182 protein-coding genes, 1 tRNA gene and 4 pseudogenes are annotated in these 176,834 nt (G+C 63.5%); 65 read left to right on the top strand and 122 right to left on the bottom strand.

Translation table 11 applies throughout. From position 1 onward, the window contains the following. From XH88_RS32310 to XH88_RS32210, 21 genes and pseudogenes are all read right to left on the bottom strand, one after another. A pseudogene (locus XH88_RS32310) lies at positions 1-402 on the bottom strand (OmpA family protein); the annotation flags it as partial. Positions 403-591: 189 nt separating this feature from the next. After that, positions 592-834, bottom strand: coding sequence for a hypothetical protein (locus XH88_RS32305; protein ID WP_271672256.1), 243 nt, complete (start codon positions 832-834; stop codon positions 592-594). A 73-nt stretch (positions 835-907) separates the two neighbouring features. Further along, complete coding sequence (locus XH88_RS32300) at positions 908-1,294, bottom strand: VOC family protein (protein ID WP_271672255.1); 387 nt, start codon at positions 1,292-1,294, stop codon at positions 908-910. A 22-nt stretch (positions 1,295-1,316) separates the two neighbouring features. After that, a complete protein-coding gene (locus XH88_RS32295) occupies positions 1,317-2,141 on the bottom strand; it encodes an FkbM family methyltransferase (protein ID WP_271672254.1) in 825 nt (274 codons plus the stop codon). Between the two features lie 158 nt (positions 2,142-2,299). Further along, entirely contained in the window at positions 2,300-4,246 is a 1,947-nt protein-coding gene (locus XH88_RS32290) for an ABC transporter ATP-binding protein/permease (RefSeq protein ID WP_271672253.1), read from the bottom strand. A 40-nt stretch (positions 4,247-4,286) separates the two neighbouring features. Beyond that, positions 4,287-6,440: a hybrid sensor histidine kinase/response regulator gene (locus XH88_RS32285; RefSeq protein ID WP_271672252.1), complete on the bottom strand. Its 2,154-nt coding sequence runs from the start codon at positions 6,438-6,440 to the stop codon at positions 4,287-4,289. 285 nt (positions 6,441-6,725) lie between these two features. Continuing rightward, the gene (locus tag XH88_RS32280) at positions 6,726-8,435 is read right to left on the bottom strand and encodes a TnsD family Tn7-like transposition protein (protein WP_271672251.1); all 1,710 of its coding nucleotides are present in this window, start codon (positions 8,433-8,435) and stop codon (positions 6,726-6,728) included. Between the two features lies 1 nt (position 8,436). Beyond that, the gene (locus XH88_RS32275) at positions 8,437-9,939 is read right to left on the bottom strand and encodes an ATP-binding protein (protein WP_271672250.1); all 1,503 of its coding nucleotides are present in this window, start codon (positions 9,937-9,939) and stop codon (positions 8,437-8,439) included. An 11-nt stretch (positions 9,940-9,950) separates the two neighbouring features. Beyond that, entirely contained in the window at positions 9,951-12,134 is a 2,184-nt protein-coding gene (locus tag XH88_RS32270; protein ID WP_271672249.1) for a Mu transposase C-terminal domain-containing protein, read from the bottom strand. Then, complete coding sequence (locus XH88_RS32265) at positions 12,134-12,931, bottom strand: TnsA endonuclease N-terminal domain-containing protein (protein ID WP_271672248.1); 798 nt, start codon at positions 12,929-12,931, stop codon at positions 12,134-12,136. The genes XH88_RS32270 and XH88_RS32265 overlap by 1 nt, the downstream gene beginning before the upstream one ends. 184 nt (positions 12,932-13,115) lie before the next feature. Further along, positions 13,116-13,520 (bottom strand): hypothetical protein, encoded by a 405-nt coding sequence (locus tag XH88_RS32260; RefSeq protein ID WP_271672247.1) that lies wholly within the window; start codon positions 13,518-13,520, stop codon positions 13,116-13,118. 493 nt (positions 13,521-14,013) lie between these two features. Further along, complete coding sequence (locus tag XH88_RS32255) at positions 14,014-14,217, bottom strand: hypothetical protein (protein ID WP_271672246.1); 204 nt, start codon at positions 14,215-14,217, stop codon at positions 14,014-14,016. A gap of 229 nt (positions 14,218-14,446) precedes the next feature. After that, positions 14,447-14,857, bottom strand: a complete 411-nt coding sequence (locus XH88_RS32250) for a hypothetical protein (protein WP_271672245.1) — start codon at positions 14,855-14,857, stop codon at positions 14,447-14,449. 514 nt (positions 14,858-15,371) lie between these two features. After that, positions 15,372-15,617: a helix-turn-helix domain-containing protein gene (locus tag XH88_RS32245; protein ID WP_271672244.1), complete on the bottom strand. Its 246-nt coding sequence runs from the start codon at positions 15,615-15,617 to the stop codon at positions 15,372-15,374. A 175-nt stretch (positions 15,618-15,792) separates the two neighbouring features. Next, complete coding sequence (locus tag XH88_RS32240) at positions 15,793-17,085, bottom strand: DUF2130 domain-containing protein (protein ID WP_271672243.1); 1,293 nt, start codon at positions 17,083-17,085, stop codon at positions 15,793-15,795. Between the two features lie 95 nt (positions 17,086-17,180). After that, the gene (locus XH88_RS32235) at positions 17,181-17,627 is read right to left on the bottom strand and encodes a DUF6527 family protein (RefSeq protein ID WP_271672242.1); all 447 of its coding nucleotides are present in this window, start codon (positions 17,625-17,627) and stop codon (positions 17,181-17,183) included. Beyond that, positions 17,624-18,799 (bottom strand): ThiF family adenylyltransferase, encoded by a 1,176-nt coding sequence (locus tag XH88_RS32230; protein WP_271672241.1) that lies wholly within the window; start codon positions 18,797-18,799, stop codon positions 17,624-17,626. The genes XH88_RS32235 and XH88_RS32230 overlap by 4 nt, the downstream gene beginning before the upstream one ends. Next, complete coding sequence (locus XH88_RS32225; RefSeq protein ID WP_271672240.1) at positions 18,774-19,178, bottom strand: multiubiquitin domain-containing protein; 405 nt, start codon at positions 19,176-19,178, stop codon at positions 18,774-18,776. The genes XH88_RS32230 and XH88_RS32225 overlap by 26 nt, the downstream gene beginning before the upstream one ends. 74 nt (positions 19,179-19,252) lie before the next feature. Continuing rightward, entirely contained in the window at positions 19,253-22,648 is a 3,396-nt protein-coding gene (locus XH88_RS32220; RefSeq protein ID WP_271672239.1) for a UvrD-helicase domain-containing protein, read from the bottom strand. A 2-nt stretch (positions 22,649-22,650) separates the two neighbouring features. Further along, positions 22,651-23,208 (bottom strand): hypothetical protein, encoded by a 558-nt coding sequence (locus XH88_RS32215; RefSeq protein WP_271672238.1) that lies wholly within the window; start codon positions 23,206-23,208, stop codon positions 22,651-22,653. Next, positions 23,205-23,984, bottom strand: coding sequence for a DNA-binding response regulator (locus XH88_RS32210; protein WP_271672237.1), 780 nt, complete (start codon positions 23,982-23,984; stop codon positions 23,205-23,207). The genes XH88_RS32215 and XH88_RS32210 overlap by 4 nt, the downstream gene beginning before the upstream one ends. A 345-nt stretch (positions 23,985-24,329) precedes the next feature. On the opposite strand from XH88_RS32210, the gene XH88_RS32205 reads away from it, so the two are divergent. Genes XH88_RS32205 through XH88_RS32185 form a run of 5 tightly spaced genes read left to right on the top strand, consistent with a single transcriptional unit; the run spans position 24,330 to position 34,044 of the window. Next, positions 24,330-24,467: a hypothetical protein gene (locus tag XH88_RS32205; RefSeq protein ID WP_271672236.1), complete on the top strand. Its 138-nt coding sequence runs from the start codon at positions 24,330-24,332 to the stop codon at positions 24,465-24,467. Then, entirely contained in the window at positions 24,464-27,508 is a 3,045-nt protein-coding gene (locus tag XH88_RS32200; protein WP_271672235.1) for an ATP-binding protein, read from the top strand. Before XH88_RS32205 ends, XH88_RS32200 begins: the two co-directional genes overlap by 4 nt. Positions 27,509-27,537: 29 nt before the next feature. Beyond that, complete coding sequence (locus XH88_RS32195) at positions 27,538-27,990, top strand: DUF7680 family protein (protein WP_271672234.1); 453 nt, start codon at positions 27,538-27,540, stop codon at positions 27,988-27,990. A 10-nt stretch (positions 27,991-28,000) separates the two neighbouring features. After that, on the top strand, positions 28,001-30,907 hold the full coding sequence (locus tag XH88_RS32190) for a DUF1156 domain-containing protein (RefSeq protein WP_271672233.1): 2,907 nt from the start codon (positions 28,001-28,003) through the stop codon (positions 30,905-30,907). Continuing rightward, positions 30,904-34,044: an SNF2-related protein gene (locus tag XH88_RS32185; protein ID WP_271672232.1), complete on the top strand. Its 3,141-nt coding sequence runs from the start codon at positions 30,904-30,906 to the stop codon at positions 34,042-34,044. Before XH88_RS32190 ends, XH88_RS32185 begins: the two co-directional genes overlap by 4 nt. Before the next feature lie 32 nt (positions 34,045-34,076). Here XH88_RS32185 and XH88_RS32180 read toward each other — a convergent pair whose 3' ends face one another. From XH88_RS32180 to XH88_RS32165, 4 genes are read right to left on the bottom strand one after another with little or no spacing between them, the layout of a single operon-like run. Then, a complete protein-coding gene (locus tag XH88_RS32180) occupies positions 34,077-34,868 on the bottom strand; it encodes a hypothetical protein (RefSeq protein ID WP_271672231.1) in 792 nt (263 codons plus the stop codon). Next, a complete protein-coding gene (locus XH88_RS32175) occupies positions 34,861-35,967 on the bottom strand; it encodes a hypothetical protein (RefSeq protein ID WP_271672230.1) in 1,107 nt (368 codons plus the stop codon). The genes XH88_RS32180 and XH88_RS32175 overlap by 8 nt, the downstream gene beginning before the upstream one ends. A 20-nt stretch (positions 35,968-35,987) precedes the next feature. Further along, the gene (locus XH88_RS32170; RefSeq protein WP_271672229.1) at positions 35,988-36,350 is read right to left on the bottom strand and encodes a hypothetical protein; all 363 of its coding nucleotides are present in this window, start codon (positions 36,348-36,350) and stop codon (positions 35,988-35,990) included. Positions 36,351-36,354: 4 nt separating this feature from the next. After that, positions 36,355-36,909, bottom strand: a complete 555-nt coding sequence (locus XH88_RS32165; RefSeq protein ID WP_271672228.1) for a hypothetical protein — start codon at positions 36,907-36,909, stop codon at positions 36,355-36,357. Positions 36,910-37,050: 141 nt separating this feature from the next. On the opposite strand from XH88_RS32165, the gene XH88_RS32160 reads away from it, so the two are divergent. Next, positions 37,051-37,326: a hypothetical protein gene (locus tag XH88_RS32160; protein ID WP_271672227.1), complete on the top strand. Its 276-nt coding sequence runs from the start codon at positions 37,051-37,053 to the stop codon at positions 37,324-37,326. Between the two features lie 403 nt (positions 37,327-37,729). Next, positions 37,730-37,993 carry a hypothetical protein gene (locus XH88_RS32155; protein WP_271672226.1) on the top strand — a complete coding sequence of 88 codons (264 nt, stop codon included), beginning with the start codon at positions 37,730-37,732 and terminating at the stop codon, positions 37,991-37,993. Positions 37,994-38,063: 70 nt separating this feature from the next. On the opposite strand, the pseudogene XH88_RS32150 reads toward XH88_RS32155, so the two are convergent. From XH88_RS32150 to XH88_RS32135, 4 genes and pseudogenes are all read right to left on the bottom strand, one after another. Further along, positions 38,064-40,054: pseudogene (locus XH88_RS32150) on the bottom strand (protein-L-isoaspartate(D-aspartate) O-methyltransferase). 93 nt (positions 40,055-40,147) lie between these two features. Then, positions 40,148-40,315: a hypothetical protein gene (locus tag XH88_RS32145; RefSeq protein ID WP_271672225.1), complete on the bottom strand. Its 168-nt coding sequence runs from the start codon at positions 40,313-40,315 to the stop codon at positions 40,148-40,150. Positions 40,316-40,467: 152 nt separating this feature from the next. After that, the gene (locus XH88_RS32140) at positions 40,468-40,935 is read right to left on the bottom strand and encodes a hypothetical protein (protein ID WP_271672224.1); all 468 of its coding nucleotides are present in this window, start codon (positions 40,933-40,935) and stop codon (positions 40,468-40,470) included. 673 nt (positions 40,936-41,608) lie between these two features. Further along, on the bottom strand, positions 41,609-41,995 hold the full coding sequence (locus tag XH88_RS32135; protein WP_271672223.1) for a response regulator: 387 nt from the start codon (positions 41,993-41,995) through the stop codon (positions 41,609-41,611). Between the two features lie 147 nt (positions 41,996-42,142). Between XH88_RS32135 and XH88_RS32130 the strand changes: the two genes are divergently transcribed. Further along, on the top strand, positions 42,143-42,298 hold the full coding sequence (locus XH88_RS32130; RefSeq protein WP_271672222.1) for a hypothetical protein: 156 nt from the start codon (positions 42,143-42,145) through the stop codon (positions 42,296-42,298). On the opposite strand, the gene XH88_RS32125 is transcribed toward XH88_RS32130, so the two are convergent. Then, positions 42,299-43,204, bottom strand: coding sequence for a sensor histidine kinase (locus tag XH88_RS32125; RefSeq protein WP_271672221.1), 906 nt, complete (start codon positions 43,202-43,204; stop codon positions 42,299-42,301). It lies immediately after the preceding gene. 194 nt (positions 43,205-43,398) lie between these two features. Here XH88_RS32125 and XH88_RS32120 point away from each other — a divergent pair, with 194 nt between their 5' ends. Further along, the gene (locus XH88_RS32120) at positions 43,399-43,764 is read left to right on the top strand and encodes a response regulator (protein ID WP_271672220.1); all 366 of its coding nucleotides are present in this window, start codon (positions 43,399-43,401) and stop codon (positions 43,762-43,764) included. A 212-nt stretch (positions 43,765-43,976) separates the two neighbouring features. On the opposite strand, the gene XH88_RS32115 is transcribed toward XH88_RS32120, so the two are convergent. The 3 genes from XH88_RS32115 to XH88_RS32105 are packed head-to-tail and all read right to left on the bottom strand — an operon-like array spanning position 43,977 to position 45,649. Then, positions 43,977-44,147 carry a hypothetical protein gene (locus tag XH88_RS32115; RefSeq protein WP_271672219.1) on the bottom strand — a complete coding sequence of 57 codons (171 nt, stop codon included), beginning with the start codon at positions 44,145-44,147 and terminating at the stop codon, positions 43,977-43,979. Between the two features lie 60 nt (positions 44,148-44,207). Further along, on the bottom strand, positions 44,208-44,525 hold the full coding sequence (locus tag XH88_RS32110; protein ID WP_271672263.1) for a hypothetical protein: 318 nt from the start codon (positions 44,523-44,525) through the stop codon (positions 44,208-44,210). 23 nt (positions 44,526-44,548) lie between these two features. After that, positions 44,549-45,649, bottom strand: coding sequence for a DUF1236 domain-containing protein (locus XH88_RS32105; protein ID WP_271672218.1), 1,101 nt, complete (start codon positions 45,647-45,649; stop codon positions 44,549-44,551). 294 nt (positions 45,650-45,943) lie between these two features. Here XH88_RS32105 and XH88_RS32100 point away from each other — a divergent pair, with 294 nt between their 5' ends. Together XH88_RS32100 and XH88_RS32095 are read left to right on the top strand one after the other, a co-directional pair. Beyond that, positions 45,944-46,195, top strand: coding sequence for a hypothetical protein (locus XH88_RS32100; RefSeq protein ID WP_271672217.1), 252 nt, complete (start codon positions 45,944-45,946; stop codon positions 46,193-46,195). A gap of 101 nt (positions 46,196-46,296) precedes the next feature. Beyond that, entirely contained in the window at positions 46,297-46,524 is a 228-nt protein-coding gene (locus XH88_RS32095; protein WP_271672216.1) for a hypothetical protein, read from the top strand. On the opposite strand, the gene XH88_RS32090 is transcribed toward XH88_RS32095, so the two are convergent. The 11 genes from XH88_RS32090 to XH88_RS32040 form a co-directional block, all read right to left on the bottom strand. Then, positions 46,461-47,651: a glycosyltransferase family 4 protein gene (locus XH88_RS32090; RefSeq protein WP_271672215.1), complete on the bottom strand. Its 1,191-nt coding sequence runs from the start codon at positions 47,649-47,651 to the stop codon at positions 46,461-46,463. The two genes, XH88_RS32095 and XH88_RS32090, sit on opposite strands and share 64 nt — an antisense overlap. 131 nt (positions 47,652-47,782) lie before the next feature. After that, the gene (locus tag XH88_RS32085; protein WP_271672214.1) at positions 47,783-47,992 is read right to left on the bottom strand and encodes a hypothetical protein; all 210 of its coding nucleotides are present in this window, start codon (positions 47,990-47,992) and stop codon (positions 47,783-47,785) included. Between the two features lie 101 nt (positions 47,993-48,093). Next, positions 48,094-48,501, bottom strand: coding sequence for a hypothetical protein (locus XH88_RS32080; RefSeq protein WP_271672213.1), 408 nt, complete (start codon positions 48,499-48,501; stop codon positions 48,094-48,096). Between the two features lie 13 nt (positions 48,502-48,514). Next, complete coding sequence (locus tag XH88_RS32075; protein ID WP_271672212.1) at positions 48,515-48,715, bottom strand: hypothetical protein; 201 nt, start codon at positions 48,713-48,715, stop codon at positions 48,515-48,517. Between the two features lie 256 nt (positions 48,716-48,971). After that, positions 48,972-49,391: a hypothetical protein gene (locus tag XH88_RS32070; protein WP_271672211.1), complete on the bottom strand. Its 420-nt coding sequence runs from the start codon at positions 49,389-49,391 to the stop codon at positions 48,972-48,974. Between the two features lie 90 nt (positions 49,392-49,481). Then, positions 49,482-49,820 carry a DUF1236 domain-containing protein gene (locus tag XH88_RS32065; RefSeq protein WP_271672210.1) on the bottom strand — a complete coding sequence of 113 codons (339 nt, stop codon included), beginning with the start codon at positions 49,818-49,820 and terminating at the stop codon, positions 49,482-49,484. A 127-nt stretch (positions 49,821-49,947) separates the two neighbouring features. Then, positions 49,948-52,065 (bottom strand): glucans biosynthesis glucosyltransferase MdoH, encoded by a 2,118-nt coding sequence (mdoH, locus tag XH88_RS32060; protein WP_271672209.1) that lies wholly within the window; start codon positions 52,063-52,065, stop codon positions 49,948-49,950. Beyond that, positions 52,053-53,513: a glucan biosynthesis protein G gene (locus tag XH88_RS32055; protein ID WP_442868502.1), complete on the bottom strand. Its 1,461-nt coding sequence runs from the start codon at positions 53,511-53,513 to the stop codon at positions 52,053-52,055. Before XH88_RS32055 ends, mdoH begins: the two co-directional genes overlap by 13 nt. 399 nt (positions 53,514-53,912) lie before the next feature. Further along, positions 53,913-54,122, bottom strand: coding sequence for a hypothetical protein (locus tag XH88_RS32050; RefSeq protein ID WP_271672207.1), 210 nt, complete (start codon positions 54,120-54,122; stop codon positions 53,913-53,915). A gap of 93 nt (positions 54,123-54,215) precedes the next feature. Next, positions 54,216-55,061: a non-homologous end joining protein Ku gene (gene ku / locus XH88_RS32045; RefSeq protein ID WP_271672206.1), complete on the bottom strand. Its 846-nt coding sequence runs from the start codon at positions 55,059-55,061 to the stop codon at positions 54,216-54,218. Positions 55,062-55,115: 54 nt separating this feature from the next. Further along, positions 55,116-55,358 (bottom strand): hypothetical protein, encoded by a 243-nt coding sequence (locus XH88_RS32040; protein WP_271672205.1) that lies wholly within the window; start codon positions 55,356-55,358, stop codon positions 55,116-55,118. Positions 55,359-55,447: 89 nt separating this feature from the next. Here XH88_RS32040 and XH88_RS32035 point away from each other — a divergent pair, with 89 nt between their 5' ends. Next, positions 55,448-55,678, top strand: a complete 231-nt coding sequence (locus XH88_RS32035; protein WP_271672204.1) for a hypothetical protein — start codon at positions 55,448-55,450, stop codon at positions 55,676-55,678. Next, positions 55,671-55,919 carry a hypothetical protein gene (locus XH88_RS32030; protein ID WP_271672203.1) on the top strand — a complete coding sequence of 83 codons (249 nt, stop codon included), beginning with the start codon at positions 55,671-55,673 and terminating at the stop codon, positions 55,917-55,919. Before XH88_RS32035 ends, XH88_RS32030 begins: the two co-directional genes overlap by 8 nt. A 17-nt stretch (positions 55,920-55,936) precedes the next feature. Here the strand turns inward: XH88_RS32030 and XH88_RS32025 are convergent, their stop codons facing one another. Next, positions 55,937-56,104 (bottom strand): hypothetical protein, encoded by a 168-nt coding sequence (locus XH88_RS32025; protein WP_271672202.1) that lies wholly within the window; start codon positions 56,102-56,104, stop codon positions 55,937-55,939. 913 nt (positions 56,105-57,017) lie between these two features. Between XH88_RS32025 and XH88_RS32020 the strand changes: the two genes are divergently transcribed. Continuing rightward, on the top strand, positions 57,018-57,239 hold the full coding sequence (locus XH88_RS32020) for a hypothetical protein (protein ID WP_212431475.1): 222 nt from the start codon (positions 57,018-57,020) through the stop codon (positions 57,237-57,239). Here the strand turns inward: XH88_RS32020 and XH88_RS39330 are convergent. From XH88_RS39330 to XH88_RS32010, 3 genes are all read right to left on the bottom strand, one after another. Then, a complete protein-coding gene (locus tag XH88_RS39330) occupies positions 57,223-57,438 on the bottom strand; it encodes a response regulator (protein WP_442868501.1) in 216 nt (71 codons plus the stop codon). The genes XH88_RS32020 and XH88_RS39330 overlap by 17 nt on opposite strands. 6 nt (positions 57,439-57,444) lie before the next feature. Continuing rightward, positions 57,445-57,600, bottom strand: a complete 156-nt coding sequence (locus tag XH88_RS39325) for a hypothetical protein (protein ID WP_442868500.1) — start codon at positions 57,598-57,600, stop codon at positions 57,445-57,447. 117 nt (positions 57,601-57,717) lie between these two features. Next, positions 57,718-58,083, bottom strand: a complete 366-nt coding sequence (locus XH88_RS32010; RefSeq protein WP_018643617.1) for a PRC-barrel domain-containing protein — start codon at positions 58,081-58,083, stop codon at positions 57,718-57,720. Between the two features lie 158 nt (positions 58,084-58,241). Here XH88_RS32010 and XH88_RS32005 point away from each other — a divergent pair, with 158 nt between their 5' ends. Continuing rightward, entirely contained in the window at positions 58,242-58,433 is a 192-nt protein-coding gene (locus XH88_RS32005) for a hypothetical protein (protein ID WP_271672201.1), read from the top strand. 247 nt (positions 58,434-58,680) lie between these two features. Here the strand turns inward: XH88_RS32005 and XH88_RS32000 are convergent, their stop codons facing one another. Beyond that, the gene (locus tag XH88_RS32000) at positions 58,681-59,148 is read right to left on the bottom strand and encodes a hypothetical protein (RefSeq protein WP_028153401.1); all 468 of its coding nucleotides are present in this window, start codon (positions 59,146-59,148) and stop codon (positions 58,681-58,683) included. 37 nt (positions 59,149-59,185) lie between these two features. Continuing rightward, positions 59,186-59,413, bottom strand: coding sequence for a hypothetical protein (locus tag XH88_RS31995; protein WP_271672200.1), 228 nt, complete (start codon positions 59,411-59,413; stop codon positions 59,186-59,188). A 217-nt stretch (positions 59,414-59,630) separates the two neighbouring features. Between XH88_RS31995 and XH88_RS31990 the strand changes: the two genes are divergently transcribed. Both XH88_RS31990 and XH88_RS39320 read left to right on the top strand, forming a co-directional pair. Beyond that, entirely contained in the window at positions 59,631-60,194 is a 564-nt protein-coding gene (locus XH88_RS31990) for a protein-L-isoaspartate O-methyltransferase family protein (protein ID WP_271672199.1), read from the top strand. Continuing rightward, complete coding sequence (locus XH88_RS39320) at positions 60,127-60,294, top strand: hypothetical protein (RefSeq protein WP_442868499.1); 168 nt, start codon at positions 60,127-60,129, stop codon at positions 60,292-60,294. Before XH88_RS31990 ends, XH88_RS39320 begins: the two co-directional genes overlap by 68 nt. A 73-nt stretch (positions 60,295-60,367) precedes the next feature. On the opposite strand, the gene XH88_RS31985 is transcribed toward XH88_RS39320, so the two are convergent. Beyond that, entirely contained in the window at positions 60,368-60,559 is a 192-nt protein-coding gene (locus tag XH88_RS31985; RefSeq protein WP_235544635.1) for a CsbD family protein, read from the bottom strand. A gap of 365 nt (positions 60,560-60,924) precedes the next feature. Between XH88_RS31985 and XH88_RS31980 the strand changes: the two genes are divergently transcribed. Continuing rightward, positions 60,925-61,821 (top strand): 3'-5' exonuclease, encoded by an 897-nt coding sequence (locus XH88_RS31980; RefSeq protein ID WP_271672198.1) that lies wholly within the window; start codon positions 60,925-60,927, stop codon positions 61,819-61,821. 2 nt (positions 61,822-61,823) lie between these two features. On the opposite strand, the pseudogene XH88_RS31975 reads toward XH88_RS31980, so the two are convergent. The 12 genes and pseudogenes from XH88_RS31975 to XH88_RS31920 all read right to left on the bottom strand — a co-directional run. Next, positions 61,824-61,983 (bottom strand): annotated as a pseudogene (locus XH88_RS31975) (MFS transporter); the annotation flags it as partial. Positions 61,984-62,157: 174 nt separating this feature from the next. Continuing rightward, positions 62,158-62,769, bottom strand: coding sequence for a class I SAM-dependent methyltransferase (locus XH88_RS31970; RefSeq protein WP_271672197.1), 612 nt, complete (start codon positions 62,767-62,769; stop codon positions 62,158-62,160). Positions 62,770-62,779: 10 nt separating this feature from the next. Then, positions 62,780-63,496 (bottom strand): c-type cytochrome, encoded by a 717-nt coding sequence (locus XH88_RS31965; RefSeq protein WP_271672196.1) that lies wholly within the window; start codon positions 63,494-63,496, stop codon positions 62,780-62,782. Between the two features lie 2 nt (positions 63,497-63,498). Next, positions 63,499-63,627, bottom strand: coding sequence for a hypothetical protein (locus XH88_RS31960; protein WP_271672195.1), 129 nt, complete (start codon positions 63,625-63,627; stop codon positions 63,499-63,501). A gap of 9 nt (positions 63,628-63,636) precedes the next feature. Beyond that, on the bottom strand, positions 63,637-66,822 hold the full coding sequence (locus tag XH88_RS31955) for an efflux RND transporter permease subunit (RefSeq protein ID WP_271672194.1): 3,186 nt from the start codon (positions 66,820-66,822) through the stop codon (positions 63,637-63,639). After that, complete coding sequence (locus XH88_RS31950; protein WP_271672193.1) at positions 66,819-68,261, bottom strand: efflux RND transporter periplasmic adaptor subunit; 1,443 nt, start codon at positions 68,259-68,261, stop codon at positions 66,819-66,821. Before XH88_RS31950 ends, XH88_RS31955 begins: the two co-directional genes overlap by 4 nt. Next, on the bottom strand, positions 68,258-68,665 hold the full coding sequence (locus XH88_RS31945; RefSeq protein ID WP_271672192.1) for a FixH family protein: 408 nt from the start codon (positions 68,663-68,665) through the stop codon (positions 68,258-68,260). The genes XH88_RS31950 and XH88_RS31945 overlap by 4 nt, the downstream gene beginning before the upstream one ends. 95 nt (positions 68,666-68,760) lie before the next feature. Continuing rightward, complete coding sequence (locus XH88_RS31940) at positions 68,761-69,117, bottom strand: hypothetical protein (protein WP_271672191.1); 357 nt, start codon at positions 69,115-69,117, stop codon at positions 68,761-68,763. 92 nt (positions 69,118-69,209) lie between these two features. Further along, a complete protein-coding gene (locus XH88_RS31935) occupies positions 69,210-69,707 on the bottom strand; it encodes a DUF411 domain-containing protein (RefSeq protein WP_271672190.1) in 498 nt (165 codons plus the stop codon). Between the two features lie 92 nt (positions 69,708-69,799). Beyond that, positions 69,800-70,057 carry a hypothetical protein gene (locus tag XH88_RS31930; RefSeq protein ID WP_271672189.1) on the bottom strand — a complete coding sequence of 86 codons (258 nt, stop codon included), beginning with the start codon at positions 70,055-70,057 and terminating at the stop codon, positions 69,800-69,802. Between the two features lie 106 nt (positions 70,058-70,163). Continuing rightward, positions 70,164-70,805 (bottom strand): DUF1109 domain-containing protein, encoded by a 642-nt coding sequence (locus XH88_RS31925; protein WP_271672188.1) that lies wholly within the window; start codon positions 70,803-70,805, stop codon positions 70,164-70,166. Next, positions 70,802-71,356, bottom strand: a complete 555-nt coding sequence (locus XH88_RS31920) for a sigma-70 family RNA polymerase sigma factor (RefSeq protein ID WP_271672187.1) — start codon at positions 71,354-71,356, stop codon at positions 70,802-70,804. The genes XH88_RS31925 and XH88_RS31920 overlap by 4 nt, the downstream gene beginning before the upstream one ends. A gap of 331 nt (positions 71,357-71,687) precedes the next feature. On the opposite strand from XH88_RS31920, the pseudogene XH88_RS31915 reads away from it, so the two are divergent. Further along, a pseudogene (locus tag XH88_RS31915) lies at positions 71,688-72,103 on the top strand (four-helix bundle copper-binding protein). Between the two features lie 857 nt (positions 72,104-72,960). Here the strand turns inward: XH88_RS31915 and XH88_RS31910 are convergent. From XH88_RS31910 to XH88_RS31900, 3 genes are all read right to left on the bottom strand, one after another. Next, positions 72,961-73,635 (bottom strand): class I SAM-dependent methyltransferase, encoded by a 675-nt coding sequence (locus XH88_RS31910; protein WP_271672186.1) that lies wholly within the window; start codon positions 73,633-73,635, stop codon positions 72,961-72,963. A gap of 477 nt (positions 73,636-74,112) precedes the next feature. Further along, positions 74,113-74,361 carry a hypothetical protein gene (locus XH88_RS31905; protein WP_271672185.1) on the bottom strand — a complete coding sequence of 83 codons (249 nt, stop codon included), beginning with the start codon at positions 74,359-74,361 and terminating at the stop codon, positions 74,113-74,115. A gap of 50 nt (positions 74,362-74,411) precedes the next feature. Continuing rightward, a complete protein-coding gene (locus tag XH88_RS31900; RefSeq protein WP_271672184.1) occupies positions 74,412-75,143 on the bottom strand; it encodes a hypothetical protein in 732 nt (243 codons plus the stop codon). 250 nt (positions 75,144-75,393) lie between these two features. Between XH88_RS31900 and XH88_RS31895 the strand changes: the two genes are divergently transcribed. Next, positions 75,394-75,747, top strand: a complete 354-nt coding sequence (locus XH88_RS31895; RefSeq protein WP_271672183.1) for a hypothetical protein — start codon at positions 75,394-75,396, stop codon at positions 75,745-75,747. A 182-nt stretch (positions 75,748-75,929) separates the two neighbouring features. On the opposite strand, the gene XH88_RS31890 is transcribed toward XH88_RS31895, so the two are convergent. The 4 genes from XH88_RS31890 to sdhC all read right to left on the bottom strand — a co-directional run bounded on the left by XH88_RS31890 (position 75,930) and on the right by sdhC (position 79,450). Next, complete coding sequence (locus tag XH88_RS31890; RefSeq protein ID WP_057752396.1) at positions 75,930-76,712, bottom strand: succinate dehydrogenase iron-sulfur subunit; 783 nt, start codon at positions 76,710-76,712, stop codon at positions 75,930-75,932. 96 nt (positions 76,713-76,808) lie between these two features. Then, positions 76,809-78,644 (bottom strand): succinate dehydrogenase flavoprotein subunit, encoded by a 1,836-nt coding sequence (gene sdhA / locus XH88_RS31885; RefSeq protein ID WP_271672182.1) that lies wholly within the window; start codon positions 78,642-78,644, stop codon positions 76,809-76,811. A 3-nt stretch (positions 78,645-78,647) separates the two neighbouring features. Further along, complete coding sequence (gene sdhD / locus XH88_RS31880) at positions 78,648-79,052, bottom strand: succinate dehydrogenase, hydrophobic membrane anchor protein (RefSeq protein WP_271672181.1); 405 nt, start codon at positions 79,050-79,052, stop codon at positions 78,648-78,650. After that, positions 79,049-79,450, bottom strand: a complete 402-nt coding sequence (gene sdhC / locus XH88_RS31875; RefSeq protein ID WP_194465440.1) for a succinate dehydrogenase, cytochrome b556 subunit — start codon at positions 79,448-79,450, stop codon at positions 79,049-79,051. Before sdhC ends, sdhD begins: the two co-directional genes overlap by 4 nt. 522 nt (positions 79,451-79,972) lie before the next feature. Between sdhC and XH88_RS31870 the strand changes: the two genes are divergently transcribed. Continuing rightward, entirely contained in the window at positions 79,973-80,833 is an 861-nt protein-coding gene (locus XH88_RS31870) for a sulfite exporter TauE/SafE family protein (RefSeq protein ID WP_271672180.1), read from the top strand. 198 nt (positions 80,834-81,031) lie between these two features. On the opposite strand, the gene XH88_RS31865 is transcribed toward XH88_RS31870, so the two are convergent. After that, positions 81,032-82,561 carry a malonate--CoA ligase gene (locus tag XH88_RS31865; RefSeq protein ID WP_271672179.1) on the bottom strand — a complete coding sequence of 510 codons (1,530 nt, stop codon included), beginning with the start codon at positions 82,559-82,561 and terminating at the stop codon, positions 81,032-81,034. Between the two features lie 95 nt (positions 82,562-82,656). Here XH88_RS31865 and XH88_RS31860 point away from each other — a divergent pair, with 95 nt between their 5' ends. From XH88_RS31860 to XH88_RS31845, 4 genes are all read left to right on the top strand, one after another. Continuing rightward, positions 82,657-83,418, top strand: coding sequence for an SDR family oxidoreductase (locus XH88_RS31860; protein ID WP_271672178.1), 762 nt, complete (start codon positions 82,657-82,659; stop codon positions 83,416-83,418). A 307-nt stretch (positions 83,419-83,725) separates the two neighbouring features. Beyond that, positions 83,726-84,280, top strand: a complete 555-nt coding sequence (locus XH88_RS31855; RefSeq protein ID WP_271672177.1) for a fasciclin domain-containing protein — start codon at positions 83,726-83,728, stop codon at positions 84,278-84,280. A 183-nt stretch (positions 84,281-84,463) separates the two neighbouring features. Next, a complete protein-coding gene (locus tag XH88_RS31850; protein WP_271672176.1) occupies positions 84,464-85,093 on the top strand; it encodes a cytochrome b/b6 domain-containing protein in 630 nt (209 codons plus the stop codon). A 14-nt stretch (positions 85,094-85,107) separates the two neighbouring features. After that, entirely contained in the window at positions 85,108-85,890 is a 783-nt protein-coding gene (locus XH88_RS31845) for a molybdopterin-binding protein (protein ID WP_271672175.1), read from the top strand. On the opposite strand, the gene XH88_RS31840 is transcribed toward XH88_RS31845, so the two are convergent. Next, positions 85,887-87,098, bottom strand: a complete 1,212-nt coding sequence (locus tag XH88_RS31840) for a YbfB/YjiJ family MFS transporter (RefSeq protein ID WP_271672174.1) — start codon at positions 87,096-87,098, stop codon at positions 85,887-85,889. The two genes, XH88_RS31845 and XH88_RS31840, sit on opposite strands and share 4 nt — an antisense overlap. Positions 87,099-87,319: 221 nt before the next feature. Here XH88_RS31840 and leuB point away from each other — a divergent pair, with 221 nt between their 5' ends. Both leuB and XH88_RS31830 read left to right on the top strand, forming a co-directional pair. Further along, complete coding sequence (leuB, locus tag XH88_RS31835) at positions 87,320-88,432, top strand: 3-isopropylmalate dehydrogenase (protein WP_271672173.1); 1,113 nt, start codon at positions 87,320-87,322, stop codon at positions 88,430-88,432. 119 nt (positions 88,433-88,551) lie between these two features. Beyond that, positions 88,552-89,187 carry a DapH/DapD/GlmU-related protein gene (locus tag XH88_RS31830; RefSeq protein ID WP_271672172.1) on the top strand — a complete coding sequence of 212 codons (636 nt, stop codon included), beginning with the start codon at positions 88,552-88,554 and terminating at the stop codon, positions 89,185-89,187. Between the two features lie 52 nt (positions 89,188-89,239). Here the strand turns inward: XH88_RS31830 and XH88_RS31825 are convergent, their stop codons facing one another. Together XH88_RS31825 and XH88_RS31820 are read right to left on the bottom strand one after the other, a co-directional pair. Then, entirely contained in the window at positions 89,240-89,620 is a 381-nt protein-coding gene (locus XH88_RS31825; RefSeq protein WP_271672171.1) for a hypothetical protein, read from the bottom strand. A 157-nt stretch (positions 89,621-89,777) separates the two neighbouring features. After that, a complete protein-coding gene (locus XH88_RS31820) occupies positions 89,778-90,566 on the bottom strand; it encodes a hypothetical protein (protein WP_271672170.1) in 789 nt (262 codons plus the stop codon). Positions 90,567-90,682: 116 nt separating this feature from the next. Here XH88_RS31820 and XH88_RS31815 point away from each other — a divergent pair, with 116 nt between their 5' ends. After that, positions 90,683-91,717: an aspartate-semialdehyde dehydrogenase gene (locus XH88_RS31815; RefSeq protein WP_271672169.1), complete on the top strand. Its 1,035-nt coding sequence runs from the start codon at positions 90,683-90,685 to the stop codon at positions 91,715-91,717. Between the two features lie 68 nt (positions 91,718-91,785). Here the strand turns inward: XH88_RS31815 and XH88_RS31810 are convergent, their stop codons facing one another. Further along, on the bottom strand, positions 91,786-92,427 hold the full coding sequence (locus XH88_RS31810; protein ID WP_271672168.1) for a carbonic anhydrase: 642 nt from the start codon (positions 92,425-92,427) through the stop codon (positions 91,786-91,788). 112 nt (positions 92,428-92,539) lie between these two features. Between XH88_RS31810 and XH88_RS31805 the strand changes: the two genes are divergently transcribed. Continuing rightward, positions 92,540-93,421 (top strand): HpcH/HpaI aldolase/citrate lyase family protein, encoded by an 882-nt coding sequence (locus tag XH88_RS31805; protein WP_271672167.1) that lies wholly within the window; start codon positions 92,540-92,542, stop codon positions 93,419-93,421. A gap of 4 nt (positions 93,422-93,425) precedes the next feature. Here XH88_RS31805 and XH88_RS31800 read toward each other — a convergent pair whose 3' ends face one another. The 5 genes from XH88_RS31800 to XH88_RS31780 all read right to left on the bottom strand — a co-directional run bounded on the left by XH88_RS31800 (position 93,426) and on the right by XH88_RS31780 (position 97,198). Beyond that, positions 93,426-94,274 (bottom strand): Crp/Fnr family transcriptional regulator, encoded by an 849-nt coding sequence (locus XH88_RS31800; RefSeq protein ID WP_271672166.1) that lies wholly within the window; start codon positions 94,272-94,274, stop codon positions 93,426-93,428. 207 nt (positions 94,275-94,481) lie between these two features. Then, complete coding sequence (locus XH88_RS31795; protein WP_271672165.1) at positions 94,482-94,901, bottom strand: hypothetical protein; 420 nt, start codon at positions 94,899-94,901, stop codon at positions 94,482-94,484. Between the two features lie 152 nt (positions 94,902-95,053). After that, positions 95,054-95,839, bottom strand: coding sequence for a hypothetical protein (locus XH88_RS31790; RefSeq protein ID WP_271672164.1), 786 nt, complete (start codon positions 95,837-95,839; stop codon positions 95,054-95,056). Positions 95,840-95,920: 81 nt separating this feature from the next. Then, complete coding sequence (leuD, locus tag XH88_RS31785; RefSeq protein WP_007604257.1) at positions 95,921-96,526, bottom strand: 3-isopropylmalate dehydratase small subunit; 606 nt, start codon at positions 96,524-96,526, stop codon at positions 95,921-95,923. A gap of 87 nt (positions 96,527-96,613) precedes the next feature. After that, positions 96,614-97,198: a pyridoxamine 5'-phosphate oxidase family protein gene (locus XH88_RS31780; RefSeq protein ID WP_271672163.1), complete on the bottom strand. Its 585-nt coding sequence runs from the start codon at positions 97,196-97,198 to the stop codon at positions 96,614-96,616. 100 nt (positions 97,199-97,298) lie between these two features. Here XH88_RS31780 and XH88_RS31775 point away from each other — a divergent pair, with 100 nt between their 5' ends. Further along, the gene (locus XH88_RS31775) at positions 97,299-98,117 is read left to right on the top strand and encodes a helix-turn-helix transcriptional regulator (RefSeq protein WP_271672162.1); all 819 of its coding nucleotides are present in this window, start codon (positions 97,299-97,301) and stop codon (positions 98,115-98,117) included. On the opposite strand, the gene XH88_RS31770 is transcribed toward XH88_RS31775, so the two are convergent. Continuing rightward, a complete protein-coding gene (locus XH88_RS31770) occupies positions 98,105-98,503 on the bottom strand; it encodes a metallopeptidase family protein (protein WP_271672161.1) in 399 nt (132 codons plus the stop codon). The genes XH88_RS31775 and XH88_RS31770 overlap by 13 nt on opposite strands. 155 nt (positions 98,504-98,658) lie before the next feature. Between XH88_RS31770 and XH88_RS31765 the strand changes: the two genes are divergently transcribed. Both XH88_RS31765 and XH88_RS31760 read left to right on the top strand, forming a co-directional pair. Then, a complete protein-coding gene (locus tag XH88_RS31765) occupies positions 98,659-98,940 on the top strand; it encodes a hypothetical protein (protein WP_271672262.1) in 282 nt (93 codons plus the stop codon). 43 nt (positions 98,941-98,983) lie between these two features. Then, on the top strand, positions 98,984-99,244 hold the full coding sequence (locus XH88_RS31760; protein ID WP_271672160.1) for a hypothetical protein: 261 nt from the start codon (positions 98,984-98,986) through the stop codon (positions 99,242-99,244). On the opposite strand, the gene XH88_RS31755 is transcribed toward XH88_RS31760, so the two are convergent. Continuing rightward, positions 99,226-99,549, bottom strand: coding sequence for a DUF1330 domain-containing protein (locus XH88_RS31755; RefSeq protein WP_271672159.1), 324 nt, complete (start codon positions 99,547-99,549; stop codon positions 99,226-99,228). The genes XH88_RS31760 and XH88_RS31755 overlap by 19 nt on opposite strands. A gap of 160 nt (positions 99,550-99,709) precedes the next feature. Between XH88_RS31755 and XH88_RS31750 the strand changes: the two genes are divergently transcribed. Continuing rightward, positions 99,710-100,198 (top strand): hypothetical protein, encoded by a 489-nt coding sequence (locus XH88_RS31750; RefSeq protein ID WP_271672158.1) that lies wholly within the window; start codon positions 99,710-99,712, stop codon positions 100,196-100,198. A gap of 48 nt (positions 100,199-100,246) precedes the next feature. On the opposite strand, the gene XH88_RS31745 is transcribed toward XH88_RS31750, so the two are convergent. From XH88_RS31745 to ffh, 7 genes are all read right to left on the bottom strand, one after another. Beyond that, entirely contained in the window at positions 100,247-100,456 is a 210-nt protein-coding gene (locus XH88_RS31745) for a hypothetical protein (RefSeq protein ID WP_271672157.1), read from the bottom strand. An 84-nt stretch (positions 100,457-100,540) separates the two neighbouring features. Continuing rightward, the gene (gene leuC, locus XH88_RS31740; RefSeq protein WP_271672156.1) at positions 100,541-101,947 is read right to left on the bottom strand and encodes a 3-isopropylmalate dehydratase large subunit; all 1,407 of its coding nucleotides are present in this window, start codon (positions 101,945-101,947) and stop codon (positions 100,541-100,543) included. A 324-nt stretch (positions 101,948-102,271) separates the two neighbouring features. Continuing rightward, entirely contained in the window at positions 102,272-102,652 is a 381-nt protein-coding gene (gene rplS / locus XH88_RS31735) for a 50S ribosomal protein L19 (RefSeq protein ID WP_271672155.1), read from the bottom strand. Positions 102,653-102,762: 110 nt separating this feature from the next. Next, positions 102,763-103,512, bottom strand: a complete 750-nt coding sequence (gene trmD / locus XH88_RS31730) for a tRNA (guanosine(37)-N1)-methyltransferase TrmD (RefSeq protein ID WP_271672261.1) — start codon at positions 103,510-103,512, stop codon at positions 102,763-102,765. Positions 103,513-103,620: 108 nt separating this feature from the next. Then, the gene (gene rimM / locus XH88_RS31725; protein ID WP_271672154.1) at positions 103,621-104,181 is read right to left on the bottom strand and encodes a ribosome maturation factor RimM; all 561 of its coding nucleotides are present in this window, start codon (positions 104,179-104,181) and stop codon (positions 103,621-103,623) included. 9 nt (positions 104,182-104,190) lie between these two features. Continuing rightward, on the bottom strand, positions 104,191-104,523 hold the full coding sequence (gene rpsP / locus XH88_RS31720) for a 30S ribosomal protein S16 (protein ID WP_211410662.1): 333 nt from the start codon (positions 104,521-104,523) through the stop codon (positions 104,191-104,193). Positions 104,524-104,608: 85 nt separating this feature from the next. Beyond that, a complete protein-coding gene (gene ffh, locus XH88_RS31715) occupies positions 104,609-106,156 on the bottom strand; it encodes a signal recognition particle protein (protein WP_271672260.1) in 1,548 nt (515 codons plus the stop codon). Positions 106,157-106,603: 447 nt separating this feature from the next. Here ffh and XH88_RS31710 point away from each other — a divergent pair, with 447 nt between their 5' ends. Further along, the gene (locus tag XH88_RS31710; protein WP_271672153.1) at positions 106,604-107,590 is read left to right on the top strand and encodes an MBL fold metallo-hydrolase; all 987 of its coding nucleotides are present in this window, start codon (positions 106,604-106,606) and stop codon (positions 107,588-107,590) included. 159 nt (positions 107,591-107,749) lie between these two features. Here the strand turns inward: XH88_RS31710 and XH88_RS31705 are convergent, their stop codons facing one another. Both XH88_RS31705 and XH88_RS31700 read right to left on the bottom strand, forming a co-directional pair. Beyond that, the gene (locus tag XH88_RS31705) at positions 107,750-108,454 is read right to left on the bottom strand and encodes an SIMPL domain-containing protein (RefSeq protein WP_271672152.1); all 705 of its coding nucleotides are present in this window, start codon (positions 108,452-108,454) and stop codon (positions 107,750-107,752) included. A 5-nt stretch (positions 108,455-108,459) separates the two neighbouring features. Continuing rightward, positions 108,460-109,197, bottom strand: a complete 738-nt coding sequence (locus XH88_RS31700) for a GyrI-like domain-containing protein (RefSeq protein ID WP_271672151.1) — start codon at positions 109,195-109,197, stop codon at positions 108,460-108,462. 206 nt (positions 109,198-109,403) lie between these two features. On the opposite strand from XH88_RS31700, the gene dapF reads away from it, so the two are divergent. Beyond that, positions 109,404-110,279 (top strand): diaminopimelate epimerase, encoded by an 876-nt coding sequence (gene dapF, locus XH88_RS31695; protein WP_271672150.1) that lies wholly within the window; start codon positions 109,404-109,406, stop codon positions 110,277-110,279. Further along, positions 110,279-111,532 (top strand): tRNA (N(6)-L-threonylcarbamoyladenosine(37)-C(2))-methylthiotransferase MtaB, encoded by a 1,254-nt coding sequence (gene mtaB, locus XH88_RS31690; RefSeq protein ID WP_271672149.1) that lies wholly within the window; start codon positions 110,279-110,281, stop codon positions 111,530-111,532. The genes dapF and mtaB overlap by 1 nt, the downstream gene beginning before the upstream one ends. 132 nt (positions 111,533-111,664) lie before the next feature. Here the strand turns inward: mtaB and XH88_RS31685 are convergent, their stop codons facing one another. Both XH88_RS31685 and XH88_RS31680 read right to left on the bottom strand, forming a co-directional pair. Beyond that, positions 111,665-112,774 carry a DUF2336 domain-containing protein gene (locus XH88_RS31685; RefSeq protein ID WP_271672148.1) on the bottom strand — a complete coding sequence of 370 codons (1,110 nt, stop codon included), beginning with the start codon at positions 112,772-112,774 and terminating at the stop codon, positions 111,665-111,667. A 147-nt stretch (positions 112,775-112,921) separates the two neighbouring features. Continuing rightward, complete coding sequence (locus XH88_RS31680; RefSeq protein WP_177248149.1) at positions 112,922-113,623, bottom strand: RluA family pseudouridine synthase; 702 nt, start codon at positions 113,621-113,623, stop codon at positions 112,922-112,924. A gap of 60 nt (positions 113,624-113,683) precedes the next feature. Here XH88_RS31680 and ftsY point away from each other — a divergent pair, with 60 nt between their 5' ends. From ftsY to XH88_RS31665, 3 genes are all read left to right on the top strand, one after another. Next, complete coding sequence (gene ftsY, locus XH88_RS31675) at positions 113,684-114,628, top strand: signal recognition particle-docking protein FtsY (RefSeq protein ID WP_271672147.1); 945 nt, start codon at positions 113,684-113,686, stop codon at positions 114,626-114,628. Between the two features lie 3 nt (positions 114,629-114,631). Then, complete coding sequence (locus XH88_RS31670) at positions 114,632-115,234, top strand: septation protein A (RefSeq protein WP_271672146.1); 603 nt, start codon at positions 114,632-114,634, stop codon at positions 115,232-115,234. 201 nt (positions 115,235-115,435) lie between these two features. Continuing rightward, on the top strand, positions 115,436-116,635 hold the full coding sequence (locus XH88_RS31665; RefSeq protein WP_271672145.1) for a hypothetical protein: 1,200 nt from the start codon (positions 115,436-115,438) through the stop codon (positions 116,633-116,635). 36 nt (positions 116,636-116,671) lie between these two features. Here XH88_RS31665 and XH88_RS31660 read toward each other — a convergent pair whose 3' ends face one another. The 5 genes from XH88_RS31660 to ccmA all read right to left on the bottom strand — a co-directional run bounded on the left by XH88_RS31660 (position 116,672) and on the right by ccmA (position 119,873). After that, positions 116,672-117,277, bottom strand: a complete 606-nt coding sequence (locus XH88_RS31660) for a DsbE family thiol:disulfide interchange protein (RefSeq protein ID WP_271672144.1) — start codon at positions 117,275-117,277, stop codon at positions 116,672-116,674. Then, a complete protein-coding gene (gene ccmD / locus XH88_RS31655; protein ID WP_271672143.1) occupies positions 117,274-117,459 on the bottom strand; it encodes a heme exporter protein CcmD in 186 nt (61 codons plus the stop codon). Before ccmD ends, XH88_RS31660 begins: the two co-directional genes overlap by 4 nt. After that, the gene (locus XH88_RS31650) at positions 117,456-118,241 is read right to left on the bottom strand and encodes a heme ABC transporter permease (RefSeq protein ID WP_271672142.1); all 786 of its coding nucleotides are present in this window, start codon (positions 118,239-118,241) and stop codon (positions 117,456-117,458) included. The genes ccmD and XH88_RS31650 overlap by 4 nt, the downstream gene beginning before the upstream one ends. An 89-nt stretch (positions 118,242-118,330) precedes the next feature. Further along, positions 118,331-118,999 (bottom strand): heme exporter protein CcmB, encoded by a 669-nt coding sequence (gene ccmB / locus XH88_RS31645; protein ID WP_106945554.1) that lies wholly within the window; start codon positions 118,997-118,999, stop codon positions 118,331-118,333. A gap of 271 nt (positions 119,000-119,270) precedes the next feature. Beyond that, a complete protein-coding gene (gene ccmA / locus XH88_RS31640; RefSeq protein ID WP_271672259.1) occupies positions 119,271-119,873 on the bottom strand; it encodes a heme ABC exporter ATP-binding protein CcmA in 603 nt (200 codons plus the stop codon). 242 nt (positions 119,874-120,115) lie between these two features. Here ccmA and acnA point away from each other — a divergent pair, with 242 nt between their 5' ends. The 3 genes from acnA (at position 120,116) to XH88_RS31625 (ending at position 124,713) form a co-directional block, all read left to right on the top strand. Beyond that, on the top strand, positions 120,116-122,836 hold the full coding sequence (acnA, locus tag XH88_RS31635; protein ID WP_271672258.1) for an aconitate hydratase AcnA: 2,721 nt from the start codon (positions 120,116-120,118) through the stop codon (positions 122,834-122,836). Positions 122,837-123,057: 221 nt separating this feature from the next. Then, positions 123,058-123,834, top strand: coding sequence for a DUF1223 domain-containing protein (locus XH88_RS31630; protein ID WP_271672257.1), 777 nt, complete (start codon positions 123,058-123,060; stop codon positions 123,832-123,834). 507 nt (positions 123,835-124,341) lie between these two features. After that, positions 124,342-124,713 carry a DUF2794 domain-containing protein gene (locus XH88_RS31625; protein WP_271672141.1) on the top strand — a complete coding sequence of 124 codons (372 nt, stop codon included), beginning with the start codon at positions 124,342-124,344 and terminating at the stop codon, positions 124,711-124,713. 108 nt (positions 124,714-124,821) lie between these two features. Here the strand turns inward: XH88_RS31625 and XH88_RS31620 are convergent, their stop codons facing one another. The 4 genes from XH88_RS31620 to XH88_RS31605 all read right to left on the bottom strand — a co-directional run bounded on the left by XH88_RS31620 (position 124,822) and on the right by XH88_RS31605 (position 129,925). After that, positions 124,822-125,352, bottom strand: a complete 531-nt coding sequence (locus XH88_RS31620; RefSeq protein ID WP_271672140.1) for a GNAT family N-acetyltransferase — start codon at positions 125,350-125,352, stop codon at positions 124,822-124,824. A 208-nt stretch (positions 125,353-125,560) separates the two neighbouring features. Next, positions 125,561-126,352, bottom strand: coding sequence for a Bax inhibitor-1/YccA family protein (locus XH88_RS31615; RefSeq protein WP_271672139.1), 792 nt, complete (start codon positions 126,350-126,352; stop codon positions 125,561-125,563). A gap of 283 nt (positions 126,353-126,635) precedes the next feature. Beyond that, the gene (locus tag XH88_RS31610) at positions 126,636-129,206 is read right to left on the bottom strand and encodes an ABC transporter permease (RefSeq protein ID WP_271672138.1); all 2,571 of its coding nucleotides are present in this window, start codon (positions 129,204-129,206) and stop codon (positions 126,636-126,638) included. Then, positions 129,203-129,925 carry an ABC transporter ATP-binding protein gene (locus XH88_RS31605; protein WP_271672137.1) on the bottom strand — a complete coding sequence of 241 codons (723 nt, stop codon included), beginning with the start codon at positions 129,923-129,925 and terminating at the stop codon, positions 129,203-129,205. The genes XH88_RS31610 and XH88_RS31605 overlap by 4 nt, the downstream gene beginning before the upstream one ends. A 55-nt stretch (positions 129,926-129,980) precedes the next feature. On the opposite strand from XH88_RS31605, the gene XH88_RS31600 reads away from it, so the two are divergent. The 12 genes from XH88_RS31600 to XH88_RS31545 all read left to right on the top strand — a co-directional run bounded on the left by XH88_RS31600 (position 129,981) and on the right by XH88_RS31545 (position 143,937). Then, on the top strand, positions 129,981-130,616 hold the full coding sequence (locus XH88_RS31600) for an arylesterase (protein WP_271672136.1): 636 nt from the start codon (positions 129,981-129,983) through the stop codon (positions 130,614-130,616). A gap of 174 nt (positions 130,617-130,790) precedes the next feature. Next, positions 130,791-131,327, top strand: coding sequence for an RNA 2',3'-cyclic phosphodiesterase (thpR, locus tag XH88_RS31595; RefSeq protein WP_128963394.1), 537 nt, complete (start codon positions 130,791-130,793; stop codon positions 131,325-131,327). Positions 131,328-131,453: 126 nt separating this feature from the next. Continuing rightward, the gene (zapE, locus tag XH88_RS31590) at positions 131,454-132,641 is read left to right on the top strand and encodes a cell division protein ZapE (protein WP_271672135.1); all 1,188 of its coding nucleotides are present in this window, start codon (positions 131,454-131,456) and stop codon (positions 132,639-132,641) included. Between the two features lie 253 nt (positions 132,642-132,894). Continuing rightward, positions 132,895-133,863 (top strand): malate dehydrogenase, encoded by a 969-nt coding sequence (gene mdh, locus XH88_RS31585; RefSeq protein ID WP_271672134.1) that lies wholly within the window; start codon positions 132,895-132,897, stop codon positions 133,861-133,863. 194 nt (positions 133,864-134,057) lie between these two features. Then, the gene (sucC, locus tag XH88_RS31580) at positions 134,058-135,254 is read left to right on the top strand and encodes an ADP-forming succinate--CoA ligase subunit beta (RefSeq protein ID WP_271672133.1); all 1,197 of its coding nucleotides are present in this window, start codon (positions 134,058-134,060) and stop codon (positions 135,252-135,254) included. Between the two features lie 4 nt (positions 135,255-135,258). Beyond that, positions 135,259-135,738, top strand: a complete 480-nt coding sequence (locus tag XH88_RS31575) for a DUF1579 family protein (protein ID WP_271672132.1) — start codon at positions 135,259-135,261, stop codon at positions 135,736-135,738. 35 nt (positions 135,739-135,773) lie between these two features. Beyond that, positions 135,774-136,658 (top strand): succinate--CoA ligase subunit alpha, encoded by an 885-nt coding sequence (gene sucD / locus XH88_RS31570; RefSeq protein ID WP_271672131.1) that lies wholly within the window; start codon positions 135,774-135,776, stop codon positions 136,656-136,658. Between the two features lie 136 nt (positions 136,659-136,794). Further along, positions 136,795-139,752, top strand: a complete 2,958-nt coding sequence (locus tag XH88_RS31565) for a 2-oxoglutarate dehydrogenase E1 component (RefSeq protein ID WP_271672130.1) — start codon at positions 136,795-136,797, stop codon at positions 139,750-139,752. A gap of 110 nt (positions 139,753-139,862) precedes the next feature. Then, positions 139,863-141,101 carry a 2-oxoglutarate dehydrogenase complex dihydrolipoyllysine-residue succinyltransferase gene (gene odhB / locus XH88_RS31560; protein WP_271672129.1) on the top strand — a complete coding sequence of 413 codons (1,239 nt, stop codon included), beginning with the start codon at positions 139,863-139,865 and terminating at the stop codon, positions 141,099-141,101. A 64-nt stretch (positions 141,102-141,165) separates the two neighbouring features. After that, entirely contained in the window at positions 141,166-141,915 is a 750-nt protein-coding gene (locus XH88_RS31555; protein WP_271672128.1) for an SDR family oxidoreductase, read from the top strand. A gap of 56 nt (positions 141,916-141,971) precedes the next feature. Next, entirely contained in the window at positions 141,972-143,372 is a 1,401-nt protein-coding gene (gene lpdA / locus XH88_RS31550; protein ID WP_271672127.1) for a dihydrolipoyl dehydrogenase, read from the top strand. A gap of 34 nt (positions 143,373-143,406) precedes the next feature. Continuing rightward, positions 143,407-143,937, top strand: coding sequence for a hypothetical protein (locus XH88_RS31545; RefSeq protein ID WP_271672126.1), 531 nt, complete (start codon positions 143,407-143,409; stop codon positions 143,935-143,937). A gap of 226 nt (positions 143,938-144,163) precedes the next feature. On the opposite strand, the gene XH88_RS31540 is transcribed toward XH88_RS31545, so the two are convergent. Next, positions 144,164-144,754, bottom strand: coding sequence for a DUF4337 domain-containing protein (locus XH88_RS31540; RefSeq protein WP_271672125.1), 591 nt, complete (start codon positions 144,752-144,754; stop codon positions 144,164-144,166). 102 nt (positions 144,755-144,856) lie between these two features. Then, the gene (locus XH88_RS31535; protein ID WP_271672124.1) at positions 144,857-145,822 is read right to left on the bottom strand and encodes a tyrosine recombinase XerC; all 966 of its coding nucleotides are present in this window, start codon (positions 145,820-145,822) and stop codon (positions 144,857-144,859) included. A 113-nt stretch (positions 145,823-145,935) separates the two neighbouring features. Here XH88_RS31535 and XH88_RS31530 point away from each other — a divergent pair, with 113 nt between their 5' ends. Next, a complete protein-coding gene (locus XH88_RS31530) occupies positions 145,936-148,146 on the top strand; it encodes a primosomal protein N' (protein ID WP_271672123.1) in 2,211 nt (736 codons plus the stop codon). 224 nt (positions 148,147-148,370) lie between these two features. On the opposite strand, the gene XH88_RS31525 is transcribed toward XH88_RS31530, so the two are convergent. Then, positions 148,371-148,877, bottom strand: coding sequence for a septal ring lytic transglycosylase RlpA family protein (locus XH88_RS31525; protein WP_271672122.1), 507 nt, complete (start codon positions 148,875-148,877; stop codon positions 148,371-148,373). Positions 148,878-149,516: 639 nt separating this feature from the next. Here XH88_RS31525 and XH88_RS31520 point away from each other — a divergent pair. From XH88_RS31520 to XH88_RS31495, 6 genes are all read left to right on the top strand, one after another. Then, positions 149,517-150,077, top strand: a complete 561-nt coding sequence (locus XH88_RS31520; RefSeq protein ID WP_271672121.1) for a F0F1 ATP synthase subunit delta — start codon at positions 149,517-149,519, stop codon at positions 150,075-150,077. Then, a complete protein-coding gene (atpA, locus tag XH88_RS31515; RefSeq protein ID WP_271672120.1) occupies positions 150,077-151,606 on the top strand; it encodes a F0F1 ATP synthase subunit alpha in 1,530 nt (509 codons plus the stop codon). Before XH88_RS31520 ends, atpA begins: the two co-directional genes overlap by 1 nt. Before the next feature lie 147 nt (positions 151,607-151,753). Continuing rightward, a complete protein-coding gene (locus tag XH88_RS31510; protein ID WP_271672119.1) occupies positions 151,754-152,626 on the top strand; it encodes a F0F1 ATP synthase subunit gamma in 873 nt (290 codons plus the stop codon). A gap of 83 nt (positions 152,627-152,709) precedes the next feature. Continuing rightward, a complete protein-coding gene (gene atpD / locus XH88_RS31505; protein ID WP_027561880.1) occupies positions 152,710-154,143 on the top strand; it encodes a F0F1 ATP synthase subunit beta in 1,434 nt (477 codons plus the stop codon). A gap of 143 nt (positions 154,144-154,286) precedes the next feature. After that, positions 154,287-154,694 carry a F0F1 ATP synthase subunit epsilon gene (locus XH88_RS31500; RefSeq protein WP_271672118.1) on the top strand — a complete coding sequence of 136 codons (408 nt, stop codon included), beginning with the start codon at positions 154,287-154,289 and terminating at the stop codon, positions 154,692-154,694. A 150-nt stretch (positions 154,695-154,844) separates the two neighbouring features. After that, positions 154,845-156,500 (top strand): adenylate/guanylate cyclase domain-containing protein, encoded by a 1,656-nt coding sequence (locus XH88_RS31495; RefSeq protein ID WP_271672117.1) that lies wholly within the window; start codon positions 154,845-154,847, stop codon positions 156,498-156,500. Positions 156,501-156,577: 77 nt separating this feature from the next. Here the strand turns inward: XH88_RS31495 and XH88_RS31490 are convergent, their stop codons facing one another. From XH88_RS31490 to proB, 10 genes are all read right to left on the bottom strand, one after another. Then, positions 156,578-157,078: an RNA pyrophosphohydrolase gene (locus tag XH88_RS31490; protein WP_271672116.1), complete on the bottom strand. Its 501-nt coding sequence runs from the start codon at positions 157,076-157,078 to the stop codon at positions 156,578-156,580. Positions 157,079-157,181: 103 nt separating this feature from the next. Continuing rightward, positions 157,182-157,688 (bottom strand): RNA pyrophosphohydrolase, encoded by a 507-nt coding sequence (locus XH88_RS31485; RefSeq protein WP_271672115.1) that lies wholly within the window; start codon positions 157,686-157,688, stop codon positions 157,182-157,184. Between the two features lie 72 nt (positions 157,689-157,760). After that, positions 157,761-158,981, bottom strand: a complete 1,221-nt coding sequence (locus tag XH88_RS31480; RefSeq protein WP_271672114.1) for a divergent polysaccharide deacetylase family protein — start codon at positions 158,979-158,981, stop codon at positions 157,761-157,763. A gap of 143 nt (positions 158,982-159,124) precedes the next feature. Further along, positions 159,125-160,486 (bottom strand): S41 family peptidase, encoded by a 1,362-nt coding sequence (locus XH88_RS31475; protein ID WP_271672113.1) that lies wholly within the window; start codon positions 160,484-160,486, stop codon positions 159,125-159,127. Then, positions 160,483-161,829 (bottom strand): murein hydrolase activator EnvC family protein, encoded by a 1,347-nt coding sequence (locus tag XH88_RS31470; RefSeq protein ID WP_271672112.1) that lies wholly within the window; start codon positions 161,827-161,829, stop codon positions 160,483-160,485. The genes XH88_RS31475 and XH88_RS31470 overlap by 4 nt, the downstream gene beginning before the upstream one ends. Positions 161,830-161,862: 33 nt before the next feature. Then, positions 161,863-162,345: a 23S rRNA (pseudouridine(1915)-N(3))-methyltransferase RlmH gene (gene rlmH, locus XH88_RS31465; protein WP_271672111.1), complete on the bottom strand. Its 483-nt coding sequence runs from the start codon at positions 162,343-162,345 to the stop codon at positions 161,863-161,865. Positions 162,346-162,439: 94 nt separating this feature from the next. Then, a complete protein-coding gene (rsfS, locus tag XH88_RS31460; RefSeq protein WP_018643875.1) occupies positions 162,440-162,796 on the bottom strand; it encodes a ribosome silencing factor in 357 nt (118 codons plus the stop codon). Between the two features lie 198 nt (positions 162,797-162,994). After that, positions 162,995-163,639, bottom strand: a complete 645-nt coding sequence (locus tag XH88_RS31455; RefSeq protein WP_271672110.1) for a nicotinate-nucleotide adenylyltransferase — start codon at positions 163,637-163,639, stop codon at positions 162,995-162,997. Positions 163,640-163,662: 23 nt separating this feature from the next. Continuing rightward, entirely contained in the window at positions 163,663-164,958 is a 1,296-nt protein-coding gene (locus XH88_RS31450) for a glutamate-5-semialdehyde dehydrogenase (protein ID WP_271672109.1), read from the bottom strand. A 216-nt stretch (positions 164,959-165,174) separates the two neighbouring features. Beyond that, positions 165,175-166,296, bottom strand: a complete 1,122-nt coding sequence (gene proB / locus XH88_RS31445) for a glutamate 5-kinase (RefSeq protein ID WP_271672108.1) — start codon at positions 166,294-166,296, stop codon at positions 165,175-165,177. 199 nt (positions 166,297-166,495) lie between these two features. On the opposite strand from proB, the gene XH88_RS31440 reads away from it, so the two are divergent. Next, positions 166,496-167,461 (top strand): Bug family tripartite tricarboxylate transporter substrate binding protein, encoded by a 966-nt coding sequence (locus XH88_RS31440; protein WP_271672107.1) that lies wholly within the window; start codon positions 166,496-166,498, stop codon positions 167,459-167,461. A gap of 177 nt (positions 167,462-167,638) precedes the next feature. On the opposite strand, the gene XH88_RS31435 is transcribed toward XH88_RS31440, so the two are convergent. The 3 genes from XH88_RS31435 to XH88_RS31425 all read right to left on the bottom strand — a co-directional run bounded on the left by XH88_RS31435 (position 167,639) and on the right by XH88_RS31425 (position 170,983). Beyond that, on the bottom strand, positions 167,639-169,273 hold the full coding sequence (locus tag XH88_RS31435) for an alkaline phosphatase family protein (protein WP_271672106.1): 1,635 nt from the start codon (positions 169,271-169,273) through the stop codon (positions 167,639-167,641). A 101-nt stretch (positions 169,274-169,374) separates the two neighbouring features. Next, the gene (gene obgE, locus XH88_RS31430; protein ID WP_057026545.1) at positions 169,375-170,415 is read right to left on the bottom strand and encodes a GTPase ObgE; all 1,041 of its coding nucleotides are present in this window, start codon (positions 170,413-170,415) and stop codon (positions 169,375-169,377) included. Positions 170,416-170,500: 85 nt separating this feature from the next. Continuing rightward, positions 170,501-170,983, bottom strand: a complete 483-nt coding sequence (locus XH88_RS31425; RefSeq protein ID WP_271672105.1) for a MaoC family dehydratase — start codon at positions 170,981-170,983, stop codon at positions 170,501-170,503. A 263-nt stretch (positions 170,984-171,246) separates the two neighbouring features. Between XH88_RS31425 and XH88_RS31420 the strand changes: the two genes are divergently transcribed. Beyond that, positions 171,247-172,161 carry a DMT family transporter gene (locus tag XH88_RS31420; RefSeq protein WP_271672104.1) on the top strand — a complete coding sequence of 305 codons (915 nt, stop codon included), beginning with the start codon at positions 171,247-171,249 and terminating at the stop codon, positions 172,159-172,161. A gap of 69 nt (positions 172,162-172,230) precedes the next feature. On the opposite strand, the gene XH88_RS31415 is transcribed toward XH88_RS31420, so the two are convergent. The 3 genes from XH88_RS31415 to rplU all read right to left on the bottom strand — a co-directional run bounded on the left by XH88_RS31415 (position 172,231) and on the right by rplU (position 173,724). Next, positions 172,231-172,824, bottom strand: coding sequence for a GNAT family N-acetyltransferase (locus XH88_RS31415; RefSeq protein ID WP_271672103.1), 594 nt, complete (start codon positions 172,822-172,824; stop codon positions 172,231-172,233). A gap of 153 nt (positions 172,825-172,977) precedes the next feature. After that, on the bottom strand, positions 172,978-173,247 hold the full coding sequence (rpmA, locus tag XH88_RS31410) for a 50S ribosomal protein L27 (protein WP_271672102.1): 270 nt from the start codon (positions 173,245-173,247) through the stop codon (positions 172,978-172,980). A gap of 102 nt (positions 173,248-173,349) precedes the next feature. After that, the gene (gene rplU, locus XH88_RS31405; protein WP_271672101.1) at positions 173,350-173,724 is read right to left on the bottom strand and encodes a 50S ribosomal protein L21; all 375 of its coding nucleotides are present in this window, start codon (positions 173,722-173,724) and stop codon (positions 173,350-173,352) included. Between the two features lie 330 nt (positions 173,725-174,054). Here rplU and XH88_RS31400 point away from each other — a divergent pair, with 330 nt between their 5' ends. After that, positions 174,055-175,206, top strand: coding sequence for an ROK family protein (locus XH88_RS31400; RefSeq protein ID WP_271672100.1), 1,152 nt, complete (start codon positions 174,055-174,057; stop codon positions 175,204-175,206). Between the two features lie 175 nt (positions 175,207-175,381). Here XH88_RS31400 and XH88_RS31395 read toward each other — a convergent pair whose 3' ends face one another. After that, positions 175,382-176,245, bottom strand: a complete 864-nt coding sequence (locus XH88_RS31395; RefSeq protein ID WP_271672099.1) for an alpha/beta fold hydrolase — start codon at positions 176,243-176,245, stop codon at positions 175,382-175,384. 280 nt (positions 176,246-176,525) lie between these two features. Here XH88_RS31395 and XH88_RS31390 point away from each other — a divergent pair. Further along, positions 176,526-176,615, top strand: a tRNA-Ser gene (locus XH88_RS31390). The last annotated feature ends 219 nt before the right edge of the window (positions 176,616-176,834 follow it).

The raw sequence follows: 176,834 nt of genomic DNA, 5'->3' as shown, positions 1-176,834 counted from the left end.
CGCGGTCGGAGGCGGCGTCGGCGGCTTGGGTGCAGCAGGTGGCGGCGGGGGCGGAGGAGGCGCCTGATGGGTTGCGGGCGGCAGAGGCGGCGGCGTCGGACGTGACGGCGCAGCAGCCGGCGGAGGTGCGGCAGGCGGATGCGGCGGTGCCGCTGCGGGCGGCGGTGCAGTCGGATGGGCGGGAGCCGCAGGCGGCGGAGGCGGCGTCGCCGGGCGCGCGGCGGGCGGCGGTCCCTTCGGCGCTTCCTTCGGAGGCTGCTTCGGTTTTCCGTCAGGGCCCGTCTCTGGCTGGGCCTGCGCGACCACGAGTGGCGGCGCGGATTGCGCATGCGATGCGGAGCTTGCGAATTGCATCGCGGTCAGAGCCGTCGTGGCAAGCAGCACGAAACGAAGGTTGGTCATATGGTTCAACTTCCCCGGAAGGTTCTTTGACGAAGTCTTGTGATGAACGGCTACGCGTTAGGCCGCATTGTGGCGGGCGAAGCGGTCGCGGCCCGATTTATTTCTGCACGCAAATCACGTCACTATGGCGACGTTCATTGCGCATTCAGACGCAGGTTGCAATCGCCCCACATGTGATCGCTCTCGTTCTCACATGTGATGCTGCGACGAATTGGCATCCGTCGCGGGATTGGGCGTCAGCGGACCGTCTGGTCCACGCGATGGAATCTCTTCGGGCATGTTGCCCGGCAATTCATCGGGCCGCGGTGATTCGCCCGGCTCGCGCACCGGCGGCGTGATCTCGGGCTGCGGGTTGCCCGGCGGAATTCCCGGCGGCGGCTCAGCGGGCGTGCCGGGCGTCGATGGCGGTATCTCGGGCGGTTCGATCGGCATCGGCCTCACGGAGATCAGTTGACAGGAGAACGACAACGACGATGCCGCGCGGATGTTCCCGCATCGCGCCGTCCTATTCCGGCGCGTGACAGACCGCCTCGATGTTGTGGCCATCAGGGTCGAGCACGAAGGCGCCGTAATAGTTCGCGTGATAATGCGGGCGAAGGCCGGGCGGCCCGTTGTCGCGGCCGCCTGCCGCCATCGCAGCCTGGTAGAACGCATCGACAGTCGCGCGGTCGTTGGCGCGGATTGCGACATGCACTGGCTTGTTCATCGCGCCTTCGCCGCCGATCCAGAAATCCGGCTTGCCGTCGGCACCGAAGCCGGCGGCCGCGGCGTGGCCGGTCTGCTCCGCCGTCACCTCCATGATCAGGCCGTAATCGAGCGGCGCCAGCGCCTTGGCGTAGAACGCCTTCGCGGCCTCATAGTCGGAGACGGACAAGCCCAAATGATCGATCATCGCGAACCTCCGTTGTGGGTCGTCAGCGCGACAGGAACGTGTTGCTTCTTGTCTTGCGCGCGATCGCAAAGCCGCGCGCAACCATGTCAGCGATACAATCCTGCTGCCATTCGTTTTGTGACAGATGCTCGATCACGACCGCGCGGGGCCACAGCGATGGCGGCGCGTCGCGGAAGAATCCGATCAGCACGCGGTCCTCAAAACCCTCGACGTCGATCTTGAGCGAATCGACCTCGGTGACGCCGGCCTCGTCGAGAATGCGCGTGAGCCGCAACGATGGCACCTTGATCGCATCCGTGCTGGCGGTGCCGGTGACGACATGCGTCGCGCCGAGATTGCCGCCGCCGCTCTCGATCATCAACTCGCCGTCGGCATCGCCCGCGGCGGCCTGCACCAGGCGGACCTGATTTGCCCTCGATGCGGCATGGTTGAACGCGAGCCGTCCAAACGTCAGGGGATGCGGCTCGATCGCGACCACCTTGCCCGACGTCCCGACTTGCCGCGCCATCACCAGCGCAAAGGTACCGACATTGGCCCCGACATCGACGAAGGTGCCGCCTGCCGGCGTGTGCTGGCGCAGGAAGTCGAGTTCGTCGAGGTTATAGTCGGGATTGAACAGCGCGCCGCGTTCGGTGGCGCTACCCTGGTGATAGAAGCGGAACGAGGCACCCTGATATTGCACATCGATGGGGCCGCCCCGCAGCAGATTGACCAGCCGCGACATCCACGGTCGGAAGGCGCCGCGCTTCAGCCCCGACGCTTGCGCGAGCCTGATGATTGCGGCCTGCGCTGCATTCGGTGCAAACGTGCCGAATGGCGCGGTCGAAGGGGCGTTGTCGGGCGTCAAGCAGGCGGTCCTCGTTGCAGGCGGCGCATGCATAGCCCGTTTTGGTGGGGACTCCAATGTTGGAAAGGAATGTAGCCCGGATGGAGCGAAGCGAAATCCGGAGTTCCCTCTGGAGGCGCCGTCCCGGATTGCGCTTCGCTCCATCCGGGCTACGAGCTTCACGCTGCCTCCTTCCGCTGCCTCAGAAACCGCCCGAGCAGCTTGCGTCGTCCCTTGCGCGGAATCAGGTCGATGTCGCTGACGAGCCTGGCGCCGCCCCTGCGGCGCTCAAGCACGATCTTGCGGCTGTGGAAGGCCTCCAGCTCGACGCGATGCGCGACGCTGACGATCGTCGCCTTCGGCAGCTCGTCGATGACCATCTTCATCATCTTGTCCTGGCTCTTCTCGTCGAGCGCGGAGGTCGCCTCATCCAGCACGACGATGTCGGGGTTGTGCAGAAGCAGCCGCGCGAAAGCAAGGCGCTGCTTCTCGCCGCCTGACAGCGTCTGGTCCCACGGACCTTCCTCCTCGATCTTCTCCTTGAGATGGTCGAGCCCGACCTTGTGCAGGGCATCGCCGATCTCCTCCTCGCTCCAGTTCTCGGCCGCGCCGGGATAGGCGACCGCCCGCCGCAAAGACCCCGAGGGCACGTAGGGCCGCTGCGGCAGCATGAACAGCCGCCTGTCAGGGTGGAAATTGACGCTGCCGCCGCCCCACGGCCACAGCCCCGCGATGGCGCGCACCAGCGTGCTCTTGCCGGTCCCGGATTCGCCGGCGACCAAGAGCCGCTCGCCTGGCGAGATCACCACCTCGGTCTCGCCGACCACGGCGGTACCGTCGTCGAGCGTGACGGAGAGGTCGTTCAGCTCCAGCATGGCATCGTTGCTGGTCTCGCCGCGCTGGATGCGGCCGAAACCGTCGCCCTGCTCGGCGCGTTCGAGGCCGTCGAGCGACATCATCAGCGAAGCGATGCGGCGCGCGCAGGCATTCCAGTCGGCCAGCCGCGGGTAATTGTCGACCAGCCAGCCGAACGCGCCCTGCACGATGGTGAAGGCGGAGGCCGCCTGCATCACCTGCCCAAGCGTCATGCTGCCGTCGAGGAATTTTGGCGCACAAAGCAGGAGGGGGACGACAGGCGCAACGAGGCCCGATCCCTGCGACACCAGCGTGGTTCGCATGTGCTGGCCGGCCAGCCGCGCCCATTGCCTGAGCACGTCGGTAAAGTTGCGGTCGATCCCGCCGCGCTCCTCTTCCTCGCCGCCGAGCAGCGCGATGCTTTCGCCATTCTCGCGCACGCGTGTCAGCGTGTAGCGGAAATCGGCTTCGGCCTGATTCTTGTCCTCGGAGACCTGCACGAATTGGCGACCGATCATCAGGATCGAGCCGGACGCGATGGCGGCATAGAGGATCGCGGCGATCACGAGAAAGCCGGGAATGGTGATCGCCGATCCGCCGAAGGTGACGGTGAGCGCGCCGCCGATGGTCCAGAGCACCACGATGAAGGTGGCGGCCGACAGCAGCGCCGAGGTGACGCCGGCGAGAAAGTCGACCGGCGAGTCCGTTGCAACACGTAAGTCCTCGGCGATCCTGTATTCGGGATTGTCGTGGTCGCCGCCGACGAGATTGAGCTGGTAGTAGCGTCCATTCTCGAGCCAGCGTGTCAACACTCCGTTCGTCAGCCAGGCGCGCCAGCGCCGCTGGATGCTCATGCGCGCAAACACCTGCGCGACGCCAAGCACGATGCTCCCGATGGCGAGCGGGAAAAACATTGCACTGAGGTGGAAGACCGTGGTCGCATCGCGCTTCTCGATGGCGTCGAAGATGGCGCGATTCCAGACGTTGATGCCGTATTGGAAGCCGACGGCCGCAACGATCAGCACGACGAGGCCGATGGAGAATGCCCAGGCAAGGCGATCGCCCTTGCGGCTCCAGAAGCCGCGCGCGCTGATCCAGAAGCGGGTGAGGAGATAATCCTTGCGCGCCTGCTCGGCCTCTTCGGGAGTCAGGTCGGGATCAGGCTCTAGCAATTCGGGCGGCGGCGGTGTGACGTCATCGCCGTTCTCGCCGGTGACCTTCCCGATGGGCGGTGTGTCGCCCTGCTCCTTTTTCCGGACCGGCTTCTGCATGAGGGGATAACGCGAGCCGGTTCCATCGAGTTCCCCCGATTCACTCGGCGGCGCCGTCGCGCACCTGTTTCAGCCGGGCGGCCCGGTGGAGCACGCGCGACAGCTCCTCGATCGAATAGGGCTTCTGCACGAGCTCGAAGCCGGCGACTCTGTCCTGGGACAAGGCGTGGCTGTAGCCTGTGGTCAGCACGATCGGAACGTTGATGCAGCGATCGCGGATGGCCTGCGCGAGATCGAGTCCGGTCATTCCAGGCATGACGACGTCGGAGAACACGACGTCGAAGCGGTCGGCGTCCCCGGCCAGCTCGGCGAGCGCGTCGGTTGCGTTGTCGACCACCGTGATGCTGTAGCCGAGCTCGGTCAGCCCGTCGGCGGCGAAATTGCCGAGCTCGATATTGTCCTCGACGACCAGCACCGACATGCCGCTGCCGGCGACAGCCGGGGCCGTGGTGGGCGCCTGGCTCCGGGGCAGGAGATCTGCCGGCACGCGCGGCAGATAGAGCGAGAAGGTGCTGCCCTGGCCGACCTCGCTGATCACGGTCACCTCGCCGCCGGATTGTCGGGCGAAGCCGAACACCTGCGACAGGCCGAGGCCGGTGCCCTGGCCGACCTGCTTGGTGGTGAAGAAGGGCTCGAAGATGCGACCCAATTGTGCGGCGGGAATGCCAATGCCGCTATCGCTGACCGCGATGCAGACGAAGCCAGGACTTTTCGAGGCCTGACTACCTGAAGGATGCGCGAGCGTTTCAGGAACGGTGGTCGCCGCGTGCACGGAGAAGACGATCCGGCCCTTGCCCTGCATGGCGTCGCGCGCGTTGGTCGCCATGTTGATCAGGGCTGTCTCAAACTGGCCGGCATCGGCGCTGACGAGGCAGGGCTCGGCCGGCAGCTGCATGACGATTTCGATCGCAGATCCCAGCAGCGTGGCGAGCATGTCGCGCAGCGACTGCATCCGGTCGCCGACGTCGAATATTTCCGGCTTCAAGGTCTGGCGTCGCGCAAAGGCGAGGAGCTGCGAAGTCAGCTTGGCGGCGCGCGACACGGCCTCCGCGATCGCCGTGATGTAGCGCTGCCGCCGCTCCTCGCTCAATTGCGGCCGGTTCAACAAATCGACCGACGCGCGTATCACGGTCAGGAGGTTGTTGAAATCGTGCGCCACGCCGCCGGTGAGCTGCCCCAGCGCCTCGAGCCGCTGGCTGTGCTTGAGCGCCTCCTCGGCCTCGCGGCGCTTTGCGGCTTCGAGCTGCAGATGCTGGGTACGCCGCAAGGCGAAGGCCAGCAAGACGAACAGCAGCGCGGTCGCGGGAGCGCCGAACACCAGATGCTGGCTGATGGTGCCGAGCCAGCGCGCGCGGATCGCCGAAGTCTCGAAGCCGGCGCTGACATAGATCGGATATTCGGCGACGCGCCGGTAGCCGATCCGTCGTTCGATCCCGTCCGATGGCCAGGCGACGGTCATCAGCCCATGGTCGGGATGCGCGGCGATGCTTCGGCCGACCGACCCGTTCGGATCGAGCCGGAAGTCGCGATCGAGCCGCGGGAAATGCGCCAGCAGCACGCCGTCGGCGCGCCCCATCGCAAAGAAACTGCCGGGCTCGGTGCCGATCCTGGCGTAGAAGCTCTCGAAATATTCCGGCAGCACGGACGCCTGGATCACGCCGGTGAAGCTGCCGTCGTCCGACTCGCGGCGACGGCTGACGCCGAAGAACCGTGCGCCTTGATACGGCAGGCGCGGCGTCAGTATGGCACCGATATAGGTGCCGATGCTCTGGTCGACATGGGCATAGAAGTAATCGCGGTCGGCAAAGCTCAGCTCCGGCGGCGGCGACACCAGGCTGTTGACCAGCGCTTTGCCATTGGCATCGAAGATCCAGGCCGATTTGAGCTGGGGCAGCGAATCGGTAAGCCGCTTCAGGCGCAGGTGCAGCGTAGGTTCCCGCGAGCGGATGACGTCGTCGGGCTGGTCGCGCACGACCTCGTTGATTTCGGCGAGGCTGCGATCGATGGTCTCGAACACCTTGAGCGCGTGCTCATGCGCGACGTCGAGGGTGCGCTCGATCTCCCGGTCGGCGGTCTCCAGGGTCGAATGGTAGGAAACGGCGGAGGCAATGGCGAACAGCGCAATCGGCAGCGCCAGGGATGCAGCCATCATCCAGCGCAGCAGTCTCAGCGAATTGCCTTGCACGCCCTGCACGGTCGCTCCGGTCCCCCGAACCGGAGAGCTTACTTGAATCGTGCGCCGGGAAGGAAGCGGCTTGTGGCGGAACCGGAGGTTGCAACCCGCCGGTTCGCGCGTACCGCGGGATGGCAGGTTTTACCAGGATTGCGCCCCGGCCGCGCGGGGGCCGGGTGTATTGCGACAACAAAGTTCTTTAGAAAGTCGAGGAAATCGCTTTTCTTTCGTACGGCTGTATTCGCGACCAGAAAATAAAGTTCTTTCAGGCTTGAGCGTGTCCTAAAAGCCCTTCCAGAATTTCACCTAATAATGTTCTTTCAGAACTCGCCTGGCCGGCCCACCTGCCCCTCTTCCCCTAGCGATGTGCTTGCGCACTCGATCTAACGCCCGGCTTGGAACATCGATCTCCTTCCTGAGGGTATCGGCTGCGTTTGGCATCAGTTTCAGACCCAGCACGTTGAGCTTTCGTCCCAGAACGCGGCTTAGCCCGTTTACGGTCACTAATCGACCCTGTTCACGAAGCGTTCGCGCAGAGGCCTCAATCTGACCCGCCAAAGCGACGTCGTCTGCGTGCCTTGGCTGCGGTTTCGGCACTCGCGATCGAGTCCCCCGACGGCTAGGAAAGCTATCCAGCCACTCTCGATCATATTTCAATAGAGTTTGGTATGTGGTGCCTCTTTTTACTCGACCATCCTCCAACCAAGCCTTCCGCAGAGCTGCTATCTTCTCTGGCGAAGGCTCAAAGCCAGCTCGAATCCCGTCAAGAATCCGTCTCACAGTTTTGTGCTGCATCTTTAGCTCGCTGCAGACTTTCTTGATGACCCGGTATTTCGCGTATAACCGCTTGACCTCCGTCGCTACCGCGGGACCGTAGTTGTTTACGATCTTGACGAGCGGCATGGCGGGATCCCCCTCGCGGGGCCTCTCAAAACAGAATACGTATCCACAAGTGCATCGGGCATGGAAATAATGCTCGCGCGTACCCCCTTTTGCTCGCCTTAGATAAACTTGAGGAATTCGGAAATCTTCCTCATGCTTGGCAAATCTGTTCGGGCACTTCCACTCTTGCCTAAATGAGTTGTCCAGCCCTTGGCGTTCCAAGATCAAGCGGGTTGCCTTCTGCCGCTCTCCAAGAAAGTGTTGAACCAAGACATGTAACAGGGGGTGATTGGCACCGTCCTTGTAGAATATCTTGCGGATTGGTCGCGATCGCTCGTTCAGCCGACATCCAAGCTTACCCAGCAACCCAGCACCAAAATAATCGATGAGATCTGCCCCAAAGGCCGGGGTCTGGAGCGCCGTGATACCAAAGCCGTATCCCACTTCAACAGCAGCAGTCTGATACTGTTCACTCGGATCTGGGCTTAGCCAACGCGAAGGAACTCCATACAAAATATCTGCGGACCTTTTTGCAATCTCCAACGCTAACGTAGTTTCGCGGCTACTCAGCACTGCGACTGGCTCGGCATCTGATTCGCAATAATGCGTCGCATCCATCGTTGCCCTGTCGAGAGGGGACATTGGGGCCATCGAATTGCGAAGCAACTCGCCATGCTTGATGCAAAAGAGAGTTCCAGACAACTGGTGCTGCCGATGCCAATAAGTTTCACCGAATCTTTCGATATCCTCTTCAAGACAGAGAACACAAAACCTGAAGAACTTCGGCTCAAGGACGCTGGAATTGCCCATGCCCAGGGCAACAGATCCTCCGTGGGGGTTCGTTTCCAGAAAGCATTCCGTGCATTTCAAATGCATGTCCGGCTTCAGAAATGCACCGTTGAATGGAAGGAGGGTGTGACGGTCGAGTATCTCCAGGCCTGATAGTCCCCAAATAGGATGGGTCTTTTCGGCAAGGCGATTCGCATTTCTGACGTATCTTGTTGAGAACCACGAGATGCCGTCGATCGCTTCTTGAGCGCTCTTGATAACGATGGGCTGGAGATACGCGAAATGCCGGGCTATGACTGAGTATATCAGCTCATCCGGATACGGCTTCGGAAGCATCAGATGCATGCTACTGCCCAAATAGATCGTCTATAAGACCAGCGCTTCTCAACGCCTCGACGGGATCTGCATTCTCTGCTTCGGCCTTCCTAAGAGCTTCGACAAGCTTGTTGGGCGTCTTTGCCGGACGCTTCTTTGCTGCCGTCCCCGCCGGCGCCAAAACTTCATCGACCAAGGCGCCCACGATGCTTGGACTGGCGCCTGCATGAAGCAGATTTGAAGTAAGGTGGATGCGCCTTTCGCTGACTCGCTTCTCTGCGACCTTGATCGATTGAGTTGCCTGTTGTTGTGTGGTCAAAGTTTTCAACGCGGTTACGCTCGATGAGATAAGATCCTCAAATCTAGCGATCTGATCATTATCGCCACTCCTGAGTGCATCGAGTGCAGGCCGCAGAAGAGAGAACTTCTCTTTCGCTACTTTGTTTATCAGGCTCGCCGTTATCCGTTCGCTCTTTCCACGAATTGCCTGCAACTGGGCAAGCTGAAAGAGTCGGATGACCAGGGCAGTAATCCCCTGAGTCTGGTTGTACATCGCTTCTGAAACTTCAGGAGAGATGTCTTCCGCCTTCTGTAGCCACTGATATTTCCAAAGCACTTTAAGGAAATAGTCCCACTCCCGCCCGAGAACCATACGGTCCCAGAGCGCCGAGCCATATTGTCCGACGCGGCGAGCCTCTCGGAAAAGCTGTTCGAGATGCACTTGCGCCTTTGGAGTGCCGAGAACGATGAGGGGCACTTTCACGTCATTCGTGAACGTCACGAAGAAGTTTAGTAACTTCTCGATGCCGATTCCTTTGGCGGCCAACAAGTGTTGGACTTCATCGATTACAAGGACGCCAAGATGGTGCTGGGCGGCGATCTTCGCGACATCTAGAATCAACTTATCAATCGGAACGCGACCGTTGACGGATTTAGAGTGATTGGTGCCCAGAGTTGAATCGACCTTCGCGACTATGGAAAGCAGCAGCTGCTTTAGGCTGCCATCCATCGGGCAATCAATCTTCATCCACACAATCTGATAGAAGCCGAACTTTTGGTGGCTTAGAGCTCTCGGATAAAATGAGAGCGTCCGCTCGACCACAGTGCTCTTTCCCATTCCGGATACGCCGAAAAGCGCGAATGACGGCGCTGTCGACGGTCCGGAAGATTCGATGGGCGTGATTCGACCCTGCAATCGCTGACGATAGAATCCGACGAGGGACTTTTGGAATTCCGGGAGTGCTGGGTTGCGATGCACGTAGCCGCTATCGAGAATAAGACCGATCTGCTCGATTATCTCCCCATGAGAGGTCATCATGAGCAGATAGTCGTTTAGGCGGCCGACGCACAGCATCCTTTCGCTTGCAGAAAGCATGCGCTCGTCATCCGAATAGGTCGGCCTACGACCAAATGATAAAAGCAAATTCGTATCGTCGGCCGACATTAACGGGGGTAGTGCCTCGAGGAGAGGATTACCTGCCGCCTCAGGTCGCGTGGCCGGCAAGTAGTCGGCCGGAATGAGGTGCGAGTACATTGCGGACTCTCCTACTTGCCTGCGTTACTGGCTTCTTCAAGAGACTCGAGCCTTGACAGCATGTCGTCTTCGTAAGCGTCCGGGGGGTCGTCGACGGTTGGTGCTACTGCAGGAGAGCTGACGCGGGGCCCGGCGGGAAAGCCCAAATCGATTGTCTCGATAGGTCGCTGAAACGCCTTCTCGTCTTCTCTATTGTTTCGTATGCCTGCCACTCGAGCCCTTTTGGGTGTATTGCGCTCCTGCAGGTCGCGTGTTTTAGCGAGCGCTTCTTCCTGGATCGCTCTCAGTGCAACATCAGTCTCAATTTCCTGCGCCTGGAGTTTTCCAGCTTGGGAAGCAGCGAGGCGCTTCTCGGCGAGCTCCTTCTCCTCATATTCGAACAGCGTTTTACCAACGAGCTCTTGGTAGGGAGGCAGCAGGCGACAGGCTTCATATCCGTGCGGTGTCTTTGAATTCCAAAGATACAGTTTGTCTAAGCTTCGCGGATCATACGATACCTCAACAGACCAGCCTCCTTTGTTACGTGCCTTCCAGAACCAACGATCTGCTTCGGCTTGATCGCAAGTATAGAAGCCCCCTCTGAATCTTATGCCGTTGGGAGTAATGCGAGCCGAGTCTCGCGGCATGACCGCCAATGCGACTTCCTCATAACTTAGCTGTCTCAATGCTCCGCTTCGATTTTCGATGCCCCACGTCCAACGAGCAAGCGGCGTAGCGGACATGCCGTCTGTCGTCATTTCGGTCGGAGTATCAATATCAGTAATCTTCGATCGATTGTGCTGAAGGACCGCGCGTATAACGACCTGCGTAAAGTCATTAAGGTCCATTGCGGAATCAAGCCGATAATCGCGAGCGCCTCTGGTTCGAAAGTCCGGCTCGACGTAACCCGGTACGAACGGCTTAAAGAAGGTGGGAACGATCTTGAACCGCGATTCAACAATCGCCTTCAGGTCACCACGTCCTGATGTTGTATTTCCAATCTGGATACGGAGGGTATCGACGATACGCGTCCCCAATTTTACACTCATCAGTTCGCCGCGGTCGGCCAGAATAGAACGAGGAGCGTGATGTGAAGGCCATTCTTCGTGATCGATTTCGATGCCGTATTGCTGACAGAATTCCACTTTCGGCGTGACCATGTTGGTCAAAGCCATCATTGCACCAATCCACGACGGTCCCTCGAAGCCGACATATATGCCGACGATCAACCGACTCCAAACGTCAATGACGAAGTAGATAACCGGTCGGCCAACGATTCGTCGCCGATCAAACTGCGATCGCAGGTAGACGTCGGCTACAGTGGCATCGACTTGAAATTCGTCTCCGGGTCCCTTTGTATTCTGATCAGCCTTGCCGAGAAGCTCCCGCGTTTCGAGGTCATATCGCTTTTGGCCGTGACGAGCTTTGAATCTATCGTTCTCTGGAAAGTGGGTACGGAGGAAATGGCCGAATTGTTTTAGAGTCGGTCGATCGTCGTCTAGCGCGATCGTCGGTCGACCCGCCTCGTCTTGACGGTGTGAAAAGAAGAGTTCAACGACATAATTCAGTGCGCGTTTCTGGGAAGGCTTTTGCAGGCTAAGATAATAGTCGGCCCCGACCTGCATTTTTCTCCGCAAGTCGTCATTGACCGAAATGCCAACGCCGGTTGCGATGGTTCTCGGCCTTCCGACCTTTCGTCCACTTGTGATACTCCTTGTCTTGCCCGGTCCGCCGCAATTATCGTAGTCCGACCGCACCGATTGGCGGGTCATACCGCGTTGCCAAAATCGCATAATTGCGGTGACAACCGTCGGTCGCGTCACGCCAACGTCTTCGACGACTTTTTCTATTCTGACCTTTCGGGGAATTTTGAACAGCAGACCTCGGCCGCGATCGTCGCCCAGCAGTTGGAGCACGATTTTCCAGTTGCGTGCTGAGGTTCGGGCTGCTGCACTATCCTGTACCTCCTCGGACAAATTTACACGATACGGTTCGACATATTCGATGGCGAAGCTGGGCGGAGTTGTTGCAAATCGATCTGCCAAGAGGTCTCGCTGGACGCGCTCGGGCCAACCCAACTCCGCCACATTAAAGAGCCAGAATGCTTCGCCATCATCGTCCACATGCACGATGCGAAACAGCGCGCCCCCAGGGCCGGGTTCTCTAAGAAGCATGCGTTCGAGTAGGATGGGTTTCTTAACTGGAGAATCTGGCACTAATTTTCCCCAGCAACTACGAAGTTGGACGCCGGAAGATCCTGAATGCTGCGCGCCGTGAGATTAACTCGGAGCTTCTTCTGGCTGAGCATCCTTCGAGCAACCCGTAGGGTGCGGCCAGGTCGAAGGCCCAATCGGGAATCAATGACGCTGCAAACTGTACGCAGCGGAAAGGCCTTCAGATCATCAAGGGCCTCGACGAAGCTCTCGCGGATCGCCGGTTCGTCCTCCGCCTCGGGATCGCGTTGGCATTCGAACATCCATTCGAGATTAAAGCTAACGTTGCCGCGAACGCTGGATCCTACGATGATGTTCCACGGCGTGCTTCTACTCTCCCAATAAAGTCGTTCGATTTCCAACTTCTCAAGTGTTCGTTCGTCGTGGAGATCAGCATCCTGTTTGACAGCGTAGGCGAGGTCGACCGGACCGTAAGCAGAAGTCTGCGTTACCAACAGGTCGGTGGTCATAACGATGTTGACACCGTTCGCACGCGGATGTTGGACCCGGATCTCCTCAGCGATCTTCAATGTTTCCTCCCGCGGAAGAGGAAATTGCTCTCGGATGTCCAAGGTCGCGTCGTCGTAGCACTTGTGGAGGAATGCGTAGAATTCGATGTCCGACAGGAGGTGATGCTCGCGACCAGAAGTCGACCAGAATACTCGCCGACTTCTGCCGAGGGATGGGACGTCAGAAACCTTGAGCCAGGGGATGTACGTGGCGCCAGTCCCTATGCCTCGCCCTTCGCGTTTAAATTTTGCGATGCGCTTCTCAGTCCAAGTGTAGCGTCGACCGGCCATTGAGCGATCCCCAGGCAAGACAACCGAGACAATCACCCAGGGTCATTCCGCCGAACGAAGTGCTATCGTAGGCCTAATGTTGGACCGTAAACGTATGGTTGATCTCCCCGAAGGGGCCGCCTCCGTCCTCCTCATTGGTTTCCAATGCTATAACGAGACGCGGAGAGTCAGTCCCTCCTGCTGGTCACCAGCGCCCGCTACGAACCGTCGAATCAGGCCCCAGGGGGGGCGCCTCGAGATCGATCTGCACGACACCCGTGCACGCGAGGGCTAGGATCGAGTGTCTTGTGGATTTGAAGCCGACAATGGCTGCTTGTAGTTGGCACATGCGAAGTGCTCGCCTGCGGCCGAGCTCCGACAATATCTGCATGCGCAGATGCACCGGCACCGCGTGGTCGCGATGCGCCCACACCTCGTTTTGGTTGCTGGAGCGCGGTTCCTTTTGAAGGCTGGCCTTCGAAATTGTCCAGAGGGGGATCAAAAACTCCTTGGCGACCTCAGTGACCTCTTTGGACATCCACTTGGATTCAATATCTAGTAGGTGACGTCCCCTGTGATCTCTGATGAAGATCGCATCGGCCTTGATCATAGCGTCGCCCCTCTGAATTTGCTCAAAGTGGTCTATCGCAGTGACGTTGCGGTCAAGTGTAAGATGAATAAGCGCCTTTTCAGTCTGGGGGTCATCGATCGGAATAGGTCTCATCGTTTTGACTGAATGGAACACACAAGCCATGTGTCACCTCGAGTGCGAAGAGCGTCTTCGGCCCTTTCAGGCGACTCCGCTCTCGCGCGAACTTCATTCGAGAGCGAGAGCGATTCGGGACTATATCCATCGGGATCTTCGGAGAGTGTCATCCGATGACTCCTCGCCGCAGCCGGTGCGCCAGCCCATCATCAAAGGAACCGCCTCAATTGAGGAGACGTGCATCGTCGGGGTGCAGTGAGGCGGATTCAAATCAGATCTCACGGTGCAGCATTATGCCCGGCATACGAACGACGTCGTCCTCAGGCGCACAGAGAGGATTTGATTCGGTTTGACCATGCATCCGCGTGAAGGCAGGCCGATCACTAGATCCTTTAAGCTACAATTCGACGAAATCCGCCTTAATGATCTCCTCGCACGCTTTCGCCAACAGCGCCCAGACCGGCTGCCTGCGCGCGTGGCCGCGCACGACGCACTCGCCGAAGCGCGCCGACGCGCCGGTCAGCTTGTTGGCCCCTTCTATCGCCTGCACCAAATAATCCGAGATGTCCGTCAAGTCGCTGGTGTTGGAGATGCGCATCATGGCGATGCATCGTCGCATCGGTTCGAATCCACCGGGTATCAGCTCGACAGTGACTCTCAACATTCCGCCCTCCTCTTAGCTTTCGAGATCTTGCCGAAGGCGTTTGCAGAAAGGACAAGGAGTCAACCGGCATTGTCGCGCCGATCCCAGTGAAATGCGCCACCATCTTCTTCCCAAGCGTTCAATGAAGGCCGTGGGCCAATCGACCCTCCTAGCCTTCCAGCGATGTTTAAGGCCCAAGCACAACAGTTCGGGGACTAAGATGCGCGTCTTCTATATTCAGCCGCAGCAAATCTTGGCAGGCGAGAGCACAGACCGCGGCAACAACGTCGCAGCCCGGACGTGCACGCTCCTCGAGTTCGTGGACGGTCTGCGGTCCCTCCTCGAGTGTTACCGCGAGCTTCAACCTGTCAATCAGTGACACGTGGCGTCCTGCATGTGACCAAACTGTGCGCGCGTTCGAAAACAGCGGCTCGCGGTGGATATGTTTCGCATCCCACTCGAGCAAGCGCAGGCCGTGCTGCTGTAGGACGAAGTTGAGGCGCGCGTCCTCTTCATCGCTGCGCTCGGGACAAGTTTGATGGACCCTAAGAAGAAACGTACCGTCTTCCCTACGAAGCACCACGCCGGCCAGTGACATGGGCGGGCACTCGATCTGGGGTCCTGTCCGATAGCTGATCTCGCGGACTGAAGGATCCAACGAGGCCTGTTCCAAGGCATAGCGAAGAAGCGGGTCGTACACCGGTATTGCGGCGCGGCATTTGCAACTTGTGAAAAGGAGCGGCCGCGCGGCAGGATAGCGAGCTCTTGGAAGTTGGGCAGTGCTCATCGCGTTCATGTGCATCCCTTCTCTGTCCTAGAAAGCATTCGTCATTCACCCCGGGGCGGGGTTCGTCGTCAGCATTGGGCACACTTGCTCTGTCGCTTGGTAAGCCGATCCTCAAGATGGCTTCAAACGTCCGCTAGGGACCGTCGTTTATGATTGCTTCCGATATGAAATCGGCCTTGGACAGCCAGTCGGTCAGCTCGGCCTAAGTTCTGCGTCCTATATAGCGTACAAAGAAAATGCGTCGGAGCTATGGCTCTCCTTGGCTCTCTTCGGACTCCTCGAAAGTTTGCGTGAACGCACTAAAGATCCACGTCTTTCGATCGTGTCAGCCGCGGCGATCCGAGCCAAGGAGCTCAGCCGCGTCCACGCCCAGTGCTATTGCGATCCGCACGATAGAGTCGAGCGTCGGGTTAGCCTCGCCTCGTTCGACCTCGCTGACCAACGCTCGGCGGACTTCGGCCTCCTCCGCCAGATCGGCTTGGGTCATCTCGAGCGAAAGCCTCAGGTCCTTGACCTTCCGGCCGAGAGTGACCCTTATTCGCTTCTGAGCACTTGTAAGTGACGCAGCCACGGCTCCTCCGCGAACCCTTGCCATTCCCAGGCCGGCAAAAAGCAAGGCGAGGCAGGAATCCGGGAAGCAGCCTGCCGCAGTCTTCGCTCATGATCACCATAGCCATCTGAATCCAAGCAAGGACTCGCGTCAAGAATCACCTGCCAATCTAGGAAGACGTCTTTCAGGACAGCCATTAATCTTCGCCGTCCTCCAACGGCGCCTCCAGCAGCGGCATGTCCAGGCTGTCGATCTCGGGCAATGCCGTTCCGGCGATGCCCTGCAGGTCGCCATACATGCCCGCCGTTGCTTCTATAACGCCATATATCTGGCCTTCGCGCTTCGCCCAGATCCGGTTCATGAATTTGCGTTCCTTGCTGAGATCGGCTTTGAGCTCCTCGAACTTCTCGATGATTCCTTCCACACGCTGACGGAAGCGCGGCCCCATCAGATATTGGTAAATGTGCTCCATCTTCGTCTGCTGCCCTGCCTGGGCCTTCCGAAGGCAGGCGAGCTCGGTTAGCGAATGGCGCAGCGCGATCGCGACCGGTATTGCGCAGCGCGGATGCGCGACCCACACACCGTCGACGAGACCGAAGGTCTCGACTTCCTTCGGCAAGACATGCGAAATGATGAGGGCGATGTCAGCCTTCGCGTTTCGCTGATCCTCTCGCAGCTTGGCGAGCCAGCCGTCGTTCCACTTCTTCGTCGCCTTGAGCTCCCAAAGGATAGTTCCGGCTGCATTCCCGAGCTGGCCGTTCACCGCCTGGACGATGTCGCCTCCCAACTCGCCCTTTCCGACGGGCTCGACCAAGTCGTTCGGAAAATTGCTCCTCAGAAGCGCCTCGATCTGGAGCTCCAGCACCTCGCCCTGGGTCTGTTGTGATCCTTGCGAAGCCTTTCGTTTCAGGTCCTCGATGGTTCTGCTCATGGATTCGATCTGAGCATCCTTCTGGGATACCTGCGCCATGAGCTCGTCTTCCGCCTGTTGGCGCGCCTTGATGTGGATTTCCGCCTGCGTCGCCTGTACCCGCTTCTCGATCAGGAGATCGAGTTCGCGCTTCTGCTGGTCAAGCTCGCGCTGCCGGCGCAGCACCTCCGCCTGAGCCTGTTGGGCCTCGGCCAGTTTGGCATTGTAGACCGTCAACGTCTGCCGCATCTCTTCGACCTGGGCCTTCGAGGCGTCTAGTTCGGCCGAGGCCGCTTCCTGGGCTTTCCTCTGCTCGTCCGCGCGGATCTGTCCGCTCGTCGCCTGAACCCTTTGGGCGATTTCGGCGTCCATGGCGCTGCGTGCGCGGTCGAGCGCTTCGTCCTTCCGCCGCAGTTCCTCCGCCTTCTGCCGGTACTCGGACTCCTTGGAATCCAACTGGGCCCGAAAGAGCTTGCGCTCTGCCTCAAGCAGCGGAGCGGCCAGCGATTCGGTCAGCCGGATCCGATGGTTGCATTTCGGACAGGTGATGTGAGGTTCGTGTGCATGGCTCTCGAGCATTCGGACTCTCTGCTATGTTTGGTCTTTATCTGAAGGGGGGCGGAGATCGCGCGACCCGGAGAGCGGAAGAGAGTCGGCATCCGGTCGCGCCAGGTTCACACGAACTTTAACTTGAACAGGTCGATCAGGCGGCCCAATCGACTGCGTCGCCGCCCGGCCGGAGGTGAAGTGGACGGCATGGTCTTCGTTTGAGTCTTGTCGGCCAGATACTTCGTTCTCGCTTCATTATCCCGCTTACGTCCATCCTCGATCTGCTCGTCGGTCCAACCGCCGGCGTCGATCACGCGCCCTTCTCTGACGACGTAATGCGAGCGGCAGCGCAGGTTCCAGTTGCCGATTGACGGGTGCAGCGAGACGGCGTCGCCGTCGAACGTCATCTTCCATTGCGCGGGACTGAACGGGGTGACGACCTCCTCGCCGCAGCCGCAGCAGCAACGATGTGCGGCGGTCGCGTATTCCATCGAGATGTACAGGGTGCCAGGGTCGATCTTTTCGGGCATTGTCTCGACGAATCGATGCCGAAGCTGCTTCATCTTGATCATGATTGATCTCCGTTCAGCAGCATGTTGCCGTCGGTGGTGTAGGTGGAGTGATGTTCGCGCTCCAGATCGCGATAGAAGCCGCGGATCTTCTTCCACTTCACGACGGCCATGGCGGCATTCAGAGCATTGAGGTCCGCCACCTGAATGTTGGTGGAGTAAAGGTTGTTCTCGTCGTCGCCGCTGCCGAACGAGATGCGTCCGTCGTGAACGTGTGTCCTCATCTCAGGGGTACTGGCAGTCACTCGGAGGATGCCGCCGAGCGATCCGTCGACGAGTTCGAGGCCCATCCCGACGTCGATGAAGGGGATGTCCATCTCCTCGCACTTTCGAGCCGCGAACCTCTTCGGCTCGCCCGCATCCATGCAGATGAACGCGAAGGTCGCGCCGCCCAGCAGGTGGAGGTTGGTCTGATCCAGGGCGACCGGGTGCGGAACGATGTTACGGTGCATCTTGGAATAGATGCCGGCGAGATAGTCGACCTTCTTCTGCACCTGTCGCAGCTCGTCCAGCGACGCCGCGCCCGGCGCCCGGAAGGCGTTGTGCGTCAGGAAGTCGTCGCCGTCGATCAGCCGGATCTCCGGCACTGGAGTCTTCGCGACGAGGTCCAAGGCGTAGGCGCCGGTCCCTCCCAAGCCGATGAAGACCACGCGTTCGTTCCTGAGCAGATCCGTCAGGGCGCCGATCCCCGCGCGATCCGAGGCGGTCTCGGTGTAGTTGAAGACGGTCGTCTCTTCCGGTTCGGGCGCTGCGTACGAACGCAGCTTGAGCTCCGGTTTGATCACCGCGGCCGGGCCGGCGATGACGCCGGCGTAGGTCGTCATCTTGGCATGGTAGTCGGCGTAGCCTTCGGGTGGCTTGCAGGAGAAGGCGAATTTTGCCGTCAACCCGCTGCCGAGATTGAAGTCGCCGCTACCGTGCCGAAGCGCCTCGATCTCCTTGCCCTCCTTGCTGCAGGGATAGCCGCCGTCCCATTGGACAACGTGGGTATCGGGGCGCTGGGTGACGTCGCCGGCCAAGGTAAGGGAGGAGATCAGGCTTCCCAGCCTGACCTCACCCTTCGCGTCGACGTAAGGCACCTGCATGACGAGAAAGCCGCTGCGGATCCGCACCGCATAGCCTTCCTCGCGCAGCCTGCGGAGGTCGGGATTACGATCGAATAGTTTTTGTGACATTGAAGATCGTCCCGTTCTTGACCGTGACATGACCGCCGGGACCGAGTTCGCCGGCATGGGGTTCGGAGGCGGCGTGGCGGAAAGTCATCGAGAACGCCACGTTCGGTTCGTGAGAGCCCGGGAAGGCGAGCTGCACGATCTCTTCAAAGCTGACCTCGTCGCCCTCCACGGTGCGCTTGCGCGCGTTCACGATGATCACGGTTTGGCGCGGATGGAGCGCTTCCTCGAGTTCGCGTTCGGCTTCGGCGAGCTCATGCTCGGCGCGCCGGTCTTGCTGGTGGGCCTCTTCGACGTCGTGTTCGGCGTGGTGGGTATGTTCCAGAGCACGTTCCACCGGGTTACCGTGCTCCGGCGGGCAGGAGGGGTCGTCGATCGTCATGTTTTCACCTATTGGTGGGTGAGCCTTGCGGCCCTCACCCCACTATCGGTGCGGCAAAGCCCTACCGGTAATTCTCAGCCGAACTTTTTTCGGAAGGGACCCGGGGGCACTGGGCCGCAGACGAAGAACGCCGGGCAATTCGGGCAGGTGTACTGGGACTCGTCGGGCGCGAAGGCGCCGGCGCGGATTCCAGAGATCGCCGCCTCGAGCTGCTTCCTCTTGTTTTGCAGCGGCTTGCCCTTGATCGAGATCGGGGATGTCCGCTCGTCGGACAGGTGCAGGACCTGCGCCTCCGCACCGGGAAAGTGCTGCTGCACCGCGAGCGCGAACGCTCCCGCCTCGATCTCGTCGACGTCGTCTTCCCGGTAGTGACCGGTCTGGACCCTTCGTAAGACCCGTCTGCCGTCCTTTCGGGTGAGGACATCGTCGGGGGCGATCGTGATCTCGCCCGTGCCGATGGCCAACCGAAGCAGCCTGGGCTCCTCCGGCGAATAGCCGGCGCGCTGCGACACGAAGTAGTCGAGCATTCCCAGCGCCATTTCGCGGAAACCCGTGGCGTAGCCGTGCGCGGTCAGGCCGCGCGCAGCGAGGGCTTGGTCGACGAGCGCTTCGACCTCGGACTGAACCGGCGCCAAAGCTCCCCGCGAAACGATTTCTTTTAGGACGGCACGGACGGATTCGTGCACCTGCAGGAACGGCGTTTGGGTGCGCCGGCCGCCGACGTTCAGGACATGGGTGTAGAAGAAGCGCCGCTGGCAGGAGTCATACAGGCCGATCTGGAAGCCGCTCACGCTGACGGCGCCGTCAATCTCGACAGGGATGGGCTCCTTCTCCGGTGCCGTCGGGCACGCCGCCAACTCGCCCAGATGATGCGGGGCGAGGCCGATCCGCTCAATAAACTCCGAAGGCTCCCGTCGATGCCCCTTCGCGTTTTCGGTCGCGGCATAGATTAAGAGGCGCTCTTCCGCCCTCGAAAGGGCCACATAGAAGAGGCACTCCTGCTCTTCGTTCTGTCCCGCCCGGAAATGGTCCAAGGCGGTCCCGCGCGCTCCCTCGATCATCCCGTCCGGAGGCAGACAGGTCGGCGCCCGCGGGGTCCGCGGCAGCGTATTCCTGTTCATTCCCGGCAGGTGCACGACCGGGAATTCGAGACCTTTGGATCCGTGAATGGTCATCAGGCGGACCGCATCGATGCCCTGAGCCGCTGCGGGAAGTTGGCGCAGATCCCGGTCGTCTCCGAGCCGTAGAAGCCTCCTGACACGGTCCAGAAGCCGACGGACGGGTAAGCCCTGCGCCGCGGGCTGGACGCGCACAAAATTCATGAACTGCCATATCGCGATCGCGGCACTGCGATCGGACACGGTCGAGGAAGACGCGAGCCGTGCCCCGATCCCTGTCCGGTCGAGGAGGAGCCTGGCGAGAACCTCCCAGGGACCAGACCCAATCTCGAACCCATCTAGGGCAGCCGCCAGCCGGCTCGTTGCCTCTCTTCCGGGCGCCGACGCGCAAGTCGTGACCGCAGGATCCCGGAGCCACGTCAGCGGCTCCCACTTGTCCTCCCGCAGCGCGCCCAGCAGCCCCGCGACATCCGCCATGGACATCCCGAACTCGGGCCAGCACGCCACTCGCAGCAGGCCCATCGCACGACGGTCGGTCAGGAGGGAGAGAAACGCGAGAAGGTCCTTGACCTCCGGGCGTTCGAATAGACTTCCGAGGAAAAGCACCGGTATGCCGAGCCGCTCGAGCTCCCGGCCCGTCTCGGACAGCTTCTCGTTGCCGGTGCACAAAACGGCCTGGTCCCTGAAGCCATATCCGAGGGCGGTCATTTGGCGGATGGCGTCAGCCAAGGCGATAGGTTGCCGATCGGCCGTTTTCACCGTCCGAAACTCCGGCCCGCTGCCGATGGAGTCCCGAGTCGACACCAGGGCGCTTCCGGCGCCGCCCGCGATCATATCGGCCGCGAACCGCGAACAACATTCAAGGATCTCGGGCGTGGACCGATAGTTCTTCTTCAGCCGGCCTCTAATACCGCCCGGGAAATCCTCGCCTCCGAAGCGCCGCATGTTGAACGACGAAGCGCCCCGGAACCGGTAGATCGATTGTTTAGCGTCGCCGACGGCCCAGAGATTCTCGCCGTCGCCGCACAGCGCCTTCAGAAGAAGGACGCTGCTTCGGTTCACATCTTGGTATTCATCGACCAGCACGTGATCGTATGTGCCCCTCAGGTGTTCCCGGACGGCGGCATTGCCCTCGAGAAGACGGACCGGCAAGGAGACCAGGTCTCCGAAGTCAACGCAGTGGGCGTCCCGCTTCAGCCGCTCGTAGCAGCGATAGACCTCGGCGACCTCCAGCGCTTTTTCCGCCTCTTCGGCACGCGCTGTGGGGACACTGCTCTTCATGGTCTCGGCGAACTGGGCGTATTCCTCGGTATCCACCACCTCGTCCTTGGCGCGCGAGATCGCAGCCAGGATGTCCGCGATCTTCTGCGTGGGATCGTACAGGTCGCGGTAATGCCGAAGGCCCAGCTTGGGAAACTCGTTCTCGAGGAGCTCCACCGCCTCGGTCCTGTCCATGAGCCTGGGGTTCGGCGGAAGGCCCAGCTCCTGATGAAAGCGTCGGATGATGTCCAGGCCGAATGCGTGGAAGGTGCCGATCCACATAGCCGAGGCTTCGGTCGGATGCTTGCGGGCCAGTCGGCTCGCCATCTCACCCGCGGCCTTGTTCGAGAACGTGAGGACCAGGATCCGCCGCGGGTCCACCCCGTCTCCCAGAAGCAGCTCGATCCTGCCGGTCAGGGTTTGGGTCTTTCCCGTCCCCGGTCCCGCCTCGAGCAAGTAGGCCGCTCCGCGATGGGCGGCGGCATCGGCCTGCTCCTTGTTCAGAGGTCTAGCCGGTCTCGCTTCCTCCGGTGATATTTCGACCGACGGCAAGAACAGCGCATCCAGAAGCTGCTGCGCGACCACATCGAACGGGGCGCCGAGTTTTTCGGCGATCGCCGAAGCAGTCATCCCGTCTTCGACGTGCAGCTTCCGCGCCACGGGCCTGGGAAGAAGGAATTCTCGCGCAAACAGGTCCATCTGGACCTCGCGACGCTGCCGCCGTCCATAATCGACCACGCGGTCGACTCCCATCGGAGAGGCCTCCGCGGGGCGCGCCAGATCGATTTCGATCGGGACCTCGTCTTCGGGAGCATCGCCGAGTTCGGCGTGAGCGATTTCATGCACCACAAGGAAGGCCTGCTCGAAAAGGCTTCCACCGTTTTCGTGCAGAATGAGGGCATCCTTCGCGACCAGCGTCGCGCGACTGCCGTCCAGAACCGCAGCGCCAGGCGCGGTCCTCTCGACGTCCAGGCCGCGGCGGTTGGCCTCCGCCACGGCGAAGTCGTACGGTCGCCAAGGATCTTTCCCAGCTTGCACGGCCTCTCGGTGAAGAGCAGCCGCCCTCTGCCTTCCGAGCTCGACCGCATCCATGATCAGTCATCCTCTGAGACGAGGTCGGCGATGATGTCCTCGGATACGCCGGCCTCCCGCAGGACCTGCTCAAGAGAGACTTTCTCTCCTGTCGAGGGCCTGGAATCGGCTTTGTAGCTTCTCGAGGCAGACAATTGCGGCCCAGAAAGCGCCTGAACGAGGCCATCGACGGTCGCGTTGAACTGAAGCGCCAGCCTTCGGCGGGTTCGCCGTGAAATTGTCTCGACCGCCACCTTGCAGTCGAGTATCGCGGTGATGACCTGGCGTGGAACACGCAGCTCCTTGGCCGCAGCACGTCGTTGCTCGAGCGTCGGGTCGGCAAAAGCTGCGGACGCCCAGCCTTCAGAATACTTTCGCGTAGCTTTCTCGATCCAGGCAATCTCTCTGTCGGAGAGAGCCTCATCTTCTGCGATCTCGCGCGACAACTCCCGTGAAAGGTCGACAAGGGCGATCGCGAACTGCGGGTACTTCTCCAGATATCTTTGGAAGGTCGCGGCGTCGTGGTTCGGCTCGGCGGCGAAGGCGTCGAGAACCTCTCCCTCAGTAGGAACGGAGTTCATGTCTGATCTCCTTCCAGGATGCTCTTCAGTACGGCATACGCCTTGTCCCGGTTGAGCCTGATCGTCTTTTCGACCTTGCCCAACGTCTTCGAGATCGTCACGGCATAGGGGTCCTTGGAGTCGATCGGGACATCCTTTCGGAGCATCTGGATGATCCTCTGTTGCAGGGTGGGCAGAGTGTCAATCGCTGCGTCCAGACGCGACCGGTAATCCCGGGACTCGATTTTTGCGTTCTCGAAAGGGTTGTAGTTCCCGATCGCCTTCTCGACGTCCCGCCGGATTTCGCCGGTTTCCTCGGCCTCGAAGGAGGTATTGCGGTTCTGTCGACGCCATACCGTCCGCTGCGCGTCGAGTCGGAGCTTGGCCATCGCTCCGTCGAACCGTATCTCAAAAAAATCGAGCTTCTCCGAGTATTCGTTCCGATCGCAGGAGAGGAGAATGTTCAACGTGTCCAGGACCAGCTCGTTTATCTCGGCCTGACCTGATGAGATTTGGTCGGTGTTCTGGGACCTCGGCAAGCAACGCGCAGCCCGTTCGAGGAGCACCCTGTATAGGCTCGCAAATCGAGCTTCGCTGTTGTCCCGATGGCAGGCCCGCATAAAATGAACGAGGCACTCGGTTCTGACATAATCCTGGTGCGTCCGGTCCCTGATCTGACATCTACTCAGGAACTCATCCCGGGACAAATGCTCCAACGCCGTTAGCTGTGCCTCGACCTCCGTCGGGCGGAAGTAGAGCGATCCATCAGTCCTCTGCTTTCGAAGCGGTGCTGGCAAGCAACTTACCTATCGTCGAGGTGCGCAGGTGATCGCGCTCTGAATGGACATGAAAGACAATGGCGCACAGGACCTATATTGGATAGATATATTAGGTAGCTTCCGTTACGGCGAATCTACTGATATTTCAGCGGCATGCTTCGCTTGGAATCAAGCAAAAGGCCGGTGCTTCCCGGGGGAAAATAGTCGCGCGGCCGGACCAATCCCTTGCTCCCACCCGCAACCCATGGGACGATTCGAACCGTCGCACAACGCGCGGGCAGGGTCGGGGTAATGGCGGGCAGAAAGCAGGCCACCAGGGGCAGAAAGCCCCCGGAGGGCGAGAAAAAGCAGTTCCTAACTAGCATGGATCCGGACGTCATCCGTCGGATAAAAGCCGCGGCGGCGCTGCGCGACAAGACGGCTTCACTGGTGCTGGAAGACGCCGCCAAGGAATGGCTCGACCGTCATCAGAACGCAAAGAAAGAGGACAGACGCTCATGACGGTACCGACGGTCTTCGATTTGTGCACACCCCGTCAGGACGTCAGAGACGGGTCGATTTCGGACAGCGACTTCGCCGCCAACCTTTCACGCGTCCTCAGAGGCGATGCGAGCGCTGATTATGCCGATCCAAAGCAGTTCTTCGCCAACACCTATCCGACCGAAGGACTCAAAGAACTTCTATCCAACGTTTGTCGACGCCTGTCCGGACAGGGCCAAGCGATCTCCGCTGTCTTCCGACTGGATACGTCCTTCGGCGGCGGTAAAACCCATGGTCTGATAGCATTGGTGCATGCTGCTCATGGACTGCAGGGCGTCTCGAACGTAGCTGAATTCGTCGATCCCAAGATCGTTCCCGCTTCGAAGGTAAGAGTAGCCGCGTTCGACGGCGAAAACGCCGACGCCGCGAACGGTCGCCCGATGGGCGATGGCATCCGTGCATTCACTCCGTGGGGGGAGATCGCCTACCAACTAGCGGGAAAGACAGGGTACGAAGTCGTCCGCCGGTCGGACGAAGACAAGGTTTCGCCTGGTAGCGATACACTCAGGGAGCTGTTCGGAAGCGATCCGGTCCTGATCGTCCTAGACGAAATGGGAGAGTATCTTCGCAAAGTCCAACACATGGGCGGGCGCGATCAATTGACTGCGTTCCTAAAGGCTCTCTTCACGGCCGCCGAAACTAGCCCCTATGCCGCTGTCGTCTACACCTTGGCGATCCGTCAGGACGGCAAGGGTGTCGATGCATTCGGCGACGAAAACGAGTTCTTGGCGCGGACAATGCTCGAGCTCGAAAGCGTGTCGGGCCGGAAAGCGACTCATCTCAATCCCACCAAGGATGACGAGACCGCCAAGGTCATCCGGCGTCGCATCTTCTCGCGCATCGATGATGTAGCTGCGGCAAAAGTCATCGATTCCTATGGCGCACTTTGGCAACAGAATAAAAGCGTGCTCTCCGAAGCCGGAAAACGGTCGACCACGATAGAAGAATTCCGGGACTGCTATCCTTTTCATCCGGACGTTCTGGACACCTTGACGAGCAAGACCGCGACACTCGGAAACTTCCAGCGGGTTCGCGGAATGTTGCGAATTCTGGCCAAGACGGTCCGCCACGTTTGGGATTCGAAGCCTAAGGACGCCAGCGCGATCCATATTCACCACATCGATCCTGGCTATGAGGACGTCCGGACCGAGTTCACCACTAGGCTGCAGCAGGCCAACTTCATTTCGGCGATCAAGGGTGATATTGCGACGATCGACCAAAAGCCGGCGCTCGCTCAGGAGATCGACGCCAACTACAAGGGCATGCTGCCGTACGCGTCGTATGTCGCCAGGGCCGTCTTCGTCCACACGTTCGCCTTTAACAACGAACTGAAGGGAATCTCACCGGATCACCTGCGATACACGATCCTCAACCCAGAGACGGACCTCAGCTTCATCGACGACGCCCGTCAGCGATTCCGTCAGGACTCGGCATACCTGGACGACCGGCCCAACGCGCCATTGCGCTTCAACGCCGAAGCAAATCTGACGCAGGTCATCGGCCGCGAGGAAAAGAACGTCGATGCCGAGGCGGCCCGCAGCGAATTGCGCGACCGCATTAAGCAGATCTTCGGCGGCAACATTTTCGAGTTCGTACCGTTCGCGGCGGCTCCCTACGACGTGCCCGACGACGTCGGGGACGGCAAGCCCCGTCTCGTCCTGCTGTCACACGATGCCGTCGAGGTCGGTGCCGATCTGAAATCGGTTCCGGACCTCGTCGCCAAGATTTACGAACGGAAGGGCTCCGATGCCCAGGGCATCCGATCGCTCAGGAACAATCTGATCTTCGTTCTGGCGGACGAGCATCAGCTTTCCAACATGAAGGCAAAGATGACCCGCCGCCTGGCGCTACACGAATTGAGCCGTCCGGAGAGGTTGCTCGAATTGGCCCCTCATCAGCAGGAAGCGGTCAAGATCGAGAATGGGCGGGCCGAGCACGCGATCGCGATAGCAATCCAGAATTGCTACCGTCACGTCCTATATCCTTCGAAGATGGGCCTCGGCGACGGGACGGCGACTCTCGGTCACGCGGTCATCGATCTCCAGAACGCCTCCGAGAAGCCCGGCTCCGGCCAGACGCAGATCTTCCGCCAGCTTCAGGAACAGGGAAAGCTGCGCGATGCGTCCGACAATCCCGACTCGCCGTCGTTCATCAGGGATCGCACTCCACTTAAGAAGGGACAGATGAGCGCCCGAGACTTGCGGGACGAATTCCGCAAGGACCCGTCGCTGTCTATACTTCTGTCGGACGACGTGTTCCGCAAGCTGATCCGCAAGGGGATCGAAGAAGGCGTCTACATCTACCAACGCGAAGGACTCCTCGCTGGCCAAGGCGATCCGATGCCCAACATCCAGATCGACGAGCAGGCGATGATCTTCACGATCGACTTCGCCAAGAGCAAGGGACTCTGGCCGCGCCAGGTCGCCGTGAGCCTGCCGAAGGTGCCCACGGGTGTAGGAGCGGGCCCTTCGCCCGTCGGTGGCGGCGATGGCTCGGCGCCAAAGATCCCGACTGGCTTCGAGGATGTCGCGCCTCCGCCTCCTATTCCAAGCGTCGACAATGCCCACAGCTTTAAGGCCGAGGGCGTTCTGAAAGAGGCGCTCAAGCAGGTCTTCGAGAAGGCTCGGACCAAGAAAGTGCTTCAGATCGACAAGGTTACCATTCGACTCTTCGACGCGGGCGACGCATTTAAGCTGGTCCCGGTGGTCGCCACCATTCAGGGTTCGAAACGGACCATAGAGATGGAAGGAGCCTATGAGACGAAGGACAAGAGCACGATGGAGTTCAGATTCGTCGGTAGCCCGACCGATGCGTCTACCATCAAAAGCTACCTCGAGCCGCAATTCAGAGCGGCTGACGACAACAATTTGAGCACCGTCCTGACGTTCGAGTTCGAAGGCGGTCTCGCGTTGAGCGGCGATACGTCCGAAAAATTTAGTGAAAGGCTGACGCGTTTCGCGAGCGCGGCGGCTCATGTCGAAGCAACGGCGGAGGTTCTCTAGTGCGTGTCGCCCACCGACAGGAAGACCTGATGGCAATCTCCAGGACCCAGCCGAAGTACGAGCTCCGCGCCCGCCGGCACGGGCCCGGTGATACCGAACTGGAGATCTGGCAGTTGCCGTCCCCGACTACGCCGCAGGTCACGGCTCCGATTCGCGTCGCTGGTTTGCGGGGGCGCAATCTCGAGTTGGTCGAGCACCGCGTCCTCAAGAAGCTCAAGGAGGTCGGCGTCCGAGTCGACATTCTTCCGATGGATGGAATGGGCTCGCGGATCGCGGAGGAGACGGCGCTGAACCTCGCGCTTCTTTTCAGGACGCTGGCTCCCATGCGTAGCCGGGATGCCATGCGCCTGGTTGCGGAAGGTATCGATCAGATGAGCCGCGAAGAAGCCGCCTACTGGCTTGGGATGGCCGTGCATCGCAAGAATCCGAGGCGAGTGCTGACGGCGCTCCGTGTTTTGATGACGGATCCGAAGCGAAAGTGAATTTACCATTATGACGCAAGACGTGAGACTAATCGAGCGCTGGCTTCCGATTGGAGCGTTGGGCGAAGAAAGCGTGCGCGAGCGCCGCTTCTCTATGGCCGGCAAGGTCTTGCCGCCGCACAACTCCCTTCATGTGTGGTGGGCCAGACGACCGCTGATCGCGAGCAGGGCTGCGATTCTCGCCTCTTGTCTCCCATCCAGTTTCGGTCACGACGAATTCCTTCGCTTGATAGGGATCAACGGCGACCCAGTTGCGGCTCGGCGGCGAAATGATCGGGCCATCCGCGCGGGCAAGACGCCGCTTGGCGACAAAGAGTATGGATATCCCAGAGCATTCAAACATTTTTCCGATCGATCGGTGCTAGAAGCGGCTGGCCTGTCCGGTATCAAAGTGTTGGATCCTACCGCCGGCGGCGGCGCAATTCCCTTTGAAGCCGTGCGGATGGGCTTCAAAACCGTAGCCAACGATTTGAATCCCGTGGCAGCCCTGATCGAGAAAGCTACGATCGAATATCCTGCCAACTTTGGCTCGTCCGTACTCGAGGAGTTCAGAAATCTAGCTCAGGTGTTTCTGGCCCGCGCGGAGCCAAAGTTCCAAGGCGTATTTCCTCCCGAACCCAGTGGGACCCAGATTCTCGCCTATATTTGGGCCCGGACGATCAAGTGTCCCTATTGCGACGGCTTGATCCCGCTCTCTCCCAACTGGAAGCTGTCGCCAGACGGCACCGGAATTCGCGTCATTCCAGTATGCGAGCCGGCCGCTCGGGCTTGCAGGTTCGAGATCGTAGATAAGCTAAAGGAAAACTCTCCTGGCACGGTTTCGGACGGGGACGCAACGTGCCCATTTCCGGATTGTGGGCGAGTGATCGACGGCACTGAAATCAAACGCCAAGCGCAGGAAGGAGCATTGAGCGAACAACTCGTCGCGATGGCCTTTAAGCGCCGAGTCGAAACGAAAGCGAACGCAGGAAAACGTGGACGAGATAAGTTGGAGCGAGGTTTTCGAGCCGCTGCGGCCTCCGACGACAACAGTAGACACGTCGCGGACGTTCTCGAATCGAAAATGGCAGACTGGATCGCATTGGATCTGGTGCCCAGCGAAAGTTTTCCCGATCCATCAAACGACGACCGTCCCATTCAATACGGGATGCCGCTTTGGCGGGATTTGTTTTCGCCGCGTCAGCTGCTGGGGCACGGTCTAGCGGTCGAAACATACCGCGAAATGTACGACGCCGATGCCGCGGCGGGCATCAGCGCCGTTCGTCAGGCAGCGTATGTCTACTTGGCGTTCGCTTTAGACAAATTTCTCAACTGGAATGCTCGCCTTTCAAGCTGGAACGTCAAAGCCGGCACCCTGCGGTCGGTTTTCGACAGGCACGATTTCGCATTCAAGTGGTCGTACGCTGAAATGGCCCCCTTCATCACCGGGGAGGGCTATCGTTGGGTTCTGGAGCAAGTCGATTCAGCCCTTGAAGGCTTGATCAGTCTGGTAAGCAACGGCGCTGATGAGCGCGATCTTCTATCAAAAGACGTAAAATATGAAGCATCGTCGGTAACGATTACTTGTCGCTCCGGCGACGATCTGGATTATCTGCCGTCTGAGTCGATCGACGTGATCGTCATGGATCCGCCATACTACAACAACGTCATGTACGCGGAGCTGTCGGATTTCTTCTATGTCTGGCTGAAACGAACTGCTGGCTACATCGTGCCAGAGCTTTTCACTCGCCAACTGACAGATAAGGAAAACGAAGCCGTGGCCAGCGCAGCCAAATTCGCAAACCAAAGAGGAGCGGACGCTCTAGCTGGGCGAGACTACCAGGAGCGCATGCAGCGCATCTTTGCGGAGTGCCATCGTGTCATCAAGCCGACCGGCGTGATGACACTGATGTTTACTCACAAAGCAACGGGGGCCTGGGATGCTCTCACAAAGGGCCTTATGGAGGCCGGGTTCATCATAAGCGCGTCCTGGCCGGTAAACACCGAACCCGAAGGGTCTCTCCACATCAAGGACAAGGCGGCGGCTAATTCCACGATGTTTCTCGTCTGCAGACCTCGGGGTGTCCGCGCGGCCGATGCAACATATTGGGAAGATGTTGAACCTCTCGTCGCCAAAGCCGTGCGCAGCCGCGTTTCCGAATTCCAAAATGCCGGAATTTCGGGCGTCGACCTTTACCTTGCTTGTTTCGGTCCCGCCCTAGAAGAGTTTTCCCGCCACTGGCCGCTGAAACGTGGCACTCCACGACCCGAACTTCTCGCCAAAAAGCGGCGGAAACAAGCGGAGTTCTTCGAGGAGGCATTTGATCCATATTCAGTGACTCCCGAGGATGCGCTCGAAGCGGCGCGGCGAGAGGTGAAGACATGGCGTCTGAACCAGTTGATGAACATGCGGGGCAGCGCGGACCTAGATCCAGCCACGTCATTCTACGTGTTGGCCTGGGACGCATTTGGCAGCCCCGTCTTCGCGTACGATGAGGGTCTTCGTCTGGCGCGAGCAGTGGGCGCCGACTTGGATCAGTTGATCGGGCGCATCTGCGAGAAGAAGGGCTCGGATATTAGGCTTTGGGACAGTTCGGCTCGGTCATCCAAAGGAGCCCTCGGCGGCGCGGACGGCTCCAGAGGAATGATCGACGCTCTACAATTCGCCGCTAACCTTGCCCGCACTCGCTCGCTTGAGGTTGCTCGAGACTTTCTCAAAGACGCCAAGTTGGCGTCTGATCCCATATTTCTCAACAGCCTCGAAGCTCTGTTGGAGGTACTGCCGCCTTCGATGAGCTTCTCCAAAATCGAGCTCACGGGAGACCTCAAATCAGCGAGCGATGACTTCGACGCATTGGAAAAATTGCGGAGGCTTGCCTTCGCCGACAGCGTTGACGAGCCGAAGCAACTTAAGCTCTGGGCGGAGGAGGCTGCGTGAGCCTGCTTCAGGATCGCGTCTGGAAATTGAAGTACACCCTCGACGACGGTGACTTGGTTCGTCTGTTCTATGTTCCCGGTTTGCGCGCTGCGCAACGGTACGATCGCATTACCGGGTACTTCTCGCCTCGCGCTCTCGCGCTCGCAGCACGCGGTGTCGAGGGTTTGGTGTTCAACGAAGGGCGCATGCGGCTCATCGTGGGCTGCACCCTCGGAGAACCGGAAGTCGAAGCGATCAAGTTCGGCGAGAGCATCAAGGCCGCTGTGGAGAAGACGATGCTGGCGACTCCCGACTTCTCGTCGCATCCCTTCGCGATAGACGCACTTGAGCTTTTAGCGTGGATGATCGCGAAGGGATATCTTGACGTGAAGGTCGCCATTCCGTGCGACGAACACAAGAACCCCAGCCAGGATCCAGGACTCTTCCACGAGAAGACGGGGATCATCGAGGACAAGACCGGCGACAGGATCGCGTTCAGCGGGAGCAACAACGAGACCGCCGCCGGCTGGACCAAGAACTGGGAAAGCTTCAACTGCTTCACCTCTTGGGCCGACGGGCCGCGAGTAGAAGAGGAGGAAGCGAGTTTCGCGAAGCTTTGGGCCGACAAGGCCACCAGAGCGATCGTTATGGACGTGCCCGCCGCCGTCCGAGAAAAGCTTCTGGAGTTCTTGCCGGATCCGGACCGGGTCCCTAGGCTGCTCACCGACGCAGAAGCGGCCAACCCATCGGCAAAACCGATCATCGTTCCGCCCCATCTTGTGCCCCAGATGGAGCCCGCTCCTGGAGTTTCGGTCGACGAGGAGCGTGCCGATCTCTGGCGACGGATTGCCAATGCCGCTAGACAGCCCAATGGCGGCGAACGCGTCGGCGAGGCGACGTCTGCGATCGTCCCGTGGGCGCACCAGGTCAAGGCCTTCGAGCGGCTATATCACAATTGGCCGCCGAAGCTTCTGATAGCAGACGAGGTTGGTCTCGGAAAGACGATTCAAGCCGGCTTGTTGCTGCGGCAGGGATGGTTGGCCGATCGTATCAAACGAGCAATCGTGTTGGCGCCGAAATCGGTCTGCAAACAATGGCAGATCGAACTGCGTGAGAAATTCAATCTGAATTGGCCGATCTACGATGGTCAGAAGCTGGTTTGGTATCATTCGCCCGCTACCGAACACAGGATCGAGAAAACGGTCTCACGCAGCGAATGGCACCGTGAACCCTTCGTCATCATGTCGAGCCACTTGGCGCGCCGTCAGGACAGGCGGACCGAACTCTTGGACGCGGCCGATGCTTGGGATGTAGTGGTTCTGGACGAAGCGCATCACGCGCGCCGGCGCGCTGCAGGCACTGCCCAAGAACGCCCCAACGCGTTGCTCCGGCTGATGCGGGAACTGGGCGGCAGGAACACGGATAAGGGTCTAATTCTGTTGACCGCGACCCCGCTGCAGATCCATGCGGTCGAATTGTGGGACTTGCTAAGTCTACTCGGGCTGCCACCAGAATGGACCGCAACTGCATTCGATCGCTTCTTCCAAGAGGTTCGCAAAGACGTCATTACGAATGAATCGTTGGACTGGCTTTCGGCGCTCTTTCAGTCCGTCGAGCGTACGTACGGCGCGATTTCGCGCGAAGATGCTGAGCGGTGGAGCAAGCTCAGTCGTCTCAAGAGCAAAAGGGTCTTGGACGCGCTGCGAAGCGAATCAGCAATACCGCGAAAGCAGCTCGGACCTGCGGAGCGGAAGGCAGCCATAGCTCTCATTCGGCGCACAACGCCGATGCGGGCGCTGATATCGCGGCATACCCGGGAATTGCTTCGCCGATACGCGAAAGCCGGCAAGATCGATGCCCGTGTCGCGAACCGGAAGGTCGAGGACCGTTTCATCAATCTCTCGTTCGAGGAAACAGCGCTCTACCGGCGTACGGAAGACTACATTTCGACGGCCTACAACGCGGCCGACCAGGAAGAACGGAATGCGGTCGGTTTCGTGATGACCATCTATCGCCGCCGCCTGGCGTCGAGCTTCTACGCCCTTCGGTGTACACTGGAGAAGCGTCGGGAAGGCGTCTCGGCTGTTGCCCCGCAGGACGAGATCGGATTCGAAGATGATGCCGCAGACCTCGTCGAGGCGGGTGAGCTCGACGATATCGACGAGATCGCGTCGGCGGAGCGGAAGACCGCGAACGCTGATGAGGCCGCTACGATCGAAGGCCTACTGAAAGAGATCGGTATGCTCCCTACGGATACGAAGGCTAACGAGCTTGTGGGCGTGCTGAAAGAGCTTGAATCCGCCGGTTACCCGCAATCGATGGTATTTACGCAGTTCACCGATACGATGGACTACCTCCGCGACCACCTGGTCGAGCGGACCGGCCGGTCGATAATGTGCTTCTCGGGTCGTGGAGGCGAAGTCCGTGGCAACGATGGTTCGTGGAAACGGATCAGTCGCGAAGAGGTCAAAAGGCGCTTTCGAGAACATCAGGCAGATATACTGGTCTGTACTGATGCGGCGGCGGAAGGCCTCAATTTCCAGTTCTGCGGGGCTTTGGTGAATTACGACATGCCCTGGAATCCTATGCGCGTCGAGCAGCGGATCGGCCGCATCGATAGACTAGGACAACGGTTCACAGACATTCGCATCGTAAACTTGCATTATGCCGGGACTGTCGAGGCAGATGTATACGTAGCAGCCCGCGATCGCATCAATCTGTTCGAGAACGTTGTGGGCGGGTTGCAGCCAATTTTGGCTAAGCTGCCGACTCTGATCAGAGACACCGTGCTCGGCAGCGGAGAAGAACCGGAGCGCACGCAAGATGCTGTTCGGCAGCTCGAGGAAGCAATCGAGGTCGGGCGGACGGAAGGAATCGATCTGGACGACTTCGCCGACGTCGAACTTGAGATGCCTGCTCGACCAGATCCGGCCTTGACGCTCGCAGACCTCCACGCCGTGCTTGCGCGGCCCATGATGCTACCGCTGGGAACATCCGCGTCAGCGCTCGACAAGGATTTCCGCTACGAAAACGGTCATCTACCGAAGGCAATTCGGGTGACGACGGATCGGGACTTCTTCGAGATGCACTCGGACAGCGTCGAGTTCTGGACGCCAGGTAGCCCGGCCTTCCCCGACCTAACCCAATACCGCGCATAACCAGGACGGCATCGTCCCCCTCCAGCACTTAGTCATATGGTACAATGGACCGAGGTCATGAAGCCCGATGCGCGAGCCTTTTTGGCGACGTGAGCATTGACCAACGTCGGTGATGTACCGTGCATGATCAGCGCGTGGTCGCCCGACCGGAATCGGAGCGAAGCATTCATGTTGACGAGGCTTCGGAACAGCGTGCTGAATCCGGTACCCCGCTGCGTCGCCTTGCCGAACCGCGATTCGCCATCGGTCAGGGCGCATTGCAGCGCGTCACCATCGTCGACCAGGTAGTCGTACTTAGGGTTCGACCGAAGACTGGCGAGCGTTCCGATACCTTTGTCAGCGACAGCGAATTCGAAGGATCCGGGGCGACTGCGGTACACGACGAAGCCGGTCGGCACGGCCTCGGAATGCTCCAGCACGTTGTCGGCAAGCTCTCCCATGGCCCCCATCAGGCGGCTGACCGTCTGGGTGGGGAAGCCCGACGCCAGCGCCGCCTTGTGGGTTTCTAGCAGGAAAGCGGTCCACCTCTTCGGCTCCGTCTGCAGCACATCGCATCTGAGGAAGCCCGAGCCGTTGCCGTACGGAGATGCCCATCGTTCGGTACCACTGACGGCCGCGCGCAGGACCGCCTCCGTTCCGTTCAAGCGCAGCCACGGCGCCGAGTTCGGCGGAGGCAGGAGGCCCGTTCGCGCCAACTGGACCATCTCGATCAGCGGACCGAGGTCATCGGCGACATATTCCGGTACGTCACCTAAACGGCCGCGCGAGGCGGCGAAAGCGATACCGTCGAGCGCGGCGAACGTGAGGCTCTCGATATCAGGCAATTGCGGCTGCCGGCATCTGGGGAAGATCGCGTCGCATCACCTTCGCGATAGCGTCTCGAGAGATCTCCCAGTTAGTCTCAAACAGGTCATCCAACAACTGTTTGGCCGCGGTGGAATAGGGCCACCAACTCACCGCCTCACCCTTCAGCGCGTGATACCTCATCATGGTCTTCAGGAACGCGGTGGTCTCCAAGAACGTGACCCCGGCGAACGCCGCGCACAGTTCCGGCAGAAGATCGCTGCCGCCACGAACAAGAAGGTGCAGGGGCCGCCCTACCGTCTTCGCCACGCTGCACAGCCACGCCGCATGTTGCCGCTTGCGTGTGGGGCGCCCGGTCCCCGTCGTGAATTCGAAGCTGACGTGCGTGACCTCCGGATGCTCGAGGATGAACGTCGCCCACCGTTCGAAGTCCCATTCCGTCCGGCCGTTGACGTGCAGCGCCGCCGGCATTCCGGCTTGCAGGAATTCGCCGTGCGTCAGCGCGATGCGCTTCATCGCGTGCATGTCGTCCCAGCGCGGCCTGTCCACGAACAGGCTGTAGTTCGGGGTCGTAGCCAAGACTACGCCGCAATCCCGAGCCGCTTCGATGATCGCCTTCCGCCGAGCCTGCCCGAGCTCCCACCATCGCTCCAGCGGACGGTCCCGCTGGATGGCGGTGAGCAGCAGCGGCGTGCCGCTTGAGATCTTGTAGTTGTCGCTGAGCTCGTCCCGCGTGCGGTATTTCGGCAAACCCTCCCTGCGGTCGAACATGCCGTAAAGCGAAACGCTCGCGAGCGCGGGCGCGAAATGCCGGCTGCGCTTCGAGCCGTGGAAGATCTCAGGTACGACCAGGGGGAGGGCCGGGGCCGGCAGCAGGGGCGCCTGCGGCAGCTTCAATTCGAAGCCGCCGATCTCCTGGACGCGGAATGCATAGTCGGGATTGTTTCGGCAGACCCTGTCACATTTGCCAGGGTCGTTGCAGCAGAAGCTGAGGCAGCTCCAGACTTCGGCCTCGATGGCCAGGCCGCCGCAAAATTTTCTCTCGGCGCATCCCGCGCAGCCTAGCGAAGGCTGATGGAGCGAACTGTCGTGCCGGAGCTTTCGCTCGGCGATGTGCAATCGTGACTTCTTGCGGGCGGCTACTGCAGTCGGGCGATGCATACCGAGATCTCCACGACACCGGCCATCTCATGGACTTCGTCCACGATGCCCTGCGCAACGCCGCAGTTCGCCTCGATCGCCTTGACCACCGCCGCGGGCGCGTCCTCGCTGAGAGCGAGCTCGGTGTGCCCGCGCGACACCAGCAGCCCGGTCCGCACCTTGTCGATCGTGATCTTTTCGCCTTTCTTCACTTGGGCGGCCCCCAGCAGTGTTGCTTCGAACGCCCGCGATTTCGTCGTCGGCAGACGCGTGAAGAGATCCTGGGCGACGAGATCGAGCCGCCCTTTGTCCCAACACTTCTCGAATTGCGGAGTCGCCCTTTCCAGAAAATCCGCTCCCATGAAATCAAACCCCTTCGAAAATAGGCCTGTAGCGCTTCGATCGGCCCTGGCTGATCTCCGCAACCAAACCGAGCATAGCTAAGCTCGCCAAACGATTGTTCCAAGCCGTCGGGCTCTTGACGGGATCCGTGGCCGCGAAATCCCGCATCAGTTCGCCGGCGTCGGTCTCACGGCGCTGCTGCACCAGGTCGAACGTCAGGCGCTGCTTCGGGTCGAGTTCTCCGAGGGGGGCCGCTTCGATGACTTCGTCGCCGCGTGCGACGCACGACATCAGAACGCCGCCACGACGGCTCAGGAGATCCTCGAGCTCTTCGCGGACGCCGGCGTTCACGTTGGCGACGACCGGATAGAAATTGGAGCGTCGGCTGCGGATCGCGTCCCGGAACGCCAGCACGCTCTCCCGCAGGAAGCTGGAGGTCGCCACGTTGACCCATTCGAAGTTCAACAACACCGGCGTGACCACCGGCGGCTCGCTGGCTGTCGCCTTGAGCAGGTCCGCCAGCACCATCCGTCCGGTCGTCGCTCCGGACAGGATTTCGCCACCGCCCAACTGGGCCATATTCAGAATCATTTTTATCCTCACGTGTGAGACATGAGATAGCCGAACTGCCCTCACTTCGCAAGGATCGCCCCAAAAAATAGGGGAGTTATCCCGGGCTACGACTCGACTCGCTTGTTCATGATGTGTTCTAATTTAAGGATGACCGACCGCCCCGCCAGCTGGCGCATGCCGACCGAAAAGCAGATGAAGAAGCTCGCCGCCACCGTCTCCGTCGGCAGGAGCGTGCCAGGATCGCCCGCGGTCGGTCCAGGTGACCCGATGCCACCCGAATACTGGCAGGCCGTCCTCGACGACGCTTCCGTCGACGCCAAGCCGATCGGCGCCCCAGTTCGGACGCAGCGGCTCGGCGATATCGGGCGGCACCTGCTGCGGGTCGCCTGCCGGCCGCCAAACCGCATGGTTCGAGGATTTTGAGAACTGGCACATCCAGACGTTCTGGGCAGAGGTCACGCAACACGCAAAAATACTCGCGGACAACCGCGATCCCGAGGCATCGCGGGTCGGGAAGCGCTTGACGCGGACGCTGGACGGAACGGGGGATACATCGTCTGCACAGTTCATATCTCGGCCTCACAACAGAGGGTCCCGCTCTTCCGATGAAACTGGAAAGCTTGAACGGCATGTTCGCTGATCATTGGCCAAAGCGGCACATCTGAGGCGAGGCGCGCGGGAAGGCGTCTCGAATACTTCAAGCCAGCAGAGCCGGGTGGAACACGTGGACAAGCTCCAGCTCTGCCGATTGCGAATCCCTGCTGCGTGCTAACCGCTTGGAACGAGCAGGCGGGCGGTAGGATTCGTCCCGGCAGGAGCGATCTCGATGCTGATGACGAAGGAACGACGGCCGGCGATCCGGACGCTGCGCGGATGGGCCATCAGCGTGCTGCATGAGGCCGGCGCCATCCACGAATGCGAGGAGCACGGGTGGATGCGGGACAGGGCCGATCCGCACGCCCGACAGCGAGCTTTCGACGCCGCCCGTCAGAGTCCCCCGGCCGGGATCTCCGCCGATGACGCCGTCGAGGAAGTCCGTGACGTGCTGGATTCGATCGGCGACACTTGCCCGGAGTGTCCGGCGGAATAGATCGCGGGGCGTCTGGATAGCGCGCCGCCGACGAGCCTGCACGTCGCGCGGGTGTTCGGCGACGCCACCTTTACAGCCCGAAGGGGTAGGTGTCCGGGACGCCGGTAGGGCGATGTTCCAGTTCTAAGGGACACACGGCATGCGTTTCGTCGAACCACACGAATGCGTCGAACTGCTGAGGCAGCGAGGCTTCCGCGTAGTGGCTTTTCAGCTCGGTGTTTGGACGGTAGATGACGCCGATGAAGCGTTCGAGGCGCGGCTCGAGCAGGCGACGCCGGAGACCTTCGTCCCGGCGGAATTCGAGCAGGCCGCTCGCCGCACCCGCGTCGTGCAAGAGACGTTCATAGCTGTCCGACCGGGAAGGCCGCACCGGCATCACTTCCATTTCGGCGTCCCAGTCCGACGCGGCGGCGACAGTGCCGGTGTGCGTACCGAATCCAATTAAGGATGCTCCTTCGGCGAACTTCTCTCGGCAAAGCTGCCCGATGTTGAGTTCGTCACGGACGGCGCCCATCTCGGTATAGCGGGCGTCTCCGATATGGGAGTTGTGGGCCCAGACCACGGCCTTGGATCGGGGGCCTTGCGCGTCCAGAATATGGCCCAAGGTCTCGAACATGTGCGTGTCGCGCAGATTCCAGGATTCGGCGCCGCCACAGTACATGATGCGATAGTAGCGCTCGGCCGCGGCGATCAGCCGGGCGTTCTGGGTGGCGTCCAGGAAGCTGTCCGGATCGTTCGCGGCGTAGTCCAGTTCCTTCTTCAGGATATCTTGGCACTGTCGAAGGATCTCCGCCTCGCATTTCCGATAGCCTTCGGTCAGGACGGCGCGGCCGTAGGTCGAAGGCTCTCGCTGCCAAGGCGTCAGGCATCCGTAGCGTTCGCGGGCTACCGCCGCGGCGTCGGGATCCACCTCGTTGAGGAGGCGAGAACGGCTGCGATCGAGCTCCGCATGTTGTAGATGTCGAGGCCATAGAATCCCGCCCGCTCGCTCGCCGGCTTCGCGTCATTGTGTTTGCGCATCCATTCGACGAACGCCGCGACATCTTTATTGCGCCACATCCAGGTCGGGAAGCGTTCGAAGGGCCGCTCGCGCGTGCCGCGGGATGTTCTGTGACGAACATACCGGTCGACGGCAGCGGCATCGGGCCAATCCGCTTCCACCGCAACGATCTTGAAGCCGTGCTTCTCGATCAGGTGGCGCGTGATCGCGGCGCGCGCCTGGTAGAACTCCGACGTGCCGTGGCTGGCTTCGCCCAGCAGAACGACTCGGGACTGCGCGAACCGATCCAGAAAACCCCCGAAGGTGGGATCGTCGAAGTCCGGCAAGGGCTCGATGGCGGCGCCAATCATTTCCGGCAGCGAGCGGAAGCGCGTGCGCCCGGGGACGTGATTGCTGGCGGAGCGCGTGCCGTCCTCGGCCCATCCGTGCTCTCCGATCAGGGGCACGAAGCGGACGGCGCCGAAGGTTTCCTCGGCATATTTCGTCTCGCTCAGACGCGTAATGCGCAGCAGCGACTGTTCGTTTTCGAAATCGCCGACAGGTATGACGAGGCGCCCGCCGACGGCCAGTTGCGCCTTGAGTACATCCGGTACGGTCGGACCGCCGGCGGCGACCAGAATGGCGTCGAATGGGGCTTCTTGCGGCAGGCCGCGGGTGCCGTCACCGGTATGAACAATGCAGTTATCGTATCCTAGCGCCGCGAGACGCTGTGCGGCGATCCTCGCCAGATCCTCATGTCGCTCGACGGTGTGGACCGTTCCAGCGAGCCGCGAGGCGACCGCCGCGGCATAACCCGAACCGGTGCCGACCTCGAGCACCTTGTCTGCCGGCTTCAGCTCGGCCGCCTCGCTCATCAACGCGACGATATAAGGCTGCGAGATGGTCTGCGCGTTCGCGATCGGCAACGCACAATCCTCATACGCGAATTCCTCGAAGCCGGATTCGACGAACCGCTCGCGTGGGACCTCTGCCATGGCATCCAGAACGCGTCGATCGCGAATGCCGCGGCCGGCAAGTTGCACCTCGACCATGCGATTGCGAGGTGGGGCGGATTCGGCCATCGCAGCACCTCCTTCGAAGTTCTGATGCGAGAAGCCAATCGGGAGAGGCCAGCTCGGTTCCTTTCGATGCGCCGAGTGCCCGCCAAGCCGTGGCTAAGTCGCCGGTTCGGGCTTGCCTGCGAGCGACGGACCGGGGACTCGCGCAATCTCCTGCCACGCCAGCGCCAATATGATCCAGCGTTGCCGTTCGGCTCCATCGGCCTCCGCAGCGAGCTTCATCGCCGCGACCGCCTCGCGCTCGGGGTCGTACTCGATGTCCATTGGCGATCTATAGACGCCGTTGGTAAATGATCATGGGAGCGATCGGACCGTAAGAATCCGGTGGCCGTGAACGTGATGACTTCCAAGTCTCCGTAAGCGCCAAACCTTACGTCGCATATTGATCCCAGAGAGTGGCGCCCCGCTTCGGACCACTACTTGCTGCGAAGTGACAGGCTGATGCGCGTAACGATGTCGTCCCAGTCGTGCTCCTCGCTGGCGGGGTAGTTGATCAGCACGCAATGAACCAGCCGGCGGGCGAAGTTGCAGCGGTCGTACCAGACCTTGTCCCCCTTGTAGCTGGAGACCGCGAAGAAGCGGGGTGTCACCCGCTTGTACTGAATGCGCGACGGTGGACCTTTTTTCGCGAGGAAGGCGGCCGGGGAATCGTTGGCGACGTTGGGGGTGGCCTGTATCGTGAGGTCGGCACGGCCGTCGGCGGTCCGGAAATGCTGCCCAAATCCATCCGGTCGACCCGCCTCCTCGGTGAAGATCGAGGACGAGAAGTCGACCGAGGTGCCGGTCTGAGGGATGCTGTAGGTCGTCCATCTGACCGGTTGCGCCGCGACGGCCGACGCGGAGGCAGCGAATGCAAACGCGATCGCCCACGCTGTCGCTCTCATCCAAATCTCCTTCCGTCCGCCCCCGGCGCTTTGCTGCGCGCGGTGCCTTGAGAAAGGCTGAACGACCGGCTCCGTTCCAAGAAGTCCGTCTGTCGAAGAGCTACAGCCGTCCGCCTTCCTCGACCGGGTCGTTGGACTCCAGCCACGTCAGGGCGGTCTCGATTTGGCGAGCAATCTCTCGATTTCATCGCGCTCGTTCGGGCCCGGATCGTTCTCCAGTCGCTCGAGCAGCTGTTGCTTCTGCGCGAGCAGGTTCGTCACCTCGACATCGCACTTCCCTCCAGCAGGCTCCTTCAGGGTTCAGGGTGGTGCGCCGGCGTGCCTCGTTACAGTGGCGCGGCCCTCCCTCAGAAGATTCCGAGGAGGGCAAAAACCGCGACTTCGCCGACGAAGGCGATGGTCATGACGGCAACGGTGAGAACCATGTCGCCTAACGGCATGCTGGACATTGGCTGCGCCTCGCGTTGCAGCCCCTGTCCTGAATTCATGAGGGCATGAAAAGGTTTCGGTTCCCGAAGTCCGATTCCGGATATAGCGTCCGCGCGGGCAGGAAGTTCGAGCGGGGGCGCGGTATGCGAATCCTTGAACTATCGTGCTGGTGCGTGACGGCGGCCGGTCTGCTCGCCATGATCACAGTCGTTGCTCTACTCTGAAGCGGGAGGAGACCGCTCCCTCAGAGAGGAGCCGATCCCATGTTGAGAAGCTGCGAGACGGCGGTGACAAGCTGGGCGGGGGCGAAGGGCTTGGTGAGCAGAATGCTCTTGGGCACTCCCAGCCTCGCCCATTCGTCCGCAGCTGCGCCGGTCATGTAGACGACGGGAAACTCCGGATCCCGCTCCCGAACGAGACGCGCGAGGTCCCAGCCGCTCGTCTTGCCCTTCAAGTTCACGTCCGTGACGAGTGCCCGGAATTCATAGATGCCACTTTTCAGAACGGTCGCGGCTTCTTCCGCCGACGACAGGATCTGCGGCCGGAAACCGGCTTCGGTCAGCGCCTCCTCAACCATTTCCTGGATCTGGTAGTCGTCCTCGGCCACGAGGATGGTGAGAGATTCGGTCACCGGGCGCCCCTGCTATAACGGCGATTCTACGCGGCGCGGGCAACCGAGTTCCCATAGAACTGTTCAAAAGTGAACATTCGGCAGACCGGCACCGCAACGCTTTTTGGCCTCGAGTGTTGGTAAGGGCGAGGAGGATAGCTGGCTTCGATGAGCAATCCGGACCGCCCCGACGACCTGCCTGGCCGCGCGATCGCAGCCGAGATCGGCGAACGGCTTGGCCAGATGTTGCGCGTCGACAGGGAGCTTCCGCCTTCCCTGAAGTCCCTGCTGGAACGATTGCGAGTCCTAGAGCGCGCGTCGTAATTAGCGAGGGTTCGCGCGCACCCGAACGCATAATCCGGGATCCTGCCGCTCGTAGGAGATCTCGCCTTCAAGCTGCTGCGTGAGAAGCTGGACGATCCGCGACCCCAGGCCGCCGGGTGCGGCGTCATCCGCCAGACCGACGCCGTTGTCTGCAACCGACAGCTCGATTTCATCCGCATTCGAAAGCGTGACCGTGACGTGACCTGCCCTGTCGTCGGGAAAGGCGTACTTCAGGGAGTTGGTGACGAGCTCGTTGGCGATCATGCCGATCGCAAGGGCCTGGTTGTGCGGCAGGAAAAAGTCGCCACAGACCACCTGGAAGGCGACGGGCCCCGACGGTGCCAAGGATTGGAAGACCTTCTCGACGACGTCGTTCAGGAAGTAGCGCATGTTGACCGAGCGGGAGTCCTGCTTGACCGAGAGGTGGTCGTAGACCTCGGCCATCACCTGCAGCCTTCGGGCGGTGGCCTCGAGCGCGGCCGCGAGTTCCGGGCTGCCGTGTCGCGCCTCCAGCCGGATCATGCCCCCGAGGATGGCAAGGTTGTTCTTGGTCCGATGCGCCATCTCCTGCAGCAGCAAGGCCTTGGTCTTGTCGGCCAGCATGACCCGCCGGAGCTCCGCCCGCTGGAATTCAGCGACCGTGGCGGTCCCGGCCGCGGTGATGGCGAAGAGCGAATTCGTGGCAAGGAAATCGAGGCCGATGCTGCCCGCGTAGCTGACGTAGGCGCCGACCGCCACGGCAATCGCGGCCGCGAAGATTCCCGAGCCTCGATCGAAGATCAGGCCTGACAGGAACACGCCGGGGAGCAACAGGAAGTAACCGGGCGCGCCCGTCTGCATCTGAAGGGCCATCTGCAGGACGGCGCAGACGAGCATGATGCAAGCCGAGATGCCGTAGCGGACCACGACCGGAAGCGAGTGCTCCAGAACCAGCGGATAGAGCCTGTTCATGGATTGAAAACTACTTGCCGCGGACAGCCGTTCCTGCCGGGGCCTTCATTCCACTTGACCGGCTCATCCGCAAAAGCCGTCGAAACCAGGAACGCGCCAGCCTTTGCGCCGTTCGATGCGAGACACATGCGTTTCGTCAAGAGTCAGCAGTGAGCATACTTCTCGTCGAGGACGACCCTCTGATCCGCGAATTCGCCGTCGAGGCGCTGCGCGAGGCGGGCTATCACGTGATCCACGCCAGCACCGGCGAGGAGGCGCTGGCCTGGTGCGAACGGCGCGTCGCGGACGTGCTGGTCACCGACGTCAGGCTGCCCGGACAAGTGGATGGGTGGCAGATCGCGGAGAGATACCGTGAGCAGGATCCGGAGCTGCCGGTCATCTACGCCACCGGGTTCTCGCCCGTTCCGCCACGCCCGGTCCCAGGCAGCCTCATCTTGAGAAAGCCTTTCCATCCGGAGGAGATCGTCCGAATGGTCAAGGAGCTCGGCCAGGAAAAGGGTGCACCCCCGGCCTAGCCGTTTTGTGGCCGCCGAGCCTTTCGCAGATCACGCAATCCAACTTTCTGCGCAGGAACGAAGGTGCCGGTGCCAAGTTTTCCCGGTGCCCCTGCCCCAGGGGCGAACCCCGTACTGGCCCCAGCTCATAGCCCCCTAGCCCCCCAGAGCTGGGGCCTTCATACCGGCGGGATATCGTTTGGGAGAGCTTCAGGGAAATCGCTCGCCGCCCACTACTCGTCGGCCGCGGCAGCGGTGGAATCCTGGCTGCCGAGCAGCTTCAGCGCCGTCTCGATCTTTGAAAGCAACGCCTGGATCTCGGCCCGTTCGTTCGGACCCGGATCGGTCTCAAGGCGCGCGATCAACTGCTCTTTCTGAGCCAGGAGCTTCGCAACAGCCGACATCTCATCATCCCCACAGGAACCGACGGAGAAAGGGCCGCTCGAGAGCGGCCCTTTCGTAGCTCACCAGCTCCGGGTACCGAAGCTGAAACCGATGCTCGGGCCACCGCCATAGTAGCCGTAGCCGCGATCGTAGTAGCCGGGGCCGCCATAGTAGCCGTAGCTCCGGCGGACCACGTACCCGTCGTCCCCGCCGTAGTAGCGCTGGACGTAGCGGGGACCGCGGGTCCGGTAGCAGCGGCCATACTCGTTACAGACGAGACGGACCTGCTCGGTGGCACCGAGCCCGGCCGGCGCGATGGCCGCAGGGGCGAGCGGGGCGGCATTCGCGGACGCCGCCATCAGGGTCGCCGTGAGCGCTCCTAACACGATGGTCTTCATGGTTCTTCTCCTCCGTTGCGAGATCAATCGATCTCTTCGATGACGCGACGTTCATGGGGTTCGACTATGTAGGTGCGGCTATCCCGGTTGATGTACCGGTACTCGCGAAGGGTCGGAGCATCCCGATAGACCTCCTCCGGGAAGGCCTCGATCTCCACGCCCTCCGGCACGCGCTCGCCGGTTCGGATCTCGGTCCGGACCGAGCTGCCGGTGGTCACCCGCTTCTCGCGCTCGACCGGGCGCGCCTTGGCGTGCTTGCGGACGACTTCGCGATCGCGATCGCTGAACGTTACCTTGCGCTGCTGCGCAGGCGCCGGCGCGGCTGCCGTCGAGCGGCCGGAGTACGGCAGGACCGTCACGATCTTGTAGGTCGACGGCTCGACGATCACGATCTCGTCCTTCACCAGGACGAAGTTGTAGCCGCGATACTGCGGCACGATCTCGACGACCTCGGCCGGCAGCGGCTGCAGGTGGATGTCGCGCGGGACCACGGTGCCCACCGACAGGGAGAAGTTCACGTTGGTGAGCGGCTGCACGTTCAGGTGCGAGATCGACGCGCTGATCCGGGTCCGCTGCTGGTCGTTGATGTTCACCGACGCGTTCACGTTGGTGTTCGACGAACGATCCGCGGTGTTCTGCTGATTGTTCGGCTGCTGGGCGGTGTTGGTCGAGCCGCTACCGGTGGGCGACTGCGCCTGGTTGGTGCCCGAAGCGGGCGGATTGGAGCTCTGCGTCGTGCTCGACGGCGTGTTGGTCTGCGCTTGGTTGGACGGCGTCGCGGACTGATTCGCCGGCTGATTCGTCTGGGCCTGGTTCGTCGAGTTGCCCGAGGCCGGCGCCTGCGTGGTGTTGGTGCCCGTCCCGGAATTGGACGGTTGGCTACCGGCGGTCTGGCCGGTCGACGACGGCGACTGGCTCTGAGCCGAGTTGCCCGACGGAGTGGTCTGAGCCGAGCCCGACGAATTCGAGGGTGTCGACGTCGAAGAGGACGGCGTCGACGTGGAGTCCTTCTGTTGCTGCGTCGCGGACGGAGTGGAGCTCGACGTGCTCGGAGACGACTGCGCGAACGCCGAGGTCGCGATGGCGACCGCAGCGGTCGTAGCCAAGAATAAACGCTTGTTCATCTGAAACCTCCCAAATGTGGACGCCGATCAACCCTCCGCGCCTCCTTCAGTTCCAAACCGGGAAATTTCGGCAATTGGCGCGGAATCGATGCCTCGGATTTTTCCGGTGACCGGAGATGCTGCTTCGCGGAATGGCCAGCGAGCGTTAACCAAGACGGCGTCCGCCGCGGCGTCGATCAGATGCCTGGGCGCGAGTGTCACTGGGGCATGTCGGCTGGTCGCGTATCTTTTTATACTTTCCCTCGCCGCCCGAGCTGCTACGACTTACCCAACACAAAGCGGCGGGGGCGGCCGATGAAACGACTGAAGGATTCCTTGGGGCAAGTCGGCAACCCGACCTGCCCCAATTGCCGCATAGCCATGAAGTGGTTTCGATCCGAACTCGTGCGGGACAATCCCGCGACGATGATTGCGCACCTCTTCGTCTGTCCCAATTGCAAACGCGCCCAACGGCAGGACACGGATTTCACAGCGGTCATCGTGCCGCCCGACCACCTGACCGGACCGCGATTTCAGATCATCGACGGGGGTAAGCAGGCCACCTGAAAGCTCTTCTCTTCATGCCGCCGCGACCGGGAATAAGTGGAACTTCGGCCGCGCCAGCCTCGTTAGCAGTCACCACTTATGGACTGCTTTAGGAGGACACCATGAAGAAGCTGATCCTGTGCGGCGCGCTCGCCGCTTTCGCTCTCGGCACCCAGGCCGCCAGTGCCGCCGAGTTCTACATCGTCCGCGACGCGACCACAAAGAAGTGCACCGTCGTCGACACCAAGCCGACGACGACCACCACGACGGTCGTGGGCAATGGCGTCTACAAGACCAAGACGGAGGCCGAGTCCGCCGTGAAGACCACCAAGGTCTGCACCGAGCAGTAATCCGGCGGCTCTATTCCGAAAAGCCGATTTGACGAACGGCTCCTCCGGTACGCGGACGAGCCGCTTTCGTTTCGGCCGAACGATTCCTTCGGCAGGCGTTGCCTGTCAGCGACCAGCTCGCGATATCGCTCTTCGTATTCCCTCGCCATTCGGCTCGCGACGAATCGCTCCTCGAACCGGGCGCGGACTTTTCGTCGATCCAAGCGGACGACCTGCTCGATCGCCTCGATCGCCTGCTCCTCGCCGTCCACGATGAAGCCGGTGACGCCGTCCTCCACGACTTCCGGCACCGATCCGGAGCGGTAGGCGATCACGGGCGTCCCGCAGGCCATCGCCTCGATCATCACCAGGCCGAAGGGCTCGGGCCAATCGATCGGAAAGAGCAACGCGGCGGCGCCGGCGAGGAACGGCTGCTTGCGGGCTTCGTCCACCTCGCCGATAAGCTTGATCTCTTCGCCGTCGATCTCAGGCTCGAGCTTCTTCTTGAAATATGCCGTCTCCGCGCGAGGAATCTTGGCCGCGATCCGGAGCGGCATTCGGACGGCGCGGGCGATGCGCATCGCAGCTTCCGGCCCTTTCTCCGCCGTCAGCCGCCCCAGAAAGGCCAGGTACGACCCGGCTTCGTAGGAGGGACGAAACAGGTCCTTGGGCAATCCGTGCTGAATCGTCGCGATCCAGTTGGCACCCGGAAGCGGACGGCGCTGATTGTCGGAGATGGAGACGAAAGGGGCGCCAGCGAACGTCCCGATCACGTCGGACAAGCCAGGAAGGTCGAGCCGGCCGTGCATCGTCGTCAGAAACGGCACGCCGGTCCGGCTCAGCACCGGCAGGGGCAGCCAGTCGACGTGAGAATGAATGACGTCAAATTCGTGCGCACGTTCGGCGACGGCCTCGATCAGCAGCGAGCAGGCGGCGTTCGGGTCGACCCCCCGTCGCCCCAGACGCAACGCGCGGGGCCACACCGTGTGGAGCTTGGCCTTCGTGCGGGAGTCGCCGCTCGCGAACAGGGTGACGTCGTGTCCGAGTTCGACCAGCGCATCCACCAGCCAGGCGATCACCCGCTCCGTGCCGCCATACAACTTCGGAGGAACGCTCTCGGCCAACGGGGCAAGCTGCGCGATCCGCATCGATCAGCTCCCGACCACGAACCGCAAGCCGATCACGACGATCGCGGAGATGAGAAATGAAATCGCGAGCAGCGTCCAATAGGGCCTTGTGCTTCCGCGGGCTACACGCGCGACGAGCATTTTGAGGGTCCTCAACATCCGTCCTGGAAGAACCGCTGCCGGTAAGCAATCCCGAAGCCGGCGAGTGCTTCGGTATCGCTCTCATGCTCTTCTCCTCGCTTTTGCAGATGGCGCTCGAGAAGGCAGCGCCTGCTGTCCTGCGGATCGACGTCGGGGTGGCGCGCCCGGTAGACGGACCACGCTGTCTCGGTGGCGTTCTTCAGAACCACGTCGTCGACCATCTTCAAGCTCCCGCGGCCAATCCAGTCGCTGGCAACTCAAGACGGTGAGCAAAGTTTCCGGTTTTTCCCGGTCCGCGAAGTCAGTCGGAGAGCACGCGCATTCAGCATGCTTTGGCACGTGCCCGCTCGCGTGCCGCACGGCGACGCTGAAGGCGCTGGCTTCTGCCAGAGCGTCTGGCGACGAGAAGCGGAGAAGCCGGCGTAGCCGAAGCCGAAGGCTCCGCTGCCAGGACGGCGCTCTCCACCGGCATCTCGGCAGGCCTTGCTTCCAAGAATTCGAGCACGCCGCGGCCCTTCTCGGTGATACGCCATCCGCCATTCAGACGTTCGACCAATCCTTGCGAGAAGATATCGAGAGCGGGCACGCGAGCAGCGAGGCGCTTGGTCCGCTCGGCCCAGTCCCGCCCGCTCGTCGCCAGAATCGCCATATCGCGCTTGAGGTCCGCCATGAGGGCGAATCCATCGGGATAGCTCACCAGGATCTTGAGCACAGTGACCTGGAAGTTCACCCCAACCCTCCGCCTATCGCCACATCGTCGGAGCGTCGTGAAGGGCCTCGCGTCCCACCTGCTTGAGCCTCTCCGGCGAGCTGTCGCCGTTCGTAGCCGCTTCCAGTATCCTTGACGCGACATGGGTGCGCGCCTCGGTTTCGTAGCGCGAGACGTCTTCGCAGACCTCGTCAAATACGGCGCGCAGAAGCGCGGTCGTGGCCGGATCGAACATGGGAGCCCCCAACGCAAGAAGAGTTAGCTTACTGCGGGAATGGTGTGCGGAAAATTCAACAAAGTTAACGCCGGCCATACGCTGCTATGCACCGACCGAGCACTTCCGGGCGGCATCAGCTGAGACAACCTAAAACCGGCCGCCCAGCAGCCCGCCCGCCCAGCGGCACCACCGGGACCGGCGAGATCCGCTCAGCCGAAGTCAACGAAGGTCGCCTCCAAGACGCGGCCTTTTCCTGGGCGCACCACGCGCAGACTCACCACCATCCGCCGGCAAATGGATCGGCCCGCTCGAAGGCGAGACGTCGCTCGGGTATCCCCCTTTGTAGCTTTGCCGAGCGCTTCGGGTGGCGACGGGCCGCCGCGGAGGCTTGAGCCGGCGCTTCCTTCCTGACCTCCACGGAAGGTGCTGCAGGCATGGCGGCCATGGCTTCGCGCACCTGGTGTCGGGGTTCTTCAGGGATTGGATCGGTCTGCGCGATCATCGGAACATCGCGCAGACGCGTATCGAATACGATCTTCTCCGGAAGGGCCCTCGCCGAGGCGATCCCGATGATGGTCCTGTCGGGATCGGACGGGCCCGTGCGCTCGACAGGGGCCGGCAGATATAGATCGGCAGCGAAGAGCAGCGCCAGCAGCAGCGCGCCGACGAAGACGAAGTATCGGATGATCGGCATGAACGGCCGCTCGCTAGGAAGAAATCGGGGTTTCGGCGGGGCCGGATTGACCGGAGGCGGGTCGCTCGATTCAGAGACCCGTCCAAAGGCTTAGTCGATCTCCTGGACGACCGTGCGGGTCGACGGATCGACCAGCATCACGCGTTCGCCCGAGTAGACGTAACGATACTTGGTGAGCGAAGGACCCCAGTCGGCGGGCACTGCCTCGAGTTCGACTTCGCGCGGCACGGGCTGACCGACTACGATCTTCTGCTGCACCGGACGAACCTTGTGCTCGGTCACGTAGGTGCGAATCTTGGTGCGGTATTCCGGCTCGATCTGCACGGCGGCATGACCGGCGCCGGTGGTGGTCGTGACGACTGTGGACTGCGCCATGGCGCCCGTCGAGATCAGCGCGGCGGTCGCGCACGTCAGCATCAGCTTCTTCATCGTAATCTCCTGACCGCAGGATGCGGCCTGCAAGAACCCGCGGATGATGGCAAGGTTCCGGAGCGCGGCAGGCTAATTGCCTGATTTTCCCGAATGCCTGAGCTAAGCCCCCGAAGCAATCGGCGCGCTAGGGCTTCTGCAACACGGTCGAGAGCGACGAGCCGTCGTTCAACATTGAGAAGACTTCCCGCGAAGAAAGATGCGCGGCAGCCTCTTCGAACGTCTCACTCGCATCCGCCCTGGCCCGGGCGACCGCCAGGTTGGCGTCGACGGTATCGGGCCGGGCGGCTCGAGGAGACGGCAGCTGAGCGACGTGGAAGGCCAACAGCTCAGGGTCTTCGCGCAGCGCCACCAGGGCAGGTCTGATGCCGGCCCCCGCCGCCGCGCTCAATTCGTTGGCCCGGCGCAAGACCAAAGGCGGCTCTCGGTCTTCTGGGGTGGCAAACAGTTTGCCGGGCGACGGCTTGGCCGTCAGCGCCCCGATAGGGACGGCGAACAGCAGCCCAACGATCACCGGCGACATCCAAAGCAAAAGGGGCAGCGAAACGGCGTACGCGCTTGCGGCCATCGCAACGCCGCACAGGGTCGGGATGCCGTATTTCCGATAGAGCTCCCGGCGTTCCACCGTGCCGTCGTCGCGCCTTTGGGTCTGCCAGCCGGCATCACGCCCGGCCAGGATCTCGACCACGGCAATCGACTGAAAAATCATCATCACCGGCGCCATCAGCGCCGACACCAGGATCTCTGCGAATACTCCGGCCGAGGTTCGAAACGGACCGCCGAACTCGCGTCGCTCCGAGCGCCGCATCCAGACGAGGACCAGGCTGAGCAGCTTCGGCATCAGTAGCAGTCCCATCGTGGCGACGAACACCCAAATGGCGAGCACGGGATCCTGAGCCGGCCAGGTCGGAAACAGCGAGAAGCCCTTGGGAAAATACTCCGGACGCACGAACCGGGCCTGCAGCGAAATCAGCATCCCCAGCAGCAGGAAGAGCAGCCACAGCGGCGCCGTGAGATATGCCCCGATCCCCACCAGGAAATGCAGGCGTGACACCCAGTGGAGACCGCGAGCGGGCACGACGGCGAGATGCTGAAGATTGCCCTGGCACCAGCGTCGGTCGCGCGCCGCGAAATCGAGCAGCGAAGGCGGCACCTCTTCGTAGCTTCCGCCGAGCATCGGCAGCATGTAGATGCCCCACCCGGCCCGCCGCATCAGCGCTGCCTCGACGAAATCGTGGCTGAGGATGTGCCCGCCGAACGGCTTGCGCCCCCGTAGCTGCGGAAGCGCCGCCGCTTCCGCGAACGCCTTCACCCGGATGATCGCGTTGTGGCCCCAGTAATTGCCCTCGGAGCCGTGCCACCAAGCGACGCCGGCGGCGATCATTGGTCCGTACAGCCGGCCCGCGAATTGCTGGACGCGGCTGAACAGACTTCGCGCGTTGACGACCATGGGCAGCGTTTGGACGAGGCCCGCGGTGGGGTTGGTCTCGATCGCATGGACCAATCTGACGATGGTCTGTCCGCTCATGAGGCTGTCGGCGTCGAGCACGATCATGAAGTCGTACACAGCGCCGAACCGCGTGATCCACTCCGCGATGTTGCCGGCTTTGCGCGCCGTATTGTCCGCGCGATGACGATAGTACAGCCGCGATGTGCCGACCGCCTGTCGCAATGCGAGGAGTGCCTTTTCTTCTGCGACCCAGATGTCCGGATCGGTGCTGTCGCTCAGGACGTACCAGTCGAACAGCTCTCCATGGGTCGTCGCTTCCAAGGACTCGATGATCGCGCGCAGCCGGGCCGTCAATCGGTGCGGGTCTTCGTTGTAGGTCGGCAGCAGCATGGCGGTGCGGCTCGAAACTGCAGGCAGTTCCGCACCGGTCGCCGTGTCCGGACGATGCGCGAGCAGCACGAAGAACCCGGCCAATGCGGATGCGAATGAAAAGGAGACCCAGGCGAGCAGGACCAGGAAGAGAGCCAGCACCGTGGCTTCGAGGACGGTGACGCCACCGACCTCGAGCACGCGATACATCTCGTAGCCGCCTGCCCCCGTGAGCGCCGCCGTCGCGAGTAGAATGAGGCCGCGCCTCCAGGCCATCGCGTGGCCCGCCGCCGCAGGAACGCGGTCGGGGACTCGGCTTTTCCCGAGGTCGCCAGGAGCCATCGGAAGCGGCGACTCGCGCGGCAGCAGGCGCTGCGTCGCGATATCGCCGGCGACCGGCCGGGGCGCCGTGGTCAGGGGGCCCATCGGTAGACCCAGACTTCCGACAAGGGCTTGTCGCCCTCGGTCAGAAAAGCGCGCAGCTCGACGGGCTCACCCTTCACCGGGCACTGAAAGCTCAGCCGCCAGCCACCGGTGTAAGGATTGGGCTGCGTGACGATGTTCTTCACCTCGGATTTCTCCGCCGTCACGACGCCTTTGACGCCGGCAGGATCGATGCCCTTCAGGTTGTCGCCGACCAGCTCGAGGACGAAGAGGCGGGCGTCCTCGCCCCGCGCCCCTATCCCGCTTCGCGTGAAGCGGGCCAGCGAATGCGCCTTCGGGCTATCCGGCCCCCAATGCAGCCGATAGGTGTAGATGTGTTCACCCTTGGCCTGCAGCGGGTTTTTCGGTCGCCAGAATGCGGCGATGTTGTCGTGAACCTCTTCCTTCGTCGGAATCTCGAACAGCGTGACGCCGCCCTCGCCCCAATCGCCGATCGGCTCCATCCAGAGACTTGGACGTTTTTCGAAGCTGGATTCGATGTCCTGGTAGGCGAAGAAGTTTCTCTCCCGCTGCATCAACCCGAACCCGCGCGGATTGAGATCCTGAAAGGTGCTGATCTGGAGATCACGCGGATTGCTGAGCGGCCGCCACAGGCTTTCGCCCTTGCCGTTGAAGATCGCGAGGCCGTCGGAATCGTGGACTGAGGGGCGGAAATCGTCGATGTCGTTGCGGTCGTTCGGACCGTAGAAGAACATGCTGGTCATGGGCGCGAGCCCGGCGCGCTGCATCTCGACGCGCGGGTAGACCGACATCTCGACGTCAAAGACCGTTGTGTCCCCAGGGCGGAGGGTCAATCGGTAGCTCGCGGCGCAGCTCTTGCTGTCGAGCAGAGCATGGATGACCATCGAGGTTGCACCCGACGCCGGCCGCTCGAGCCAGAACGTCTTGAAGAACGGAAATTCCTCGCCCTTGGCTTCGCCCGTATCGATCGAGAGCCCCCGGGCGGAAAGCCCGTATGTCTGTCCCTTGGCCACGGCGCGGAAGTAGCTCGCCCCTAAGAAGACGCAGACCTCGTCGTAATAGTCGGGGCGGTTCATCGGTGCATGAATGCGAAAGCCAGCAAACCCGAGATCGCTGTCGTCGAACGCCGGGACCTTCTCGCCGAAAGAAAAGTCCTCTTTGCGGTACTTGAGCTCGGTAGCCTTTCCGTCCGCGACCTCGAAGATGTTCACCCTGTTCTTGTAGAAGAAGCCGCGATGAAAAAACTGTGCCTCGAAAGGAAGATTCTTGCCGCGCCAGAGCGCACGCTCCGGCAAGAAGCGGATCGAACGATACTGATCGTAGTCCAGGTCCTTCAATCCGCTCGGAAGCTTCTCGTCCGGCGCCTCGTACGGTTTGCCGGCCAGCGCACGGGCCAAGTCCCTAACCGTGGACGGCCCAAACACGTCATCCGACGTGGCGGCGTAACCGCTGCGCGAGGCGAGCAGCAACGCCGGCAGCAACGCCGACCCCTGAACAAGTTGCCGTCGGTTCACGTGCTCTCCTACTCGCTACTGCTTGCCGCGGCCATGGCAACGACCGCCGAGCGAGCGAGTTCCACTGCGCGGCCGGCATTGATGCCGCGCCCCCGGTCTCAATTGAGCAGACGCGCGCGAAGCTTTCTGATGATTTCCCGGAGATCAGCGGCGTATTCCTCCGCGGCCCGACGCGCCTCTTCCAGGCGAGCCTTGCTGGAATTCAGCTCGCTGCGCTGTACATGGTCAGCCGGCTTTTGCATGTCCGTAGGATTCACGGGTTCGACGCCCGACACTTGCGCCAGATCAACGGTAACTCGGCAGCCCGGTTCGCGCTGCTGTCCCAGGCCCTGATCGCGTCCTCATCGGCGGTCCCTAACGGCGACGAGCAAACCAAATGCCGACCAGAAACGCGACAAGGAGCGACTGCAGCGGGGCTTTCACGGTGACTTCGCGCAATCGCTCGGCCCAGTGCATCGCCGCATCCCGCAAAGTTGGCGTGGTTGTCCTGCCGTCCGCGGACCCGGTATCCGCGCCCGACCGGTCCGCCGAAGCCCGCTCGAGGGCGGCCTGCTCGTCCGTCAATCCGGATGCCTCCGTTATCGCCGACGATTCTTTCATATCCGTGCGAACCTCTTAGAGTGGCGCCACAGAAACCGGCTTCCCCCGTCTCGGTTCCTAGGCCGACCTCCGCCGGGGCCCGGCCGCCGGCTTCTTGGCGGGCTTCTTCGGCGTCGCGGCTTGTGCCACAGAGCCGCCCACGCTCTGGCGCAGCGCGTCCATCAGATCGACGACGTTCTCGCCCTTCGGCCGCTCCTTGGGTCGGATGACCTTTCCGGCGCGTTTCTGGTTGATGAGCTCGACCAGAGCGCTCTCGTAGTGATCCTCGAACTTCTCCGGATCGAAACGCCCCGCCTTCTGATTCACGATGTGCCTGGCGAGGTCCAGCATGTCCTTCGTGACCTTCACGTCCTGGATCTCGTCGAAATATTCCTGTTCGCTCCTGACCTCGTAGGGATAGCGCAGCAGCGTACCGATCAGCCCCTTGTCCCGGGCCTCGAGCGCGATGATGTGCTCGCGGTTGGTCAGCACGACTCGCCCGATCGCGACCTTGTCCATCTCGCGGATGGTCTCGCGGATCACCGCGAAAGCGTCGTGCCCGACCTTGCCGTCCGGACGCAGGTAGTACGGGCGGATCAGGTAGCGCGGGTCGATGTCCGACCTGTCGACGAACTCGTCGATCTCGATGGTGCGCGTTGACTCCAGCGCGATCTCCTCGAGCTCCTCCTTGGTGACCTCGATGAACTGGTCCTTCTCGAGTTGGTAGCCCTTGACGATGTCCTCGTTGGGCACTTCGTCACCGGTGTCGGCGTCGACCTTCAGGTACTTGATGCGGTGGCCGGTCTGCCGGTTGAGCTGGTTGAACGAGATCTTCTCGGACTCGGAGGTGGCCGGATAGAGCGCCACCGGACAGGTTACCAGAGACAGACGAAGGAAGCCTTTCCAGTTGGCGCGGGGGGCCATGGGGACGCAACACTCCTGGGTACGGGGGACTGGGATTCAAGACGATCGGGACGCCTAGGTTCCGACATTCCGGACGGCCTTCCAGTCATCGATTTCGCGGCGGATCAGGTCGCGGTGGTCGATGTGCGAGGCCAATAGCATCCGGAACGTGTCGAGCACATCGCAGGCCAGTCCTATCGGGTGTCCCGCGCTTTCCAGCCTTTTGACGATTGCGAGCTGCCGGGCGACGTGACCTTCGCTAAGCGCGACGTGACGCTCCGCTTCCAGGAGGTGTCGTCGCGCCATCGTCAGGTCCATCCCCGCAGTCTACCCCAGCCCGGGTCGGTCGGGAGATTAAACCTGCGGAAGCCGCTTGACTCGCCGAGAACGAATAGGGAACATAGGTTATGCCCGCTGCGCCCGAACCCGCTACGCTCGCCGAAGGCGACCTCGATCTGGCCGCCGACCAGGCCATCGCTGCCTGCGGAAGCGATCCGCGCGAGGCCGTGAAGGCGCTTCTTGTCGCCAACGACTTCCTGGAGCGACAGCTCGACGAGCTCCGGGCCAAGGTGTCGACCGGCTACGCCCGCGGGCTGCTCCGCGCGGCGCGCGAACACAAGGACGAGGCAAATGGCTGATGTGACCTACTACGTCGCTCTACCGTTCGTTTTCTCCGACGACGGCCTGGCCGCCGGCGAGGCGACGGAGTGCCTCAGCGCCGACGCCGCGGTGATGCGGGCCGAGGCGCTCTCCCGCAAGCCGGGTCATGTCGGCGCCATCGCATTCTCCCGGACAGGAGATCCATCGAGCGGCGACTTCAGCGACGCCAAGCTGATCCGCATGTTCGGCGAGGTACCAGACGATCTGAGCGCACTCTGACGGGCGACGACCTAGCTTCACTCGTCGCTTGGACCGGCGGCATCTCTCGGCTCGAGCAAGTTCAGCGCGGTCTCGATCTGGACGAGCAATGCCTGGATTTCCTCCCGCTCGTTCGGCCCAGGATCGCCCTCCAGTCGCTCCAAGAGCGCCTGCTTCCGCGCGAGCAGTTTTGCGACCGTCGACATCGCGCCTCCCGATGCTTGGCATCTACAAACGACTTGGTGCGCCCGCGACGAACTTGCCAGCCCTGGCGTCCCCCAAACCTGCCCGGTCCGATTTCTTTCCGGGCCACTATTTCGCCGGCGGCCGCAGCGGGCCGTCCACCCACTTCCGGGCGGCGGGGTCGTGCAGCGGATCGTCGTCGCAATGGGGGCAGACGTAGCGCTCCCCGCCTCTGATGGCCTCGTCGCGCACAAGCTTCATCGGCCGCCCGCAGTGAGGGCACGGCTTCCGGATTTGGTGCTGCAGCGACATCTGGCTTCCCCCGCTGCGCTTAGCCTATTCCCGATCGTCGCGCGGACACAAGCGAGCTCTTGAGCGAACCGCGCCACCAATCAAATCCTGCTTCGGTGATGTTGTGGGGTGGTCATGGGAGAGTTCTACAGCGGCTTCGCAAACGGGCGCGCGATCTTGCGGAAAGAGCGGCTCCGTTCACACGAAGACGGCTGCTCGACCTGGCCAAGAGGTACGACACCAAGAGCAAACCCGGCGGGGGCGCCCGGCCCCTGCCGCCGCCGCGCACCACGCCGCCGGCGACACACTTTTCCGGTCCGGGCGAAGCATGAGGAAAGGCGGCTCCACTGAGGTCAAGTGCGACGCCTGCAATGGCACTGGGCACCACCAGTCAGCGCACGACACCGAACCCGGTCTTAGGATCTTTCCGGACCGTTGCACGAAGTGCGGCGGCAAGGGGGACGCCGAAGCCGGAGTGACCCTACAGGAATTCAGCGGCGGACCGGCCTCACGGCGGCGGCGGTCGCAACGACCGCCGAGCAGCCCTCGGGTTGATCCGGACCAATCTGTTCGTGAACTAACGATCGCTCTTGCCGTTGTGCCGCATCCGGGCCGCCTTCGACTGCGTGCGCCGAGGAGACAACCATGAGGACCGACTCGCGCCAGCATTTGGATTCAGGCAGCACCGAGGATCGAACCTACCTCGAGTCGCTGATCCGAGAGGATTTCGAGCGATGCCATCCCGATGACACGTTCGAGGATCTCAAGCGGCGGGCGTCATTTTCCAAAGAGGACAAGGGACTGCTGCGGGACTGGATGGCGGTAGCAGCGGCTCGCGCCGCGGCCGCGGCTAGACCCCCGCATTGAGTAGCTGCGACACGACGGCAGCCAATTGCGCCGGCGCAAAGGGCTTTTGGATCAGGACGCTGCCGTCGACGCCCTGCGATTGCCAGTCAGGCGCGCTGGCGCTCGTCATGTAGACCACGGGAAAGCCAGGCGTCTTTTCCCTGATCTGCCGCGCCAGCTCCCAGCCGCTGATGCCGTCACCCAGGTTGACGTCCGTCAGCAGGACTCAACATCCCTCGCGGCCATCGCAAAAGGTGCACATGGCCTCTTCCCCCGAATGGACCGAGCAGGCCTCGAAACCGCCGTCGGACAAGGCGTCCTCGACGAAGCTTGCGATGAGAGCTTCATCCTCCACGACCAGAACACGAACGGCATCACTCACTTTCAAATCTCCTCGGCGACCGAGCCGGGTCGTCTCGCGTGCGGCAGTGCGCTGGTCCGCAGTCCGGCGGAAGAGCGACCTCCGACGTCAGCCAGCCAGGCAACGTAATGCGCCGTGTCAAGCCACCGGCACACCGTAATAGGCGTTCACCGAGCGCGTCGTCGCCGGGTCGCTCCAATTCCAACTGCTCTCGTCGGCGTATTTGGGGGCGCCGCGGAGCTGGTCCTGGGAAATGCCGGTGACTACATAGCCGCCGAGGTTGGTGTCGTATTTCAGCGTCTGCCATGGCAGCGGATAGTGATCGTCGCCGATGCCGAGCAGGCCGCCGAAGCTGAGCACCGCGTACGACACCTTGCCGCTGATCTTGTCGATCATGACGCGCTCGATGTAGCCGACCTTTTCGCCCTTCGCGTCGTACGCGTTCGTGCCCTCGACCTTGTCGCTGCCGATCAGGCTGAACGTCTCGCGATCTTCCATGGTCATGTTGACCTCCTGGGTGTTGTCTTCGGGAATCAACGGGGCCACGATGCCTCTGTTCCTGGCACAATCCGGGGCGAAAAGTTGATCTCCCAGGGATGAAGCGGCCGGATCGGATGACGCGCCGCAATGTGCCGGACGAAGTCGGCGAGCGGAGTTAGAGCATGGAGCTGACCGATCTGGAGCGGGATTTTCTGAGGAAGCTCCTCGGCGAATCCTGGGTCAGCCCGCCGACGTTCGACCATGAAATCGTGGCGCGGCTCGTGGAGCTTGGTCTCGTGGAAACCGAACCGCTTCCATCCGGAGATATCGAGTATCGCATCACCGGGGCCGGACGGGCGGCGGCTACCGCGTGAACCACAGATCGGCGAGCCGCGGGCAGATCGGAGGAACGATAGCCTTGCCGCCCTATTGAACTGCAGGGACCGTCGCCCGCCGTTGAACTACGGCGCCTGTCGCGGATAGCCAAAGGTCTCACGACCCGCTATTCAGAACTAGCGCTCGCGAGGATAGCCAAAGGCGGCGGCCTCTCGGACTTCCGTGTTCTCGAAGCCACGGGCATAGGCACCCGCGCAGCCCGCGCGAGGTCCACCCGCACCCTCCTTATCTGCCCCTCAGCGAGAGGCTGATCCGCGTTACGATGTCGTCCCAGTCGCGCTCTTCGTTCGCCGGGTAGTTGATCAGGACGCAGTGAATCAATCCACTTGAGAAGTTGCACCGGTCGTACCAGACCTTGTCGCCCTTATAACTGGACACCGCGAAAAACCGAGGCGTCGTTCGCTTGTACTGAATGCGCGCGGGCGGATGCTTCTTTGCGAGAAATGCAGCTGGTGAATCGTTCGAGACGTTGGGCGTGGCCTGTATCGTAAGGTCGGCTCGGCCGTCAGCAGTCCTAAATCGCTGTCCGTAGCCGTCCGGCCGGCCCGCCTCTTCGGTAAAGATCGAGGCCGGAAAATCGACCGAGGTACCTGTCTGCGGGATGGAGTAGGTGGTCCATCTCGCCGGTTGAGCCGAGACCATGGAGGTCGTGACGGCAAGTCCAAGAACGAGCGCCGACACCGTCGATTTCATCGCGTCTCTCCAACACTATGGAGGCCCGATCCGGAAATCACCTCTGGCCCGACGGCGCCTGGGCGTTCGAATTGTTCGGGTTCTGCTTGTTGGCCTCATGATGGCCGATAGCGCAGCCGGCCGCCGCGCCGAGCTTGCCATGACCGGCCATGTGGCCGGCGACGCCGCCGACGATGGCGCCCTTGATGCAACCCTTGGCGTCCGCGCCGGAGGCCGATGCCAGCGCCATTGCGGCCACGCATGCCGCCGTGCAGATCCACTTCATGAGCGTTCTCCGGGCTCGGTTTCAGCGAGATCAATTCCGTCCGGAGGCGGCCGTTCCCGGTGCGGGCACGTTCCTGACGGCAGCTCCGCGATTCACTCATCGGCAGCGAACTCGGTCTCGTCGGCGAGAGCGACCCGGCCGTCTCGTCGAGGAGCAAGTCGCGGGCTTCCGAGTTTTCCCTCTGCTGGAGCGAAATCGTCCATGCCTAGGAGAGGTCATGCGCGCGGTCAGGGAGAGCAAACGGTCCAAGAGGTCGCGCTTCCTCCGCGACGCGATGGTCGACGTGCAGATTGCCAGCCGCGGTATTCGCAGCAGGCGGGTCCTGCTGGCGATGCGCGAGGTCCCCCGCGAAATTTTCCTTGATCGGCGGTTCGCGGAAGCCGCGTACGAAGACATTGCCGTACCGATTCCGAAAGGGCAGACCATCTCTCAGCCCTTCATCGTCGCCAAGATGCTCGAGGCTGCCGCGATCGCCAAATCGGACCGGATTCTGGAGATCGGCGCGGGTTCGGGTTATCTGGCGGCGCTCGCCGCCAAGCTCGGGCATGAGGTTTGCGCGATCGAGCGTCACGAGGCTTTGGTGCAGCGCGCCCGATCGCGACTTCGGCATCTCGGCTGCCGCAACGTGGATCTGCGTCATGGCGACGGGACCGCAGGTTGGCCGGATGGCGGCGAGTTCGACGTGATCCTGGGTCTCGGCCGCCGGCGCGCAGATGCCCGCCGTCCTCAAGGCTCAACTAGCTCCGTTGGGACGACTGCTCATCCCGCTCGGCGATCCTGACGGTGTGCAGTGGCTGACGAAGCTGACACGCGAGCCGGACGGTAGGTTCGTCGAGGAAAGGATAGAGGAGGTCCGCTTCGTTCCTCTGATCTCCGGCTGAAAGCCCGCGCCATCTCAATCGGCGCGAAAAGGCCGCCCGGGGGCGGCCAGTCTTTGATCTAAGCTTCTTCTGCTTACTTCTTGAGGGCGTCAGCGGCGTCCCGCGCCGCATCCTTCACGTCCCCCGCGGCGTTGTGGGCGGATCCCTTGGCCTTGTCGATCTTGCCTTCGGCTTCCAAGTCCTTGTCGCCAGTGAGCTTGCCGGCACCTTCTTTGATGGCGCCTTTTGCCTTGTCGGCGGCGCCCTTCACATGTTCGCGGTCCATGATCGTATCCTTCGCTGTCTGGAAGACAGCACAACGAAAGCGTTGCGCAGGGGTTCCTCGCAGAACAAAGCACGGTGTTTTCAACGAACACTCTGAACGGGGGCCCTTGGCCGAGCGAGCTGGGGCGTTCGCAATGTCGGCTATTGGCGGCAGGACCGGACGCGCGGCCATGCATGCCCCAATCGCCGCCCGCGCTGACGATCAGCCGCCGCTGCAACGACGAATGCAGACCGGATGCCCGCTATCGAATGCACAACGGCCGAAAAGCCCGTGAATCGCTTGTTTTTCAGGTACCTCATCACCGGCGCTGCGGATATTCTGCCGGTGAGCCAGCCGACCGGTTCTGGCAGCCTTTCCGAGCAGCGATGTTACAGGACACGACCGATCTGACTGCCATGGCCGAAGCTTTGAGCCGGTCGCCCGACTACCGGGTCCTGCGGCGCCTGGTCGCCCGACCGATCTACGTCCCGACTGCAGGGCAGGAGGTCAGGACCGGCGTCCTGCTCGACACCGAGACGACCGGCCTCGACGGCGCGAAAGACGAGATCATCGAGCTCGGGATGGTCAAGTTCGACTACACGCCGGACGGACGGATCGTCGGCGTCCGTGACACGTTCTCGGCCTTCAATGAGCCCAGCGTGCCGATTTCCGCGGAGGTCACTGCACTCACCGGAATCACCGACGAGATGGTGGCGGGGCACCGGCTCGACGATGCGGCCGTGACGGACTTCGTCGGCGACTCAGTCGTCACGATCGCTCATAACAGTGGTTTCGACCGGAGGTTCGTCGAGCGCTACTGGCCGGTGTTCGAGCACAAGGCCTGGGCCTGCAGCGCGACCGAGATCGACTGGCGCGCTCACGGCTTCGCAGGCGCGCAGCTTGGCTATCTGCTGAACGGCGCAGGCTTCTTCCACCAGGCGCACCGTGCGGTCGACGATTGCCACGCCCTGCTCGAGGTCCTCGCCTTCGAATTGCCGACGACGGGCGCGCCGGCGCTCGCGCTACTGCTGGAGACCGCCCGCAAGCCGACGTTGCGGGTCTGGGCGGAGCAGACCGCATTCGAACTCAAGGACTCATTGAAGCGCAGGGGCTACCGGTGGAACGACGGCAGCGACGGGCGTCCCAAGTCCTGGTTCATAGACGTCGACGAGGCCGCTCTCGCCGACGAGATCGCGTTCCTACGGACCCAGATCTACATGCAGGACGTCGAGCCAACCGTGCAGAGGCTGACCGCATTCACACGGTTCTCCGGCCGGGTCTGATGGAGGGCGGCGAAGACGGCCTGCGCCGGCGTCGCGCCGAACGCTTCGACAATGTGGCAGCTGCGCCGCCATGGCCGATGTCACCGTCCAGGCGGCGGCGAACGCGAACGACAGCAGTACCATCGTCCGATCGATCGCGATATGCGTTTTGACCGTGGGCCCTACCGTGATCGCTGCCTGCTGCGGCCTCCGGCTGTTCCTGTGGCCGATGGCGACCGGCACAGTCTTGGCGCGCCCGCTGTCGTCGGCAAAAACGGCCCGCTGGCCGCCCTTCCGGAACAAGGCGCTCACCGGCACGGCAGGGCGTCCGGAGCGCTCCAGATCCAGATGTAAGCCTCAACGAGTGCTCGCTTGGCCCTCATACATGAAGGTCATAGGCTTCAGACCGTTCATGTATCCGGTCCGCATCTCTTCCGCGTAAAAGCCATTCCTGCTCAGGAGGTCGGCAATGTCGCGATTGAGGTGGCAACCACCCGAGATGCGCTTCCACGCCGGCGTCAGGCGATCCTGCCACCATTGCACGCGCGGTTCGGGCGCGCGCCCGTGTTCGACGAAGACAAGCTTGCCGCCCGGTTTCAGAACCCGTCGCGCCTCCGTCATGGCGCGATCGACATTCGGGATGCTGCACATTGTCCAGGTCGTCACGACCGTATCGATGCTGCGGCCTTCGATCGGAATCGCCTCGGCCGAACCTTCCACAAACTCGATTGGAGTCTCCGGATGTGGAGCGTGTCGCGCCATCTCGAGAAGCTTCGTAGCCGGCTCAAGCCCCACGACCTGCTTCACGGCAGGTCCGTAGAACGGCAAGTTGCGACCGGACCCGATGCCGATCTCGAGCACGCGGCCCTGTGCGGCACGGATCGCCCGCTCCCGATAGGGAAGAAGATCCTTGTTGCGCATCGCAAGGTCGCAAAGTCTGGGAAGGATGACGTCGTTGTAGAAGCCCATCCGGTCTGTCCTAGCATTGCGGCGCGATCGACTTGCTGATCTCCTCGGGCGCGGCGAAGATCACGTCCGCCCGGTCGCCCATCATTCCAGCAGGTAGCAATGCCGGCGCACCGCCCTGCGGTCCATCTTGGCTGGAATCCGTCTTCAGGCGGAGATTGCGCTCCCAGAAGTGACGTGTCTTGCCGTCGGCCGTGGTCACGCGATAGGTGTCCCGGCAGTGGCTGATGCCGGTGACGTGCTGGGAGGGATCCAGATCCTTCAGATTAGGGGCCCGGCCGCCACTCATCATCCCTCCCATCATGCCGCCCATCCCGTTCATGCGGTTTTCGGCCGTCCGCTCCGGCGCGGCCCCAGGTGTGGTGGCCTCCTTGAGGAATGCCAACAGATCCGCGCGAGCGCGTGAATCCTTGATGCCCTCGAACGGCATCTCGTTATCCGGCACCATGCGCGCAGGATCGGTCAACCAGGCATCGAGCGACCGGTCGTCCCAGATAATTCCGGAAGCCTTGAGAGCGTCGGAGTAGCGGTCGAAACTCGGCAGGCCTCCGGCATTCCTTCCCCAGACGTTCGCAAGACTTGGCCCCGTCATGTTGCGGTCGGGCTCGAGCGAGTGACAGGCCGCGCAGACGCGAAAATCCCGCTTGCCCCGCGCAACTCTGTCCTGCTGCGCGCCGGCCGGCGAGGAGACGAAGAAGGCGACTAATGCCACGAAGAGAAGGCGATCCATCTTCAATCTCCCCGCTTTGAGAAGAACAGGTACTTGACCAGCGCGGCGGCCCCCAGCGCGAGCACGATCACGACCAGCACTGCGATCAGCCCCATGCCGCCCATCATTCCCGACATCATGTCCTGCATCATTGGATCACCTCATTTGGCAGGCTCCGAGATTAGCAATTTCGTGACGATCGCTTTCGACCTCGCCGATGGTAGCGGTTTGCCCGCAGGAGGCAGACGGAAGCCTTTGACCAGGCCGAAGATCGCGGGGATCACGATCAGCGTGAGCAGGGTCGACGAGATCATGCCGCCGATCATCGGCACCGCGATCCGCTGCATGATCTCGGAGCCGGTACCGGTGCTCCACATGATCGGCAGCAGCCCCGCCATGATGGCGACCACCGTCATCATCTTGGGTCGGACGCGCTCGACCGCGCCCTCCATGATGGCCTCGCGGAGGTCGATCCGGCTCAGCGTCCAACCCTCGGCGGCGCGGCGCTCCCTGAGCTCCGCGAGCGCTTGGTTGAGGTAGATCAGCATCACGACGCCGGTCTCGGCGGCGACGCCGGCGAGTGCGATGAACCCGACGGCGACCGCGACCGAGAGATTGAATCCGAGCCACCACATCAGCCAAAGCCCGCCGACCAGCGCGAACGGCAGCGACAGCATGACGATCATCGTGTCCGTCACCGACCTGAAATTTAGGTACAACAGCAGGAAGATGATGAGCAGCGTCGCCGGCACGACGATCTTCAGACGGGCAAGGGCCCGCTCGAGATATTCGTACTGACCGCTCCAAACCACGTAGTAGCCCGGCGGAAACTGGATGCTGGCCTGGACCGCGCGCTGCGCCTCCGCGACGTAGCCGCCGAGATCGCGGTCGCGGATGTCCACGTAGATGTAGGTCGCAAGCTGCGCGTTTTCCGTCCGGATCGACGTCGGGCCTCTCGCGAGTTGGACGGTCGCGACTTCCGCGAGCGGGACGGCGCCGCCGGCCGGCATCGGAACGAGGACGTCGCTTGCGATCTTCTTCGGATCGTCCCGGAGGTCACGGGGGTAGCGCATGTTGACCGTGAAGCGCTGCCGGCCCTCGACGGTGGTGGTGACCGCCTGGCCGCCGAGCGCGGTCGCGATGGTGTCCTGGACGTCCTGGACCATGATTCCATAGCGCGCCAGCGCCGACCGGTCGGGCGTGATCTCCAGATAGTAGCCGCCGATGCTGCGCTCCGCGTAGGCGGACGAGGTCCCGGGTACCACCCGCAGCACTTGCTCGATCTGCTTCGCGAGCTTGTCGATCTCGACGAGATCGGTGCCGATCACCTTGACGCCGACGGGGGTCCGGATGCCGGTCGAGAGCATGTCGATGCGCGCCTTGATAGGCATCGTCCATGCGTTCGACACGCCGGGAAACTGTAGCGCCTTGTCCATTTCGGCGATCAGCCCGTCGATCGTGAGGCCTGGCCGCCACTGCTCCTTCGGCTTGAGATTGACCACCGTCTCGAACATCTCGGTTGGCGCCGGATCAGTCGACGTGGAGGCGCGGCCGGCCTTGCCGTAGACGGACTCCACTTCCGGAAACGACTTGATGATGCGATCCTGGGTCTGCATCAGTTCGGCCGCCTTGGTGACCGAGATGCCGGGCAGCGTCGTCGGCATGTAGAGCAGCGTGCCCTCGTTGAGGTTCGGCATGAATTCGGTGCCGAGCTGGCGGGCGGGCCAGATCGTGACGGCGAGCACCCCGATCGCGAGCAGGATGACGAGGGTTTTTGCGCGCAAGACACCCTTGATGACCGGGCGGTAGATCCATATCAGGAACCGGTTGATCGGATTCTTGTGCTCCGGAACGATCCGCCCGCGGACGAAGATCACCATTAAGGCCGGCACCAGGGTCACCGAGAGCAGCGCGGCCGCTGCCATCGCGAAGGTCTTGGTGAAGGCGAGCGGGCTGAACAGCCTCCCCTCCTGCGATTCCAGCGTGAAGATCGGCATGAAGGAGACGGTGATGATCAGCAGGCTGAAGAACAGCGCCGGCCCGACCTCGGAGGCGGCATCGATCAGGATCGCGATCCGCGACCTGCCGGGCCTGGCGCGTTCCAGGTGCTTGTGGGCGTTCTCGATCATGACGATGGCGGCGTCGACCATGGCGCCGATGGCGATCGCGATGCCGCCGAGGCTCATGATGTTGGAGCCGATCCCGAGCAGCTTCATCGCTCCGAACGCCATCAGCACGCCGACCGGGAGCATCAGGATGGCGACAAGCGCGCTCCGGACGTGCAGCAGGAAGACCACGCATACCAGCGCGACGACGAGACTTTCCTCGAGCAAGGTGTGCTTGAGCGTGTCGATGGCGGCGTAGATCAGGTTCGACCGGTCGTAGACTGGCACGATCTCGACCGATTTCCGCAGACTGGTCGCGATGTCCTTGAACCGCTTCTTGACGTTCTCGATGACGTCGAGCGCATTCATCCCGAAGCGCTGCAGCACGATCCCGCTGGCGACTTCCCCCTCGCCGTTGAGCTCGGTGATGCCGCGCCGCTCGTCCGGTCCCAGTTCGACCCTGGAGACGTCCCGCAGCAGCACCGGCGTGCCCTTGTCGGTCTTGAGGACGATGTTACCGAGATCGTCGATACTCTTCAGGTAGCCCTTTCCGCGGATGACGTATTCGAACTCCGACAGCTCGACGGTGCGCCCGCCGACGTCGGCGTTGCTGGCGCGGATGGCGTCCCGGATCTTTTGCATGGTGATGCCGAGATCGCGCATCCGCTGAGCGTCGAGGACGACGTTGTACTGCTTGACGAAGCCGCCAACGCTCGCGACCTCCGCGACGCCCTCGGCCTTGGCCAGCGCGAATTTGAGATTCCAGTCCTGGATCGTGCGTGTGTCCGCGAGATTCAGTTCCTTGGATATTACCGCGTACTGGTAGACCCAGCCGACGCCGGTCGCGTCCGGACCGATGGTCGGCGTCACCCCCGCCGGCAACCGTGAGGTCGCGGCGTTGAGGAATTCGAGGACGCGCGAGCGGGCCCAGTAGATGTCGGTGCCGTCCTCGAAGATCACGTAGACGAAGGAGACCCCGAAGAAGGAGAAGCCGCGCACGACCTTGGATCTCGGCACCGTCAGCATGGCGGTCGCGAGCGAATAGGTGACCTGGTCCTCTATCACCTGTGGCGCCTGCCCTGAATACTCCGTGTAGACGATGACCTGCGTGTCGGAGAGGTCGGGGATGGCGTCGAGCGGCAGATGGACGAGCGCGTAGATTCCGGCCGCAGCGGCAAAGCCGGTGCCGAACAGCACCAGCAGCAGGTTGCGCGCCGACCAGGCGATGAGGCGGGCGATCATGGGCGCGCTCCCGTCGGGCCCGCCGCCTGGGCGGGTTGCGTACCCTCGAACGCGGTAAACCCCTTCAGCGCGGCCTTCAGGTTGCTCTCGGCGTCGATCAGGAAGTTGGCCGAGGTGACGACGGCCTCGCCCTCCGACACGCCGTGGGTCACCTCGACGAAGCCGCCGCCGCGACGGCTGAGCTTCACTTCACGCGGCTCGAACCGGCCCTCTCCCCTGTCGACCAGGACGACCTGGCGGCTTCCGCTGTCGAGCACGGCGCTCTCCGCCACCGCCAGCACCGGTCCCGCCGTGCCGGCCTCGATCTCGGCATCGACGTACATCTCGGGCCGCAGCACCTCGTCGGGATTGGGCACCTCGATCCGGATCCGCGCGGTGCGCGTCGCGGCGTTGAGATGGGGATAGATCAGCGCCACCGTGCCGGCGAAGCTCTGGCCGGCGAGCGCCCGCGGCCGGATCGTCACCTTGGTGCCGACGGCGACCTGCGGCAGATCGCGCTCCGCCACGTCGATGAGCACCCAGACCAGGCGGTGGTCGGCGATCCTGAACAGCACGTCACCGGGCCCCGCGCGCATCCCGGGCACGACGTTGCGCTCGAGGATCTCGCCGTCCTGCGGAGCAAGCCATGGAATCGAGAGCGAGATCTCTTTGGTGCGTTCGAGCTCCTTGATGGCCGGCTCCGGCGTGGCGAGATTCTCCAGCCGCCGCCGCGCGCCCTTCAGTTCCTTGCCGGTGGCGCCGGCGTTGATCGCGGAGAGATATTCGGCGGCGGCGCTCGACAGCGCCGGGCTGTACACGTTCAGCAACGGTTGCCCCTTGTGAACGTGATCTCCGGTCGTGACGTTGGCCACGCTCTCGACGAATCCCTCGAAGCGCAGCGCGACCACCGAGACGCGTCTCTCGTCCTCCTGAACGGTCCCTGGCGCGCGGATCAGGGTCGTGACGGGCCGCCGCACGACCGGCTCGGACCTGGCTCCTGTGCGCTGGATCTTGCCCAGCGAGAGCTTCACGGAGCCGTCGTCGGTGTCCTCGCCTTCGTAGACGGCGATGTAGTCCATCCCCATGGAATCCTTCTTCGGCACCGGCGAGGTGTCCGGCAGGCCCATCGGGTTGCGGTAGTATTTGATCTTCCGCTCTGCCTTCGCGTCCGCCGCCTTGCTCTGCGCCGGCGCCTCCTCAGGTTCGTCGAAGCTGACATCGGCACCCGCCGGCACGGCGCGCCAAGCGCGCCCATCCGACGTCTTCTTGGGCTCAAGCGAATAGAACGGCTTCCCGTCCGGATCCTGGTAGTAGATCGTCGCGCCGCCTTCGGCCGCTGCGGCGACCGACGTCACTGCGCCGGCGAACGGATTCGCCCGCGGGATCGCGCCCGCGTAAAGGGCGGCGCCGGCCGCTGCGCACATCGCAGCGGCCGCGCCTATGGTGATGGCGCGCCTCATTGCTTCGCCGTGACGACGAGCTTGTTTTCGACCGTGCCGGTCTCGCCCTGCACCTTGGCGCCTAGGGACAATTGCCAGCGGCCCGCCATGCTGAAGTTGGCCTTGAACCGGTACGTCCCCGGCTCCGTCCCCGGCATCGAGGTCACCTTCGTGACCATCTCCTGCATGCCGTCCGGCGCCATGTCGAGCCGGGACGCGAATATGACCGCGTCCGGTACGGGTTTGCCGGTCTTCCTGTTCACCAGCCGCACCGTCACGACCTTCTCGGGGCCCGTCTGAACCGTCGGCTCGACGAGTTGGAATTCGTAGTCCTTGATGTCGGCGAAGGCGAACTTCGGCGCTGCCGTGAGCGAAAGGCCGACCAGCGCGGCGGCCAGCCCGCGCGCAGCAGTGGAGATCTTCATGATGTCTGTTCCTCGAAACGTCTGTTGAACCGCCGAAGCGGCATGCGCAATGCGCGCGCTGGACGCGCGCCAGCGTCCCGGCGCCGCAGCGCCGGTCAGACGATCGATCGAGGGGGCTGGTCTGGAGGGGGGCGGGTCAGGCCGTCGGCAATCATGTCATCGAGCGGCCGCAGCAGCTCACGTATGGGTTGCCTGATGCTTCCCGTTGCCGCCGACGGTCCGGTCTGGAGTACCTTCAACATGCAGATCGCGATGAGCGGGCAGTCCTGGCACTGCTTGTTGTTCTGCTTGTCCGGGCAGCACGACATGTCATCCGGCATGTCTTGCGCGTCTGCCATCTGCATCGCGCCCATCGAATGTCCCGCCGCCGCCGGTGTCACCAGCGGCGCGACCGTCAGTCCCGCGGTCACAAGAACCGCGAGCAGGAACCTGAAGAAGCGGCGAACATTCATGTGGTCACAGTCTCACAGGGGCGGAACGCTGGAAAGTGCCCCGGTTCACAAATGCGCGAGCCGGACGCTGTGGTAGTTACCTTCTCAAACGGTCAGCCGATGGCTTCCTTGCCGACGAAACGCATGTACGTCGTCCGACCTGCCGGTCCAAACTGAACCACCGCGTACGGCTGCGGGTGTCCACCTTCCATCCCGGGCGATCCTACGGGCATGCCGGGTACGGCAAGCCCCAGAGCCTTCGGGCGCTCCGCCAGCAACCGCCGCACCGCCGACGCAGGGACGTGTCCCTCAAGGATGTAGCCGTCCACCTCTGCCGTGTGGCACGCGGCCAGATCGGCCGGGACGCCCAGGCGGCTCCGGACGTTCGAGAGGTCGGAAGCATCCTCCACCTGGACCGTGAATCCTGCGTCGCGCAGGTGTTGTACCCAGCCCGAGCAGCAGCCGCAGTTGGGATCCTTGTGGACCTTGATCATGGGTTCAGCGGCAACGGCGGGGCGGGTCGCTGCTCCAAGCGTCGCGGCCGCGATCAGGGCCAGAAAGGACCGTCGCGCAAGGCGGTCCTTCTCGGCGCTTCGTTTTTGGTCGGTCATCAGACGCCTCTCCGTGATGAAGAAGGTAGAGGGATTGCGGAGCTTATCCGCGATCCCTCGATGGGCCAATCAGCGAACGTCGGCCACGAAAACTAGCGGGATTTGGGTCCGCCCTGATACCGCCATGCGGGTCCGCCGACCGTCGGAGCGGTCGCGGGCTGATACCCCGCCGTTCCGCGATCATAGGCGAACGCCGAGTATGGATCGCGTTGCGCGACAAACGGTCTGGCTTGCGCGGTCTGCTTGGCCTCGTTTGGCCAATAGGTTCTGTCGGAAATCGTCGAGGCCGCCTGGGCACTGGCGGACAACGCCGCCAGAAGCGTGAGTGCGAGAAGGCTTTTCGTCAACATGGTCCCGGCTCCATCATTTTGCTGAAGCGCATGCGTTGCGCTTCTAATGAGGAGTTCGGAGCCGATCGTCCGGCGGTTACACGCTCACGCCGACGTGAGACGTCAGTTACCAGCGGAGCAGCCGCGGTCCCAGGATTGCGCCCGCGAGCGTGCACAGCACGATCGTGCCGCCATACCAGAGCGCGACAAAGGGCAGCGAGTCGTCGGTGCAGTGAAGCGCATAGCCGATCGCACTCACGCCACCCGCGACAAGCCCGCTGAACGCGCCTGTGCGCACCAGGTTGGTCGGAGCCGCCTGCCGCACTGCCCAAATGACGACCGCAAAGGGAACGATGGCAATGACCGGAATGGAAATGAGGCATTCAAGCCAATCTTTGCCCATCACCATCTCGTCCCAGTGCGAGCTCGGTGCTTGTCCAAGGCGGATGCCGGCGAGCAGCAGAATCGCCGCGAAGGGTAGCGCGGCGAATCCGGCAGAGACCCTTCGCTCTCCTCCGGGACGGGCAAGCCGCGTCAAATAGAGGGACGCTGCGCCTACCGTTCCGATCGCGAAGGCGAGCTTCAGGAACAGAAAAATCGCGGCGCGAGGCGTCGTCAGGTCGCTACGGACGCCCAGCGCGATGAGCGTGATCCCTATCGCAACGACAACTCCGACCGCCAGCGCGATGCCAACGCTTCGATCGACCACCCGCCGATTGACCGGTTCTACGTTCGTGCTGAGTGCGGCGATCAGTTCGTCTGTCTTCATGTTTGCGCTCTCTGGGCGATCAACGTCGCCAAGGCTCTCAATCCACGATGAATATTGACCTTCACGCTCGATTCAGAGATGCGGCACCGCCGTGCGGCTTCCGCTACGCTGAGGCCCTCGACCTTCACGGCCTCGATCGCGCATCCCATCTTCTCGGGCAGCAGCTTCAGCAGACGCCGGAGGTCAAGGCTGCTCTCCACGCTGAGGTGATCGTCGCGCGCGGTGACTTCGCTGGCTTCCTCGATCGGCACATCGGCCATAAACGCCCGGTTCCGGCGGAGGAAATCGATCAGCTTGTAGCGCGCAATCGCGTGTAGCCACGGCGTCAACGGCTCCCCCGGATCGAATGTGTGTCGCTGGGCGTGAATGGCCAAGACGGCCTCCTGAACCAAATCCTCAGCCTCCGTTGCGCCTCGACCGATCTGCGCGAGCTTGCCTTTGTAGTAGGCGCGCAAATGCCGGCTCAGCCGCTCAAGCAGCATGCGATGCGCGGCCGCGTCACCCTCCTGACTGGCGAGCATAAGCCCCTTCAGCTCCGTTTCCGCGGTCATGCTCGCCATCTACACCTAAGTTCGATCGCGCAATCGTTTCGGTTACAGATCAGTCGAAAAATCTTACTGCGCAGGAATTACGCGGGGCAGCCTCAATCTTCACCCGGTATGAGGCATACGCTGGCGGGATGGCATCCTTGCGCTGGCTTCGGGCACGAGCCTTCGATTCCAGGCGAGTGCCGAGCGACCCTTTGCATCATCTCGCCTCCTTCGTTTCCAATCCCGCCGGGATCCGCCCCCCCTTTCGCGGGAACCGTCCTTTGGGGCCGCTTGGTCATAGAAACCATTTCCTACACCTCGGATGGAGAAGCGGGGCGGAGCGTTCCCAGAGATGGAGATTTCCATGCACGCGCAGCTAATGATCAGCACGCATCTGCAAGTGCGCGGACAAACCGACGACGCGCTCATCCGTTGCATCGAGGAATGCTACTCCTGCGCCCAGACTTGTACGTCCTGCGCGGACGCATGCCTCGCCGAGGACAACGTCAAATCGCTGACTCAGTGCATCCGGCTCAATCTCGATTGTGCAGACATCTGCAACATCACAGGTAGGATCGCGACCCGAAGGACCGGCTCGGACGAGGAGATGATCCGCCGGATGCTGGACGCTTGCGCGGCGGCTTGCCGGCTGTGCGCCGAGGAGTGCAACAAGTACGCCGGATGCATGAACACTGTCGGGTCTGCGCCGAGGCTTGCCAGCGATGCATGACCGCTTGCGAAGAGGCCGGACGGGGCATGGCGCACTGACGGCCTTGCTGATCGGCGAGCCCGCGCTGACACGGCAATCCTTGAAAACATCCAGGCCGGAGGTGGTGATGTTCTTGCCGAGGTCTCCCGCTGCGACGGTGTAGCCAACTTCACCGAGTATGTTTCAAAGCCTTTTCGCTCTCGATGGAGCCGAGCAGGAAAGCCGGAGGCCGGCAGTTTCGGGAGTAAGGATCGGCTAACGAATCCTTCCCGAAACGCCTCGAAATGGGTCGAGTTTGACGGCCGAATCGGCCGATGAAGTGGTACACAGCGGTGGTCACAAATTGGCGCCGGCCCTTTCGGGAATCCTTGTTTTACGGCGGATTTCGCGCAATCGCGGCGTAGAGGAAGAGAGTCCCACTATCTCAACCACCGTCTGGTATCGGAGCCCCTACAACGGACGCGTGTTCTTCCACCCGCTGGGTGGCCGTGGCCGAAGCATGGCTGCACCAATTGAGGCGAGCCGCAGCGAACAACCCGGCCGTCGACCGACCGCCAGGCGCCGCAGGATCCGGCCTGGCGCAAACAGGGCTGGAGCGCTTTGCTCTCGCCGCGAGTAGCTCCGGCATCGAACGCTCCGGCATTCGGGGTGACTGCGCGACAGGCTTCGTAGACCTGGTGCTGCCGCGCCGCACGACGATTGACCGCCACCCCCGATTCTGCTGCAGGTCGCTCCTGCCCGATCTCCACGAAGCGACGTTCCTAGCTTCCGACCATTCTTCCACCGATCAGCGCTAGGCAATATCTGGAAGCCGCGCTCGAACGCGGCGACCTCGACGCCGCCCTCGATCTGATGGTGCTTGCACTGTTGCGCGCCTGAGTTCGTCGAGACCACGACTGACGCCCCACACCGCAACTTACAGAGAATCCGGCGAGATGGTCCAAACCGCCGTATGCTTGATCTCGGCGTCTTCTAGGTCGCGGGTCACCGGTACGCGATAGTCGGCGAGTCGGACGAGTTTTGCCTTCGGAAGGAAAGAGCGCCCGGGGTCACCGATCAAGATGGTCGCGCCGGCGCGCGCGTGATTTGCCAGAAATGCGAAGGTACGCGCCGCGGTGTCCCGCTCATGGAAAATGTCGCCCGCGAGGATGGTCTGCCATCGGTCATTTGGTTGAGTGTCCAGCACGTCCTTGCCGCACGACGTGAGGTGGACCTGATTGACCTCCGCATTGAGTTCGGCCGCCGCGATCGCGAAGGCGTCGATGTCGGACGCGGTCACCCCGACCGCGCCGGCCTTCATCGCCGCGATGCCGACGAGTCCGGAGCCAGAAGCGATGTCGAGCACGCGCCGGTCTCGCACGGTATCGGGATGATCGAGCACGTAGCGCGCCAGCGCTTGGCCGCCGGCCCAGGCAAAGGCCCAGAAGGGTGGGGGAAGGCCGGCCTCGTTAAGCTCGTTCTCGGTCTGCTGCCAGAGCGGCAACGATTCATCGGCGAGGAAGACCGCGATTTCCGGCACCAGCGGCACCGACCGCAGCCGGGTGTTGGCGCGGATGAAGGATTGCGGGTCGGCAATGGTCGTGGCTGTCAAGGCGGGCCGTCGCTGTCTCGGTCCCCTGATGACTAGCACGAAACCGTCTCGCACCGCGAAGGCGGACGCAGAGCGGCTGCAAATTCCACTTGGAAAGATCGCGAATGGGACGGCTCGGGCCCCAGCAAACTGACGGGCGTCCAAAAATGAGCTTGGGGGCGCCTTGGGATCCGCTCCTACGATCCTCGATCGCCCCGAGATCACCCGAGATTTACGGCCGAATCGGCCCGTCAGGTGGTACACAGCGGTGGTCACAAATCGCGGCCGGGCTTTCCTGGGATCCTTGTTTTTCGGCGGATTTCCGCGCATCCGTGAGTCCCACTTTCTCCGTCGTCTTCCGTAACGGCAACTATTCGCTTTGAACCATGATCCGGACGGCAGCGCGCGGAATGTTATACGGCTCCGGGTTCCAACGCCGACGAGTGCGCTCAGTCCTCAAGTGGGTTTGAGTGTATCGGTCAATGATGATTCCACAGATCAGACCCGCTCGTTTACGCGGCGATCAGCCTCGGCAATGGCTGCATCGACATCTTTGATCCGAAACCGGATGCTTGGTGTCATATGGATCCTGATCGGGTCGCCGGTGAGCGTGTAACCTCCTCCCGGGAAGCCCTCGTAGGTCTTCCCGTAGACTCCGAGCCCGTGACCAGCCTCCTGAATCTTTACCGACGTGTCCCAGCACGAATAGGTGCGCGGCTTACCCATCCATTCCTTCTCTTCGCGCATCGAAAATCAAAGACCACATCTCGCGAGTGCATCGAGCCCGCCCGAGCGACCTACTCCACCGGCGACCGTTCCGCCTGCGCCTTACGATCCGCGTAGCTGGTCCAGCAATTTCCGTCAGGTCCCCGAAACGCAACGCTGTTCCGCAGGTTCTCTATGGATGTCACAGCATCGGCTAGATAGCCGGTCTCTGAATCGTGACCGACTAGCACGCATCGCGAGGCGAACGTCAGATCATCCTTTCGCCAGGACCAAGGCGTTGCCGGGCCGGTCGCGGACGACACAACGTGGTCGTTCCCCGGAACCCGCATGTACGAATCGACTTGGCCACCCAATACGCCCACCAGCGCAAGCCTGTTTGCTGCGATCACCACTTCATCGATTTGACCCTGCTCCGGATCGATCACGATCGCTCGCACGGTGGCGGGCGGCTTGGGAAGCACATCTACGGTTGTCCAACGGACCATCGTGACCACCTCGGCAAGGCGAACGTGTACCGGACCGCGCTCCCCGGGTCCGCTGCGCCGGCCGACGATCAGAGCAGGTCCCGGGATCGGCCGAGATCCTCCAACTGTAAACGCCTCCTCGCACTCTTCGATTCCTGCAAACAAGACGTCGCCCTTCGGAAATTTCATGGCCGCCCGCGGCTTCGCGCCGAAATAGTGGGTCAGCCGCGCATTCTTGCTGATGTCGATTCTGGCGACCGACTTCATCTGGGGATCGATCAAGATCGCTTTGATCCTGTTGAAGACTGATCGCTCCCGCAATTCCTCACGCTCGATCATAGCTTGCTCCTTCCTTTGCCGGGCACTTTGCCCGCGAGCAGATCCGGCTTCGGGACCGCCGGGTTTATCTGGTCGGCGGCGACACATCAGCATGGCCGGATCAAAAGTGGCGGGCAAATCGCAGTGGGAAGCTAAGCTCTCAAGATGCGTCATTCAGGAATTTGTCCCCAGGGAAAATTGCCTATGCTTCAAGGAAGGGGCCTGCTTCGAGCTCGCGTCACCGCCCATATAACGCACTACTTCGTTCTGAATGCCGCCCTCTCGCCATTTGCAGCAACTTGCGAACGGCGCATCGAACGGCACAGTTTCGGGCGAGCGCACCACCGGCGGCTACGACCTATTCGATTTCGTGCCGACGGATTATCCGGATTTCACGCTGCCCGGAGACTATGAAGGGACCAGCGGGGGAGCGGTGTGGAGGATCTATCTCAAGCTCGAGGGGGACAGCCGGAAAACTGCAGCCGTCCGGCTATGGGGCATGCCATTTTACCAGACGAAGAAGGGCCGCGGTGGGCATGCGCTGACTTGCCACGGAATGGGTGGGGTCTATGGCTCGCTCCTAAACGCTATCCTGGCGCAGTGGCCTGAGGAGGCCGCCAGCTGACGCGCTGTCGATGCAGCGCACCCGCGGCGCCTTAAGATTGTCCGATGATCACAGCTAACTGGCCCGCTCTTGTGGCTCGATAGCTGCGACCAGAAAGGACTATTTTGTCTAGTAAGAACTTTATTGTCTAAATCGCACTTTGTTGTCCGATTACACCGGGGGTCGTCGCATGGAAAAAGGCCTTAGATCTGACGCTCGACCATCTTGAGCTTGAGTTCGGCAATGGCTTCGGCCGGATTCAGGCCCTTCGGGCAGGCCTTGGCGCAGTTCATGATGGTGTGGCAGCGATAGAGCCGGAACGGGTCTTCGAGATTGTCGAGCCGCTCGCCGGTGGCCTCGTCCCGCGAATCAGACACCCAGCGGTTGGCCTGAAGCAGGGCCGCGGGGCCGAGATAGCGGTCGCTGTTCCACCAATAGCTCGGGCAGGAGGTCGAGCAGCAGGCGCACAGGATGCACTCGTAGAGGCCGTCGAGCTTCTCGCGATCCTCGTGGCTCTGGCGCCATTCCTTCTGCGGCGTCGGCGAGGTCGTCTTCAGCCACGGCTCGACCGAGGCATACTGCGCATAGAAATTGGTCAGGTCGGGAACCAGATCCTTCACCACAGGCTGGTGCGGCAGCGGGTTGATCTTCACCGCGCCGTCCTTCACGTCGTGCATCGAGCGGGTGCAGGCCAGCGTGTTCTGGCCGTCGATGTTCATGGCGCAGGAGCCGCAGACGCCTTCGCGGCAGGAGCGGCGGAAGGTCAGCGACGGGTCGATGTGGTTCTTGATCCAGATCAGGCCGTCCAGGACCATCGGACCGCAATCATTGACGTCGACGTAATAGGTGTCGACGCTCGGATTCTTGCCGTCGTCGGGATTCCAGCGATAGACGCGAAACTCGCGCGTCTCGGTCGCGCCCGCGGGCTTCGGCCAGGTCTTGCCGCCGGTGATTTTCGAGTTCTTCGGAAGTGCGAATTCAACCATTAGTCCTGCCTCTGGTTTCTTCCGTCATGCGCGGGCTCGACCCGGCATCCATCCTCAAAGGATGGATTGCCGGGTCAAGCCCGGCAATGACAATGATCAATACACGCGCGCTTTCGGCGGGATGTACTGCACGTCGTTGGTCATGGTGTAGTCGTGAACCGGGCGGTACTCGATCTTGACCTTGCCGGCATCGTCCAGCCAGGCCAGCGTGTGTTTCATCCAGTTCTTGTCGTCGCGCTCGGAATAGTCCTCGCGCGCATGTGCGCCGCGGCTCTCGGTGCGGTTGGCGGCCGAGTTCATCGTCACCACCGCCTGCGAGATCAGATTGTCGAACTCGAGCGTCTCGACCAGATCCGAATTCCACACCAGCGAGCGATCGGACACGCCGATGTCGGTGATGCCGCTATGGACCTTCGCGATCAGGTTCTGGCCCTCGCTCAGCACTTCGCCGGTGCGGAACACCGCGCAGTTGTTCTGCATCACGTGCTGCATGCCTTCGCGCAGCTTCGCAGTCGGCGTGCCGCCGGAGGCGTACCGGAAATGGTCGAGGCGGCCGAGCGCCTGTTCTGCCGAGTTCGCCGGCAGCTCCGGCTGCTCGGCGTTGGGCGTTAGCTTCTCGGCGCAGCGCAGCGCTGCGGCACGGCCGAACACGACAAGGTCGATCAGCGAGTTGGAACCGAGGCGGTTGGCGCCGTGCACGGAGACACAGGCCGCTTCACCCAGCGCCATCAGGCCGGGGACCACGGCATTGTCGTCGCCGTCCTTCTTGGTCAGCACTTCGCCGTGATAGTTCGTCGGGATGCCGCCCATGTTGTAGTGCGTGGTCGGTACGATCGGAATCGGCTCCCGCGTCACGTCGACATTGGCGAAGATCTTTGCGGACTCGGAGATACCGGGCAGCCGCTCGGCCAGCACCTTCGGATCGAGGTGGTCGAGATGCAGGAAGATGTGATCCTTCTTCTTGCCGACGCCGCGGCCTTCGCGGATCTCGATGGTCATCGCGCGCGAGACGACGTCGCGCGAGGCGAGGTCTTTCGCCGACGGCGCATAGCGCTCCATGAAGCGCTCGCCTTCGGAGTTGACGAGATAGCCGCCTTCGCCGCGGGCGCCCTCGGTAACGAGGCAGCCCGCACCATAGATGCCGGTCGGATGGAACTGGACGAACTCCATGTCCTGGAGCGGCAGGCCGGCGCGCAACACCATGCCGCCGCCGTCGCCGGTGCAGGTATGGGCCGAGGTGCAGGAGGCGTAGGCACGGCCGTAGCCTCCGGTCGCCAGGATCGTGGTTTGCGCGCGGAAGCGATGCAGCGTGCCGTCGTCGAGCTTCAGCGCGATGACGCCGCGGCAGGCGCCCTGGTCATCCATGATCAGGTCGATGGCGAAGAATTCGATGAAGAACTCGGCCGCGTGGCGCAGCGACTGGCCGTACATCGTGTGCAGCATGGCGTGGCCGGTGCGGTCGGCAGCCGCGCAGGTGCGCTGCGCCTGGCCCTTGCCGAAGTCCATGGTCATGCCGCCGAACGGGCGCTGGTAGATCTTGCCGTCTTCGGTGCGCGAGAACGGCACGCCCCAATGCTCGAGCTCGTAGACGGCTGCCGGCGCATTGCGCACCATGTATTCGATCGCGTCCTGATCCCCCAACCAGTCCGACCCCTTCACGGTGTCGTACATGTGCCAGCGCCAGTCGTCCTTGTGCATGTTGCCGAGCGAAGCCGAGATGCCGCCCTGCGCTGCAACCGTGTGCGAGCGGGTCGGAAACACTTTTGTGATGCAGGCGGTGCGAAGGCCCGCCTCGCTGCAGCCGACCACGGCGCGCAGCCCGGCGCCGCCGGCGCCGACCACCACGACGTCGTAGGTGTGATCTTCGATCGGATAGACTTTGCCGTTGGTGGCGGGAGCGCCGTTGCCCGTGCCATTCGTTGTGGTGGCCATGGGTTACACTCCGGATGCGAGCTTCAGGATCGCGTAGGTCGAGGCGAGCGCCACGGCGATCGAGAAGAAGTTGTTGAGCATGATCGAGACGAGCTTCAGCTTCTCGTTATGAACGTAGTCCTCGATGATGACCTGCATGCCGATCTTCATGTGCCAGGCGCTGGCGATGATGAAGAGCAGCATGATCACCGCGATCGGCAGCGAGCCGAGGATCAGCTTGGCGCCGGCCTGGTTGCTGCCGAGCAGCATCATGACGACGACGATCACCGGGATCATCAGCAGCGTCATGGCGACGCCGGTGATGCGCTGGCGCCAGAAGTCAGACGTGCCGGAATGCGCGGCGCCGAGATTGCGGACGCGGCCGAGCGGGGTGCGCATGCTGCGCCTGGGCGTATCGGTTGCGCTCATCGTACACCTCCGATCGCGTAGGCGATGATCCAGATCAGGATCGTCAGAACGATGCCGCCGATCAGGGCGGCCCAGGTCAGCGCTTCGCGCTCATTGGCCTTGAAGCCGAAGCCGAGGTCCCACACGAAATGCCTGATACCGCTCAGCATGTGGTGCATCAGCGCCCAGGTATAACCGAACACGATGAGGCGGCCGATGATGCTGCCGGTGAAGGCCTGCACATTGGCATAGGCGCCGGCGGAGTTTGACGCCGCCGCGATCAGCCACCAGGCCAGCAGCAGGGTCCCGACATAGAGGGCGATACCGGTGGCGCGATGAACGATGGACAGCGCCATCGTCAACGTCCAGCGGTAGACTTGCATGTGTGGTGAAAGCGGTCGTTCGATCCGTGCGGTCATGGGCTTTTGATGTTGGTTGCGGCCCAGCATGGGGCGCGGGGGATCGCGAAAGGTCGGCTCTATTTACGGAGTCGATTTGGCCTGCGCAATCACCAAATCGCCATAAATCGAACCGCCGTTCAACTCTAGAACGCTGATGAACCAAGGCCAATCAGAGGCTTGGTATACCAGAGCGATGGCGTGCCGACGAACAAAAGAACACAAATTCATCTCTTGTGACGGCGGTCGAGGCGCATTGAAATCACTATTGGAACGGCTCCAAGCCGCTGCCGGCGGGTCACGGTTCGAACCGATCTCGTCATGACGCCGACGCCGGAGCGGATGGCCGACGCTCCAATCCCGATTTCCGCCCTGCCCATCCATTTTTCCGCCCCGCGGAGGATATGCGCACCCTGCATTCCACCCCAGACGGCGGGCACGGCATGTCGACCGAGGAACTCGGATCGCCTACAGCTTGTCTGGCAGACGAACCCGGGCGCACGTTCTGGAGGCTCTGCGAACAGTCGCCGGGGCAGGTCAGGGGTGATTGCAGGTCTCGACATCAAGGAGATCACCGAGCTCGCACTGTTGCTGATCGCAACCGGCGCGCTCTCGGGATTCCTGGCCGGCGTGTTCGGTATCGGCGGCGGCGCGATTCTCGTGCCGGTGTTCTACGAATGCTTCCGCATCGCCGGCGTCCCGCTCGAGGTGCGCATGCCGCTCTGCATCGGCACCTCGCTCGCAGTGATCATCCCGACCTCGATCCGGTCGTTCCAGGCGCATTACAAGCGCGGTGCGGTCGACATGACGATCCTGCGCGTGTGGTGGTTGCCGATCGTCGTCGGCGTCGTCGCCGGCAGCGTGATCGCGCGCTACGCGCCGGAGAAACTGTTCAAGATCGTGTTCGTCGCCGTCGCCTATTCCGCGGCGGCGCGTCTCATCTTCGCGCGCGAGGGCTGGAAGTTCGGCGACGATCTGCCCAAGGGCCCCTTGATGGGCGTCTACGGCTTCTGCGTCGGGATCCTGTCCACGCTAATGGGCATCGGCGGCGGCCTGTTCTCGAATCTGCTGATGACCTTCTACGGCCGCCCCATCCATCAGGCGGTCGCGACCTCGTCGGCGCTGGCCGTGCTGATCTCGATCCCCGGCGCGCTCGGCTACATCTATGCCGGCTGGCCGGCGGCCGCGACCTATCCATCCGTCACGGCCCTGCAAATCCCCTTCGCGCTCGGCTACGTCTCGCTCATCGGCGCCGTGCTGGTGATGCCGATGAGCCTCGTCACCGCGCCGCTCGGCGTGCGAGCCGCGCATGCGATGTCGAAGCGCACGCTGGAGGTCGCGTTCGGGTGCTATCTGTTTATCGTGGGCAGTAGGTTTGTGATGAGCTTGTTGGGCGGGCAATGACGATCTGAGACCGCACCACACATTCCGCTGTCATCGCCCGACTTGATGTTTAGACCGGAGACATGGCTGCTCGGCTTTGCCAAGTCCCGCAATAGCCATTCGGGCTTTGTCTAATGCCGCGCAGGCATCAAGGAGACGATCGTTAATCCGGACTGCCTGCTCGAGTTCCATGTCTCCCAACCCCCGGAGCATTCGCTTCTATTTCTTCGCGTAAATATCCTTGTAGGTCTCGCGCAGGATGTTCTTCTGCACCTTGCCCATCGTATTCCGCGGCAGTTCGTCGACGACGAAGACGCGCTTGGGCATCTTGAATTTCGCGAGCCGGCCGTCGAGCGCCTTCAGCACCGAGGCCTCGCTCACCTCGGCGTCCTTGTTGCAAACCAGCACCGCGGTGACGCCCTCGCCGAAATCCGCGTGGGGCACGCCGATCACGGCGGATTCGATCACGCCCGGCATGGCGTCGATCTCGCTCTCGATTTCCTTGGGGTAGACGTTGAAGCCGCCTGAGATCACGAGGTCCTTGCCGCGGCCGAGGATGTGCACGTAGCCCGTGGCGTCGATCTTGCCGAGGTCGCCGGTGATGAAGAAGCCGTCGGGCCGGAATTCGGACTTGGTTCTCTCCGGCATACGCCAGTAGCCCTTGAAGACGTTCGGGCCCTTCACCTCGATCATGCCGATTTCCTCGCGCGGCAATTCCTTGCCGGTCTCGGGCTCGGTAACGCGCACCGAGACGCCGGGGAGGGGAAAGCCGACCGCGCCGGGCACGCGCTCGCCGTCGTAGGGATTCGACGTGTTCATGTTGGTCTCGGTCATGCCGTAGCGTTCGAGCACGGCGTGACCTGTTCGTGCCGACCATTCGCGATGTGTCTCGGCGAGCAGCGGTGCCGAGCCGGAGATGAACAGCCGCATGTGCTTGGTGGTCTCGCGCGACAGCGCGGGATTTTGCAGCAGACGCGTGTAGAACGTCGGCACGCCCATCAGCACCGTCGCGCGCGCCATCAGCTTGATGATGAGATCAGGATCGAGCTTGGGCAGGAAGATCATCGACGCGCGCGCAAACAGCGTCACGTTGGTCGCCACGAACAGGCCGTGGGTGTGGTAGATCGGCAGCGCGTGGATCAGCACGTCCCTGTCGGTGAAGCGCCAGTAGCCGACCAGCGAGAGCGAGTTCGACGCCAGATTGTCGTGGCTGAGCATCGCGCCCTTGGAGCGGCCCGTGGTGCCCGACGTGTAGAGGATCGCGGCAAGGTCGTCGTTCGCCCGCGGCACCGTGGTGAATTCGGAGCTCGCCTTGTCGGCGGCCTCGGTCAGCGAACCCTTGCCGTCGGCTCCGAGCGTCTCGACCTTGGCCTTCACCTTGGCCGCGATGGGGCTAAGGCCTTCCGCCTTGGAGGGATCGCACACCACCAGCGCCGGCTCGGCATCGCCAATGAAATAGTCGAGCTCGTTGAGCGTATAGGCGGTGTTGAGCGGCAGGTAGACCGCGCCCGCCCTGACCGTTGCGAGATACAGCACGATATTGGCGACCGATTTTTCCACCTGCACCGCGACGCGGTCGCCGGGCTTCACGCCGCGCGCGACCAGCACATTCGCCATCTGGCCGGCACGCGCGATCAGATCGCCATAGCTGATCTGGGCGCCGTCCTGGGTCTCGATCGCAAGGCGCTTGGGATCGTCGAGGCCGTCGAACAGGCGGGAAAACAAATTGGCGTTGGCTGCGTGGTTCATGCAAGATTTCCTCGACCGCAAGACTGACAAGGCCGGTCAAAACCGAGGGCTGGATTAGCAAAAACCGCCCCGATGAAGCAACGGAGACAGTTGGCATGACCAAATCAGGGAAACGCGTGGCCTGGGTCACGGGCGGCGGCAGCGGGATCGGGGAGGCCGGCGCCGAGGCGTTGGCTGCCGACGGCTGGACGGTGGTGGTGTCCGGCCGGCGCAAGGACGCCCTGGATGGCGTGGTCGCGAAGATCACCGGGGCGGGCGGGACCGCCGAAGCGCTCGCGCTGGATGTCGCCGACGCGGCCGCGGCCCAGAAGGCCGCCGATCACATCGTCGCGAAGCACGGCCGCATCGACCTGCTCGTGAACAATGCCGGCATCAACGTCCCCAAGCGCAGCTGGAGGGACATGGAACTGGAGGGCTGGGACAAGCTGGTCCAGGTCAATCTCAACGGTGTGCTCTATTGCATGCGCGCGGTGCTGCCGGCGATGCGCAAGCAGCAGGACGGCTCGATCATCAACGTCTCGTCCTGGGCCGGGCGCCATGTCTCCAAGATGCCGGGCCCGGCCTACACCACCACCAAGCATGCGGTGCTGGCGCTAACCCATTCCTTCAACATGGACGAATGCGTCAACGGCCTGCGCGCCTGCTGCCTGATGCCGGGCGAGGTGGCGACGCCGATTCTGAAGCTCCGCCCGGTGGTGCCGAGCGAGGCGGAGCAGGCCAAGATGCTGCAGCCGGAAGATCTCGGACGCACCATCGCGTTCATCGCATCGATGCCGCCGCGCGTCTGCATCAACGAGCTCTTGATCAGCCCGACGCACAATCGCGGGTTTATCCAGACGCCGAACAACAGGGATTGAAGCGAGGTCGTAGCCCGGATGGAGCGAAGGGCAATCCGGGACAGGCGGATCCGCACGTGACAACCCCGGATTACGCTTCGCTCCATCCGGGCTACACCCCGTCATCATGACGGCTGAGCCACCACACGATCACGCCTCCCCATAGTTTCACCCATCACAATAAATTATTCCTCGAAACCCCTTCGCAAACTCTCCCGTAGTTCGGCCAACGACGCGCTGCTGCCTCACGTCAAACTGTCGCGGACGCCGTTGTTGCCCAACGCAAACGCCGGTCATTGCCGGTCACATCGAAATCGGGAGACTCTCCATGTCGAAGCGCATTGCCTATCTCACTGCCGCTGCCTTCAGCGCGCTGGCCATCACCGCGACCGTCATCGGGCCCGCGCGGGCCGAGGAAAGGACCGTCATGGTCGGCGGCGCCGCGATGTTCCCGTCGAAGAACATCGTCCAAAACGCGGTCAACTCGAAGGACCACACCACGCTGGTTGCGGCGGTGAAGGCGGCCGGCCTGGTGCCGACGCTGGAAGGCAAGGGCCCCTTCACCGTGTTCGCGCCGACCAATGCCGCCTTCGGCAAGCTGCCCGCCGGCACCGTCGATAATCTGGTCAAGCCCGAGAACAAGGCGACGCTGACCAAGATCCTCACCTACCATGTCGTGCCCGGCAAGCTCGAGGCTGCCGACCTCACCGACGGCAAGAAGCTGAAGACGGCCGAAGGCGAGGAACTGACGGTGAAGAAGCAGGACGGCAAGGTCTGGATCATCGACGCCAAGGGCGGCACCTCGATGGTCACGATCTCCAACGTCAACCAGTCCAACGGCGTGATCCATGTGGTCGACACCGTGCTGATGCCGGCGACGTAACCCCGCGCAGCCCGGTTTCATCCCCCGAACGGGACGCGATCAAACGGCGAGCCGGGGGCGCCCGGCTCGCTTTTTTGTGACTGTGATAGCCTGCGGGCATCGATTCCATGGCCCGCTGGGCGTAACGAAAGCGGAAGCATCGGCGTATATTCGGTAGCAGACGATTTTCAGGACGGAACCAGCATGTCGAGCCTTACCATGACCGACGAGCAGATCAGCGCCACCAGGGCCAAGGTGATCCAGCCGGTCTGGGTCCGCGTCATGCACTGGACGAACGCGGTCGCCATGATCCTGATGATCCTGTCGGGCTGGCAGATTTACAACGCCTCGCCGCTGTTCGGCTTCAGCTTCCCGCGCGAGTACACGCTGGGCGGCTGGCTCGGCGGCGGCCTGCTCTGGCACTTTGCGGCGATGTGGCTGTTGATGGTCAACGGCCTCGCCTATCTCGTCACCGGTTTCGCCACCGGCCGCTTCCGCAAAAAGCTGCTGCCGATCACGCCGTCGGGCGTGCTGCACGACGTCAGGGCGGCGCTGACCTTCAAGCTCGGACATGACGATCTCACGGTCTACAATTACGTCCAGCGCCTGCTCTATGCCGGCATAATCGTGGTCGGCGTGCTGATCGTGCTGTCGGGCCTGTCGATGTGGAAGCCGGTGCAACTCTACTATCTGGTGATGCTGTTCGGCGATTACCCGACCGCGCGCTATGTCCATTTCTTCTGCATGGCGGCGATCTGCGCCTTCCTCGTCATTCACGTTCTGCTCGCGCTGCTGGTGCCGAAGAGCCTGCGGGCGATGATCATCGGTCGCTGATTAGGAGAACCATCATGGCCAAGCGTTCATTCCTGATCCCCGGCGTCGACAAGCGGCTGCTGATCAAGGACTCCCTCAAGACAATGCCGGATCTCACCCGTCGTCGCTTCATCGCGGGCGGCGCCAGTCTCGGCGCGCTGACGCTGCTCACGGGCTGTGATGTCGTCGACTCGTCCTCAGCCGAGGAGATGCTGAAAAGCGTCTCGAAGTTCAACGACGCCGTGCAGGCTTTCATCTTCAATCCTGATGCGCTGGCACCGACCTTCCCCGAGAGCGCGATCACAAAGCCGTTCCCGTTCAACGCCTATTACGATCTCGACGACGCGCCTGATGTCGACGGCGACGACTGGAAGCTCGAAGTGCGCGGCCTCGTCGACAACAAGAAATCCTGGACGCTGAAGGAGCTCTATCAACTCCCGCAGGTCACGCAGATCACCCGTCACATCTGCGTCGAAGGCTGGAGCGCGATCGGCAGCTGGACCGGCACGCCCTTGCGCGACTTCCTCAGATTGATCGGCGCCGACACCCGCGCGAAATACGTCTGGTTCCAGTGCGCCGACAAGGACGGCTACAACTCGCCGCTGGACATGCGCACCGCGCTGCATCCGCAGACGCAGATGACGTTCAAATACGCGAACGAGATCCTGCCGCGCGCCTACGGCTTCCCGATGAAGATCCGCGTGCCGACGAAGCTCGGCTTCAAGAACCCGAAATACGTGGTGTCGATGGAAGTCACCAACGACTACAAGGGCGGCTATTGGGAAGACCAGGGGTACAATTCGTTCAGCGGGAGCTAACTCCGCTGCCGTGGCACCGGTGATTTCGCCGGCCCCACCTTCCGCTGGCACAACGCCAGCACCGCCCCCAACGCCAGCAACGCCGCCGACACATTCAGCGCGTAGGTGAGACTTCCCAGCGCATCAGTGATCGCGCCGACCACGATCGGGCCGAGCGTCTGGCCGACGCCGAACGAGATCGTCATCGCCGCGATCGCGGTCGGCCATACCTCCGGCGGATAGTTGAAGCGCACGAAGGCGGTGGTCGAGCCGACCACGGCGAAGAAGGCGACGCCGAACACCACCGCCGAGATTCCGAGCCAGGCAGGCGAATGCCCGAGGATCGGCAGGGCCGCACCCAGCGCGTTGGTGCCGAGGATGATCGCGGTGGCGAGGCCGCCGCGGTCGAGCGCCAGCACGCCGCGCCACGCCCAGGGCGTGACGAAGGCGCTAAGGCCGATCAGGCCCCAGAACGCGGCCTGCGCCGCGTCGCCGCCGCCGGCATCGCGCACATAGGCGATCATGAAGGTCATGTAGGCGATGTAACCGGCGCCGAACAGGAAATATGCGGCGAGATAGATCAGCACGGGAACAATGGCGAAGGATGCGTGGCTGTCTTCGGAGAAGCGCGCGCGGCTCTCGATGCGGACCAGAAAGAGCGGCACCGTCATCGCGGCCGAGAGCAGCGTCATCGCCCACCACACGATCCACCACGAGCCCGGGCCGAAATGCTGCAGCGTGAACGGCGCGATCAGCCCCGAGGAGAGAATGCCGACGCCGGGTCCGGCATAGAACAGACTCAGCAGGAAATTGGCCCGCTCCGGCCGCGATTGCGCAATCGTCGCGGCCAGCGCACCGCCGGCGACGAAGCCGGCTGCGGCCCCGAGGCCCAGCACGAGGCGCGCCAGGCTCAGCGCGATGAAATTCCCTGTCAGCGCGCAGGTGGCGAGCGCGGCGACGCAGGCCACGGTTCCCAAGCGGATCGCGGCCGACCAGCCGACGCGCTGGATCAGCCGGGACGCTGCCAGCGCGCCCACGAGGTAGCCGACGGCGTTGATCGTGTTCATGAACCCGGCCGCGGAATAGGACCAGCCGAGGGTCTCCCGCATGTCGGGCAGCACCAGCGCATAGGCGAAACGGCCGATGCCGAGGCCGACGGTTGCGGCCAGCGACAGGGTCAGGATCAGCCGTGCGGGATGGGCGACGGGTGGACGGTCAGGGGCTAGCAAGGGATACTCCGGCGAGCCGCAGTGTGGCAGGCCCTGCCCGCCTTGCACAGCCGCGCGGCGGCAATGGTGTCTTGCCAAGCGCGCAACGCCGCTCTAGCACTCCGGCCGAAATTCATCCCCGTTCGTCACGCCCGGGCTTGACCCGGGCATCCATCATTCAAGAGGCCTGGATTGCCGGATCAAGCCCGGCAATGACGAGACAAATCTGAGGAAGAACGACCATGGCGACCCACAAATTGCTGCTGCTCCCCGGCGACGGTATCGGCCCCGAGGTGATGGGCGAGGTGAAGCGGCTGATCGACTGGCTCAATTCATCAGGCGTCGCCAAGTTCGAGACCGATACCGGCCTCGTCGGCGGCTCCGCCTATGACGCTCACAAGGTGTCGATCTCGGAAGGCGACATGGCCAAGGCCAAGGCCGCCGACGCCGTGATCTTCGGTGCAGTCGGCGGTCCGAAGTGGGATGCGGTGCCCTACGAGGTCCGCCCGGAAGCCGGCCTCTTGCGCCTGCGCAAGGATCTCGCTCTGTTCGCCAACCTTCGCCCCGCGGTCTGCTACCCGGCGCTGGCAGACGCTTCGAGCCTGAAGCGCGAGGCGGTCGAGGGCCTCGACATCGTCATCGTGCGCGAGCTCACCGGCGGCGTCTATTTCGGCGAGCCCAAGACCATCACCGACCTCGGCAACGGCCAGAAGCGCGCCATCGATACCCAGGTCTACGACACCTATGAGATCGAGCGCATCGGCCGCGTCGCCTTCGAGCTTGCCAGGAAGCGCAAGAACAAGGTGACGTCGATGGAGAAGCGCAACGTCATGAAGTCGGGCGTGCTCTGGAACGAGGTCATGACGGCGCTCCACAAGCGCGAATACCCTGACGTCACGCTCGAGCACCAGCTCGCCGATTCCGGCGGCATGATGCTGGTGAAATGGCCGAAGCAGTTCGACGTCATCGTCACAGACAATCTGTTCGGCGACATGCTGTCCGACATCGCGGCGATGCTCACCGGCTCGCTGGGCATGCTGCCCTCGGCCTCGCTCGGCGAGGTCGACGTCAAGACCAAGAAGCGCAAGGCGCTGTACGAGCCGGTGCACGGCTCGGCGCCCGACATTGCCGGCAAGGGCCTCGCCAATCCGATCGCGATGATCTCGTCCTTCGGCATGGCGCTGCGCTATTCCTTCGACATGGGCGCGCTCGCCGACAAGGTCGACGCGGCGATTGCTGCCGTACTCGCCAGCGGTCTTCGCACCGCCGACATCAAGTCGGAAGGCACCACCGCCGTATCGACCACGCAGATGGGCGAAGCGATCCTGAAGGAATTGCAGAAGCTGCACGCGTAAGGCGGACGAGCCGTAGCCCGGATGGAGCGCAAGCGAAATCCGGGTTCTCCCTCCGCGGGTAGAGTTTCCCGGATTGCGCTTCGCTCCATCCGGGCTAAGGCCTCATTGGAAACCATCTCATGGACTCACCCCGCCCCAAGATCGCGGAAACATTCATCCATGAAACGGTGCGCCAGCGCGAAGCGCAGATCGGGCGGCGCTGCGAGATTCTCGCCCATACGCGCATCGAATATGCTGCGCTCGGCGACTACTCCTATCTTGGCGAGCACTGTGATGTTGCTGACGCCGTGATCGGCAAGTTCACCGCCATCGCAAACTCCGTGCGGATCGGCGCGCCCAATCATCCCATGGGTCGCCCGTCGCAGCATCGCTTTACCTACGTCCCCGAATATTACGAGGCGGGCGCGAGCCGCGACCGCGACTTCTTCGCGGAGCGCCGCGGGGACCGGGTCATCGTCGGCAATGACGTCTGGATCGGCCACGCCGCCATCCTGCTGCCCGGCGTCACCGTCGGCGATGGTGCGGTGATCGCCGCAGGCGCCGTCGTCAGCCGCGATGTCGCGCCCTACACCATCGCCGGCGGCGTTCCCGCGCGCCCCATCCGCAAGCGGTTCGATGATGCTGTCGCGGCAAGCCTGCGCCGCATCGCCTGGTGGGATTGGCCGGACGAATTGATCTTCGAGCGCCTCGCCGATTTCCGCTCGGAGGCGATCGAGGAGTTTTGCCGGCGTTACGATCCGGCAGCCAACGCGTAAACAAAAAGGCCGGGCGTGAGCTCGGCCTTTTGATTCGGTCGCTGCGTTTCCCTCAGTACAGCGGGAAATTCTGCGGATAGCCGCCGACATCGGCAGGGGTCGCCAGCGGCTGGCGGTCGATCGGGCGGTTGAGGTTTTCGCGGGCGAAGGACGGATAGCCCACGGCCGGGGGGAAGGCGTAGTCGGTGAACTTGCGATCGCCCGGATTGACCTCGGTGCCGCCGTCGAGCCAGGAGCGCTTGCTGACATAGATACGGGTGCGGCCCTGCTGGTAGACGGCGTTGGGTCCACTCGGGCCGTAATAGTGACGGCCGCGATCGTCAAAGCGCTGCTTGGTCCTGGTGTCGGCCGAGGCCGGCGCCGCGAGGACCACAGCGACAACGGCACCCGCCGCAAGCCAGGTCGCCAATTTGACAGAGAAATTCGAGCTCATCACGTCCCCTTCAGGCGGCATGCCGCCAGTCGATTTCACCCCATACTAGCCCGGCCGAGGTGGCCGCAACTAGGTCTATTGGGTCACACCGGCCCGGAAATAATCGGGCGTATCGGCAAAAGTTGCATGGATGCCAGCCACTTGTGCTTGATGCCGGTCAAAGCGTCCCGCGCAATTGCGCGTTCGCGGCGCCCAGCAGCCAGTCCGCCGGGCCCTGCGCGTCGCAGAAGCGGCGCTTCAGCTCGGCATGGGCGAACAATTCGGCCAGCTTCGGCTCGTTGCCCGAGGTCAGCAGCGTCAGCCGGTTGAGCATGCAGGCGACCGCCGCACGGCGGGCCGGCATCGTGTCGCCCTGGCAGGAAAAGCCGGAGATCTGCAAGCCCGGCTCTTCATTGCGCTTGAGGTAGCCCAGGCAGGCTGACGTGCCTGCATTGGTCTCTGATGGCCGGAACAGGGCGACGGGGCCGAATTTGGTATCGATCAGGCCGGCCTGCTCGAGCGCGGTGGCCGCATCCAGGCCCATCCGGACGGCGAGGCCGGCGGCGGCCGGACGCGTGACGTCGAACTCGTTGCCTTCCCGGTAGATCTCGAGCTCGGCCACCGGCTTGTCGGCATCGCCGGCCCAGCGCATGACGTCGCGCCGGCCGCCTTCAGGATGCCGGAAGATGGTATAAGAGGCTGTTTTCTCGGACGAATCTAATCGGCTGAGTGCGAAGGCCGGATGCGAGCGGGAGGCCTCGGCCCAGCCCGGCTTCTCGGCGGGCTCATCGTCGCGCAAATCAGGCAGCTGACGGAGCGCCGCGACGGCGAGGATGGCAAACAGAGCGAGCGTCCCCACATAGGCGAACAGGCGCGCCAGCGTGCCGACGACCTCGTCGGCGAAGTTGGCGAGCGTCAGGTGGATCTGGGTGGGGCTGACGGCCGGGCCGGCCTCGGGCGACTGCATCCACGTCCCTAAGGCATGGTCCAACGTTGTCTTGAGGCTGGTTCTCGCATAGAAGCGCTGCTCTTCCTGTTTAAGCGTCAGCTTCAGGAACGGGCTTTTTCATCGGAGAGTGAACGATGGGTTACAAAGTCGCAGTCGTCGGCGCGACCGGGAATGTCGGACGGGAAATGCTCAACATCCTGGATGAGCGCAAGTTTCCCGCGGACGAGGTCGTGGCCCTGGCGTCGCGCCGCAGCGTCGGCGTCGAGGTGTCCTACGGCGACCGCACCCTGAAGGTCAAAGCGCTCGAGCATTACGATTTCTCCGACGTCGACATCTGCCTGATGTCGGCAGGCGGGTCAGTGTCCAAGGAATGGTCGCCGAAGATCGGCGCCGCCGGCGCCGTCGTGATCGATAATTCCTCGGCTTGGCGCATGGACCCGGACGTGCCGCTGATCGTGCCCGAGGTGAATGCGGCCGCGACCGAAGGCTTCAAGAAGAAGAACATCATCGCCAACCCGAACTGCTCGACCGCGCAGCTCGTGGTCGCGCTGAAGCCGCTGCACGACAAGGCTGGCATCAAGCGCGTCGTGGTCTCGACCTATCAATCGGTGTCGGGCGCGGGCAAGGATGCGATGGACGAATTGTTCTCGCAGACCAAGGCCGTCTACACCAATGACGAACTGATCGCGAAGAAATTCCCGAAGCGCATCGCCTTCAACGTCATCCCCCACATCGACGTCTTCATGGAGGACGGCTTCACCAAGGAAGAGTGGAAGATGATGGCGGAGACCAAGAAGATTCTTGATCCCAAGATCAAGCTCACCGCCACTTGCGTGCGCGTGCCCGTGTTCGTCGGCCACTCCGAGGCCGTCAACATCGAGTTCGAAAATCCGATCAGTGCGGACGACGCGCGCGAGATCCTGCGCAAGGCGCCCGGCTGCCTCGTCATCGACAAGCAGGAGCCCGGCGGCTACGCGACGCCGTACGAAGCGGCCGGCGAGGACGCCACCTATATCAGCCGCATCCGCGAGGACGCGACGGTGGAGAACGGTCTCGTGCTCTGGTGCGTGTCCGACAATTTGCGCAAGGGCGCCGCGCTCAACGCGATTCAGATCGCGGAAGTCCTGATCAACCGCAAGCTGATCAGCGCGAAGAAGCAGGCGGCTTGAAACGAGGCGAGTGGTGGGTAGCGAATGGCGAATGGATTTTCCATTCGCAACGCGCCATTCGCCACTCCCTACTCGGCATTCGCCCTGTTGAATTCCTTGCTCGCCTTGTCGAGCACGAACAGCGTTCCCTCCGCGACGCCGAAATAGGCGCCGTGCAGCTGCATCTGGCCGCCTTCGACGGCCTTGCGCACGAACGGGAACGTCATCAGGTTCTCGAGGCTGCGGAACACGGCCGCCTTTTCGATACGCTCGACGAATTGCGCCATGGTCTCGTGGTTGCGCTGCTCGACCACCTCGCCGGGCTTGATGAACATCTGCATCCACTTGCCGATGAAGTCGCCGGGCGTAAGCGGCTCGATCTTGTCGACGAAGGCGCGGATGCCGCCGCACTGGGCGTGGCCGAGCACCACGATGTGCTTCACCTTCAGCACCGTCACCGCATATTCCAGCGCCGCCGAGACACCATGGGCGTTCTCGTCGGGCTGGTAGGTCGGCACCAGATTGGCGATGTTGCGGACGACGAACAATTCGCCGGGGCCGACGTCGAAGATCACCTCGGGCGAGACACGGCTGTCGCAGCAGCCGATCACCATGACTTCGGGTGACTGCCCTCTCACCGACAGTTCGCGATAGCGGTTCTGCTCGGCGGGGAGCCGCTGGGTGGCGAAGGCCCTGTAGCCTTCCAGCAAGGACTTCGGGAATGTGATCATGGCCTATGCCTAATCATATACCGCTAGCGCGAACAAGCCTTCCGAATAGGCAGGCCAGATGCTATCGCGTCCAGTCAATAGCCCGCGTGAGGAAACCGGAAGGACCATCAGCATGACCCGCCCGCGCCGTAGCCATCTGTTCATGCCCGGCTCCAATCCCCGTGCGCTGGAAAAGGCGCGGAACCTTGCCGCCGACGGCCTGATCCTGGACCTCGAAGATTCCGTCGCCCCTGACGCCAAGGCGGTTGCGCGCGACGGCATCGCCGCCGCGATTGCCGCCAAGGGTTTCGGCAAGCGCGAGATCCTGATCCGCACCAACGGCCTCGACACGCAATGGTGGGCCGATGACGTTGCGATGGCCGCCAAGGCATCGCCCGATGGCATCCTGGTTCCAAAAGTTTCAAGCATCGAAGATCTGCAGACCATCGGCCGCGACCTCGCCAGGCTCGGCGCGGCGCCGACAGTGAAGGTCTGGGCGATGATCGAGACCGCGCGCGCGGTGCTGCATGCCGAGGAGCTGGCCGAGGCCGGTCGCGATCCCAAGACGCGCCTGTCGGGCTTCGTGTTCGGTCCGAACGACATCTCGCGCGAGACGCGGATCAAGATGCTGCCCGGCCGCGCCGCGATGATCCCGATGATCACCCATTGCATCCTGGCCACGCGCGCCGCTGGCCTCGAGATCCTCGATGGCCCCTATAGTGACATAGCCAATTCCGACGGCTTTGCCACCGAATGTGCGCAAGCGCGCGATCTCGGCTTCGACGGCAAGACGCTGATCCATCCTTCGCAGATCGAAGCGTGCAACGCGATCTTTACGCCGCCGGAAGAGGAAGTCGCGCGCGCGCGAAAAATCATCGCGGCCTTCGAGCTGCCTGAAAATGTCTCGCGCGGCGCGATCCGCCTTGACGGGGCGATGGTTGAGCGCCTGCACGCCGACATGGCGCGGCGCACGATCGCGATCGCGGATGCGATCGCTGCGATGGGGAAGGGTTAAGGCATCAACGCGGACAAGCGACGTCCGCTGTTCTGCGCAAGGCGGGGATGTTCTGTTCGCCGTGAGCAGGCGCCGGTGCGGCCAGTTCCTGGCAATACATCCGATCGATCGTGCGCTGCATCAGCGCATAACAATGACATGCGGCCTTCTCGAGCCGCGTCCGATCGATTTCGACGAACCCGCGCCGGTCGGACGGGACGGCGCCGGCCTCGCGCAGCTTGCTCATCGTCAGTGTCACTGTCGTCCGTCGCACCCCAAGCAATTGCGCAAGCGCATCGTGCGTAACCGGAAGCCGGCCATCGGGAACGCGGTCGTGAAGCTGCAGCAGCCACCGCGCCATGCGGCCATCCACCCGGTGCAGCGCGTTGCAAGCAGCGACGTGCTGGAGCTGCAACAACACCGCGCGGGCGTGGACCTGTACGATGTTCCTGATGGCGGCGCTTTGGGCAAAGGCAGCCCGAAACCTGGCGGCGGAAATCAGCGACGCTGTGCCGGCCACGCGAGCTACCGCAGTCACGGATGAAAGCGACGGGCCGAGCACGGAGAACGAGGCCAGGGCGCCTTCCCGTCCCATCAGGGTGGTTGCGACCGTTTGCCCGTCCGGCATATCGAGCATGAAGGCGATGGCGCCGCTATGGGGAAAATAAACCGGGTCGAGCTCATCGCCCGAGCGCACCAGCACGGCATCGGGCTCGAACGAGACCTTCTGGAAGTAGGGCGTAAGCAGGCCGAGATCCGCCGGCGGTAACGCCGCCAGAAGCCGATTCCCGGTACCAGCGCAGTGGGCGGTCACGACGCTTCCTTGTGAAGGGGCGCCCAATGAACGACGGAATCCATCGATTTCATTCACCATGATGATCCGGGATACGAGATACGAATTACCGAACGATCATCATCCAAACAGAGGCATTGGTCGAGATCAAGCACGGACAATTCCGGGCGAGGGCCCTGCAAGCCGAATCTTGCATTTGTCATACTATTTACACCCCGTTGCCGCCCGGCGAGGTGCTGACAAGCTGAGAGCTCTGCTGTACGCGCGACCAACCATCGCAAAGGTCGATCAGTGCGGGGCGATTTCCGCGCGGTCGAGCGATTCCAGCGTCGCGGCGTTGCCGCAATAGCCGTGGTAATTCTCGACAGCAGTGCCGTCGGCAAGCTCGCGGTCGCATCGTGCCTTGTGTTGACAGAGCGAGCACACCCGCTCCATGTCGCGCAACAACAGCGGCTGCACCTGGCCTAGTCGTTCCGCGCTGATGCCGAGCTGATCCAGCATTTTCGGCAGCTCGTCGGCGGAGTGCTTGCCGTGACGGACCAGCTCCTCGAGGTCATCAGGCGCGATCCTGAGATCGTTCGCGATCCGGTCGAAATCGAAACGATCGAGCCGTCGCAACTCGTTCAGCTCGCGGCGGTGCTTCAGCCAGCCGGCAAAGGACTCGATGAGATCCTGGACGATGGGATAGGGCCTGCTTGCGGTGCTCATAGCGAAGCTCCATTGGGCTCGTGCGACGTCGGCAAGGCTAGGCACAATGGTGCAGGAGGGCGTTGCGCTGGATCAAATTGGGCGCGTGTCCCGGACGCTATGCGACGCTGTCGCGACAATCGCCGTCTTCGCGGGCGGCAGAGGGTGGACGCTCAGCCAAACCGCTCCGTCGCCCACGCATACAGGCTGCCCGGGATCGGCTTTTCGCCGCCACGGCCTTTTGGCGAGATGTGCAGGCCGATGATGTCAGGGTTGGTGACGAGGCCGAGATAGCTGGAGGGATCGAAGAACAGCTTTGGCTCGGCGTGCACGGCGTAGAACGATTGCTTCGGCAGCGCGTTGTGCAATGCGCCGGTGCGGCGCGCCAGCGCGGTCAGCGCGGCCGGCCCGTAGATCGCGACGCGGATATCGGAGAGACGGTTCGAGCCGCCGCGCAGGCGACGCATCGCAAAGGTGATGCGATGGCGCAGTGACAGCCAGTTCGGCGTCAGCTCCTCCTGCTCCACCAGCTCTTCGAAGGCCGTGACGATGCCGTGCTCGGGCGGCAAATAGATCACGGAGTTGCCGAGCTGGCGCGGCCGCTCCCAGGCAAAGTAAGGCTTTGCCGGGTCAATTTCGACCGGTTTCAGCAGCAGCACATCGGCGTCGAGCCAGAGGCCAAGATTCTTCGCCATCAACTTCATGCGAAAGAAGTCGCTGAATTGCAGCGTGGTCCAGTCGCGCCAGCTTCCATCGGGCTGCGGCGGCCGCAAGCGTTCGGAGAAGGCGTGCGGCAGGATCGCCTCGGCATCGGCGTTGCCGACGCCTGCGGGAAGACCCGGAATGGTGTCAAAGCTGTAGACTGTGACCTTGTGGCCGGCCGCGAGCTGTGAGCGCAGACAGGTCTGGCGCAGCGCGTCCATCGGGCCATGCCAGAAGGTGACGATCTCGGGCAGCATGGGCGCAGCTATACGGGATATCGGCGGCAAAGAAAAAGCCCCGGCGCTGGTCGCACCGGGGCTTCAAATGAAACTTTGAGCTCAGGCCCAGGCGCGCTCGCGCTTGAGCTTCTCTTCATAGGTATCGATCGAGGCCTTCTTCTCCATGGTGAGACCGATGTCGTCGAGGCCGTTGATCAGGCAGTGCTTGCGGAACGGGTCGATCTCGAACTTGACCTTGCCGCCGTCGGGGCCGCGGATCTCCTGGTTCGGCAGGTCGATCGTCAGCGTCGCGTTGGCGCCGCGCTCGGCGTCGTCGAACAGCTTGTCGAGGTCTTCTTGGGCAACGCGGATCGGCAGAATGCCGTTCTTGAAGCAGTTGTTGTAGAAGATGTCGCCGAACGAGGTCGAGATCACGCAGCGGATGCCGAAGTCGAGCAGCGCCCAGGGCGCGTGCTCGCGGCTCGAGCCGCAGCCGAAATTGTCGCCGGCGACCAGCACCTTCGCGTTGCGATAGGCGGGCTGGTTGAGGACGAAATCCGGGTTCTCGCTGCCGTCGTCCTTGTAGCGCTGCTCGGAGAACAGCCCCTTGCCAAGGCCGGTGCGCTTGATGGTCTTGAGGTACTGCTTCGGAATGATCATGTCGGTGTCGACATTGATGATCTTCAGCGGCGCCGCGACGCCTTCCAGCGTGGTGAACTTGTCCATCTTGGGCTTCCCGGTTTGCAGTCAGGGGAGGGCTGTTTAGCCCGGTTGGAATACAAATCCTAGGCCGGATTCGGCAATCTTGGTCTGTCAGACCTGATCTGTCAGCCCCTGCGGAGCCATGCTGTCGGGGACAAAGCCGGTCGGCAGGCCGTCGATGCTCTTCACGTTCTTCAGGGCCCAGTATTTTCGCAAATTGTTGATGCCCTGTCCCGTCCAGTAGCGGATGAGGCTGCCGCGCTCTTGCTTGTAGTCGAACAGGGGCACGCCCATACCGCACGATGTCTGCACAAGCTCGACCGAGAGCCGGATGATCTGGCGCGCCCCGTCCATCTCCTCGAACTCAGGAGCGAGATCGGCGTACTCAGGCGTGCCGCGCATCAGCGATCGACCCTGGCCATAGAGCCGCAGGATCATCGGAGGGCCGTCGAAAGCGCAAAACATGATGGTCAGCCGCTTGTCATCCGAGGCGATCAGGTGCGCGCGGGTCTCGCTGCCGCTGCCCGTGCAATCGAGATAGGCGACGTCAGTGTCTCCGAGCACCCGGAAGCAGGACAGGCCTTTGGGGGACACGTTGACGCGTCCTTTCGGCGGGGCGCTGGCGACGAAGAAGATCTTCTGCCGCTCGATGAACGCCCTGTGCTCTGGTTCGATCCTCGTAAATTGCTTGCCCATATCCGTGCGTCCTTTACGCAGCGACGAAGTCGAGATCTGGGAACTAGCATGGCCTTGATACCGGTTTAAGAGCACATGTTATCCTGGTATAAATACCACCATGAAGGCACAAGACCCGATCGCCCCGGCTCTCTCGCTCAGCGCATTCCTGCGGGCACTCCGGGAGCGGCAATCTCCCGCAGAATTCGGCCTCGCCGCCGGGCCACGACGGCGCACGCCCGGCCTCCGGCGCGAGGAGGTCGCACAGCTCTGCGGATTGAGCGCCACCTGGTACACCTGGATCGAGCAGGGTCGCGATGTCTCCGTCTCGGCCTCGACGCTGGCGCGCCTCGCACGCGGATTGCGGCTGTCACGGGCCGAGCGCAGCTACCTGTTCGAAGTTGCCGGCAAGCGCGATCCCGAGCGACCGGGCAGCGTGGATGACCCACCCGAGGCCGTGCTGGCCTGCGTCGATGCGATCGACGGTCCCGCCTACATCCTCGATCGCACATGGACCGCGCGCCGCTGGAATGCGAAAGCGTCCCTTCTGTTTGCAGGATGGCTTGATGCCGGCGGCGAGACGAACCTCCTGCGCTACATCTTTCTCAGGCCTGAGGCCAAGACGCTCATCCTTGACTGGACGTCCCGTGCACATCGCGTCGTCGCGGAATTCCGCGCCGCGGCGACGGCCTATTCCGACGATCCGGATATTCGCCGGCTCGTCGACGAGCTGAGAATCGCAAGCCCCGACTTCGCGCGCTGCTGGGAGACGCAGGGGGTGCTGGCACGCGAAGGCGGCGAACGCGCGTTCAATCATCCCGCCATGGGACTGCTGAACTATCAGCAGGTGTCGCTGTCGCTCGCGGGCTGGCCCGACTATCGACTGACGATGCTTCTCCCTGCACCGCGCCCTGACAAGTCCGCGCCCTACTCCGCCTGAGCCTCGATATCAGCCATATCGTCGTCGGAGAGGCCGAAATGATGGCCGATCTCGTGAATGAGGACGTGGCGGACGATGTGGCCGAGGCTTTCGTCGTGCTCGGCCCAGTAATCCAGGATGGGCCGGCGGTAGAGCCAGACCATGTTGGGCAGCCGCGCGACGTCGCCAAGACTCTGCTGGGGCAGGCCGACGCCCTGGAACAGGCCGAGCAGGTCGAACTCGCTCTCGCACTCCATCTCGTCGAGAACCTCCTCGGTCGGGAAGTCGTCGACGCGGATGATCAGGCCTTCGCAGAGCTTTCGAAACTTCGCCGGCAGGCGCTCGAAAATGTCGTGCGCCGTCACTTCCATCTCGGCCAGCGAGGGCGCTTTCAGGTCCGTCCACATCGGCTTGTCTTAGCGCGGGTTTCGCGGCGATGCATCCGGCTTTATAAGCGCGTGAGGTTGACGGGCGCCGGCAAAACGGGGAGCGTGGGGCCTCGAATGGGATGGTTCAGGTGGGCGATAAAATGCGAGCAAAAACAGCGGTGGCTCTACTGTGCATGGGGTTGTTTTCGCAAGTTGGCGTAAGCGCGCAGGCCCAGACAGCCGGCACCGAAGTCCGTATCGCCCAGGCAGTCTCACCCGACGACGTCCCGCCGCCCCGCAGGCGGCCCCAGACCCGCTTGCGTGTCACGCCGTATTACAGCCCTGATGGCGTCTATCCGCGCTACAATCCGGGGCCTGACGCGGTTCGCGAATGCAACGTGGCCTATGTGCAGGAACACAGGCCCAGCGGCACCGTGATCACGCCGCATATGAGCTGCTACTGGCGCCGCGGCTGATACGCGCTCGGCCAGCGCGGCGATGTTGCAGGCGGAGGTCGGCATGACGAGATGGATCGCACTCGCCGCAGTCGTCGGACTTGCGACCGGCCTGTCCCATGCGTCCGCGACGCAGCGCGTGACGAAGCTGCCGGATGCGTCGGCCGGGCGCGCGGTGTTCGATGGGCGGCGGCATCTGCGCTACGACGTCGCGCGGTACACGCCGCGTCCCGATCCGCACTATTACGCGCGGCCCGTCTATTACCGCCCCTATCCCTACCGCGTGCCCGCGCCGTTTGTGTTCGGCTACGGGCCGTTCTGGTGACCCGGCTCGGCCGCCGGCGTAAATCCATTCACGAGCAGGACGGTCGCTTGCGCACCCGCTTTGCGATCACGCGAGATGTCCTGGTAGTCGGGTGAGTTCGAGAAGGCGAGGAACGCGGCCTCGTCGGGAAACGACATCATGACGAGCTTGTCATGCCGCCATGCGCCTTCGAGCACGCGCGGATGCTCGTCAGCGGCCAGCAGTCGTCCGTTGAACTTCCTGAACACGTCGAAGAATCGCGCCTGATAGCGGTCGTAGGCTGCGCGGTCCGTCATCTTCAACTGCGCAATCGCATAGATGGTCATCTCTCAAATTCCTCTAGTCGTGGACTTGCGCGGAGCGTCGTCCATTCATGGCGCGTTCACGTCACCGCCTCTAGTTTAATCTCGGGAGCGACTGCAAATGAACAGCGACGGCGGGACGACTGCGCCGCAATGACACTGCCCAGATTCAGGGAGACATTCCATGCTGAGGATCATGCGTCCCTGGACAAGCTCGCTGCGCCTGCTCGGGCTTGCCGCTGTTGCTGTTCTGATGTTGTCATCAGGGACCGCGCGCCGCGCTGAAGCGATGACGCCGATCAATCCGACCGCGCTCCCGGCGGCGAAGGCTGCAAGCGATGATATGATGATCCAGGTCCGCCATGGCGGCGGCGGACATTTCGGCGGCTTCCACGGTGGCGGAGGCCACTTCGGTGGTTTCCACGGTGGCGGCTATCGCCATGGCGGCTTCCACCACTTCGGCGCATATGGCGGCTATCATCGTCCCTGGGGCGGTGGCTATTATCGCCCGTATTACGGCTATCGCCACTTCCACCGGCGCTATTATTACGGCGGCGGCTACTATCCCTACTACTATCACTATCCGCGCCGCTGCCGGATCATCTGGACCTATTACGGCCCGCGCCGCATCTGCCGCTGGCACCGCTGGCACTACCCGTACCGCTATTGGTAAGTGCCGTCGAAATGAAAAGGGCGCTTCATGGCGCCCTTTGTGCGTGGCTCAAAGTCGGCCCCTCACATTCCACGACGATGGCTTCCACCGCATCAGCGTCTCGATCTTCCATTTCTTGAACATCGCCGGCGGCCAGCGGCTCAGCTTCGAAGTCTCCTCGATCTCGGGCTTGGCGACGATGCGCAGCGGCGTTGCGCGCCGCCGGTGCTGACGGGTCGCCTCGCTGATCAGGTCGACATATTCAGGCTTGTTGGGCATGACGCTGCGTCCTCGCGAGGACGCAGTGTCGGTGCAGGCGATTAACGGCGGCTTGCCGCATCAGCTACAAATGTGGGGAGTCGCTTAACGCCAATCCCTGACGTCGACGAAGTGACCCGCGATCGCCGCCGCGGCGGCCATCGCCGGCGACACCAGATGCGTGCGGCCCTTGAAGCCCTGGCGGCCCTCGAAGTTACGGTTCGAGGTCGAAGCGCAGCGCTCTTCCGGCTTCAGCTTGTCCGGGTTCATGGCGAGGCACATCGAGCAACCGGGCTCGCGCCATTCGAAGCCGGCCTTGATGAAGATCTTGTCCAGACCCTCAGCCTCGGCCTGCTCCTTCACGATGCCGGAGCCAGGCACGACCATGGCGTTGACGTTCGCTGAAACGGTCTTGCCCTCGGCAATCTTCGCTGCCGCGCGCAGATCCTCGATACGGCCGTTGGTGCAGGAGCCGATGAAGACGCGGTCGAGCTTGATGTCGGTGATCTTCGTGCCCGCCGTCAGGCCCATATATTTCAGCGCGCGGTGCTTGGAGATGCGCTTGGCCTCATCCGCGATCTTGTCGGGATCCGGCACGATTCCGGTCACCGAGATGACGTCCTCAGGCGAAGTGCCCCAGGTCACGATCGGCGGCAGCTTGGCCGCATCGAGGCGCAGTTCGTGGTCGAAATGCGCGCCTTCGTCGGAGCGCAGCTTCTCCCAGTAGCGCATCGCCGCGTCCCAGGCCGCGCCCTTCGGCGACTTCGGACGGTCACGCAGGAAGTCGTAGGCCTTCTGGTCGGGCGCGACGAGGCCGGCGCGAGCGCCGCCTTCGATCGACATGTTGCAGACCGTCATGCGGCCTTCCATCGAGAGCGCGCGGATCGCCTCGCCGGCGTATTCCAGCACGTAGCCGGTACCACCCGCGGTGCCGATCTCGCCGATGATGGCCAGGATGATGTCCTTGCCGGTCACGCCGTCGGGCAATTTGCCGTCGACGGTGACGCGCATGTTCTTCGCCTTCTTCTGGATCAGCGTCTGCGTCGCCAGAACGTGCTCGACCTCAGAGGTGCCGATGCCGTGCGCGAGCGCGCCGAACGCGCCATGCGTCGAGGTGTGGCTGTCACCGCAGACAATGGTGGTGCCGGGCAGGGTAAAGCCCTGCTCGGGGCCGATGACGTGGACGATACCCTGGCGCTTATCGAACTCGTTGTAATATTCGATGCCGAATTCCTTGGCGTTCTCGGCCAGCGCCTTGATCTGCTCGATGCTTTCAGGATCGGGATTCGGCTTGGTACGGTCGGTGGTCGGCACGTTGTGGTCGACGACCGCCAGCGTCTTCTCGGGCGCATGGACCTTGCGCCCCGTCGCGCGCAGGCCTTCGAACGCCTGCGGCGAGGTCACTTCGTGCACCAGATGGCGGTCGATATAGAGCAGGCAGGTGCCGTCCGCGGCTTCGTGCACCAGATGGTCGTTCCAGATCTTGTCGTACAGGGTGGTCGGCTTGGACATGAGCTTAAGCTCCGAAGGAATGTGTGAAGCAGATGAGCGCGACTGGCGCGCGGGCAACAAAATCGTCAGCGCAGCTTTTAGGCTGCGCGCGTAAGCTCTGACGTTGCCGAGGTCGCGAAGCGTCCGAAGAACCGGCCAGGCAACCGCGAGCGATCGTCAATGACGATGCGCTGGGGGCTTACGAAGCTGGTCAGATCTGGAAACATTCCAGGAATATATAGCAGGCCGATTTGGAAGCGCGAGTGGTTTGACGCGCACGGCTGACGCAACAAAAAAGCGCGAAGCCGAGCCCCGCGCTTTTCGAATCCTGCCTGGTGGCGGAGCTTACTCGCCGACCGCGGTCTGGCGGTCCTGCTTCTCGACGATGCGGGCCGACTTGCCGCGAAGATTGCGGAGGTAATAGAGCTTGGCGCGACGCACCTTGCCGCGACGCACGACCTTGATCGAGTCGATCATCGGCGACATCACCGGGAACACGCGCTCGACGCCCTCGCCGTAGGAAATTTTGCGGACGGTGAAGCTCTCGTTGAGGCCACCGCCGGAACGGCCGATGCAAACGCCTTCATAGGCCTGCACGCGGGTGCGGTCGCCTTCGACGACCTTCACGTTGACGATTACGGTGTCGCCGGGACCGAATTCGGGAATGTCCTTGCCGACGGACAGCTTGTCGAATTGCTCTTGCTCGAGCTGCTTGATCAGGTTCATGGGTAAATCTCCATCGGCGCGCCCAGCCTTTTCAAACGGGGGCTGCGCTAAATTCGTTTATCCAGCCATTGCGGATGTGGGCGCTCCTATAAGGCAAGCCGGAGCGTTTGTCACCCGTCTGTCTTGTTTTTTGGCGTTTTTTGGCGCCCGGGCCGATTCGGGGCCTTGGGCGGGATTTGGGCCCATAAATCGGGCCGCCGCGCCGCCGTCAGGGCCTCCGATTGGGCCCGCCGCCAGGCCGCAACTTTGGCGTGGTCCCCGGAGGTCAGGATCTCGGGGATCGGAACCTCTTCGAACAGCTGGGGCCGGGTGTATTGAGGATATTCGAGCAGGCCGTCCGAGAAACTTTCCTCGGTTCCCGAGGCTTCCTTGCCCATCACGCCCGGCAGCAGGCGGACGCAGGCGTCGATCAGGGCCATCGCGGCGATTTCGCCCCCCGACAGCACGTAATCGCCGATCGAGACCTCCTCCAGGCCGCGGCCATCGATCACCCGCTGGTCGATCCCCTCGAACCGTCCGCACACGATCAGGGGGCCGGGGCCCTGGGCCAGCTCGACGACGCGGGCCTGGGTCAATGGCCGACCCCTGGGGCTCATCAGGAGGCGCGGTCGCTCCGGGCCGATCTCCGCGGCATCGATCGCCGCCGCCAACACGTCGGCCCGCAGCACCATGCCCGGTCCGCCCCCGGCCGGGGTATCATCGACGCTGCGATGGCGGTCGGTCGCGGAGGCCCTGATATCCCGCGCCTCGATCTGCCACAGGCCCGAGGCCAGCGCGCGGCCGGCCAGGCTCACGCCGAGCGGTCCCGGAAACATCTCCGGAAACAGCGTCAGCACCGTCGCGCGCCAGGGATTTGTCATCGTATCCAAAAGGTCTCGTTATCCCGGCGAAGGCCGGGACCCACCGCCACCGCACTCAGTCCTGCGATGGCTGGAGCTGCCAGCTTAGCCAAAAACCATGTTTCGTGGTTATGGGTCCCGGCCTTCGCCGGGACGACTCGCGGAGGGAGCATCGTCCTCGTCCCGGTCGCCTTCGATCTCCTGCGGCAGCGCGATCACCACGCGGCCCCCTTTGAGGTCGACCTCCGGCACCACCGCGTTCGAGAACGGCAGCAGCATCGTCGCGCCCTTGATTGGCGCGATCTCGATGATATCGCCGGCGCCGAAATTATGGATCGCGAGCACGCGGCCGAGCGCATCGCCGTCGGTGGTGACGGCGGTCAGCCCGATCAGATCGGCGTGGTAATATTCGTCCTCATCGGTCGCGGGCAGTTTGTCGCGCGCGACATAGAGTTCGATGCCGTTGAGGCGCTCGGCCTCATCGCGGGTGGCGATGCCCTTGAAGGTCGCGACCAGATGGTCTTTGGCTTCGCGGACCTGCGCCAGCTCGAACTGGCGCTTGCCGTCCTTCGAGAGGAGCGGTCCGTAGCGCTTCACGGCAAAGGGATCTTCGGTGAAGGTCCACAATTTGACCGCGCCGCGCACACCATGCGCGGCGCCGATCCGCGCGACGCAGATCAGCGCCGACATGGACGAGCCTTAGCCCTTCGCAGCGGCTTCGGCCTGCGCCTTGCGCTCCTTGCGCGGCACGGCCTTCTCGGGGTTGTTGCGTGCTTCGCGCTTCTTGACGCCGGCGGCATCGAGGAAGCGCATCACGCGGTCCGACGGCTGCGCGCCCTTGGCGAGCCAGGCCTTCACCTTGTCCATGTCGAGCTTCAGGCGGGTCTCGTTGTCCTTCGGCAGCAGCGGGTTGAAATAGCCGAGACGCTCGATGAAGCGGCCATCGCGCGGGAAGCGCGAATCGGCGACGACGACGTGATAGACGGGACGCTTCTTGGTGCCTGCGCGGGCGAGGCGGATAACGACGGACATTCAGTTCTCCTTCAAAGTACGTTTTGTTCGGTTGATTGGTATTCCGCGTTGCGCGAGACCGATGCGATCCCTCGCGACGAATTCCTCATTTCTTCTTGCCCGGGAAACCGCCGAGGCCGGGCAGCGTCGGCTTGCCGCTCAGTCCGGTCAGTCCGGGCAGGTTCGGCAGGCCGGTGCGAAGACCGGGCGGCAAATCCTTCGGCAGGCTGGGCAGACCCTGTCCGCCGCCGCCCTGCATCTTCTCCTGCAGTGCTTTCATCTCCTCCGGAGACGGCATCTTCATGCCGCCACCAAAGCCCATCGCCTGCGCGATGCCGGCGAGCGGGCCGCGCTTGCCCGAGCCCATGGCCTTCATCACGTCGGCCATGTTCCGGTGCATCTTCAGAAGCTTGTTGACGTGCTCGACGCTCTGTCCGCTTCCGGCCGCGATGCGCTTCTTGCGGCTGGCCTTGAGCAGATCGGGATGACGGCGCTCGTCGCGCGTCATGGAATCGATGATCGCGACCTGGCGCTTCAGGATCTTGTCGTCGATGCCGGCGGCCGCGATCTGGTTCTTCATCTTGGAGATGCCGGGCATCATGCCCATCAGGCCGCTGATGCCGCCCATGTTCGCCATCTGCAACAGCTGCTCGCGCATGTCGTTGAGATCGAACTGACCCTTGCGCATGCGCTCGGCGGTGCGCGCGGCCTTTTCAGCGTCGATATTGGCGGCAGCGCGTTCGACGAGCGACACCACGTCGCCCATGCCGAGGATGCGGCCGGCGATACGGTCAGGATGGAAATCTTCCAGCGCGTCGGTCTTTTCACCGGTGCCGATCAGCTTGATCGGCTTGCCGGTGACCGCGCGCATGGACAACGCGGCGCCGCCGCGGCCGTCGCCGTCGACGCGGGTCAGCACGATGCCGGTGAGGCCGACGCGCTGATCGAACGAACGCGCGAGGTTCACCGCGTCCTGGCCGGTGAGGCTATCGGCGACCAGCAGCACTTCGTGCGGATTCGCTGCGGCTTTGATCGCGGCTGCCTCCGCCATCATCTCTTCGTCGAGCGTGGTCCGGCCGGCGGTGTCGAGCAGCACGATGTCGTAGCCGCCGAGCTTGCCGGCTTCGAGCGCGCGCTTGGCAATCTGCGGCGGCTGCTGTCCCGCCACGATCGGCAGCGTCGGAATGTCCAGGTTGCGGCCGAGCACGGCCAGCTGCTCCATCGCCGCCGGGCGATAGACGTCGAGCGAAGCCATCAGCACCTTGCGCTTGTCGCGCTGGACCAGGCGCCGGGCGAGCTTTGCGGTGGTGGTGGTCTTACCCGAGCCCTGCAGGCCGACCATCATGATCGGCACCGGCGGCACCGAATTGACGTCGATGGTCTGGCCTTCCGCGCCGAGCGTGTTGATCAGCTCGTCATGGACGATCTTGACCACCATCTGGCCTGGTGTCACCGACTTGACGACGGTGGCGCCGATCGCCTGCTCGCGGACGCGTTCGGTGAAGCTGCGCACGACCTCGAGCGCAACGTCGGCCTCGAGCAGCGCGCGGCGCACCTCGCGCATCGCGGCATCGACGTCCTTTTCGGTCAGCGCACCGCGCCCTGTCAGACGATCGAGAATGCCACCAAGCCGTTCCGACAGATTGTCGAACAATGCCGTTGTCCTGTTGCTGTCCCCGGAGAGGGGCGCGCCGTTATTCTCCGCTGTCATGCCCCGGCTTGACCGGGGCATCCAGTACGCCGCGGCGCCTCGGTCCTAGCCGAGCCGCCTCCGGGATACTGGATCGCCCGATCAAGTCGGGCGATGACCACTTCCCCTCGAGAAGCAATCTTCCAAACACCTTTGCGCCCGAGGGCGCACAGCGCTGTCGGGCGTTGACCTCTGGCCTCCAGGGCCAGGCGGCGGGTCGAAAAGAAGGCCTTTCCGAGAAAAGTGGCGGGGTTAAACGCCGCTCCCGCCCAAAAGTCAAGGAAGGTTAGGGCGTCGGGAACGCCTTTGTCAGGGTAAGGCCTTCAAAACAGGAGGTTTCCGGTGATGGGTTCCTTTTTCGGCCGTCCCGCCCATATAGCCGGTGATGTCTTACCTCCGTCACCAGCCTTGATGTCCCGCATGAAAACCTATGACGGCCCCGCCTCCGACCATTTCAACGGCCTTCATTTCTTCGATCCGGACGGCGCGCCGCCAAAATCGCTGCGCGAGGTGCTGCGCTGGCAATTCAGCGCGCGGGAGCGCGCGAAATGGCCGGCATGGGCCCCGAGCCCTCACGCCGACATTCCGCCGGGGCGGGTCGACGGCGACAGGGTGCGGCTCTCCTTCATCGGCCATGCCAGCTGGCTGATCCAGGCCGGCGGCCTCAACATCCTGGTCGATCCCGTCTGGTCGATGCGAGTCTCGCCGGTGGCCTGGGCCGGACCGAAGCGGCACAACGATCCCGGCATCGCCTTCGAAAAGCTGCCCAATATCGACGCCGTGCTGGTGTCGCACGGACATTACGACCATCTGGACATGGCGACACTGTCGCGGCTCGCCAAGAATTTCGCCCCGCGCGTGGTCACCCCGCTCGGCAACGACGTGACGATGCGCAGCGCCGACTCCACCATCAAGGCGGAGGCGTTCGACTGGCACGAGCGCGTCGAACTCGGCGGCGGCATTGCCGTGCATCTGGTGCCGACGCGGCACTGGACGGCGCGCAGCCTGTTCGACCGCAACAAGGCGCTGTGGGCGAGCTTCGTGCTGGAGACGCCGGCGGGGAAGATCTACGTCGTCTGCGATTCCGGCTATGGCGACGGCAGGCATTTCCGTCGTGTCGCCGAGCGGCATGGAGCTCTGCGTCTGGCAATCCTGCCGATCGGCGCTTACGAGCCGCGCTGGTTCATGCGCGACCAGCACATGAATCCGGAGGATGCGGTGAAGGCGCTCGCCGATTGCGGCGCAGAGCAGGCGCTGGGCCATCATCACGGCACGTTTCAGCTGACGGATGAGGCGATCGACGCGCCGGCGAAAGCGCTGGTGGAAGCACTCGATGCGGCGAAAATTCCGCACGCGCGGTTCGTCGCGATGAAGCCGGGGCAGGTGGTTGAGATTTAGCTCTCTCCGCACATACCGCTCGTGCCCCGGACGCAGCGCAGCGTCTTTTCGACAGTGCGCTGCAGAGCCGGGCCCATGTTTCCCCGTAATGCGTATTCCTTGCTGCGTCCCGGCTCTGCGCAGCAGCGTTCACGCTGCAGCGCGTCCGGGACACGAGACTTATTGTTCCTTGGGCTTGATCGCCCAGCTCACATTCACCGTCACCGACAGTGTCTCCTCACCCGGTGCGACAGCCGCGGGCGCAGCCATCGGGGCTGCGGTCATTCGCGCCTTGAACAGCGGCATCGGAGCGCCGCCTTCGGCGACGCTGAGTGGCGCGCCGAGCGTAACGCCAGTGGCTTTGGCGTAGATCTCGGCCTTGCGGCGAGCATCGGCCACCGCCTGCTCGCGCGCGCCGTCGAGCAGCTTTGAGGCCTGCGTTACTTCAAACGAGATGTTGCCGATGTCGTTCGCCCCGGCACCGACCAGCGTGTCGATGATGCCGGCCACCTTGGTCACGTCGCGAATCTTGACCGTGACGCGGTTGGAGGCGCGGAAGCCGACCACGGGCGAGGCGCCGCTCGAGCGGTTCGGCGCATATTGCGGCTGCAGCGACAGGCGCGAGGTCTGGTAGTCCTTCTCGGGGATGCCGGCGCCTTTCAGCGCCAGCAGTACCTTGCCCATCGCGGCGTTGTTGGCATCGGAGGCTTCCTTTGCCGATTTGGCGTCATTGGCGACACCGGCATCGATCTGCGCAAGATCGGGGGCGGCCGAGATGGTCGCTTCGCCGCTCACGGAGATGGCCGACGGGAAATCATCGGCGAGCGCGGGCGGTGCCAGCAGCGTGGCGGCGAAAATGGCGGCGAAGACGTCAGGCTTTTTCATCGGTCTCACTTCAACGGCACGAATACATTGATCACGAGCTTGTCCTCGGCCGTCTTGAGGGGATCGGTGAGATACTCCTCGATGAACGTGTCCTTGGCTTCCAGCTTCTTGTCGTCGAGGTGATTGGTGATCGCCTCATAGGTGTTGTCCATGTTGTCGTAGGAACCGCGATGGACGAACTTCAGCGCCTTGCCTTCAGGCGATTTGCCGATGCTCATGTCCTTGGGCAGGTTCTTCGGGTCCTGCTCGACCGGGATCTCGGCAAAGAAGGTGAAACCGGTGTCGTCGGTCGACGTGTAGACGATCATCGGATTGCCTGATGGCTTGATGCCCTGCTTGTCGAGCAGCGTGTTCAGCGCCTTGAAGGCGTCGACCAGCGTATCGAAGGCCGAGTCCCAATTGGCGGTGCCCTTGACCATCACGACCTTCTTGGCCTCGAGCGTGATCTCCTGACCGAAGGGATCTGCGGTCTGCACCGGCGCGGGGGTGGCGGCTGCGGCAGGCGGTGGTGCCGCCGGGCTCGGCGAGGCGCTGGCCGCGGGTGACGGTGCCGGCGAGGGAGTTGCCGCGGGCGCAGGCGAGGTGCTTGTGGCCGGGGAGGGCGCGGCCGAGGGGGCCGGCGAGGGGCTCGCCGAGGCCGATGGCGCCGGGCTCGGCGTCTGCGCCAGAGTGGCGGACAGGCCAAGCGACAAGGCCGCCGCCGGGATCAGCGCGGCCAGAGCAAGACGACGAAACCCAATCATTCTATTCTCCCCAAGGCCTTAACGACCAAGGCCCACATCCGGTCGCGCATCCCCCTTCGCGCGAACCCGCGCCGTTCTAACACGCGAGCGCCAAATTCGTCCCATGACAGATGCGTCATGGCAGGCGCCCCGGCCCCGCGGGGCGCAAATCACTGGCCAAGCCGGCAAGGATCGCCATATAAGACGGGCGAAATTCGGGAATTTTCATGAGCGCGCTGGCCAACCACGCATTTGCCAAGATGAACGGCATCGGCAACGAGATCGTCGTTGTCGACATGCGCGATTCCGCAGGGAAGATCACGCCGGATGACGCCCGCGCTGTGGCCTCAGCGCAAGGCGGCGTGCCCTATGACCAGCTCATGGTGCTGCAGAAGCCGCGGCTCGACGGCACTGAAGCCTTCATCAGTATCTACAACAATGACGGCTCGGAAGCCGGCGCCTGCGGCAACGGGATGCGCTGCGTCGTGCGCCGCATCTTCGAAAAGACCGGACAGGCCACCGCGACGTTCGAGACCGCCGCCGGCCTGCTCAATGCTTGGCAGGGTCCGGCGCCCGATCTCTACACCGTCGATATGGGCGCGCCCAAGTTCGGCTGGCAGGACATTCCGCTGGCGGAAGAGTTTCGCGACACCCGCTACATCGAATTGCAGATCGGGCCGATCGACAATCCGATCCTGCACTCGCCGTCGGTGGTCAGCATGGGCAATCCGCATGCGATCTTCTGGGTCGATGACGTCAATGCCTATGATCTCCAGCGCTTTGGTCCGCTCCTGGAAAATCATCCGGTCTTCCCGCAGCGCGCCAATATCACGCTCGCCCATATCGTCGACCGTGAGCACATCACCATGCGCACCTGGGAGCGCGGCTCCGGGCTGACCAAGGCCTGCGGTTCTGCGGCCTGCGCGACGGCAGTTGCGGCCGCGCGGCTGAAGCGCACCGAGCGCAAGGTCGAGATGACGCTGCCCGGCGGCAAGCTCGGCATCGAATGGCGCGAGCGCGACGGCCACGTGTTGATGACGGGCACCGCGACCTTCGAATATGAAGGCAAGTTCGATCCGGCGCTGTTCGCGCCGGTCGGATAATGGCCGTCGACATCGTCACCTTCGGCTGCCGCCTCAACGCTTTCGAGGCCGAAGTGATCCGCAGCAAAGCGGAGGACGCGGGGCTTTCCGATACCATCGTCATCAATAGCTGCGCCGTCACCAACGAGGCGGTGGCGCAGGCGCGGCAGTCGATCCGCAAATTGAAGCGCGAACGCCCCTCGGCGCGCATCGTCGTCACCGGCTGCGCCGCGCAAACGCAAAGCGCGATGTTCGCCGACATGATCGAGGTCGATCGCGTCGTCGGCAATGACGACAAGATGCGCGGGGATACGTGGCGCGCCGCACGCGACGCCTTCGATCTCGGCGCCGGCGAGAAGATCGCCGTCAGCGACATCATGGCCGTGAAGGAGATGGCGCCGCATCTCATCGACGGCTATGCGAGCGGTCTGCCGCGCGTATTCGTGCAGGTGCAGAACGGCTGCGATCATCGCTGCACCTTCTGTATCATCCCGTTCGGCCGTGGCAATTCGCGCTCGGTGCCGATGGGCGTCGTGGTCGAGCAGGTTCGCACTCTGGCCGAACGCGGTCATGCCGAGATCGTGCTGACCGGCGTCGATCTCACCAGCTACGGCACTGACCTGCCGGGCGCGCCCAAACTCGGCATGCTGACGAAGCAGATCCTGCGGCATGTGCCGGAGCTGAAGCGGCTGCGGATCTCCTCAATCGATTCGATCGAGGCAGATAGCGATCTGCTGGACGCTATCGCCGGCGATGCGCGACTGATGCCCCACCTGCATCTGTCACTGCAATCGGGTGACGACATGATCCTGAAGCGCATGAAGCGGCGGCATTCGCGGAGCGACGCGATCGCGTTCTGCGATGAGGTGCGACGTCTGCGCCCCGACATCGTGTTCGGCGCCGACATCATTGCGGGCTTCCCGACCGAGACGGAGGAGATGTTCTCGCGCTCGCTCGATCTCGTCGAGGCGTGCGGCCTGACGTTCCTGCACGTCTTTCCGTATTCCCCGCGGCCCGGCACGCCGGCGGCGAAGATGCCGCAGGTTTCGGGCGGTGCGATCAAGGACCGTGCGCGACGGCTGCGAGCGGCTGGCGAAGTGGCGTTGCGGCAGCGGCTAGCCGCCGAGATCGGTGCGACGCGCAATGTGCTGATCGAGCGCGAAGGGCAGGGGCGGACAGAGCATTACTTGCCGGTGGCGATTGCGCGCGAGCAGGTGGGGAGTGTTGTATCGCGGACGATCGCCGGCAATGACGGCGAGCGGCTCACCACATAGACAGTGTCGTCGCCCGGCTCGACCGGGCGACCCAGTACGCCGCGGCTTCTCCGTATCTCACTAACGTCTCTGGAATACTGGATCACCCGCTTTCGCGGGTGATGACACCGTTGGTTTGTGGAATAGCGAACCTTACGACGCCCGCACCTGCCAGAAGCGCAGCGTGCGTCGTGCGTTCTCGGCCGTCATGCGCGCAAAATTGCTCTGCGCTCTCGCAAGATCCGCCGGCTTCATCGCACCTGTCGCAAAACGGCTTTCGAGCACGGCAACCGTCGTTTCCCAGCTGAGCTGCGCCGCCTTGCACGGCACCAACAGGCCGTCTTCGCGCAGGCTTTGCATCAGTGGACGAATCACCTCGACGGTCGATCCGGACAGCGCGGCCAATGCCGCGACGGTTTCCTCGTAGCGCCGTTGCCTGGCAAAGCCGAGCAGCGTCGCCTCGTTGAGCTGGCCCGTCGCCTTGAGACTTGCAATCGCCCGCTTGGCGCCCTCGAAGTCGCGCACGCCCGACATTTCACGCTCGACGCCGACGGTGGCCGCGGCAATCGCGCCCTGGATTTCCTCGAACAAATGCGGCGGCGCGCGTGACAGCAATCGCGTGCGAACCGCGTCTGTCGCCGAGCGCAGCAGTTGCCGGCGCAGGTTCGGCGGCAGATCGACGCGGACGCCGACGCTGACGGCGAGCTCCGGATCGGACTCGGCCTGGCCGACAATGATGGCAAAGCCCTTGCCCGAGACGCGCGCCCCGGGATTGACGGCGAGGCGCCGGCTGACGCTCGGATAGCGGCGCGCCAGCAATGCGTCGGTGACGATCTCCTTCAGCCACCAGCGGCCGGCGACCGCAAGCAGATGCGGCTCGCTTTTGCTGGAGGCGATCTTCACCAGCTCGCCGTCGTCGAGGCGCGCGGATTCCTGCAGTACGGGACCGGCGATGCGGATCTCGTCGTTGTTGGCGAGACGGCGGATCACTGACGGCGGCGCCTGTGCGATCGGCGCGAGCTGGGTGCTGATTTCGGCGAGTGCGACGCGCGCTGCCACATCGGCAATGGCGCGCAGCTCGATGGTGCCGATCAGGCGCTCGAGCACGTCGTCGAACAGGGCAATCTGTTCGTCGTTGAAGCTTCCGGCGGAGGAGAGAAACAGGTCGGTGACGCGCCGCGCGGTCTCCATGCCCTTTTCCGGCGAGCCGGCCCGGATCGCGGATTCGACCTCGTCGATGATCGATAGCTCGGCCGTGGACATGACGCGTTGCTCGTCCTGAGCGGATGGGAGGCTTGTTCTAAGCAACCGCTAGCATTAGCGACGAGCACTGAACGTTTCGTAAACCATGCCTTCTGGGTGACGCGCAGGCGCCATTGTCGTCACGCGAGAGGTGAACGAGAGCTGCCGCTATTCGCCGTTCCAGCCGCAGGCGCGGAGCTTTTCGTGCATGTGGGGCGGGGCCGGCGCAACGACCCGGATCGGCTCCTTGTTCCGGGAGATCGGCACCACGATCTCGCGGGAATGCAGATGCAGCTTCGGCTCGCCGAAGCGGGGGCCATTGCCGTAGATGTTATCACCAAAGATCGGCCAGCCGGTCGCCGACGAATGCACCCGCAATTGATGGGTCCGGCCGGTCACCGGTTCCATGGCGAGCCAGGTAAAACCCTCGCCCCGGCCCATCACTTTCCAGTTGGTGATGGCCTTCTGCCCCTCGGGGTCCGGCTTCTGCCACCAGCCACGCTCGGCGTTGAGCCGGCCGAGCGGCATGTCGATGGTGCCTTCATCCTCCGCCGGCCCGCCTTCGACCACGGTCCAATAGGTCTTGCCGATCTTGCCGTGCTTGAACAGGAGGCCGAGCGAGGCGGTGGCCTTGCGATGGCGGCCGAGCACGAGGCAGCCGGAGGTGTCCTTGTCCAGCCGGTGGGCCAGCACCGGCGGCCGCGGCAGGCCGAACCGGAGCGCGTCGAAGGAGTCTTCCAGATTGGGCCCGCCCTTGGGGCCGCGATGCACCGGAAGGCCGGCCGGCTTGTTGATGACCAGCATCAAGCCGTCGCGATGGAGCACGCGGCCCAGGATCTCGTCAGCGGTCAATTCGGGAACATCGAGCAATCGCAGGACTTTCGGTCAAGACTTTCGTTTGGGAGCCGGAACGGCTAACACACCCCCGCCATGAACGATACCACTGACACCCCCAAGCTGAGCTGGTGGCGCCGCCTGTCCAACGGGCTGAAGCGGACCTCGTCCTCCCTCGGGACCGCGGTCGCGGACCTCGTGACCAAGCGCAAGCTCGACCGCGCCATGCTCGACGACATCGAGGACGTGCTGCTGCGCGCCGACCTCGGCACATCTGTCGCCGTGCGGATCGCCGATGCCGTCGGCACCGGGCGGTACGACAAGGCGATCTCGGCCGACGAGGTCAAGGACGTGGTCGCGACCGAGGTTGAGAAGGTGCTGGCGCCGGTGGCCAAGCCCCTCGTGATCGATACGGCCAAGAAGCCGTTCGTGATCCTCGTGGTCGGCGTCAACGGCTCGGGCAAGACCACGACCATCGGCAAGCTCTCGCAAAAATTCGCCTCCGAAGGCCGCAAGGTGATGCTGGCCGCCGGCGATACGTTTCGCGCAGCAGCCATCGAGCAGCTGAAGGTCTGGGGCGAACGCACCAGGACGCCTGTCATTGCGGGCGCGCAGGGCTCGGACTCGGCGAGCCTTGCGTTCAACGCGCTGACGGCTGCGAAAGAGCAGGCGATCGACGTGCTGCTGATCGACACCGCCGGCCGCTTGCAGAACAAGGCCGAGCTGATGAACGAGCTCGAGAAGGTCGTGCGCGTCATCCGAAAGGTGGACGCTTCGGCGCCGCATGCGGTGCTGCTCGTGCTCGACGCCACTGTCGGCCAGAACGCATTGTCCCAGGTCGAGGCCTTCCATCGCACCGCGGGGGTGACTGGCCTCGTGATGACCAAGCTCGACGGCACCGCGCGCGGCGGCATCCTGGTGGCGCTCGCGGAAAAATTCAAGCTGCCCGTGCATTTCATCGGCGTCGGCGAAGGCGTCGACGATCTCGCAGCCTTCACGGCACGCGATTTTGCCCGGGCGATCGCCGGAATCGAAAGCTAGAGAATGGACAAGACCCAGCCGCATCCGCTGTTCAAGCTTGCGACCGAGCTCGGTCCGCTGCTCGTGTTCTTTTTCGTCAATGCGAAGTTCAACCTGTTCGCCGCGACCGGCGCCTTCATGGTGGCAATCGTGGCGGCGATGATCGCCTCCTATGTGGTGACGCGCCACATCCCGATCATGGCGATCGTGACAGGCGTGATCGTGCTGGTGTTCGGCACGCTCACCCTGGTGCTGCACGACGAGACCTTCATCAAGGTCAAGCCGACCATCATCTACGGTCTGTTCGCCGCGATCCTCGGCGGCGGCTTGTTGTTCGGCCGCTCCTTCATCGCCGTGATGTTCGACCAGATGTTCAACCTGACCCCGCAGGGCTGGCGCATCCTCACCCTGCGCTGGGCGCTGTTCTTCGCCGGCATGGCGGTGTTGAACGAGGTGGTCTGGCGCACCCAGAGCACGGACTTCTGGGTGAACTTCAAGGTCTTTGGGGTCACCCCGCTGACCATGATCTTCGCCGTCGCCCAGATGCCGCTGACCAAGCGCTACGGGGTCGAGCCGGTCTCGCTGGAGACCAGCGAGGCCGAGGCCGGGGATATCAGCAAAGGCTGACTCCCGGTTCCTGGTCCCGCCTGCCAACGCCGGCCAGGCTATTCACGCTGCCGTGCACTTCGCGCGCCCACGGTCGGGTCGGGCGGCGGATGCGATCGGCCTCTTCATTGCTCTGTAACCGCAATCAGCGCTTTACCTTGCCTGAAGGACCGAAGGCGGTAGCCTTTCCCGCGAAGAGATGGTGGCACGCCGGAGGGCCCGGTGGTGAACACAAAACAGGACCAGACTGCTGAACACCTGATTCAGTACCTCCGGCAGCTCGCCCCGCAGGTCCGCCGCCGCCTGCTTGCCGAACTGGAGCGGCTGCATCTCCTCGGCGAGGACATTCCACATTCCGAGCCCCTGATCGCGGCGCTGCGGGCCGAGTTCCGCAACACCGGCCAGAATCATTATCGCGTCGGAAATCCCTCGCGTTACTTCTTCGAGCCGCTCGAGCCGGTTCTGGTGGACAGGGCGCCGGAGCGGGCCAATAGCGGCCAGATCGCCCGTGGATCGCTCGCACCGATCTGGAGCCTCGTGACGGAGCAATTGCTGCGTAGCATGGCCGCCGACTACATCGCCGATGCGAACAACGTCATCTCCGCCGACAAGCAGGCCGAGGCGCGGCAGACGGCCCGAGCGTTCCAGAAGAAGGTCCTGATCTCGCTCAAGGGCCTGCTCGGTTCAGCCGAGGGCATCGCCTCCATTCGCGACGGCCTGATGGCCTATACCAGCTCGCATGCGACGTTCGACGATTTGAAGAAGATGCTGCGCTATCTCGACATGCAGCGGGAGCTCGAGGATTTTGGCCGTGGGCTCGCCCCGAAGATTGCCCGGCTCGAGGGCGCCAGCCTTGACAAGCTCCTCGGCCTTTTGAGCGCGCTCAAGGCCAAGCGCGCCGATGCCGTGCCGTTCGCGCTCACGATCGTTGCGAAGCGCCTGGAAACACCTTGGGAGCTGCTGGCCGTCGCGACCGGCCCAGTGGCCGACCGGGCTGCGGCGCGGATCGCGGCATCCCCCTTTGCGATTGCGGTTTCGATGGTGCTCGATCAGATCGAGGAGAAGCACAACCTCCTGCTCTTTGCGCTCAGGAACAACCGCCCCGTGCGGGCGAAGCAGATCGTCAGCGAGATCTACCGGATCGAGGAGGCGCTGAGAACTTGGATCGAGCTCAAAGGGTCCGACTGGGGCCAGCACCTGGATGAGCTGATGACGGCCGTCCAGGCCGCCGTCGCCGCGGAGATCAACACCATTCCGGGCGATCACCGGCACCTGACGCACATTCTGGAATCGCCGCGGTTGCGCCCGGACCACTCCTTCGGTCACAAGGTCGGACACATGTTCGAGAAGGGCTGGGATGTCGTGGCCGGCTTGCTCGCGGGCACCACGGACACGACCGATCGTCGCGACAACGTTTCGTGAGCTCGGTGCGCGCAGAAGCCTGTCCGCGCCGTGGTGTCAGCTTCCTGGTCCGCTTCCTGCTTTGAGCGCCTTGTCGAGCTCGGGCATCAGCACGGCCTTGAGATTCTCCGGCGTGATCGGGCCGACCAGCTTGTAGACGATGGTGCCTTCGCGGCCGACGACAAAAGTCTCCGGCACGCCATAGACCCCCCATTCGATCGAGGCGCGGCCGTTGGCATCTGTGCCGACGCGGTCGAACGGATTGCCGTAGCGGCCGAGGAAGCGCCGCGCGTTGTCGGGCGCGTCCTTGTAGTTGATGCCGACGAGCTGGAAGCGCTTGTCCTTGGCGAGCTCTGTCAGCAGCGGCGCTTCGTCATGGCAGGGCACGCACCAGGAGGCCCAGACATTGACGAGGCTGACCTTGCCCTTGAACGCGGCAGGATCGAGGCCCGGCACTTGCGTGCTGTCGGTCTGCAATCCCTCGAGCGCCGGCAGCGTGGTCGGCGGCGCCGGCCGTCCGATCAGCGCGGAGGGAATCCGCGAGGGATCGCCGCTGCCGAGCCGGAACCAGAACAGCACGGCAAGTCCGAGGAAAGCGAGCAGCGGCAGCACCATCAGGAAGGTGCGGCGCGGCGGCGTCGCGGAGGTCGATTGATCGCTCATGGTGTGCCCGTCGCGCTGCGGCCGGAGCGGCGGGTGATGCCGCTGCGCTCGAGCTCGCGCAAACGCTCCGTCTGGTTGCGATAGTCGAGCACGATCCAGCCGATCAGGAGCACGACCACGATGGCTGCTGCGACATAGGACGTCACGATGAAGGGCGCGTAGGGACCGAGTGACATGATCATGCAGCCCCCGTCGACGCGTTCTCTTGACGCGAGCCGGTCCCCATGTCGCTCGAAAACGCGACGCGGCTCGCCTGCATCATCTGCAACGACCGCACGCGGCGCCGCAGGATCTCGTTGCGCATGGCAGCCAAATGGAGCGTGACGAACAGCAGCGTGAATGCGACCGCCATCACCAGCAGCGGAATCAGGAACGATTTGTCGAGCGTGGAGCCGCCCATGCGCATCACCGAGGCCGGCTGGTGCAGCGTGTTCCACCAGTCGACCGAGAATTTGATGATGGGAAGATTGAGCGCGCCGACCAGCGTCAGCACCGCGGCTGCGCGCGCCGCGCGCGAGGGATCTTCCACCGCGCGCCACAGCGCCATCAGGCCGAGATACATCAGGAACAGGATCAGCACCGAGGTCAGCCGCGCATCCCATTCCCAATAGGTGCCCCACATCGGCCGGCCCCACAGCGAGCCCGTGAACAGCGCCAGGAAGGTGAACGCCGCGCCGATCGGTGCGGCGGCTTTGGCCGCGACGTCGGCAAGCGGATGCCGCCAAACCAGCGTGCCGAGCGAGGCCATGCTCATCACGCCCCAGACGAACATCGACAGCCACGCATTGGGGACGTGGATGAACATGATCTTCACGGTCGCGCCCTGCTGATAATCGTCGGGCGCAACAGCGGATAGATAGAGGCCGACCGCAAGCAGGATCGCGGTCGCAGCCGCGAGCCACGGCAGCACCCGCGCCGAGAGCGCGAGGAACCTTGTGGGGTTGGCGAGGTCGATCAGCGACATGGTATCCTGATAATCACCGGGAGCTGCTCACGCAATCAGCATGAAAGCGCGCAGCGAAAGTTGATCGGGGTCAAGGCAACCGACCCATTTCAGTCCAGTCCATGCTTCAGGCTCGCCGCCGCCGCGAACGGGCCGATCACGAGGCTGACCAGCGACAGCGCGCACAGGATCGAGAACGGCGCACCGAACGTCATGGGACCGACGATCGCGGCCTGCGAGGCCGCAACGCCGAAGATCAACACCGGAATCGAGAGCGGCAGCACCAGCACGGCCATCAGCAGCCCGCCGCGATGCAGCGTCACCGCCAGTGCCGCGCCGATCATGCCGGTGAAGGTCAGGGCCGGCGTGCCCGCCAGCAGCGTCAGGGCCACCGCGCCCGTCGCAACCATGTCGAGGTTGAGCAGCAGACCCAGCACCGGGGTTGCAACAATCAGCGGCAGGCCCGCCGCCAGCCAGTGCGCCAGCGCCTTGGCGGCACAGGCGAGTTCCAGCGGCGTCCGGCTCATGGTGATGAGGTCGAGCGAGCCGTCCTCGTGGTCGGCCATGAACAGCCGGTCCAGTGTCAGCAGGCTCGCCAAGAGCGCGCCGAGCCACAGAATCGCCGGCCCCAGCCGCGAGAGCAGGGCGAGGTCGGGTCCAACCGCGAACGGCATCAGAACGACGACGGTCAGGAAGAACAGCACCCCGATCAGCGCCCCGCCGCCAACGCGGAGCGCGATCCGGATGTCCCGCCGGATCAGGGCGGAGAGGGCGGTCATGGGGGGCTCCCAATGGTCGGGTAAGCGCCCGCCGCCAGCCCCGGGCACGCTGCGCTCCCTTCCCCCTTGTGGGGGAGGGAGGGGGAGGGGGGTAGCCCCGGGGAAGATGTTTGTTTGGGGCGATGCACCAGCAACAGAGCGCTCACTTCCCGAACGCTCGAATCGATGCGCCTTGCCGTGTGGCACCCCCCTCCCTGACCCTCCCCCACAAGGGGGGAGGGAACGGAGAGAGGTTGGCCGAGCCGCTTGGAAAACTGAGGGTGTGTGCGCTTCACGCCACACCCCCGATTCTTAGCTCTCGCGCTTCGAGCCCCAGCGGGGCGTGGGTGGCAGCGATGATCAGGCCGCCGCGGATCAGGTGCTGCCGCATCAGGTGCCCGAACATCTCCTGGCCGGCGGCATCAAGCGCGTTGGTCGGCTCGTCCAGCAGCCAGACCGGCCGCCGGACCGTCAGCAGCCGGGCCAGCGAGAGCCGGCGGCGCTGGCCGGCCGACAGGAAGCCCGCAGGCAGATGGGTTGCGTGGTCGAGCCCGACCGTGGCGAGGCTCGCGGCCGCATCAGAGCGCTCGCCGCCAAGGAAATCAGCCCAGAATGACAGGTTTTCCGCAACGCTGAGCGCCGGCTTCAGGGCGTCGCGATGACCGAGATAATGGCACTGCTCTGGCAGCGTCATCTCGGCGTCGCCCCCGTCCAGTACGATCGTGCCGCCCGCCGGGACGAGCAGGCCCGCGATCAGCCGCAGCAGCGAGGTCTTGCCCGATCCGTTGCGGCCGACCACGGCCACGGCTTCGCCTGAGCTCGCCTCGAAGTCGAGCCCGGAAAACACCTGGCGGCCGCCCCGCACGCAACCGAGCCCGCGTCCGGAAAGCTGCATCTTGCCTTGCATTATCGAGCTCAAAGCCAGGCCTCAGGAAAACTTGGGGTAGCGCATGGGAATTTTTGGCTGGCGAATTGCTGCGGCACGATTGTGGCTGTGGCGGCGCGGTTAGAAAACTTCTATAAGCCCGGAACTACTTGATGCAGCAACTCAACCTGCCCCTGCAAGCGGCCCAGCCTGATACGCTGACGGTGTTACAATACCCCCTGCCGGGTATATCTAACAATTGGGATTCCTACATGACCTCGCTCGACAGCTTCAAATGCAAAAAGACCCTCAAGGTCGGCGCCAAGACCTATGTCTATTACAGCCTGCCCACGGCCGAGAAGAATGGTCTGAAGGGAATTTCGAAACTCCCCTACTCGATGAAGGTCCTGCTCGAGAACCTGCTCCGCAACGAGGATGGCCGCTCGGTCAAGAAGGAAGACATCGTCGCGGTGTCGAAGTGGCTGCGCAAGAAGTCGCTGGAGCATGAGATCGCCTTCCGTCCGGCGCGCGTGCTGATGCAGGATTTCACCGGCGTGCCCGCCGTCGTCGACCTCGCCGCGATGCGCAACGCGATGCAGAAGCTCGGCGGCGATGCCGAAAAGATCAACCCGCTGGTCCCCGTTGACCTCGTCATCGACCACTCCGTGATCGTGAACTTCTTCGGCGACAACAAGGCGTTCGCCAAGAACGTCACCGAGGAATACAAGCAGAACCAGGAGCGCTATGAGTTCCTGAAGTGGGGCCAGAAGGCATTCTCGAACTTCTCCGTCGTGCCGCCCGGCACCGGCATCTGCCACCAGGTCAATCTCGAATATCTCTCCCAGACGGTGTGGACCAAGAAGGAGAAGATGACGGTCGGCAAGAAGACCGGCACGTTCGAGGTCGCCTATCCCGACTCGCTCGTCGGCACCGATTCCCACACCACCATGGTCAACGGTCTGGCCGTTCTCGGCTGGGGCGTCGGCGGCATCGAGGCGGAAGCCTGCATGCTCGGCCAGCCGTTGTCGATGCTGCTGCCGAATGTCGTCGGCTTCAAGCTGAAGGGTGCGATGAAGGAGGGAGTCACCGCGACCGACCTCGTGCTCACCGTGACGCAGATGCTGCGCAAGCTCGGCGTCGTCGGCAAGTTCGTCGAGTTCTTCGGTCCGGGGCTCGACAATCTCTCCGTCGCCGACAAGGCCACGATCGCCAACATGGCGCCCGAATATGGCGCGACCTGCGGCTTCTTCCCCGTCGACGCCGCCGCGATCGACTACCTCAAGACCTCCGGCCGCGCGGCGCCGCGCGTTGCGCTCGTGCAGGCCTATGCCAAGGCGCAAGGACTCTTCCGCACCGCCAAGTCGGCCGATCCGGTGTTCACGGAGACGCTGACGCTCGACCTCGCCGACGTCGTGCCGTCGATGGCCGGCCCGAAGCGTCCCGAAGGCCGCATCGCACTGCCGTCGGTCGCCGAAGGTTTTTCGCTCGCGCTCGGCACGGAGTACAAGAAGGCCGAGGAGCCCAACAAGCGCTTTGCCGTCGAGGGCAAGGACTACGAGATCGGCCATGGCGACGTCGTGATCGCGGCCATCACCTCCTGCACCAACACCTCGAACCCGAGCGTGCTGATCGGCGCGGGCCTGCTGGCGCGCAATGCGGCTGCCAAGGGCCTGAAGGCCAAGCCGTGGGTGAAGACCTCGCTCGCCCCGGGCAGCCAGGTGGTTGCGGGCTATCTCGCCGATTCCGGTCTGCAGAAGGATCTCGACAAGGTCGGCTTCAACCTGGTCGGGTTCGGCTGCACCACCTGCATCGGCAATTCCGGCCCGCTGCCGGAAGAGATCTCGAAGTCGATCAACGACAACGGCATCGTTGCCGCGGCCGTGCTGTCAGGTAATCGCAACTTCGAAGGCCGCGTCTCGCCTGATGTGCAGGCGAACTATCTGGCTTCGCCGCCGCTGGTCGTCGCGCACGCGCTCGCCGGCAGCGTCACCAAGAACCTCGCCGTCGAGCCGCTCGGCGAAGGCAAGGACGGCAAGCCGGTCTACCTGAAGGACATCTGGCCGACGACGAAGGAGATCAACACCTTCATGAAGAAGTTCGTGACCGCGTCGATCTTCAAGAAGAAGTATGCCGACGTGTTCAAGGGCGATACCAACTGGCGCAAGATCAAGACCACCGAGAGCGAGACCTATCGCTGGAACATGTCTTCGACCTATGTGCAGAACCCGCCCTATTTCGAAGGCATGAAGAAGGAGCCGGAGCCGGTCACCGACATCGTCGAGGCGCGCATCCTCGCCATGTTCGGCGACAAGATCACCACCGACCACATCTCGCCGGCCGGTTCGATCAAGCTCACCTCGCCCGCGGGCAAATATCTCAGCGAGCACCAGGTGCGTCCGGCCGACTTCAACCAGTACGGCACGCGTCGCGGCAACCATGAGGTGATGATGCGCGGCACCTTCGCCAACATCCGCATCAAGAACTTCATGCTGAAGGGCGCCGACGGCAGCATTCCGGAAGGCGGTCTCACCAAGCATTGGCCCGACGGCGAGCAGATGTCGATCTACGACGCCGCGATGAAGTACCAGCAGGAGCAGGTGCCGCTGGTCGTGTTCGCCGGCGCCGAATACGGCAACGGCTCCTCGCGCGACTGGGCCGCGAAGGGCACCCGTCTGCTCGGCGTGCGCGCCGTGATCTGCCAGAGCTTCGAGCGCATCCATCGCTCCAACCTCGTCGGTATGGGCGTGCTGCCGCTGACCTTCGAGGAAGGCACCTCCTGGTCGTCGCTCGGCCTCAAGGGCGACGAGAAGGTCACGCTGCGCGGCCTGGTCGGCGACCTGAAGCCGCGCCAGAAGCTGACCGCGGAGATCGTATCCGCTGACGGTTCGTTGCAGCGTGTTTCGCTGCTTTGCCGCATCGATACGCTGGACGAACTAGATTACTACCGGAACGGCGGTATTCTGCACTACGTGCTGCGCAAGCTCGCGGCCTAAGCGCGAATTTGTGAACGGTGGCTCACCGCGACGTGAGTAGAAGGTTAAACGAAGGCGGCCTATCAAAAAGGCCGCCTTCGCACGTTTGCGGCATGCTTCAGGTGGGCTCGTCCGGCAGAAATCCTGCGTCGGACGGCTAAGTATGCTGCGCCCCGTAAGACTACGGTGACCATCAGGCGATAAGCTTTCTCCGCAACGAATGACGATGTGTGACCTTCGACATGACTGGTATGGCTTCTAATCTCGTTACGCGCTGGTCCGGTGCATTCTGGTCGGGAGCGCTCGGTATCTGTGCCATCGTCGCCATCATCCGTCCCGCCCAGGCAGACCCCCGCGCCGTCGTCGAATTGTTTACCTCGCAGGGCTGCTCGTCCTGCCCGCCCGCCGACAAGGTCATCGGCGAACTCGCCAAGGATCCCTCGATCATCGCGCTGAGCATGCCGATCGACTATTGGGATTATCTCGGCTGGAAGGACACGTTGGCGGATTCGCGTTTCTCGGCGCGGCAGCGCGCCTATTCACGGATGCGCGGCGACCGCGAGGTCTATACGCCGCAGGTCGTGGTCAACGGCGCCACGCACGTCATCGGCAGCGATCGTGCCGGCATCGAAAATGCGATCGGCAAGACCGACAAGGGCGTGGGCGTGATGAGCGTTCCGGTTACGATGTCGCTCGCAGGCAAGCAGATCAACGTATCGGTGGCCGCGAGCAAGGAGCCTGCGGTCTCGCATGGCGAGGTTTGGATCTGCTCGATCGCGAAAGCGGTGCCGATCGAGATCAGCCGCGGCGAGAACCGCGGACAGCAGATCACCTACCACAACGTCGTGCGCAATCTGCTCAAGGTGGGCGACTGGAACGGACATCCGGAAAGCTGGACCGTGCCGCTTGAGAATCTGACGTCGCGCGATGGCGTCGACGGTGCGGTGGTCTATGTCCAGGACGGCAGTCGCGAAAGACCTGGTGCGATGCTGGGCGCGGCGTACACGTCGCTGCACTGAAGCGAGCCTGGATCGTCTCCGCAATTCATTTCTCAGCTGAACAAATGGATCGATGGATTCCGGGCTCGCGCTTCGCGCGACCCGGAATGACGGTGAAGGGAAACATCCCCCACAAGCAAAAAAGGACCAACTCGCGTTGGCCCTCCTTGTCGCGCGTACAGACCCGATCCTGTTCGACCCCGGGGGGCTGGGGGCTGAGGAATCCGGAACCGAAAGGACCGGGTCAACGCACACCAGTCTTTTCGCAGTGCAGGGCGGCAGGCGATGGGCGGAAAAGCGGCGATCCTGTGATTCCTGCTAACGATCCCGTGACGGTTTGCCGCTGAGAAGTTCCACCGTTGCGTGTGTCATGATCCGCGACGACCGGCGGTAATGAGACGGTCCCAGGGCCGTTCAGGAGCCCCTTGCGGCGGGGAACAGTTGGCGCAATCATGCCATTGTCATGATCCGTGGCTCCGGGGACGGTCGTCGCGGAGGCGGTCATGCCGAGCGATGAGGAGGCGCCCCATGAGTTTGACGTCGGAGGATGCCGATCCGAGCGAGCAGCGCGCAGTGGCGCGCCCCGCCGCTGCAAATACCCAACCGAGCCGGGTGACGTTCAACCGGCTTGAGCTGCACCGAATTCTCAATCTCTATGGCCGCATGGTCGCCGACGGCGAGTGGCGCGACTATGCCATCGATTTCCTGAAGGACCGCGCTGTGTTCTCGGTCTATCGCCGCGCCTCCGAAGTGCCGATCTACCGCATCGAGAAAGATCCGCGGCTCGCCCGCAAGCAGGGCATGTACAGTGTGATTTCGGCGACCGGCCTGATCCTGCGCCGCGGCCACGAGCTCGAGCGCGTGCTGCTGGTGATCGACCGGAAACTGGCGGTGGTGTAGCGGCACGGGTGGTGCCGTAGGGTGGGCAAAGGCGCAAAGCGCCGTGCCTACGATTTCTCTCAATCATTGCAAATGGTGGGCACGCTACGCTTTGCCCACCTACGAGCCCTATTTCCCCGGCACCGTCGTCGCGCCCTCGCCGAGTTCGCGCTGCATCATCACCGTGTCCAGCCAGCGGCCGAATTTCAGGCCGACATTCGGATGCGTGCCGATCATCTTGAAGCCGCCCCTGCTATGCACGCCGATCGAGCCGGCATTGGCGGAATCGCCGATCACCGCGATCATCTGGCGGAAGCCGCGCCCCTCGCATTCCCGGATCAGCCGCTCCAGCAGCAATGATCCGATGCCGCGGCGATGGAAGCCGGGATCGAGATAGATCGAGTTCTCGACAGTGAAGCGATAGGCCGGACGAGGCCGGTAGGCACCGGCATAGGCGTATCCGGCGACGCGGCCGTCGAGGAGGGCGACGAAGTAGGGATAGCCACCGTCGATCAGCGCGCGATAGCGGCGCGTCATCTCGGTCAGATCAGGCGGTTCCAGCTCGAAGGTCGCGGTGCCCTCGCGGACGGCCTGCTGGTAGATCGCGGTGATGGCGGGAAGGTCGGCCTCGGTGGTGGGCCTGATTTCGGGTGCGGACATGGGGCAAGACTAGTGCGTTCGCAGGACGGCTGGAAGAGCCAATGCCGCTTCCACGCCCGTCATAGCGAGCGCAGCGAAGCAATCCAGAAATGCGTCTGCGGAGGGACTCTGGATTGCTTAAACTCGCAATGACGAGGAGAGGTCAAGTGCCAAACAAAAACCCCGGCCTTTCGGCCGGGGCTCGTGTCCGTTCTCTCTCGTCTTGCGCTTAGTCGCGCTGGCCAAGGAGCTGCAGCAGCAGCGTGAACAGGTTGATGAAGTTCAAGTACAGCGACAATGCGCCGGTGATGGCCGCACGCTCCGCGATGTCACCGCCGGCCGAAGCGTAGCCGTAGATGTAGTCGTTCTTCAGCCGCTGGGTGTCCCAGGCGGTGAGGCCCGCGAACACCAGAACGCCGGCCACCGAGACGATGAACTGCAGCGCAGAGCTCGCCAGGAACAGGTTCACCAGGCTCGCAATGATGATCCCGATCAGGCCCATGAACAGGAACGAGCCCATGGCAGTCATGTCACGCTTGGTGGTGTAGCCGTAAAGGCTCAGCGCGCCGAAGGTTGCCGCGGTGATGAAGAACACCCGTACGATCGAGGTATGCGTGAACACCAGGAAGATCGACGACAGCGAGACGCCCATCAGCGCCGAGAACACCCAGAACAGGATCTGGGCGGTCGAGGGGGCCAGGCGGTTGATGCCCGCCGAGATCACGAACACCATGGCGAGCGGCGCGAGCATGAACAGCCACTTCAGGGGGCTGACAAACATCGCGTAGCCGAACGGCGTCAGGAAGATCTTGCCGACGCGCACAGCGTCCGCCGTCGGAACGTCGGTCACGGCGGCCATGTAGACGCCGAGCGCGGCAAGGCCGGTGATGGCAAGGCCAATGCTCATATAATTGTAGATGCGCAGCATATAGGCGCGCAGGCCGGCATCGACCGTCGCGGCGTCAACACGCCCGGCGGCCCTGCCGAAGGGAGAAGCGTAGTTACGGTTGAGGTCCGACATGGTCGAATTCCCGTTGGTTGGTCCGGTCCGGCATAGGGGTCGCCATGCCGCCGGTTCGTCAAACTCTATCTCGGATACCGATGCCTGCCGACTTAATTTTGGCTAACAATCGGGGCTCCGAACCCACTCGATATGTGGGAAACTAACACATTCGCTGCAACCGTCCACGCGCGGCCGAATGTCGCCCTCCGCGCGCCAACCTGACGACAGCCTGACAAGCAGACGTGGTTAATCGCGGGAATCGTGCAGTTTCCGATCCCGTGCAGCAATCCGCTACCTTTTGTCACAAATTCCGCAACACCGTGGCGGGCTTTTTGTTCAATGCCAGCAGCGTGCCGGCGAGCCCGAGGCCGACGGTGACGACCAGCGCGGCTGCCACCACGCCGGCCGCGCTTGCAGCCTGCCAGACGAAGGTCAGCGTCATCAGCCGCGTCACGATCATCCAGGCCGCGATGCTGCCGGCGGTCACGCCAAACACCGCGGTGGCAAGCCCGATCAGCAGGTATTCGAGCGCATAGGCACCGAGCAGCCGCAGCCGCGTGGCGCCGAGCGTCTTCAGGATCACCGCATCATAGACCCGGTGGCGATGGCCGGCCGCGAGCGCGCCGCCCAGCACAAGGATGGCCGAGATCAGGGTCACGGCGCTGGCGCCGCGAATGGCGAGGGCGAGGTTGGTCACGACCGATCCGACCGTCTCCATCACCTCCCGCACGCGCACGCTCGTCACCATCGGATAGGCGTCGGCCACCTGCTTGATGATCTGGCCGTCGCTCGCAGCATCGCCGGCGGCCTCCGTCAGCGTCGCGATATGGGTATGCGGTGCGCCCTTGAAGGCGTTGGGCGAGAACACCAGCACGAAGTTGATGCCGAGCCCCTGCCAGTCGATGGTGCGCAGATTGCCGATTTTCGCCGGGATGTCGCGGCCGAGCACGTTGACCACGATTTCGTCGCCGAGCTTGAGGCCGAGGCCGTCGGCGATCTTCTTCTCCACCGAGACCAGCGGCGGGCCGGAATAGTGCGCGCCCCACCATTCACCTTCGACCACCTTGGAGCCCTTCGGCAGCTCGCCGGTGTAGGTGAGGCCGCGGTCGCTCTGCAGCACCCATTCGGAATCGGTTGACGGTTTGAGGTCCTCGGCGCGCACGCCGCGGGCGGCGACGATGCGGCCGCGCAGCATCGGCACGTCCTCGACCTTCGCGCCCGGTGCGACCTGGCGCAGATAATCGTCGAACGATGCGGCCTGCGTGCTCGGTATGTCGATGAAGTAGAACGACGGCGCGCGATCGGGCAGCGCGGCGAGGAACTGCCGGCGCAGATTGCCGTCGATCTGGGTGATGGTCACGAGCACCGCGAGGCCGAGGCCGAGCGAGAGCACGACCGAGGGCGTCAGCGCACCGGGCCGGTGGATGTTGGCGATCGCCAGCCGCAGCATGGTGAAGCGCGTCCGCGGGAGGTGTCGCGCGATGGCCATCAGCACGGCGGCGACGCCGCGCAGCACTGCGAACACGATGACGGAGGACACCACGAACACCGCAGCGATACGCTTGTCGAAGGACAATCCGATCACGACGGCGACGAGCAGGGCCACGATGACGCCCATGAAGACGAGATAACTCGCGCGCGGCCGGTGCCATTCGGCGGCGATGGTGTCGCGGAACAGCGCGGCGACCGGCACGTCGTGCACGCGTCCGAGCGGCCACAGGCCGAAGGCGAGGGCGGTGAGCAGGCCGTAGACGAACGACAGCGCGAGCTCATCGACGTGCACGGCCGGCACCACCGGGAGCGGCAGCAGCTTGCCGAACAGGCCGACGATGGCAAACGGCATCGCCGCGCCCAGCGCCAGCCCGATCACCGAACCGATCGCGGCGAGCAGGATCACCTGCGCGAGATAAATGCCGAACACGTCGCGCCCGGTGGCGCCGACGGCCTTGAACGCCGCGATCACCTCGAGCCGACGGTCGATATGGCTCTTCACGGCGTTGGCGACACCGACACCGCCGACCAGGAGCGCAGCGAGACCGACCAGGGTCAGGAACTGCGTGAAGCGGCCGATATTGCGCTCGAGCTGCGGCGAGGCGTTGGAGCGGCTGCGGACCTCCCACCCGGCCTCCGGCGCGGCGTTGCGTGCGTCGGCGATGAAGGCGTCGGTGGCGCGGTCGCTGTTGGCGGTGTCAGGCAGTTTGATGCGATAGACCCAGCGCACCAGACTGCCGGGCTGGATCAGGCCGGTGGCACGCAAGGCCGTCTCGCTGATCAAAAAGCGCGGACCAAAGCCGATGCCGCCGGCGAGCTTGTCGGGCTCGGCCTCGACGCTGGAGCGGATCTGGAAGGTCGCCGAACCAATGGTGACGCGGTCGCCGATCTTGAGCGACAGCCGCGCCAGCAGCGCCGGATCGGCGGCCGCACCGAAGGCGCCGTCGCGCTCCGCGAGCAGATCGCTCAGCGGCAGCGGCGGCGCCAGCGTCAACTGTCCGAGCATCGGATAGGTGTCGTCGACCGCCTTCATCTCGACCAGCGCCAGCTTGCCCTCGGCCGAGCGCGCCATGCCGCGCAAGGTGGCGGCCGTCGAGACAGTCCCGCGCGAGCGTAGGAAGGCGACCTCGTCGGGCTTGGCTTCCCGCTGGAACAGCACGAAGGAGACGTCGCCGCCGAGCAGCGTGCGCCCTTCGCGGGCGAGACCGTCGCTCAGGCTTGCCGACACCGAGCCGACGCCGGCGATTGCCATCACGCCGAGCGCGATGCAGGCGATGAAGACGTAGAAGCCGCGCAAGCCCCCGCGCAATTCGCGCAAGGCATAGCGGAGTGACAGCGCGATGCCGTTCGGCTTCGCAAACGGTTCGGCAGCGACGCTCATGCTTTGGTCGTCTGGGTGTCGATGCGGCCCGAGCGCAGGCGGATCACGCGATCGCAGCGATGCGCGAGCGAGGAATCGTGCGTGACCAGCACCAAGGTCATGCCGCGTTCGGCGTGCTTGGTGAAGAGCAGGTCGACGATCTGCTTGCCCGTGGTCTCGTCGAGATTGCCGGTCGGCTCATCCGCGACCAGGATGGCCGGATCGGGCGCCAGCGCGCGCGCGAGCGCGACGCGCTGCTGCTCGCCGCCGGAGAGCTGCATCGGATAATGATGCAGGCGATCGCCGAGGCCGACCGATTGCAGCTCTTCGGCCGCGCGCTTGTTGGCGTCGGGATTGCCGGCGAGCTCGAGCGGCACCGCGACGTTCTCCAATGCCGTCATGGTCGGGATCAGGTGAAAGGACTGGAAGACGATGCCGACCTGGCGGCCGCGGAAGCGCGCCAGCGCATCCTCGTCGAGGGCATTGAAAGGCGTGCCTGACACCACCACCTCTCCACTGTCAGGGCGCTCCAGCCCCGCCATCACCATCAGCAGCGTGGATTTGCCCGAACCTGACGGGCCGATCAGGCCGATCGTCTCGCCCGAGCCGACGCGCAGGCTGATATCCTTGAGGATGTGAACGCGTGCCGCCCCCGTTCCCAGCGAGAGATTGACATTGGAAATGGCGATGGTGTCCGGCGTCGTGCCGGCGAGGGAAGAGGGTTCGATGCGACTGTCCATGGTCCGGTCATATGGCAACTCCGCACGCGCGGTCGAGAGGCGTTACGGATTGTTCATGCACATAGCCGTGTTGATGCTCGCTTTGATGACGCTCGCCCATCCGGCTGGGGCGGAAACGACAAAACCGATCAAGCTTGTCGTTCTCGGCGATTCCCTGAGCGCCGGTCTCGGCCTTCCGGCCCAGGATGCGTTCCCGGCGAAGCTTCAAAAAGCTTTGCAGGCCAAAGGCATAGAGGTCGAGATGACCAACGCCGGTGTGTCGGGGGACACCTCCTCCGGCGGCCGCGACCGGCTCGACTGGTCGGTGCCCGATGGAACTGATGCCGTCATCGTCGAGCTTGGCGCCAACGACGCGATGCGCGGCATCGACCCCGACTTGACGCGGGTGGCGTTGACCGACATCGTTCGGCGTCTCAAGGCGCGCAAGATCGCCGTGATGCTGTGTGGCATGCTGGCGCCGCCGAATTTCGGCGCCGACTATGGCGCGCGCTTCAATTCGATTTATCCTGATTTGGCGAAGCAGTTCGACGTGCCGCTCTATCCGTTCTTCCTCGACGGTGTCGCGGCCGATGCCAAGCTCAACCAGACCGACGGCATTCATCCGACGGCTGAAGGCGTCGACATCGTCGTTGGCAGGATGCTGCCCACCGTGGAGGCATTCCTTGGCACCATCAACGAGCATCGGCGTTGAAAAACAGGCAACGCCAGCCCTAATTCCCAGGGTTTTCCCGGGGTGAGACGCGCGATGCTTCGCAGAGTCACACAACTGCGATAGGAATCAGGGTACCGGTGATTCGTCGCCGGCTCTAATTTGGATATGGTTCTGCTTCGTGGGGCCGTACCCAAGCATCGGGAGTGCGAAACGATGCCGCGTTTGTTCACTGGTCTGGAAATTCCGGCCGAGATCGGCCAGTCGCTTTCCAACTTGCGGGGCGGCCTTCCCGGCGCCCGGTGGATCGACCCCGAAAATTATCACGTCACATTACGCTTCATCGGCGATATCGACGGCGCCTCCGCCAACGAGATCGCATCGATGCTGTTTCGCGTCGATCGCAAGCCGTTCGAGGTGAAAGTGCAGGGGCTGACGAGTTTTGGCGGCCGCAAGCCGAGGGCGGTCGTTGCGACGATTGCGCCAAGCAAGCCGCTGATGGAATTGCAGGCCGAGCTCGAACGCATGATGCAGCGGATCGGCCTCGATCCGGAGGGGCGCAAATATATCCCGCACGTCACGCTGGCCCGCCTGCACGATGCCTCCGACCGCGACGTCGCCGACTATCTCTCGATCCGCGGCTACTTCCCGAGCAAGGCGTTCACGGCGGAGCGCTTCGTGCTGTTCTCCTCGCGCGCATCGACCGGCGGCGGCCCGTACGTAGTCGAGGACGCCTACGAGCTGTGTGAATAGGTCTCGTGCCCCGGACGCAGTGCGCCGCAAAGTCGTGCGCTGCTGCGCGTCCGGGACACGAAAGCGCATACCCCGTCCACCAATTGACGGCTTGCAATTTCCGCCGGTCTCTGGCGGTAAAGGGCGATGCTCTCCACCCCGAATTCCTCCTTCAGCGATGCATACCAGGCCGAGATCGCCTCCGGCGCGATCGAGCCCGACGCCGCGCAGGCCGAAGTCGCCGAAGCCTATACGGCGCTGGATCTGCGCCTCGCGAACTACAGCCCCAAGCGCAAGCAGGGTCTGTTCGCCCGCCTGTTCAGCAACGGCGATAAGGATGAGGTGCCGCACGGGCTCTACATCCATGGCGAGGTTGGCCGCGGCAAGACGATGCTGATGGACCTGTTCTTCCAGCACTCGAATGTCGAGCACAAGCGCCGCGCGCATTTCCACGAATTCATGGCTGACGTGCACGAGCGCATCTACGACTATCGCCAGAGCATCGCGCGCGGACAGATCCCCGACGGAGACGTCATCGCGCTGACGGCGAATGCGATCTTCGAGGAAAGCTGGCTGCTCTGCTTCGACGAATTCCACGTCACCGACATTGCGGACGCGATGATCCTGGGACGCCTGTTCGCAAAATTGTTCGAGCTCGGCACCGTCGTGGTCGCGACCTCCAACGTCGCGCCCGACGATCTCTACAAGGGCGGTTTGAATCGCGCGCTGTTCCTGCCTTTCATCAAGCAGATCACCGAGCACATGGACGTCTCGCGCCTCGATGCGCGCACCGACTTCCGGCTGGAAAAGCTGCAGGGTGTGCCGATGTGGCTGACGCCGGCGGATGGCGATGCCGACGCCGCGCTCGACCGCGCCTGGAAGAGGATGACCGGCAATGCGAAGTGCAAGTCGCACGACATCCAGATCAAGGGCCGCACCCTGCACGTGCCGTGCGCGGCCCATGGCGTGGCGCGGTTTTCGTTCGCGGATCTCTGCGAGAAGCCGCTCGGTGCATCCGACTACCTCAGGCTGGCGCACGACTATCACACCATCCTGGTCGACCATATTCCAGTGATGGACTTCTCCCAACGCAACGCCGCCAAGCGCTTCATCACGCTGATCGACACGTTCTATGACAATGCCGTGAAGCTGATGGCGTCCGCAGATGCCAACCCGATCTCTCTCTACCTCGCCACCGAGGGCAACGAGGCCATGGAGTTCAAGCGGACCGCCTCGCGCCTGATCGAGATGAGCTCGGAATCCTATCTGGCACTGCCCCACGGCCGCAAGGATTCCACGGCCAGCGGCTCCACCAAGGGGCTGGTGGAGACTTAAGTCCTATTTGCCAGCGCTGTCATTCCGGGGCGCGCGAAGCGCGAGCCCGGAATCCATTGCGCTACAAACTCCGCCGCCCGATGGATTCCGGGCCTGCGCCTGTCGGCGCATCCCGGAATGACGGACCGGGTATGCTGGCTGCTATCGCGCCAAGCCCGACAAATGGGCATCCGCCGACTTGAACGGGGCAAGCGAAAGGGATAACCACCCTCTCAGTTTTTCCCCTCCTTACGTCTCTAAAGGACAGGTTCACATGGCGCGCGACAAGATTGCTTTGATTGGCTCCGGTCAGATCGGCGGAACGCTGGCTCACCTCATCGGCCTGAAAGAATTGGGCGACGTCGTGATGTTCGACATCGCCGAGGGCGTGCCGCAGGGCAAGGCGCTCGATATCGCGCAGTCCTCGCCGGTCGACGGCTTCGACGCGAACTATAGCGGTGCCAACTCCTACGAGGCGCTCGAAAACGCCAAGGTCTGCATCGTCACCGCCGGCGTGCCGCGCAAGCCCGGCATGAGCCGCGACGACCTCCTCTCCATCAACCTCAAGGTCATGGAGCAGGTCGGGGCGGGCATCAAGAAGTACGCGCCGGATGCCTTCGTCATCTGCATCACCAACCCGCTCGACGCGATGGTGTGGGCCCTGCAGAAGGCCTCGGGCCTGCCGCACAAGAAGGTCGTCGGCATGGCCGGCGTGCTCGATTCCGCGCGCTTCCGCTACTTCCTGGCCGACGAATTCAACGTCTCCGTTGAGGACGTCACCGCCTTCGTGCTCGGCGGTCACGGCGACACCATGGTGCCGCTGGTGAAGTACTCCACCGTCGCCGGCATCCCGCTGCCCGACCTCGTCAAGATGGGCTGGACCTCGCAGGCGCGCCTCGACGAGATCGTCGACCGCACCCGCAACGGCGGCGCCGAGATCGTCAACCTGCTCAAGACCGGCTCGGCCTTCTACGCGCCGGCGGCTTCCGCGATCGCGATGGCCGAGAGCTATCTGCGCGACAAGAAGCGCGTGCTGCCCTGCGCCGCGTACCTGAACGGCGAGTACAGCGTGAAGGACATGTATGTCGGCGTGCCGGTCGTGATCGGCTCCAAGGGCGTCGAGCGCGTCGTCGAGATCGAGCTCGCCGGCAAGGACCGCGAAGCCTTCGACAAGTCGGTCGGCGCCGTGCAGGGCCTTGTTGATGCCTGCAAGAAGATCGCACCCGATCTTCTCGGCCGCTAAGCGCGACAATTCCCGCCGAAGATCGAAACCCGGTCTTCGGCGGTTTCATTTCCGGACCCTGCTGACCGGGGCGGGTCTGGTCCATTTCGATGTCAAAGAATCCGGGTTGCAGTTCCTGTGGTATATGGTATGCCAGCCACAAGACTGAGGTGGGCCTTAAGGGGTCACCGCCCGCGGGTTCAGGGAGCAACCATATGAATATCCATGAATATCAGGCCAAAGCGCTGCTGGGTGAGTTCGGCGTGCCAATCTCCAAGGGCGTTCCGGTCCTGAGTGCCGCCGATGCAGATGCGGCGGCCATGGCCCTGCCGGGCCCGGTCTGGGTGGTGAAAAGCCAGATCCATGCCGGCGGTCGCGGCAAGGGCAAGTTCAAGGAAGCCTCCGCCGGCGACAAGGGCGGCGTCCGCATCGCCAAGTCGGCCGCTGAGGTCGCCGAATTCGCCAAGCAGATGCTGGGTGCCACGCTGGTGACCGTGCAGACCGGACCCGCCGGCAAGCAGGTCAACCGCCTCTACATCGAGGACGGCTCTGACATCGACAAGGAATTCTATCTCTCGATTCTGGTCGACCGCGAAACCTCGCGGGTCTCCTTCGTCGTCTCGACAGAAGGCGGCGTCAACATCGAGGACGTCGCGCACAACAACCCCGAGAAGATCGTGACCTTCTCTGTCGATCCCGCCACCGGCATCATGGGCCATCACGGCCGCACGGTTGCGAAGGCGCTGAATCTCTCCGGTGATCTCGCCAAGCAGGCCGAGAAGCTCGCCGCGCAGCTTTACGCGGCCTTCGTCGCCAAGGACATGTCGATGCTGGAGATCAACCCGCTGGTCGTGACCAAGCAGGGCCAGCTCCGCGTGCTCGACGCCAAGGTGTCGTTCGACGACAACGCGCTGTTCCGTCATCCCGAAGTGCTCGCGCTGCGCGACGAGACCGAGGAAGACGCCAAGGAAATCGAGGCGTCCAAATACGACCTCAACTACGTCGCGCTCGACGGCAATATCGGCTGCATGGTCAACGGCGCCGGCCTTGCCATGGCGACGATGGACATCATCAAGCTCTACGGCATGGCGCCGGCGAACTTCCTCGACGTTGGCGGCAGCGCCAGCAAGGAGAAGGTCGCGGCCGCGTTCAAGATCATCACCGCCGATCCCAACGTGAAGGGCATCCTGGTCAACATCTTCGGCGGCATCATGAAGTGCGACGTGATCGCCGAAGGCGTCACCGCCGCCGTGCGCGAGGTCGGTCTCAGCGTGCCGCTGGTGGTCCGCCTCGAAGGCACCAATGTCGAGCTCGGCAAGAAGATCATCCGCGAATCCGGCCTGAACGTGGTGCCCGCCGACAATCTCGACGACGCCGCGCAGAAGATCGTGAAGGCCGTCAAGGGAGGCTAAGGCCATGGCCCAGGACCATCTCGCCGCATCATCTCCACTTGCAGAGCATGCGCGTCTCGCCGCGTTCGCCGGCGAATGGAATGGTGAAGAGGTGGTCTTTCCGTCCCGCTGGACGGAAGGCGGGCCGGCGACCTCCCATGTCGTCGCGCGCATGGACCTGAACGGGTTCTACCTGATCCAGGACTGTGTCCAGATGCGCGACGGCAAGCAGAGCTTTGCCACCCACGGCATCTTCACCTTCGACCGCGACGACCGGACCTACAAATTGTTCTGGTACGATTCACTCGGCTACACGCCGCCCTCGCCTGCCTCAGGCGGGTGGGTCGGCAACACCCTGACGCTGGTGCGCGGCTCGCTCCGCGGCAATGCACGCCACGTCTACGAGATCATCGACGACAACTCTTATTCGTTGAAGATCCAGTTCTCGCCGGACGCGGAAGGCTGGGCTGACGTGCTCACCGGCGTCTACCGCCGCATCCACTGACCTCTCACTCTGTTAGTTTCGCGAAAGCAGACCTCATGTCCATCCTGATCGACAAGAACACCAAGGTCATCTGCCAGGGCTTCACCGGCAAGAACGGCACCTTCCACTCCGAAGCCGCGATCGCCTACGGCACCAAGATGGTCGGCGGCACCTCGCCCGGCAAAGGCGGCTCGACCCATCTGAACCTGCCGGTGTTCGACACCGTGCGCGAGGCGCGTGAGAAGACCGGTGCGGATGCGTCGGTGATCTACGTGCCGCCGCCGGGCGCTGCGGACGCGATCTGCGAAGCCATCGACGCCGAGATCCCGCTGATCGTCTGCATCACCGAAGGCATTCCCGTGATCGACATGGTCCGCGTGAAGCGCTCGCTCGCCGGCTCCAAGTCGCGCCTGATCGGGCCGAACTGCCCGGGTGTCATGACCGCCGGCGAATGCAAGATCGGCATCATGCCGGCCAACATCTTCAAGACCGGCTCGGTCGGCATCGTCTCCCGCTCCGGCACGCTGACCTATGAGGCCGTGTTCCAGACCTCCCAGGAAGGCCTCGGCCAGACCACCGCGGTCGGCATCGGCGGCGACCCGGTCAAGGGCACCGAGTTCATCGACGTCCTGGAAATGCTGCTGGCCGACCCCAGGACCGAGTCGATCATCATGATCGGCGAGATCGGCGGTTCCGCCGAGGAGGACGCCGCCCAGTTCCTCAAGGACGAGGCCAAGCGTGGCCGCAAGAAGCCGATGGTCGGCTTCATCGCGGGCGTCACCGCCCCTCCTGGCCGCCGCATGGGCCATGCCGGCGCGATCATCTCGGGCGGCAAGGGCGACGCCGGTTCCAAGACTGAGGCGATGAAATCGGCTGGGATTACAGTGTCCCCGTCGCCCGCCCGCCTCGGCCATACGCTTGCCGAAAAGTTGAAGGATTAATTCACTTCTTCGTACTTTTCCGGGCGAAGTTTCGCAGCAAATAGGGTAAAGGGTGCCTGTCGCGTCGAGCCCTGTCGGGGGAGCTCGGCGCCAGCGCCGTTTGTTATGCGCGAACCGAAATCGCCAGGAACCCAGTATGTCTCGCCAGGACGCGAACGCAGCCTTTGCCCTGTCATCATTTTTGCAGGGCACCAACGCCACCTACATCGACGAAATCTACGCCCGCTACCAGAAGGACCCCTCCTCGGTCGACGCCGAGTGGCAGGAGTTCTTCAAGAGCCTCAACGACGCGCCTGCCGACATCAGCAAGAACGCGGAAGGCCCCTCCTGGGAGCGGGACAACTGGCCGCTGACGCCGCAGGATGACCTGACCTCCGCGCTCGACGGCAATTGGGCCGAAGTCGAGAAGGCGGTCGGCGGCAAGATCGCCGCCAAGGCACAGGCCAAGGGTGCCGCGCTCTCCTCCGCCGACCTGCTCCAGGCGACGCGCGACTCCGTCCGCGCGCTGATGCTGATCCGCTCCTACCGCATGCGCGGCCACTTCCACGCCAAGCTCGATCCGCTCGGCATCGAAGCCCAGCGCAACCGCGAAGAGCTCGACCCGCGCACCTACGGCTTCACCGAAGCCGATTTCGATCGCAAGATCTTCCTCGATCACGTGCTCGGGCTCGAATACGGCACGCTGCGCGAGATCACCGCGATCTGCGAGCGCACCTATTGCCAGACGCTCGGCGTCGAGTTCATGCATATCAGCAATGCCGCGCAGAAGGCGTGGATCCAGGAGCGCATCGAGGGGCCGGACAAGGAGATCTCGTTCACCCGCGAAGGTCGCCGCGCCATCCTGATGAAGCTGGTCGAGGCCGAAGGCTTCGAGAAGTTCTGCGACACCAAGTTCACCGGCACCAAGCGCTTCGGCCTCGACGGCGGTGAAGCGCTGATCCCCGCGCTCGAGCAGATCATCAAGCGCGGCGGCAATCTCGGCGTGAAGGAAATCGTGCTGGGCATGCCGCATCGCGGCCGCCTCAACGTGCTGACGCAGGTGATGGGCAAGGCGCACCGCGCGCTGTTCCACGAGTTCAAGGGCGGCTCGGCCAACCCCGACGCGGTCGAAGGCTCGGGTGACGTCAAGTATCACCTCGGCGCCTCCTCGGACCGCGAGTTCGACGGCAACCGCATCCATCTGTCGCTGACCGCCAACCCCTCGCATCTCGAGATCGTCGATCCCGTCGTGCTCGGCAAGGTCCGCGCCAAGCAGGACCAGCACGGCGATCCGCCTGACATGCGCATCTCCGTGATGCCGCTTCTGATGCACGGCGATGCCGCGTTCGCCGGCCAGGGCGTGGTTGCCGAATGCTTCGGCCTGTCCGACCTGAAGGGCTACCGCACCGGCGGCTCCGTGCACTTCATCGTCAACAACCAGATCGGCTTCACCACCTATCCGCGTTACTCGCGTTCCTCGCCCTATCCGTCCGACGTGGCGAAGATGATCGACGCGCCGATCTTCCACGTGAACGGCGACGATCCGGAAGCCGTCGTGTTCGCCGCGAAGGTGGCGACCGAATTCCGGCAGAAGTTCCACAAGCCTGTCGTCATCGACATGTGGTGCTATCGCCGCTACGGCCACAATGAGGGCGACGAGCCGGCTTTCACCCAGCCGGTGATGTACAAGCGGATCGCGGCCCATCCCTCGACCCTCACGCTCTACGCCAAGCGCCTGGTCGCCGAAGGCGTGGTCACCGAGGGGGAGGTCGACAAGCTGAAGGCCGATTGGCGCGCCCGGCTCGATGCCGAGTTCGAGGCCGGCACCTCCTACAAGCCGAACAAGGCCGACTGGCTCGACGGCAAATGGGCGGGTTTCAAGATCGCCGACCAGGAAGAGGATGCGCGCCGCGGCGTGACCGGCGTCGACCTGCCGGTCCTGAAGGACATCGGCCGCAAGATCACCAAGGTGCCGGATGGTTTCCGCGTCCACCGCACCATCCAGCGTTTCCTCGACAACCGCGCCAAGGCGATCGACAGCGGCAACGGCATCGACTGGGCGACCGGCGAAGCGCTGGCATTCTGCACGCTGCTTGCCGAAAACCACCACGTCCGTCTGTCCGGACAGGATTCGGAGCGCGGCACCTTCTCGCAGCGCCACTCGGTGCTGATCGATCAGGAGGACGAGAGCCGCTACACGCCGTTCAACCATCTCGGCAACGAGCAGGGCCATTACGAGGTCATCAACTCGCTGCTGTCGGAAGAAGCGGTGCTCGGCTTCGAATACGGCTACTCGCTCGCCGAGCCGAACACGCTGACGCTGTGGGAAGCCCAGTTCGGCGACTTCGCCAATGGTGCGCAGGTCGTGTTCGACCAGTTCATCTCCTCGGGCGAGCGCAAATGGCTGCGCATGTCCGGTCTCGTCTGCCTGTTGCCGCACGGCTATGAAGGTCAGGGACCGGAGCACTCTTCGGCGCGCCTCGAGCGTTACCTGCAGATGTGCGCGGAAGACAACATGCAAGTGGTCTATCCGACCACGCCGGCGAACTACTTCCACGCGCTGCGCCGGCAGCTGCATCGCGAGATCCGCAAACCCCTGATCATGATGACGCCGAAATCGCTGCTGCGTCACAAGCGGGCGGTATCGCGTCTGGAAGAGCTGGCGAAGGGCACGACCTTCCACCGCATCCTCTATGATGACGCCCAGATGCTGCCGGACGAGGCGATCAAGCTCGTTCCCGACGAGAAGATCCGCCGCATCGTGCTCTGCTCCGGCAAGGTCTATTACGACCTCTACGAAGAGCGCGAGAAGCGCGGCATCGACGACATCTACCTGATGCGCGTCGAGCAGCTCTATCCGGTGCCGCTGAAGGCGCTGGTGGCCGAACTGTCCCGCTTCAAGAAGGCCGAAGTGATCTGGTGCCAGGAAGAGCCGCGCAACATGGGTGCCTGGCACTTCATCGAGCCCTATCTGGAATGGGTGCTGAACCAGGTGAACGGCGCAAGCCGGCGTCCGCGTTATGTCGGCCGCGCCGCTTCCGCCGCGACCGCCACGGGTCTGATGTCCAAGCATCAGGCGCAGCTGAAGGCGTTCCTGGACGAAGCACTGAGCTGAGAAGTTTTTTTAAGACGTCGTCATGCCCCGCCCTGTGCGCAATCGCGTACCGGGGCGGGCGATGACACCTGAATTCATGACCGCATTGGCGATCCCTTAAGGAAGACACCATGACTGAAATTCGTGTGCCGACGCTCGGCGAATCCGTCACCGAGGCCACCATCGGCCGCTGGTTCAAGAAGGCCGGCGATCCCGTCGCCGTCGACGAGCCCTTGGTGGAGCTCGAGACCGACAAGGTCACCATCGAAGTCCCGGCGCCCTCCGCGGGCACGCTGAGCGAGATCATCGCCGCCGATGGCGCGACCGTCGCGGTCGGCGCGCTGCTCGGCCAGATCACCGATGGTGCCGGTGCTGCCAAGCCTGCTGCGGCGCCTGCGAAGCCCGCCGCTGCTCCGGCGCCCGCTGCGGCTGCTCCCGCTCCGGCTGCCGCGAAGGCGCCGCCGGCCGATGCCCCGCTCGCGCCGTCCGTGCGCAAGCTCTCGGCCGAGACAGGCATCGACGCCTCGACCGTTCCGGGCTCCGGCAAGGACGGCCGCGTCACCAAGGGCGACATGCTCGCTGCGATCGAGCGTGCGGCCTCCGCGCCGACCCCGGTCAACCAGCCCGCCGCCGCCGTGCAGGTTCGCGCGCCGTCGCCGGCAGATGACGCCGCCCGCGAAGAGCGCGTCAAGATGACCCGCCTGCGCCAGACCATCGCGCGCCGCCTCAAGGACGTGCAGAACACTGCGGCCATGCTCACGACCTTCAACGAGGTCGACATGACCAACGTCATGGCGCTGCGTGCCCATTACAAGGATGCGTTCGAGAAGAAGCATGGCGCCAAGCTCGGCTTCATGGGCTTCTTCACCAAGGCCGTCGTGCAGGCGCTGAAGGACATCCCGGCGGTCAACGCCGAGATCGACGGCAGCGATCTGATCTACAAGAACTACTACCACATCGGCGTCGCCGTCGGCACCGACAAGGGCCTCGTCGTGCCCGTGGTGCGCGACTGCGACCACAAGTCGATCTCCGACATCGAGAAGAGCATCGCCGATTTCGGCCGCCGCGCCCGTGACGGCCAGCTCAAGATCGACGAGATGCAGGGCGGCACCTTCACCATCACCAACGGCGGCATCTACGGTTCGCTGATGTCGACCCCGATCCTGAATGCGCCGCAGTCCGGCATCCTCGGCATGCACAAGATCCAGGAGCGCCCGATGGTCGTCGGCGGCAAGATCGAGGTCCGCCCGATGATGTATCTGGCACTGTCCTACGATCACCGCGTGATCGACGGCAAGGAAGCCGTCACCTTCCTGGTTCGGGTCAAGGAGAGCCTGGAAGATCCGGCGCGCCTGGTGCTCGATCTCTGATCCCTGACGCTCTGCGAGCGCCGTCGCCATTCGCGGCGGCGCGTGTCGAACCATGGAGGCGCGCATGACGGATAAGGTCGTTGTCATCACCGGCGGCAGCCGCGGCATCGGGCGGGCAACCGCACTTGCAGCCGCCGCGCGCGGCTACCGTGTCGTGGTCGGCTATGCCAGCAACAAGAAGGCCGCCGACGAGGTGGTCGCGCAGATCGAGGCCAGCAACGGCAAGGCGATCGCGGTGAAATGCGACGTCGCCGAGGAGCGCGACATCCTCGATCTGTTCAGGCAAGCCGACAAGTTCGGCACGCTTGGCGCTCTCGTCAACAATGGCGGCATCGTCGGCCAAAGCGGCGTGCGCGTCGACGAGATGTCGGCCGAGCGCATCCAGCGCGTGCTGGCGGTCAACGTCACCGGCTCCATCCTCTGTGCGCGTGAAGCCGTGAAGCGGATGTCGACCAAGCACGGCGGCCAGGGCGGCGTCATCGTCAATCTGTCGTCGGTCGCCGCCAAGCTCGGCGCACCCAATACTTATGTCGATTATGCCGCGTCCAAGGGCGCGGTGGATTCCTTCACCATCGGTCTCGGTTATGAGGTAGCTAGCGAAGGCATTCGCGTTGCCGCGATCCGACCCGGCCTGATCGACACCGACATCCACGCCTCCGGCGGCGAGCCCGACCGGCATCATCGGCTGGCCCATCTGGTGCCGATGAAGCGCGTCGGCACCGCGGACGAAATCGCCAATGCGATCGTCTGGCTGATGTCGGACGATGCCTCCTACGTCACCTCGGCCATTCTCGATGTGTCCGGCGGACGCTGAAGCGCCGGCGGACGCTGACACATCCTCATCACGCTAAACCTACGGGACTTTCTCTCATGGCTACCTACGATCTCGTCGTCATCGGCACCGGACCTGGCGGTTATGTCTGCGCGGTGCGCGCCAGCCAGCTCGGCATGAAAGTCGCCGTGGTCGAAAAGAACGCAACCCTCGGCGGCACCTGTCTCAATGTCGGCTGCATGCCCTCCAAGGCGCTGCTGCACGCCTCGGAGATGTTCGAGGAAGCCGGGCACTCCTTCGCCAAGATGGGCGTGTCGGTGTCCGCGCCGAAGCTCGATCTGCCCGCGATGATGAACTTCAAGCAGCAGGGCATCGACGGCAACGTCAAGGGCGTCGAGTTCCTGATGAAGAAGAACAAGGTCGACGTGCTCAAGGGCACCGGCAAGATCTTGGGCACCGGCAAGGTCGAAGTCTCCGCCGACGGCAAGTCGCAGGTGATCGAAACCAAGAACATCGTGATCGCCACCGGCTCTGATATCGCGCGGCTGAAAGGCATCGAGATCGACGAGAAGCGCATCGTCTCCTCCACCGGCGCGCTGTCGCTGGACAAGGTCCCCGGCAAGCTGCTCATCGTCGGCGCCGGCGTGATCGGCCTCGAGCTCGGCTCGGTCTGGAAGCGCTTAGGTGCCGAAGTCGTCGTGGTCGAATTCCTCGACCGCATCCTGCCCGGCATGGACGGCGAGATCGCCAAGCAATTCCAGCGCATCCTGGAAAAGCAGGGCTTCGTGTTCAGGTTGGGAGCAAAGCTCACCGGTGTCGACGTCTCGGGCAAGGCGCTCAAAGCGACGATCGAACCGGTTCCCGGCGGTGCAGTCGAGACGCTCGAGCCTGACGTCGTCCTGGTCTGCATCGGCCGCGTGCCCTACACCGATGGTCTCGGCCTGAAGGAAGCCGGCGTCGCGCTCGACGCGCGCGGCCGCGTGCAGATCGACCCGCATTTCGCCACCAGCCTGAAGGGCGTCTATGCCATCGGCGACGTCGTCGCCGGCCCGATGCTCGCGCACAAGGCCGAGGACGAGGGCGTTGCGGTTGCGGAGATCATCGCCGGCCAGGCCGGCCACGTGAACTACGACGTGATCCCGGGCGTGGTGTACACCACGCCGGAAGTCTCCTCCGTCGGCAAGACCGAGGAAGAGCTGAAGCAGGCCGGCGTCGCCTATACCGTCGGGAAGTTTCCCTTTACCGCCAACGGCCGCTCCAAGGTCAACCAAACGACTGACGGCTTCGTGAAGATTCTCGCAGATGCGAAGACAGATCGCGTGCTCGGCGTGCACATCATCGGCCGCGAAGCCGGCGAAATGATCCACGAGGCATGCGTTCTCATGGAGTTTGGCGGCAGTGCGGAAGATCTCGCCCGCACCTGCCACGCGCATCCGACCCGCTCGGAGGCCATCAAGGAAGCCGCGCTTGCAGTCAGCAAGCGGGCCATCCATATGTAGGTCGCGCCCAGAGCCGAACCGGGCGGGACATCACATGCTGCGCCGCCTCCTTCAACCGGTCTGGGTCCTGCTTGCGATCATCTTCCTGATCGAAGCTTGGCTGTGGGACCACCTTGAGCCGATCGTTGCAAAGGTCGTCGCGCTGATCCCGCTTGCCCGGTTCAAGGCCTGGCTGGCGGAACGCGTCGATGCCCTGTCCCCGGCGATGACGCTGATCGTCTTCGCCGTTCCGATCATCCCGCTGTTTCCGCTCAAGCTGGTCGGCCTCTGGCTGCTCACGCACGAATACTGGACCAGCGCGGTCTTCACGATCCTGTTCGCCAAGATGCTCGGCGTCGGCGTCACCGCCTTCGTGTTCGACGTCACGCGCGACAAGCTGCTGGAGATGCACTGGTTCGAGCGGCTCTACGAGCTGGTCTTGAGGCTGCGCGCCAAGGCCACCGAACTGGTCGAGCCGGTCAAGCGCCGCATCCGCGAGCTGATCAGAGGCAATGGCGAGGGCTGGTCCTCGCGCACGCTCCGCCTGATCCAACGCTTCCGCAAGAGCGTGCACGAAGCGCGGTAGCTGTCTGCCACACACGCGCTGTCATCGCCCGGCTTTGACCGGGCGATCCAGTATTCCAGAGGCAGCAGTGGCTGAGCCGAGGGGCCTCGGCGTACTGGATGCCCCGGTCCCGGCTCCACCAAGGTTATGCCGAGGCCTGCAGGGTGCTCGGCTCGCCGAAGCTTAGCGAAGGCGGCAAGCCGGGGCATGACGCTTTGTGTGTGGCTACAGGCGCCGCCGCGCCCCTTCAATGCAAATGCAGCAGATGCGGCCACCACAGGCCGAGTCCGGTCATGACGATGCCGGCGAGCGTCAGCAGGCCGCCGACATAGGCGAGCGCGATCATGCCGGTGATGATGGTCGCTGACGCCAGCACGATGCCGATCTGGAAAGCGGCCGACGCCAGCTCGAAGTGATGATATTTCGCGGTCGCTTCGTCGCGCTCATGTTCGGCGTGCTTGGCCCTCTCGGCGAGCTGCTCGGTGCCTTCGCCGGTGTCGGGCTCGGAGCGGTAGCGCTGCGCGGTCTTGGTCCAGTCGTCGATCTGCTTCTGCACCGCGGCCTTCATGGCGTCGTCGCTGGCGGAGCCCAGTGTCAACTTGCCCTGCTCGGCGGCGGTCTGCACCACGGTGCGGCGAACGCTCTTGGCCTGGAAGAAGGCCCACAGATTGGCCGCCTCGACATTCTTGCTGATCGATTCGGTCTGCGCGCCCTTGCCGAGCGTTTCCGAGATGGCCAGGAACAGCGCAAGCACCGCGATCAGAAGGGCGATCTTCTTGTTCTCGCCCGATGCGTGCTCGGCATGCTCGGCGTGCTCCATGCTTTCGTGTGCGCTCATGAATCCCTCCTGTCTCGGTTCTGCAACGATTGACCGAACCGCGCGGCCCGCGCAAGAGGCCTGCGCGTGATGACAGCTTGATGTCAGGAATCAGCGCCTGCTTCAGCGTCTCGGATGCGCGCTCGCATAGACTTCCAGCAGCCGCTCGGAATCGATGCCGGTATAGACTTGCGTGGTCGAGAGCGAGGAATGTCCGAGCAATTCCTGGATCGCGCGCAAGTCGCCGCCGCACGACAAAAGATGCGTGGCGAAGGAGTGGCGCAACGCGTGCGGCGTGGCGCTGTCGGGCAGGCCCAGCGCGCCGCGCAGCCGCTCCATGGCGAGCTGGATGATGCGCGGGCTCAAGGGACCGCCGCGCGCGCCGACGAAGATCGGTCCCTCCGGCGGTAACGCATGCGGGCACATCGCGACATATTCGTCGATCAGCGCCAGCACGTTCTGCAGCACCGGCACCATGCGCGTCTTGTTGCCTTTGCCGGTGACGACAAGCACGTCGCCTTCGCCGGGGCGCGGTACCTCGCGGCGCTTCAGGCCGAGCGCCTCGGAAATGCGCAGGCCCGAGCCATAGAGCAGCGCCATCACGGCGGCGTCGCGCACCAGGATCCAGGTCTCGCGTTCCTCGCCGGCGCGCTCGTCGGCGTCGGTGAGACGTTTTGCCGATGCCATCGGCAGCGGCTTCGGCAGGCTTTTTGCGACCTTGGGTGCACGTATCGCGGAGAGTGCGCCGACCTTGCCCTTGCCCTCGCGCTCGAGGAAGCGGCCGAACGAGCGCAGGCCCGCCAGCGCGCGCATCAGGGAGCGGCCGGCAATGTCGTCGGCACGGCGCATCGCCATGAAGGCGCGGACATCGGTGGCCTCCAGGGCGGCGAAACGCTCGAGCGTGACGCGCTCGCCCCAATGAGTGCAGAGGAAATCCAGGCACTGCCGCAGGTCGCGGCCATAGGCCTCCAGCGTCTTCGGCGACAGCCGCCGCTCGGCACCGAGATGCGACAGCCAGCGCGCCATCTCTTGTGCGATCGAGGGATCGGCGCTGGCGAGCTCGATGTTCGGGGCGGCTGCTTTGCTCATGCGCTCTGGACGAAATGATTCCACGCAGTATATCGCATCACACAAGTTTACTGTTCGCTAAGGTGCCCGCGGCGCGCTAGCCTCCAGGCCCGCAAGGTTCCGATTCTCCATCCATGGATCACACGTCGCGCAGCAACGCCGCCCCCGCCAATGCGACCGGCATGGTCGACGTGCTGGTGCCGGTCGCGCTCGACCAGACCTATTCGTACAAGGTGCCGCGCGGCATGGAGCTGAAGGCGGGCGATCTCGTCGGTGTGCCGCTGGGCGCGCGCGAGGTGCTCGCCGTGGTCTGGAGGGAAAACGCCAGTCCCGATCCACGCCTGCACAATCGCCTCAAGGAGGTCAACGAGAAACTCGACATTCCGCCGCTGAAGGGCGAGCTGCGTTCCGTGGTCGACTGGGTCGCCAATTACACGCTGAGCCCGCGCGGCATGGTGCTGCGCATGTGCCTGCGGATGGGCGAGAATCTCGGGCCCGAGCGCGTCCGCGCAGGCGTGCGCCTGACCGGCGATCCGCCGCGGCGGCTGACCCCGGCGCGGGCGCGCGTGATCGAGCTGCTGTCGGACCGGCTGCTGCACGGCAAGTCCGAGGCCGCCAGGGAAGCCGGCGTCTCGGCCGGCGTGATCGACGGCCTCGTCGATGAAGGCACGCTGACAGTCGAGCCGATGCCGCCGCCGCCCCCGCCACCGAGCCCCGATCCCGAGTTCGGCCTCCCGGATTTTTCGCCGCTGCAGCGTGCCGGCGTCGATGCGATGCGCGCGCTCGCGGCCAACGGCACCTTCCACGTCGCGCTGCTCGACGGCGTCACCGGCTCGGGCAAGACCGAGGTCTATTTCGAGGCCGTCGCGGAAACCATCCGTCGCGGCAAACAGGCGCTGATCCTGATGCCGGAGATCGCGCTGACCGGCCAGTTCCTCGATCGCTTCGCGCAGCGCTTTGGCGTGCGCCCGATCGAGTGGCATTCCGAGCTCACCCCGCGCACCCGCGCGCGCAACTGGGCGGCAATCTCGGAAGGCACCGCGCCGGTCGTGGTCGGCGCCCGTTCGGCGTTGTTTCTGCCTTACACCAATCTCGGCCTCATCGTCGTCGATGAAGAGCACGACCAGGCCTACAAGCAGGACGAGGGCGTGCATTACCACGCCCGTGACATGGCAGTGGTGCGCGCGCATATCGCAAAAATCCCGATCGTGCTGGCCTCGGCAACGCCATCGGTCGAGTCCGAGGTCAATGCGCGCAAGAACCGCTACCAGCGCGTCGCGCTGCCCTCGCGCTTCGGCGGGCAGCATATGCCGCATATCGAGGCCATCGACCTTCGCCGCGAGCCGCCGGCGCGCGGCCGCTATATCTCGCCGCGGCTGGCCGGCGAGATCAGGGGTGCGATCGAAAAGCGCGAGCAGGCGCTGCTGTTCCTCAACCGCCGCGGCTATGCGCCGCTGACCCTGTGCCGTGCCTGCGGCCATCGCTTCGCCTGCACCATCTGCGATGCCTGGCTGGTCGATCACCGCTTTCGGCAACGCCTCGTCTGCCATCACTGCGGCTTCTCGATGCCGCGGCCGCCGACCTGTCCGCATTGCGCCGCGGAGGAATCGTTGGTCGCGGTCGGCCCCGGCGTCGAGCGCCTGCAGGAGGAGGCGGCCGCGCTGTTCCCCGAGGCGCGCACCATGGTGCTGTCGAGCGATCTCATCACCTCGATCGAGACGATGCGCAGCGAGCTTGCCGAGATCGCGGAGGGGCGCGTCGACATCATCATCGGCACGCAGCTCGTCGCCAAGGGTCACAATTTTCCGCGGCTCAATTTGGTCGGCGTCGTCGATGCGGATCTCGGTCTTTCCAATGGCGATCCGCGCGCGGCCGAACGCACCTGGCAATTGCTCAACCAGGTGATCGGCCGCGCCGGACGCGAGCAGGGTCGCGGCGTCGGATACCTGCAGACGCATCAGCCCGAGCACCCCGTGATGAAGGCGCTGATCGCCTGCGATCGCGAGGCCTTCTACGACAGCGAGATCGAGCTGCGCGAAAAGACGCTCTATCCGCCGTTCGGCCGGCTCGCGAGCCTGATCATCTCCGCAGGCGATCGCCCGAGCGCCGAAGGGCTCGGCCGCAAGCTCGTTGCACTGGCGCCGCGCGACGAGCGCGTCGTGGTGCTGGGCCCCGCCGAAGCCCCGCTCGCCGTCATCAAGGGCCGCTACCGCTTCCGCATCCTGGTGAAATCGGCGCGCGGTTTCGATCTCTCGGATTACTTGCGCAACTGGCTCGCGGTGTGCCCGAAGCCGACGGGCAACCAGAAGCTCGAGGTGGACGTCGATCCGCAGAGCTTTTTGTAATCTCTCCTCTCGTGCCCCGGGCGCAGCGCAGCATCTCTTCGACTCTGCGCAGCAACGCCGGCGCGTTGCAGCGCGTCCGGGACGCGAGCGAGAATGATGAGCCCAACAAAAAAGCCCGCGGTCCCCCAAGACCACGGGCTTGTTTCACGCGCGCATCAAACTGCTCATGTCCCTGCGGACGATGATGAAAACTGCGCGTGTCGGCTGAGGCGCGCGAAGCGCCGTCAGGAGACGACTTCCGCAGTGACGCGGCCGACGCCGGCACCGGTGAGGCCGATGGCGCGGGCAGCGCCGGTGGAGAGGTCGAGCACGCGGCCGCGTACGAACGGGCCACGGTCATTGATGGTGACGATGACGCTCTGGCCGCCATGGGTGACGCGCAGCTTGGTGCCGAACGGCAGCGAACGGTGCGCGGCGGTCAGGGCGTTTTGGTTGAAGCGCGCACCGGAAGCGGTGCGGCTGCCTGACTCATTGCCGTAATAGGAAGCCATTCCGGAGAAGGTCCGGCCCGTGCCCGACGACGGCGTCATGGACGCATTGGCATTGCGCCAACCGAAGGTCGCGTTGGAATCGTCCTGGGCTTGATGGCCGTGATGGTGGTGAGAGTACCGGTGATGCCTGGATTTGGCGGAAGCTTCGGTGGCAGTTCCACCGAGGACGAGAGTTGCAGCGACGAAAGCAATCGCCGTACGCGGCCGGGTTACAGTGCCCAGCGTCATCAAAGACAGCATTTAGTGGTCCCTACGCTAGTATTGCCACATATGTGGCCAGTGGAGCCCCCATCAGTTTGTGAGCGGGTTGGCGTTTCGATTCTCAATGAGGCATGAATTGGGCAGTATTTCTGGTATGTGTCCTGATGAAATATCTTGTGACCGGAATCGATATTCAGCCGATGTTCCGTAATCTTTGCCTTTAACGAATCATTAACCACCATATTACTTGCGAATACTGTAGAGCGAAGTTATCGCTGCCAGTGTTTAGAATTGGGTAAGTATTCGGCGGGCACTGCCGACGTGGGCCGCATCACGGCTCAGCGAGCCGTGTTCATGGCGGCTATGCGCTGACGTCAGGAACGAATGGGCCTCGGGTCGCCACGAGGCTCGCGGTGACATAGCGGGCCGTGGCGTCGGCGCTGCCAAGCTGTCGCAATGTGCGACGAACTGGCGACAGAAGGTCGTGCCTTTAATTTGGCGTCATGTTGCACCTGCGCGCCTGCCATGCTAGCAAAGCCGCGATTTTAACGAGCCCGGCACTTCCCGTGTCGGTCGAAAATCGAAGTCCCGCTTGAATTCCAAGGGCTTGGATCGCTAGGCGCCGCTTCGTGGCGACGGTTTTTCCCTTGCGAATTTGACAGCTAAAAGAGCGCGTCTGTGGCTGCAGAAGATACGTCCGTTTCAGGTGTGTCGGGCCGTTATGCAACGGCCTTGTTTGAACTGGCCCGCGACCAGAAAGTGGTCGACGAGGTCAAGGCCGATCTCGACAAGTTCGAGGCTCTGCTGAACGAAAGCGCCGATCTGAAGCGCCTCGTCCGTAGCCCGGTCTTCGCGGCCGACGCCCAGTCCAAGGCGCTCGCGGCCGTCCTGGACAAGGCCGGTATCGCCGGCATCACCGCCAATTTCCTGAAAGTGCTGACCGCCAACCGCCGCTTGTTCGCGGTGGCTGACGTCATCCGCGCCTATCGCGCGCTCGTCGCCAAGTTCAAGGGCGAGGCGACGGCGGATGTGACGGTGGCAGAATCGCTCTCGGACAAGAATCTCGACGCCCTCAAGGTTGCCCTGAAGTCGGTGACCGGCAAGGACGTCGCGCTCAACGTGAAGATCGATCCCTCGATCATCGGTGGCCTCGTCGTGAAGCTTGGCAGCCGTATGATCGATAGTTCGCTTCGCACCAAACTCAATTCGATCAAGCACGCGATGAAAGAGGCAGGCTGATGGACATCCGCGCCGCGGAAATTTCCGCGATCCTCAAGGACCAGATCAAGAATTTCGGCCAGGAAGCTGAGGTCTCCGAAGTCGGACAGGTGCTGTCTGTCGGCGACGGTATCGCCCGCGTCTACGGTCTGGACAATGTCCAGGCCGGTGAAATGGTCGAGTTCGAGAACGGCACCCGCGGCATGGCGCTGAACCTCGAAACCGACAACGTCGGTGTCGTTATTTTCGGTGCCGACCGTGAGATTAAGGAAGGCCAGACCGTCAAGCGCACCCGCGCCATCGTGGACGCGCCGGTCGGCAAGGGCCTGCTCGGCCGCGTCGTCGACGCGCTCGGCAATCCCATCGACGGCAAGGGCCCGATCCAGGCCGACAAGCGCATGCGCGTTGACGTCAAGGCGCCTGGCATCATTCCGCGCAAGTCGGTGAGCGAGCCGATGGCGACCGGCCTCAAGGCGATCGACGCCCTGATCCCGATCGGCCGCGGCCAGCGCGAGCTGATCATCGGCGACCGCCAGACCGGCAAGACCGCGATCGCGCTCGATACCATCCTGAACCAGAAGCCGCTCAACGCGCAGCCGGACGAGAACATCAAGCTGTACTGCGTCTACGTCGCAGTCGGTCAGAAGCGTTCCACCGTTGCCCAGTTCGTCAAGGTGCTGGAAGAGCAGGGCGCGCTCGAATACTCGATCGTCGTCGCCGCCACCGCCTCCGATCCGGCGCCGATGCAGTACATCGCGCCCTTCACCGGCTGCACCATGGGCGAGTACTTCCGCGACAACGGCATGCACGCGGTCATCATCTATGACGACCTTTCGAAGCAGGCCGTCGCCTACCGCCAGATGTCGCTGCTGCTGCGCCGCCCGCCGGGCCGCGAAGCCTATCCCGGCGACGTGTTCTATCTGCACTCCCGCCTGCTCGAGCGCGCGGCGAAGCTGAACAAGGACCAGGGCTCGGGCTCGCTGACGGCGTTGCCTGTCATCGAAACCCAGGCCAACGACGTGTCGGCCTACATCCCGACCAACGTCATCTCGATCACCGACGGCCAGATCTTCCTGGAAACCGACCTGTTCTTCCAGGGCATTCGTCCGGCGGTGAACGTCGGTCTGTCGGTGTCGCGCGTCGGTTCGTCGGCGCAGACCAAGGCCACCAAGAAGGTCGCCGGCAAGATCAAGGGCGAGCTCGCGCAGTACCGCGAAATGGCGGCGTTCGCGCAGTTCGGCTCCGACCTCGACGCCTCGACCCAGCGCCTGCTCAATCGCGGCTCGCGCCTGACCGAACTCCTGAAGCAGCCGCAATTCTCGCCGCTGAAGATGGAAGAGCAGGTTTGCGTAATCTGGGCTGGTACCAACGGCTATCTCGATCCGCTGCCGCTCAATAAGGTGCGCGCGTTCGAGGACGGCCTGCTCTCGCTGCTGCGCGGCAAGCACGTCGACATCCTCAACGCGATCCGCGACAGCCGCGATCTCGCCGACGACACCGCTGCCAAGCTGAAGTCGGTGGTCGAAGGCTTCGCGAAGTCCTTTGCATAAAACTGCCGTTGTGGCCGGGCTTGTCCCGGCCATTCACGTCTATCGACGTGCGAGGCAGCTACGTGGATGCCCGGGACGAGCCCGGACATGACGACTGGATAGGGTTGCGGTCAGGCCAAAGAGCCAGATCGCCGGGGTGAACGAAGAATGGCGTCACTTAAAGACATGCGCGTGCGCATCGCCTCCACCAAGGCGACGCAAAAGATCACCAAGGCCATGCAGATGGTCGCAGCCTCGAAACTGCGCCGCGCGCAGACCGCTGCGGAAGCTGCGCGTCCCTACGCCGACAAGATGAGCGCGGTGATCTCCAACATCGCCAGCGCGGCAGCGGGTTCGCCCGGTGCGCCGACGTTGCTGGCCGGCACCGGCCGCGACCATGTTCATCTGCTGCTGGTCTGCACCGGCGAGCGCGGCCTGTCAGGCGCGTTCAACTCGTCGATCGTGCGTCTGGCGCGCGAGCGCGCCCTGGCCCTGGTCGCACAGGGCAAGGAAGTGAAATTCTTCTGCGTCGGCCGCAAGGGCTACGAGCAGCTCCGCCGCCAGTTCGACAAGCAGATCGTCGAGCATCTCGACCTGCGCAGCGTGCGTCAGCTCGGCTTCGCCAACGCCGAGGACATCGCCAAGAAGGTTCTGGCGCGTTTCGACGCCGGCGAGTTCGACGTCTGCACGCTGTTCTATTCGCGCTTCAAGTCCGTGATCGCGCAGATCCCGACCGCCCAGCAGATCATCCCGCTGGTGGTCGAGGAGGGCGTTGCCGCCAACACGACGTCTTACGAATACGAGCCGGAAGAGGACGAGATCCTCACCCGTCTTCTGCCGCGTAACCTCGCGGTCCAGATCTTCCGCGCGCTGCTCGAGAACAACGCCTCGTTCTACGGCGCGCAGATGAGCGCGATGGACAACGCGACGCGCAACGCGGGTGAAATGATCCGCAAGCAGACGCTGGTCTACAACCGCACGCGTCAGGCGCAGATCACCAAGGAACTGATCGAAATCATCTCGGGTGCCGAGGCCGTCTGACCAAGGCGCACCGACACCCATCACATGCAACATCGCGGTCGAGCTGACCGTGGCTTAGAAGTTCGGATCGAAGGAGACATTCAATGGCAGCCCAGGTCGGTCGCGTCACCCAGGTCATCGGCGCCGTCGTCGACGTGCAGTTCGAAGGCCACCTCCCGGCCATTCTCAACTCGCTCGAGACCAAGAACGGCGGCAACCGCCTGGTGCTCGAGGTCGCCCAGCATCTCGGCGAGTCCACGGTCCGCACCATCGCGATGGACACCACGGAAGGTCTGGTCCGCGGCCAGGAAGTGACCGACACCGGCGCGCCGATCCGCGTTCCCGTCGGCGAAGGCACGCTCGGCCGCATCATCAACGTCATCGGCGAGCCGATCGACGAAGCCGGACCCGTCAAGACCGAAGGCCTGCGCGCCATCCACCAGGAAGCGCCGACCTACACCGACCAGTCGACCGAAGCGGAAATTCTCGTCACCGGCATCAAGGTCGTCGATCTCCTCGCTCCCTACGCCAAGGGCGGCAAGATCGGTCTGTTCGGCGGCGCCGGCGTCGGCAAGACCGTGCTGATTCAGGAACTGATCAACAACGTCGCGAAGGCGCACGGTGGTTACTCGGTGTTCGCCGGCGTCGGCGAGCGCACCCGCGAAGGCAACGACCTCTATCACGAGTTCATCGAATCCAAGGTCAACGCCGATCCGAAGAACCCGGATCCGAGCGTGAAGTCGAAGTGCGCGCTGGTGTTCGGCCAGATGAACGAGCCGCCCGGCGCCCGCGCCCGCGTCGCGCTCACGGGTCTGACCATCGCGGAAGACTTCCGCGATCAGGGACAGGACGTGCTGTTCTTCGTCGACAACATCTTCCGCTTCACCCAAGCCGGCTCGGAAGTGTCGGCGCTGCTCGGCCGTATTCCTTCGGCGGTGGGCTATCAGCCGACGCTCGCGACTGACATGGGCGCGCTGCAGGAGCGCATCACCACCACGCAGAAGGGCTCGATCACCTCAGTGCAGGCCATCTACGTTCCGGCCGACGACTTGACCGACCCGGCGCCGGCGACCTCGTTCGCTCACTTGGACGCGACCACCACGCTGTCGCGCTCGATCGCTGAAAAGGGCATTTATCCGGCGGTAGACCCGCTCGACTCGACCTCGCGCATGCTTTCCCCGCTGGTCGTCGGCGAGGAGCACTATGCGGTCGCCCGTCAGGTCCAGCAGGTGCTGCAGCGCTACAAGGCGCTCCAGGACATCATCGCCATTCTCGGCATGGACGAGCTTTCGGAAGAGGACAAGCTGACCGTGGCCCGCGCCCGCAAGGTCGAGCGCTTCATGTCGCAGCCGTTCCACGTCGCCGAGATCTTCACCGGCTCGCCGGGCAAGTTCGTCGACCTCGCCGACACCATCAAGGGCTTCAAGGGCCTGGTGGAAGGCAAGTACGACCACCTGCCGGAAGCCGCCTTCTACATGGTCGGTACCATCGAAGAGGCGGTCGAGAAGGGCAAGAAGCTGGCTGCGGAAGCAGCCTAAGCTTTCTCACCTCGTCATCGCCGGGCTAAAGCGCGAAGCGCGTCTTCGAACTGAAGTCCCGGCAATCCATCAAGTCAGCGATTTGATGGATGGACCCGCGGGTCAACCCCGCGGGTGACAAGCGGAAAACAACGGATAGCCCCATGGCCACCTTCCACTTCGATCTCGTCTCTCCGGAAAAGCTCGCCTTCTCGGGCGAAGTCGACCAGGTCGACATTCCCGGCGTCGAGGGTGACTTCGGTGTGTTGGCAGGTCATGCGCCGGTCGTCGCTGCGATCCGCCCGGGCATCCTCACTGTCACCACCGCTGGCCGCCACGAGAAGATCATCGTGCTCGGCGGTCTTGCCGAAGTCTCCGATAAGGGCCTGACCGTGCTCGCCGACGTCGCGACCTCGCTGGCCGAGCTCGACCGTGCCCAGTTCGCCGAGACCATCTCGGAGATGGAAGAAAATCTGAAGGAGCACGAGGGTGACGAGCTCGATCAGGCGATCGCACGGCTCGACCACTACAAGAGCATCCAGCAGCAGCTCAACACGACGGCTATGCACTAAGCCCCGGCGCATCGCACCGGGGCATAGTCTCCAGATTCCTGGACAAGTTCAGCGCTCGTCACTGATGTGGCGGGCGCTGAAACTTTATTGCACCGCGCCGGAGATGGCGGCATTCTGCGCCCGCGGAACTTGTTCCGGGGCGGGTCACAGATGAAACGCAAGATCGCAGCGATTTTCGCAGCCGATATTGCCGGTTATTCAAGGCTGGTCGCGGAGGACGAGGAGGAGACGCTGCGGCGTCTGGCCTCCTATCGCGAGGTCATTGACGACTTCATCGCCAAGGCAAGCGGGCGCATCTTCAACACCGCCGGTGACGCGGTGCTCGCGGAATTCCCGAGCGCGGTCGATGCGGTGCGCTGCGCGATCGACATCCAGGAATCCTTGCGAACCCGCAACATGGCCTATCCGCCCAGCCGGCAGATGTCGTTCCGGATCGGCATCACGATCGGCGACGTGGTCGAGCGCGACGGCGATCTGCTGGGGGACGGGGTCAACATCGCAGCCCGGCTCGAGGGGCTGGCGGAAGTCGGCGGCATCTGCGTCTCGCGCGCGGTGCATGAGCAGGTCGCCAACAAGCTGTCGGTGCAGTTCGCCGACATCGGCGCGCAGGAAGTGAAGAACATCCCGACGCCGGTGCACGCCTACATGGTGGCGATGCGGCGCGAGGACGGGACCTATGCGACGCCGCAGGTGAAGAAGATCGCCAAGGCCGCGCCGGCGCCGAACTGGATGTGGCCGCTCGTGGTCGGCGTCGTCTCCATCGTCGCGATCGGCGTCAGCGGCTTCCTCTACTTCACCAAGCTCGAGACCGGCCAGGCCAAATCCACCGCGGCACCGTCGAGCCCTGTCGCCGCGTCAGCGCCCAGCCCGACGCCGACGCTGCTCGCGAAGACGCCGATGCCGACACCCATGCCGACTTCCGCGCCCACCCAAATGGCTGCGACGGCACCAACGCCAATGCCGTCGCCGCCAGCGGCATCGAATGGCGGGTTTGCCGTGGACGCGGTGCCGTTCATCGGCGAGCGTCAGCGTTCCTTTCTCAGCAACCAATATTCGGCCGCCGGAGATTACAAGGCTTATGCCCTGAACATCGGCGGCTTCTACGGCTCCGCGCTCAATCAGCCGACCGAAGAGGCAGCGCGCAATGCCGCGGTCGACCAGTGCCAGAAGCGCGCCGATGCCGCGCAATCGCCGCGGCGCTGCGAGCTCTATGCGGTCGGCAACAGGGTGGTGTACAGCCATGGCAGTCCGCCGATGCCGCCGCAGCCCTGGGTGCGACACGACAGCATGACCGAGCGCGCCTTCGCGCCGAAAGATTTTCCGATGCTGCGTGACCAGGCCAGGACCCGGCTCGAAAACATCTACGCACCTGCGGCGAGATCGCGCACGGTCGCGCTCGGACCGGGCGGACAATATTTCATGGCGCTGGGAGCGACCTCGGTCGACGATTCGGCGCGGCGTTCGCTGGAGTCCTGCGGCGCCATCGCGGGCTCGGCCTGCATGATCGTGGCGGTTGACGATAAGTTCGTCGTGCCGATCCCGACCCTGCTCAGGGCCGTTGGCTTCTTCCATGCCGCGACCCATCCCTCGATCGTGGCCGATGCGCGCGACGACGTCGTGCGCAAGCTCGGTGATGGCATGGGCTGGAATGCAGTCGCCGTCGGCACCGCCGGACGTCCGGGCCTTGGCCTAAAGGCGGCCGACGAGCAGACCGCCGTCAACGGCGCGCTCGCCGACTGTGCCAAGCACGACAGCGATTGCCACGTCATCGCGATCGGCCCGTTTACGGTCGGGCCGATCAATTAGGATGGTGGCTTGCGCGACCAAAATTCTTGGACGATCTCAATCCCCACTCTACTGTGCATGGGGTTGTTTTCGCGATTTCAGCCAGCGAAGACCGCAAATTCCCGCGCCACGGCGCGGTAGACGTCGCGGCGGAACGGCACCACGATATCGGCGACACGGTCGAGGCGCTCCCAGCGCCAGGCGTCGAACTCGGCGGGCTGGTCGTTGCGCGGCGTCAGCGGGTCGATCTCGTCGTCCTTGCCGGTAAAGCGCAGCGCGAACCACTTCTGACGCTGGCCGCGGAATTTCGCCAGCCGATGCGTCTGCGGGCCGTCATAGGGCGGGAATTCGTAAGTGAGCCAGTCGGTCTCGCCGAGGAATTCAGCGCTGACGACGCTGGTCTCCTCCCAGAGCTCGCGCATGGCGGCATCGCGCAAATTCTCGCCCTCGTCGACGCCGCCCTGCGGCATCTGCCAGTCGAACCCCGGCAAGATGATCTCGGGGCCGTCGCCCTTGAAGCGGTGCCCGATCAGCACACGGCCGTCGGCATTGAACAGCGCGATGCCGACATTGGGACGGTAGGGTTTTTCGTTGGCCACTTGCAAATATCTCTCGTCGTCATTCCGGGGCGCGCGAAAGCGCGAACCCGGAATCTCGAAGTCCCGGATTCGATGCTGCGCATCGCCCGGGACGACAATAAGGTCACTCATCCGCGAGCGCGGAAAATTCCTTCACCACGCGCTCATAGACCGGGCGCTTGAAGGGAATGATCAGCTCGGGGAGGTTTTTCATGGGCTCCCAGCGCCAGTTGACGAACTCGGCCTTGTGGCCGCCGCCGCCGGGATTGGCGACGTTGATCTCGCTGTCCTTGCCGGTGAAGCGCACCGCGAACCATTTCTGGCGCTGGCCGCGGTAGCGGCCCTTCCAGGCGCGCCCCGCCACCGTGCGCGGGATGTCGTAGATCAGCCAGTCCGGCACCTCGCCCAGCCGCTCGATCGAGCGCACGCTGGTCTCCTCATAGAGCTCGCGCTTGGCTGCGTCCCAAGTGTCCTCGCCGGGGTCGACGCCGCCCTGCGGCATCTGCCAGACATGGGGGTCGTCGACATGCTCGATACCGCCGGCGCGGCGACCGATGAATACGAGGCCCTTCGTGTTGATCAGCATCACACCGACGCAGGTTCGGTAGGGCAGATCCTCATAACGCGCCATTCCGCCAAACCCTCTCGCGTGCTGCCGGGCCGCTGTCAGGCGCTCGGGCCCGTGGCGTACCAATTCGTTGATTTAGCTGGATTTTGATTTCAGCATCGCGGATGTCAATGGCACCAAAAGGATACCTCGGTCGCTCAATGTCTTGATCCAGGCGCCGACCCGCTCGATCGAGACGGGCAGTGCAGAGGCGGTGCCTATGGCGACGCCGCGCTCGCGGGCCAGAGATTCGAGCTTGTTCAGGGCGCGCTCGATCTCGGTCGGGGTCGGCACGGCATCGAGCGCGATGTCGCCCTTGCCGAACGGCACGGACAGGCTGGCCGCCGCCGTGGACGCAACGCTGCGCGGCGAGGAGCCGTCATCGAAGAAGCCGAGCCCGCGCTTGGAGGCCTCGCGGATGATCGGCTGCATCGCCGCGTCGGTCGCAATGAAGCGGGCCCCCATGAAATTGGTGATGCCGGCATAGCCCTGGATGCGGCTCAGGTGCCAGTACAGGCGATCGGTATTCTGGTCAGTGGTGAGCGAGGTCAGCAGCGTCTGCGGGCCCGGATCGTTGTCGGGGAAGTCGTAGGGCTCCATCGGGATCTGCAGGAAGATCTCGTGGCGCTGGGCGCGGGCACGCTCGGCCAGTTTGCCGGGGTCGGCGCCATAGGGCGTGAAGGCCAGCGTCACCGCGCCCGGCAGCTTCATGATCGCGTCCGTGGTCTTGGCGGCGCCGACGCCGAGGCCCCCGATCACGATGGCCACGACCGGCATTTTCGCGGCCTTCGCGCGGTCGGCGTCGGCTGCGTAGACGTTGAACGGCTTGAGATCGCCTGACATCACGGGGATCATGCCGTAGCGGGATTTTTCCAGCAGCTTTGGATCGATCCCGGTCATGACGGGCGGAGGCGCGGAAGCTGCCTCGCCCTTGTCGGGCGCATCGCCGGCGCCGATCACCACGTCGTGGCGCGCGCCGGTCGAGCCGTCGATCATGGTGATGGTCTTCTGCTCACCGGAGGCGGGCTCCTTCGGTGCCTCCTTGGTCGCATGCCTGCTTTCTTGGGCGATCTCCGCGCCGTGGCCGGCAGCAAGCTTCTCGTCCCCGGCCTTGGGATTGGGGATCGCGATCCGCGTCAGCGGCTCGCCCCCGAGCGGGTCCTTGTTGAAGATGGCAAAGCCGGCAAAGGCAACGAGGAACAGGCCGAGCATGACCGCCAGCAGCTGCATGGCCGTGAACGGCAGCCGCAGCCGCCGTTTCCGGCGCGGCTTGTCCTGTCCGAGCGGGGCGCTCAGATCGTCGGCCGTCTCAGTCATGCGCGATCCCGAATCACTCCACCGACGATACCACGCCGGGGTCAAGCGGCGGCAGGCCGGGATAGGCCGGGGAGGTCAGGAGTTCCAAGCAAAAAGGGCGGCTTCCGGGAAGCCGCCCTTTTCGACAGATCGGATGACTGCGCTTAGTTCGCTGCCTTCGGCTTGTCCGCGGGCCCGGCCTTGCTGTCGCTGCCCGGCGTCGGCGCCGCGGAGGCGCTGTTCTTGATGCCGTGGAGCAGGTCGTCGGCAAGCTTGAGCGCCTTGTCGTCCTTGGCATCCGGCGGGACGTAGGACTGCGAGCCGGTCTTCTCGTCACCGTCGTTCTTGAGATGGCCGCGCAGCGAAGCCTCGCCCTTGGTGTCGGTGCGCGACTTCAGCTCGTCCGGCACGTCCTGCAGCACTTCGATATCGGGCACGATGCCCTTGGCCTGGATCGACTTGCCCGACGGCGTGTAGTAGCGCGCCGTGGTCAGGCGCAGCGCGCCATTGCCCGAGCCGAGCGGGATGATGGTCTGCACCGAGCCCTTGCCGAACGAGCGCGTGCCGACGATGGTCGCGCGCTTGTGGTCCTGCAGCGCGCCGGCGACGATCTCGGACGCGGAGGCCGAGCCGCCGTTGACCAGCACGATGACCGGCTTGCCCTTGGTGAGATCGCCGGCATGCGCAGTGCGGCGCTGCGTCTCCTCGGCATTGCGGCCGCGGGTCGAGACGATCTCGCCCTTCTCCAGGAACGCGTCGGACACGGTGACGGCCTCCTCGAGCAGGCCGCCCGGATTGTTGCGGAGGTCGATGATGTAGCCCTTGAGCTTGTCGCCGATCTGGCCCGAGAGGTTGGCGATCTCCTTCTTCAGGCCCTCGGTGGTCTGCTCGTTGAAGGTGGTGATGCGGATGTAGGCGATGTCGTCGGCCTCGACGCGCGCGCGCACCGAACGGACGCGGATGTTGTCGCGCACCAGCGTGACGTCGATCGGATTGTCCTGGCCCTTGCGGATGATCTTCAGCTTGATCTTGGTGTTGACGGGCCCGCGCATCTTCTCGACCGCCTGGTTCAGGGTCAGGCCCTGCACCGCCTCGTCGTCGAGATTGGTGATGATGTCGTTGGCCATGACGCCGGCGCGCGAGGCGGGCGTATCGTCGATCGGCGAGACCACCTTGATCAGGCCGTCTTCCATCGTGACCTCGATGCCGAGACCACCGAACTCGCCGCGGGTCTGCACCTGCATGTCGCGGAAGCTCTTGGCGTCCATGTAGCTCGAATGCGGATCGAGACCGGAGAGCATGCCGCTGATGGCGGATTCGATCAGCTTGGTGTCGTCGGGCTTCTCGACATAGTCGGAGCGCACGCGCTCGAAGACGTCACCGAACAGGTTGAGCTGACGATAGGTGTCCGCGGTCGCGGCTCGCGCGCTGGAGCCCATGAATACCGCGCGCGGCTGGGTCACGAACAGCGTCAGCGCCGCACCGGTGGCCGCGCTGAGGAGGATAACTGAAGTCTTGCGCATCATCCGCGAACCTTCTCGCCTTCATTTGCGGCCCACCATGGGCCTGGATCGATTGGAGTGCCGTCTTTACGGAACTCGACATACAGCACAGGTTGACTCGCGTTCGTGGCGAGAATGGAGGCGACTTGAGAGGTCGACCCCATGGTCGCGACCGGCTCCCCCGTGAGCACAAACTGTCCGATGTTGACCGAAATGCGCTCCATCCCGGCGATCAGGACATGATACCCGCCCCCGGCATTGAGGATCAAGAGTTGTCCATAGCTGCGGAACGGGCCGGCATAGACCACCCAGCCGTCGCACGGCGTCGTGACCTGGGAGCCGGGCTTGGTGGCCAGCGAAATGCCCTTCTGAATCCCGCCGATTCCATCGGAACCGCCAAAGTCCCTGATCTTGTTACCGTTAACCGGCAGCGGCAGGAGTCCCTTGGCCGACGCGAACAGGATGGCCGGGCTGGTCCGGGAGCGGTCCTTGAACACGGCCGGGCCGGGCTTGGTGTTGGCCGCTGCATTCGCCGCTGCCTTGGCCTCCTTGGCCTCGGCCTGCTTTGCGGCCTCGGCCGCTTTCTCGGCCGCCTTGGCGGCGCTTTGCAGGTCCTGCTCCATCTTGGCGATCAGCCCCTGGAGATCGCCGACCTGCTTTGACAGCGTGATGGCGCGCGAATTCTCGGCATCGAGGTCCTTTTCGCGCGAGGCCTGCTGGCGCTGCCGTTCATCGACCAGCGCGGTGAGCCGGGCCTGCTCGCTGCGGCTCTTGTCGCGGTCGGAGGCGAGCTGGTCGCGTTCGCTCGCGATGCTCTTGCGCAAGGCCACGAGATCCCCGAGCTCGCTTGCGATCTTCTCGGCGCGGCCGCGCAATTCCGGCACCACCGCGCCGAGCAGCATCGCGGTGCGCAGCGATTGCAGCGCATCTTCGGGCCGCACCAGCAGCGCCGGCGGCGTGCGCCGGCCAGCGCGTTGCAGGGCCGCCAGCACCTCGACGATGTCGGAACGGCGCGAATCGAGCGAGGCGCGAGCTTCATGCTCGCGGCCGTTCAGCGTCCTCAGCCGCGCCTCGGCCTCGTCGATCTTGGTCTCGACGGTGCGGACGTTGGCGGCGGTATCGATCAATTGCTGATTGAGCTGGGTGCGGTCCTGGCCGAGCGCGGTGATCTCGGCCTTGAGCTTGGCTTGCGCCTCCTCCGCGCTCTTTTGCCGGGCACGTGCGGCCTCCAGCTCCTGCTCGCGCTGCTTGATCGCGTCGGGCGAGACGGCTGCGGCCTGTGGCGCCGGAGCCGCCGTCTGAGCTTGCGCGAGGCTTGCGCTCGCGAGGCCGGCGATCAGCAGCAGGTTGAGGACAGGCGCGCGCATCGCGTTAGGCAAAGGTGCTCGTTGTGGCGCGAATCACGCGCGATGATAGGGATGGCCGGCCAGGATGGTGGCGGCCCGATACAGCTGTTCCAGAAGCATGACGCGGACCATTTGATGCGGCCAGGTCGCAGAGCCGAACGCGATCGCGAGCTTGGCCTTACGGCGCAATTCGGGCGAAAGTCCGTCCGCCCCTCCGATCACGAAGATCGTATGACCGGCGCCCTCGTCGCGCCAGCGCGCCAGATGCCGTGCGAATACGGTGGAGTCGAGGTTTTGCCCGCGCTCGTCCAGCGCCACCAGGATCGACTTGTCGGGAATATGCGCGGAGATCGCGGCGGCCTCTTCGGCCATCCGCGTCGCGGCGTCGCGTGCCCGGCTCTCGGGAATTTCGTGGACGCTGAGCTCGCGGAATCCGAGCTTGCGGCCGGCCTCGTCGAACCGCTCGGAATAGCGCTCGGCAAGCTCCCGTTCGGGGCCCTGCTTCAGCCGGCCCACCGCAATGACAGCAACACGCATGAATCTCCAGGGTCGCGTTTTCAAGACCGCGCGCAGTTTGCGCGCGCACGACGCTAGCATGCGCGTCAGCCGATTCGAAATCGGCTCAATGAGCCTAGATCGCCTTCGCCGCCCCTGGGCCCTGCGTGTACAATCTTTCCAGATTGTAGAACTCGCGGACCTCGGGTCTGAACACGTGCACGATCACGTCGCCGGAATCGATCAGCACCCAGTCGCAATTGGGCAAGCCCTCGACGTGGATGTTCTTGATGCCGGTTTCCTTAAGGCCCTTCGTCACGTTCTCCGCGATCGCGCCGACGTGCCGGTTCACCCGGCCGGTGGTGACGATCATGTAGTCGGAGTAAGCCGATTTGCCGCGAAGGTCGATGGTGACCGTCTCTTCCGCCTTCATGTCCTCGAGGCGGGAGAGGATCAGGCTCAGCGTCTTGTCGGCGTCGGGTTGCGCCTTCAAGGCCGCAGCTTTGGTCGATGTTTTACGCGTAGGCTTGGCAACCTTGGGTAAAACAGACTTGGACAATACAGATGTGGTCAGGGACCATTCCTTTCACTGTATCGAGAACGCCGAATCCGGCGCCCACCGGTTACACTACATCATGTGGGGTTAAGGGTTTCAATATGCCAGAGAGCCCTGCACCCCGCACACTATGCCTCACATCATACCTTTCCAACTTCCGTCCGGGTTCCGCAGGCCCGTTGAGGACAGGTTCAGCTTCAATCCGGTCAGGAATACCCAGGCCGGCGCCGGCCGGTCCGCAAGCAGTCCTGCCTTATTCTCCGGCAGGCGGTAGCGTTCCAGCGCCCTGGCGGCAGGAGAGGCGAGGGCACGAAAGCTTTGCGGCGGGCGATCGATGACTGCCATCGGCACCTGAGCGGCGATACGCCGCCAGTCCTGCCAACGATGGAATTGAGCGAGATTGTCGGCGCCCATAATCCAGACAAAGCGCAGGCCCGGGAAGCGGCGGCGCAAGGTGTTGATCGTATCGATAGTATAGCGGGTGCGAATGACGGATTCGAGACAGCTCACCTCGATCCTGGGATCGCCAGCGACGTCGCGCGCGGCCTGCATGCGCTCGCCGAGCTCATGAAGGTTACCGTTCTCCTTGAGAGGATTGCCCGGGGTGACCAGCCACCAGACGCGATCGAGTTGCAGTCTCTTGAGGGCGAACCGACTGATCGCGCGATGAGCCTGGTGCGGCGGGTTGAACGAGCCGCCGAGCAGGCCGATGCGCATGCCCTCCGTATGGGGCGGCACCGCTTGCGCCACGAAGCGCGGCACGACGAAATTGTTGCTCAATGCCCCGCGCCTTGCAACGTTACTTACGGCCGCGTCTGCCCGGTGCCGTGAACGCGATATTTGAAGCTCGTCAGCTGCTCGGCGCCGACAGGGCCGCGGGCGTGAAAGCGGCCGGTGGCAATGCCGATCTCGGCACCGAAACCGAACTCGCCGCCGTCGGCGAACTGCGTCGAGGCGTTGTGCAGCACGATCGCGGAATCCACTTCGCTCAGGAATTTCTTTGCAGCCGCTTCATCCGCGCTCACGATTGCGTCGGTATGGTGCGAACCGTGGTCCTGGATATGCGCGATGGCGCCGTCGACGCCGTCGACCACCTTCGCCGCGATGATCGCGTCGAGATATTCGGTGTCCCAATCGTCTTCGCTGGCAGGCTTTACGCGCGCATCCGTCCCTTGCACCGTCTCATCGCCGCGCACTTCGCAGCCGGCCTCGATCAGCATCTCGACGAGCGGCTTGAGCGCCTTGCCGGCAGCGGCACGATCGACCAGCAGTGTTTCGGCCGCACCGCAGACGCCGGTGCGGCGCATCTTGGCGTTGAGCACGATCGACTTCGCCATGGCGAGGTCGGCACTGGCATCGACATAGACGTGATTGACGCCTTCGAGATGCGCGAAGACTGGTACGCGCGCTTCCTGTTCGACACGCGCGACGAGGCTCTTGCCGCCGCGCGGCACGATCACGTCGATCGACCCGTTCAGCCCTGACAGCATCATGCCGACCGCCGCGCGGTCGCGCGTCGGCACCAGCGTGATGGCGGCTTCGGGCAGGCCGGCCCCGCGCAGGCCCTGCACCAGGCATTCATGGATGGCGCGGCACGATCGAAAACTGTCGGAGCCGCCGCGCAGGATCACGGCATTGCCGGACTTCAAACAGAGCACGCCGGCATCCGCCGCGACATTGGGACGGCTCTCGAAGATCACGCCGACGACGCCGAGCGGCACGCGCACGCGCTCGATGGTCATGCCATTCGGCCGCTGCCAGCTCTCGGTGACGATGCCGACGGGATCGGCGATGCCGCGCACGACGGCGATGCCCTCGGCCATACCTTCGATCCGCGCCGGCGTCAGCGTCAGGCGGTCAATGAAGGCGGACGTGGTGTTACCGGACGCACGAGCTTCGGCGACGTCCTCGGCATTCGCGGCGAGGATCGCAGCAGCATTGCTGCGGATCGCCCGCTCCATGGCTTCCAGCGCCCGGTTCTTCTGCTCCGGCGGCGCCAGCGCCAGCACGCGCGCGGCGGCGCGGGCCTTGGCGGCGAGGTCGGACATCAGCGCCTGAAGATCGGCATTGCCGTCGACGGCTTTCAGGGGGGCGGCCATGGGGGTCAAAACCTTCTGCTAAGGCGGTGTCCTAGCACGGAAATCCCGCTTTTGCGAAGGGCGGGGCGGGTATGGCAGGGCTTCGGAAGGCGGCTGCTGGGGCTAGACCACTGGCCTAGCTTCCGGCGTCGTGGCGGGGCTTGACCCCATCTCAGGTGCGCAAATGCACACCGGAGTTCGGTGCCAACGGATCGCCCCGAATGGCGGAGGCGGCCCTTACCCGCCCACCACCAGATCGTCGCGGTGGATCATCTCGGAGCGCCCGCTGATGCCGAGGATGGTCATCACGTCGGGGGAGGAGCGGCCCTTGATCCGCTCGGCGACCTCGGCGTCGTAGGCGATCAGGCCGCGGCCGACCTCGCTGGCGTCGGGGCCGCGGACGATCACGGCGTCGCCGCGGGCGAACTGGCCCTCGATCTTGATGACGCCGGCCGGCAGCAGGCTGGCGCCGGCGCGCAGCGCCGTCACCGCGCCGGCGTCGATGGTCAGCGTGCCCTTCGGCTCCAGCGTGCCGGCGATCCAGCGTTTGCGCGAGGTGATGGGATTGGCGGGCGTCAGGAACCAGGTGCAGCGGCCGCCCTTGGCGATCGCCTGCAACGGATGCTCGATCTTGCCGGAGGCGATCAGCATATGCGTGCCGCCGGTCGTCGCGATCTTGGCCGCCTCGACCTTGGTGCGCATGCCACCGCGCGACAGCTCGGACTCGGCATCTCCGGCGACCGCCTCGATTTCGGAGGAGATGCTTTCGACCACCGGAATGAGCTTTGCGTTCGGATTGTTCTTGGGCGGCGCGTCGTAGAGACCGTCGATATCGGAGAGCAGCACCAGGAGATCGGCGCTCGCCATGGTGGCGACGCGCGCGGCGAGCCGGTCATTGTCGCCGTAGCGGATCTCGGTCGTGGCGACCGTGTCATTCTCGTTGATCACAGGGATCGCGCGCCAGTCCAGCAGCTTGCCGATGGTGGAGCGGGCGTTGAGATAGCGGCGGCGCTCCTCGGTATCCTGGAGCGTCACCAGAATCTGGCCCGCGCCGATGTCGTGCGCCCCAAGCACTTCCGACCAGATCCGCGCCAGCGCGATCTGGCCGACGGCGGCGGCGGCCTGGCTTTCCTCCAGCTTCAGCGGACCGCGCGGCAGCTTGAGCCGGCTGCGGCCGAGCGCGATCGAGCCCGAGGAGACCACGAGGACGTCGCGGCCCTCCTTGTGCAGCTTGGCCATGTCGTCGGCGAGCGCAGCCAGCCACGACGCCCGCACCTCGCCCCGGTCGGAATCGACGAGCAGCGCGGAGCCGACCTTGACGACGATGCGGCGGAATTGACTGAGTTCGGGGCTGGCCATGTGCGTATATGTTGGCGCGTGTGACGAATTGCTCTGTGAGACGGCGGAGCGGCAGGCGGCGCCGATGAGGCCTGCTTTTGCAGCAGGACGATGGCCGGCGCAAGGCGGCAGGCCCGGTAAACGGCGAAGGTCGGCCTTGTCTTGAGCGCCAGCCCGGTTCTAATGCCGCCAACCAATAACGGCCTGGAGGGGGAAACGAATGGATCGCCGCAAATTCATGGCTGGTTGTCTCGGGTTGCCGCTACTGGCGCAAGCTGGCGAGGTGCAGGCGCAGGCTGGTCTCACCAAAATCATCTTCCCGTTCGCGGCGGGCGCCGGCGGCGATACGCTGTGCCGGCTGATCGCCCAGGAAATCGCGCCGATGCTGCAACGGACCGTGGTGGTCGAGAACCGCACCGGCGGCGACGGCCTGATCGGCATCAAATCGGTGAAGAGCGCGAGCCCCGACGGCAGCATGGTGCTGGTGACGACGGGACCGACCATGTATTTGCTGCCGATGGTGGAGACGACGCCGAGCTTCGACACCGCGAAGGATTTCATGCCGGTGTCGCTGCTCGCGCGGTTTGAGTTCGCGCTGGTGATCGGCCCGGCGATGGATGTCGCCGACTTCAAGGGCTTCGTCGCGTGGTTGAAAGCGCATCCCGACAAGACCTCGTTCGGCGTGCCGAGCAACGGCACCATTCCGCACTTCGCCGGTTCGAAGCTGGAAAAGGATCTCGGCATTCCCCTGACCCGCGTGCCCTATCGCGGCAGCGCGCTTGTTCTCAACGACATCATCGGCGGGCACATCTCGTTCGGCATCGTGACATTGGCGGATGCGCTGCCGCAGCACCGCGCCAAGGGTGTGAAGATCATTGGGGTCTCAAGCGCGGAGCGTTCGCCATTCGCGCCTGACGTTCCGACGCTGAAGGAGAGCGGCATCGATCTCGTTGCCGACGCCTGGTACGGCATGTGGCTTCCCGCCGGCAGCCCGCCGGAGTTTGCGAGCAAGCTCGGCGCGGCTGCCAGCGCGGCGCTCGCCAAGCCCGAGGTGAAGGAGAAGCTCACTGCAATCGGGCTGATCCCGGTCGGCAGCACTGCGGACGGACTGTCGAAGGAGCTTGCTGCGAATACGGCGTTCTGGCAGCCGATTGTGAAGGCGACGGGGTACAGGATCGAGAATTAATCTCTACTCACGCTTCCATTTTCGTCGTCATGGCCGGGCTTGTCCCGCCATCCACGTGCATCAGCGATCGACGCAAGACGTGGATGCCCGGGCCTTCGCCTCGCGGTAGCGGCTTCGGCCGCGCAGGCGAGTCAAGCCCCGGGCACGACGAAGTTGAGAGAGCCTCGCTCTGCACGCTCACATCTTCGCGCGCTGCGCGATGCCGTCCCTGATCGACGCCAGCTCCGCCTCATCCCAGATGCCGATAAGAATCCCGCCCTTCACCTGGAGCTGGTTGTCGGCATAGTTCGCGATCTTTTCACGCGGCGTGGTGATGTGGTCGTTGGGATGCAGCGCCCAGTCGAACAGCTCGGCCTGGAGCCGCGCGATGATGCCGGCGCAGTCCGGATCGTCGCCGCGATCGACATATTCCTGCGGATCGGTTTCGAGGTCATACAGCATCGGGCGGAAGCCGGAGGCATGGATGTATTTCCAGCGGCCGTCGAACACCATGAACAGGCGGCAGCGCTCGATCGGCTGGTTCAGCTTCAGCCGCACGTCCTGCATCGCATAGTCGTATTCGGAGAACGCCACCTTGCGCCAATCGGGCGGAGTAGGCCCGCGCAGCAGCGGCAGCAGCGAGCGCCCTTCGAGGATGTGGCCCGGCACCTTGCCGCCGAAATAATCGACGAAGGTGGGCGCGAGATCGATGCCTTCGACCAGCGCGTCGCTCTGCGTGCCGCGCGTAGCCTCGGCTTCTTTCGACGGATCGATGATGATCAGCGGGATCTTTGCGGACTGCTCGTGGAACAGATCTTTTTCGCCCATCCAGTGATCGCCGAGATAGTCGCCGTGATCGGATGTGAACACGATCATGGTGGTTTCCGTGAGGCCGCGTTCCTCCAGGAACTTCATCAGCACGCCCATCTGGTCGTCGATCTGGGTGATCAGGCCCATATAGGTCGGGATCACCTTCTCGCGGGCCTCGGCGCGCGCCATGTTGCGGGAGTAGCGCATGTCCATGTAGGCGCCGAACACCGGATGGGGATTCTGCCGCTCGCGCTCGGAGCGGATCACCGGGATCATGTCTGATGTCGAGTACATGCTGGCATAGGGCTCGGGGGCGATGTAGGGCCAGTGCGGCTTGATGTAGGACAGATGCAGGCACCACGGCCTGCCATCCGTCTCGGCCCCGCTGATGAAGTCCATCGCGCGGCGCGTCATGTAGGGCGTCTCGGAATGCTCGTCCGGCACGCGCGCGGCCTTGTCGGCGTGCACCAGCAGCCAGCCGTTCTGCAAGCTACCGTCTTCCGCCGCGCCTGAATTGGCCCAATGCTCCCAGGGGTTGCTGGCTTCAAAACCTTGGCTGCGCAGATATTCGTCGTATTTCGGACGCGCCCGGCCGGTCGGATGCAAACCGTCGTCGCGCTCATAGGGCTCGAACCCGCATTCGGCGACATGGACGCCGATGACAGATTCCGGCGGGATGCCGAGCGCCTTCATGCCTTCGAGATCAGGGGCCATGTGGGTCTTGCCGACCAGCACGTTGCGCACGCCGATTTTGTTGAGGTGATCACCAAGTGTGGGCTCGCCGACACGCAGCGGCCAGCCATTCCAGTGCGAGCCGTGCGAGCGCATGTAGCGGCCGGTGTAGAACGACATCCGCGACGGCCCGCAGATCGGCGACTGCACATAGGCCCTGGTGAAGAGCACGCCACGTCTGGCCATGGCGTCGATATGCGGCGTCTTCAGCGTGGGATGACCGGTGCAGCCGAGGTAATCATAGCGAAGCTGATCGCACATGATCCAGAGAACGTTCTTCGCCCGCGCCATGCGTTATCGCTCCACTTTTCGCTAGCTGAATATTGCGCTATTGGCGGCGCGAAGAAAACCTCTCCCCGTTGGGGAGAAGTATGGAGAGAGCGCTGCCCGTCTCAGGCCGACCACGGCTCCGCTTCGGCCGCGCTCTTGGCTTTGGCCGACACCGGGCTTTCGCCGATCACGTCGGCCAGCGCGCGGAGCGCTTCCTTCACGCCCTGGCCGGTCGCGCCTGACAGCAGCAGCGGCGTCTTTTTCGCGGCGCGCTTCAGGCGGTCCTTCTGCTTCTTCAATTCGTCCGGCTCGACCGCGTCGATCTTGTTCAGTGCGACGATCTCGATCTTGTCCGTGAGCTGGCCGCCATAAGCATCGAGCTCCTTGCGCACCGTCTTGTACGCCTTGCCGGCATGCTCGCAGGTGGCGTCGATCAGGTGCAGCAGCACGCGGCAGCGCTCGACATGGCCGAGGAAGCGGTCGCCGAGGCCGGTGCCTTCATGCGCGCCCTCGATCAGGCCGGGAATGTCGGCGAGCACGAATTCGCGGCCGTCGGCGTTCACGACGCCGAGTTGCGGATGCAGCGTGGTGAAGGGATAGTCGGCGATCTTCGGCCGCGCCGCGCTGACTTTGGACAGGAAGGTCGACTTGCCGGCATTGGGCATGCCGACGAGGCCGGCATCCGCGATCAGCTTCAGCCGCAGCCAGATCCAGCGCTCCTCGCCGGGCTGTCCGGGATTGGCATTGCGCGGCGCGCGGTTGGTCGACGATTTGAAATGCGCATTGCCGAAGCCGCCATTGCCGCCCTCGGCCAGCACGAATTTCTCGCCGACCTTGGTGAAGTCGTGGATCAGCGTCTCGCGGTCTTCATCGAAGATCTGGGTGCCGACGGGGACCTTCAGCACGATGTTCTTGCCGTTGGCGCCGTGACGGTCCGAGCCCATGCCGTTCTCGCCCTTCTGGGCCTTGAAATGCTGCTGGTAGCGGTAGTCGATCAGCGTGTTGAGGCCGTCGGCGACCTCGATGATGACGTTGCCGCCGCGGCCGCCATTGCCGCCGGAGGGACCGCCGAACTCAATGAACTTCTCGCGGCGGAACGCCACGCAGCCGTTTCCGCCGTCACCGGAGCGGATATAGACCTTTGCTTCGTCGAGGAATTTCATGGGCCATAGGTAGGCCAGCCGGACCCGCGCGGCAACCCGGAGGATCCCGCAAATCCGCCGAAAACCTGCGAATTTCGTCCCGTGCTTAACCGGTTGGGCGGCGACGGATCAGGAATTTCTGCAAGCCCTCCAGCACCAGCTCCTTGCGCTGGTTGAACACGGTGCTGCGAAGCGTCACCGCACCGGTCGTGCGTCCCGGCACGAGCTCGGTGACCTCGAGCGCGGGGTAGATCGTATCGTCGGCGAACACCGGCTTGAGGAACCGGCTCGATTGCTCCAGGAAGCCGACCAGCGATTCCTCGACCATGAACGGAAACAGGCCGGCGCCCGGCGCGGTGTGGATCAGCGTCTGGAAACCGTGCGCGAGCAGATGCGGCATGCCGCGGGCGCGGCAATACTCCACGTCGTAATGCACCGGATGAGTGTCGCCGCTCGCGGTCTGGAATGCCGCGAACACGGCCGAGGTCTGCGTGCGGCTCGGCAGCACGAAGCGTTCGCCGATCGCGAAATCCTCAAACCAGCGTTGCGTCGGGATCATGCGATGCCGGGCCGGGTCGAAGTCGGTCATGTCAAAGCTCTTTTTGCCGGTGTGACGTTGATGGCTAGCGCGAAGCGGAGAGTGCGACAATCCGTTCAATTCGACTTGCGCGGGGTTGTCGCGGTGGCCCACGTCATTAAAACGACCCCAAGCGATCCTACCAGCCGATTCCCGACGCTCTCTCCGCCTGTCATTGCGAGGAGCGAAGCGACGAAGCAATCCAGGCTATTTCCGCGGAGACAGTCTGGATTGCTTCGCTTCGCTCGCAATGACGACCGTTCACAGTCCGCTCAATGCCCCTGTTCAAATCTCTCTCCGCCTATGACGACCGCTCGGCGCGGCTGGCCGGCATCGCGCTCATGGTGCTGTCGATCTTCATGTTCTCGTTCGGCGATGCCACGGGCAAGTTCCTGGTCGGGACGTATTCGGTGGGGCAACTCCTGTTCCTGCGCGCCTGCGCCGCGCTGTTGTTGCTGTCGCCGCTCATCTGGCGGCAGCGGCATCAGTTCCTGCATCTGGAGCGGCCGCGCCTGCAACTGGTCCGCGTCGTGCTGTCGACGCTGGAAGTGGCCGCCTTCTTCCTTGCGACGGTCTATCTGCCGCTTGCCGACGTCATCACCTATTATCTCGCCGGCCCTATCTTCGTCACCGCGATGTCCGCGATCTTCCTGGGCGAGAAAGTCGGCTGGCGCCGCTGGATGGCGATCCTGATCGGCTTCTGCGGCGTGCTGATCGCGCTGCGGCCCTCAGCGCAGACGGTGAGCCTGCCGGCGCTGATCGCGCTCGGCGGTAGCCTGTCCTTCGCGACCCTGATGCTGATCACGCGCAGCCTGCGCAAGACGCCCGACATCGTGATGGCATCCTCGCAATTCATCGGCACGTTTTCGCTTGGCGCGGTGCTGTCGGCCTTCCATTGGGTGCCGCCGACCCCTGGCAGCCTCGTGTTCTTTGCGCTGGCAGGGCTCATTTCCGTGACCGCGCTGTTCTGCGTCAACCGCTCGCTGAAGCTTGCGCCGGCGAGCGTCGTGGTGCCGTATCAATATTCGATGATCGTCTGGGCCGTGATCTTCGGCTTCATCGTGTTCGGCGACGTGCCGTCGGTGGCGACCATCGTCGGCGCGGCGATCATCATCGGCGCCGGGTTCTACATTTACTTGCGGGAGCGGGATCTCGGGCGTGCGAGCGAAGAGGTGACGCCGCCGGTGTAGCCACCACCACGCTGTCGTCCCGGCCTTCGCCGGGACGACACTGTGCACGTGGCGCGGCCGCGCTTCCGCCTACCTCACCCGTCTTGCGCTGCTCCAGCTCTTCAGCGACGACCACACCCCGCGCGAGAGGCGGAAGCAGTCGACCGGCGTCGACGAGCCCAGCGCCAGGAAACGGTGCAGCTGGACGCCGCTCCACTGGAAGCCGCACTTCTCCAGCACGTTGCGCGAGGCCGGGTTGGTGACGCGCGCGCCGGCATAGAGATGGTCGTCGTCGAACTCCTCGAAGAAGAAATCGATCGCGCCGCGCGCGGCCTCGGTGGCAAAGCCCTGGCCCCAATAGTCGAACCCGAGCCAGTAGCCGAGTTCGGCTTGATCAGGCGTGGAGCCGTCGATGCCGACCATGCCGATCGGTGTGGTGTCGCGCTCGATCAGGAACACGGTCTCGGCGCCGAGCGCGGACGTGGCGCGGATGAATGCGACCGCATCGTCCTGCGAATAGGGATGCGGCAGGCGGCGCGTGTTCTCGGCGACGCGGCGGTCGTTGGCGAGGTGGGCGATGGTCCTGACGTCGGCAAGCGTCGGCCGCCGCAAGGTTAGCCGCTCGGTGGCGACGACGCCCGGTCTCGCCTCCTGCAAGGTCACGCTCGAAAAGTCCTGCAACATGTCCGGCTCCGCTGGAAGTCACCAAGTCAAGTCATTGGTCAAACGAAAGGGGAGGCCGGTTTCCCTGCCTCCCCTGGAGCCTTCGATCATTTGATCTCTGGGAACTCCGCCGGTTCGGTCAAGGACCCGGCGGACTCCAAATTGATCCACCGTCTATTCAGCAGCCTCTGCGAGCGGGAGTACCGCTACAAAGGTGCGGCCATTGGCTTTGGCCTGGAATTGAACGCGACCCTCGATCTTGGCGAACAGGGTGTGGTCCGTGCCCATGCCGACATTGAGGCCGGGATGCCAGGTGGTGCCGCGCTGACGCGCAATGATGTTGCCGGGAATCACGTGCTCCCCGCCGAACACCTTGATGCCAAGACGCTTACCCTTGGAATCGCGACCGTTGCGCGATGAACCGCCTGCTTTTTTGTGAGCCATGGCTCGTCTCCGAAATCCTGCGTAGTTCTAGGTCAATTCCTTGACGGAATCATTTCAAAACGTCGCACGCCTCAATTCGTGAATTGGCGTGATCGGTCCCGGTTACTCGGCGGCTTCTTTCGCGACCTTTTCCGTCTTCGGACGCGGGCCCTTGGTGGGCTTGGCGCCGTCGGTCAGGATCTCGCTGACGCGCAGCACCGTGATCTCGTCGCGGTAGCCGCGCTTGCGGCGCGAATTCTTGCGGCGGCGCTTTTTGAACGCGATGACCTTCGGGCCGCGCTTGTGGTCGAGCACCTCGACCGCAACGGAGGCACCGGCCACCGTCGGAACGCCCAGCACCGGCGTGTCGCCGCCGACCACCAGAACTTCATTCAACTGCACGATCGAGCCGACTTCGCCTTCGATCTTGCCTACTTCGAGAACATCATCCGGCACGACGCGGTATTGCTTGCCGCCGGTTTTGATGACTGCGAACATCGTTTTTTCTCCGTGTTCAATCCCGGCCTCATGACATCAGTCAGGGGCCGGCTTTTTGGTCAGTCGCTACGGGTTTATGCGAGTTTTGTGCGGGCGGGAGTTTATCCCTTTGAAAACCCACGCAAAAACAAGCGGCGCGAGAAACGCCCCGCGCCGGTTGTGCGGACTTATAGCCGTTGGGGGCGAAGAGTCAAGGAAGTCAGCCGAAAAGCGCCCGGATTTGAAGGATTTGAGCCCTTTCCGTCCCGCCACGGAATCTCGACCCGCGCAGCAACCAATGGGTTCCCCGGCGGTTGTCCTTCGCGATTCCGCGTTCGGGCAGGGGTTTTCATGCCAATGGACGAACTGGTCAAGACAACGGGCATCGCCCAGCATGGGGCGGGCCGTCTGCCCTCGGTCGAGGTCGACAGCTTCAACATCGAGATCAAGGACGAGGAGGGCTTTCTCGGCGACCGCGCCAGCAAGGGCGCGTTTCGCGAGATCCTCGAGGAATGGCGCAAGCCCTTGCGCAAGAGCGGCGAGGATCCGTTCGGCGACGAGCCGTCCGACAAGATCAGCAAGAAGGCCCTCGATGCCGTGCTGAGCGGCGACGATACGGAGGCCGCGGCCGTCGTGCACAGCGCGATCGAGGATTTCGCGCAGGAGCTCGCCTACGTGACACGGCGATTCCTCAAGACCAAGGCCTGGGCCAAGACCGAATGCATCGTGGTCGGCGGCGGATTTCGCGCCAGCCGGCTCGGCGAGATCGCCATTGCCCGGGCCGAGATCATCCTCAAATCGGAAGGCTTCAAGGTCGATCTGGTGCCGATCCGCTTCGACCCTGACGATGCCGGCCTGATCGGGGCCCTGCACCTCGCGCCGTCCTGGATTTTCGAGGCCTATGACAGCATCCTCGCGGTCGATATCGGCGGCACCAACATCCGCTGCGGCATCGTCGAGACGCGCTGGAAGAAGGCGCCTGATCTCTCCAAGGCAGCCGTCTTCAAGTCCGATCTGTGGCGCCACGCCGACGACGAGCCGAGCCGCGAGGCCGCGGTGAAGCGGCTGGTCAAGATGCTCGAGGGCCTGATCGAGGACGCCGAAGCCGAGGGATTCAAGCTCGCGCCCTTTATCGGCATCGCCTGTCCCGGCGTGATCAACGCGGACGGCTCCATAGAGAAGGGTGCGCAGAATCTGCCGGGCAATTGGGAGAGCAGCAAGTTCAACCTGCCGGCGAGCCTCGCCGAGGCCATCCCCGTCATCGGCGAGCACGACACCGCCATCCTGATGCACAATGACGGCGTGGTTCAGGGCCTCTCCGAGGTGCCGTTCATGCAGGACGTCGATCGCTGGGGCGTGCTCACCATCGGCACCGGCCTCGGCAATGCGCGCTTCACCAACCGCCACAGGAATGGCGGCAACGGCAAGGACCGGGATTCCACGGAGGGCAAGAAAAAGTCCAAGGAAAACAACAAAGACTCGGCCAAATCGGACAAGGAGTAACCTTGATCGGTTAGGTTAAGGATCGCTTTGCGTTGCGAGGCCCCGGCCGCACGCTACGGTGGAACCGTCGCCTCACGCAGGCCTGCGAAGCCGCCCTTCCTGGCCAGCATTTCAATGAGCGGCACGGGACCGCCAGTGTTTACCGCGTCTGGCGGTCCCACCCCGTCCTTCGGATTCAGCTCCAGCCGATGCGCTGAAAGAACCCTGCGATCTCCGCCGCCGCGCGCTCCGGATTCTCGCGATGGGGAAAGTGTCCGACATCAGGGAACATCGCGAGATCGAGCTGGGCAAAGGTCTCGCCCAGCCGGTCGGTCCAGGCATAGGGAAACAGCGGATCGTGCTCGGCCCAGCGCACGCAGGTCGGCACCTCGATCGGCGGCATCAGCGGCGCCTCACCCTTCATCATCGCGATGCGCCCGGCATGCGACGCCCGATAATGCGCAAAGCCGCCGGCGAGATTGCCGTCCCTGAAATAGGTGTCGCCGAACAGGTCGAGCACATCGTCGAACGCGTCCTTGCGATGCGCCCAACCTTTCAGGAAGTGCGCGATATAGAGCCGGCAGCTCTCGCGGGTAGCACCGACCAGAAGCGGCGCCATCTCCATCTGCTGGAAGGACTGGTACCAGATGTGATTGAGCCGATCGGGCGCCGCCATCCGCGGCCCGATCCCGGGATAGACGAAATCGAAGAAGAACAATCCCGCCAGCCGCTCGGGCGCCTTCCGCGCCAGCGGCTGCATCACCGCGCCGCCGACATCATGGCCGACCACGCCGAATCGCTCGATGCCGAGCCCCTCCATCAGCGCCAGCATGTCGGCGGCGTGGCCGTCAGGCCCGTAAGCGCCATCAGGCTTGTCGCTGTCGCCAAAGCCGCGCAAATCGGGCGCGATCAGGCTGAAACGGTGCGAAAGCCTTGACATCACCGGCTCCCAGGTCAGCCAGATTTCCGGCCAACCATGCAGCAAAAGCAGCGGTTTTCCGCTGCCGGCACGGACCACATGGAATTTGGCGCCATTGGCGGAGATCGTCAGGTGCTCCATGGCGGTTCCTTTCGGCCGGCAAGTGCTCTGGGAGAGCATGATGAGATTGGGATTTCATTCGCCGCGACAAGGGCAGGTGCGTTCCCTCCCCCCTTGTGGGGGAGGGTTAGGGAGGGGGGTAGCCCAGCAAAAGGTGCCGATTGTCTCCGACGCGGCGAGAACAGCCCAAACCCGGCGAAACAACCCCCCGATTTTCCCCTTTCGCGCCTTGCCCGGCCCGCCATCCTCGCTTATGAACGCCCCCAACCACAGGGGCCCTGCCTCACTATGGCGACCTTCAGGAGAGGTGGCAGAGTGGTTGAATGCACCGCACTCGAAATGCGGCATAGGTGCAAGCCTATCGGGGGTTCGAATCCCTCCCTCTCCGCCATTAAATTGGACAGCGCAGAAGCCCTTCAAAATAAGCCGTTTCTCGAACAGACCGCCATTGTACGGTGGAGTACCTCGGTGGGGCACTCTCAAGCCTCTTTGTCAGGTGCTGCGACATGGCAGACGAAGATCGTGTCCCCTTGCATGGTGTAGCTGGCGGCGGGTCACCGCGTTCACCGGCCAGGGCCGGGCAGGTCAGCTGGCGATAGCCGGAAGGCTG

This window comes from Bradyrhizobium sp. CCBAU 51627 (assembly GCF_028128765.1).
GTDB lineage: Bacteria > Pseudomonadota > Alphaproteobacteria > Rhizobiales > Xanthobacteraceae > Bradyrhizobium.
The sequence above is the reverse complement of the archived record's forward strand: the minus strand, read 5'-3'. Positions and strand labels throughout refer to the sequence as shown.

Bases quoted from the DNA above. Each gene is read 5' to 3' on its own strand.
- XH88_RS32305 (WP_271672256.1), bottom strand. From the start codon at position 834: ATGCCGATCGAACCGCCCGAGATACCGCCATCGACGCCCGGCACGCCC.
- XH88_RS32300 (WP_271672255.1), bottom strand. From the start codon at position 1,294: ATGATCGATCATTTGGGCTTGTCCGTCTCCGACTATGAGGCCGCGAAG.
- XH88_RS32290 (WP_271672253.1), bottom strand. From the start codon at position 4,246: ATGCAGAAGCCGGTCCGGAAAAAGGAGCAGGGCGACACACCGCCCATC.
- XH88_RS32280 (WP_271672251.1), bottom strand. From the start codon at position 8,435: ATGCATCTGATGCTTCCGAAGCCGTATCCGGATGAGCTGATATACTCA.
- XH88_RS32275 (WP_271672250.1), bottom strand. From the start codon at position 9,939: ATGTACTCGCACCTCATTCCGGCCGACTACTTGCCGGCCACGCGACCT.
- XH88_RS32265 (WP_271672248.1), bottom strand. From the start codon at position 12,931: ATGGCCGGTCGACGCTACACTTGGACTGAGAAGCGCATCGCAAAATTT.
- XH88_RS32260 (WP_271672247.1), bottom strand. From the start codon at position 13,520: ATGATCAAGGCCGATGCGATCTTCATCAGAGATCACAGGGGACGTCAC.
- XH88_RS32255 (WP_271672246.1), bottom strand. From the start codon at position 14,217: ATGATGCGCATCTCCAACACCAGCGACTTGACGGACATCTCGGATTAT.
- XH88_RS32250 (WP_271672245.1), bottom strand. From the start codon at position 14,857: ATGTCACTGGCCGGCGTGGTGCTTCGTAGGGAAGACGGTACGTTTCTT.
- XH88_RS32240 (WP_271672243.1), bottom strand. From the start codon at position 17,085: ATGCTCGAGAGCCATGCACACGAACCTCACATCACCTGTCCGAAATGC.
- XH88_RS32235 (WP_271672242.1), bottom strand. From the start codon at position 17,627: ATGATCAAGATGAAGCAGCTTCGGCATCGATTCGTCGAGACAATGCCC.
- XH88_RS32230 (WP_271672241.1), bottom strand. From the start codon at position 18,799: ATGTCACAAAAACTATTCGATCGTAATCCCGACCTCCGCAGGCTGCGC.
- XH88_RS32225 (WP_271672240.1), bottom strand. From the start codon at position 19,178: ATGACGATCGACGACCCCTCCTGCCCGCCGGAGCACGGTAACCCGGTG.
- XH88_RS32220 (WP_271672239.1), bottom strand. From the start codon at position 22,648: ATGGATGCGGTCGAGCTCGGAAGGCAGAGGGCGGCTGCTCTTCACCGA.
- XH88_RS32215 (WP_271672238.1), bottom strand. From the start codon at position 23,208: ATGAACTCCGTTCCTACTGAGGGAGAGGTTCTCGACGCCTTCGCCGCC.
- XH88_RS32205 (WP_271672236.1), top strand. From the start codon at position 24,330: ATGGATCCGGACGTCATCCGTCGGATAAAAGCCGCGGCGGCGCTGCGC.
- XH88_RS32200 (WP_271672235.1), top strand. From the start codon at position 24,464: ATGACGGTACCGACGGTCTTCGATTTGTGCACACCCCGTCAGGACGTC.
- XH88_RS32195 (WP_271672234.1), top strand. From the start codon at position 27,538: ATGGCAATCTCCAGGACCCAGCCGAAGTACGAGCTCCGCGCCCGCCGG.
- XH88_RS32190 (WP_271672233.1), top strand. From the start codon at position 28,001: ATGACGCAAGACGTGAGACTAATCGAGCGCTGGCTTCCGATTGGAGCG.
- XH88_RS32170 (WP_271672229.1), bottom strand. From the start codon at position 36,350: ATGGGAGCGGATTTTCTGGAAAGGGCGACTCCGCAATTCGAGAAGTGT.
- XH88_RS32165 (WP_271672228.1), bottom strand. From the start codon at position 36,909: ATGGCCCAGTTGGGCGGTGGCGAAATCCTGTCCGGAGCGACGACCGGA.
- XH88_RS32160 (WP_271672227.1), top strand. From the start codon at position 37,051: ATGACCGACCGCCCCGCCAGCTGGCGCATGCCGACCGAAAAGCAGATG.
- XH88_RS32155 (WP_271672226.1), top strand. From the start codon at position 37,730: ATGCTGATGACGAAGGAACGACGGCCGGCGATCCGGACGCTGCGCGGA.
- XH88_RS32145 (WP_271672225.1), bottom strand. From the start codon at position 40,315: ATGGACATCGAGTACGACCCCGAGCGCGAGGCGGTCGCGGCGATGAAG.
- XH88_RS32140 (WP_271672224.1), bottom strand. From the start codon at position 40,935: ATGAGAGCGACAGCGTGGGCGATCGCGTTTGCATTCGCTGCCTCCGCG.
- XH88_RS32130 (WP_271672222.1), top strand. From the start codon at position 42,143: ATGAGCAATCCGGACCGCCCCGACGACCTGCCTGGCCGCGCGATCGCA.
- XH88_RS32115 (WP_271672219.1), bottom strand. From the start codon at position 44,147: ATGTCGGCTGTTGCGAAGCTCCTGGCTCAGAAAGAGCAGTTGATCGCG.
- XH88_RS32110 (WP_271672263.1), bottom strand. From the start codon at position 44,525: ATGAAGACCATCGTGTTAGGAGCGCTCACGGCGACCCTGATGGCGGCG.
- XH88_RS32105 (WP_271672218.1), bottom strand. From the start codon at position 45,649: ATGAACAAGCGTTTATTCTTGGCTACGACCGCTGCGGTCGCCATCGCG.
- XH88_RS32100 (WP_271672217.1), top strand. From the start codon at position 45,944: ATGAAACGACTGAAGGATTCCTTGGGGCAAGTCGGCAACCCGACCTGC.
- XH88_RS32095 (WP_271672216.1), top strand. From the start codon at position 46,297: ATGAAGAAGCTGATCCTGTGCGGCGCGCTCGCCGCTTTCGCTCTCGGC.
- XH88_RS32090 (WP_271672215.1), bottom strand. From the start codon at position 47,651: ATGCGGATCGCGCAGCTTGCCCCGTTGGCCGAGAGCGTTCCTCCGAAG.
- XH88_RS32085 (WP_271672214.1), bottom strand. From the start codon at position 47,992: ATGGTCGACGACGTGGTTCTGAAGAACGCCACCGAGACAGCGTGGTCC.
- XH88_RS32075 (WP_271672212.1), bottom strand. From the start codon at position 48,715: ATGTTCGATCCGGCCACGACCGCGCTTCTGCGCGCCGTATTTGACGAG.
- XH88_RS32070 (WP_271672211.1), bottom strand. From the start codon at position 49,391: ATGCCGATCATCCGATACTTCGTCTTCGTCGGCGCGCTGCTGCTGGCG.
- XH88_RS32065 (WP_271672210.1), bottom strand. From the start codon at position 49,820: ATGAAGAAGCTGATGCTGACGTGCGCGACCGCCGCGCTGATCTCGACG.
- mdoH (WP_271672209.1), bottom strand. From the start codon at position 52,065: ATGGGCCCCCTGACCACGGCGCCCCGGCCGGTCGCCGGCGATATCGCG.
- ku (WP_271672206.1), bottom strand. From the start codon at position 55,061: ATGGCCCCCCGCGCCAACTGGAAAGGCTTCCTTCGTCTGTCTCTGGTA.
- XH88_RS32040 (WP_271672205.1), bottom strand. From the start codon at position 55,358: ATGGACCTGACGATGGCGCGACGACACCTCCTGGAAGCGGAGCGTCAC.
- XH88_RS32035 (WP_271672204.1), top strand. From the start codon at position 55,448: ATGCCCGCTGCGCCCGAACCCGCTACGCTCGCCGAAGGCGACCTCGAT.
- XH88_RS32030 (WP_271672203.1), top strand. From the start codon at position 55,671: ATGGCTGATGTGACCTACTACGTCGCTCTACCGTTCGTTTTCTCCGAC.
- XH88_RS32025 (WP_271672202.1), bottom strand. From the start codon at position 56,104: ATGTCGACGGTCGCAAAACTGCTCGCGCGGAAGCAGGCGCTCTTGGAG.
- XH88_RS32020 (WP_212431475.1), top strand. From the start codon at position 57,018: ATGAGGACCGACTCGCGCCAGCATTTGGATTCAGGCAGCACCGAGGAT.
- XH88_RS32010 (WP_018643617.1), bottom strand. From the start codon at position 58,083: ATGACCATGGAAGATCGCGAGACGTTCAGCCTGATCGGCAGCGACAAG.
- XH88_RS32005 (WP_271672201.1), top strand. From the start codon at position 58,242: ATGGAGCTGACCGATCTGGAGCGGGATTTTCTGAGGAAGCTCCTCGGC.
- XH88_RS32000 (WP_028153401.1), bottom strand. From the start codon at position 59,148: ATGAAATCGACGGTGTCGGCGCTCGTTCTTGGACTTGCCGTCACGACC.
- XH88_RS31995 (WP_271672200.1), bottom strand. From the start codon at position 59,413: ATGAAGTGGATCTGCACGGCGGCATGCGTGGCCGCAATGGCGCTGGCA.
- XH88_RS31990 (WP_271672199.1), top strand. From the start codon at position 59,631: ATGCGCGCGGTCAGGGAGAGCAAACGGTCCAAGAGGTCGCGCTTCCTC.
- XH88_RS39320 (WP_442868499.1), top strand. From the start codon at position 60,127: ATGCCCGCCGTCCTCAAGGCTCAACTAGCTCCGTTGGGACGACTGCTC.
- XH88_RS31985 (WP_235544635.1), bottom strand. From the start codon at position 60,559: ATGGACCGCGAACATGTGAAGGGCGCCGCCGACAAGGCAAAAGGCGCC.
- XH88_RS31980 (WP_271672198.1), top strand. From the start codon at position 60,925: ATGTTACAGGACACGACCGATCTGACTGCCATGGCCGAAGCTTTGAGC.
- XH88_RS31970 (WP_271672197.1), bottom strand. From the start codon at position 62,769: ATGGGCTTCTACAACGACGTCATCCTTCCCAGACTTTGCGACCTTGCG.
- XH88_RS31965 (WP_271672196.1), bottom strand. From the start codon at position 63,496: ATGGATCGCCTTCTCTTCGTGGCATTAGTCGCCTTCTTCGTCTCCTCG.
- XH88_RS31960 (WP_271672195.1), bottom strand. From the start codon at position 63,627: ATGATGCAGGACATGATGTCGGGAATGATGGGCGGCATGGGGCTGATC.
- XH88_RS31955 (WP_271672194.1), bottom strand. From the start codon at position 66,822: ATGATCGCCCGCCTCATCGCCTGGTCGGCGCGCAACCTGCTGCTGGTG.
- XH88_RS31950 (WP_271672193.1), bottom strand. From the start codon at position 68,261: ATGAGGCGCGCCATCACCATAGGCGCGGCCGCTGCGATGTGCGCAGCG.
- XH88_RS31945 (WP_271672192.1), bottom strand. From the start codon at position 68,665: ATGAAGATCTCCACTGCTGCGCGCGGGCTGGCCGCCGCGCTGGTCGGC.
- XH88_RS31940 (WP_271672191.1), bottom strand. From the start codon at position 69,117: ATGAATGTTCGCCGCTTCTTCAGGTTCCTGCTCGCGGTTCTTGTGACC.
- XH88_RS31935 (WP_271672190.1), bottom strand. From the start codon at position 69,707: ATGACCGACCAAAAACGAAGCGCCGAGAAGGACCGCCTTGCGCGACGG.
- XH88_RS31930 (WP_271672189.1), bottom strand. From the start codon at position 70,057: ATGTTGACGAAAAGCCTTCTCGCACTCACGCTTCTGGCGGCGTTGTCC.
- XH88_RS31925 (WP_271672188.1), bottom strand. From the start codon at position 70,805: ATGAAGACAGACGAACTGATCGCCGCACTCAGCACGAACGTAGAACCG.
- XH88_RS31920 (WP_271672187.1), bottom strand. From the start codon at position 71,356: ATGACCGCGGAAACGGAGCTGAAGGGGCTTATGCTCGCCAGTCAGGAG.
- XH88_RS31905 (WP_271672185.1), bottom strand. From the start codon at position 74,361: ATGCGCGAAGAGAAGGAATGGATGGGTAAGCCGCGCACCTATTCGTGC.
- XH88_RS31900 (WP_271672184.1), bottom strand. From the start codon at position 75,143: ATGATCGAGCGTGAGGAATTGCGGGAGCGATCAGTCTTCAACAGGATC.
- XH88_RS31895 (WP_271672183.1), top strand. From the start codon at position 75,394: ATGCCGCCCTCTCGCCATTTGCAGCAACTTGCGAACGGCGCATCGAAC.
- XH88_RS31890 (WP_057752396.1), bottom strand. From the start codon at position 76,712: ATGGTTGAATTCGCACTTCCGAAGAACTCGAAAATCACCGGCGGCAAG.
- sdhA (WP_271672182.1), bottom strand. From the start codon at position 78,644: ATGGCCACCACAACGAATGGCACGGGCAACGGCGCTCCCGCCACCAAC.
- sdhD (WP_271672181.1), bottom strand. From the start codon at position 79,052: ATGAGCGCAACCGATACGCCCAGGCGCAGCATGCGCACCCCGCTCGGC.
- sdhC (WP_194465440.1), bottom strand. From the start codon at position 79,450: ATGACCGCACGGATCGAACGACCGCTTTCACCACACATGCAAGTCTAC.
- XH88_RS31865 (WP_271672179.1), bottom strand. From the start codon at position 82,561: ATGAACCACGCAGCCAACGCCAATTTGTTTTCCCGCCTGTTCGACGGC.
- XH88_RS31860 (WP_271672178.1), top strand. From the start codon at position 82,657: ATGACCAAATCAGGGAAACGCGTGGCCTGGGTCACGGGCGGCGGCAGC.
- XH88_RS31855 (WP_271672177.1), top strand. From the start codon at position 83,726: ATGTCGAAGCGCATTGCCTATCTCACTGCCGCTGCCTTCAGCGCGCTG.
- XH88_RS31850 (WP_271672176.1), top strand. From the start codon at position 84,464: ATGTCGAGCCTTACCATGACCGACGAGCAGATCAGCGCCACCAGGGCC.
- XH88_RS31845 (WP_271672175.1), top strand. From the start codon at position 85,108: ATGGCCAAGCGTTCATTCCTGATCCCCGGCGTCGACAAGCGGCTGCTG.
- leuB (WP_271672173.1), top strand. From the start codon at position 87,320: ATGGCGACCCACAAATTGCTGCTGCTCCCCGGCGACGGTATCGGCCCC.
- XH88_RS31830 (WP_271672172.1), top strand. From the start codon at position 88,552: ATGGACTCACCCCGCCCCAAGATCGCGGAAACATTCATCCATGAAACG.
- XH88_RS31825 (WP_271672171.1), bottom strand. From the start codon at position 89,620: ATGAGCTCGAATTTCTCTGTCAAATTGGCGACCTGGCTTGCGGCGGGT.
- XH88_RS31820 (WP_271672170.1), bottom strand. From the start codon at position 90,566: ATGCAGTCGCCCGAGGCCGGCCCGGCCGTCAGCCCCACCCAGATCCAC.
- XH88_RS31815 (WP_271672169.1), top strand. From the start codon at position 90,683: ATGGGTTACAAAGTCGCAGTCGTCGGCGCGACCGGGAATGTCGGACGG.
- XH88_RS31810 (WP_271672168.1), bottom strand. From the start codon at position 92,427: ATGATCACATTCCCGAAGTCCTTGCTGGAAGGCTACAGGGCCTTCGCC.
- XH88_RS31805 (WP_271672167.1), top strand. From the start codon at position 92,540: ATGACCCGCCCGCGCCGTAGCCATCTGTTCATGCCCGGCTCCAATCCC.
- XH88_RS31800 (WP_271672166.1), bottom strand. From the start codon at position 94,274: ATGGTGAATGAAATCGATGGATTCCGTCGTTCATTGGGCGCCCCTTCA.
- XH88_RS31795 (WP_271672165.1), bottom strand. From the start codon at position 94,901: ATGAGCACCGCAAGCAGGCCCTATCCCATCGTCCAGGATCTCATCGAG.
- XH88_RS31790 (WP_271672164.1), bottom strand. From the start codon at position 95,839: ATGCTGCCCGAGATCGTCACCTTCTGGCATGGCCCGATGGACGCGCTG.
- leuD (WP_007604257.1), bottom strand. From the start codon at position 96,526: ATGGACAAGTTCACCACGCTGGAAGGCGTCGCGGCGCCGCTGAAGATC.
- XH88_RS31780 (WP_271672163.1), bottom strand. From the start codon at position 97,198: ATGGGCAAGCAATTTACGAGGATCGAACCAGAGCACAGGGCGTTCATC.
- XH88_RS31775 (WP_271672162.1), top strand. From the start codon at position 97,299: ATGAAGGCACAAGACCCGATCGCCCCGGCTCTCTCGCTCAGCGCATTC.
- XH88_RS31770 (WP_271672161.1), bottom strand. From the start codon at position 98,503: ATGTGGACGGACCTGAAAGCGCCCTCGCTGGCCGAGATGGAAGTGACG.
- XH88_RS31765 (WP_271672262.1), top strand. From the start codon at position 98,659: ATGGGGTTGTTTTCGCAAGTTGGCGTAAGCGCGCAGGCCCAGACAGCC.
- XH88_RS31760 (WP_271672160.1), top strand. From the start codon at position 98,984: ATGACGAGATGGATCGCACTCGCCGCAGTCGTCGGACTTGCGACCGGC.
- XH88_RS31755 (WP_271672159.1), bottom strand. From the start codon at position 99,549: ATGACCATCTATGCGATTGCGCAGTTGAAGATGACGGACCGCGCAGCC.
- XH88_RS31750 (WP_271672158.1), top strand. From the start codon at position 99,710: ATGCTGAGGATCATGCGTCCCTGGACAAGCTCGCTGCGCCTGCTCGGG.
- XH88_RS31745 (WP_271672157.1), bottom strand. From the start codon at position 100,456: ATGCCCAACAAGCCTGAATATGTCGACCTGATCAGCGAGGCGACCCGT.
- leuC (WP_271672156.1), bottom strand. From the start codon at position 101,947: ATGTCCAAGCCGACCACCCTGTACGACAAGATCTGGAACGACCATCTG.
- rplS (WP_271672155.1), bottom strand. From the start codon at position 102,652: ATGAACCTGATCAAGCAGCTCGAGCAAGAGCAATTCGACAAGCTGTCC.
- trmD (WP_271672261.1), bottom strand. From the start codon at position 103,512: ATGACAAATCCCTGGCGCGCGACGGTGCTGACGCTGTTTCCGGAGATG.
- rimM (WP_271672154.1), bottom strand. From the start codon at position 104,181: ATGTCGGCGCTGATCTGCGTCGCGCGGATCGGCGCCGCGCATGGTGTG.
- rpsP (WP_211410662.1), bottom strand. From the start codon at position 104,523: ATGTCCGTCGTTATCCGCCTCGCCCGCGCAGGCACCAAGAAGCGTCCC.
- XH88_RS31710 (WP_271672153.1), top strand. From the start codon at position 106,604: ATGTCCCGCATGAAAACCTATGACGGCCCCGCCTCCGACCATTTCAAC.
- XH88_RS31705 (WP_271672152.1), bottom strand. From the start codon at position 108,454: ATGAAAAAGCCTGACGTCTTCGCCGCCATTTTCGCCGCCACGCTGCTG.
- XH88_RS31700 (WP_271672151.1), bottom strand. From the start codon at position 109,197: ATGATTGGGTTTCGTCGTCTTGCTCTGGCCGCGCTGATCCCGGCGGCG.
- dapF (WP_271672150.1), top strand. From the start codon at position 109,404: ATGAGCGCGCTGGCCAACCACGCATTTGCCAAGATGAACGGCATCGGC.
- mtaB (WP_271672149.1), top strand. From the start codon at position 110,279: ATGGCCGTCGACATCGTCACCTTCGGCTGCCGCCTCAACGCTTTCGAG.
- XH88_RS31685 (WP_271672148.1), bottom strand. From the start codon at position 112,774: ATGTCCACGGCCGAGCTATCGATCATCGACGAGGTCGAATCCGCGATC.
- ftsY (WP_271672147.1), top strand. From the start codon at position 113,684: ATGAACGATACCACTGACACCCCCAAGCTGAGCTGGTGGCGCCGCCTG.
- XH88_RS31670 (WP_271672146.1), top strand. From the start codon at position 114,632: ATGGACAAGACCCAGCCGCATCCGCTGTTCAAGCTTGCGACCGAGCTC.
- XH88_RS31660 (WP_271672144.1), bottom strand. From the start codon at position 117,277: ATGAGCGATCAATCGACCTCCGCGACGCCGCCGCGCCGCACCTTCCTG.
- ccmD (WP_271672143.1), bottom strand. From the start codon at position 117,459: ATGATCATGTCACTCGGTCCCTACGCGCCCTTCATCGTGACGTCCTAT.
- XH88_RS31650 (WP_271672142.1), bottom strand. From the start codon at position 118,241: ATGTCGCTGATCGACCTCGCCAACCCCACAAGGTTCCTCGCGCTCTCG.
- ccmB (WP_106945554.1), bottom strand. From the start codon at position 118,999: ATGACCGCCCTCTCCGCCCTGATCCGGCGGGACATCCGGATCGCGCTC.
- ccmA (WP_271672259.1), bottom strand. From the start codon at position 119,873: ATGCAGCTTTCCGGACGCGGGCTCGGTTGCGTGCGGGGCGGCCGCCAG.
- acnA (WP_271672258.1), top strand. From the start codon at position 120,116: ATGACCTCGCTCGACAGCTTCAAATGCAAAAAGACCCTCAAGGTCGGC.
- XH88_RS31630 (WP_271672257.1), top strand. From the start codon at position 123,058: ATGACTGGTATGGCTTCTAATCTCGTTACGCGCTGGTCCGGTGCATTC.
- XH88_RS31625 (WP_271672141.1), top strand. From the start codon at position 124,342: ATGAGTTTGACGTCGGAGGATGCCGATCCGAGCGAGCAGCGCGCAGTG.
- XH88_RS31620 (WP_271672140.1), bottom strand. From the start codon at position 125,352: ATGTCCGCACCCGAAATCAGGCCCACCACCGAGGCCGACCTTCCCGCC.
- XH88_RS31615 (WP_271672139.1), bottom strand. From the start codon at position 126,352: ATGTCGGACCTCAACCGTAACTACGCTTCTCCCTTCGGCAGGGCCGCC.
- XH88_RS31610 (WP_271672138.1), bottom strand. From the start codon at position 129,206: ATGAGCGTCGCTGCCGAACCGTTTGCGAAGCCGAACGGCATCGCGCTG.
- XH88_RS31605 (WP_271672137.1), bottom strand. From the start codon at position 129,925: ATGGACAGTCGCATCGAACCCTCTTCCCTCGCCGGCACGACGCCGGAC.
- XH88_RS31600 (WP_271672136.1), top strand. From the start codon at position 129,981: ATGCACATAGCCGTGTTGATGCTCGCTTTGATGACGCTCGCCCATCCG.
- thpR (WP_128963394.1), top strand. From the start codon at position 130,791: ATGCCGCGTTTGTTCACTGGTCTGGAAATTCCGGCCGAGATCGGCCAG.
- zapE (WP_271672135.1), top strand. From the start codon at position 131,454: ATGCTCTCCACCCCGAATTCCTCCTTCAGCGATGCATACCAGGCCGAG.
- mdh (WP_271672134.1), top strand. From the start codon at position 132,895: ATGGCGCGCGACAAGATTGCTTTGATTGGCTCCGGTCAGATCGGCGGA.
- sucC (WP_271672133.1), top strand. From the start codon at position 134,058: ATGAATATCCATGAATATCAGGCCAAAGCGCTGCTGGGTGAGTTCGGC.
- XH88_RS31575 (WP_271672132.1), top strand. From the start codon at position 135,259: ATGGCCCAGGACCATCTCGCCGCATCATCTCCACTTGCAGAGCATGCG.
- sucD (WP_271672131.1), top strand. From the start codon at position 135,774: ATGTCCATCCTGATCGACAAGAACACCAAGGTCATCTGCCAGGGCTTC.
- XH88_RS31565 (WP_271672130.1), top strand. From the start codon at position 136,795: ATGTCTCGCCAGGACGCGAACGCAGCCTTTGCCCTGTCATCATTTTTG.
- odhB (WP_271672129.1), top strand. From the start codon at position 139,863: ATGACTGAAATTCGTGTGCCGACGCTCGGCGAATCCGTCACCGAGGCC.
- XH88_RS31555 (WP_271672128.1), top strand. From the start codon at position 141,166: ATGACGGATAAGGTCGTTGTCATCACCGGCGGCAGCCGCGGCATCGGG.
- lpdA (WP_271672127.1), top strand. From the start codon at position 141,972: ATGGCTACCTACGATCTCGTCGTCATCGGCACCGGACCTGGCGGTTAT.
- XH88_RS31545 (WP_271672126.1), top strand. From the start codon at position 143,407: ATGCTGCGCCGCCTCCTTCAACCGGTCTGGGTCCTGCTTGCGATCATC.
- XH88_RS31540 (WP_271672125.1), bottom strand. From the start codon at position 144,754: ATGAGCGCACACGAAAGCATGGAGCACGCCGAGCATGCCGAGCACGCA.
- XH88_RS31535 (WP_271672124.1), bottom strand. From the start codon at position 145,822: ATGAGCAAAGCAGCCGCCCCGAACATCGAGCTCGCCAGCGCCGATCCC.
- XH88_RS31530 (WP_271672123.1), top strand. From the start codon at position 145,936: ATGGATCACACGTCGCGCAGCAACGCCGCCCCCGCCAATGCGACCGGC.
- XH88_RS31525 (WP_271672122.1), bottom strand. From the start codon at position 148,877: ATGCTGTCTTTGATGACGCTGGGCACTGTAACCCGGCCGCGTACGGCG.
- atpA (WP_271672120.1), top strand. From the start codon at position 150,077: ATGGACATCCGCGCCGCGGAAATTTCCGCGATCCTCAAGGACCAGATC.
- XH88_RS31510 (WP_271672119.1), top strand. From the start codon at position 151,754: ATGGCGTCACTTAAAGACATGCGCGTGCGCATCGCCTCCACCAAGGCG.
- atpD (WP_027561880.1), top strand. From the start codon at position 152,710: ATGGCAGCCCAGGTCGGTCGCGTCACCCAGGTCATCGGCGCCGTCGTC.
- XH88_RS31500 (WP_271672118.1), top strand. From the start codon at position 154,287: ATGGCCACCTTCCACTTCGATCTCGTCTCTCCGGAAAAGCTCGCCTTC.
- XH88_RS31495 (WP_271672117.1), top strand. From the start codon at position 154,845: ATGAAACGCAAGATCGCAGCGATTTTCGCAGCCGATATTGCCGGTTAT.
- XH88_RS31485 (WP_271672115.1), bottom strand. From the start codon at position 157,688: ATGGCGCGTTATGAGGATCTGCCCTACCGAACCTGCGTCGGTGTGATG.
- XH88_RS31480 (WP_271672114.1), bottom strand. From the start codon at position 158,981: ATGACTGAGACGGCCGACGATCTGAGCGCCCCGCTCGGACAGGACAAG.
- XH88_RS31475 (WP_271672113.1), bottom strand. From the start codon at position 160,486: ATGATGCGCAAGACTTCAGTTATCCTCCTCAGCGCGGCCACCGGTGCG.
- XH88_RS31470 (WP_271672112.1), bottom strand. From the start codon at position 161,829: ATGCGCGCGCCTGTCCTCAACCTGCTGCTGATCGCCGGCCTCGCGAGC.
- rlmH (WP_271672111.1), bottom strand. From the start codon at position 162,345: ATGCGTGTTGCTGTCATTGCGGTGGGCCGGCTGAAGCAGGGCCCCGAA.
- XH88_RS31450 (WP_271672109.1), bottom strand. From the start codon at position 164,958: ATGGCCGCCCCCCTGAAAGCCGTCGACGGCAATGCCGATCTTCAGGCG.
- proB (WP_271672108.1), bottom strand. From the start codon at position 166,296: ATGGCCAGCCCCGAACTCAGTCAATTCCGCCGCATCGTCGTCAAGGTC.
- XH88_RS31440 (WP_271672107.1), top strand. From the start codon at position 166,496: ATGGATCGCCGCAAATTCATGGCTGGTTGTCTCGGGTTGCCGCTACTG.
- XH88_RS31435 (WP_271672106.1), bottom strand. From the start codon at position 169,273: ATGGCGCGGGCGAAGAACGTTCTCTGGATCATGTGCGATCAGCTTCGC.
- obgE (WP_057026545.1), bottom strand. From the start codon at position 170,415: ATGAAATTCCTCGACGAAGCAAAGGTCTATATCCGCTCCGGTGACGGC.
- XH88_RS31425 (WP_271672105.1), bottom strand. From the start codon at position 170,983: ATGACCGACTTCGACCCGGCCCGGCATCGCATGATCCCGACGCAACGC.
- XH88_RS31420 (WP_271672104.1), top strand. From the start codon at position 171,247: ATGCCCCTGTTCAAATCTCTCTCCGCCTATGACGACCGCTCGGCGCGG.
- XH88_RS31415 (WP_271672103.1), bottom strand. From the start codon at position 172,824: ATGTTGCAGGACTTTTCGAGCGTGACCTTGCAGGAGGCGAGACCGGGC.
- rpmA (WP_271672102.1), bottom strand. From the start codon at position 173,247: ATGGCTCACAAAAAAGCAGGCGGTTCATCGCGCAACGGTCGCGATTCC.
- rplU (WP_271672101.1), bottom strand. From the start codon at position 173,724: ATGTTCGCAGTCATCAAAACCGGCGGCAAGCAATACCGCGTCGTGCCG.
- XH88_RS31400 (WP_271672100.1), top strand. From the start codon at position 174,055: ATGCCAATGGACGAACTGGTCAAGACAACGGGCATCGCCCAGCATGGG.
- XH88_RS31395 (WP_271672099.1), bottom strand. From the start codon at position 176,245: ATGGAGCACCTGACGATCTCCGCCAATGGCGCCAAATTCCATGTGGTC.